Consider the following 226,385-nt stretch of genomic DNA (forward strand, 5'->3'; position numbering starts at 1 on the left):
GTGCTGCGGCAACGCCGCCCGAGGAGACCGAACCCGACTGCCAGCCGACGATTGCAACCCAGCCGATCCCGGTCATCATGAGCCCGTTGAGGACCGCGATCGCCGTGCGGATCGTCGTGAGGGCCCGGCACAGCCTGCGAACCGCCTCGACATAGCGGGAGAAGCCTTCCTTCACGAAGGCGTCTTCGGCCCGGGTCGAATCGAACAGCTTGACCGAAAGGATGTTGGTGAAGCTGTCGACCACACGGCCCGTCCAGACGGAGTTCGCGTTCGCGCGCTCGCGACCGAGCGTACGGATCTGCGGCAGGAGATTTCGGATCATCCAGACATAGCCGAGCGACCAGACGGCCAGCACGACGGACATCCGCCAGTCGATCGCTCCGAGGATGGAGATCGTCAGCACGACGAAGGTGATGAAGGACCAGAAGGTCTGAAGGATCGTGGTAACGAAGTCGCCCGTCGCCTGGCCGGCCTGCTGCACCTTCTGGGCGAGGCGTCCGGCGAAATCGTTCTGAAAGAACGTATAGCTCTGCTCGATGATCCGCCTGTAGCTCTGCCAGCGGATGCGGTTGAAGAAGCTCGGCGCGATCATCTGCTCTTCGAGGACGGATGCGGCGAACAGCACCAGCGCGCGGCCGATCAGCGTCACGAAGAGAAGGGCGGTGATGAGCCAGACATTGTCGGCGAGAAATGTCGCGGGGTCGGAGTTCTCCATGGCATCGACGAGCCAGCCCACCCCCGTGAACATCACGGCCTCGATGAGACCCGTCAATCCGCCCGTGATCAGCAAGCCGATCAGGGGCCATTTCGCCTGCTTGGCGAAATGCCAGATGAAGGCGTTGGCATCGCCGGGAAGCGGTTCGAGGTGACCGATACGGTTCACCCGTGCATGGTCGCGAGCCTCCCCCTTGTCCTCGAACGGATCGAGGACGTTCTCGAAGCGCTTCAGGAAGCCATCCATCATCATTGCGCCGCCTCTGTCCGGGTTGGAGTGCGATCGTCCTGCGCCGATGCATCGACGGGGTCGGACCCGAGCAGGAACCCGCCGATCTGCCGCTGCCAGAGCTGGGCATAGAGACCGCCGGCCTCGATCAGTTCGTGATGCGTCCCCTCCTCCACGATCCGCCCCTGGTCGAGCACGATAAGCCGATCGAGGGCCGCGATGGTCGAAAGGCGATGAGCGACGGCGATGACGGTCTTGTTCTCCATCAGTCGGTACAGGCTGTCGGAGATGGCGGCTTCCACTTCCGAGTCCAGCGCGCTCGTCGCCTCGTCGAGAAGCAGAATGGGCGCGTTTTTCAGGATGACCCGAGCGATCGCAATGCGTTGGCGCTGGCCGCCGGACAATTTGACGCCGCGCTCGCCGACTTCCGCATCGAGCCCACGGCGACCCATATGGTCCACGAGTTCGGCAATGAAGTCGTCGGCCTTCGCCGCTCGAACGGCGGCCCAGATCTCCTCGTCGGTCGCTGACGGGCGTCCATAGAGGATGTTCTCGCGAATGGAGCGATGGAGAAGCGAGGTATCCTGCGTCACCATGCCGATCTTCTCGCGCAGACTCTCCTGCGATGCCCTGCCGATCTCGACATCGTCGATCGCGATGGCTCCCTTCTCGACGTCATGGAAGCGCAGAAGAAGATTGAGGATGGTCGACTTTCCGGCGCCCGAGCGGCCGATGAGGCCGACCTTCTCTCCGGAACGGATATCGAGTGAGAAGTTCTCCAGAACGCCGCCCTCCTTCCCGTAGTGGAACGTGACGTTGTCGAAGTGAATACGTCCCTGCGCGACAGGCAGGGGCGCGGGTTCGCTCTTGTCGACGATCTGGTGAGGAAGCTTCAGGGTCGCCATGCCGTCGCGAATCGTGCCGATGTTCTCGAAGAGGGCAGACACCTCCCACATGATCCATTGGCTCATGCCGTGGATGCGAAGGACGAGCCCCAGGGCTGCGGCGATGGCGCCGGCCGTGACGAGCTCGCCCGTCCAGAGCCAGATCCCCATCGCTCCGACCGAGAAGAGCAGAAGCGAGTTGATCGTCTGGAGCGAGGTGACGAACAGCGTGATCAGCCGGGCCTGTCCGTAGACGGGCCGCAGGAAGATCCGCATCGAGTTTCGGGCATAGTCGGCCTCGCGACGGGTATGAGCGAAGAGCTTGACCGTCTGGATGTTGGAATAGGCATCGACGATCCGCCCGGTCATCTCGGCGCGGGCATCGGCCTGCTCCTGCGATACGCGATCGAGACGCGGAACGAAGATGCGCAGGATCACGGCATAGATCGCGAGCCAGCCGATGAAAGGCAGAGCCAGCCGCCAGTCCGATGCGGCCACCACGAAGACGATGCCGGTGAAGTAGATCGCGACATAGAAAAAGACCTCGATGGATTTCGTGATCACCTCGCGCACCGCGAGGGCGGTCTGCATCAGCTTCTGGGAGACCCGGCCGGCGAATTCGTCCTGGAAGAAACTCAACGAGTGCCCAAGGAACCAGCGATGCATCGAATAGCGGAAGCGCATCGGCAGATTGCCGAAGATCGCCTGGAATCCGATGAGGCCGTCGGCGAGGATGAGCGCCGGCATGACGAAGAGGATGAGGCCCGACAGGGCGAGAAGCTGCCATCCACGCTCGGCGAGAAAGGTCGAGGGATCGGTATCGGCGAACCAGTCGACGATATCGCCGAGAAAGGAGAACAGCGAGACTTCGATGAGGGAGAACAGACCCGTCGTGACCGCCAGGAGGGCGAGCATCGGCCAGGCCGGGCGCGCGAAATGCCAGAGGAATGCCCGAAGCGAGTGGGTCGGAGGGGCTTCGACGGGCGTATTCGGAAACGGATCGACCATCCGTTCGAAGAAAGAGAACATGCGGTACTGGCCCATCAATGAAACTGGCTCGGTCGGCGCTCGAAGAGCGCCTCGATCGTCGCGGATATGGATGTCGAGAACGAGACGGCGCGGTTTGGCACTCGCTTCCCGCTGATATAAGCATCGCGCCAGCCGATCCCACCCGCCTGTCGATCCGGTCCGGGTGGAGGCGGCCAGGGCCCAGCCTCTCGCCTTCAGGACACTGCGTTCATGCCGATCTCGATCGCCCTCTTCCAACCCGATATCGCCGGCAATACAGGCGCGGTCCTGCGGACCGCCGCCTGTCTCGGCCTCACGATCGAGATCATCGAACCGACGGGGTTCGAACTCTCCGATCGTGCGCTGAAGCGGGCCGGTATGGACTATCTCAGCCTTGCCACGACGACAAAGCATCCGGACTTCGAGGCATTCGAGTCCTGGCGGATCGCCGAAGGACGGCGGCTGGTGCTTCTCACGACGAAGGCGGATGCGGTCGTGTGGGATTTTGCGTTCCGAGACGGTGACGTGGTGATGTTCGGCCGGGAGACGGCCGGCGTTCCCGATCACGTGCACGAGGCGGCGGATGCGAGACTGACGATCCCCATGCAGCCGGGTGCCCGATCCATGAATCTCTCGGCATCGGTCTCGCTCGTCGCCGGCGAGGCGGTGCGCCAGCTTCGCATAGCCTGACAGGCGGCAAACTTTTTCATTTCGGCCAGTTCACGTCGCAACCAACGATCGGTAAGGTTTTCGCCCAGGGGACAGGACAAAGCCTGATGATCGCAAACTTCACCGCATCCGACGTGCCCGACCAGAGCGGGCGAACGGTCTTCATCACCGGCGCCAATTCGGGTATCGGGCTCGAGGCATCGAAGGTTCTGGCAGGCAGGGGCGCCCGTGTCCTGCTCGGTTGCCGCTCCGAAGCCAACGCCACCGGCGCAATGGACGCGATCCGCCTCGAACATCCCCGGGCCAAACTCGACTTCGTGCCCATCGACCTTGCCGATCTCGCCTCCGTGCGCAGTGCGGCGGACCGCCTGAAGGGTGAGCCGATCGATGTCCTCGTCAACAATGCCGGTGTCATGGTGCCGCCGCTTCAGCGAACGAAACAGGGATTCGAACTTCAGTTCGGCGTAAATCACCTAGGGCACTTCGCCCTGACCGGTCTTCTCCTCGATCAGCTGATCGACAGACCGGGTTCGCGCGTCGTCATCACCAGTTCGATCGCCCACCGAAACGGACGGATCGATTTCGACGATATCGACGCAAAACGCCATTACAGCCGCATGAAGCGCTATCAGATGAGCAAGCTCGCCAATCTCCTGCACATGTTCGAACTCGATCGCAGACTGCGAGCGGCCAATGCGCAGACCATAGCGGTGGCCTGTCATCCGGGGGTGGCCGATACCAATCTCATGCGCTTCCTGCCCGGCCCGGCGAAGATGCTGATGCTGCCGGGCCGCCTGTTTCTCAACACGGCGGCGGAGGGAGCGTGGCCGACCCTTGCCGCCTCGACCGCACCGCAGATTTCGGGGGGCGATTACGTCGGTGCCGGAAAGCGGGGAGAAACCGCCGGTCCGGCAGCGGACGCGAAGTCGTCGGCACGGGCGCGCGACCCGCAACTCGCGACGCGCCTTTGGGAGCAATCTGTGCGAATGACGGGCGTTGCCTATCCCGTCTAAGACCGATCAGTCCGCGGTCGGCAGGCGGCGCATGGTGAATTCGACGGAACCGCCCTCGACCAGCCGCCAGCTCTCGACCTGCGTCCAATAGGCCGATTTCGGATAGCGATCGAACCACTCCTTCGCCTTGGAGTGGGCTTCCTCGCGCGGCAGGACGAAGGTCTCGCGGACGAAGGACGCGGAGCTATCGGCGCGCAAGGCGCGGTTGCGCTTCAGTTGCCGGCGCAGACCGCTCATCGGTGGATCGTACTGGCCGGACGTCATGACGCGCGGTGTCCTTGCGAATTCAATCTGGGCGAACGAAAGTTTCCACATGAAATTTAGCGTGCCATCGGCGCGATTGCGAATCCGTTAGCGCTCGCGCGAATTCGCTTCGGCAGGGAGGCCGGCGGCCGTCCCGCCCGCTCCGGCAGAAGTTTTCGTTGCCAGACCCTAAGCTAACCTCCATACCGCGTAGGGATTGCCGCACGCAGGCCGGATTGCGACTCGTCGTCTTTGCTGATCGACTTTGGACCATCGGCTCTGCATGTGCCGCCGAGCGATATGCGAAGCCTTCGGCCCCCCGCGTGGCTACGAACCGAACGGAGATCGGGAGAGATATGGAACGGCCGAACCTGCCCGAAGGCCTGCCGGAGAATATCGAAACGAAGAAGGCGACCGCTCGTGCCTGGTTCGAAGCCCTGCGCGACCGGATCTGCGCGGTCTTCGAGGATCTCGAGCAGGCTCATGGTGCGGAGACCGGGTTGGAGCCGGGCCGGTTCGAGCGGACCGAATGGCACCGCGACAACGATGGCGGCGGCGGCGTCATGTCGATGATGCATGGTCGCGTCTTCGAAAAGGTCGGCGTGCATACCTCCACCGTCCACGGCGAATTTTCCGAGGAGTTCCGAAAGAACATTCCCGGTGCCGAGGACGACCCGACATTCTGGGCCTCAGGCATTTCGCTGATCGCCCATCTTCGCAACCCCAATGTCCCCGCCGTTCACATAAATACGCGGATGGTCGTCACCACCCGGCAGTGGTTCGGCGGGGGGGCCGATCTGACACCGACGCTCGAGAGGCGGCGAACCCAGGACGACGCAGATACGCGCGCCTTCCACAAGGCGCTCCGCTTCGTGTGTGACCGGCACAACGGCGTTGCCGACTACGAGCGCTACAAGGCCTGGTGCGACGAGTATTTCTATCTTCCGCACCGCCAGGAGACACGCGGCGTGGGCGGAATCTTCTACGATTATCTCCACTCGTCCGACGCCCTCGGGGGATGGGATGCCGACTTCGCCTTTACGCGGGATGTCGGTAAGGCGTTCATCGTCGTCTATCCGCATATCGTGAAGCAGAACGTCGATCTTCCGTTCACCGAGGCTGATCGGGAAGAGCAGCTGATCAAGCGCGGGCGATATGTCGAGTATAATCTGCTCTACGATCGGGGCACCTTGTTCGGGCTGAAGACCGGCGGGAACGTGAATTCGATCCTCTCCTCCATGCCGCCCGTGGTGAAGTGGCCCTAAAACGCGAACGTGATGATAAGTCATTCGAACCGAATGCGGTTTCGGGCATTATACCTCGCATAAAAGACGTTATGGGAGGCGTACGATGTATGAACTGAACTGTGCCGGGATCATCCCCGGCTGCGGGCGTGTCATTCGCGCCGACGACAAGTCCGAGGTCTTTGCGCGTGCGGTCACGCAGGCGCGGCGCATGGGATATAAGCGCATTCCGACGCAGATGCTGGATCGGTTCCGCGAGGATATGATCGAAATCCACGACAAGCCGATGCGTGCCGCAGGCTAGTCAGGACTGTCGTTGAAATTCGAGGAGGCGCTGGTCGGTCGACGGCCAGCGCCTTTTTCGTTTCGAACCGCAGGATCGTCGGGACCACTGTTCATTCACAGGAATGCGGATGGCCGATGCGGCCTGGATCCAAGGTCGAAACCGCTTCGAGCTGGGTGCGTCCGCAAGGGGGCAGGTACGATCCCCTACCCCGTCACGATTGGCTCAGTGGTCGTCCTTCTGTACCCCGAAGAGCTTGGACGTCGCCGACTGGAAGGTTCGTTCGCTGCACGCGCCGATCAGCGTTCCGTGGCGGCGCGAGGGTCGATAGGTCTCACCGTCGGAGAAGGCAACGCGGCCTCCAGCCTCCGTCACGATCAAAGCCCCCGGCGCATGATCCCAGGGCATGACCTTCGCATAGGCGGTGACATGCGCAGCGCCGGTGGCGAGCATGCGATATTCGGTGCCGGCATTGCGGTAGTTCGAGACCACCTTCAGCTGATCGAGCCGCCTCAGAAGCGCCGTGCGCTGCTTCGGTTCGAAATGGGTGGTCGAGACGATGCCGACGGCTTCCTCGAGAGGCACCGGCCAGGCCACCTTCGCGCGGCGGCTCTCTCCGTTCCCCATCAGCCACTCCGCGCCCGCGCCCTTCTCGGCACGGATCGTGTCGCCGCTGATCGGATCGTGGATCGCTGCGCAGATGGTTTCCCCCTTGCGCGTGACGGCCGCCATGATGCTGAACAGGGGGACACCCGCAGCAAAGTTCGCGGTTCCGTCGATCGGGTCGACGATGACGGCGAGATCGGCATCGGCGATCTTGTCGAGGAGACCGCGATTCTTCTCGCAGACCTCTTCGCCGACGAAGAGCGCATACGCCGCCTCCTTCTCGATCTGCGCCTGTATGAACCGCTCGGCCTCCTCATCGGCTTTGGTCACGAGATCGATGGCCGAAGTCTTCTGGCGCACATCGCCGTCTTCGAGGTTGCGGAACGAAGGCATGACCTTCTGAATGCCGGCCTCGACGAGGATTTCTGTCAGCCTGTCCAGTGCGATGGAATTGTCAGCCACGGAATGTCAGTCCTCTTCCTGTTGGGTGGTCTTTGATGTCAGTCCCGCGAAATCGAAGAGCGAGGGGTCGAGAAGGTGTCCGGCGCGCACATTGGCGAGCGCCTTCATCATCACCGCTTTTCGACCCGGATAGCGTGTTTCGAGATCGCTCAGCATCGTCTTGGTGAGATTGCGTTGCAGCCCGTCCTGGCTGCCGCAGAGATCGCAGGGAATGATCGGGAAACGCATGGCCTCGGCAAAGCGAGCCAGATCCTCCTCCGCCGAATTGATGAGCGGCCGGAAGACGAAGAGATCGCCCTCGTCGTTCAGGAGCTTTGCCGGCATGGCGGAGAGCCGGCCGGCGTGAAGCAGGTTCATGAAGAAGGTTTCGAGGCAATCGTCCCGGTGATGTCCGAGAACGAGCGCCTCGCATCCCTCCTCGCGGGCGATCCGGTAGAGATTGCCGCGCCGAAGCCGCGAACAGAGTGCACAATAGGTCGAATTCTCGGCGACCTTCTCGGTGACGACGGAGTAGGTGTCGCGGTATTCTATCCGGTGCGCGATCCCGTAGCGCGCCAGCCATTCTGGCAGGACGTGCTTCGGGAAGTTCGGCTGACCCTGGTCGAGATTGCAGGCCAGAAGATCCACCGGCAGGAGGCCACGCCATTTCAGATCGAGCAGGATGGCGAGAAGGCCGTAGGAATCCTTGCCCCCGGAAATGCCCACGAGCCAGCGAGAGCCAGGCTTCGCCATGGCGTGGGCCGAGATCGTCTCGCGAACCTCGCGAACCAGCCGTTTGCGCAGCTTCTTGAAGGAGACACTCTCGGGAGCGTCGACGTAAAGCGGATGAACAGGTGCGACGGAGCCTGCGGCATCGCCGCTCTCGCTCTCGCTCGCGTCGTTCGCGCTGGTCCTCGCCGTGTCGAGCATGGTTTCGTCCCTGGCCGCCTTTCGATGCCCACCTCATAGGGAAAGGAAGGGCCGATGTCAGCGTCTTATTCGGCTTGACGCCGCCCCGGCAAAAGAGGATGCTTCGTGCGTTGCGGGCGTAGTTCAGCGGTAGAACGCAAGCTTCCCAAGCTTGATGTCGTGGGTTCGATCCCCATCGCCCGCTCCAGATTACAAGGGGTTAAGCGGTTCAACGGTTTCGTCCGATCGGAACGAACGACGACCGAATGCAATCGGTGGCGCAGAAAGTCCCGCGCGATTCGAACCAAGCTTCGATCGTCCCTGTCCGACCGTTGCGAAAACACGCTTTCTCGATCCGGCTAGATGAGCCTTTCGCCCCGGTTTTCCTCGTCTCGTCGGGTGTTGCGGTCTGAGCAGGCCAATTATCGCGGACATCGGCAGAACTCCTGCGAAAGCTGCGACAAACCAGCTCGCGACGTCGGCCCATTGTGTCCTTTTTGCAAAACCCGGCCGCTGAGCCGCACATCGAGCGCGCGAAAACGTGAAAATACGATCGAACTCCGTTGCGCTTTTCAGACCGTAAATCGTATTATATACTTATATTAATGGCCAGCCTGATGTAGCATGGCCCATCTCTTGTTGGGCGATCTCAGTGAAAGGAGATCTGGCCTTTTTGGCGTATGGAACAGGCTTGTCGGCTAACCGGTTCGAAATGACACTCGAAGCGGGATTCGCATCGACGACAAATCATGTCTTGGCATCGCTCGGAGGACGGATCGACCTGTCACGAAAGGTCTTCGCTGTCAGGACATTGTAAGGGTCTCCACTTCCCATCTCAATTATGCTGGGTCAGGCTTATGGATGGTGGAGTTGAAACTATTTTCATGGCATCTCGTAATCATAGTATACAATCTGCGAGCGAGTAGAAGGTCCGTTGGCGCTCGAATGTCGGTTGCATGCAATGTCGGCGCAATGGACCTCCAGAGTAAAGGAAAATGTGAATGTACGACACCAAAGCGGCTTCGGATATCGACAAGAGCGTCGGTGCAAAGATCAAGCTTGGTCGTCTGATGTCGGGGCTCTCCCGCGAGAAGCTCGGAATCCAGCTGGGAATCAGCTGGCAGCAGATCCAGAAATACGAGTCGGGCGCCAATCGCGTCTCCGCCGGTCGCCTTCACCAGATCGCCCACATTCTCGGGCGTGAAATCCAGTGGTTCTTCGACGACGCCGACAGCGTTTCGGAAGACACCGGCCCGAGCCCGCGCGACATCGGAATGGCCCGCAAGTTCAACAAACTGGCGACCGATCGCAAGAAGGCTCTCGAAGCCCTGATCGACGAGATGGCGCGCCCGTAAGCCGCGCCTGGCCCGAAGGCCGGTGCATGGCGCGGTCGGTCGATCCGCCATGCTCCGACAGGGCTTTCACGCTGAACGACCGTCAGCCTTGGGGCGGGTCCGATATGCGGCCCCGTTCCTTATCAAACCTGTGTCTGGCCTCCTCGAAACGCTCGGGTGTGTCGACATCGAAGCTTGCGCGATCGCCGATATCGACGAGTTTGATCGGGTATCGAGATCCATCGAGGATCGACGCGGCGCCCAGATCGCCGGTCAGGGCGGCGACCGCGCCTTTCAGACCCATCGGCAGGATCACCGGGTTCCGGCGCTTGTGACCATCTGACGCTGCGACCACAGCCCTCCCCTCGCTCTCGCGAAAGACGTCGATCATCCGGTCGATATCTTGCGATGTGAGAAAGGGTTGATCGGCGAGAAGGACGAGAATTCCGTCGATATCGCCCGCCTCTTCGAAACCGCGCCTGAGCGAAGTCGACAATCCACTCGCGAAATCGCGATTGGATACAATCGTAAGATCGCGCCCTTCGAGCGCCGCTCTCACCTCCTCTTCGCGATGGCCGACGACGACCCGTACCTCGTGCGCCTTGTCCGCTCCCATCGCGATATCCACCGCATGTCGGACGAGCGGCAGTCCAGGTGATATCTCCATTAACAGTTTGTGGTTTTCGCCCATGCGCGTCGAGCGCCCCGCCGCGAGAACGAGGATATCGACCGCAGATCGCGATGGCTTGCCCCTGATCTGACGCGGCCGCGGCCGGGTCTCGATTTCGGCCAGCAGTCCGCCGACGCCGAAACGCTGGAGCACCTCGGGTCCGAATTCGAGATCGGCCAGCATGCGGTCGAGCACCCAGTCGAACCCGTTTTCCTTCGGGCTGCGCGCGCAGCCGGGCGCCCCGATGACGACGCCGTCTCCGAGCCGCCCCATCAGGAGCAGATTGCCGGGATCGACGGGCATGCCGAAATAGGAGATCGCGCCGCCCGCGCGCTCGATCGCGTCCGGAATGACGTCACGCCTGTCGATGACCGCCGAGGCACCGAATACGATGATGAGGTCCGCGGAGGACGCATCATTTATTGCCTTCGCAAGGTCTTCCGAGCGATGAGCGACGCGCGCCTCGCTCTCGATCCACGAGCCTGAGACGGCAAGGCGTTCGGCAGTGACCCGGCGGGTCTTGTCGAGCATCTTCGCCTTCGTGTTCGGCAGGATGGTCTGGATCAGCGAGACGGATCTGGCCCGAAACGGCGAAAGGCGGATGGTTTCGCGGTCGGCGATCACATCCAGCGCCCGCTCGACCGATGTTCCTGGAACCGCAAGGGGGATGATCTTGATCGTTGCGACCATCTGTCCCTCGCGCACCGGCGAGAAGGAGGCGAGCGTTGCGAGGGTGATCGCCGGATCGACGGCATTCAGAGCGTCCACGGACGCTCTGTCGATCGTCACGAGGCCGGCGCGTCGCGCATGGAGATTGACCCGTCCTGTTGTGGCCTCGCCGACCTCCAGGTGTTCGCAACCGAGCGCTGCGCCGATCCGCGCCGCGGCCTCGTCCTCACCGATATCCCCGGCGTCGAGCCGCGCTGCGACCACGGCGTGGATACCGGCGTCACGAAGCGTTTCGACGTCGATGCGCGAGAGGCGCGTGCCCTTTGCGAGGTCGACGTCGCCGATCCGCGTCGCATGGGCGAGAACGGCGTTCTCGGCGTCCTCGATCGCAACCTCGCCGAACCTCATTCGCCTGCCTGTTCTCCGCGCCGTTCGGCAAACATCTTGCGTTTGCGGAATGCTTCGATGATCGACGCCATGATGGCGACGGCGATCTCGCCGGGGCTTGCCGCCCCGATATCCGCGCCGATCGGAGCATCGATCCGGCTCGTCAGATGATCGGCGATACCGGCTTCCTTCAGCCGTTCGAGCCGGCGCGCATGCGTCTTCCGGCTGCCGAGAGCACCGATATAGAAACACCCCGACTTCAGAGCCTCGATCAGCGGACCATCGTCGATCTTCGGATCGTGGGTGATCAGAGCGATGGCGGTGTAGGCGTCCAAGGGGCGCGTCCTAAGGACCACATCGGGCCATTCCGCATGCAGTTCGAAGCCTGAAAAACGCTCCGGCGTCGCGAAGGCCGTGCGCGGATCGATGATCTCCACGTCGTAGCCGGCGAGCCGCGCGATGGGCGCCAGCGCCTGGGAAATGTGGACCGCACCGATCAGGACGATCCGCACCGGCGGGAGATAGACATTGACGAAGCTCTCGCCCTCCGGCCCTTCGACGATCCCGGACTTGCCAGACCGGATTGCTCGTTCGAGAAGTTCGGCAATCGGGTCGCGACCGATCTCGGCTTCGCGCACGAGCCGTTGATTGCCGGTCGCAAGATCCGTCACGGTCAGGACGGCCCGGCGAGCCGCGCGCTCGGCGTTCACGGCATCGATCAGATCGCGTCTCATCGGAGCACCGGCTCCACATAGACCCGGATCCGTCCGCCACATGAGAGGCCGACACGCCAGGCGGTTTCGTCTGCGACGCCGAAATCGAGCATTTTCGGCGATCCGGTTTCGATGACGTCGAGGGCCTCGGCGATTACCGCGCCTTCGACGCAGCCGCCGGACACCGATCCCTCGAAGCGGCCTTCGTCGTCGATGATGAGATGGCTTCCGGTGGGACGGGGCGCCGAGCCCCAGGTCTCCACCACGGTTGCCAGCGCCAGTCTGCGTCCGCCTGCCGACCATCGTCCGGCAAGCGCAAGCACGTCCAGTTCCAAACCGGAGCCTTCGTCCGGCGATGCGCCGTTCGTATCGGTCATCATGATCTAGATCTCGCCTCTTGTTCCGTGATGCGGCCGGTCCGTCCGACCCAACCCGCTCGTCGCCCCTGATCGCAATGGTCTTCCTGAAACCGAAGTTCCGCCCTCACACGGGCTCCCGCTTCAGATCGCCCGGAGCCACTGCTTCGGATCGGCGGAAGCGGTCGAGGATTGCGAAAGAACGGTGCACAGGTCGGCCATCGCGTTGAGCGAATGGGCGGCGCGGAATTCGTCCACATGCCGCAACATGATCCGTACACCCTTCGCCCGAGCCGAAAAGCCCTCGAACCGCAGAAGCGGATTGAGCCAGATGAGCCGTCCGCAACTCAGATGGAGACGATCCATCTCCGCGTCCAGATCCTCGGCGCTGTCGCGCTCGAGACCGTCGGTGATCAGAAGCACGGTCGCATGCCGGTTCAGGACGCGCCGGGACCAGTCGCGATTGAAATCGTGGATGGCCGAGGCGATCCGCGTACCGCCGGACCAATCCAGGACCGCAGAGGCGCACTCGGCGAAGGCGATATCGGGGTCCTTCCGCCTCAGTTGCCGGGTCACGTTGGTGAGGCGAGTACCGAAGAGAAAGGCGTGAACATGCCGACGCTTTTCCATGATCGCATGGACGAAATGCAGGAAAATGCGGCTGTACTGGCTCATCGAACCGGAGATGTCGGCGATCACGACCAATGGCGGCTGGACGATGCGGGGGGATCGAAAACGCGGAAGCATGAGATCGCCCCCGGTCCGCATGGCCCGGTGCAGCGTCTGCCTCGCATCGATCCTTCGGCCGCGCGCATCGCTCCTGTAGCGCCGGGTGCGGATCTCGTCGCGCGGCAGGCGCAGATCGCCGATCGCCCTGCGCGCGGCAGCGAGTTCCTTCGCCGTCATCTGCGCGAAATCCATGTCGCGAAGCACTTCGCTCCCCGACACCGTGAGCGATGCGTCGATCTCGATCTCCGGACGGTCCTGGCGGGTCTGCTTTTCCTCGGCGCCTTCGAACAGCGAGTCGGCGGCGCGCTTCGAACCGGCCTTCGGCTTTTTCGCATCCGATTGACGCGGCGGTGCCTTGGGCGAGAACATCGCGATCATCTTCTCGATCAGTTCGCGCGAGCGCCAGAAGAGACGGAAGGCTTCCTCGAAGACGGCGGCGTCCTCATGCCGCGTCACGAGCGTTGCGTGAAGCGTCCAATAGAAGTCCTCTCGCGAGGAGAAGCCGGAAACGGTTACCGCTTCGATCGCGTCGAGCGTTGCCGACGGGCCGAGCTTCAGGCCGGCCTTGCGAAGGGCGCGTGCGAAATAGGCGATGTTGTCGGCGAGCCGTCCGTCCGGATCGGCCTGCGGGGCCTGACCCTCACTCTTGATCGCCTCGCAGTTCATCCTCTTCCTCAGCCGCCGGTCTCAAGGTCGCGCTTGATCTGATCAAGGATCTTCGTCGTCTCGCCCTGCTGCAGCTTCTCGATATCGTCCTGGTATTTCAGGAGGACACCAAGGGTATCCGAGACATGGCGCGGGTCGAGCGCGACCGCGTCGAGCTCGGTCAGGGCGTTTGCCCAGTCGATCGTTTCCGCGACACCCGGTGCCTTGAACAGATCCCGCTGCCGCAGTTCCTGAACGAAGGCGACGAGTTCGCGCGACAGGTCCGCATTGGCGCGCGGCGCCTTGCGGCGGACGATCTCCAGTTCCCGATCGGCTTCGGGATAATCCACCCAGTGATAGAGACAGCGCCGTTTCAGCGCATCGTGGATCTCACGGGTGCGATTGGTGGTGATCACGACGATCGGCGGCTCAGGCGCCCTTATGGTTCCGAGTTCCGGAATGGTCACCTGGTTATCGGCCAGAACCTCGAGCAGGAACGCCTCGAACGCCTCGTCCGTCCGGTCGAGCTCGTCGATGAGAAGAACCGGAGCCCGCCCGGGCTCGCCTTCCATTGCCTGCAGGATCGGCCGGCGGATCAGGAACTCGTTGGAGAAGATCTCCGATCGGGCCGCATCGCGCGAGGTATCGCCCGAGGCTTCGCGAAGACGAATCTCGATCATCTGAGCCGCGTAGTTCCACTCGTAGAGAGCGGAAGAGACATCCAACCCCTCGTAGCATTGCAGCCTGATCAACGGGCGATCGAGCGCGCTCGCCAAAACCTTGGCGATCTCTGTCTTCCCGACACCCGCCTCGCCTTCGAGGAAGATCGGACGCTTCATGCGCAGGGACAGGAAAAGCACGGTCGCAAGGGCACGATCGGCGACGTAGCCCTCCGCCTCGAGAAGCGAAACCGTGGCATCGATCGTGTCTGGGAGGGCTCTGGTCAACGGTTCGGACCCTGTCGTCTTCGCATTTCCTTCGTCTGACGAAAGGCTAGAGCGAATGCCATGACTGGTCGAGGTAGACCAAAGACGACGCTTCCATCTGTGCGGCGATGGCGAGAACCTCGCCGATGATGATGCGGTGGGTGGCGACGATCTTGGTGTCGATCAGCCGGCAGTCGAATGCAACCGCGGCGCTCCTCAATATCGGGGCGCCTGTTTCGGCCTTCGACCAGTCGCCGAGCGCGAACCGCTGGTCGGCGTCGAGGCCACCCTCTCCGGCAAAGGCCCGCGCGAGCTGTTCATCGCCGCCGCTGAGAACGTTGAGCGCGAAGCAGCCATTCGCCTCGAAGCGCTGGTTCTGGGGACTGGAGGTATTGAGGCAGACGAGGAGTGTCGGGGGATCGGCCGACACGGAGCAACTCGACGTGACCGTCAGCCCTCGCGCGCCGGCGGGACCGTCGGTCGTCGCCAGGCACACGCCGGCCGCGAAGCGACGCATGGCGGTCTTGAAATCGGCGGGATCGATCCGGGAAGTGGCTTGCAGCAAGTGCTGTGACCTTTGGCAGCTGAGATTCTCGTTCGTGGGTCGCAGATAAGACTACACGCTTCGAAAGCACGGGTCGAACCGGGCAATTCTCCTCAAAAAGCGGTCGATCGGTGCGCTGCGACATTGACGGCTGCAACCGCCGCGATGTGTTCCCTGTTTCATGACTTCCGAGCGAACAGGAAGGATCGAACGATGGCGAAGGATCGCGACGAGGTTTGGGACGAGTTTCGAGAACTCGTGAACATGGCCCCGAAGGAACTGGAAGAGTGGCTGGAAACGGATGAGTCGAAGTCCGTCGGAGATAGCGACCAGGGCGAGTCGACCGGCCATGAGAGCGGGCGCAAGATCGTCGAGATCAAGCGGACGAAGAAGGACGACCTCTCGGACGCGCAATGGGATTGGATGGCGAAGGTCGTCGGCTACATCAACCGGCACAAGGCGCAGAAACCGAAAGGAGATGTCGAGGACACCGACTGGCGCTACTCCCTGATGAACTGGGGCCACGACCCCCTGAAGGACTGAGTCACGGCCTTGCCGTCCAGTGGTCGCCTGCATGACCTCGCTGCTCAAAAAAGGAGCCCGCGCGATATGATTCTGTCACATGGTGACCTTGTTCGTCGCGCGGAGCGCTTTCTATAGTCGGGTGACAGACACCAGACTTGGAGCCCGCCGTGCCGACGTTCGACGAAATGTTGCTTTCAGAGAATTCAGTACGGCCGCCTTATGAGCGGTTTCACACGTGGTTCGGCGAACAAGACGTTCAGGAGCTTTCCGCAAAGGCATCCGAGGCCGAAGCCTTCTTCAGGCGCACCGGCATCACGTTCAACGTCTACGGCCAGCAGGAAGCGGCCGAGCGCCTGATCCCCTTCGACATGGTTCCGCGCATCATCGCAAAGAGCGAATGGGACCGGCTTGCGGAAGGGATCGAGCAGCGCGTCGCAGCCCTCAACCTCTTCCTGCACGACATCTACCACGATCAGGAGGTCGTGAAGGCCGGAATCCTCCCCGAACGGCTTCTGAAGAACAACGAAGCGTTTCTTCCTCAGATGGTCGGCTTCACGCCGCCGGGCAATGTCTACACCCACATCATCGGCACCGACATCGTGCGGACCGGCGAAGACCAGTTCTACGTTCTCGAGGACAATGCCCGCACGCCGTCCGGCGTGTCCTACATGATCGAGAACCGTGAAACGATGATGCAGATGTTCCCGGAGCTGTTCGCGCAGAACCGGGTGAGGCCGGTCGAGACCTATCCCCAGCATCTGCGCCGTTCCCTCGAAGCCGTGGCGCCGCCTGCCTGCAACGGCAAACCGCGCGTCGCGGTTCTGACGCCCGGCATCTTCAACTCCGCCTATTTCGAGCATTCCTTCCTCGCGGACCAGATGGGCGTCGAGCTGATCGAGGGTTCGGACGTCGCCGAGATCGACGGGCGCATCCAGATGCGGACCACGGAAGGCTATGTGCCGATCGACGTGATCTACAGGCGCATCGACGACGCGTTTCTGGATCCCCGTGCGTTCAATCCGGAATCGATGCTGGGCATTCCCGGCATCATGGACGCCTACAAGCGCGGGGCCGTCACCATCGCCAATGCGCCGGGAACCGGGATCTCGGACGACAAGGCGATCTATTCCTACATGCCGGAAATCGTGGAGTTCTTCACCGGCAAACCGGCCCTCCTCGAAAACGTGCCGACCTGGCGATGTGCCGAGGAAGACAGCCTCAAATACGTCCTCGACAATCTCGCGGACCTCGTGGTGAAGGAAGTCCACGGGTCGGGCGGATACGGCATGCTCGTCGGCCCGACCTCGACGAAAGCGGAACGCGAGGAGTTCGCCGCGAAGCTGCGGAACGATCCTCAAAACTACATCGCGCAGCCGACCCTCGCGCTCTCCACCGTCCCGATCCTCGCCGACGGGGCGCTTTCGCCGCGGCACGTGGATCTGCGACCTTTCGTGCTGGTCTCGGACAAGGTCCAGATCATCCCGGGCGGGCTGACCCGTGTCGCGCTCAAGGAGGGGTCGCTCGTGGTCAATTCGAGCCAGGGCGGCGGAACGAAGGATACCTGGGTCCTCAAGGACTGATTGTCTCTCTCAGGCAGACACTTGTTGGACAGGACCGGGCCCGATCCGTGGTTCGGAACGACGAAAGGACAGATGGCGATGGCACTCCTCGGACGGACCGCGAACGGACTCTTCTGGATGTTCCGCTATATCGAGCGGGCCGAGAACATGGCCCGGCTGGTCGATGCCGGAACGCGGATTTCGATGACCAATCTCGCGGCCGAAACGGACGAATGGGAATCGATCCTCGTCGCTTCCGGCGTCGCCGATATCTACCGCGAGAAATACGGCGAGATCGACGAAGCCAAAGTCATCGACTTCATGATCCGCGATCAGGACAATCCGTCTTCCATCCGCTCGTCCATCGATACGGCCCGGATGAACGGACGGATGGTGCGAACCGCCCTCACCCGCGAGGTCTGGGAGGCGGTCAACGACTCCTACATGACGATCAAGGCCGCACTCGTCTCACCCGTCACCTCGCGATCCTTGCCGCGGATCCTCGATCTCGTGAAGACGCGCTGCGCCTATATCCGCGGCACTTTCTTCGGGACCATGCTTCGCAACGAGATCTTCGATTTCTGCCGGCTGGGTGCCTATCTCGAACGGGCCGACAATACGGCGCGCATTCTCGACGTGAAATACTGGCTGCTTCTGCCCGAGCATTCGTCGGTGGGCTCGGCCCTCGACAACTTCCAGTGGGTGTCGATCCTGCGTTCGGTCTCCGCCCACCGCTCCTATGCCTGGGAGTACGATGCGAACTACAACGGGCCGGACATCATCGATTTCTTGATGCTCAACAAGCGCATGCCGCGCTCGCTCGGCCACTGCTACAACATGATGCGCGAAGCGATGTCCTATCTGGACCAGGACGTCGAGACCCGAAACCCCTGCGTTCAGCGGATCACACAGATCCACGATCGTCTGTCGAACGTCACCGTTCGCCAGGTGCTCGACAACGGGCTGCACGAGTTCCTCGAATCGTTCATCATCGAAAACAACAATGTCGCCGGCGAAATCGCGAAACACTACCGGTTCTATCCCGACCTTCTGCCGGCCAACCAGAGCGAAACCCAATCCCAGACCCAGCAGCAGACGACGGACGCCGGTTCCATGCAGACCCAGTCCGGTTGACAGCTTAGATCGTGCAGATCCGACACAGTCGAAAATCGACATGCGTTGCTTCGCAACAATGGATGCGCAGCGAAGGGCTGGCGTAAGATTGTTCAGCCAGTTTTGCGAAACGTGTTCTTCGTCGGGAATCGTCCCATGACCTATTGTGTCGGCCTGCTCGTGGATGCCGGTCTCGTATTCATGTCCGATACCAGGACGAATGCGGGCATCGACAATATTTCCACCGTCCTCAAGATGAAGACGTGGGAGGTGCCGGGAGAGCGCTTTCTCTGCCTGCTCTCGGCCGGAAACCTGGCGACCACCCAGTCGGCGGTGTCGCTGCTGGACGAGCGTATGGTCGCCCCGTCCGAACGCCAGCCCGCGATCCTGACCCAGCCGACGATGTTCCAGACGGCGAAACTGATCGGCGAGACATTGCGCGAGGTCATCACCGGGTCATCCGGCCCGCAATGCTCGTCCCCGATGTTTTCCGGCTCGTTCATTTTCGGCGGCCAGATCAAGGGCATGCCGCCTCGCCTCTTCAACATCTATGCCGAGGGCAATTTCGTCGAAGCGGGTGAGGACAATCCGTTCTTTCAGATCGGTGAACACAAATACGGCCGACCGATCATCATCCGGACCTATGACCGCAGCATGTCCCTGGCGGACTGCGCGAAGCTGCTGATGGTCTCCTTCGACTCGACGCTCCGCTCGAACCTATCGGTCGGCCTGCCGCTCGACCTGCAGATCTACGAGCGCGACAGCCTGCGCGCCGGTCTGCGCACGCGCATCACAGGCGAGGACCCCTACTACAAGACCGTCTCGGAAGGCTGGTCGGATGCGCTGAAGAACGCGTTCGATGCGCTTCCGGCGTTCAATCCGGACGCCTGGCGCGAGCACGAGGAGATCGATGTCGGGACCCAGGCAGCCTGACCCGACAGGCCTCGGACGTCATCTTCGGAGAAAAGCGCCCGCCGCGATGACGGCGGGTCGGGCATCGTATCGGGCGGGTGCCGCGAGCTCCGTCGAACGTGGAACGCCCAACTTCGCGCAATCAAGGCAGCGGCCCGGGATGCCGATGCATCGGGCCGCCGCGACGTTCGAGCGCCATAGGGGCTCATACCGATGGCCGCCGGTCGAAACCGGAGGCCGCCGGTATCAGTTGGACTTGCGCTCGATCCCCAGCGGATCGCGGGACTGTTCGAGCGCCGGGGTCGAGTCGCCGCGGATCTGAGCGAGCACGTCGTCGGCCGAGGAGGAACTGCGCCCTCCGATGCCGGCCTCGGCGAGCTGCCTGTCTAGATCCGAGCCCGATTCCAGGGCAGCAAGCTCGGCCCCCGCTTCGATCCGCCCGCGCGTCTCGTCCTGCCTGCGCCGGATCCGCTCGAGCGAATCCATCGCATTGCCGAGTTTGGAATTCACGCCCGACTGGGAGTGGGCGATGGCCGACTGCGCCTTGATCAGCGATTCGTTCGCCTTTACGTTCTCGACTTCACGGCGCATCTGCTGCAGCCGATGCTCGGTCTCCTGGATCGCGCGGGTCATCTGGGTCTGGCTCGCCTGCATGCGCTCCAGTTCCCCCTGATCGCGATGGACCTCCTGCCGTGTGGTCGCGATACGATCGGCCAGTCCACGTGCGAGATCCTCGCGGCCTGCCTGAAGAGCCGCCCGTGCGCTCTCGGTATCGCGCGCTTCCTTCTGGCGTGCGTCCTCGATCTGGCGCGCCATCCGCTTGTTGGAGGCCATGATGCCCGCAAGGTCCGAGCGCGCCTTGCGCAGGGATGCCTCGGCGTCGCGGATCTCCTGATCGAGGATGCGCAGTGCCTGCTTGTCCGCAACTGATTCCGCCGCTTCGTTGGCGCCGCCGCGCATGGCGGTGAACAGTTTACCCCAGACGCTCATTGTCCGAACTCCCCGTTTCTCCAGTCATGGATCATGTCGGCTGCGTCCACGGCGTTCTCGGCGAGGACGGCGATCTCTTCGAGCATCGCATGCTCGCTGGACAAAGCCGAGAGCGCGCCGAACAGCTCGTACCACTCCTCGCCATCGATCGTGACGATCCCGAAGGTCGAGAGCGGGACGAGCTTGTGCGTCGAGAGAATCATCCGATCGAATTCAGCCCGCCGGGGCACTTCGGACGCCTTGACGAGGATCACACTCGCAAGAACCTGGTCGCCGCTGGCGGTGATGAGGACGTCGAGATCGCCCTTCTCCCTCAGTGTGACGCGAAGAACGTCGGTTTCCTCGACGACGGAGACGTCCACATCGCCGAGCTCGTCCGGATCGGACGCGAAAAGCTCCGTGAGGCTTGCGAGATTCCAGGGTTCCAAGTGTTCCATAGCCTTTCCTGATGGCGGTTCCGGCGAATTTTTACATCACTCGAAAAGCCATGTTCAATCGTGCCACTTTAAGGCGGCGATCAAGGCTGCGTCATGACGAGTACGGACGGTTCTCGTGACCGTTCGGTATCGGCATCATCGGGCGGGCCGGCGCAACGGGGCTCGCGGCCATGTCGCCTCTGCCCCTGCGATCCTCTATATCTCCGGTCACCGGCAGCATATGCGCCGGGTTCGTTTGCAACGCTGTGGAGGGAAGCCCTCGATGATCTTCTCGTTGTTCGGAAGAAAGGGCGAAGAACCCGCACTGCCGAAGGAACTCGGGCCCCTCGGCATTCCCATCGGTGGGGCCCTTGAACTGGACCTTCTTTCGCTGGAGGCCGATACGGTCGGAGGCACGCCGGGGATGCGCCTGCCGGAAGGCGGAACGTTCATCTGCGCCGCCTTCGGCGAAGCACGCCTCGACGCAGACACCATGCTGTCGCGCTATTACGACGAAGAGGACCGGATGCTTCAGGTCCTCTCGCGCAGCGGCCGCTTCGGCGATGCCATCGACGATCTCAGCATCTACCATCCCTGGGACAGCGTCGTGCCGGCCGGAAGCGGTGAATGGGAAAGATGGACGGGACGCGACGGGCTCGTCGGCCAGTCTCGATACGATGCGGACGGAATTCTCTTCGAACGCTATTGGGGGGAAGGCGAGGAGCGGGCCGAGCTCGTCGAATTCGTCGAGGATGTCGACGACGGCCGCGACAAGCGCGCCATCCATCAGACCTGCATGCTCTATTTCCGTCCTCTCGGTCGCACCCGGGAGATGCTGCTGATCAATGTGGAACGGGACCTTTCGGCGGGATCGTCCCGGCAGGGCGGCTCGATCGAATTTCTCTTGGGTTATGGCCTCGGCGCCGCCGATGTGAGACGTGTCTAGTATGAGATTCAGACGCGGAAAGCCGTCCGTCGTGCCGCGTTCGTGATGACGGCCGTCTCGCGGCTGCTGTAGACACGACACTTGAGACGAAGCGCACGATCGCGTTGTCCAACGAAGTGCAGGAGAAACGATGTTCGGTTACGTAATGGGTCTGCCGGCCTTTCTGGCCTATTTCATCCTCGGGCTCGTGCTCTACGGGCTCTTTGCGGCGATCTACACGGCCCTGACGCCTCATAAGGAAATCCAGCTGATCCGCGACGGTAACATGGCCGCGATCGTCGCCTATCTCGGCGCGATCATCGGTTTCGGTGTCGTCCTGTCCTCGGCGGCGCAGAATTCCGTCTCGATCGTCGACTTCATCATCTGGGCTTTGATCGGGGTTCTGGTTCAGATCCTCGCCTTCTTCATCGCATCGGCGACGATGACCCGGCTTCACGAACGCATCACCAAGGGTGAAATCGCCGCAGGGGTGTGGAGCGCCGGTAATTCCATCGCAATCGGTCTGCTCAATGCGGCCTGCATGACTTACTGAGGAGGCCAAGATGGCAAGACGCAAACGCGCCGCACGCCCCCCTCGCCTCGCCCTCGGCACGATCGCAGCCACCGGGTTGATCCTCTCCGGCTGCGGAGACGAGCCGGCGACGGACGCGGTCTACAACACGCCGAGCGAGTGCGCGGCCTCAGGGGTGGATCTCCAGATCTGTGAGGCGGAATATCAGCAGGCGCTCCAGCAGCATCTCCAGAATGCGCCGCGTTTCGACGGGCAGGCCGCCTGCGAGGCGGAGTATGGCGAAGGGCGCTGTCTCTCGTCCGGAAACCTGCCCGGTGAACAGCAGACGGACGGCGGGACCGGATCCTTCTTCCTGCCGTTCATGACAGGCTATCTCGTGTCCTCGGCCATCGGCAACCTCTCGAGCTATGCCGCCTATCGCAATTACCGCTCGAGCCCGTCCTACAACTACTCCGCTCCGATCTATCAGAACCGCGCCGGTCAGACGGTGACCAGCGCCACTCAGGGCGGCCAGAGAGTGTCGCGGCCCGTGAACGTGAACACACGCACCGTCGCGCGTTCGGGCTTCGGAGGGCGGTCGTCCGGCGGCTTCTTCGGCGGCTGAACCGGTGAAGCGGATCACGCTCGAGGAGCGTCCAGACTGGCGCGATAAAGCTGCGGCCGTCGGCTTCGGCTTTCACGAGATGTATGGCGAGCCCTACTGGCTTGACGATGCCGCCTATCTCTTCACCATGGCCGAAATCGAGGAAGCGATCGAGGACCCCAGCGCGGAACTGCACCGGATGTGCATGGATGTGGCGGCGGACGTCGTGCGCGACCCGGCCCTGATGACGAAGCTCGCAATACCTGAGGCGATGCAGCCCTTGGTCGTTCAGTCCTTCGAACGGCTGGATCGCCATCTCTACGGCCGGTTCGATCTCGCCTATGACGGGACGGGCCCGGCCAAGCTTCTCGAATACAACGCGGATACGCCCACTTCGCTCTTCGAATCGGCCTACTTCCAGTACAACTGGCTGACCGACAATATTGAGCGCGGCGCTCTTCCCGAGGACAGCGATCAGTTCAACGCGATCCAGGAAACCCTGGTCGAGGCTTTCCGGGCATTCTCGAACGAGCCGATCTTCCACTTCGCCGCCTTTACGGAGAACGACGAGGACCGCGGCACGGCAGCCTACCTGATGGACTGCGCCGTCCAGGCAGGCCACAGGACCGAACTTCTGGATATTCGCGAGATTGGCGTCGATGCAGAGGAGCGGTTCACGGATCTCCAGGACCGCACGATCGAGCTCTGCTTCAAGCTCTATCCGTGGGAACACATGCTGCTCGAACCCTTCGCCGAGCATCTCATGAGGTCTCGTACGCAATTCGTCGAGCCCCCATGGAAGGCGATTCTTTCGAACAAGGGCATCCTGCCGCTTCTCTGGGAGCGGTACCCCGGCCACCCCAATCTTCTGCCGGCCTATTTCGCCGAGGACCCGCGCGCCGATAAGCTCCAAAACGCGGTCCGCAAACCGCTGCACTCTCGCGAGGGTGAGAACGTGACGGTCATCGAAGGCGGGATGGAGACCGAGGCCTCGGACGGCGAATACGGCGAAAGCGGCTTCATCGTGCAGGAACTGGCTCGCCTGTTCGAGGACAACGGCAACCATGCCGTTCTCGGAACATGGATCGTCGGCGACACCGCCTGCGGCCTCGGAATGCGCGAGGATCGAAGCCGGATCACGCGCAATCTCTCCCGCTTCGTTCCCCATGTCATCGTCGGCTGACGCCGGGATTGGTTCGTACAACTGAAATAGCCGGCGTTCCCTGCATGGGAGCGCCGGCCTTTCGATCAGGTTCGGGCTACGCGCCCCTTCGTTACTGCAGGTGGCGCTTCAGCTCGGCGACGGCCGCATCCACATCCGTCTTGCAGTCGTGCCGGTTGAGCATGTCGCCGAAGCGCCGCGTGATCTCGGTCAGTTCCTCTTCCTTCAGAAGGTTGAGGATGCCGACGCGAATCTGGGTCGGCTCCGAGAGCGTCGGCCAGATGCAGAAGTTCTCGGCACGACACTTGGCGACGAAATCCTTCTCCTGTCCGTGCAGCTGCTCGGGCAGATCGAGGACGAGAAGACTGGTCATGTTGGAGGTCACCGTGCAGCCCATTTTCGTCAGCGCGGCGTTGAGCGCCTTTTCCGCCGTGCGATAGCGCTCCGCACGCTGCAGCATCCCCTCCTCGAGAACCATCCGCAAAGCTTCGTGGAAGCTCGCGACCGCATAGGGCGAATGGGTGCGGTGATAGCTGCCCTTCTCGACGTCCTGACCCTCGATGATCGACCAGTGGCGCGCTTCGAGAATGGGATGATGAGCAAAGGACCGCCCGCCGACCTTCTTCAATTCCTCGATATAGGTGTCCGAGAAGGTGACCGGCGAATAGGTGAGAGGCAGCGCCATGACACCCTTCTGGGGACAGGAGGCCCAGCCATGGATGCCGGGATAATCGTCCGCGCGGAACTCGGCGATGCCGAGGGAGGAGACCGCGTCGACGAGACCCAGGACGCCATGCTTCTCGCAGGCATCGCTGAACCCGCGAATGTCGTTGACCCGGCCGGAGCCCGTCTCCCAATGGGCCATGGCGGCCCATTTGGGCTTGTGCTCGCCGAGCGCCTTCTCGACAATCTCGCCGCTGACGGACTGGCCGTGCGGCACCTTGACCGTGATCACGGATGCCGCTTTCGGGTCGAGGGAGTTCGCCTGCAGCTCTTCCTCGGTCGCGCCCTTCATGCGCACGGACAGCTCGTCGATACCCGAGAAGGTCCCGTTGACGAAGAGGACGATCTTCTCGCCCGGATGGACGACGCTGAACATCATGTCGAGGCCCGACCAGCCGGTGCCGGCGACGCCGAAGGTGTGGACGTTGTTCGTGCCCCAGATCTCGCGGAGCATCTTCTTCGCCTCGATCATGCCCCGGATGACGTCCGGATTCATGTGATCGGCGACGCCCTGATTGTAATAGGCATCGAGAACACGCTGGGAGGTGTTACCGGGGCCGGGACCGGCCGCGATCGTGTTGGGGATCTTCAGTTCCGGAAAAACGGGTGCGTTCATGACTAGGCTCCTCCCTGCGGTTCGACCGGGTGGGGGCGAGGTCGTCTCCCCCTCGCCGGCCGCCGTTCGGTCCGACCGATCGCATCGATCTCTCCCGAAGATATAAGGCCGGCCATGCCGATCGGCTCACACCCGAACGAAGACAAAAAATCTACCCGCGATGGCAGGGTCCGCCGGCAAGCGGTGGATCAGCCCTGCCCTTTCTGGCCGAGGCGCGAGAGCGCGATGCGCGACGCGATGGATTGAACCGCATAGGTGAGGGACTGCATCATCTCGCCTCCTTCGGCATAGCTGGCCGGGGCGAGATTGGTGGGCCGCTGGCGCCCGTGCATCTTTTCCGCCGCAGCGAAGCCACCGTTCTGACGAACGGCGATCGCGATGCCGCCATTGGCTTCCACATACTGGAATGCCTCGAGGTCGGAGGCCCCGTCTCCGACGAAGATCATCTGGTTGGGGGGGACGGCCTTGTCCTCGTCGGCGACGGCCTTCGTCGTCGATTCGGGCGCGTTCGCGCCGAGAATGCTGAAGCCCTTGGACAGCGCCTCCATGTAGCGAGCCTTTTCCGGATGGGTCAGCGCACGCTTGATGAAGACGGCATCGCCCTTCTCGTCGAAATGGAGAGACGAGCCCCAGATCCGGTCGAAGCAGGACCGGATCTTCGAATGTTCGATGAGGTCCACATAGCCGCAGGAGATGACGGTGAAGTCAACGTTCACCCCGGGGGCGACGGCATGGGCCGCCTCACGGATGCGTTCGGGCATCTCGCAGACCTCGTCGTAAAGTTTCATCTCCTCGGCAGCTTCACGCAGCACGTCGCGGCTCAATGGTCGCCCGCGCGCCCGGCCTGCGGTGATCAGAGCGTAGGCTCGCGCATTGATCGAGTCCCAGGTCGCATCGTCGAGGGGCGCCCTGAACTCTTCTTGCCACTCCTCCATGTCGAGGCCCATGACGCGGACAAGAACCCCGATCGAGGACTCGCCCAGCGTTTCGTCGAAATCGAAGGCGAGCGCAATGCGATCGTGAAGCGGCCTGGTAACCTGCATGGTCGGGGGGTCTTTCTGCATCTGCGGTTTCGCATGCAGAAAGAGGGCCGGCGCCGGGTGCGACAAGTGCGGCAACTGCGCCGCATGGCCTTTGGTGAGGGCGAGCCCGCTCTTCTGCACGCCCCCCGTTCGATAGCCGATCTATTCGAAGACGATAGAGGGCGCCTCGCTGGCATGCTTGCCGAGTTCGAGACCCGCAAGGGCTCTGGCCGCCATGTCCCGATAGATCGTCGCGTGGGGTCCGTCGGGCTCGGCCTGCACGATGGGAACGCCCTCGTCCGAGCGGACACGAATATGCATGTCGAGGGGAACGGCCCCGAGGAACGGCACGTCCTGTGCGGCCGCTTCAACTTCGGCGCCGCCATGCCCGAAGATGTCGTAGCGCGCCCCCGTATCCGGCGCGATGAAATAGCTCATGTTCTCGACGATGCCGAGAATGGGAACATCGGTCTTCCTGAACATGGAAATGCCGCGTCGCGCGTCGATGAGCGAAAGATCCTGCGGTGTCGAAACGATCACCGCACCAGCCAGCGGCACCTGCTGGGCCATAGTCAACTGGGCGTCTCCGGTCCCGGGCGGCATGTCCACGACGAGCATATCGAGATGGCCCCATTCGACCTCGCGCATCATCTGGTTCAGGGCCGAGACGACCATCGGCCCGCGCCAGACCATGGCGGTCTCTTCGGAGACGAGGAGCCCGATGGACATCGCCTTCAGCCCGTAGGCTTCGAGCGGCATCAGGAGACGACCACCTGCGGACTGTGGTTTCTTGTCCTTCAGATCGAGCAACCGCGGTATTGAGGGTCCGTAGATATCCGCGTCGAGAATGCCGACGCGCAGGCCGAGATCGCGAAGGCCGAGGGCGAAATTCACGGCCGTGGTCGACTTGCCGACCCCGCCCTTGCCCGAGGCGACGGCGACGATCCTCTCCACGTTCGGGATGCCGGGTTTCGTCGCTCGCCTTTCGGCTCCTGCCTGCGGCGTGGTCGGGGCGCGTGCTTCGACGGGAGCCGGGCGGGCCGCCGGCTCGCCCGCAGTCTTCTCCGCCGTCAGCGCGATCATCGCCTTGCCGACGCCATCGAGCTTTTCGATGTGGCGTTCCGCATCGCGGCGGAAGGGTTCGAACAGTTCGGCGTCCTTCGCAGGGACGGAGAGAGAGAAGAAGGCCTTTCCGTCGGCCACGAAGATGTCCGAAACGATGTTTCGCGACACGACGTCCCCCCCGCCATCGGGCGCCTTCATGGCTGCGAGAATGGATCTGATCGTCGTCTTCAGTTCGTCGGCCACGCGGCGGTCCTCGTCGTTCTTGAAACTCGTTTAGCGCAGATATGCCGTTCTCATCCGAACGCAAACAGTGTTCGCTTGGCTTTTCGCCGCAAATCGAGAACCATCGACAGCGCAGGCGCGCGGACAGGCCCGGCGCGATACCGACGAATGTTCGCGTCGAGAGGGAGTGGAGGAAACATGACGGACGAACAGGCCAATCTGCTTTTGCAGCCCGTCGACGAAGACACGCGCCACGCCGCCCGGGTGCTCATCAGGGGCGCGCGTTTCGGTGCGCTCGCCGTCCGCCGGCCTGAAGACGGCTTCCCGACGATCAGTCGATCCCTGTGCACGACCGATTTCCTCGGCCGGCCGTCCCTCCTCTTCTCGCACCTGGCCTCTCATTCGAAGGCGCTCGAAGCGGACGGACGATGCTCGCTCCTCGTCGGAGAGCCCGGTAAAGGCGATCCGCTCGCCCATCCGCGTCTATCCGTGAGCGGCCATGCGCGGATCGTGGACCGATCGAGCGAAGAGGGCGAGCGTCTGCGCACGCGGTTCCTTGCCCGGCACCCGAAGGCAGCACTTTACATCGACTTTCCGGATTTCCGCTTCGCGGTCATCGAGCCATCGGCCCTCTCCTTGAACGGAGGGTTCGGAAGAGCCAGCGAACTGAAAGCCTCCGACGTCGTGGACGATCCGGCGGAAGGCCTGGAAGATGCAGCCGGTCGGGCAATCGCTCACATGAACGAGGACCATGCGGATGCGATCGATCGCATCGCCCATGCCGCCGGCGCGAAGGAGACTGGCTGGCGGGTTGCGACGGCCGACCGAAAGGGCTGCGAAATCATCCGGTCCGATCGTCTGATGCGCATCGAGTTCCCAATTGATGCGGCAGGCGAAGGAGGTTATCGCGCGGCGTTCGTCAGCCTGCTTCCCAAAGCAGATTGAGATGTCAAAGGCAGAGCCCTGTGGGCGCACTTATATCCCCGCCACTGGCCGCCGTAGCCAGGCGTTTAGCGTTCGGAATTGCCTGCCAGAGAAAATTCCAACGGGTACGAACCCGGTTCGACGATCAGAGACCGAAGCCCTCTGGGCACGCGGCTTCCAGTCGGCGATTCGAGCCGGCTCTCTGCCAGATGCACTGGCCCGGCGTATTCGCCGACAGCCCGATCACGCGATCGCCCTCTCTCACCTCAGGCGCGGGGATTGTCCCTTCCTGGAACCGCTTTGCGCCGCCGGTCTCGAGACCGAACACGGCATCTGCGATCGATGTGCCGCCCCTGTCCGTGCACCCCGTAAGGCCAAGAGCGAAGACGAGAGCGAGTGAGGCATGAAGTGTCTGTTTCGATCTGGCCATTCGCTCGCTTCCCCTTTCGCCGCTACCAAGCAAAGGCTCCTGGCGGACGCAGTTTCTATCGCAGAAAATCCGGATACGAAAAAGCCGCCGGGATACCCGACGGCCCTTTCGAAGCGTCAAGATCGATGATCGATCAGTAACCCTGGGGGCACTGGTAGACGTTGCCGTCCGAGTAGCGGCAATAGCCCGGGCGCGACTGCGAGCGTCCGATCACGTTGCCGGCGACAGCGCCGCCGGCCGCGCCGACCGCCGCGCCGATCAGCGTGGATTCGGTGTTGCGTCCGATCGCCTGACCGGCAAGCGCGCCGACGGCGCCACCAGCCAGCGCGCCGCCGCCGGTGTAACGGTCTTCGGTGGTGCAGCCGGCAGCGGCGACGGTCAGCGTCAGGGCCGCGATGGCGAACATCTTCTTCATGGGAAATCCTCTCCAGATAGGTCCGTGGAAGCGAGAATAGCGCTCCGTCCGGTTTGCACAATAGTCGTGCGGCAGGCCGTCACCCACTTCGGCGAAGTTTCCACTCCGAAATTGGTCCGGCACGACGATCGCCGCATGCCAGGGCTCGGCTCACGCAAAAACGCCCCGCATCGAGCGAGGCGAATTTAAGCCATTGGGCAGATGAACGGTGGATGAACCGGGAGCGTTATCCGGTTCAGCGCGCGGCAACGAGCTGTTCGGCCGGTGCGATATTGATGTCCATCCGGCCGTCCCGCGTCACGGACCAAGTCAACTCCGCCGACTGTTCCAGCGACGCTTCGTCGATCGACTTGCACGACCCGTAGAGCTTGGGCATGCGGGTATCGGCAAGCCGAATCTGAAGTTCGAGATCGTTCCGGCATTCGGCCATGGTTTCATAGGCGGGAGCTGCAACCGGCACTTCTTGGCAAGTGGAAACATCGGAAGAACAGCCGACCAGCAACATGATAGCAGCAATGTGTTCCATTGAACCTCTCCATATTGCTGTATCAACTTCACATTCCAGGTTTTGTTCCCGTTTTTGGCCGCGATCGAATCAACCACCGGTCCGACCGACACTTTGTCAAGCTCCAATGGCCCATTGGTGATGATGCCCGGCGGCGGCGACGGGAGTGGAGGGGTTCAGTCAAGTCGGATCTTCGGTCTTCGGCCGACCGAACGGTGACGCTACCGGCTAGGATCAGATACCGGCCCAGATGAAACTGGAGAAGGCGGCTCCATGCCGATGCCGGATGCACCGGCGTCCCTGAGCACTCAGCCGTCGTTCTGCTCGCTGGTGAATTCGAACTGGGCGTCCGGAATGGTCAGGCGATAGAGTACGCCATCCGGTTCGTGGGAGAGGCTCGCAGATCCACCGACCGCATTCGGAACGATCCGCTCCAGTGTCGCGGTCCCGAAGCGCGGATCGCGGTTCTGTCGGACGCGGGGTCCGTTCCGTTCCTTCCAGACCAGTTCGAGATCCTGATGATCGTCGACGTTTTGGAAGGAGGTGGTGATCTCGACTTCGCCGCCAGGCACCGAGAGCGATCCGTAGGATGCCGCATTCACCGCGAGTTCGTGCAAAGCGAGACCGACATGCAGAGACGCCGTCGGCGAAAGATAGACCGATGCGACGTCCGCCCGGATCTGCTGGCTACCATCGGGAGCGTAACGTTCGACCTGCAGATTGATCAGTTCGTCCAGTTGTGCGCCGCGCCAGTTCGTGTCCGTCACGATGTCCTGCGAATAGGACAGGGACTGTATGCGGCCCCGAAAACGCACGAGGAATTCCGGCACCGTCAGCGAGTGACGGGCGGTCTGGCTTGCGAGGCTCTGGATGATCGCGAGAAGATTCTTCGAGCGGTGGGAAAGTTCGCGAAGGAGGGTCTTGAGCGTGTCCTCGCGCCGCTTGCGCTCCGTGATTTCGACGGATGTTCCGAGAAGGCCCGAGATCGCCCCGTTCTCGTCCCGGTCGACATCGAGCTGGATATCGTACCAGCGAATGGAGCGCGCGCTCTCGTGGAAGAACTCGTATCGGACGGGCGCGCCGCTCGAAAGCACTCTCTGCTTCATCTCGAGGGCATGCTGGAGGGAAGACGAGGACAACACGTCCTCGTCCCTCATTCCTTCGCGGACCTCGGATAGCCAGGTGCGTCCGGGATTGCAGACCCAGGAGTAGCGAAGATCGTGGTCAAGCCGGAATACGGACATGTTCGTATTCTCAACGGCTTTCATGACCTTTGCTGCCAGCATTAGACCACGCTCGAACCTTTGTATTCCTTCCCCGAATGCCGCATCAGCGGCACCGGTGGGCTGAATGGCCGTGTGGGGCAGAGCCCCCCACGGTATCTCAGGCGGCGACCTTCTGATCGCGCTCGAAGAACAATGCCTGGCTGATGAGAGCCTTGACCATGTCCGGGTTGAAGGGCTTGGTGACCAGGAAGGTAGGCTCCGGTCGCTCGCCCGTCAGGAGACGCTCGGGGAAGGCGGTGATGAAGATGACGGGCACCGAAACGTGAGACAGGATGTCGTTCACGGCGTCGATACCGGAGCTTCCATCGGCCAGCTGGATATCGGCTAGCACCATGCCCGGCTGCTGCTGCTCGAACAGCGTGATGGCCTCCTTGTGGGTGCGCGCGACACCCGTCACCGAATGCCCCAGCCCTTCGACCATCTGCTCGATGTCCATCGCGATCAGAGGCTCGTCCTCGATGATCATGATATTCGTCGAGACCTGACGGCCGATATCGGCACTGGCCTGGCTGATCAGCTGCGAGAATTCCGTCGCGTCCTTCGAGAGGATCATCGCGGCCTCGTCGGTCGTGAAGCCCTCGACCGCGACCAATAGGAAGGCCTGACGGGGAAGCGGCGAGATCGCCTTCAGATTGCGAGACGCATTCTCTTCCCAACCGCCGCTCTCGCTGTCGTCCTGCGTGTTGACGTCGAGCGACTGCCACAACGAGGAGAAGAGCTTGTAGAGCGAGATCCGCGGCGATTGATCGTCCGGGAAGATCTCGGGGTCTGCGATGAGTGCTTCCAGCACGGCAGCGACGTAGGCGTCACCGCTCGTCTGCGAACCGGTGAGCGCCCGAGAATAACGCCGAAGGTACGGAATGTGCGGCGCTATGCGGGATGACATCGACATGAAAACTCCCCTCGTGTCGATTTACGAACATACAAACAGCTGTTCCTCGGCACTGGGCCGACAACGCACCGTTCTGACCGAAGTTCCCTCCGCGGCGGAAGGGAGTCATAAGATCGTGCTAGGTTATGGCGTCGAGCTTCCCGATGTGAAGTGGCAGGCGCTCTCGGACGCGTTTCCCATGGCAGATTCAGTATGGGGAAATCAAATCCCCTTGAGCATTTCCCCGGCTCCCATATCTGGCCTAACACCTTTCAGAACGATCGGAAGCCTGATGAACCTGGACGTCTGCCGCCGGATTTTTAAGGTCGGGCGCTTCTCGAACTCGCTGATGAGACACACCACATGAAACCTATGTCGGGAGCGACCATGGAAGAAAGCGACGTCGAAAAGGACGTGCGAGAGGCGGGAGCCGCCGAGAAGAAGCAGGAGTCAGAGATGAGCTTTGCCTTGCCAAACGCCATCGGCGACCGCCTCAAAGCCTATTACGACGATGTCGCGAGCGCGCCGGTGCCCGATCGGTTCCTCTCCCTGCTGGAGCAACTGGACAGGGCCGAGGAAAAGAAGAAGCAGAAATCGGATGGAGAAGAAGTCGAATGACGGCAGAAACCGATTTCCGTCGGGAGCTCATTCAGGTCATTCCGAACCTCCGCGCATTTGCGGCGTCCCTTGCCGGCTCCTTCGACAGGGCTGACGATCTCGTTCAGGAAACGCTCGTGAAGGCGTGGGACAAGCAGCATACCTTCCAGCCCGGCACCAATCTGAAGGCCTGGCTCTTCACGATTCTGCGGAACGAGTTCTATACGCAGATGCGAAAGAAAGGGCGCGAGGTCCAGGACGTCGACGGCATTCACGCGATGCAGTTGGCGGGCCATCCCGAACAGCAGGGCCATCTCGACCTTCAGGATTTCCGGAAGGCCCTCGAAATGCTGCCCGACGATCAGAGGGAGGCCCTGATCCTCATCGGTGCCTCCGGCTTCTCCTACGAGGAGGCAGCCGAGATCTGCCACTGCGCCGTGGGAACGATCAAAAGCCGCGTGTCGCGTGCAAGAACGCGCATCGGCCAGATTCTGAAGATCGAAGGCGATGGCGAATACGGCCCGGATTCGATCGCGTCCCAGATCATCGGCGTCGCACCTGCGGCATAGTCCGGTTGTAATTATGCTACGATGACGGGGCAGGCGCGACGAGAGCGGTCGCGCCTGCCCCGTTTCATTTCTCGTGTCGCGTTCCCACGGACCAATCGGAGCGCAGGCTGCCCGCGCGCGCGATGGTCCACCTTCGTTGCCTCGAAACTTCGTGCCTGCGCGTGGGAACAATCTTGAGGATCGCCGGTTTCAGAACGAGGCAAAGCGCCGCACAATTTCGGTGTACAGCTTGTATCAGAAAGGCAATCCATGGCATCCGATAATCCTTCATCCTCGAACTTCGGCACCGGAAGCTCGGCAGGTTCCACGTCTTCCTCGACGACCGGCGGCACCACCAGCCCAGGTTCGTCCTTCTCGGGTTCTTCCGCAACGGGCTCGACCGCCAAGCGCGGCGATCGCGAAGAGCTCGAGGCGCAGATCGCCAAGCTTCGCGAAGACGTCTCGGGCGTTGCGGAATCGCTCCGCGCGATGGCGACCAATCGCTCGAACGACGCTCGCGGCCAGGCATCCGCGATGGCGAACGAATACAAGGCCAAGGGCGAGCGCTATCTCCAGCAGGCTCAGGAGGCTGCAGACGATCTGGAAGAACAGCTGAGCGATCGCGTTCGCGAGGAGCCGATCAAGAGCGTTCTGATCGCTGCCGCCATCGGCTACCTCTACGCTCGCATCTTCCACTAACGCCTGATGTGGACGCTCGTAGCGAAAATATTTCAGGGTGAGCTGGGGACATACATCGCGAGGATCAAACGCCTCGCGACCCTGTATGTGATCATGGCGATTTTCGCCATTCTTCTCCTCGCTTTCCTGATAACCGCACTCTTCGTCTACGTCGCAGCGCAGATCGGGGCTCTGAACGCCGCCCTGATCGCCTCGGGCCTCTGTCTCGGCATCATCATAATCCTGTGGATCACGACGATCATCGTGGGCAGGAATCCCGAGAAGCGCGCTCAGGACCGAATGTCCCGCGACATCGCTTCGATTGCCGGGACGGCCGCTCTGGCGAACGTTCCGAAGATGTTCGCGATGGCTCGCAAGCGGAAGGTCGCGGCACTCGCGACATCCGTGGTTGCCGTCGTCGGCTTCGGTCTATGGCGCGCTCTGCGGGGCGACGATCGATAAAGCCTGACTTGATGACCAGAGGAGGCGCACCTGCGGCGCCTCCTTTTTCGTTTCCTTCGAAGACATTTGCACAAGGCCGAACCCGATGAGCCAACCGAAAGTCGACTACGAAACCTGGATCCTGATCGCGGACGGCGAGAAAGCGCTCTTTCTCAAGAATCTCGGCGATGCGGAGCTTCCCAATTACGAAATCCAGAGGGTCGAAGAACAGGACAATCCCTCCGATCGCGAACAGAGCGCCAACCATCCCGGCCGCGCAGGCGATGGCGGCAAGTCGAACCCGCACCGCTCCGCCTTCGAGGACACGGACTGGCACGAACTGGCGAAGGAGCGCTTTGCGTCCGACCTTGCCGATATCCTCTACAAGATGGTCCAGAAGAACCGGTTCGAACGGATCGTGATCGTCGCATCCTCTTCGACGCTCGGCGAGTTGCGGGGTCAGCTCCACAAGACCGTCGAAGAACGCGTCATCGGCGAGGTGCCGAAGAACCTGACGAACCATCCGCTCGGGAAGATCGAGGATATCCTCACGAACTGAGGACAGCCCTCGACCGGGGCGGCGGAGTCTCGAGATACCCGAGCGAAAATTTCGCCCGCCGCCCTCCCCGCTCTTCCTCCACCGATCGCGTCGGCAACGAAGCCGCACCGAACGCGTTCTGCGAAGACATATCATCAAGCCTCGAAGGACACGCCATGTCAGATCACCCGACACGGACCGAAGCCAACATCCTTCCGGTCGATCAGGCCATCGGAGGCGATGCGGACAGTCCCGGCATCGCACAGCCGGTGACTCAGGCCGAGATCGACGATCTTCTCAACAACAGCACGCTCCCGATCGAGGAACGGATCCGCCGGCTCGAGGAAATCAGGGCACGTATCGGCGCGCGGGAAACCATCGATCGTGGCGACGACACCTCGATGGTGGAATCCCAGATCAACGAGGCGCTCGGACTTCTTGCGGACGGAGGCCATACCTATGCGACCGCCGAAGCCGTCGGACAGGATCCGGCAAGCCGGGCGGATGCGAGAAGCCCGGACGACGACCGCAGCCTCGGTGCGCCCGATGCGGCAGGAACGCGCGAGCCGCGCTGACATCGAGATTGGAATTCAGGGACGGAGACGAAGACTTTGGCAAATGAGAAGAATGACGACAATCCGTCCCTGAAGGCCCCGGAACTCTACGAAACGCTGCGGGAGAAGGGGTATTCGAAGAGCAAGTCCGCGGCGATCTCGAACGCACAGGCCAATCCGGACATGCATCCGTCCGAGGCCGGCGGCAAGGCACCTCCCTATGAGGAGTGGACGAAGGACGAGCTCTACGAAAGGGCTCAGGAACTGGACATCGCGGGCCGCTCGGACATGAATAAGGAAGAACTGATCGCGGCCTTGCGCAACAACTGACGACGCGCTCCACGAGAGACCGGACGCACTTCGTTGGAGTTCAGGCTTCTTCGCCTAGAGAAGCGGCCTCTACTTGAAGGCGCCGGTATCCCGACAGCCCCCGCTCGCCGCCTTCCGTCTGAACGGACGATTTCGCTAAATCCCCGTCTCACGTCGCCAGTCTTTCCAACTCGGTGAGAACCGTTGGAAGCTGCCCAGGAAGATCTTCCGCTATCAGGCCGGGGCCGAACAATTCGGCGGCTCTGCTATGCATCCACACGCTCATGCACGCAGCCTCGAAGGCCGGTGTCCTCTGCGCAAGTTGCGCGGCCAGAATTCCGGTCAGGACATCGCCCGTTCCGGCGGTTGCCAGCCACGGTGTTCCGGTGTCGTTGATCGCTGCTCGGCCGTCGGGTGATGCGATGACGGTGTCTGCACCCTTGAGGACCACGATGGCACCGGATCGTTCTGATGCGTGCTTCGTCTTTTCGAGCTTCGATAATGTCGTGTCCTCAGCGAGGTCCGGAAAAAGCCGAGCGAATTCGCCCATGTGAGGCGTCAGGACGAGACGCGGCCGCGGCTCACGGTCGCCGTTTCTCGATGCCGCGAACAAACGGTTGGGATCGTCGGCGAAGGATGTGAGCCCGTCGGCATCGAGAACGAGGAGGCGTCCTGCGCCGAGGACTAGTTCGGCGTATTGGCGAGCTGCTTTTCCGACGCCGAAGCCGGGGCCGAGGACGAAGGCGTTCAGTCGATCGTCCTTCAGATGCTCGAACAGATCCTCGGCGCCTTCGCACCGCTTCAACATGATCGCGGTGAGATGCGAGGCGTTGACGAGGAGTGCGCTCGGCGGAGAGAACATCGTGACGAGGCCCGCGCCGGCGCGCAGCGCAGCGCTTGCCGACAGCCTCGCCGCACCGGTCCTGGCGGCAGGGCCGGAAAAGACGACGGCATGGCCGCGGTCGTATTTATGCCCCGACGCCTGCGGCCTCCGCCGCACATCGTTCCACAGTGCCGGCCCATTCCGGAAGCAAGTCGGTCGAATGGTTTGCAGGACCGTGTCTTCGATCCCGATCTGCACGATGTCGAGAACACCGCAATGGGAACGGCCGGGATCGAGAAGATGGCCGGGCTTGCCGCGGAAGAAGGTCACCGTCCTGTCCGCCTTCACCGCCGTTCCGAGCACGGCACCCGTTCGGCCGCAGATCCCGGAAGGCAGATCGATCGCCAGGATCCTGGCCGAGGATTTATTCACCGCTTCGACGATCTCCGCGAGCTCGCCCTGGATGGGCCGTGAAAGCCCCGCACCGAACAGGCCGTCGATGAACAGCGTGACGCGCTGCGGCAGGTCGGACGTTATCGGCTCGCTTCTGCCGCGATAGAATCGGAACGCTTCGGCGACATCCCCGCCTGACGACAAGGGATCGCCGAGCTGGCGAACCACGACCGGCCAGCCGGCCCTTCGCAGAAACTCGGCAGCGACGAGGGCGTCGCCGCCGTTCTTGCCGGGGCCGGCAAGGCAGACGACGTCGCCGGACACCGCCGGCGCCAGCCCTTTCAGCATGGCGAGCGCGGCATCGGCGACGCCCCTGCCCGCCTCGATCATGAGACTGAAACCGGCGAACCCGCCTTCGATCGTTATCCTGTCGGCCTCGGCCATCTCGTCCGGCGTGAGAAGATCGAGTTCATGCGGATTGGTCGGTTGCTGCTCGTTCATTGAACAATCTGCCTATTCTCTCATCTCGCGCTTCGATTTTTGTCGCGCCGGGTCGATCCCGTCTGGCCTTTGTGGCTGGATGCAGCCTAATGTCGAAGCATGGTTGGTGCCTCGATCGGTCGACTCGTTCTCGTCTGGTCGTCGATCGGCCGCAGGCTATGTGCCCCGTTACGGGCGAAGGGGAGTACCGCTGGCATGCTTCCTGCATGAGGCAGGGCGCGGCGGGCCGGATGCCCGGACCGGAATGACTAACGTTTAAGGGATGTTCCATGAAGAAGGTCGAGGCGATCATCAAGCCGTTCAAGCTCGATGAGGTCAAGGAGGCGCTCCAGGAAGTCGGCCTGCAGGGCATCACGGTGACGGAAGCGAAGGGTTTTGGGCGCCAGAAGGGTCACACGGAACTCTATCGGGGTGCCGAATATGTCGTGGACTTTCTCCCCAAGGTGAAAGTCGAGCTCGTCCTTGCAGACGAAGTCGTCGCAACGGCCGTCGATGCGATCCGCAAGGCGGCGCAGACCGGCCGGATCGGCGACGGCAAGATCTTCGTCTCCAATGTCGAGGAAGCGATCCGCATTCGAACCGGTGAGTCCGGCACGGATGCCATCTAAGAGCGCTACAAGCGCCAACGCATAAGAAATCCATCAACTGGGAAAAACGAAATGACGGATGCCAACCAAATCCTGAAGCAGATCAAGGACAACGACGTCAAGTTCCTGGATCTTCGCTTCACCGACCCGAAGGGCAAGGTGCAGCACGTCACCATGGACGTATCCTGCGTCGACGAGGACCTGTTCTCCGAAGGATCGATGTTCGACGGTTCCTCGATCGCCGGCTGGAAGGCGATCAACGAGTCCGACATGGTCATGATGCCGGATCCCGAAACGGCCTACATGGATCCCTTCTTCGCCCAGTCGACGATGGCGATCGTCTGCGACATCCTCGATCCGGTGTCCGGCGAATCCTATAACCGCGATCCGCGCACGACTGCCAAGAAGGCGGAGGCCTATCTGTCCCAGTCGGGCATCGGCGACACCGCCTTCGTCGGACCGGAAGCGGAATTCTTCGTCTTCGACGACGTCCGCTACAAGACCGATCCGTACAATACCGGCTTCAAGCTGGACTGCACCGAACTGCCGTCCAACGACGACACCGAATACGAGACCGGCAATCTCGGGCACCGTCCCCGGGTCAAGGGCGGCTATTTCCCGGTTCCGCCGATCGACAGCGCCCAGGACATGCGTTCCGAAATGCTGACCGTGATGGCCGAGATGGGCCTCGAGGTCGAGAAGCACCATCACGAGGTCGCTGCCGCACAGCACGAACTCGGCATCAAGTTCGATACCCTCACCCGCAATGCCGACAAGCTGCAGATCTACAAATACGTGATCCATCAGGTCGCCAATGCCTATGGCAAGACGGCGACCTTCATGCCGAAGCCGATCTATGGCGACAACGGCACGGGCATGCATGTTCACCAGTCGATCTGGAAGGACGGCAAGCCGACCTTCGCGGGCGACGAGTATGCCGGCCTCTCCGAGAGCTGCCTGTTCTACATCGGCGGCATCATCAAGCATGCGCGCACGCTGAACGCCTTCACGAACCCGTCGACCAACTCCTACAAGCGTCTGGTCCCGGGTTACGAAGCACCGGTTCTGCTCGCCTATTCGGCCCGCAACCGCTCGGCATCCTGCCGTATCCCCTTCGGCCAGTCGCCGAAGGCCAAGCGCGTCGAGGTGCGTTTCCCGGATCCGACCGCGAACCCCTATCTCGCTTTCTCGGCCATGCTGATGGCCGGTCTCGACGGCATCAAGAACAAGATCCATCCGGGCTCGGCCATGGACAAGGATCTCTACGATCTGCCGCCGGAAGAGCTGAAGGAGATCCCGACGGTCTGCCGTTCGCTCCGCGAGGCGCTCGAGAATCTCGATCACGACCGGGACTTCCTGAAGGCCGGCGGCGTGTTCGACGACGATCAGATCGACGCCTATGTCGACCTGAAGATGGAAGAGGTCGAGCGCTACGAGATGACGCCGCATCCGGTCGAATTCGAGATGTACTACTCGGTCTGACCGGGTTCGGGCGAACGCCCGAGCGATTGGCAAATGACGAAGGGGCGTCCACGGGCGCCCCTTTTTCGTGTGCCCGCGTTGCGCTGCACTGCTGCGCCTCCTGGAAGCGCGGGATAACGAGATCACGTCTCGGCTGCGTCAGCCATGTCGCTGCCGATGAGAGCGCCATTCGGAGATCTTGCTGTAGAGCCGAAATCCGTTCGGCCGGTCGCGTTGCGGACGTCGGAGCCTTCAGCCGGCTTCTCGCCTTCCGATTCCGCACAAGTGCGCGTCGGCGACGGCATCGGCCTGAACAGCGGCCGGGCTTCCGGTTCTTCCGATGGATCAGCCGCTCGACGGATCCACGAAGCCGGGTCCGGAGACGGATTCGCGAATCGAATTTGTCGATTGGAAGACTAAGCCGGCGAGAACTCGCCTCCCGAAACGCAGGAAGCCGGACACCCCGATCGGGGTGCCCGGCTTTCCAATTCAAACGGGAGATGGGTCTCAGGCGGCGGCGGAAATTCCGCCTTCCTTGGACTCTTCGACCTCGGCGACAGTCTTCAGAATGCGCGAGGCGATCTGGTAGGGGTCGCCCTGGGAGTTGGGGCGACGATCTTCCAGATATCCCTTGTAGCCGTTGTTGACGAAGGAATGCGGCACGCGGATCGAAGCGCCGCGGTCGGCAACACCGTAGCTGAACTTGTTCCAGGGCGCGGTTTCGTGCTTGCCGGTGAGGCGAAGGTGGTTGTCGGGGCCATAGACCGCGATGTGCTCTTCGAGATTGCGCTCGAAGGCAGCCATCAGGCTCTCGAAATACTCCTTGCCGCCGTTCTCACGCATGAACTTCGTGGAGAAGTTGGCATGCATGCCGGAGCCGTTCCAGTCGGTGTCGCCGAGCGGCTTGCAGTGGTATTCGATGTCGATGCAGTACTTTTCCGTCAGGCGCTGCAGGAGGTAGCGGGCCATCCACATCTCGTCGGCAGCCTTCTTCGAGCCCTTGCCGAAGATCTGGAATTCCCACTGGCCCTTGGCGACCTCGGCATTGATGCCTTCGTGGTTGATCCCTGCCGCCAGGCACAGGTCGAGATGCTCTTCGACGATCGTACGCGCGATATCGCCGACGGCCGCGTAGCCGACGCCGGTGTAGTATTTGCCCTGCGGCTCGGGGTAGCCCTGCTCGGGGAAGCCGAGCGGGCGTCCGTTCTTGTAGAAGAAGTATTCCTGCTCGAAGCCGAACCAGCAGCCTTCATCGTCGACGATCGTCGCACGCTGGTTGGAGGGATGCGGCGTCGTGCCGTCGGGCATCATGACTTCGCACATCACGAGAACGCCGTTGGTACGGGCCGGGTCCGGATAGTGTGCAACCGGCTTCAGGACGCAATCGGAGCTGGAGCCTTCCGCCTGCATGGTCGAGGAGCCGTCGAAGCCCCAGAGCGGAAGCTGGTCGAGGGTCGGAAACGCATCGAAGCTCTTGACCTGGGTTTTGCCCCGCAGATTGGGAACCGGGGTGTACCCGTCGAGCCAGATATATTCGAGCTTGTATTTCGTCATCGATGATCTCCTGGGAGGTAGGTTCGGTTGGAAGTCGAGAGGCCATGCGATGGCCAGGCTCGAACATCCGCCTCGCACCCAACTCAGCAAGTTTCATGCCAGAAAAGTCCTGCCGTCGATTTCAGTGCCTTCCGCCCTATGCACCGATCCGAATTACGACCAACGTATGACGAAACTCATGATATTTCAGGGACTTGGGCTTCGCTGAATGCCATCTTCCAGCTCCATCCCGCTCCTTCCGAGATGCCCAGCGACCCCAGAAAATCGCAATTCCGGATGCTTTATTTCGAGGCATAATGCTTATATATTGGGCATGTCAGCGACCCAAAGGTTGCCTCAGAATTGAATGACGATGGAGTGTAGGCGATGACCATTAGCTCTCAATCGCGCCCGGCGGACATTCTCTCCTTCCCGGTCGGCGGGCGCTCGGGAATGCGCCGTCTGAGCTTCGCGAATGCGACCGGCGTGCTCGTCACCGATCGGTTTTCGCTCCGCCAGAGCCCGGTGGTCGACTGGGAAGCCAGCTACCATGCGGACGCGGTCGCCGACGAAGCCGACAGGGGACGGGGTCACTAACGATCCCGGATAGGCGCATCCCGGATAGGCGATCGCGCGGAAGCGGATGCATCGCGATGCGTCGTTCAGGTTAGGATCCGGCCGCAAGGTCCGGTCCAGCGCAGCCACGGGCGCGTGCTTGAAGAACAATACGTGAAAGTGTAGGTCTGCGGCATGATCTTCGTCAGCTCCAGACCGCCTTCGATCCGTTTCGCGCGACGCGCATGTGGGGGGCCTGGTGCGGCCAGCACCGGGACACATCCATGAGCGACGATCTCTTTTCCGGCAATACGGCCCGCAAGCCCGGCATCGCGACGCCGGCGCGCGCAAGGAAGCCGGAGCCCCAGCCATTCGTTCCCGGTGCCGACTATACGGCCGCTGATATCGAGGTTCTGGAAGGGCTCGAGCCCGTCCGTCGTCGGCCGGGCATGTATGTGGGCGGGACGGATGCGAAGGCCCTGCACCATCTCTTCGCCGAGGTCATCGACAATTCGATGGACGAAGCGACCGCGGGGCATGCCAATGTCATCGAAGTCGCGCTGGACGCCGAGGGATTCTGCACCGTCAGCGACAATGGTCGCGGAATTCCCATCGATCCGCATCCGCGCTTCAAGGACAAGTCGGCGCTCGAGGTCATTCTGACCACGCTCCATGCCGGCGGCAAGTTCGACTCGAAGGTCTACGAGACGTCCGGCGGCTTGCACGGCGTCGGCATATCCGTCGTCAACGCTCTTTCGGACCGGCTAGAAGTCGAGGTCGCACGAAACCGGAAGATCTATCGGCAGGTCTATGGTCGGGGCAAGGCGCTGACCGATCTCGACGAGGCCGGCGAGACTCAGAACAGACGCGGCACGCGGGTGCGGTTTCATCCCGATCCCGAGATCTTCGGAGACCACGCGAAATTCGATCCGTCGCGGCTCTACCGCATGGCCCGCTCGAAGGCCTACCTCTTCGGCGGCGTGGAAATACGCTGGCAGTGCGATCCGAAGCTCCTCCCGGCGGACAGCGAGATCCCCGCGAAGGACAGCTTTCATTTTCCGGGTGGGCTGAAGGATTATCTGGACGCCTCGATCGGCAAGGAACGGATCACCTCGCAGATCTTCTCCGGCCGCACCGAAAAGGTGTCCGGCCATGGCGCGGTGGAATGGGCGGTCGCCTGGACCGCGGACGACGGCTCGATCCGCTCCTATTGCAACACGATCCCGACGCCCGAGGGCGGAACGCACGAGAACGGCTTGCGCGCGGTCCTTCTGCGAGGGTTGAAGGCTTTCGCCGAACTCTCCGGCAACAAGCGGGCCTCCGTCATCACCGGCGACGACGTGATGTCGACCGCGTCGGGCATGTTGTCCGTCTTCATCCGCGAGCCGGAATTCGTCGGGCAGACGAAGGATCGTCTCGCGACGTCGGAAGCGCAGCGAATCGTCGAGCAGTCGATCCGCGACTCGTTCGATATCTGGCTGGCCTCCTCGCCCCAGGATGCGGCCCGGCTTATCGAGTGGGTTCTCGACCGCGCGGACGAACGCTTGCGCCGCCGGCAGGAGAAGGAAGTCAGCCGGAAGAGCGCGACGCGCAAGCTGCGCCTTCCCGGCAAGCTGGCGGACTGCTCGCTGTCCGGCGCCACCGGCGCCGAGATCTTCATCGTCGAGGGCGACTCGGCCGGAGGCTCGGCCAAGCAGGCGCGCGATCGCCGAACTCAGGCCATTCTTCCGCTTCGCGGCAAGATCCTCAACGTCGCCAGCGCAGGGCGCGAGAAGCTCGGCGCGAACCAGCAGCTTTCCGATCTGATCCAGGCGCTCGGCTGCGGCACCGGTTCGAAGTATCGCAGCAGCGATCTTCGCTACGAGCGCGTCATCATCATGACCGATGCGGACGTCGACGGAGCGCATATCGCCTCACTCCTGATCACCTTCTTCTATCGGGAGATGCCCGACGTGATCCGGGAGGGGCACCTGTTTCTCGCCGTGCCTCCCCTCTATAAGCTGACCCAGGGCGGCAAGACGGCCTATGCCCGGGACGACCGCCACCGCGAACGCCTCATCGAACGGGAGTTCAAGGGCAAGGGCAAGGTCGAGATATCGCGCTTCAAGGGCCTTGGCGAAATGCTGCCCGGGCAGTTGAAGGAAACCACGATGGACCCACGCAAGCGCACGCTCCTCCAGGTGGTGATGGACGAGACGCCGGAAGCGGGAACCTCGGGCGCGGTGGAAGCCTTGATGGGCAACAAGGCCGATCTCCGGTTCCGCTTCATCCAGGAGCGCTCGGCCTTCGTGGACGATCTCGACATTTGACGATCATGGCATCGACGGTCGCAGACCTTGTCGGCCTTCCTAGATCCCTGACCGAAACGAATGTCCGACGCTGTAAAAGGAAGCCAATGCGCAACGCCCGCACGACGACCCTTCTCGCCGCTCTTCTCATCCTGAGCCCCCTTCCCGGCCTCGCTCAGACGACCGAGCCTACCGGCAACGGTGCCGATGCCCCCGCCACGGGAGCACGGGCCACACAGGCGACGTCACCGGACGCGGGGACGAGCCCGCAACCCGGAACGAACCCGGGAGATCAGGCACCGGCGGAGGCGACGGCTCAGCCCCAGGCGGTGACCGGCACGACGGACGCGGTCGCAAACCTCGTCGGAACGCTCTCGCCCCTCATCGAGGATGTTCAGATCCTCGGGCCGTGGATCGAAGGCGAACGCAATGGCGTTTGGCGCGCCGTCATGGCTCGCTCGCCCGCCCAGCCGACGGTCTCACAGTTCTATCTTCAGCAGATCGCTCCTTCGGCAGACGGGGCCCAGATCGTTCGTTCCATCAATGTCGACGAAGTCGGCGCGCTCGGCGGGGCCGTCGTAGGATACTCGGCCGACGAGCCGACCGAGGGACAGGAAGGATCGCTCACGGTGTTCTTCGAGATCGTCCCGAGCGATGGGGAAATCTCGGAGACCTACCAGCTGAATGCGCAGCCCGATGGGTCCTACGAGTTCGGTATCGCAACCAATTGACCGGAACTGGGGTGCGCTTCGCATACTCGGCGCGCCCCGAACCGATGCATGAACAAGCCCAGCCGAAAAAAGACGATCGATGTGAGGCGCCCGGAAGGAGTGTCGAACGCAGCGGCAGAGACGCAAGAGACGTGTTCTGCAAAGCGTTCGGTCACCTTTCGAGAGGTTTTGAGTCTACAAAGACGCGGTTCGGCTTCTTATATTCGACCCAACGGTTGACTCGCCTCCGACCGCGCTCTATCGCGCCGGAGGTAACGTTCATGCCCATCTTTCAGCAAGCATCGAGAGTATTGTCGATTTGACCACCTTTTCCGAACTCGGCTTGAGCGCCAAGGTCTTGGCCGCCGTGGAAGCGACGGGTTACACGCAGCCGACGCCCATCCAGGCCGAGGCTATTCCCCATGCTCTGCAGCGGCGGGATGTTCTCGGCATCGCCCAGACCGGAACGGGAAAGACGGCGTCCTTCGTATTGCCGATGCTGACGATGCTGGAAAAGGGCCGCGCCCGGGCCCGCATGCCCCGCACCCTCATCATCGAGCCGACCCGCGAACTCGCGGCGCAGGTCGAAGAGAGCTTCAAGCGCTACGGACATGATCAGAGGATCAACGTCGCGCTCCTCATCGGCGGTATGTCGTTCGACGAGCAGGAAAAGAAGCTCGATCGCGGCTGCGACGTCCTGATCGCGACACCGGGTCGTCTTCTCGATCATTTCGAGCGCGGCAAGCTGTTGCTCACCGGCGTCGAAGTCCTCGTCATCGACGAGGCCGATCGCATGCTGGACATGGGCTTCATCCCGGATATCGAGCGCATCTGCAAGCTGCTCCCGTTCACGCGCCAGACCTTGTTCTTCTCCGCCACCATGCCGGCGGAAATCACGAAGCTGACCGAGCAGTTCCTGCAGAACCCCGTCCGCGTGGAAGTCGCGAAGCCCGCTTCGGCGGCGCTGACGGTCGAGCAGCGGCTGGTCGCCTCCGGCTCGAAGGACTACGACAAGCGCTCACGTCTGCGCGAGCTTCTGCGCGCCAACCCGGACGTCGCCAACGCGATCATCTTCTGCAACCGAAAGCGCGACGTCGCCACATTGTTCAGGAGTTTGGAGAAGCACGGCTTCTCGGCAGGCGCGCTCCATGGTGATATGGATCAGCGCGCGCGCATGACGATGCTGCACAATTTCCGCGAGGACAAGCTGCAGCTTCTCGTCGCCTCGGATGTCGCGGCGCGCGGCCTCGATATTCCGGCGGTCAGTCACGTGTTCAACTTCGATGTTCCGATCCATGCGGAGGATTACGTCCATCGTATCGGCCGCACAGGTCGCGCGGGTCGTTCTGGCAAGGCGTTCACTCTCGTCACGAAACAGGACTCCAAGCACCTCGATGCGATCACCAAGCTGATCGGCACGGAGATCGAGTGGCTCGATGGCGATCTGTCGACTGTCGTCACCAGCGAAAGCGAGGGTGACGGTGAAGAGCGTCGCGGTCGCAGGTCGCGTGGAGAGGGTGAGAAGAACGGCCGCAACCGGCGTAGCGGCCGGTCGCGCAAGTCCTCGAACGAGGACGAGAAAGCCGAAACTCCGATCGCAGCCGCGACGGAAGAGATCCAGGAAGACGAGGTCGAGACCATTTTGGAGCCAGTGACAAGCTTCGAGTCCGAGAACAGCCAGGCATCGAACGTTCGTTCGAGCAACGGGTCACGTTCCTCGCGCAACACGTCCGGTCGCGGCGGTCGCGGTTCGCAAAATGCTCGCGGCCGCACCAGCGGTCGTGACGAGCATACGCCGGTCGGCTTCGGAGACGATATTCCGGCCTTCATGCTGATCGCGACGAACGCCTGAGTGCTTTTTAGCGAACTCAGACCTAGATTCAGAAAAGCCCCCGATCCGGAATGGATCGGGGGCTTTTTTCGTGGGCGCTGGTCGCCGATCGGCGCCGTATCAGGCTGAGAGCTGGATGCCCTGTCCCTGCGCCGTCACACGCGCAAGTTCCGTCGCGCTCTGCTGGGTCATCTCGAGGACCAGACGAACCGATCCATCCTCTCGATCCTCGCGGTCGAGAACCGAGGCATTGTCGTAGATCCAGGACAGATGGCGCATGCCGTCGGCGTTGAGAGTGACACCGATCTCCGTCACGCGTCCCGCGATCCGCCGCTCGATATCGGCAAGAAGCGCATCGATCCCCTCGCCCGTCCACGCCGAAAGGAGATGAGGAGCGTTCGACGCGGCGGTGTTCGAAGCAAGCGTGCGGATCCGCTCGAGTTCCGCCTCGCCAAGACGGTCCACCTTGTTCCAGACTTCGATGACGTGGTCGGTATCGTCGGCATCGATTTCGAGATCCCGCAGGATTTGTCGCACATCCTCGGCCTGAGCCAGCATGTCCGGGTCGGATACGTCTCGGATATGCAGGATGATATCGGCTTCGATCACCTCTTCCAGGGTCGCCCTGAAAGCCGCAACGAGATGCGTCGGCAATTCCGAGATGAATCCCACCGTATCGGAAAAGAGGATCTCCGTTCCATGCGCGAGGGTCGTCCGGCGCAGGGTCGGATCGAGGGTGGCGAAGAGGAGGTCCTTGGCGAACACCTCGGAGTCGGTCATCCGGTTAAAGAGCGTCGACTTGCCGGCATTGGTATAGCCGACGAGCGCGACGATCGGATGTGGCCGCTTGCGGCGTTTCGCCCTGTGCAACTGGCGTGTCCGGCGGACCTGTTCGAGTTCGACCTCCAGCGCCTTGATCTTCGATTGAAGCTGGCGTCTGTCGGCTTCGATCTGCGTTTCGCCCGGACCGCCCAGGAAGCCGGCACCGCCCCTTTGGCGTTCGAGATGGGTCCAGCTGCGCACGAGGCGGCCACGCTGATAGTTCAGGTGAGCCAGTTCGACCTGAAGCCGACCCTCCTTCGTCTGGGCGCGTTCACCGAAAATCTCGAGGATGAGAGCCGTTCGGTCCAGAACCTTGGCGTTGAGTTCCTTCTCGAGATTGCGCTGCTGCACCGGGGTCAGGGGGTGATCGATGATTACGAGCTCGATCTCGCTTCCCGCGATGACGTCTTTCAGTTCCTCGACCTTGCCGGGACCGATAAGCGTCGCCGGGCGGGGCGTGCGTTGCGTGATGATGCCGCTCTCGACGATCTCCAGCTTGATGGCTGCAGCAAGTCCGCAGGCTTCCTCCAGCTTCGCATCCGATGAACGGCGCAATTCGGCCGTCGCCGCCGATTCCTTCCTCACCGCATCCTTGAAAACCGGGACATAGACCGCGGTTCTCGTCGGATCGACTTTGTGTTCGATCGGCCCTCTCGGACCGAGATCTTGATGTTCTGCCAATCAGGCCTTCCCGTCATCGCCATCGTAGAGTGTGACCGGCTGTGCCGGCATGATGGTGGATATAGCGTGCTTGTAGACCAGTTGCGAATGACCGTCGCGGCGCAGGAGAACGCAGAAGTTGTCGAACGAGGTCACCACACCGGTGAGCTTGACGCCGTTGACCAGGAAGATCGTGAGGGAAATCTTCTGTTTGCGAACAGTGTTGAGAAAGAGGTCCTGAAGATTTTGCGTCCGTTCAGCCATGGCGGAGAGCGCCTTCCCTTTTGTTATCGTTGATTGGGAGCCCAAAGCTCCAGGCGTTTTGTCAGACTACACGCTGCCCCGCGCGGATCAATGGATAGGTAGCGCGCCCGGAGCGTTCCGATGATCCGAAAGCCGACGAACGTGCGGATCAGAAGAATTCGAGGCTGACGCGGAACATCTGCTCCACCCGTCGAACAGCTCCCGCTTTCGCGAAGATGACCACGCGGTCCTTCGCACGGATCTTCGTCGCACCCGTGGGTTTGACGTAGCTGCCGTCCCGATAGATCGAACCGATCCGTAGATTTTCGGGCAGTTCGAGATCCTTGAGGGCGACGCCCACGATCGGAGACGTCTCCAGCGCTTCTGCCTCGATCGCTTCGGCAAGACCGTTCTGAATGGAATGCACTGCCCGGATGCGCCCGCGGCGCACATGCTGGAGGACCCTCGAGATCGTTACCGACTTCGGATTGATGAACGCATCGATCTCCAGGGGGCGCGTCAGTCCTTGGAAGTCGGCATCGTTGAGGAGAGCGAGATTGCCCTTGCATCCCAGCCGCTTGCCCATGACGCTCGCAAGAACGTTCACCTTGTCGTCATTCGTCAGGGAGACGATGAGGTCGCTCTCGTCGACATCGGCCTCGCGAAGAAGGTTCTGGTCGAGCCCCGATCCGTGCAGCACGATCGTGCGCTTCAGCTGGTCGGCGATGACCACGGCCCGCTCGCGATTGGCCTCGATCACCCGCATCTTCGCGCGCAGATTTCGGCGCTCCATCTCGCGCGCGACGTAGAGGCCGATATTGCCGCCGCCGACGATGACGATCCGCGTCGCTTCAGGCTCGACATGGCCGAAGAGGCCGAGCGTCCGCTTCACCTGGCCTCGTTCGACCACCACGTAAGCGACGTCGCCCGCGACCATCTGGTCGTTGGACGAGGGAATGAAGAGCCCGTTGTCCCTCAGAATGCCGACGACGGTCGCGTTGAGATCGGGGAACAAGGTGGTCAACTGCTCGAGCGGCGTGTTGACCACCGGGCAATCCTCGCGGCACTCGATGGCGATCATCGCCGTCGAATGATCGGCAAAACGCACGACATCCATGGCGCCAGGCAGCGCGATGCGCCGCAACACCATCTCCCCGACCTCGATCTCTGGCGAGATGATCACGTCGATCGGCATGTTGTCGGTGGAGAACAGGTCCTGCCAATGGGAGTGCAGATAGCTCTGCGCCCGAATTCGGGCGAGCTTGGTCGGAATGTTGAAGAGGGAATGGGCGACCTGACAGGCGACCATGTTGACTTCGTCGTGAAGGGTCACGGCGATGATCATGTCGGCCTGCTCGGCACCCGCCTCCGCGAGGACATCCGGATGGGCGCCATGGCCGACGAAACCGCGGGCATCGAGATTGTCGCGGATGGCCTGGACGAGGGTCGGCGACGTATCGATCACGGACACGTCGTTGCGTTCGGACGCTAGCCGCTCGGCGATACCGTAGCCGACCTGACCCGCACCACAAATCACAACGCGCATGGACGCCCGTCCCTCAACATCAAATCGGCCCTCGCTCTAACCGCTCGCGCGGAAAAGCGCAAAGCCAACCTCCCCGGCCCGTCGCATCGCGCAAGTTCCAGGCTCTCGATCAGATGCCGAGCGATTTCAGCTTCCGGTGCAGGGCCGAGCGCTCCATGCCGACGAACTCCGCCGTTCGCGAGATATTGCCGCCGAACCGGCTGATCTGAGCCACCAGATACTCCTTTTCGAAGACCTCGCGCGCATCGCGCAGCGGCAGCGCCAGGATCTGACCGTTGGACTGGCTGGGCGTCTGCGGCAGCATGTCGCCGACCTCGGACGGGAGCATGTCGGCGGAGATCGTGTTGTGGTCGTCATCGTCGCGCGACAGGATCATCAGCCGCTCGATATTGTTGCGAAGCTGGCGGATATTGCCCGGCCATTCGGACGATTGCAGAACGGCAAGAGCCTCGGGGCTGAGCTGTTTCGGCCGGATGCCGGTCTGCTCGGCGATCTGCTTCATGAAGGCTTCGATGAGGAGCGGAATGTCCTGACGGCGCTGCGCCAGCGGCGGCACACTGATCGGCACGACGGCGAGGCGGTGATAAAGATCCTCGCGGAACTGTCCGTCCGCGATCGAGGATTCGAGGTTCTGCGCGGTCGACGAGATGATCCGCACATCGACCTTGACCTTCTTCGAGCCGTCCACCCGCTCGAAGGACTGTTCGGTGAGGACGCGCAGGATCTTGTTCTGGGTCTCGCGCGGCATGTCGGCGATTTCATCCAGATAAAGCGTGCCGCGATGCGCCTGCTCCAGCGCGCCGATCTTTCGCTCGACGCCGGGCGGCGTCTCGTTGCCGAAGAGTTCGATCTCCATGCGCTCGGGCGTGATCGCGGCAGCATTGAGTGCAATGAACGGTCCCTGTGCCCGTGCCGAAGCCGCGTGGATCGCGCGCGCGACCATCTCCTTGCCGGAGCCCGAGGGGCCGAGCACCATGATCCGGCTGTTGGTCGGCGCCACACGCTCGATCACGGTCCGCAGCTGGTTCATCGGCTGCGACTTGCCGAGAAGCTCGGTGAAGTCGCTGGACTTGCGCCGTAACTCCACGACTTCGCGCTTCAGCTTGGAATTCTCGAGGGCGCGCTCGGCGATCAGGACCAGACGATCCGCCTTGAACGGCTTTTCGATATAGTCATAGGCGCCACGCCGGATCGCGGAAACAGCTGTCTCGATATTGCCGTGGCCCGAGATCATCACGACCGGAACCTCCGGGTGCTGAGACTTGATCATGTCGAGCAGGTCGAGACCGTCGACCCGGCTGCCCTGCAGCCAGATGTCGAGAAAGATCAGCTGAGGCGCCCTGTCGGCGATGGATTGCAAGGCGAGGTCGGCATTGCCTGCCGTTCGCGTCTCGTGTCCCTCGTCTTCCAGGATGCCCGCGACCAGTTCGCGAATATCCGCCTCGTCGTCGACGATCAGAATGTCCGATGCCATCGCGTGTTTCGTCCTTCTAACCGTTATGCTTCAGTCGCCGAGCCGAAATCGGCAGGCAGGGTGACACGCACCATCGCCCCGCCACCCTCGCCCGGCGCATCCTCGAGGGCGATCGATCCGCCATGCTCTTCGATGATCTTTCGAACGATCGCGAGACCGAGGCCCGTGCCCTTCTCGCGCGTCGTCATGTAGGGCTCCAGAAGACGATCTCGATCCTCTACCGGGAAGCCTTTTCCGTTATCGATGATCGCGACCTCATGAACGCGCCCTTCCGACCGTGCGGTGATGAGAATACGACCGTCGGAAATGCCCGCGCCTTCAAGCGCTTCGACCGCGTTCTTCACCAGGTTTCCGAAGGCCTGGCCGAGAAGTCGCGTATCGTAATATCCGTTCAGCGGCGTGTTGGGAACGTCCTTTTCGAAGGTGACGCCGTGATCGCCCATCTCGCGGGCGAAGATGGCTTCCTTGATGACGTCCCGCAGATCCGTCGGCTCCATGCGGGGTTTCGGCATGCGCGCGAAGTTGGAGAACTCGTCGACCATCCGTCCGATATCGGAGACCTGGCGAACGATCGTATCGACGCAGCGATCGAAAACCTCCCGGTCGTCCTCGATCCGCTTGCCGTAGCGCCGGCGGATGCGCTCCGCCGACAGCTGGATCGGCGTCAGCGGGTTCTTGATCTCGTGCGCGATGCGGCGGGCGACGTCGGCCCAGGCCGAGGAGCGCTGCGCGTCGACGAGATCCGTGATGTCGTCGATCGTCACGACGCTGGACTGGCCTTCATTGCTTCGCTCGGCACTGGTGATGCGCACTGCGAGCGTCCGCTCGCGGTCGCGCGTCTTCAGCTTGATCTCTTCCTGATATTCCGACCGATGGGACTGCGTCGCCGCGTCGTGGATGGCGGCAAAGGCCGGGAAGACGACGTCGAGCCGCTCGCCCACCATGGAGCGCGACTCCGTCGCAAGGATCCGTTCGGCCGACGGATTGACCATGGAAATGCGCCGATCCGGCGAGACGCCGATGACGCCAACCGTCACGCCCGACAGAACCGCCTCGATGAACCTGCGGCGCTCATCGATCGTATCGCGTGCGTTGACGAGTTCGGAGCGCTGGCTCTGCAGCTGCTCGGTCATGTTGTTGAAGGTGGAGGAGAGCGAGCCGACATCGCCGTCCGAAGCAAGGACCGGGACGGAGACCGCCAGATTGCCGCGCGACACCTCGTCTGCCGCAGCCATCAGAAGCCGGATCGGCCGCACGAGCCGATCGGCGACGCCGATACCGGTCCAGATCGCCGAGAGCAGGACGATGAGCGCGATGCCGAGATAGAGGAGGGCGAAGGCGACCTGCAGCCGGAAGCGGTTGGACTGAAGGCTCTGATACTCCGCCGATCGCTCCTCCATCAGCCTGAGCGCGGAGAGGACCTGCGGATCGACCGCACGCACCGTGTAGAGGAAGCGATCGGGAACCTGGCGCAGCTTGATGACCGCGCCGACGAGATTGGTCACGCCCGGGGGAATGAAGACCAGATTGCCGTCGATCGCCTGCTGCATCGCATCGTCCGGCGGGGCCGGAAGCGGCTGATCGGATTCGACATCGGCTTCCAGGGTGGGCGTCTTGTTGCGGCGAATCAGCTGGGCGCCGAGGAGCGAACGGCCTCGCGCCTGTTCCGTCATGAAATTCTCGAAGCCTTGCGGATCGAGATCGTAGAGCCGCCTCTGCTGATCGAGATCGTAGGCCATGGACAGGGTCGAGCCCTGCAGGTTCCGGGCGTTCTCGTTGACATAGGCGCGTGCGACATTGATCGACGAGTCGACGATCGCCCGGGTGCGCATCTCGAACCAGCGGTCGAGACCGAGATCGAGGGTGATCGAGGCGACGATCGCAACGAGGATCGCCGGGATCGCCGCGACGATCGAGAACAGGACGACGATCCGCACATGGAGCCGCGAGGCGGCGCGCCCCTGCCTTCGCGCCCTGACCATGCGCGCGGCCTCTCGCCAGATCAGGGTGGCGAGGAGCAGGACGAAAAGCCCGTTCACGACGGTCGCGAGCGTCACGATCGTATCGGTGGGAGCGATCGGCGTCAGGCCCATCAGCACGACGAAGGAGATCGCCCCGCAGATCAGTGCACCGCAGACCGCCAGAAGACCGGGCACGAGCATGAACCGCCGCCGTTCCATGAGGAACGGGACGCCGGTCGCCGCGTCGATGGGTTCTGTGGTCATGGTTCGATCGTACCTCTCGCTGACTGTAGAGATACGGAATGTGTCAAAAATGCAACTAGAAAATCGGGTGTCCGGCGCGCGTCACAGATGGCGTCCAGCCCTTCCCGCCAGGAGAAGAATGCCGGACCGGGTCGAGGGATCTCAACGGATCGATCTCACGATGGAGATGTCCAGATCGCGGATCTTCTTGCGAAGCGTGTTCCTGTTCAGCCCGAGAAGATCGGCAGCCTTCACCTGATTGCCCCGCGTCGCCGCGAGGGCCGCGGCGATGAGGGGATATTCGACCTCCTTCAGAATGCGTGCATGCAGTCCCGGCGGTGGAAGATCGTTGGCGAAGGACGCGAAATAGTCCGAGAGATAGCGTTCGGTCGCCTGGGTCAGGTCGACCGGTCCGTCCCCGTGATCGGCATCGAGACCGAACTGGTTCGCATCGTTCGCAAGCTCGCTTTCGACGAGCTCGGTCGTGATCTCGTCCTGGGGATAGAGCGCGCAGAGCCGGCGGACGAGGTTTTCCAGTTCCCGGACGTTTCCGGGCCAGGAGTAATGTCGCAGGGCCTCGAGTGCGCCGGACGTGAAGCTCTTGCGCGGCAGGCCCTCCTTCGCGGCGGCGGCGAAGAAGTGCTGCGCGAGATCGGGAAGATCCTCCAGACGCTCGCGCAGCGGCGGCAGTCGCAGGGGCACCACGTTGAGGCGGTAGAAGAGGTCCTCCCGGAACAGCCCCCGCGAGATCAGCTGGCGCAGGTCCTTGTTCGTCGCGGCCACGATCCGGACATCGGACGCGATGGGCGTGCGGCCCCCGACGGTGGTGTATTCGCCCTGCTGCAGCACGCGTAGCAGGCGTGTCTGGGCCTCCATCGGCATGTCGCCGATCTCGTCGAGGAACAGGGTTCCGCCTTCGGCCTGCTCGAAGCGGCCGGTCGAACGGGATTGGGCCCCGGTGAACGCTCCCTTCTCGTGGCCGAACAGCTCGGATTCGATCAGTTCCCGTGGGATCGCGGCCATGTTGATGGCGACGAAAGGCCCCTTCTTGCGCCGCCCGTAATCGTGCAGCGCGCGGGCGACCAGCTCCTTGCCGGTTCCCGATTCGCCGGTGATCGTCACCGTCAGATCGGTCTGCATCATGCGGGCGAGCGTGCGGTAGATGTCCTGCATGGCCGGCGAGCGACCGACCAGCGGCATGGTTTCGCCGCCGTCGTCCTGGCCCTGGCGCTTCAGGTCGTTCTTCGGCTCGGCCAATGCCCGGCGCACGATGCCGACGAGATCGTTGAGGTCGAAGGGCTTTGGAACGTAGTCATAAGCGCCCTTCTCGGCGGCCTTCACCGCCGTCATGAAGGTATTCTGCGCGCTCATGACGACGATCGGCAGATCGGGGCGGGAATTGCGCATCTTCGCCATGGAATCGAAGATGTTTCCGTCCGGCATCAAGACGTCAGTGACGATGAGATCGCCCTCGCCCGAGGTCACCCAGCGCCACAGGGTGGCGATGTTCGAGGTCGCCCGGACTTCGAAGCCGGCCCTCATCATCGCCTGCGATACGACCGTACGGATCGCGGCGTCGTCGTCCGCGATGAGAATATGCTGGGCCATCGCCTTACTCCCGCTCCTCGTCGCTGCCCGCGAACGCATGCTGCGAGCCGGTCGCTCGCGCGGATCCCGGCTCTTTACGTGGCTTCTTCAATGTCGGCATCAGCACCCGGAAGATCGTGTGCCCGGGCTGTGAATCGCATTCGATGACCCCGCCGTGATCACCGATGATCTTCGCGACGAGCGCAAGTCCGAGGCCCGACCCGGACGGCTTCGTCGTCACGAAGGGATCGAAGATGTTCTGCCGGATGTCGTCCGGAACGCCCGGTCCGTTGTCCTCGACGGTGAATTCCATCGGCAGCGACACGCGATCGCTCGTTCCGGGGATCGTCAGCCTGACACCCGGCCGGAAGGCCGTCGTCAGGGTGATTTGCGGGTCCTCCACGCGCGAGACGGCTTCCGAGGCGTTCTTCACGAGATTCAGGAAGACCTGAACCAGCTGGTCGCGATTCGCGAAGACGGGCGGGAGGGACGGGTCGTACTGCTCGTGAACCGGAATACCCCGGGCAACACCACTTGCCGCGATGGTCTTCACATATTCGAGCACAGAGTGGATGTTCACGGCCGAGCGCTCGATCGGCCTTTGATCGGAGAAGACCTCCATCCGGTCCACCAGCTTGACGATGCGGTCGCTCTCTTCCTGGATGATGCGGGTCAGCACCCGGTCTTCGTCGGATGCCGAACTCGCCAGCAGCTGCGCAGCGCCCTTGATGCCCGAGATCGGATTGCGGATCTCGTGCGCGAGCATCGCGGCAAGTCCCGTGACGGTTCGCGCGGCGGAGCGGTGGGTCAGCTGCCGATCCATCTTTTCCGCGATCGAGCGCATCTGGATCATGACGATCGCAAGATCTGGAAGCTCGGGAACGGTCGAGACGTAGAGATCGACCACCCTCTCCTGCCCGAGCCTCGGGGAGGAGAGATCGACCCTGTATTCGCTGAACCGCGCCTGCCCGTCGAGCGCCATGCGGATCAGCGAAAAGAGCGGGCTGTCCGCCGGCACGAAATCCTGCAGGCGGCGGCGCATCAGGTAGGACTGACTGGCCGAAAAGAACAGTTCGGCATCCGAATTGGCGTAGTGCAGAAGGCCATCGCCATCGCAGACGATCACGGGATGCGGCAGGCCGCCGAGAATGCGTGCGGCGTCGGTTACACGTCTATCGGTCGAAGAATTCGTCACGGATCAAGCCGCCTTGCTCATCGCGCTCATGGGGGTGGGTTCACGATATTGGAGATCGGCCAGGGTCGATCCGTCGAAGATCTCCTGAATCAGCCGGTGAATGTCCGCCGCATTCGTCCCGGTCATGAGATCCTTCCTTGCCGAAGAGCCCGGAAGAGAGCGAGTGCCCTCCAGGCGGTCGAGATACCAGCCGAGATGCTTGCGGGCATGGCGCAGCCCGGCGCCCGATCCGTAATGGGAGAGCATCGCTTCGTGATGGGCCCGGACGAAATCCGCGGCCCCGATCGCGGCGAGCGAAGACCTGTCCGTCTTTCCGGCCATGAGGCCGGCGAGCCAGGGGCGCCCCTGCATGCCTCGCCCGATCATGACGGCATCGGCGCGGCTCTCGGCCAGCATGAGCGGCAGCTGCCTCTCGTCCACGAGATCGCCATTGGCCACCACCGGTATGCCGACGCTTTCCTTCACCGCCGCGATCGCCCGCCAATCGGCCTTTCCCTCGTAGAAATCCTCGCGCGTGCGGCCGTGAACCGTCAGCATCATCACGCCGGCGGCCTCCGCCCGCGTTGCGATCTCGGCGGCGTTCATGCTGTCCCGGCTCCAGCCGAGCCGCATCTTCAGGGACACGGGGACGTCGCCTGCGCCTCTCACGGTCGCTTCCACGATCCGCAGGGCGAGATCCGGTTCACGCATCAGCGCCGAACCGGACAGGCCGCCCACGACTTTCTTCGCCGGACAGCCCATATTGATATCGATGAGATCGACACCGTCGTCGACGAGCTTTCGCGCGGCACGCTCCATCCATTCGGGTTCACGACCGGCGAGCTGGACCGTATGAACGCCCGGCCCGTCGCGCAGCGCACGGACCTGGCCCTCTTTCGCGCCCCTCGCGAACTCGCCGCTCGCGACCATCTCCGAGACGACGAGACCGGCTCCGAATCGGCGCGAGAGAGACCGGAACGGCACATCGGAGATGCCGGAAAGAGGCGCGGCGAAGACGCGGCTGGACAACCGCAAGCCGCCTATGCGGATCGTGTCGCGAATGTCAGACATCATGCCAGCGTGAAGCCCATAATTTTCGCAAACAAGTCATCTGTCGCGTTTTTGATCAATCAGTTCCTCGTAGAACGGGCCTTGCGAATTGACAACCTCAAAGCCTCTTCCCATCCGGTCGAAGCCCGTCGTTGACTGCCGAAGCGTTCCCCTCCAATCGTGCACCGACGAAGGCATGGAGCGATCGGAAGGCTAGAGTCAGCCCATGGGTGCGAACACAATCGCGGCGATCATCGTTGCAAGCGGACGCGGCGCGCGCGCCGGCTCGCATCCCGACGGTCCGAAACAGTTTCGCAGGATCGGCGATCGGGCCGTGCTCCAGCGCACCCTTGAAGCGTTCGCAGGGCATGGCGATATCGCATCCATTTCGGTCGTCGCCCACCCCGAAGATCGCGAGCGCATGGCGGCTATGCTCGCAGCGCTTGCCTGCGAACGACGGATCGACCTCGTGGATGGTGGCGCGACGCGGCAGATCTCGGTTCACAACGGGCTGGAGGCGCTTGCCGGGAACGCTCCCGACATTGTCCTTATCCACGACGGGGTGAGGCCCTTCGTGTCCGCAGATCTCATCTCGCGCGTCATCGGCGCGGTCAGCCCCTCGGGCGGCGCCCTGCCCGCGATCGCCGTGCCTGATACTCTGAAGCGCGGATCGGACGGGGTTTGCGTCGAGACGGTCGATCGCTCCGGACTTTTCGCCGCACAGACACCTCAAGGGTTCCCGTTCGAGCTCATTCTCGATGCCCATCGACGGGCACAAGCGGAGCAGGACACACCGTTCACGGACGATGCCTCGATCGCCGAATGGGCAGGGATCCCCGTGGCGCTCGTCGAAGGCGAGCCTGACAACATCAAACTGACGACCGCGCGCGACCTCGATCTCGCGGACAGGCGACTGAAGGAGACGGATCGAATGATCGATGTGCGAACCGGCAACGGATATGACGTGCACCAGCTCGTGCCGGGCGATCATGTCACGCTCTGCGGCGTACGGATCGACCATGATCAGGCCCTGTCCGGGCATTCCGATGCCGATGTCGGCTATCATGCGCTGACGGACGCGCTTCTCGCCACCTGCGGCGCCGGCGACATCGGCGACCATTTTCCGCCGAGCGACCCGCAATGGAAGGGGGCGCCGTCCCACATCTTCCTGTCCAAGGCCAGAGAGATCGTATCGCAGGCGGGAGGCCGCATCATGAACGCCGACATCTCGCTCATCTGCGAAGCGCCGAAGATCGCCCCCCATCGCACGGCCATGCGCCAGGCCATCGCCGAATGCCTGGGGATCGACCTGGAGCGGGTATCGGTGAAGGCGACGACGAACGAGACGATCGGCTTCGTCGGACGCCGCGAGGGCATCGCGGCGATCGCCACCGCATCCGTCGTCTACGGAGACGTGTCATGAGCGACATCGACGACCTTGCCCGCCATGTGATCGAGGGCTGCCGTGAGAGGACCTGGACGATCGCGACGGTCGAGTCGTGCACGGGCGGTCTCGTCGCGGCGGCGCTGACGGAGATCGCGGGCTCCTCCGCCGTCTTCGATCGCGGCTTCGTCACCTATTCGAACACCGCGAAGCAGGAGCTCGTCGGCGTCGAGCCGCACGTCCTCGAAGCCCATGGAGCGGTCTCTGAAGCCGTCGCGCGGCAGATGGCCGAGGGAGGGCGGGCACGCGCTGCGACTACTCTTTGCGTGTCCATCACGGGCATCGCCGGTCCCGGTGGTGGAACTGAGCGCAAACCCGTCGGCCTCGTCCATTTCGCCTGCGCGGGCCTATCCGGCACCGTTCACCGGGAAGAGCGGTTCGGTGATCTCGGTCGGGCGGTGGTGAGGAGGCGGAGCGTCGAGACGGCGCTGTCGATGCTGGCCGACGCCCTGTCGCGCTGACCCGGCTCCGCCTATGCCGGCAGCGACGTCTGCAGCGGCAGGCGAAGCTCGATGCAAACCGTCCGGGAGAGGCTGATCACAAGAGATCCGCCGCCCGGACGATCAGCCCCGTGTTTCAGCCTTTCAGACGCGCGGCCTCGGATGCGAGCGCGGTGATTTCGTCCCACCGCCCGTCCTTGATGAGAGCCTTCGGCGCGACCCAGGAGCCACCGACGCAGACGACGTTCGGCAGGCTCAGATAGTCCTTCGCATTGTCCGGAGAGACGCCACCGGTCGGACAGAACTTCAGGGACTGGAAGACCGGAGCGAGAGACTTCAGATAGGCCAGGCCGCCGCTCTGCTCCGCCGGGAAGAACTTCAGAACCTCATAGCCCTCCTGCATCATCGCAAGCAGTTCGCTCGGCGTCGCGGACCCCGGCAGGAACGGAACTTCACTCTCTTGTGCGGCATCGAGAAGTTCGACGGTCGCCCCGGGCGAGACGATGAACTTCGAACCGGCCTTCACCGCCGCCTCGTATTGGGAGGGGTTGAGGATCGTCCCCGCGCCGCAGATCGCTTCAGGGACTTCGGCGACGATCGCAGCGATCGCGTCGAGGGCCGCCGGGGTGCGCAGCGTGACCTCGATCGCCGGCAGTCCACCAGCAGCGAGCGCCCGTGCGAGCGAGACGCCTTCTTCGGCGCTCTCCACGGCGACCACGGGAATGACCGGCTGCCCGGTAAGGATCGGAAGGAGGCGATCGGTGCTCTGCATAAGGCTCAGGTCCCGGAACAGGAGTGGGATTTCGTGGCGTGCCCCGCAGGCCAGGCGCGGCTTCGGGGGATCGGGTGCTTATCCGACTTCGGTGGTGGGGATGTAAAGTGGCGCAAGCGTGGGACGCCTCCTGTGGCAGGTTGCGTCCGGAAAACATGCAAAAACCGGCCGCTGATGCGACCGGCTTCGGAGCGAAGACCCGATGTCCTCGAAAGCTGAATCATGATGATCGTCGGTAACGGAGATCCGCGTCGCTTGGCGGTCTCCAGGGCGGTGCCGATTACCAGCCGCCGTTATAGGTCCGGTAGAAGATGTGCTTGCCGATGGTATCGACCTTCTCCATCGCACCGGCCCAGCGGGGATGGACGTAGTTCGCGTGATAGTGGGTCGAGGAGCCGACCGCGGTCAGCCAGCTTCTTCCATAGGTGACGTCCTCGGCCACCTTCTGTGCGCGCTTGAACGCGCCTTTGTCGGAAATGCGATCCTTGATGCCGTCGCAGGCGAAGGAGAACTGGCAGCGATTGCGCCAGTTCTGGTTCTGGTAGACGACGCCGCAGATCGTGTCGGGAAAGGCGGGGTTGCGAACGCGGTTGAGCATGACCTGAGCCACGGCCTCCTGGCCTTCGATGCTCTCGCCGCGCGCCTCGAAATAGATGCCGTTCGCGAGGCAGGTCTGCTCTTTTTCGGTGAAGGAGGACTTGGGCAGGGTATGAGCGGCCCATTCGTGATCGTCGTCGCCGATCGGGGGGATGAAGGCTTCGGGCTGGTCCTTCAGCACCTTCTCGAAGAGAGAAGAAGCGCGGCCTTTTCCGGGCTCTGTCGAAGCCGATGCGTAGCCGAGCGCCATGCTCTGGTTCGGCTGGAGGGAAGCGAGCAACAGCTTTTCGTTGGTCGTGGCCTCGCCAGGGAATTTCGGGGGGCCGCTCAGCTGGAAGTTGGCGGCGACGCGGAAGGCTTCTTCCTGGGTCTGTGCGGGCTTTGCGAAAGCAGTGCGGATGCGGGCTCCGCCGCCTGCGACGCGGGAGCCGATGATGGGTTCGTCCGAGAAGGAACCGGATTTCGCGACGGTCGCACGATAGGAGTCACGAACCGACTGCTCGAAGACCCGCCCCGATTTGCCCGAGCTCTCGACCCTGTCACCGTCCCCCATCAGGGCAAGTTCCTGGGCGATGGCTTCCTTGGCGACGAGCAGCGGGTCGGTGACGGATGCTCCGATGGCGGAGGATGCGACCCTGCCGATCTCCGCGATCTCGGTCGCCGTGGCGGGAACGTCGTTCAAAACCGCCTGCCAACCGGAACCATTCACACTGCCGCCGGTTACTCCGCTGACATCCTGCAGCCCGACCGCGTTCGGTGCTACCAGCAGTGCCGCGACGGACACCGCCGCGAACATCGTGGTCTTGGACACGAGCGAGACGTTCCCCCGAACGCCGTTCGTGTTTTCCATGCCCCCAAATGCCATTCGGCCCCCGTCACTCTTCGGTTACAGTCTAACAGATGTCTTGCAACATCCCCCAACTCTCTCGTTCTTTGGTTAACAGAACGTGGCTATTTTCAGGTGGAGCGCTTCTTTTTCGAGGCGTAGGGGTTGTGAGGCTTGCGCAAACCCAGCCGGATCGGCACGCCCTTGAGGCCGAAGACTTCACGTAAACCATTGATAAGATAGCGAGTATATGAGGCGCCGATCGCTTCGGGGCGGGTCGTCGACAACATGAAGGTCGGCGGGCGGGTCTTAACCTGCGTCATGTACTTAATCGTTACCCGGCGACCGGCCACGGCAGGCGGCGGATGATGCGCAGTCGTGCGATCGAGCCACTGGTTCAGCTTGGCCGTCGAAACACGGCTGTTCCAGATGCGGTGGGTCTCGATCACCGCCCTCATGAGCCCGTCTATCCCCTCGCCTGTCTCTCCGGATACGACGACAGTGCGCACCCCGCGGATCTGCGGAAGGAGGCGATCGGTCTTCTCTCGCAATTCCTTAAGCAATTCCTGCCTGTCCTCGACGAGATCCCATTTGTTGAACGCGATGACCGGCGCCCGACCTTCGCGGGCGATCAGGTCGACGATAGTGAGATCCTGGCGTTCGAAGGGGATGGTCACGTCGAACATGATGACGACCACCTCGGCGAACTTGAGCGCGCGAAGGGCATCGGCCACCGACAGCTTTTCGAGCTTCTCCTGGACACGCGCCTTTCGGCGCAGGCCCGCCGTATCGAAAATCTTGAAGGTCCGGTCCTTCCACTCCCAGTCGACGGAAATGGAATCGCGCGTGATGCCTGCTTCCGGGCCCGTCAGCATCCGGTCTTCACCGAGCATGGTGTTGATCAGCGTCGACTTGCCGGCGTTCGGGCGCCCGACGATCGCCATCCGCAGCGGCTTCGTCTCGTCATAGGGAAGAGGCCCGTCGTCCTCCTCGGATACGGGAACGTCGGTGAGCGGTTCGTCGACCTCAGGCTCGTCGTCATAGAAGACATCGAGCCCCAACGCCTCGACGAGCGCGTCGCGCAGATCGCCCATGCCCTCGCCGTGTTCGGCCGAGATCGCGATCGGATCGCCGAGCCCGAGCGCGTAGGCATCGTAGAAGCCGCTGTCGGAATTGCGGGCCTCGGCCTTGTTGGCGACGAGGATGATCCGGCCCCCTGCGCGCCGCGCCACCTCCGCGAAATCCTGATCCTCGGGCGTGATACCCGTCTTTACGTCCACCATGAACAGGGAGAGGTCCGCGACCCTGATGGCCTCCTCCGTCTGCTCCCGCATGCGGGCGGAGAGGCTGTCCTTCTCAGCCGTTTCGAGACCTGCGGTGTCCACGATCTCGAAGCGCAGATCCTGCAGGCGCGCTTCTCCCGGACGCCGGTCGCGCGTTACGCCCGGCTGATCGTCGACGAGCGCGAGACGCTTTCCCACCAGCCTGTTGAAGAGGGTGGACTTGCCGACATTCGGCCGTCCGATGATGGCGATCGAGACCATGAAGTTCGTCCTTCGCACGCCCGCGCGCCATGCCCGCAGGACCGTCTTCGAGATCGGCCGAGCCGAAGGGCCCGCCTCGTCTCAAACCATAATTGTCCCGCATGATCGCAGCCGGACATCCGTCCGCAAGCGACGCGTCATGCGTCAGTTCGCGGTTTCACCCGTGTTGTCCGTTGCCGGTTCGGCTGCACTGGACGCAGGTGATCCATTCGAGGGCGCGGCCGCATCGGGTGTCGGAGACGTCGCCGCGCTGCCCGCATCGCTCCCGGCCGCCTCCGGCTGCGTCGTCGCGGTGCCGTCGGCCGCCTCTCCTGCCTCCGCCCCGTTGCCGGAAGGAGTGCTTGCGGCATCCGGCGTGGCATTCTCGTTCTGCGTCGAGGCAGCCTGCGGTGCGGCTTCGGCGGGCACTGCGCCCGAGATCAGCCCGAGGATCAGTTGCGCACGCTGCGCGATACCCTGCGGCACATCGCCGGCATCGGCGATGGACTGATAGAGATCCCGGGCGGCTTCGGTGTCGCCGGCCTTCCAGGCAGCAAGCCCGATCGCGTCTCTTGCCGCATATCGTAGCGCGTTGTCGTCGCCGGTGAGCCGCTCCGCCTTGGCTCGCACATCGGCCACCGATCCGCTGTCGACGAGGATGTAGGCTGCATGAAGATCGGCCATCTCGCGCAAGGCCGCAGGCACCGAACTATCGGCTGCGACTTCCGAATAGGCCGCAACGGCCTCGTCGCTTCTGCCTTCGCTCGCATAGGCGTTCGCGATCGACATGCGCGCCAGATTGGGATAGGCGCCCCAACCGTCCGCCGCCAGTTCGCGGAATGCGAGGACTGCGCCATCCACGTCTCCGCTCGTCACGAGATCCTGGGCCGCGAGGTACCGATCGCCGGACGCGTTGGCCTGCGACTGGGCATAACGTTCCCAGCCCACATAACCGGCCGTCCCGAGCACGACCACCGCCACCACGGCGATGATGATCGCACCGAAACGCGTCCAGATCGACTTCAGCCGATCCTGGCGCAATTCCTCGCTGACTTCGCGGAAGAAACTCTCGTCGCTCATCGCCTTACGCTTTTCCTTTCGCAGCCGGACTGAAATCCGCCAGCCATTCCTCACCGTGCGGCGATGGTTCGACGCGTTCCCGGAGCAGGCAGGCCCCGGAAGATCCCGGCTTCATGCACGTCGCCGCTTCGTGCCCACAAACGAGGCAGGCGGCGATTTCCGACGCGACTTCTATCAAGTTTTCCTGCGCGATAAAGTGCCAGTGCCGTGAGGACCGCCATTTCCCGCCTGCCGCATGGGGTTTGCAGGGTCTTCGTCATGGACACGCGCCTTTTGGTGCGCGAGGCGCCAATTGAAAAAGGCCGCCCTCTCGGACGGCCTTTCGAATTCGAATGGGACGGTTCGATCGCGATTAGCGCGAATAGAACTCGACCACGAGGTTCGGTTCCATCTGCACCGGATAGGGCACATCGTGGAGACCGGGAACGCGCTGGAAGGTCGCGACCATCTTGTTGGAGTCGACCTCGAGATATTCCGGAACGTCGCGCTCGGCGAGGCCGACCGATTCCAGAACGATCGTCAGCTGCTTGGACTTCTCGCGAACCTCGATCACATCGCCGGGCTTGCAGCGATAGGACTGAATGTTCGTGCGCACGCCGTTGACGTTGACGTGGCCGTGATTGACGAACTGGCGAGCCGCGAAGACCGTCGGAACGAACTTCGCGCGATAGACGATCGCGTCGAGACGGCTTTCCAGCAGGCCGATCAGGTTCTCGGAGGTGTCGCCCTTGCGGCGTGCGGCCTCTTCGTAGATCTTGCGGAACTGCTTCTCGCGAATGTCGCCGTAATAGCCCTTGAGCTTCTGCTTGGCGCGCAGCTGCACGCCGAAGTCGCTCATCTTGCCCTTGCGGCGCTGGCCGTGCTGGCCCGGGCCGTACTGACGACGATTGACCGGGGACTTCGGACGGCCCCAGATATTCTCGCCCATACGGCGATCAATTTTGTACTTCGCGGATGTGCGCTTTGTCATCGCATTTCCTTTGACGGACTGACAGGCCCGGAGGCCGAGCCGCCGGGCGTTCAAGGAAACGCGCCCTCCTCTGCCTTCATCATCGTGGATGAGAGCCGACAGGACCTGACGAGGCACGCCTCGTCTTTTCAGTCCACGGGACACGTTGGATTATCGTGCCGATCTCAAGATCGGAACGATGGCGCTTGCTAATACGAACGCGGACGAGGGTCAACCATCAATCGGAACTGCGTGGCATTCCTCAAATGATCGCCAGCGGCTGACGACGCGTCGGCGGCGGAAATGCCCGGTCCAACCGGTCGAGATCGTCGCGGGTCAGTTCGATTTCGCCCGCGGCCGCGTTTTCGCGAACATGGTCCGGGGACCCGGCCTTCACCAGCGCACAGAGATTGTCCTGACGCAGAACGAAGGCGAGAGCGATCTGGGCGGGCGTCGCTCCGTGTTCGGCCGCGATGGCCCGGACGGTCGAATCGGCGAGGAGCGACTTGCTGTCACCCAGCGGCGTATAGGCCATGATCCCGACGGAGCGCTCCCGCATCTGATCGATGAACCGGTATTCGATTCCGCGCTCCTCAAGGCTGTAATAGAGCTGGTTGGCGACGAGCGTCCCTTCGGGGGCGAGATCGAGGGCCTTGTCGAGATCCTCGCGGTCGAGATTCGAGACGCCCCAGTGACGGATCTTTCCAGCGGCCCTCAACTCCTCGAAAGCCTCGAACGTATCGCCGAGCGGTTCCGCACCGAGCCAGTGCAGGAGATAGAGGTCGATTCGATCCGTATCGAGATGCTTCAGCGAGCGCTCGCAGGCCTCGATCGTGCCTCTGCGCGAGGCATTGCTCGGCATGACTTTCGATACGAGCGTGACTTCGTCCCGGCAGGCGGAGATCGCCTCGCCGACGAGCCGTTCGGATCGGCCGGAGCCATAAAGTTCGGCCGTATCGATCACCGTCATTCCGAGGTCGATTCCGGTCCGCAGCGCCCTGATTTCCGTATCCCGGCGGTCGGCCGCATCACCGAGCCGCCAGGTTCCCTGTCCGAGAACGGATAGCTCGAGATCCTCGGCGAATGAGACTGTCTTCATCGGATGCAACCTTTCCTCTCGTGTCTGGCGGGGCGTGGCGCGTGGTCACGCAAGCGGGAGGCCCGCGAAGAGTGCAGAGGCAGAACAGAACCGGAGGAGTGTTCGCCTCGCTGGCCAGGCGGATGTCGGTATCGAACCTGAGTGATCAAGTCGCGACCGGCAAATTCCGGCGAAGGTCTTTAAAAGGAGAAGGCGACCGAAGCCGCCTTCCCCCTTGGACGATCGATCCGAGCTGGATCAGGCCGCGACCCGGTCGCCCTTTGCGCCGGCCTTGGACCCGACCACGTGGAAGATCAGATGATCGGATCCCCCGGTGATCTTCACCACGTCCTCGTCGCTCACATGACCGAGCAGGATCTCCTCGGCCAGCGGATCCTGAACCTCCCGCTGGATGACGCGCTTCAAGGGACGGGCGCCATAAGCGGGATCGTAGCCCTTCTCCGCCAGCCATTCGCGGCCATCCGCATCGAGCTCGATCCGGATCTTCCGCTCCGCCAGCAGGGCCTCCAGACGCTTCATCTGGATGTCCACGATCGCTCCCATCTCGGAGCGATGCAGGCGATGGAAGAGGATCGTCTCGTCGACCCGGTTGAGGAATTCCGGGCGGAACGTCGCGCGGACCACATTCATCACGTGTTCGCGTGCGGCGTCGGCACTCTCGTCGTCCCGGAGTGACGTCAGGAATTCGGCACCGAGATTGGACGTCATGATGATGAGCGTGTTGCGGAAATCCACCGTACGCCCCTGCCCATCCGTCAGGCGTCCGTCGTCGAGAACCTGCAGAAGCACGTTGAAGACGTCGGGATGCGCCTTTTCGATCTCGTCGAACAGGATCACCTGATAGGGCCGGCGACGAACCGCTTCCGTCAGGGAGCCACCCTCCTCATAACCGACATAGCCGGGAGGCGCCCCGATCAGCCGGGCGACGGAGTGCTTCTCCATGAACTCCGACATATCGAGCCGCACCATCGCAGCTTCGTCGTCGAAGAGGAACCGCGCAAGCGCCTTGGTCAGCTCGGTCTTGCCGACGCCCGTGGGGCCGAGGAAGATGAAGGAGCCGATCGGCCGGTTCGGGTCCTGAAGACCCGCCCGTGCGCGGCGGACGGCCCGGCTGACGGCCTGGACCGCCTCGCCCTGTCCGACCACGCTCTTCGCAAGGGCGTCCTCCATACGCAGAAGCTTGTCCCGCTCGCCTTCCAGCATCCGGTCGACCGGAATTCCCGTCCAGCGAGAGACGACCTGTGCCACGTGATCGGCGGTCACGGTCTCCTCGACCATCGAGGCACCCTCCGACTTGTCCTGCGTCTCCGCCTCCTTGAGTTCGGCCTCGAGGCGCGGGATCTCGCCGTAGGCGAGTTCGCCGGCCCGCTGGAATTCACCGCTCCGCTGGGCGGCCATCAGGGCGTTACGCGCCTCGTCCAGACGGCGCTTCAGATCTGCCGCCCGGCCGAGTTTCGACTTCTCGGCCTGCCAGGCCTGCGTCAGCCGATCGGACTCCTCTTCCAGATTGGCAAGCTCGCCGTCGAGGCGCTCGAGCCGGTTCCGGGAGGCGTCGTCGGTTTCCTTGCGCAAGGCTTCCCGCTCGATCTTCAGCTGCATCACGCGCCGGTCGATCTCGTCCAGCGCCTCGGGCTTGGAGTCGACCTGCATGCGCAGGCGCGCCGCGCCCTCGTCGACGAGGTCGATCGCCTTGTCCGGCAGGAAGCGGTCTGTGATGTAGCGATTGGAGAGCTGAGCGGCGGCGACCAGGGCCGAATCCGAGATTCGGACCTGATGGTGCTGCTCGTACTTCTCCTTCAAGCCGCGCAGGATCGAGATCGTGTCCTCGACCGTCGGTTCGCTGACGAAGACCGGCTGGAAGCGCCGTGCGAGCGCCGCGTCCTTCTCGACATGCTTGCGGTACTCGTCGAGAGTCGTCGCACCGACGCAGTGAAGCTCGCCGCGCGCGAGAGCCGGCTTCAGGAGGTTCGACGCATCCATCGCGCCGTCACCCTTCCCTGCTCCGACCAGCGTGTGCATCTCGTCGATGAAGAGGATGATGCCGCCGGCGGCCGCCGAAATCTCGGACAGGACCGCCTTCAACCGCTCCTCGAACTCACCGCGATACTTCGCGCCTGCGATCAGCGCACCCATGTCGAGCGCCATCAACTGCTTGTCGCGCAGCGACTCCGGAACGTCGCCATTCACGATGCGAAGGGCGAGTCCTTCCGCGATCGCGGTCTTGCCCACACCGGGCTCGCCGATGAGGACGGGATTGTTCTTCGTGCGCCGCGACAGAACCTGAACGGTCCGGCGGATCTCGTCGTCCCGTCCGATCACCGGATCCAGCCGGCCCTCGCGGGCGACTTCCGTCAGATCGCGCGCATATTTCTTCAACGCATCGTAGCCGCTTTCGGCCGAGGCACTGTCGGCGGTCCGGCCCTTGCGCAGGCCCTCGATCGCGGCGTTGAGGCCGTTCGCCGTGACGCCCGCCGTCTTGAGGATGTCGGAGGTCTTCGCGGCCTTCTCGATCACCATTGCGAGGAGAAGCCGCTCGACGGACACGAAACTGTCCCCGGCCTTCTTCGCGATGTCCTCCGCAGTCGAGAACACCTTCGCCAAGGGCTGGGCGAGATACATCTGCGCGCCGCCGGTGACCTTCGGCATGGCATCGAGCGCGGCGTCGACGGCCAGACGCACGTCCTGCGGCCGGCCTCCCGCCTTCTCGATCAGGCCCGAGGCCATCCCGTCCTTGTCGTCGATCAGAACCTTCAGAAGGTGTTCGGGCGCAAACTGCTGGTGATCACGCGAGACGGCCATGGTCTGAGCCGCCTGGATGAAGCCGCGAACGCGCTCCGTATATTTCTCGATATTCATCGTCAGTCTCTCCTAGACGCGCAGACCCTCCTGGAGGCATCGCGCGGTTTTATGCTGGAGTACGGTCCCCAAGTCGTTCGGCGGACCGCCCAGAGGAGATATGGATATTCGCGCACGGGCGGAAAAGCTCGGGGTCTGCATCCAGATGCAAAAAAAACGGATCCCGGCATGGCCGAAATCCGCTTCTGCGAGACAGACAATGGATGCTGCGCGTCAGCGGCGCACTTGCCGGCGCGCCTGCAGCGGGTCCGCAGCGAATGCGGCGAAAACCAGTGTCGCAACGACGGCATAGACGAGGTTGAAGCCGAGGACGGCGACCCACGGAGCAGCACCACCGCCGAAGACGAACTTGGTGAGGACGGCCGCCGCGATATCGCACCAGAGAATGCCGACGATGATCGCCGTTCCCATCGGCAGGCTCGTGAAGAAGACCGGAAGCAGGACCGCGATCGCGATCGAGACGCCGTATTTGCCGGGGGTGGTGAGGAAGGCCGTCAGATCGCCGCCGGCGATCCACGAGACGGCAAAACCGGTTGCGATGCAGCCGAGAATGCCGCCGACGATGATGCCGAGAATAATGCGAAACGCCAAGTGAACCTCCTTCGAACCGGACCTTTCCCTTCGGAATCGCAGCGCGGCGTTTCCCCGTCCGGTTGAAAGTGCCAATTACGGGCAGCGAAGGGAAAGTCAACGGCGCGGCCCGCGCCCGTCGAGGCCGTCATCCAGTCCAGTCGGCCACCTCATCCCATGGAATTGGCGCGCATGAAAAAACCGCCGAACCCGCTCTTTGCGGCGAGTTCGGCGGTTCGAGACATGTGTTCCGAAGGGGGCGGCAGGGTCCGGGGGAGGAGCCCCAATCGAACCCTCAACCGTTCGAAGCGAGAAGGAAGTCGGGCAGTTCGCTCCGATCCTCGCCGGACGCCGTCTGCTCGTCCGAATTCTTCTCCGCATCCTTGACCTTGCGAGGACGTCCCGGGCGACGCTTGGCCGGTGCATCCTCGGCAGCCGCATCGACCTCGCCCGTCTCGGCATCCGCGGCGCTCGCGGCACTCTTGCGCGGGCGACCGCGCTTGCGCGGCTTGGCCTCTTCGGCCGTATTGCCAACCGGTTCGGTCGTTGCCGTCTCGCTCACGCTCGAGATCGTCGCGGCCGTCTCGGAGATGTCCTCGGAGTGATGGGAGGGCGCCGTCTCGGTCACGGACGCCGCAGTGCGCCGATCCTCGTTGCGATCGTCCGCGTCTTCGTTTCGCTTGGCGCGAACCTCGGCGATGACGGGCTGCGGACCCGTGCCCGCCGGCTCGACATCCGAGTCGCGATCACGGCGCGGGCGATCGTCGCGCCCACCGCGATCGCGATTGTTGTCGCGATTGCGGTTGTTGCGGTTGCGGCGCTCGTTACGATCGGAATTGTCGCGATCGCGGCGGTCCGGCCGGTCGGAGCGCTCCGAGCGGTCTGATCGATCCGAACGCTCGTTCTGGCGATCGCCATTGTCGCCGCCGGACGAGTTCTGGTTTCCATCCTGACGTTCGGCGCGGTCGTTGTTCGCAGTAGAATTTCCGAATTCGCGGCGATCGAAGCGATCATTGCCGGAATGCATGTCGTCGTCGTCGTCGTCGTCGTGCTGGTCGCGGTCGTCGCGCTGGCCTTGTCCCTGCGGCTGAGCCTGCGCGATGATGCGGTAGTAATGCTCGGCGTGCTGCAGGTAGTTTTCCGCCATGACGCGGTCGCCCGAAGCGGCCGCATCGCGTGCGAGCTGGGCATATTTGTCTGCCACGTGCTGGGCATTGCCGCGAATTTTGACGTCGGGACCGTTCGACTCGTAGCTCCTGGAAAGCGGGTTGGGACCCTTGCGTCCGCGACCGCGCATCCGGTTCTTCTGCTGTCCTGGCCTCATGCTGTTCCTACTTTTCGTGACGATCGTTGTCTGTCGATCGTCGTCCTTTTTGGGTTGGGAAGGGCGCAGCTTGCCCGAGGTGACGGCCGCGTGTCCGGGCGCCGCTATCGAATTCAATCTGATTTATCGAGACACCAAGCGCCCACCTGGCAATTCGGCATTCGAAGAGCGCTAGACCTTGAGCGCTTCGGCAATCCTGAAACCGGAGAAACCGGTCAGGTTGCGAAAGAGTGCTTTTTTCGGATCTTTATCGCTGTTCGATGAACCGTAATGGGGAATTCCCCCCTCGACAAGTCCCCGGCCCGCGTTTTCCGGGTTCCGATCACCCATTTCGCGAAAACTGCGGCCCGAAAAAGACGGAATGTCATCTCCAACGAAAATGGAGCGATCGAACGATCCCCGCAAGATCCTTCCGTGCTTCTACCAGAGCGAACCCCCGGGCCTCGAAAATCAGGGTCACATCGGCTTCCTGGCCGATTCCGATCTCGACGACGATGGCCCCATGCGGCGCGAGAAGACCGGGCGCCGCCCCGGCGATCGCGCGATAGGCATCGAGACCGTCCGCACCGCCATCGAGCGCCAGCAGCGGGTCGAAATTCTGAACCTCCTTCGAAAGAGAGACGATTTCGCCGCTCGGAATATAGGGGGGATTGGAGACGAGAAGATCCAAGGGGCCGGAAATGCCTGCCGCATATTCGGTGCGCACGGCAACGAACCTGTCCTCGACACCCAACAGGCGGGAGTTCAGGCAGGAGGTCTGCAAGGCGTCTTCGCTGATATCGGTCGCGATCGCCGTGGCGTCTGGAACTTCCGCAAGGATTGCGAGCGCGATGGCGCCCGATCCCGTTCCGATATCGAGGATGCGCAAACTGCCCTCGCCGCTTCGAGCGCGCAGGATCTCCAGCGCGACGTCGACGATGGTTTCGGTATCGGGCCGCGGCTCCAGGGTTCCGGCCGAGAGCCGGAATTCGTGACCGTAGAAGTCGCGGCGTCCGACAATTCGAAAAACCGGCTCACCGGCAGCCCGCCGATCGATCCATTCATTGAATTGCGTTCGGGTGTGCGGATCGACGGCCCGCTCACGGGATGCCAAAAGCACGGAAGTGCCGATCTGGAGAGCTTCAGCCAGAAGGATGCGCGCATCGAGGTCGGGAGTCGCGACATGCGCCGCCGCAAGCGCCGCTGCCCCTTCGCGCAAAAGGTGGGCGACCGTCGAGCCGCCGGACGCAACTTCAGGCATCGTCGCTCACGGCGGCGAGCAATCGCGCCTGATGGTCGGCGACCAGAGCGTCCACGAGTTCATCCATTTCGCCCTCGATCACCTTGTCGAGCTTGTAGAGCGTCAGGTTGATGCGATGGTCCGTCACGCGGCCCTGCGGGAAGTTGTAGGTTCGAATGCGTTCCGAACGATCGCCGGAGCCGACCTGGTTCTTGCGCGAAGCCGAGCGCTCGTCGTCGGCCTTCTGTCGCTCGATATCGTAGAGCCGAGCCTTGAGAACCTGCATGGCCTGCGCCCGGTTCTGATGCTGGGACTTTTCCGAGGAGGTCACCACGATCCCGGTCGGCAGATGGGTGATGCGGACGGCCGAATCGGTTGTGTTCACATGCTGGCCACCTGCGCCGGAGGCACGCATGGTATCGATGCGGATATCCTCGGCTCGAACGTCGATGTCGATATCCTCGGCTTCGGGAAGAATCGCGACGGTCGCGGCCGATGTATGGATCCGCCCGCCGGACTCGGTCTCGGGAACGCGCTGCACGCGGTGGACGCCGGATTCGAATTTGAGCTTCGAGAAGACGCCGCTGCCCTTGATGGCCGCGATCACCTCTTTGAACCCGCCTACCTCGCCTTCGCTCGCCGAGAGGAGTTCCACCTTCCAGCGGTTCACCTCCGCATAGCGCTGATACATCCGGTAGAGATCGCCCGCAAAGAGCCCCGCCTCGGACCCGCCGGTCCCGGCGCGGATCTCGATGATCGCTCCCTTCGCATCGGCCGCATCCTTCGGAAGGAGGAGAAGCTGGATCCGCTGACGCAGATCTTCGCGTCTCGCCCTCAACTCGTGGAGTTCCGCATCTGCCAGATCGCGCATCTCGCGATCTGCATCCGGATCGGAGAACATCTGCTGCGTCTCGTCGATTTCCGTTTCGAGAGCCCGGAACTCCCGGATGGCGGACACGACGTCCTCGAGCGAAGCGTATTCGCTTGCCAGTTTCGTATAGACCTCGTGCTCGGGTCCCTTCGCCATGTCCATTTCGAGGCGTTCGAAGCGGGTCAGGATCTCGTTGAGGACGGGTGTCGGCAGATTGGCCATCGGAACTGCAGGCTTTCATCGGAAGGCGGGCGACCGGCAACGGGAGAGGCCACTCGCATCCAAGGTTCTTGAGGAACCCGGCGGCCTCGTCCATGTCCGGACCCTGTTACGTAGACGCAGGCACGGCGAGGCGAAAGGGCAGGTCTTCGAGAATTCGAACCCGGGTCAGAGTTCCATTCCATTGGCCCGGGCGAAATCGGCGAGTATCGGCGAGAGGTCGGTGACGGGCTCGGCCTCGTCGATAAGCCGATTGACGAGTTCGCTCACCGCACCGACATCGAGCGACAGGATCATCTCCTTGACCGGGCCGACGGAAGGCGGCGCCATCGAGATCGAACGGAAGCCCAGCGCGATCAGCGCCATCGCGCCGAGAGGACGCCCCGCCATCTCGCCGCAGAGCGAAACCGGCACACCGTTTCGCCGGCCTGCCTCCACGATGCTGCGAAGCGCCTTCAGGAAGCCGGGGGACAGATCGGAGAAACGGTTCGCGACGCGCGGATTGCCGCGATCCACCGCGTTGAAGAACTGGAAGAGATCGTTCGATCCGACCGACACGAAATCGAGATGCGGCATGATCTGGTCGAGCTGGAAGAGAATGCTCGGGACCTCGATCATCGCGCCGATCTTGAGGCTCGACGGGCCCTCGTATCCGTGGCGGTCGAGGAAGGCGAGCTCGCGGTCGACGAGGTCGCGCATCGCCTTCAGTTCGAAGGTCTCGGCGATCATCGGCACCATGATGCGCAATTCGCGCCCCGCCGCCGCCTTGATGAGCGCACGCAGCTGGGTGCGGATCAGCGCCGGACGATCGAGCGACAGTCGAACCGCACGATAGCCGAGAGCCGGGTTTTCCTCTGCGACCGATGCGAGATAGGGCAGCATCTTGTCGCCCCCGACATCGAGCGTCCGGAACGTGACTGGCTTGTCGCCGGCGGCCTCGAAGACGGCCTGGTAAAGCCGCTTCTGGTCGTCGCAGCGCGGCATGGTCGAAGCGATCATGAACTGGAGTTCCGTGCGGAACAGGCCGATGCCCGCCGCTCCCGCCTCCTCCAGATGCGGAAGATCGACGAGCAGTCCGGCATTGATCTGCAGATCGATCTCCACGCCGTCCCGCGTCGTCGCCGGACGATCCCGCATCTCGGCGAACCGCTGGGTGCGCTTGGTGCGGAACGCGATCTTGTCCGTATAGGTCTCGACGACATCGTTCATCGGCCGCAGATGAACGCATCCGTCCTCGCCGTCGGCGATGGCGATATCGCCGTTCTCGGCGATGGAAACGATTCCGGCGGCCTGACCGACCACCGGAATGCCGAGCGCGCGGGCGACGATCACGACATGGCTCGTCGCAGCGCCCTCTTCCAGAACCAGCGCGCGCAGCCGGTCGCGGCGATAATCGAGAAGCTGGGCGGCCCCCATATTGCGCGCGACGAGGATCGCATCGTCGATCTCGTCGACCATCGAGCCCGTATGCCCGATGAGCTGGCGCAGCAGCCGGTTGGCGAGGTCGTCGAAATCGTGAAGGCGCTCGCGGATATAGGCGTCGGACAGATGCATCATGCGCGCCCGCATGTCCGACTGGACCTTCTCGACCGCCCCTTCGGCGGTCAGACCGTTGCGCACCGCCTCTTCGAGGCGCCGAACCCAGCCCCGGTCATAGGCGAACATGCGATAGGCTTCGAGAACCGCCCGATGTTCCCCCTCACTCGCGATGTCGCGCCGCGAGATCATGTCCTCGATCGAACGACGCAGATCCGTGACCGCCTCGTTCAGGCGCTCGACCTCGTCCTCCACATGCTCGTTGAAGAGGTTGGTGACGATCACCCGCGGCTGATGCAGCACGACGCGGCCGATCCCGATGCCGCCGGTCAGGGCAATCCCGTTGAAGGTGACGGGGCGGGACAGGTCGAGGGTGACGCCCGGCCGGGACAATCCCTCGAGACCGCCACCGGCGATCATCTCGGCGACGACCATGGCGACCGTCTCGAGCGCCTCCGACTCCTCCTCCCGGTATTGCCGCTCGGCCTTGTTCTGGACGACCAGAACGCCGAGCGTGCGCCCCGCCCTCAGGATGGGCACGCCGAGAAAGGAGTTGTAGACCTCCTCACCGGTCTCCGGAATATAGGTAAAGGCCGGATGCTGCTGCGCCTGCTTCAGATTCAGGGGGCGCGCGGTCGCCGCGATGGTGCCGACGAGACCTTCGCCCAGACGCAGCTGCGCCAGGTGAACCGATCCCGGATTGAGGCCCTGCGTCGCGTAGAGCTCCAGGACGGAGTCAGACCGCAGAACGTAAAGCGAGCAGACTTCGGCGACCATGTTGCGGGCGATGAGGTCGACGATCCGGTCGAGGCGGGTCTGCCGATCAAGAGACTCCGCCATCAACGAGCGGATGCTGCGCATCAAGACGCGGGGACCTGAAATGTCAGTTCCGATCACTCGCTTCGTCCATTTCTCGTCTCAACAGATCATCACACCGGCGGGCGTTCAGAGGCAACGAACCCGTTCCAGTCTGCTCCATCGTGCCAATCTGTGACGCAACCCCGCTTCATCCCCGAAATCCGAGCCGCCATCCGGGTTAGGCACCTCTTACCTTCGCTGAAACCGACCATCAAGTGGAGAGGGCCGCAACCGAGACATCTGGTTGGTGTTTTCCAACCCAGGATCGCGGCTCGAAGGCGAGCTGCAGGAAATGCGCGCGACTACGTTCCCGAACCGATTGCTCGGAAACAGGCGGGTATGTGTCGGAACGAAACGGCGCTCAGACCTTGTCGAGACCGTAGCGGGAGTGGAGCCGTCGAACTGCGAGTTCCGTGAAATCGCTGTCGATCAGAATCGAGATCTTGATCTCCGAGGTGGTGATCGCGCGGATGTTCACGGGGATCTGCGCCAGCTCCTTGAAGGCCGTCGCCGCGACGCCGGTATGGCTGCGCATGCCGATGCCGATGACGGACACCTTGGTCAGGCCCGCTTCGCTCTGGATCGCATCGAAGCCCGTCTCGTTGCGGGTCTTCTCCAAAACGTCGACGGCCTTGGCGAGATCGCCGGCCGGAACGGTGAAGGTCATGTCGGTGGACTGACCGGACTCGGAGATGTTCTGGACGATCATGTCCACGTTCACGCCCGCATCGGCCAGCGGACCGAAGATCGCGGCAGCGACCCCCGGGCGATCGGCGACCCGCCGCAGCGAAATCTGCGCCTCGTCCTTCGAATAGGCGATGCCGGTGACGACTTCCTGTTCCATGATCTCATCCTCGTCGCAAATCAGCGTGCCGGGCGGGTTGTCGAAATCGTCCATGCCCGGTGCGTCGGGATCGTCGAAGGACGAGCGGACGAAGGTGCGGACCTTGTGCACCATGGCCAGTTCCACGGAACGGACCTGCAGCACCTTGGCACCGAGCGAAGCCATTTCGAGCATTTCCTCGAAGGCGATCTTGTTCATCCGCCGGGCCTTCGGCGCGATACGGGGATCGGTCGTGTAGACGCCGTCCACATCGGTATAGATATCGCACCGATCGGCGTTCAGTGCGGCCGCGAGCGCCACGGCCGACGTATCCGACCCGCCACGGCCCAAGGTCGCGATCCGGTTGTCCGGCGCGATCCCCTGGAAGCCCGCGACGACGGCGACCTGACCCTCGCCGAACCGGCGCACGATGTCCGAGCCGTCGATATCGGTGATCCGAGCGGCCCCGTGGGCGCTATCGGTCTTGAGCGGGATCTGCCAACCCAGCCAGGAGCGTGCATTGACGTCCATCGACTGCAGGACGATGGCGAGGAGACCGGCCGTCACCTGCTCTCCGCTGGCCACGATCGTGTCGTATTCGCGAGCGTCGTGCATGGCGCTCGCCTCGCGGCACCACGCGACGAGTTCGTTCGTCTTGCCGGCCATGGCGGAGACGACCACGGCGACTTCGTGCCCGGCATCGACCTCGCGTTTGACATGGCGGGCCACATTCCGGATGCGGTCGATGTCGGCGACGGAGGTGCCGCCGAATTTCATTACGAGACGGGCCATGGGATAACGAGCATGGCAGCGGACGGGCGATACCCTGCGCGCTGCGAAGTCCTTCGTGTTTCGTTCGGCTGCCCTAGGGGGATCCCGCCGGGAGCGCGTGTTCCCGTAAACGAGGACAAGCCTTTTGACAATCGTTGCCTCGGCTCGCCGCCGGCGACCCCACGGACGCCATGTCGCGACATCGGGAGCGGATGATATCTTGACTTCGCCGCCCGCCGCCGAAGATCGGTCTCAAGGCCGGATACCGACGAAGAGGGAAACGCGATGAGCCAGACTCAGGGCACGACGATCGACCAGGACGAGATCGATCGCTTTTCGCGACTGGCCGCCGAATGGTGGAACCCCAAAGGCAAGTTCAAGCCGCTTCACAAATTCAACCCCGTCCGTCTTGAGACGATCCGGGAACAGGCCGCGCTCAACTTCGATCGGCAACTCAACCAGATCCGCCCCTTCGAAGGACTGCGGCTTCTCGATATCGGTTGCGGGGGCGGCCTGATCGCGGAACCCATGCGCCGGCTCGGCTTCGACGTCGTCGCGGCGGATGCGTCGCAAACGAATATCGAGGTGGCCCGCCTGCATGCCGAGGAGGCCGGTCTCGACATCGATTACCGGGCGACGACTGCCGAGGACATCGCCGCGAAGGGCGAGACCTTCGATGTCGTCCTCGCGCTCGAGATCGTCGAGCACGTCTCGGATGTCCCCTTCTTCCTCACCACATGCGCCGACATGGTGAGACCGGGCGGTCTTCTTTTCGTCGCGACCATCAATCGGACGGCGAAGGCCCTCGCCTTCGCGATCGTTGGTGCCGAATACGTGCTCGGCTGGCTTCCCAAGGGCACACACCAGTATTCGAAGCTCGTGCGGCCGAACGAGATCGAGGCGCCGGTAGAGGCTGCCGGCCTCACGGTCATCGAGGAGATGGGCGTCGTCTACCATCCGCTCGAAGATGCCTGGAAGCGCTCGACGGATACATCGGTGAACTTCATGAGCATTGCCCGCAGGCCTGGGAACTGATCTCCGATCGACGATCGGTTTTCCGTTCCAGGTGCCGCGCCGCTGACTTTCGCATCACACGAGCCGTCGGCTCCGCCCGGACCGACAGGCTTTGGCCGGAGTGTCCGACGAAGAACAGTCCGCGCCCTCGGAGTAAAGAAGTCGCGCTTCTGCAACAGCCTCCGGTCACCCCTTGATCAAGACGACTGGCCAGCCTCGATCATGACAATTCGTTAAGGTTTGGGTAACCATCCTAGAGTAATGAGGGACAATGGCACATGAAGTGCCTTGAGCCCAGTGCGGCAACCATCTGTGCGTGGTTCTGAAAGATCCGAAAGAGGACGACGATGAGCGTGCCTGCTTCCGAAAATGCAATTCGCGAACAGAGCTGTCCCGTTGCACTGAACCTTCTGGCGCAGCTTATCCGCACCGAAGGTGAGGTGCGTGCCGAACTGATCCTGGAGATCCCGGACGAGACGCGCGCGCAGCTCGGTTTCTTCTGTTACGGCCGTGTCCATCTGCGCACGCTCGCCTTCGACATCATCCTCGCATGCGACCTGAAGGATCTGCGCAAGATCGCCGGAGCCAAGGGCGACCTCCTCCGTCAGCAGGCCGAAGACTTCAAGAAGGAAGCCAAGGCGAAGAACGGACGCTCCAAGGGCGTCACGCTCGCCCGCAGGGTCGGCTGATCACAGGCGATCCTGCGGTTCGCCAGAGGCTCGCAGGGCAGAGGATTCAGTTGCGATCCTCGGGCAGCGCAGGAAGCGGCAGGGCGGCGATCCCCTCTTCGGACAACGCCTCGACCTCGCTGGGCGTCGCTTCGCCGTAGACGCTTCGCTTCTCGGTCTCGCCGTAATGAATCTTGCGAGCTTCCTCGGCGAAACGCGGCCCGACATATTCCGACCTGCTGCGAAATTCCCTTGCCTGAGCGTGCAGGGCCGACCAGAGTTCAGCCAATCGTTGCGCACCAGGTCCCAAATGCCCCTCGTTCGCGGAAGATGCTTGGGGTGTCGTCGCCGGCACGGCGGCCATGGTTTCAGGCTCCGTTTCGCGCGCAGTCCCGGACGAAAGGGCCGGACGCATGAGGGCCTTGCGGACTTCCGACGTTCCACAGATCGCGCAGGCGACCAGCTTGCGCTGCAGCTGGGCATCGCAATCCTCGCCGGACCGGAACCAGACATCGAAGCGGTGACCGCCCTCGCATTTCAGCGCATAGCTGATCATTCGCCGCGTTCCGTCTCCAGGGACGCTCCGGCTCCCACCTGAACAATGCGGCGCCCGGCCCGAAAGTCCCGCGCATTGCGGAGGTTCGGAACCTTGGCGCGGACATCCGCAGACAGTCCCGTATCGATGTCGGCGACAGCGATGCCGGGCTCGTCGCCGACGACTTCGGCCAGAACGTCGCCCCACGGACCTATGATGATCGAATGGCCGTAGGTCTCGCGACCATCGTCGTGCCGCCCGCCCTGAGCGGCGGCAAGCACGTAAGCGCCGTTCTCGATCGCCCTCGCCCGCAGAAGCACATGCCAATGGGCCATTCCCGTCTGACGGGTGAAGGCGGCGGGCGCCGTCAGGATGTCGGCCCCGAGAAGAGCCTCCTCCCGAAAGAGGTGGGGGAAGCGCATGTCGTAGCAGATCGCAAGCCCCATCCGCGCCTGCGCCTCGCCGAACGCCATCGGTACCACCACTGCATCCTCACCCGGGCGATAGGTGCGCGATTCGCGCCAGCTTTCGCCATTGTCGAGATCCACGTCGAACATGTGGATCTTGTCGTAGCGGGCCAATACATCCCCGTCCGGCCCGAAGACGAGCGCGCGATTGGCGACCCGGCCGTCCTCGAGGGCAACGGCGATCGAACCGAGGTGGATGTGAACACCATGAGCCTTGGCGAGCCGGGATGCCGTCCGGGCGACGGGATCGTCGGTCTGCGACCGGATCTTCGCCATCAGGTCGTCCCGGTCGCGCTGGACGAGATTCGTCATCTCGGGCGACTGGATGTAGTCGGCATCCGCCGCCACGGCCTGCTCGACGAGATCGGCGAACCGCTCGGCATTCTCGTTCGGGTCGATACCCGATCGCATCTGCAACACGGCGGCACGGAAAGTGGTCATTCGGATTCTCGAACGGATAGAGGAGACGGGTGGATCCGCGCCTTCCTGTGGCGTGGACCGATCACGGACGAAGGTCGCATCGCTTTTCGGGTCAGCACGCGAGCCGGTCCGAGCAGGGCTATCTCAAGCCGAGAGAAGCGGATCGAGCTTGCCGGCGCGATCGAGCGCGAAGAGGTCGTCGCACCCACCCACATGGGTCTCGCCGATGAAGATCTGGGGGAACGTCGAACCGCCTTTCGCCCGCTGGATCATCTCCTGGCGCAGTTCGGGCGATCCGGTCGCATCCTTTTCCTCGTAGCTGACCCCCTTGTCGTCGAGCAGACGCTTGGCACGGGCGCAGAAGCCGCAGAGCTGGCGGGTATAGATCGTGATGTCGGGCATGGGCGTCTCGTTCTCAGGAGCGATGCGTGATGAACGAGGATATGGCTTCATCCCTCGAAAGCCGCAACCCGCGCGAATGTCAGAACCGCGACGGAGCCCGCCCCCGCGCGCTTCAGCGCCTTCGTCGCGCTTCCGACGGTCGCGCCGGTGGTGAAGACGTCGTCGACGAGGAGGATGCTGCGTCCGCGAACGAGATCGCGGGCTGCAGGTGGTGTTTCGAAAACGCCCTTCACATTATCCCGCCTCTGATTGCGCTTCAGCCCGACCTGACTGACGGTCGCCTTCTTCCTTACCAATGCCGTCGGCCCGTAGTCCTTGCCGTTCAGGCGAGCGATCCGACGCGCGAGTTCCGCCGACTGGTTGAACTGGCGGTGCAGCAGGCGGCGGCGATGGAGCGGAACGGGAACGATCAGGTCGGCATCTTCGAGAACCTCCCGACCGGCCCGCACCATCCAGGATGCCATCAGCGGCACGAGATCGAGCCTGTCGTGATATTTCAGAGCCGATACGAGGCGACGCGCCTTCTCGTCGTAGAGAACCACCGATCGCAATCGCTGGAAGTCCGGCGGATCGGCGATCGCTTCGGGCGATACGGTCTGGTCCGGCTGATCATAGGGAAACGGCAGGCAGAGAATATCGCAGTAGGGCCGCTCCAGAAAGCGGAGCGACGACCAGCATGTCGGACAGACACCGGCCGGTTGGTCGACGGCGACCCCGCAGGCGGAGCAGACCGGAGGAAACAACAGATCGGCGACCGTTCGTCCGAGTGCCCGCCCAATTCCGCTCCAGACTTGCATTGCCACGCCGTTCTCTCCACGTGGGTCCGATAAGAGGTCTCGCGCGCCGCCGCGAGCGACGGTTTGCGGAGAACCGTGAAGAAGACTAACCCATCGATCCGGTGAACGCCTGCGGTTTGTGACGACCGAACCCGATTTGACGGCGCCCGACACGACAGAGGCCGCCCCTCGCGGCGCAGGCCGGAAGAGAAGCAGCCGAATGACCCCCTCGACCCCCGACACGCACGCCCGACCGATCATCGATCGCGACCTCGCGGTGAGCCATCGCCTGAGATGGGCGCAGCGGGATATGGGAAGGGACGCGAATTTTCTCCATGCCTACAGCGCCGAGGAGCTCGTCGATCGCATCACGGTCACGAAGCGGCAATTCGATCGGTGCGCCCTGGTCGACGATCGTTCAGATCATCTTTCCGCGCGGCTTCGTGGCCTCTCGCATGTCCGCGGCGTCGTTGCGATGGCACCCGATGCCTCGCTGCTGTCCGGGGACCGGCTCGGCATCGTCGCCGAGGAAGAGGCGTTTCCCTTCGAAGCAGGCTCGCTCGATCTGGTGATGTCGAACCTGACGCTGCAATTGACCAACGACACACCGGGAACGCTCATCCAGATCCGCCGGGCGCTGAAGCCGGACGGACTGTTCTCGGCGGCCCTGCTCGGCGGCGAGACGCTTTTAGAACTGCGCCAGTCGCTTCTGGCGGCGGAGGCGGAACTCAGCGGCGGCGTATCGCCCCGGGTCGTACCCTTTCCGGACATTCGCGATCTCGGAGCCCTCCTCCAGCGCGCGGGCTTCGCGCTGCCCGTGACCGATACCGACAGGCTGACGGTTCGCTATGCGACACTCTTCGATCTGATGACCGATCTGCGCGCCATGGGCTGGGCGAACATGCTGTCCGAGCGCACGCGAAAGCCGACGACGAAGTCGTTCTTCATCAGGGCGGCGGAGATCTATGCCGAACGATTCTCCGATCCGGACGGACGTATCCGCGCGACCTTCGACTTTATCTACCTGTCGGGATGGGCGCCGCACGAAAGTCAGCAGGAGCCGGCCCGCCGTGGCAGCGCCGAGGTGAGCATGAAGGACGTGCTCTCACCCGGCGGACCAGTATGACGACGCGATCGCGATAGCAGACGAATCTGATTGAATGTCAGGTTCCGATGGCCGCTTTCACCGAGTTGGAAATACCCTGCCAGGCAGCCGCAAGATTCAGCTCGGTCAACGCAGCGAAGAGCGCGATGGCCATCACGCCGCCGATCAGCGCGTATTCGATCGCGGCAGCTCCCGCGCGATCCGCCATGAGAGCCGACAAGCGCGCCCCTGAACTCGGGCGCGATTTCCGTGCTGGTCCATTGGCGGTTTTGGGAATGCCGGAATGATCCGAGAACGGCATCAGCACGCTCCCTGACGATGGCCGTCGCCGAAGATGTAGCAGTCGCCTGGGCCGGACTGCGTCATGCTGCGCTGGACCCGGTAGGTCCCCCCGCCATCGACCGAGCCGATGGAACCCGTGGTCATCATGTCGATCCCCGGACCGCCCATCGCGGTCAGCAGGCCTTCGTTCTTGATCGCGGGGACCGCGATCAGTCCGAGGGCGGCGATCGAGATGCCGAACAGGATCGAGCCGCGGATCAGAAGCGACCGGAACTGCGCGACCGGCGCTCTGGGATCGAATTCTTCCAGATCGCGGCTCTTGATCTCGTATTCCACCATGGCCCTCAGATCCTTCGTCAGGCGTCGCATTTCCTGAAGAATATATGAGTGAGGAGTGAATGGCGCCTTAACACTTGGCAAGGAGGACAAAGCCCATCGCCCGGTTACCGGGTTCTTTATCCTGTATGCGGAAGGTCCCATTGCCGCGTTGTGCGAGTTCGCTTACGGCCGAATGCAAGGCCCCGAGGCGCGAGCCGACGGAACCGCGACTGGGGACCAGAGATCAGAATTGATGAGGCCGGTCCCATCCCCGCATCGCAGGATCAGCCGAGAAGCTCCTGCAGGGGAGCGATCAGGGGTTCGTCCGCCGGCGGCATGGGATAGGAGCGCAGTTGCGACGCCCGGATCCATTTGACCAACTGGCCTTCCCGCCCGCGTGCGATCCCCTCGAAGCGACGGCAGACATAGAGCGGCATCAGGAGGTGGAAGTCTTCATAGCGATGGCTTGCGAAGGTCAGGGGAGCGAGACACGCCTCCCTGGTTTCGACGCCGAGTTCCTCGCGAAGCTCGCGGATCAGACAAGCCTCCGGTGTCTCGCCCTGTTCCACCTTGCCGCCCGGAAACTCCCAAAGACCGGCGAGACTTTTGCCCTCCGGCCGCTGGGCGATGAGGATCCGGCCATCGGCGTCGACAAGGGCGCAGGCCGCGACCAGCAGGATGGAGAAGCTGCCTTGCGCGCTCGTCACACCCTCACCTCTTCGCGCGCGCGATAAACGTAGCGATAGGCCTCAGTGAACCCGAAGGATCGATAAAGAGCCAACCCCGGCTCGTTCGAAGCCTCGACCTGCACCCAGGCCGTCTTCGCGCCGCGATGCCTGACATAGGAAAGCGCCGACGCGACGAGTTCGCGGCCGATGCCCTTGCGGCGATGGTCTGCTGCGACAGCCACATCGAGCACGCCGGAGATATCGCGCTCGTGGATCGCCATCGCGACGCCCAGGGAGGCGCCTGCCGGCTCCTGTCTCACGAACATCGTCTTCACCGGCGCAATGTCCTCGATGACGCGCTTCAGACCGTTGGCGAGTTTGGGCGAACGGCCGTGAACCGACAGGCTCGCATCCACATATCGCTCGATATCCTTGAACGGCAGACGATCGATGGTTCCGGTCAGGTCGACTTCGGAAAGATCCGCCGTCAGGACGCAGGATTCGTCGAACCGGGGCCAGCCCTCCTCGTCGAGATGTTCGACGAGCGCCGGTGGGGCGAGCGGCGACAAGCGGAAGACGATCGGTCGACCGGCTTCGCGAAATCGCCTCTCGATCGCCGAGATCCGCTCCGGGATACGGGCGTTGTCGCCCGGATCGAGCGGATTGACCGAGTTCAGCCGCCGCGCCGGATAGGCGGGCGTCAGCCTAATCGCCCATGTCCCGTCGAACTCGGTCACCGAGGCCGGGAATGCCCTGAATCCGAGTGCTTCGAGACGCCGGATACCGGCAAGTCGGCTCGGCGGGTCAGCTCCGATAATCGCCATTGATCGCGACATAGTCCTTCGTCAGATCGCAGGTGTAGACGGTCCAGCATCCGTCCGCGAGACCGATATCGACCTTGATCTCGATCGTATCGCGCTTCATCACCGCACTCGCGGCCGCTTCAGCATAATCGGGATCACGTTCTCCTTCGAACGCGACGCGCACCTCGCCGAACGAAATGGCGAGCCGGTCGCGATCCGCAGGCTCGCCGGCCTTGCCGACGGCCATGACGACTCGGCCCCAATTGGCGTCCTCTCCGGCGACCGCGGTCTTGACCAGGGGCGAATTGGCAATCGACATGGCGATCCGCTTGGCCGACGCGTCGCTCTGCGCACCTTCGACCGTGACGACGATCTCCTTTCGCGCGCCTTCGCCGTCCCGCGCGACCTGGCGTGCGAGCTGGAGACACAGATCGCAAAGGGCGCTGCGGAAGTCCGAAAGTCGCGGATCGCTCCCATCGGAAATCGCGGGGCACCCCCGCGCCTCGGCCCGACCGGTCGCAAAGAAGAGGAGCGTATCGGAGGTCGAGGTGTCCCCGTCGATCGTCGTCGAATTGAAGCTCGGCGCCACGGCCTCCTTCAGCATCGCCTGAAGGGCCGCCGAGGAAATCGGAGCATCGGTCGCAAGGAAGGAGAGCATGGTCGCCATGTCGGGCGCGATCATGCCGGCACCCTTGGCGATGCCGTTGATGCGGACCTCGACGCCGTCGATCGACGCGGTGCGCGTCAGAAGCTTCGGATAGGTATCCGTCGTCATGATGGCGTCCGCGGCATCGCGCCAGCGCTCGGCAGAGGCTTCCTTCACGAGGCCGCCGAGAAGATGGGTGAACTTCTTCGCGTCGAGAGGCTCACCGATGACGCCTGTCGAGGCAAGGAAGACTTCGTCGGGCTTGCAGCCGACCGCCGCCGCCGTAGCCTCGGCCGTCGCACGGGTCGATTCGCGCCCGTTCTTGCCTGTGAAGGCATTGGCATTGCCGGAATTGACGATGAGCGCCCTCGCCCGGCCGCCCGAGAGATTTTGCCGGCAGACCTCCACCGGCGCGGATGCGCATTTCGACGTGGTCAGAACGCCGGCGACGGCCACCGGCTCATCGAAGACCATGACCAACAGATCGGTGCGTCCCGCATACTTGATGCCGGCTTGGGCGGTCGCGATCCGCACCCCTTCGATACCGGGAACATCCGGGATCGAAGCCGGGGCGAGCGGCGAAACATGGGGCGCGGCTTTGGAAGCTGATTTGGTCGACATCGGTTCGGTCCGTTCGAGACTCGGGCGATGGAAGGATCGTCTTCCCGAGACCTTCCTTCGAGGGCTGGCGATCCCGGCGGGCAGCGGCGAAGGCGCGAGGCGTTCGCCGTGCCCTATCCGCGTCAGTTGGCGCCTGTAGCCGAGGGCTGCTCTGCGGGCGACGCGGCATCGCCGCCGGCTTCAGCACCGGCTGGTGCGTTCGCGCGGGACGCCATCTCGTCCATCCGCTGCTTGATGTCGGGATCGACATAGGTGACGCCGAGCTCCTCGCGAGCCTCTCCCACCAGCGAGACGTATTTCTCCTGGAGAACGGCGCGGCGAACCTGGTCCTCGACCTCCTCGAAGGTCGGCGGCTCGGCCTGTCGCTTTTCCTCGACCTTGATCACATGCCAGCCGAATTGCGTTTCGACGGGGTCGGTGGTGAACGATCCGGGCTCGAGCGCGAAGGCTGCGGCCTCGAAGGGCGGCACCATCTGCCCGGCCGAGAAGAAGCCGAGATCCCCGCCATTGCCGCCGGTCGGACCCTTGGACCGCTGGCGTGCGAGTTCGGCGAAATCGGCACCGTCCTGCAGTTCCTTGATGACCGCGCGGGCATCGGCCTCGTTGTCGAGAAGGATATGCCGGGCATGAACCTCCTCGACGGGCTCCATCGCCGAGATTTCCTTGTCGTAACGAGCACGGACCTCCTCGTCGCTGACGGTCTCGACGCCTTCCTTGGCGAAATAGGCGTTGTGAAGCGTCCGCTCCTTGAGGAAATCGATCGTCGCGGCCGTCTTCTCGTCGTCCTGCATGGACGCCTTTTCCGCCTCGAGGGCGAGCGCCTTGATGTCGATGAGGGCTGCGAGAACCGCAAGCTTGCGCTGCTCTTCCGGAAGGCGCTGGAAGTCGGCCCCGATTTCGCTCTGAGCGGCGGCGAGGTCAGCTTCGGTGATGTCCTCGTCACCGATCGTCGCGACGACCGTCGACTGGGCATAGGCGGACACGCTGGAGAGAAGCGCGAATGCGACCGATGCGGCTATGACGCCGAGGCGTTTCGTTGTGGCCATGATCGGATGTCGTCCTCGTGGTAATGGTCGGTTCCGTTGCCACGGAGCGAAGACGAGAAGCACCCGATCCGGCGCCGAAAGAACCGCTCGAAGCGGGACGTGCGGGGGGTGGGGCTCGCATTCGAAGCGCCGTTGACATCGGTTGGGGGCACTCTTATCTCTCGCCCGTCCCGAAAGTCCAGTCGCCTTCGGATTAAGTTTCGCCAAGGCTTTGCACATGGCCGGAACCGGGTCGATACGAGAGCGCGGCGGCCGGGCTCGGTCCGGCGCTGAAGGCCGGTCAATCGCAACTGATCGAGAAGGACTGGTTCATGCTGGGTTTCGGCGGAATCGCACGCAAACTGCTTGGTTCGTCGAACGACAGGCTCGTGAAGAAAAACCGGCACGTGATCGATGCGATCAACGCGCTGGAGGACGAATTCGCTCAGCTGAGCGACGACCAGCTTCGGGCCAAGACGGATGAATTCCGCTCGCAGATCGCGGACGGCAGAAAGCTCGACGATCTGCTCGTCCCGGCCTTCGCGGTGGTTCGCGAGGCGTCCAAGCGGACCCTCGGCCTTCGTCACTTCGACGTGCAGGTCATCGGCGGCGTCGTTCTTCACAACGGCAATATCGCGGAGATGAAGACCGGTGAGGGCAAGACCCTCGTCGCGACCCTCGCCGTCTACCTCAATGCGCTCGAGCAGAAGGGCGTTCACGTCGTTACCGTGAACGACTATCTCGCCAGCCGTGACGCGGCCGAGATGGGCCGGCTATACCGCTTCCTCGGACTGACCACGGGCGTGATCGTTCACGGCCTCAGCGACGCCCAGCGCCGCGAGGCCTATGCCTGCGACGTGACCTACGGCACCAATAACGAACTCGGCTTCGACTATCTGCGCGACAACATGAAGTATGAGCGCGCCCAGATGGTCCAGCGCGGCCATCACTACGCGATCGTCGACGAAGTGGATTCGATCCTCATCGACGAGGCGCGCACGCCGCTGATCATTTCCGGGCCGCTCGACGACCGGTCCGACCTCTACATGACGCTCGACGGCTTCATTCCGGAGCTTACGCCGGAGGATTACGAACTCGACGAGAAGGCGCGCAGCGTCACCTTCACCGAAGACGGAACCGAGAAGCTGGAGCGTCTGCTCGAAGCTGCCGGCCATCTCGAAGGCGCCTCGCTCTACGATATCGAGAATGTTGCCATCGTCCATCACGTGAACAACGCGCTGAAGGCCCACAAGCTGTTCCAGCGCGACAAGGACTACATCGTTCGCGGCGACGACGTCGTGATCATCGACGAGTTCACCGGCCGCATGATGCCCGGCCGCCGCTTCTCCGAGGGTCTGCACCAGGCTCTCGAAGCCAAGGAGAAGGTGACGATCCAGCCCGAGAACCAGACGCTGGCCTCGATCACCTTCCAGAACTATTTCCGCATGTACGACAAGCTGTCCGGCATGACGGGTACGGCGCAGACCGAAGCGGCGGAATTCGGTGACATCTACGGGCTCGACGTGATCGAGGTCCCGACCAATCTTCCGATCGCGCGTATCGACGAGGACGACGAGGTCTACCGGACCTTCGAAGAGAAGTTCAAGGCGATCAGCATCGAGATCCTCGAGGCACACGAGCGTGGTCAGCCGATCCTCGTCGGCACGACCTCCATCGAGAAGTCCGAACTTCTTGCCGAACGCCTGCGCAAGGATGGCCTCAAGAACTTCAAGGTTCTCAACGCACGCCATCACGAGGAAGAAGCCGGCATCGTCGCGCAGGCCGGCGTGCCCGGTGCCGTGACGATCGCGACCAACATGGCCGGACGCGGAACCGACATCCAGCTCGGCGGCAATCCGCAAATGCGGATCGACAACGAACTCGGCGACATGCCCGAGGGTCCGGACCGGGCGAAGGCGGAAGCGGCGATCCGTGCCGAAATCGCCGTCCTGAAAAAGCAGGCCATCGAGAATGGTGGACTCTACGTTCTCGCCACCGAGCGCCACGAGTCCCGACGAATCGACAATCAGCTGCGTGGCCGCTCCGGACGCCAGGGCGATCCCGGCCGTTCGAAATTCTTCCTTTCGCTCCAGGACGACCTGATGCGGATCTTTGGGTCCGATCGCATGGACGGCATGCTTCAGAAGCTCGGACTCAAGGAGGGCGAGGCGATCGTCCATCCCTGGATCAACAAGGCGCTGGAACGGGCTCAGAAGAAGGTCGAGGCGCGCAACTTCGACATCCGTAAGAACCTCCTGAAATACGACGACGTGATGAACGATCAGCGTCGCGTCGTCTTCGATCAGCGCGTCGAGCTGATGGAGGCGACCCCGCAGGAGGTCGCCGAGACGACGACGGACATGCGTCACGACACGATCAACCATCTGGTCAAGCGACACATCCCGGAGCGCAGCTATCCCGAGCAGTGGACGACGAGCGAACTGTGGGACGAGGTGCGCGAGACGCTCAACCTCGATCTGCCGATCGTCGAATGGGCGAACGAGGAGGGTGTCGCCGAAGACGACATCCGCGAACGCCTGACGGAGGCGGCCGACCGGTATGTCGCAGAGAAGACCGAGCGGTTCGGCGACGACATGATGGCCTATATCCAGCGCTCGCTCGTCCTCCAGACGATCGACGGGCTCTGGCGCGAGCATCTCGTCAATCTCGATCACCTGCGTTCGGTGGTCGGCTTCCGTGGCTATGCCCAGCGCGATCCGCTGAACGAGTACAAGTCCGAGGCCTTCGAGCTCTTCCAGTCGATGCTCGCCAATATGCGCGAACGCGTGACGACGCAGGTGATGCAGGTCGAAGTCGTCCAGCAGCAGAACCCACAGCGCGACCTGCAGCCGCCGCAGGAAATGCAGGCGCATCACTTCGACGCGACGACGGGTGAAGACGAGATGAGCGACGGCGCGCAGCGCCTGACCGCCAATTTCACGCCTGCCGCGGCCGACGGCCTGCGCACCAATCCCGACTCGCCGGACGAATGGGGTCAGGTCGGGCGGAACGAACTCTGCCCCTGCGGATCGGGCAAGAAGTTCAAGCACTGCCACGGTGCCTACGTCTGAGACAGACAAGCGCCGGGAGCCCCCTCGCTCCCGGCGCTTTCACATCTGAGGCTGTGTCGGCGAAATCGAGACGTCCTCAGCCTGCCAGGATCTCGAGCGCGGCGTCATGAAGTTCCTGCGTTGCCGCCGCGACGAGATGACCGCCCTCCTCCATCCGGCCGCCTTCCCAGTTCGTGACGATGCCGCCGGCCCGCTCGATGATCGGGATCAGTGCGACGATGTCGTAGGGTTTGAGGTCGCGCTCGACCACGAGATCGGCGTGCCCCGCCGCCAGCATGCAGAACCCGTAGCAGTCCGTTCCGAACCGCGTGAGCCGTGTTCGCTCTTCGAGGGCCTCGAACCTATCCCTCACATCTCCTGTGAAGTGACGCGGCGAGGTGCTGAACATCACCGCGTCCTCGATGCGACGGGTCTGCCGGACGTTGAGCGCCGTCGCGTAGGAATTGCGGACGAGTTCCGCGCCCCAAGGACCGGCGAGATACCGCTCGCCGGTAAAAGGCTGCGACATGATGCCGGCGACCGCCCGACCGTTCTCGATGAGGCCGACCAGCGTCCCCCAGAGCGGCACGCCCGAGATGAAGAGCCGCGTCCCGTCGATCGGGTCGATGACCCAACGCCGGGCGCCCGAGCCGTCCGCTCCGTATTCCTCGCCGAGGATCGCGTCCTGCGGATAGGCGTTGCGAATGGTCTGACGGATCGCGCGCTCGGCGGCACGGTCTGCTTCGGTCACGGGATCGAAGCCCTCGTCGAGCTTGTTGTCGACCCCGATCTGCCGGCGAAACAGAGGCATGGTCGCAGCATCGGCCGCTTCGGCCACGGAGAGAAGAAAGTCGCGGTCGTCGAACTCGGGCATCGTCTGTTCCGTCCTTGAGGAGCGCAGTCGCTGGATGATCGGGAGAGCGGGATCAGTTCGCAAGAACCGGGCGCACCGTACCGACCTCCGCTCCCTTCCAGTTCCGCAGCGTGGTGACGGCGAGTTCGTCGTAGATCGCGGCGAGATCGGGTTGGGTGCTTCGCAAGGCGTGCGCGATGACCGCAGCGGCGAGAGCTTCGGCCGCGCGGGTCGCACCGTCGTCGATCTTCAGGGCGAAACCGAGCCCGAGTTCCGGGATCGCGCCGCAATAGACACCGTCGGCTCCCGTCTTCGCGAAGACGCGGCCGGGCGCTGCCTCCATCAGCCGGAGACAGGCCCTCTTCGTGCCGGACATTTCCCAGCGATGCTCCATGCACGCGGCGATCAGCCGGGAGCCGGCCTTCGCCCGCCCGGCATCGACGCCCTCGCCCGTGACGAGCTTGGCGAAGCCGTGGGCGAAGCGCCTCAGCGGGGCGGCATAGGTGGGTATGGAACACCCGTCCGTGCCGCACACATCGGCACCGAGCCGCGTCTCCGTCAGGTCCTCGATCGCCTGACGGGCTCGCACCTGAACGGGGTGATCGCCGGAGACGTAGCCTCTCGTGTCCTCGCCTTCGTGCAAGGCGGTGCAGAGGAAGCCCGCATGCTTGCCAGAACAGTTGTTGTGAAGCTGCGTCGGATTTTCGCCGGTCTTCGCCAGATCGATCGCCACCGGCAGATCGAACGGCCAGTGGCATCCGCATTCGAGCGCGGAGCCGGAGAGACCGAGGCGCGCGAGCATCCCTTCCGCAAGGGTCGCGTGGCCGGGTTCGCCGGAGTGAGACGAGCAGGCGAGAGACAGTTCGGCATCGCTCAATCCGTAGCGATCGGCGGCGCCCGTTTCGATGAGCGGCAAGCCCTGAAAGACCTTGATGGCCGAGCGCGGAAAGATCGACCTTTCGATATCGCCGGCGCCGGAGACGAGCGATCCGTGGCCGTCGACGACCGCGAACGCGCCCCTGTAGAGGCATTCCGCGATCCCGCCCCTCGTTGCTTCGATGAGGATTGGATTGGTCATGACGATCTCCGGCCTTCGTGCAAACTGACAGTCCCGTCCCTCCCGGTCCTGCCGGACCGATCGGATGGGAAATGGTTTCGCTGCCCCAATTGCGGCTCAACGGAGAGATAGTCCTCACGCATCGGGTGCGAGCATGGCCGGGTGCTATACGAGCGCGCGTTTCCGTTCCACCTCGTTTCCTGTTCGATGAAGATCATACGCACCCTTCTTTTCGTGTTCCTCGCCCTCTTCGTGCTCCCGTCCGCCGTTTCCGCCGGTCTCTGGTGGCTCGGAGACAATCCTCGCTCCTGGGGCGAGGCGGACTGGTCCTCGGCGCGCGTGCTGCCGGAAGCGGGTGAAAGCCGCGATGCGGCGGTCTACGTGATGTCGGCCCGCACCGGTGGATTGAAGGGAGCCGTCTCCGTGCACAGCTGGCTCGTCCTCAAGGACGAGGGGGCCGATCGATACGAGCGCTGGGACGTGGTCGGCTGGGGCATGCCCGTCAGGCAGAACAATTGGGACCCGGACGGGCGATGGTATTCGAACCAGCCGCAGATCGTCGGAGAGGCCCATGGGGAACTCGCTGCCGATCTCATTCCGCGGCTCAGACAAGCGATCACCGACTACAGATTTTCCAATCGCGGAGACTACCGGATCTTTCCCGGGCCGAACTCGAACACGTTCGTCGCCACCGTTCTGCGCGACCTGCCGGGATTTGCGGTGACCCTGCCTGCCCCCGCTGTCGGCCGGGATTATCCCGTGGACGGCGAACTTGCCTCGCTGGATCGGGCGCGCGGCGAGTTCCGGGCCTCCCTGTTCGGTTATGCCGGGATCGTGCTCGGACGCGCGAGCGGGTTGGAGATCAACGTCCTCGGGCTCGTCGCCGGCATCAATCCCTTCGATCTGTCGGTGACGATCCCTGCATTCGGCACCTATTCCCTTCTGAACGCGGCAAACTTCGCGTAGAGAGCGAGCGGGATCGCAGAAAGCTGCGTCGGCCTGCTGGAGCCGTCCGCCATGCGACCGATGGTGCGACGAAGACGAGAAGGAGTGAGGGAATGTATCTGTCGTGCGGCGACGCCCTGTTCGACCTGTTCGAGCGGCATGGAGACACGGACATCGCCTCGATCGATCTCGCGGGACGGGTCGGCGGCTCCCCGCTCAACGTCGCTCTCGGCATCGCCCGTCTCGGCCATGAGGCGAGCTTCTTCACGAAACTGTCCAGCGATGTCTTCGGCAGACGTCTCGCCGGTTTCATGGACGCCGAGCGCATCGACCGAAGCTTCTGCATCGCCACGGACCGGCACACGACGCTCGCCATCGTCTCGCTCGATGCGAACGGAACCCCGCTCTACGACTTCTACATCGACGGAACCGCCGATCGGTCGATCGAAACCTCGGAACTTCCCCCGTCTCTCGACAAGGTCACGGGACTGCATGTCGCCTCATACGCGACCGTCACGGAGCCGACCGCCTCGGCCCTCTACGACCTGGTCCGGCGCGAGGCCGGTTCGAAATTCGTTTCCTACGACCCGAACATCCGTCTTTCGATCGAACCCGATGTGGATATCTGGCGCTCCAAGGTCCGCGACTTCGTTCCGCACGCGACTTTGGTCAAGGCGAGCGAAGAGGATCTCGAAATGCTCTATCCGGGCCGTTCGACCGAAGAGATCCAGGCCGATTGGCTCGACATGGGCGCGGAGGCCGTCGTCGTGACCTTCGGCGGCAAGGGCGCGCGTGCCATGACGCGCTCGGGCATCGACGCCTTCGAGGACAGCCAGCGGGTCACGGTCGTCGATACGGTTGGCGCCGGTGACACGTTCCAGGCCGGTCTCATCGTCTGGCTGATCGAACACGGCCGCCTGTCGCGCGAGGGCATCGCGGGATGCAGCGAGGCCGATATCCACGACATGCTGTCCCTCGCCATGAATGCCGCGGCCATCACCTGCTCGCGCCGCGGCGCCGATTTGCCGCGCAGGGCAGATCTCGGTCTCGCGCCGCTCTGAGACGAAGGGAGGGCGATCTCCGAGCCTCGAAACGATCCTATGCGGCGGTCTCTTCACGCCATGCGACATGCGACATGCGACGCAGGGGTTCTCCAAACTGTTTCCAGCCTTAACAATCGGCCGCAATTCTTTTGCGCGCCATACACTGGAACGATTGTAAGGACCGGTCTATTTCTTCTATTGAGGACGTTGGTCGGGCACAGGCCAACCGTACTGGGAGGATCAGAATGCGTTATCTCACACTTCTCGCCACGAGCGCCGGACTGGCGCTGGCACTCGGAATGCCCGCGAAGGCTCAGGATGCCGAAGCCGGCGCGAACGTCTTCAAGCGTTGCCAGGCCTGCCACAAGGTCGGCGAAGGCGCCAAGAACGGTATCGGCCCGGAGCTGAACGGCGTCTTCACCGAGAAGCCGGGGGCCGTCGAAGGCTACTCCTTCTCCAGCGCGTTCCAGGAGTGGGCGGCCGACAAGGATCAGTGGAACGACGAGTTGATGACCGAGTGGCTCTCCGACCCGCGCGGCACGGTCAAGGGCACGAAGATGGCCTTCGCCGGCCTGAAGAAGCCCGAGGAAATCGCCAACGTCATCGCCTATCTGAAGACTTACAACGAAGACGGCACGAAGGCGCAGTAAACTCGTTCGATCTCGCGACGAACGACCGAAGGCGTGGGAGACCCCCACGCCTTTTTTGTTGATCAGGGTACGCGGCCGGTCGTCTGCCGTTTTTCGGAGGCCGGCAGCCTTTCGAGCATCGGCTCGATTTCCGAATAGAAGTACTTCCGACCGGGATAGCCCTCGAGGCGACCGACCTCCCTGCCTGCTCCGTCCACCAGCACGAAGGTCGGGGTGAAGACCGCAGGCTGCACCTCGTCATAGCCACCGGTTCTGTCGTCGAAGATATCGACACGTCGCAGCGGCGCGATGCGGCCCGAACGACTGTCCGGATAATCGGGAGCGATCTCGGCGTCGAAGCGGGCGCAATAGGGGCAGCCCTTCTGCTCGAACATCAGGAGTTCGGCGGCGTCGGCTCGAGGGGTGCCAAGGCAAAGCGCCATGACGACCCCGCCTATCAGCAGCCGCTTGCCATCGGACATCGAACGATCCTTTCGCCTTGCGCGGCGGAGGATAGCCGATGGTAAGGCTTGCGACCATGCGTCCGATTCGTCTTTCGATCCACAGGCCTGCCCAACGAAAAACGGCCGGCCTTTCGGCCGACCGTTCGTTGCTGTCCATCGGAGGCCTGCGATCAGGCGTAGATTTCCATGATCTCCTTGAGCAGAGCGATCGCCTCCTGCTTCGAACGCTGGAAGGAGTTCCGGCCGATGATCGAACCGTTTCCGCCGCCATCGCGGATCGAACGGACCTCGTCGAGGAGTTCCTCGGTATTCTTGTGACCACCGCCGGAGAACACGACGACGCGCTTGCCGTTGAAGGCCGACTGCATCACGTGCTGCACGCGCTTGACGGGATCGGCGGACTCGACCGGATACTTCTCGTAGGTGGACTTCGCCGCATCGAGATCGAAGTGGTCGGAGGGAAGCTTGACCTTGATGATGGTCGCGCCCATCAGAGCCGCCATATGGGCGGCATAGGCGATGACATCGAGCCCGGTTTCGCCGTCCTTGGTGATGTTTCCGCCGCGCGGATAGGACCAGACGACCGTCATCAGGCCGCGCGACTTCGCCTGGAGGCTGATCTCGCGAAGCTCCTCGAGCATTTCATAGGACCGGTCGGCACCCGGATAGATCGTGAAGCCGACACCTACGCAGCCGAGGCGCATCGCATCCTCGATCGTGCCGGTGAGCGCCTGATCGTTGCCCGAGAAGAGCGAGTTGCCGGAATTGAGCTTCAGGATCAGCGGCACTTCGCCGGCGAAGGTGTCGGCGCCCTGTTCGAGAAGGCCGAGCGGAGCGGCGTAACCCGAAACGCCGGCATCGATCGCGAGTTCGTAGAGATAATGCGGATCATAGGCGGCCGGGTTCGGCGCGAAGCTGCGGGCCGGTCCGTGCTCGTATCCCTGGTCCACCGGCAGGATCACGAGGCGTCCGGTTCCGGCGAGCCGACCATGCATCAGCAGGCGAGCGAGATTCGACTTGAGGCCCGGCGTTTCGCCTTCATACCAGGAGAGAATTTCGCGGACTTTGTCGGTTCTCAGCATATTCGGTTTCCTGCAAGGGTTCTTTGGGATCGCAGCATATGACGCTGTTCGCCGGACTGTATTGTTCGAACGCCTGCAACAGTAAAGACCGTTGGAGAACCGGTCTCCGATTAAAATCGGTTAGACCCGGCGCTTTTCTTCTTGGATGGTTGATGCTGCTCGTTCAGTCACTTTGTCTGATTTATCGAGAGCCCGAACCATTGGCGGCAGACGATCCGGCACCTCGCTGTTCTGACGGGTGTTCTTGATCGTCACCCTCAGCCTGCCTGCGGTCAGACCGGTGCGTCGGCGATGTCGACGACCCGCAGGCGAACCTGTTCCTGCCCCCGGAACCGATCGAGGCTCAGGCATCCGGCGATGTGGATCGGGCGATCCCCGCGTTTCAGGAGACGCTCGCCGATCGGCGTTTCGGCCTGCTTGAATGCGATGATGTCGGCCCTGCCGCCGGAGGGTCCGACGATGGTCGCGCGCACATGGGCGTGTCCGACGATCGAGGAGGAGACCACCCGGTGGTTCGGCATCGCGAAGACAGGCGTCGGATGTCCCTGTCCGAAGGGACCGGCGGCCTCGATCGCCTTGTAGAGTTCCACGGACAGGCCCGAGGCGCTGAGGACTCCGTCGATGCGAAGACAGTCGCCCGCAATCGTCGCGGCGACACTGTCCCGCGCCTTCTCTTCCATGAACTGCCGCAGATCGCCGATCCTCGAGCGGTCGATTGTGATGCCCGCGGCCATCGCATGACCGCCGCCTTTCACGAGGATTCCTTCCGCAACGGCAGACCGCACGAGCCCGCCGAGATCGACGCCGGCGATCGACCGGCCGGAGCCGCTGCCCCGGTCGTTCGCACCGAACGCGATGGCGAAGGACGGGCGGCGGAAGCGTTCCTTGAGGCGGGCGGCCAGAAGACCGACGATCCCCGGATGCCAATCGTCGGAGGATGTCACCAGAACGGAAGGCCCCTCGCCCGCGCCGATCTCCTCGCGCACCGCCTCCTCGGCGTCCCGGAGCATGGTCTGCTCCATCGCCTGCCGCTCCTTGTTCAACTCGTCCAGACGGTCGGCGAGCGCGTCGGCCTCGCTCCCGTCGTCGAGGCAGAGAAGCCGGCTGCCGAGGGCGGCATCGCCGATGCGTCCGCCCGCATTGATGCGGGGCCCGAGGAGGAAGCCGAGATGATGCGGCTCGATCGGCCCTGACAATCTGGCGACGCGCACGAGCGAGGCGATCCCGGCATTCGCCTGATGCCGCATGACCTTGACGCCCTGCACCACGAAAGCACGGTTCAGCCCGATAAGGGGAACCACGTCGCAGACGGTCGCGAGCGCCACGAGATCGAGCCAAGCGAGAATATCGGGGCAATCGCTTTGGCGAAGGCCGTGCGCTCTGAGGGCGCGGTTGACCGCGACAAGCGTCATGAAGACGACGCCGGCGGCGCACAGATGGCCGAGGCCGGCGATGTCGTCCTGCCGGTTCGGGTTCACCAACGCATCGGCCTGCGGAATGTCCGTCCCGGTCTGGTGATGGTCGAGAACGACGACGTCCGCCCCGGCCGCTCGCGCGGCGAGCACGGGGTCGAAACTCGCGGTCCCGCAATCGACGGTGACGATGAGGCTGGATTGCGACGCAAGTTCGCGCATGGCCTCGACGCTCGGTCCGTAGCCTTCCGTCACGCGGTCGGGAATGTAGATCCGCGCCTCGATGCCGAAATGCGCGAGATAGCGCCAGACGAGAGCCGCCGAGGCCGCGCCGTCCACGTCGTAGTCGCCGAAGATCGCCACGCGCTCGCGGTTCTTGACCGCATCCGCGATTCGGTCCGCCGCCCGGTCCATGTCCGTCAGAACGGATGGATCGGGCATCAGGTCACGCAGGCGCGGAGCGAGAAACCCTTCCGCTTCGGGCGGATTGACGCCGCGGGCCGCGAGGACGCGCGCGACGATCTCCTCGATCCCGCCCTTCTGGCTCATTGCCAGCGCCATCGCCTCGCCGCGCTCGTCGAGTGCCGCCTGCCAGCGGCGGCCGCCATGGGATCGCTCGATCCCGAAGAAAGTCTTGCCCGTCATCGCCATGGGCGCTCCTTAGCCCATCGGTCCCGATGCCGGGAGCCCCGAAGCGCGACGAATGAGCCGCGTCCCTTGAAGGGGCCTTTGGGCGCGGTACCCTTGCTTCGACCATCGGAAAGGGGTTTCGCACGATGATCTACATCCTTCTGAACATCGTCCCGATCCTTGCCGCGACCTTCGCCAGCCTGGCCATCGGCTTCGTGATGACGAAGGTCGCGAACGGCGCGCGTCATTCGGTGGGGTTCTATATCGCGGCCTTCGTCGCCGAATTCTGGCTCTGTTCGATCCTTGCCGGCGCGCTCATTCTCGCTCCGCCTCAGGCCGGCGAATGGGTGATGGCGCTCGGAAGCGCCGTCGTCATCTGGATCGGTTTCGTGGTGCCCGCCCTCGTCGTCTCGCTCGGCCATCGCGGCGAGTCCGCCGGACGCATCGCCCGCGATTGCGGCCACTGGCTGGTGGCCATGTTCCTGATGGCCCTCGTCCTGAAGACCATCGGGCTCGTGCCGCCGCCCGGCGCCCCCGGCATGTCCGGCTGATACGCTAGGGCTTGCGGAATTCGCATCGGAGGCAGGCGGAACGAAGGACGGGTCTTTGTCCGGCAGGCGCAATGATGTAACAGCCGGACCAAACGAACTCGACCAGCCGAAAGCCGTCATGGACAACGACATCGCCATCACGCCCGACCTCATCGCCGCCCACGGCCTGAAGCCGGACGAATACGAGCGCGCGAGAGGTCTCATCGGGCGTGATCCGACGATCACGGAACTGGGCATCTTCTCGGCCATGTGGAACGAGCACTGTTCCTACAAATCCTCGAAGAAATGGCTGCGCACCCTGCCGACCAAGGGCGAGCGCGTCATCCAGGGGCCGGGCGAGAACGCGGGCGTCGTCGATATCGGCGACGGGCTCTGCGTGGTCTTCAAGATGGAGAGCCACAACCACCCCTCCTTCATCGAGCCCTATCAGGGCGCGGCGACGGGTGTCGGCGGTATCTTGCGCGACGTCTTCACCATGGGTGCGCGGCCGATCGCGGCGATGAATGCCCTGCGCTTCGGCGAGCCCAATCATCCCAAGACGCGCCATCTCGTGGCGGGGGTCGTCGCCGGCGTCGGAGGCTACGGCAACTCCTTCGGCGTGCCGACCGTCGGCGGCGAGGTGAACTTCCACAAGCGCTACAACGGCAATTGCCTCGTCAACGCGTTTGCGGCCGGGCTCGCCAAGACCGACGGCATCTTCTACTCCAAGGCGGAAGGCGTCGGCCTTCCCGTCGTCTATCTCGGCGCCAAGACCGGCCGCGACGGCGTCGGTGGCGCCACCATGGCCTCCGCCGAATTCGACGATACGATCGAGGAGAAGCGTCCGACCGTCCAGGTCGGCGATCCCTTCACCGAGAAATGCCTGCTCGAGGCCTGCCTCGAACTCATGCAGACCGGCGCGGTCATCGCCATCCAGGACATGGGCGCGGCGGGTCTCACCTGCTCGGCCGTCGAGATGGGCGCAAAGGGTGATCTCGGCATCGAACTCGATCTCAATGCCGTCCCCGTGCGCGAAGCGTCGATGACGCCCTATGAGATGATGCTTTCGGAAAGCCAGGAGCGCATGCTCATGGTGCTCTCGCCTGAAAAGCGCGAGGAAGCCGAGGCGATCTTCGTCAAATGGGGGCTGGACTTCGCCATCGTCGGCAAGACGACGGACGACAAGCGCTTCCGTATTCTGTTCGACGGCAAGGAAGTCGCAAACCTGCCCATCAAGGAACTGGGCGACGAGGCGCCCGAATACGACCGCCCTTGGAACGAGCCGAAGCTGAGATCGGAGATCCCGTCTTCAGATCTCGCCGAGCCGGGCGACTACGGCGATGCGCTTCTCAAACTTCTGTCCTCGCCGGACCTCTGCTCGCGCCGCTGGGTGTTCGAACAGTACGACACGCTGATCCAGGGCAACTCGCTGCAGCGTCCGGGAGGCGATGCCGGCGTCGTACGCGTCGACGGCCATGCGACGAAGGCTCTCGCCTTCTCTTCGGACGTCACCCCGCGCTATTGCGAGGCCGACCCCTATCGCGGCGGAGCACAGGCGGTTGCCGAATGCTGGCGCAACCTGACGGCCGTCGGCGCCGAGCCGCTCGCGGCAACGGACAATCTCAATTTCGGAAATCCCGAGAAGCCTGATCTTATGGGCGTGTTCGTCAAGGCGATCGAGGGGATCGGCGCTGCCTGCGAAGCGCTCTCGTTCCCGATCGTCTCCGGCAATGTGTCCCTCTACAACGAGACCTACGGGCAGGCCATTCTGCCTACCCCGACCATCGGCGGCGTCGGCCTCATCGAGGATCGCGCGCACACCGCATCGATCGGCGCGATGGACGAAGGCGACGTTCTCTTCCTCGTCGGCTCCGACGGCACCCATCTCGGTTCATCGATCTATCTGCGCGAGATCGAAGGCCGCGAGGACGGAACGCCGCCGGCGGTCGATTTCGAGATGGAACGCCGGCACGGCGATTTCGTCCGCAAGCTCATTCAGGGTGGCATCACGCGAGCCTGCCACGATCTGTCGGACGGGGGCCTAGCCATCGCGCTTGCCGAGATGTGCATCGCGTCCGGGCTCGGCGCGAAGGTTTCGGTCGGGCACGGATCCGGCCATGCCCTTCTCTTCGGCGAGGACCAGGCCCGCTATGTCGTCGCGGTGAAGCCCGGCGAAGCCGATCGCATCGCCTCCCAAGCCGAGATCGCGGGCGTTCCGGTGCGCCGCCTCGGCGATGTCGGAGGACGAAGCCTCTCCATCGACGGCAGGCTCGATCTCGACATCGAAGCCCTGACGGTCGCTCACGAGCGCTGGTTCCCGGACTTCATGTCCGGCGAGATCGTCGAGACGGCGGCGGTCTGATCTCGTCGCGATACGGCGCGGGCGATTGCAGCCGCGCCGCATCACCCCTACCTTCGAACAGGACCCACTCAAGCGAGGACCGAGCCCATGCCGATGAATGCCGGTGAGATCGAGCGCATGATCAAGGAAGCGATCCCCGACGCGTCGGTGACGATCCGCGACCTGGCCGGCGACGGCGACCATTACGCCGCCGAGATCGTCTCCGAGAGCTTTCGCGGCAAGTCTCGCGTCCAGCAGCACCAGGCCGTCAACCGGGCGCTGAAGGGAAAGCTCGGCGACGAGCTGCACGCTCTCGCCCTCCAGACGAGTGCTCCGAAAGACTGAAGCACGACCGGCACGGGCCCGAACCAATTCAAGCGCCGCCGACAACCCAAAGGACTAACCGATGAGCTCCATCAACGACTGGATCGACAACGAAGTGAAGACGAACGACGTGGTCGTCTTCATGAAAGGCACACCCTCCTTCCCGCAATGCGGGTTCTCCGGCCAGGTGGTCCAGATCATGGACTATATGGGCGTCGAGTATAAGGGCGTGAACGTGCTGACCTCCGACGACCTGCGCCAGGGTATCAAGGAATACAGCGACTGGCCGACGATCCCGCAGCTCTACGTGAAGGGCGAATTCGTCGGCGGCTGCGACATCATCCGCGAGATGTTCCAGGCCGGCGAACTCAAGGAGATGTTCGAGACGAACGGCATCTCGACGACCGCACCGGAAACTGCCGCGAGCTGACCTCTGCCGACGACCCTACAGCCGATCGCTTCTCGAAGGCCCGCCGTTTCGGCGGGCCTTCGTTTTTGCGTCGGGCAGTCTGTCCCCACTGAAAATCCGTAAGTCTTCGAAACGGAAACGAAACGTCACGCATCACGGCCTTGCGGCTGCCGCTCCACGGGCAGATAAGGGGCCAACCTTATCATTTGAAAGCATTGTCATGTCCGTCGCGCCGAACTCCGAAACGCGAGGGCTCCCCTATTGGGAGCTGGTCACGCTGATCGCCTGCCTCATGGCGCTGAATTCCGCGGCGATCGACATCTTCATACCCGCCTTGCAGGACATCGGCAGCGCCCTCGGCGTCGGCGACGAAAACCGCCGGCAGCTGGTGATCACCGCCTATCTCCTGGGCTTCGGTGCAGCGCAGCTCGTCTTCGGGCCCCTGTCGGATCGCTTCGGTCGCCGCGCAGTGCTTCTCGGCGGGCTCGCCGTCTATATCGGTGCGTCCTTGATCGCGATCGGCTCGCCGAGCTTCGAATTCCTCCTGGCGCTTCGGGCGATCCAGGGCATCGGCGCCGCCGCAACGCGTGTCATCGCCATTTCCGTCGTCCGCGACTGCTTCGGCGGCCGCCGGATGGCGAGCGTCATGTCGTTGGTTATGATGGTCTTCATGGCGATCCCGGTGATCGCGCCGAATATCGGCCAGGGCATCATGCTGTTCGGCACATGGAGGGAGATCTTCGTCGCCATCGCGATCTTCTCGGTCGGCATCGCGATCTGGGCGTTCATCCGCCTGCCGGAGACGCTCGCCCCGGAGAACCGGCGGGAACTGACCGCCAAGCGCGTCTTCGAGGCGTTCCGTATCGTCCTCACCAACCGGACGGCCTTCGGCTACACCCTCGCGACCTCGCTGATCTTCGGCGTCCTGTTCGGCTTCATCAATCAGGTCGAGCAGATCTTCACCCAGATCTACGGCCTCGGCCCGTCCTTCACGCTGATCTTTTCCTGCACAGCCGTCTTCATGGCGATCGCCTCCTTCCTCAATTCGCGGCTCGTGGAGCGATTCGGCATGCGGCGTCTGTCCCACGGGGCCCTGTTCGGCTTTCTGGGACTGGCGCTGCTTCACGGTGTGGTGGCCTACGCCCTGAACGGGGCGACGCCGATCTGGTTCTTCGTTCCGGTCATCACGATGAACTTCTGCCTGTTCGGCTTCATCGGCACGAACTTCAACTCGCTCGCGATGGACCCGCTCGGTCACGTGGCCGGAACGGCGTCTTCGGTGCTGGGCTTCATGCAGACCTTCGGTGGCGGCATCTTCGGCGCGATCATCGGCTACATGTACAACGGCACGATCGTCCCGCTTCTCGTCGGCTTCTGCGTGCTGGCGACCGGGGCGCTCGTCTGCGCGCTCGTCGCCGATGGCGGATTGTTCAAGGCCAGGCACCGTCGCGGCGAGGGACGGCGTGAACAGCCGGCGGAGTAGCCGCCGGATCACAGGGTCGCCTCATCCTTGTTGCGGCACCGTCACATTCGCGGTTCGAAGGCTTCCGGCGTAAGCGCGCGTAAACGCTTTTTGTTGCGATGTGTATCTTACATTCGCAAGGATCGTTCGACGGGCCTGCAACGGACGTTTTCTCGGCACTGGAACGGCACGCCGTCCGGGGCCGGGTCGGGGCGTTCGAGGTTTCCTTCGACGGCCGAGGCATTTCAAAGGTGACATTGATGACAATTTCGCGTCGCGGCGTTCTGACAGCCTTCGCCGCATTGGCAGGTCTCGGCCTGTCCGGCTGCACGAGCCTGTCCGGCTCGTCCTCCAACGTTCTCGGCTATGCGTTCGGCAGCAATCTGACGAGCATGTACGGCCCGCTCGAGGACAACGGACGCGTGGTCCCCGCGATTTCGTCCTCTGTGCTGCAGGAGCGCAATGTCCGTCGACAGGTCGCCTGGACGGGCAAGGAGAAGCCCGGCACCATCGTCGTTGATCCCGAGAATCACTACCTCTTCCTCGTCGAGGAGGGTGGCACCGCCCGCCGTTACGGCATCGGCGTCGGCAAGGAGGGCTTCGCGTTCTCCGGCACCACGACGATCAAGCGGAAAGCCGACTGGCCCGGCTGGACCCCGACCGGAAACATGATCCGCCGCGACCCAGAGCGTTACGGCCCCTATGCCGGCGGTGTTCCCGGCGGGCTCAACAATCCGCTCGGCGCGCGCGCGCTCTATCTCTATCGCGGCGGGAAGGACACCCATTTCCGGATCCACGGCACGAACGAGCCCCATACGATCGGCCGTTCCATGTCCTCTGGCTGCATCCGCATGATGAACCAGGACGTGATCGATCTGGAGCAGCGCGTTCCTGTCGGAACGACGGTCGTCGTTCGCCGTGGCGCTCTCAAGGACGGCGGTCTGACGGCCTGACCGTCATTGCAATCCTTCGCATCGATATGACGAAAAAGGGCCGCCGCGAGATGATCGCGGCGGCCCTTCGCATTCCATAAGCGCGGAAGTCGCTACTCAGCCGGCTCGAAGTTCAGGGCGACGCCGTTGATGCAGTAGCGAAGGCCCGTCGGCGGAGGCCCGTCCGGAAAGACGTGGCCGAGATGACTGCCGCACTGGCTGCAATGGCATTCCGTACGGACCATGCCGTAGCTCGTATCCCGGCTCTCCTCCACGGAACCCTCCACCGGCGTATCGAAGCTCGGCCAGCCTGTGCCGCTCTCGAACTTCGTGCGCGAGATGAAGAGCGGCTGTCCGCAGCCCACGCAGGTGAAGGTGCCTGCCCGCTTCTCCTGCAGCAGCGCACAACTGCCCGGACGTTCCGTGCCGTGCTTGCGCATGACCTGATACTGCTCCGGCGTCAGCATCTCGCGCCATTCTTCGTCGGTTCGGGTGACCGGAAAATCCTGCTCGCTTTGTACGTCCATGAAACGCGCTCCTTGCAATCCGTACCCACCCATTTGGCCACGAACCCGCCGCGCACAAGGTCCCGCGACCCTTCGGCCGGATCCGGTGCGTACATGGATCTTCGTCGCGAAGGCGCGGAACGCAACGCGGCCTTGATGGTTGGTGGGGAAACCGGCGGGCACAGGCCGTTCGGAAATTTCGAGTGCAACCATGCGTCAAGGAGTATCCCGCGAGTGACCAAAGGACCGACGAAGTTCGACAACCAGCAGAACCAGCCGGATGTGCAGGATCGCGATCAGGATCTCGGCTATCAGAAGCAGGCTCCGAAGGCGCGGCCATCCATGGATAACGATTTCGATCGTCCGGGCAGCCCGGATCGCCTCGGCGGCGAACTCGAGCGGCGCCCGTCCCGAGCCGTCGAGGTGGACGAGGACACGGACGACCTGAAGAAGGGACCGAACGACCTGAAGGAATAGCCAGCGCACTTACTCGTTAGGAAAGGCCGGCCAGGTGAGCCGGTCTTTCCGAATGCGTGTTTCGCAATATCTTACGCCGCTGAGAGATGGGTTCGCGCAGGGCCACACAACGGAGACCTTTTTCGTCCCGCTCCCTTGGCGAATCGGACGAGTGGACCAACATTGGTGCACAGCAACATCGCTTGTCCCGAGGAAACCATGATGCGAACCCATCGGACCGTACTGACTGTCAGCACCCTCCTTTTCGGTCTCGCAACCGGTTCCGTCTTTGCGCAGTCTCAGGACGCGCCGGCCAGCAGCGACGACGTCATGCAGAGCCTCAGCGAGTCCGCGGATGTCCTGATCGGAAACGAAGACCCCATCGCTTCGGACAAGATTGACGTCTCTCTCGGCGACTGGAATGTCCGCACGACCATCGCCGACAAGCTCTCCGCATCCATTTCCGCGATCCCGCTGACGGTCGCGGTCGAGCCCGAACTGGCGAGCGAGGTCTGTCCCGTGCGCGAGGAAGACCTCGAGCAGCAGGAAACGGTCAGCGCGATTCGAACCTGTGCCGCAAAATCGGTGAATGACGATCTCGTCGAAGCCACGAAGGCCGAGATGGACAAACCCGATCTCGACTCGATCGATCTGATGCCGGAAGCCGAGGCCGCTCCGGTTCCGGGATCGGACGGATCCGCAGGAAGCACTTCGTCGGAGCCGGCGGCCGCGCAGCCCGAGCCATCGACGAACTGATCGTCTTCGCAGTCCTAGCCTCAGGCGTTCTTCTCCCTGATCGGGGTCGGACGCGATTATTTGGTGGGCCCGCCCTTCCCTGCTGACTCAGTCTCAGTGCTGGACACCACCGGCATTTCGCTGCCCGCTGGTGGCCCGCAATCTGCAATGGTTCTTTGGATCGGTCGCTGCAACCGCATCGCGACCATCCGCCAGAATTGGCAGTCCGCCTGTCACCGTCACCCCAATCGTTCTTCGATCCGATCGGCGACGCGCAACGCGTTCGCGATGATCGTCAATGTCGGGTTCACCGCGCCGATCGACGGGAAGAAGCTGCCATCGGTGACGTAGAGATTGTCGATCCCGTGCGCCCGGCAATCGAGATCGAGGACATCCCGCTCTGGATCTTCACCGAAGCGCAAGGTGCCGGCCTGATGGGCGGTTCCTCCGATCGGCGTGTCCTTTCCGAGATAGAGCTTCCGGTCGAGGAGATGGGGGTGGATGTCCACCTTGTCGCAGATCTGGCGCAGCGTTTCGCGCAGAATGTGGTGAGGTTCCATATTGGTCGGCGTGAGGTCGAGATGGACCTCACCGTTGCGGTAATGGATGCGGTTTTCCGGGATCGGCAGATCCTCGGAGGTGAGCCAGAAGTCTATGGAATGGCGGGCGATCCAGTCGAAGGGCTTGCGCGGTAGCCAATGCAGCATTTCGGGCAGCCCCTCGGCCTCGATCTGGGTCCCGTCCGACTTACCCACCATCTGGATGTGGCCGAGCGGAAACTCGCGAGCATTCGCCGGTGACTTGTCATGCGCGTGGTAGAAATCGTTGAGCCCCAGCGTCTTCTGGAACTCGGTCGGGTTCGGCGTGCGGGAGATGGCGAGAACGGTCGCGTTGTTGTGGCGCATGTAATTGCGACCGACCTGGCCCGATCGATTGGCAAGGCCGTTCGGATGCGCATCATTGCCCGAACGCAAGAAGAGCAGGGCCGAGGACAGCGCTCCGCAGGCGACCACGACGATATCGCCCCGGATCACATGGCGCCTGCCCTCGATGATGGTTTCGAGACCGGTGACCTCCCGCCCAGCCGGATCGGTCAGGAGCTTGTCCACATAGGCATTCTTCAGGAGCGTCAGGTTGGGATGAGCCGCCAGAGCCGGATCGACGCAGATGATCTGGGCGTCCGACTTGCCGTTGGTGAGGCTCGGATAGCCATCGAAGGGGTCGCAGCGGAGCAGCCGGGAATGGGGTGTCGCCGCTCCTGTCTCGTCCTGATCCATCAACCCGCCCATGGGCAGGTGGAAGGGATTGAGGCCCTCGCCTCTCAAGCCGGCCGCGAGTTCCGCAATTCGGGGTTCGTGCGCAATCGGCGGATGCTTGTAGGGCTTCGGCGAACGGGGCTCGGTCGGATCTTCGCCGCGTATGCCGCGCACTTCGAACAGCTCTTCCGCCGCTTGATAATACGGCTCGAACTCGTCGTATTTCACAGGCCATTCCGGCGACAGTCCGCCTGCATGGCGGATCGTGCCGAAGTCCTCTTCCCGGAGGCGAAGCAGCACGGCGCCGTAGACCTTCGAATTGCCGCCGACGAAATAGTGCAAGCCGGGCTTGAAGGTCTCGCCGGAGGCGGAACTCCAGGTCTCGTCCACTTGATAGCGTCCGTCGACGAAAACCGCCTTGGTGTCCCAGTTCTCCCGCTCGCGCTTGAGATAGTCGCCGCGTTCGACGAGGAGGACGCGCTTTCCGGTCTGTGCGAGCTTCCAGGCCATGGTCCCGCCGCCGGGGCCGGAGCCGACGATGACCACGTCGTAGCGCTCTTCGATGTCCGCCGTCATAGTGCCTCGTCCTCTGTCGTAATCCAGTGCGCTCCGCTCGTTCGCACTCGCACCCGCCGTTCTATCTAGCCGCCCGGCCCTGCCGGAGCAGCCCCGGCCGGTCGTCTCGCGATCCTAAAAATAGTGTAAGGCCGGAACGCTCGCGCTCGGCGCCGGCTTATCCGTTCGACAAGCGACGAGGCTCTCAGCGCCCAATGACCCTGGAAATCCTGATCACCTTCCTGACGCGGCTGTCCCTCGTCCTTCTGTTTCTCCCTTTCAGCGCCTTCGACAAGATCGCGAATTTCGAGGCCGCAACCGGTCAGGCCGGCGAGGCGGTTTCGAACCGATTCCTGGCACGCGCGCTCATTCTCGTCGGCCTCTTCGTCGAAGTGGTCATGTCGCTCGGCATTCTCACCGGCATCGCCGATCGGCTCGCCGCTTTCATTCTCGCCGGCTACTGCGCGGCGACCGCCGTTCTCTTCAAGCAGTTCTGGCGCGCCGACGATTTCCGCCTGATCGGTCCATCTCGGGGCCGCGATACGTTCTGGGACTTCCTGAAGAATTTCGCGGTTGCCGGCGGCTTCCTCCTCATCACCTTCGGGACTTCCGCAGGAACGGTGAACGACTTCTTCGTCAATCCCCTCTCCTCCACTCAGCCCTACGCGATCGGAACGCAGCCATGAGCGAGAACGACACGCCCAGCGTGCCATATTGGCATCTCTACACCGACGAGAGCGGTGTCAGCCGGCAGGTCCGTTGCCACATGACCGAATTCGAGAAAAAGTCGATGCAGCCGCCCGCAGCGCCCCAATGGCAGGGCAACAGGCATCACGACGGCATGACTGTCATGGTCACGGTGCAGCCGCCTCACTGGGAAGGCACATGGCACGAAAATCCGGCGCCCCAGTGGATCATACCCTTGTCCGGCCGCTGGTTCGTGGAATCCATGGATGGCACACGCGTCGAGATGGGACCCGGCGAGATTTCCTTCGGCGAGGATCAGGGAACCCGCGAAGAGGGCGGCAGGAAGGGCCACAAATCGGGAACCGTGGGCGAAGAGCCGGCGGTTCTCATGGTGGTCCAGTTCGACACCCACCGCGACCGGACGACACCCTGTCGCTTCTCGTGAGGTAGACCTCCAATGATGAAACCATCCGACGAGACGGGCATCGAAATCCTCGACGAACGCTTTGCCCGCTACATTCTCGGCAATGCGCCGATCGAGAAGCTCGCGGACGGCTTTCGGTGGATCGAGGGCCTCGTCTGGATTGGCGACTGGAACGCGCTGCTCTTCCAGGATTTGCCGCGCGACCGGACCATGTGCTGGAGCGAAGCTGCGGGTCTCAATGTGTGGCGCATGCCGTCCGGCAATGCCAACGGGCAGGCACGCGACCGCGAGGGAAGGGTCATCTTCTGTTCGAACCGCGAGCGGGCCGTCGGCCGCGTCGAACACGACGGACGGGTGACGATCCTCGCCGACCGCTTCGAGGGCAAACGCCTCAATTCGCCGAACGACGTGGTGGTCAAGAGTGACGGCACGATCTGGTTCACCGATCCGGTCTACGGCATCTCCAACGATTACGAGGGCACGCGGCAGACTTCGGAGACGACCCCGGCCGTCTATCGCCTCGAGCCCGAGACCCGCGCGCTCACCTGCGTCACCGACGCCTTCGACGGACCCAACGGCCTCGCCTTCTCGCCGGACGAAAGCAGACTCTACATCGCGGAGACCGGCGACCAGACGCGGTCCGATCCGGTTCAGGTGCTGAGGGTCTGCGATGTTTCGCCGGACGGGTCATCGCTCGGAGAACCGCGCGACTTCTTCAAGGTCTCGCCGGGCTACACGGACGGAATGGCAATCGACGAGGACGGCAATATATGGTCGAGCGCCGGCGACGGTGTCCAATGCATATCGCCGGACGGCGAATGTTTGGGGAAGCTTCGCCTCCCCGCGCCCGTCTCCAATCTCTGCTTCGGCGGATCGCCCCATTTCAATCGGCTCTTCATCGGCGTGAGCCACGCGCTCTATGCGGTCTTCCTCGATCGGCGCGGGGCGCGATGGCCATGAGCGATCTCAGGATATCCGGGATCAGGCTCGTCTGCCGCGACCTTCCCCGCAGCATTCGATTCTACCATGAGGCCTTCGGCTGCGTCTTCATCGGAGCGGAGACGGCCGATTTGACGAACGGGGCAGAGATCGCTCTCGGTCGGCAGCGGCTGCACCTCGTTCCAGCACGAGCGGAAGGAGCAGGCGGTCGCTCACCTGAGGCGCGAGACGGCCCTCCCGTTTCGAACGCGACGGGTTTCCAGCACTTAGCCATCGTCGTCTCGAACATGGACGACGCCATGCGGCAACTGGAGCGATCGGCAGATTGGGAGCCGATCTCTTCCGACGGTCCGGAGCGTCTGCCGGACGCCTCGGGCGGAGCCACGGCCTTCAAGTTCCGCGATCCGGACGGCCATCCTCTGGAGTTTCTTCAGTTTCCGCCGGACGCCGTTCCGGAGCGCTGGCAAGATCTCTCGGCGCCCGGCCCGTGTCTCGGCATCGACCACAGCGCCATCACCGTCGCCGATGTCGATCGCGCGATCCGGTTCTACAAGGGCCTCGGCTTTCGGCAGGGCGAGCGCCAGCGTAATATCGGCGCCGAACAGGGGCGGATGGACGGTCTCGGCAATTACGCCACCTGCGACGTCGTGGCGCTGAGACCGCCCTGCGATCACGCGCCCCATCTGGAACTTCTGGGCTATGTAGCGCCCCGAACGGTGGAGATTCCAGTGCCCGACGGCTCGCCGTTCGCGACGACACTCCTTCTTACAGGCACCGGGCGGAATCCGGAATATCTGAGGGATCCAGACGGACACCGGATCGAACGTCTTGCCTGACGAGCGGGTATGCCGCACGCTCAGATCATCGGTGCCGGTCTTCACATCGGAAGGGATGAAGCGTGCAGCACAGCGACATCGCTCTTGCCGCTTCGTGTGAACCGGCCTACCGCCAACCAACACCATCGCTCACCCATCTGCGGGCGGAGCCGGAACGAGATCGACGATCCATGGCGCACCATGTGGAATGCTAGCATAGCCGGATCGCTCGACAGACGCACGGCCGACGCCCGGGCGAGACGCGCCGGTGCCCATGCCCTTCGGATGGGTCTGCGGGTGCGGACATCACACGGCTTCGACAAGCCGATGGCACTCGCCATACTTGCCGTCCTCTCCGCTCTTTCGCTGGCTCTTCTGGTGCCGAGCCCTGCCCTCGCCGCAAGCCTTCTCGACCCCATCGGCCCGGTTCTCGAAGCCCAGAGCTGGCATCTCATACGCGTCACCCTGATCGGTCTCTTCGTCGTCGTGCCGCCGCTGCTTCTCACGGCGTTCGTCATCTGGCGCTACAGGCTCGGTGGACGATCTTCGAGCTATTGGCCGACATGGGAGTTCAACGGCTTCTACGAGACCGCCATCTGGACCGGGCCGGTGATCGTCGTCGGCTTTCTCGGCGTCTGGCTCGTTTCGTCGACCCTCGATCTCGATCCCTACGCGCCGCTGCCCGGAGGCGACCCGCTCCGGATCGATCTCATCGGTCTCGACGACAAATGGCTCGCGATCTATCCGGACGAGCGCGTCGCCGCCCTCGACGAGATCGCCATCCCCGTCGACCGTCCGGTCAGCTTTCGCATCACCTCCGACACGGTCATGCAGAGCTTCCTGGCGGAAGGCTTCGCCGGCCAGATCTATCTGATGCCGGGCATGGTGACGGAGCTCAATCTGGCTGCGAGCGAACCCGGTGAAGGCAGAGCGATCCAGACCCAGTACAACGGCGCGGGCTTCGCCAATCAGCGCGTCCCGATGCAGGCGATGACGGAAGGCGATTTCGACGCCTGGGTAACCGGTGCCTCCGGCGATCCGCTGACCGCCCGAACCTATCCGCGCCTCATCTCCAGCGCGGTCGGCGTAAGGGAGTTCGAGGTCGTGAAGGCCGCGCTCATGCCTCTCGACGATCCCTGCCTGTTCGACCGTGTGGTCGCCCGATACCACCAGAACAAGCCGATCTCGATCACCGAGCAGCCCGGCAGCGCCCTTTACGAACCGGATGCCGCATCGCTGCCGGACGGAGCCTGCGATGCCCTCGTCCCCGAGGGCTCCGGCCCGCATGGAACGGCCATGGGCGGCATGAACCACGGCGCCCATGCAGGCGAGCCGAAGAACGGAAGCGAGTGATGAACGAGAGTTTTCTCTTCGGCCGGCTTTCGCTCAGCGATTTCGAACCGTTGAAGATCTTCCACAATCCGGACCTCAGCACGGCGATCGGCTCGATCGCGAGCTGGATCGTCATCGTCGGTGTCGTCGCCGTTCTCGGCCTCCTCACCGTGAAGCGATGGTGGGGACCGCTCTTCACCCAGTGGCTGAACACCACCGATCACAAGAAGATCGGCATCATGTATCTGGCCTTCGCCGGGATCATGTTCACGCGCGGCGTTCTGGAGGGCGTGGTGATGCGCGCGCATCTGATGACGTCCTACGAGAAGGGCTTCCTGTCCTCCGAGCACTTCGCGGAACTGTTCTCGACCCACGGCACGATCATGATCTTCTTCGTGCTGATGCCGGCCCTCATCGGGCTCATGAATCTTCTCGTGCCCCTGCAGATCGGCGCGCGGGACGTCGCATTCCCGAAGCTCAACCAGATCAGCCTCGGCTTCACCGTCGTCGGCGGCATGCTGATCATGATCTCCCTCGTGATCGGCGGTTTCGAGACCGGCGGCTGGACCGCCTATCCGCCGTTCACCGGCGCAACCTTCCAGCCCGGCCCGGGGCCCGATTACTGGGTCTGGGCGATCGGCCTCTCCGGCGTCGGCTCCCTCCTGTCGGGCCTCAACTTCGCCGTCACCATCTACAAGATGCGCTGTCCCGGCATGACCTTCATGCGCATGCCGCTCTTCACCTGGACCGCGCTCTGCACGTCGATCCTCCTCATCTTCGCGCTGCCGCCGCTGACCGCCGTGACCCTGATGCAGGCCCTCGACCGGTATCTGGACTTCCACTTCTTCACCAACGACCTCGGCGGCAACATGATGAATTATGCCAACATGTTCTGGATGTTCGGCCATCCGGAGGTCTACATCCTGATCCTGCCCGCCTTCGGCATCTATTCGGAAATCTCCCAGACCTTTTCGGGCAAGGTCCTCTACGGCTACGTCTCGCTCGTCGCCGCGACCATGGCGATCGCCGTCCTCTCCTTCACCGTCTGGCTCCACCACTTCTTCACCATGGGCCAGAGTTCGGCGATCAATGCGGCCTTCGGCATCGCCACCATGCTGATCGCCATTCCGACCGGAGTGAAGGTCTATGTCTGGATCGCCACCCTCTGGCGGGGCCGCGTTCGCCTGCGCACGCCGATCGTCTATCTGGCCGGTTTCATCGTCTTCTTCGTCATCGGCGGCTATACGGGCGTCATGCTCGCCAATCCGACGATCAACTTCGCCGTTCACAATTCCCAGTTCGTCGTGGCGCACTTTCACAACGTGCTTCTGCCCGGAAGCCTCTTCGCCATCCTCGCTGCGATCTATACCTGGTTCCCGAAGTTCTTCGGCTTCCGGCTCGACGAGACCTGGAGCCTGCGCACGGCCTATCTGTTCGTGGCCGGTTTCGCAGTCACCTTCCTGCCCCTCTATGCTCTGGGCCTGATGGGCTATCCGCGCCGCAGCCCGGCCTTCGACGATCCGGCCTTCATTCCCTATGTGGTCGTCTCCTTTGTCGGGGCGCTGATACTGGTCTCGGCCTTGACGAGCTTCTTCGTGACCTTCCTCGTCTCGGTCCGGCACCGGGACGAACTCGCCGTTCCCGGCGGCGATCCCTGGGACGGCTGGACGCTCGAATGGGCCTCCCCGGCGCCGGTCCCCGAATGGAACTTCGCGGTGATCCCGCAAGTGTCGTCCCGCCATGCCTTCGGCATCGAGAAGATGTCCGGCCAGGCGTTCCAGTTTGACATCGACCGGATCGAACCCGTCGACCTTCCGGCGAAGTCCTATATCGGCCTTGCGATCGCCGTCTTCGGAACCATGATGGGCTTTGCCCTCGTCTTCTGGATCTGGTGGCTGGCGGCCCTCTCCCTGCTCGTCATGGTCGGCTACGGAATCGCGCTCGGCTTTCTGCCCGATCGGCCGATCCGTATCTCTGCCGAAGAGATCGCTCGCGTCGAGAGGCGCTGGATCGAAGCTGCACGCTCCGAAAATCTGACCCGGCGCGAAGACGAGGTGTCCCCGACCAATCATGGCTATGCCGCACCGATCGCAGGAGCCCGAGCATGACGAGCATGACGAGCATGACGAGCACGGTGGCAGATCCGGGCGTGGACGCCAGCCGACCGTTGCATCCCGGCCTCAATCTCGGGCCGGCGCACGGCGCTGCGCACCGGGATGCGGAGATGGTGGTCTTCGGGTTCTGGGTCTTCCTGATGAGCGACCTCGTCACCTTCGCGATGTTCTTCGCCATTTATGCGACGGCGATCGACGCGACGGCCGGGGGGCCTGGCAATGCGGCGATCACCGACCTCGCCAGCATCGCCATGCAGACCGGCGCCCTTCTCGCAAGTTCCCTCGTCTTCGGCCTCGGCACCGTCGCGATGAAATATAACGAGGGCCGCGCCAAGGTCGTCGGGCTGCTTCTCGCCTCCCTCGCGCTCGGCCTCGTCTTCCTCGGTCTCGAGATCCGAGACTTCATGCATGCCGCCGAGATCGGCGCCGTGCCGATGCGTTCGGGCTACCTCTCGGCCTATTGGGCGCTCGTCGGGCTGCACGGTCTGCACGTCGCCGTCGGCAGCCTTCTCATCGTGGCGATGGTCGCCCAGATCGGGGTCTTCGGGCTGAGGGCGGACGTCAAGTCGCGCATTCTGCGGCTCGGTCTCTACTGGCATTTCCTCGACGTCATCTGGGTCGGCATCATCACCGTCATCTTCCTGCCGGGAGCATTCGCTTGAGCACGAACACGGACACCGTTCTGAAACTCGGAGAGGCCGAACATCGCCGCGAACTGCGCTCCTACTATTGGGGTTTCGCCGGCGCGGTCGTTCTGACGGCCTTCTCGTTTCTCGCCGCGCTCTGGCAGCCCTTCGGCCCGTTCGTCGCCTATTGCGGCCTCGGCGCTTTCGCGGTGGCGCAGATCATCGTTCACTTCCGCTGCTTCCTGCATCTCGACCTGACGCGGCAGAAACGCGAGGATCTCCAGCTTCTTCTCTTCACCTTCCTGATCATCGCCATCATGATCGCCGGCACGGTCTGGATTCTCGGCTCCCTCATGGATCGGATGATGTGACGATGGAAACGCCCGACGGGTCGCGATCGCCGATCTTCGATACGGTCGAGGGCGAGCGCATCGCGCAGGCCCGCGAAGACGGCTGGCGGCGCTGGGGGCCCTATCTCGCCGAGCGCCAATGGGGAACTGTGCGCGAGGATTACAGCGCCGATGGCGAGGCCTGGTCCTATCTGCCCCATGACCATGCCCGCTCGCGCGCCTATCGCTGGGGCGAGGACGGCATTGCCGGCTTTTCGGACGAGCATCAGACCTGGTGCCTGTCGCTCGCCCTCTGGAATGGCGCCGACCCGATCCTCAAGGAGCGCATGTTCGGCCTCGCCAATGCAGAAGGCAATCACGGCGAGGACGCGAAGGAGCTTTGGTGGCATATCGATGCGGTGCCGAGCCACGCATGGCAGCGAATGCTCTACCGCTATCCGCAGGCACCGTTTCCCTACGAGGATCTGATCGCGGAGAATGCTCGCCGCCGGGGCCGGGACGAGCCCGAATACGAGCTGGAGGATACCGGCGTCCTGTCCGGCGATCGCTTCTTCGACGTGACCGTGGACTATGCGAAGGCCACGCCCGGCGAGATCCTGATGCGCGTCACGATCGTCAATCGCGGACCCGAAGCCGCCACGATCCATGTCATCCCGCAGCTCGTCGCCCGCAATATCTGGAGCTGGCGCGAAGGCGCACCGAAGCCGCAGATCACCCAGGAGACGGACGCCGCCATTCGTGCGGTTCATCCCGTCTTCGAGGAGATGCGCTTCGAAGCCCTCCAGCCTGCGACCTGGCTTTTCTGCGAGAACGAGACCAATGTCCGGCGGCTCTATGGCGAGACCGCCGAGGGCGCATTCAAGGACGCGATCAACGATCATATCGTCGGCGGCGATCCGGCATCCCTGCCCCGGTCCGGCACGAAATGCGCCGCATGGTCGGTTCATGAACTGGCGCCCGGTGAAAGTCTCTCTCTACGCTATCGCTTCGCACCTCCATCGGTCGTTCCACTCGACGCCTCCAGCTTCGATCGTCTCGCATCCGAGCGGCAGGAGGAGGCGGACGCCTTCTATGCGGCGTTACAACGTGGCATCGCGGACGAGGATGCGCGGCTCGTCCAGCGCCGGGCGCTTGCCGGTCTTCTGTGGTCCAAGCAGACCTATCGCTACAATGTGAAGCGGTGGCTCGACGGTGACCCGGCGCAGCCTGCACCGCCGAAGGCGCGTCTTGCGGGACGCAACGCCGAATGGACGAACCTCGACAACAGCGAGGTGATCCTGATGCCGGACACCTGGGAATATCCCTGGTACGCATCCTGGGATCTCGCCTTCCATGCGATGGCGGCGGCCATCGTCGATCCGGACCTTGCCAAAGAGCAGCTGCTGCTCCTGACGCGCGAATGGTACATGCATCCGAGCGGGCAAATCCCGGCCTACGAATGGAATTTCGGCGATGCCAATCCACCGATCCAGGCCTTCGCTGCCCTGCGGGTGTTTCGCATGGACCGGGCAGCGACCGGCAAACCCGATCTCGACTTCCTGGAACGGCTCTTCCACAAACTGACGATCAACTTCACCTGGTGGGTGAACCGGAAGGATTCGCGCGGACGCAATCTCTTCCAGGGCGGCTTTCTCGGCCTCGACAATATCGGTGTCTTCGACCGCTCGGCGCCGGTGCCTGGCGGCGGAACGCTGGAGCAGGCCGATGGCACGGCCTGGATGGCGATGTATGCCCTCAATCTCATGCGCATGGCGCTGGAACTTGCGACGCGCAATCCGGTCTACGAGGACGTCGCGACCAAATTCTTCGAGCATTTCCTGGTTATCGCCTCGGCCATGGCCCGGGTCGGGCGCAAGGAGGAGGATGGCGACGGGAACGGTCTGTGGAACGAGGAGGACGGCTTCTTCTTCGACGAACTCGTTCTGCCTGACGGCAGCGAGGAAACGCTGCGGGTTCGCTCCCTTGTCGGTCTCATTCCCCTCTGCGCCGTGGAAGTCCTCGACGCAGGGCTTGCCGACCGACATCCCGATTTCGCCCGCCGGCTCGGCTGGATGCTGCGCCACCGTCCGGACCTGACCGGGCAGGTGTCCCACTATGAAGATCGCGGCCAGGACGCCCGGCTTCTCCTCTCGCTCCTGCGCGCCCATCGCATGAAGGCGATCCTGAACCGGATGCTGGACGAGACGGAGTTCCTGTCGCCCTTCGGCATCCGTTCGCTCTCCAAGGCTCATGCTGCGTCGCCCTATACGTTCGATTGCGACGGCATCAGCGCCAGCGTCGACTACGAACCGGGCACTTCGACATCCGGGATCTTCGGCGGCAATTCGAACTGGCGCGGCCCGGTCTGGATGCCGCTCAACGTCATGCTCGTCGAAGCTCTCGAAGAGTTCGATCGCTTTTATGGGGACGGCCTCAAGGTGGAGTGTCCGACCGGATCGGGCCGTATGGCCAGCCTGTCCGAGGTCGCGGCCGAGCTCTCCCGACGCCTGACGGGACTCTTCCTGAAGGGTGGCGACGGGACGCGCCCTGCCCTCGGCGGCCCGGCGCCTCGAGCGGCGGACGGCAGCGAGCTCATCCTCTTCAACGAATACTTTCACGGCGATACCGGCCTCGGCCTCGGCGCATCCCACCAGACGGGCTGGACCGCGCTCGTCGCCTTACTGCTTCAGAAGCAGGGCTGACCCGGACGTCGCAAATTCGGACGTTCCCGGTGCCAGTGCCGGTGCCGGTGGCGGTGCGAGGCGGCCATCAGGCCGATCCGGCGCTCGCTGGTACCGGCGCTTCGTCAGCCGAACGCGATGCCTTTCGAAGGAAGGCGACGATCTGATCGGCGATCATGCCGGAATCAGTGGAAAGACTTGCGAGACGATCCCGCGCATCGTCGATCGTTCTGCCGTCGATCCCGTCCCCGGCGAGTTCCTCCACCAGATCTGCGACGTAATCCTTCGGAAACTCCGGATGGGCCTGGATCGTCAGCGCCTTGTCGCCATAGACGAGAACGCCCGCCGGGCAGAAGGTCGAAGATGCGACGACACTCGCGCCTTCGGGTATGCGTGTCACCTGATCCTGATGGACGGCGGACAGGGCGAAGTGGTCCGGGGCGTCTCCCATCCAGTCGGGCCGACTTTCCAGCATGTAGCGATGGACGCCGAGACCCCAACCCTCGTTCGCCCGGCGGACCTCGCCGCCCATGGCCTGCGCGAGGATCTGATGACCGAAGCAGATGCCGACGATCGGTCCGCCGCGCTCCATCACGTCCCTCAGGAACGCCTCCAACCGCAACATCCAGGGTAGGCGATCGAAGGCCGTATAACGCGAGCCCGTCACGAGCCAGGCATCGCACTCCTCTACCGAATTCGGAAAGACATCGTCGAGAACCGTATAGACCTTGAAGCGAAGGGACGGATCGGCGCGCGAAAGAAGGCGCTCGAACATCTCGGGATAACTCCCGTGCTTGTCGCGCAGCCTGTCACGATTGCGTCCGGCTTCGAGAATTCCGATCAGCATGGGTCCTCTCATCCTTTCAGATGCGTCCATCGGGACGCCTATCGATCGATACAACGAAGCGTAGCGGAGGCACCTAATCCTGCCAGATCGACGAGAGGACGCCACAGCGCTCCCGACATGAAAAAGGGCGGCTCCGTTCGGAACCGCCCTTTTTCGAAACTGACAGCCACGAGGCCGCGCGAAATATTACTCCGCGGCGTTCGCCTTCGCGGCTTCCTTCTCGGCCTTCACCTGATCGCGCTGATCAGCTGCGACCTGACGCGCCTCTTCGTTCAGCTTGCGCGCACGCACGTTCGTCGCCTCGACGATACGAGCGGACTTACCGCGGCGATTGCGAAGATAGTAGAGCTTGGCGCGGCGGACCTTGCCGCGGCGCACGACGTCGACCGAATCGAGGATCGGGGACGACACCGGGAACACGCGCTCGATGCCCTCGCCGTAGGAGATCTTGCGAACCGTGAAGTTCTCCTGAAGTCCGCTGCCCGAGCGGGCGATGCAGACGCCCTCATAGGCCTGGACGCGGGTGCGGGTGCCTTCGGTGACGCGAACGTTCACGCGAACCGTGTCGCCCGGGGAGAATTCCGGGATCTGACGGATGGCGGCGATGCGCTCGGCTTCGGCGGCTTCGAGTTCCTGAATGATATTCATGGCATAGCCTCAATTCGTTGCATTCCGGAGCGGATAAGACCCCGACATGGCCGATCAAACGGCTCTGTTCTTGTGAGGAAATCGAGGTGTCGTTACACCATGCCCGTCCATTTGTCACGCCCGCCAAGGAAGAAATCGGCCTCGGCGGGCGCTCGTCTCAATCCACGAATTCGACGGTCACGCCGGGCTTGACCATCTTCGCGAGTTCATAGGCATCCCAGTTGGTCAGACGCACGCAGCCATGGCTGTTCGTCTTGCCGATCTTGGACGGCTCCGGCGTACCGTGGATGCCGTAGGTCGGCTTGGACAGGGCGATCCAGACCGAGCCGACCGGGCCGTTCGGGCCGGGCGGGATGGTAAGAACCTTGTCGTTTTCGCCCTGTTTGAAATTGATCTTCGGGTTGTAGGTGTAGTTCGGATCGAAGGCGATCCGGTTCACCTGCACCGTCCCGGAGGGTGACGGCGTGGAGGACGAACCGATGGTCGACGGATAGGCCGCGATGAGATCGCCCATCGCATCGTAGACGCGCACCTGTTCGCGCCCCTTGTCGGCGACGATTCGCGCGACCTTGCCGGTCACGTTCTGCCCCACGCTCATCACCTTGATTCGCGTGCCGGCACGCGTGAAGTCGGCGCCGGGATTGATCGCCTTCAGATAGTCCTCGTCCATATGGAACTGCTCGGCGAGCTTCTCGGTCGGCGTCTCGAAGCTCATATGGTCGAGTTGCGCTTTCTCGGCATAGTCGGTCGGGATCGAGGCGACGAAGGGCCCCGCAACGTCCTCGGCGGTCAATTCGTAGGTGACGACCGCCGGGCCGCCCGTGCGATCCAGCTCCTCGGCAAGCGCCCGGCTGTCGCCCGTCGAGAGCTTTCGGCCGTACTTCTCCTCATAGGCGGCGACGGCCTTGTTGACGTTCGAGCCCATGCGTCCGTCGATGACGCCCGGGCTCATCCCGGCACGATCGAGGATGACTTGGAGAGCTGCGACCGCCGCCTTCTTGTCCGGACCCTGAGGTGTTGCGACCTGAGGTGCGGGATCGGTCTCCTGGATCGTCTGTTCGCGGAATTGCTGATCGAGGAATTCTCCGACCGAGGATGCGCCGTCGTTCACGATCGGCGCGCCGGGAGCCGGCAGTTCCGCCACATCGGAGCTTTGCGGCGTCAGCGGCGGCACGTCACTCTGAGGCGTCAGCGGCGGCACCTCGCCCTGCGGGGTCAGAGGCGGAACCTCGCTCTGCGGCAGTTCGGCGGACTGAGTCTCAGGAGCGGCATCCATGAGGCCACCATCCGGCGCCGGCAGCGGCGAGGCCTCCACCGGGCCGCTTTCGTAGCGACGATTGTCGTAGGGATCGATCGTATTCGGAGCCTGGTCGAAGCCTCCACCATTGCCGAACCCCTGCTGGCCCGGCTCGATGAAGGCCGGACCTTCCAGCGTCACGCCGGGAGGCGGGGGACGATCGAAGACCTGGCTCCCACGGCTGTCGAACTGCGCTCCGCCCTGCGGCGCGCGGTCCGGCTGAATGACCGCGACCACGCGGCCGTTGATGTCCAGAAAGACTTCGCGTCCGTACTCGTCGATGAAGGATTCGACCGCCTGCGAGGGGATGCCGTTGGGAAGATAACGCTGCTGCGCGTTCACAGTCCCGCTTGCCGCCAGAACGCAGCTTATGATCGCGCCCGCACTCAGAACGCTCTGCGACAAGGACTTCTTCGGCCCGCGACCCATTCGGTTTCATCCCCATTTCGATCATCCGCGGACCGCTTCGCACGACGGCATTCATGCACGTCGAAAACCGATACCGCCGGTTCTGGATCGCTTATGCCGACTGAACCAGACATGAAGATGGCCATGGCGGCCCGGAGCTTGCATCGACCTTTCCAAATGACGCGGCTTGTCCTCGGCCGAGCCATGCCGCTATCGAAGGGCATTCGTCGGCCGAGCCGATCAATTCGCAGAAGGAAACCATCCATGACCACCGCATTGCCGGACCGCCTCTCCATCGATCCAGACAGCCCGCATTACGACGAGGAGGTCCTCGGTCAGGATATCGGCGTGATCTTCAACGGGAAAGAGAAGACCAATGTCGAGGAGTATTGCGTTTCCGAAGGATGGATCAAAGTCCAGGCCGGCAAGTCGCGCGACCGGCACGGCAACCCGCTCAAGATCAAGTTGAAGGGTACGGTCGAGCCTTACGTGAAGGACGCGAGCGTCGAAAGCACCGACGACTGAGCGATGCCGGATGGAGGGCGAAGTCGGCGGCAGATCGCACTTCGCCCGCCCGGCGCATCAGGCAGGCCTCATCGATCGATCGAGTGCGTGGAAGGCGGCGAAAAGATCCGGTCGCCAAATACGAAAAAGGCTTCCGTCGTCGCTTGCGCGGCGGGAAGCCTTGGATGGAAGGCAGTCGGCGCCGCGCAAGCGGCACCGGAGCCAACCGGATCTTACTTGTTGACCGAGTCCTTGAGACCCTTGCCCGGCGTGAACTTCGGAACGTTGCGAGCGGGAATGTCGACTTCGGCGCCGGTCGAAGGGTTGCGGCCCTTGGAGGCGTTACGATGGGTGACGGCGAAGGTGCCGAAGCCAACGAGACGGATGTCGCCGCCGTCAGCCAGCGTCTCCTCGATCGTCGCGAAAACGGCGTCGACTGCAGCGGTCGCCTGCTGCTTGGAAAGATCGGCTTTTTCCGAAACCGCGCTTACGAGTTCGTTCTTGTTCATAGGATACAATCTCCAGGCTTTAGACTCACTGCGCTACGATCGCGCCGATGGTGGTGGAATGTGGCCTAGAAAAGCCCCTACAGCAACGTCTGGGCGCCCCGCATTGGCCGGAAACTCGTGAAATTTCCGATCTTCTGCGGGGCGCCCGGTTAAAACTGCTACGGTGCGCTTAGTGTGCAACAGCCGTTGCGCCATCCTCTTCGAGCGGCGGACGGTTCTGAAGCGGCTCGTCTTCCTCGGACCACTCGACGGCTTCCGGCTGGCGAACGAGGGCGTGGGAGAGAACCTCGCCCATGCGCGAGACGGGGACGATTTCCAGATTGTTCTTCACGTTGTCCGGAATATCCGCCAGATCCTTGGCGTTTTCCTCCGGTATGAGAACCTTCTTGATACCCCCGCGGAGAGCCGCGAGCAGCTTCTCTTTGAGACCGCCGATCGGGAGCACGCGCCCCCGAAGGGTGATCTCGCCGGTCATCGCGATATCGCGCCGAACCGGGATACCGGTCAGCACGGAGACGATCGCGGTGGCCATCGCGGTTCCCGCCGACGGACCGTCCTTGGGCGTCGCACCTTCGGGCACGTGGACGTGAATGTCCCGCTTCTCGAAGAGCGGCGGCTTCACCCCGTAATCGAGGGCACGTGAGCGCACATAGGACGCGGCAGCCGAGATCGACTCCTTCATCACGTCCTTCAGGTTGCCCGTGACCGTCATCTTGCCCTTGCCGGGCATCATGATGCCTTCGATCGTCAGGAGCTCGCCGCCGACTTCCGTCCAGGCAAGCCCGGTGACGACGCCCACCTGATCCTCGAGTTCGGCCTCGCCGTAGCGATAGCGGGCGACGCCGAGATAGTCGGAGATGTTCTCCTTCGTGACATGGACCTTCGAGGTCTCACCCTTGAGGATCGAGGTGACCGCCTTGCGGGCGAGCGTCATCAGCTCACGTTCGAAGTTACGGACACCGGCTTCCCGGGTGTAGCGGCGAGCGATCTCGTAGAGCGCGCTGTCGTCCACCGAGAACTCCTCCGCCTTCAGCGCATGATCGCGGATCGCCTTCTGCAGCAGATGCCGCTTGGCGATCTCGACCTTCTCGTCCTCGGTGTAGCCGGCGATCCGGATGACCTCCATCCGGTCCATGAGCGGGCCCGGGATGTTCAGCGTGTTCGCCGTCGTCACGAACATCACCGGCGAGAGGTCGTATTCGACCTCCAGATAGTGGTCCATGAACGTGGAGTTCTGCTCCGGATCCAGCACCTCGAGCAGCGCCGACGACGGATCGCCGCGGAAGTCCTGGCCCATCTTGTCGATCTCGTCGAGAAGGAACAGCGGGTTGGACTTCTTTGCCTTCTTCATCGACTGGATGATCTTGCCCGGCATCGAGCCGATATAGGTCCGCCGATGACCGCGGATCTCAGATTCGTCGCGCACACCGCCGAGAGCCATCCGCACATATTCGCGGCCGGTCGCCTTGGCGATCGACTTGGCGAGCGAGGTCTTGCCGACGCCCGGAGGGCCGACGAGGCAGAGGATCGGACCCTTCAGCTTGTTCTGCCGGCTCTGGACCGCGAGATATTCGACGATGCGCTCCTTGACCTTGTCGAGGCCGTAATGATCGCCGTCGAGGATCGCCTCGGCCTTGTTGAGATCGATCTTCACGCGCGACTTGGAGCCCCAGGGCAATCCGAGCAGCCAATCGAGATAGTTGCGCACCACCGTCGATTCGGCGGACATCGGCGACATCTGCTTGAGCTTCTTGAGCTCGGCATTGGCCTTGTCCGACGCTTCCTTGGAGAGCTTCGTCTTCTTGATGCGCTCCTCCAGTTCGGCCATCTCGTCGCGGCCGTCCTCGCCGTCGCCGAGCTCCTTCTGGATCGCCTTCATCTGCTCGTTCAGATAGTATTCCCGCTGGGTCTTCTCCATCTGACGCTTCACGCGCGAACGGATCCGCTTCTCCACCTGAAGAACGGAGATCTCCGACTCCATGAAGCCGAGCGCCTTTTCCAGCCGCGCCTTGACCGAGGTCAACGACAGCATGTCCTGCTTCTCGGGAAGCTTGATCGCGAGATGGGAGGCGATCGTGTCGGCGAGCTTCGAATAGTCCTCGATCTGCGTGGCCGCACCGACGACCTCGGGAGAGATCTTCTTGTTCAGCTTCACGTAGTTCTCGAACTCCGACACGACCGAGCGCGCCAGGGCCTCGAGTTCGACATCGTCGTCCTCGTCGTCGACGACGACGGAGGCCTCGGCCTCATACCACTCCTGCCGATCAGAGAAGCGCTCGATCCTCGCACGGGACATGCCCTCGACGAGCACCTTGACCGTGCCGTCGGGCAGCTTGAGCAGCTGCAGGACGTTGGCCAGCGTTCCGATATCGTAGATCGCGTCGGCCGAGGGATCCTCGTCGCCGGCATTCATCTGCGTGGCCAAGAGGATCTGCTTGTCCGCGCCCATGACCTCTTCGAGCGCCTTGATCGATTTCTCGCGCCCGACGAAGAGCGGAACGATCATGTGCGGGAAAACGACGATGTCGCGGAGCGGAAGCACCGGATAAAGGTTGCGTTCGGTCCCGTCCCGGCTTTCCGGCAAATTGGACATGGAATTTCCTTTCTACGGCGTCTGCCGTCTGATCGGCCCTTCGGCATGACCCTCGTTCAAGCGGTCCCGCCGAATGCCATCGTCACCGGCGAATGTGGGGCCCGAACACCGGGTTTGCAAGCGCTCTGAGCGTTACAGAACTGTCGTTCGCGAAGCTTTCCAGCCTTCTGAAATCGCACGGTTCGCTCGACTCATCCAGCTCGGCGAAAAGCAAAACCCGCCGCATGGGGACCATGCGACGGGCTCGCCGAACTCGTTCAGAATGTCTGCGGTCAGGCGCTGACATTCTCCTTCTCGTCCTTGCGTTCCGAGTAGATGTAGAGGGGGCGGGCATTTCCGGCGATCACATCGTCGGACACCACCACCTCCTGCACACCCTCGAGTGTCGGCAGATCGAACATCGTGTCGAGCAGCGTGGCCTCCATGATCGAACGCAGACCGCGTGCACCGGTCTTGCGTTCGATCGCCTTGCGAGCGATCGCGCGCAGGGCTTCGTCCTGGAAGGTCAGCTGCACGCTCTCCATGTCGAAGAGCCGCTGATACTGCTTGACCAGCGCGTTCTTGGGCTCGCGCAGGATCTGGACCAGCGCCGTTTCATCGAGGTCCTCGAGCGTCGCAAGCACCGGCAGACGACCGACGAACTCCGGAATGAGACCGAACTTCAGGAGATCCTCGGGCTCGACCTGGCGGAAGAGTTCACCCGAACGACGATCGTCGGGCGCCTCGACATTCGCCGCGAACCCGATCGACGTCTTGCGACCGCGGTCGGAGATGATGCGATCGAGACCCGCGAACGCACCGCCGCAGATGAACAGGATGTTCGAGGTATCCACTTGCAGGAATTCCTGCTGCGGATGCTTGCGCCCGCCCTGCGGCGGCACGGAGGCGACGGTGCCTTCCATGATCTTGAGCAGAGCCTGCTGCACGCCCTCGCCCGACACGTCGCGCGTGATGGACGGGTTGTCGGATTTACGGCTGATCTTATCGATCTCGTCGATATAGACGATGCCGCGCTGCGCGCGCTCGACATTATAGTCGGCCGACTGGAGCAGCTTCAGGATGATGTTCTCGACATCCTCGCCGACATAGCCCGCCTCGGTCAGCGTCGTCGCGTCCGCCATGGTGAACGGAACGTCGATGATCCGCGCGAGCGTCTGCGCGAGCAGCGTCTTGCCGCAGCCCGTCGGGCCGATCAGCAGGATGTTCGACTTCGCCAGCTCGACATCGTTGTTCTTCGACGCGTGCGCGAGGCGCTTGTAATGGTTATGGACCGCGACCGAGAGGACCTTCTTGGCGTGGAACTGACCGATCACGTAATCGTCGAGGACACCGATGATCTCCTGCGGAGACGGCACGCCGTCCCGGGATTTCACCATCGAGGATTTGTTTTCCTCGCGGATGATGTCCATGCACAGTTCGACACACTCGTCGCAGATGAAGACCGTCGGCCCGGCGATCAGCTTACGGACTTCGTGCTGGCTCTTTCCGCAGAAAGAGCAATAGAGCGTGTTCTTGGAGTCGCCGCCGCTCGTTTTGCTCATGCGTCTTTCCTTTCGGTTCGGGCTTGCGCGAAAAGCCCGTCTCTGATCCGCTCCAACTTAATGACTGACGCGCAGCTTAGCAAAGTCGGTGGCAGTTTTGCGACGTTTCGTCTTCGATTCCGATTTCCGGAATCGATCATCTCTCAATCGTCTTGAGCGGCGCTTAACGTCGACACGCAAGCGCCGCCTTTCCGGTTTCGGCCGAAGGTCCGCTCAGGTGGCCGGCGGCGTGACACCCTCCAGATCGGCTCGCGACGAGTAGACCTTGTCGATCAGCCCGAACTCCTTCGACTCGTCGGCGGTCAGGAAGTGATCGCGGTCGAGCGTGCGTTCGATCGTCTCGTAGTCCTGCCCGGTGTGCTTCACATAGGTCTCGTTGAGACGACGCTTGAGCTTGATGATGTCCTGGGCGTGACGCTCGATGTCGGAGGCCTGGCCCGAGAAGCCGCCGCTCGGCTGATGGACCATGATTCGTGCGTTCGGCGTCGCGAACCGCATGCCCTTCTCGCCAGCGCAGAGCAGGAGCGAGCCCATGGAGGCCGCCTGGCCGATGCAGAGGGTGGAGACGGCCGGACGGATGAACTGCATCGTGTCGTAGATCGCCATGCCGCTCGTCACCACGCCGCCCGGCGAGTTGATGTAGAGCGCGATCTCCTTCTTCGGGTTTTCGGCCTCGAGGAAGAGAAGCTGTGCGCAGACCAGGGTCGCCATCGAGTCCTCGATCGGGCCGGTGATGAAGATCACCCGTTCCTTGAGGAGGCGCGAGAAGATGTCGTAGGCGCGCTCGCCGCGATTGGTCTGCTCCACCACCATGGGCACGAGGTTCATGGCGGTTTCGACGGGATGGGTCATTGGGTAACGATCTCGCTGATGGCTTGGCGCATCGGTTCGTCGCGAGCCGATGCGAATCGTGTGGTGGTCTCTGTCCTGTCGTAAATAGGACCGAGGCCGGGCGCGATGCAAGGCGGGCCCGCCGATCGCGAGACGATCGGCGGTGGTGCGACGTCGACGGGGCGATCGAGGATCAGCCTCGTCCGTCGCCCGAGGCGTCGATGTCGCTTTCGCCAGGCGGAATGTGCTTTCCGTTCGCATCGGTCGTTCCGTAGTCCGAGTGGCGTTCGGAGCCCGGCTCACCGGCCTCGGCGGAACGCTCGCCCGGCGAGGGCTCGGCTTCGATTCGCGGAGCCTCTCCCGGAGCCTCGATCTCGCCCGCCATGCGGATCGGCGGGGCATTGCCCTTGCGATCCTCGCCGAACCAGACCGTCATGTGCGGGAACGGGATCTCGATGCCGCGCTCGTCGGCCATCCGCTTGATGATGCCGCGATAGGCACGACCGATGCCCCACTGGGTGCCCGGCTTCGTCATCACGCGGCCCCGCATGACGACGGCCGAGTCGCCGAGCTCCTGAACGCCCCACATATCCATCTCGCCGATGAGGTTCTCGGCGACGGAGGTCGTCTTCAGTTCAGCGAAGGCGTCGACCATCATCTGTTCGACGTCTTCGAGGTTCTCGCGATACGCGACACCGATATCGGCGACGTAGTAGGCGAAGTCCTTCGAGAAGTTCGAGACCTGATCGACCGAAGAGAACGGGATGAGGCACCAGGTGCCGTCGACCGTGCGGATGCCGACGGAACGGACCGTCAACTGTTCCACCGTTCCGCTGACGCCGTTCACCTCGACGATGTCGCCTTCGTTCATGGCGTTCTGGATCTGGATGAACGCACCGGTGATGATGTCCTGCACGAATTTCTGTGCGCCGAAACCGATGGCTAGACCGACCACACCGGCACCGGCGAGTAGCGGCGCGATATCGATGCCGAGCTGGCTGAGAACCAGCATCGAGACGATCACGACCATGGCGATCGTGAAGGCGTTGCGGAACAGGGACAGCAGCGTCCGCTCGCGTGCGGTCGGGATGGTCCCGTAATTCGGATTGAGGCGATATTCGATCCAGGACGAGACCGCGATGTAGATCGCAACGCCGACGAACAGGATGATGCCGGCTCCGATCAAGCCGCCGACGAAGCTTTGGCCGACCGAACTCGACAGCCAGGTCGAGTAGCTGGCGATCGACCAGGCCTCCAGGACATAGGCGAGAACGGCGATCACGACGAAGATTCGGATCACGGTCAAAACGTTCGGAATGAAGCTGTTGATGCGCTTTTCGAGCAGCGGCAGCTTTTCCTTCGTCGATTGCGGGATCGGGATGCCTCTCGCGATCCAGCGGCTGAGGATCGACACGATGAGGCCGCCGATCGCCATCGCCGCGATCGTCTTCAGCGTACCGGCCGCGAGGAAGCTCATCCCCTGATCGGGACTGCGAAGCCACACGATGAAGGCTGCCAGCACGAAGCCGATGGCGACGATCCACCAGATCTGCCCGAGGAAGGCGTTGATCTGGGCGGAAACACTGGTGTCGCCCTGCTTCTTGGCGCGCTTCAACCGTTCGCGGACGGTGCCGCGGTTCTTCAGGATGAGGCCGATCGCGAGAAGGACGGAGAAGATGACGACGACGAAGCGCGTCGCATCGGCCGCCTGCACACTCGACGCCGTCCGGATGACCGGGGCCACGAAGAGGAAGGTGTAGCCGAGGATCGAGATGAAGCGCGACAGCCAGAAATACCAGTAGCTCGCCTGCCGGTTGGAGAACGGGGTGAGGCGCAGCGCGGGATAGTTGGGAGACACGAAGGAGGCGAGCGCGACCTTCACCATCTCGATCACGAGGAAGGCGTTGAGGAAGAGCTGCTGGTTGAAGCCCGGTTGTCCGTTCGAGAAGATCGACGCGGCCACGATGCCGCCGGCCCAGGCGAGAAGGATCGAGACCGCATCGATGAGCCCCGACACGATGAGCAGCATGAGCTTGCTCAGCGGGCTCGCATTAATGCTCGTCTGCGCGAGTTTGCGGAAGATCGGCGCCTTGACCAAGCGGCCGAGCAGAAGGATCGCGAAGACGACGATCGCGACGAGCCCCACTGGGAGGATCGCCTCGAAGATCGCCGGCAGATCGAGGGAGGTCGCACCCGAAAGGATGCTCCCTGAGGACCGCAGGCTCGTCAGGACCTCGGTGCCGGTCTCGCTTACATTGCCGATGAAGCCGCGAACGACGTTGGCGATCTGCGCCGGGAGCGTCTGCTCGACCTCACGGGCATCCAGCGCGATCCCGCCGAGCGTCTGCTCGGCCTCCGATTCCGAGCCGTTCGCCTGCGGCTGATAGGCGGCCGCCTTCAGCGTTTCGATCAGCCGGGCGCGTGTCTCGTTGTTCTCGAGAATGGAGATGAGCTCGTCCAGGCTCGCCTGGGCCTTGCTGTCGCTTTCGGAGGTGGACGCTGCGCTGGCGCTCGTCGCCGGCGATGTCTGCGCGTTCACGGGCGCGATGCCGAAAAGAAAGAGGACCGCCGCGATCATCAAGATCGCCTTCGAAAAGCGATGCATGCACATTCCTGTCGTGTTCTGTCTGTCGTGTCCCGAGCCGAACCCGTAGGCGGCAAAACGCTCATGTAGAAAGCTGTTCGGAAATGTCCGCCCCGACTGGCCGACGCCTTTGGCAAGAACGTGACGTTCGGGGCCGATGCAAAGAAAAAGGCCGGCTACCAGCCGACCTTTTTGTCTCGTTCACCGTTCGGTGGCGAAGCGTCACGCGGCGGTGAGTGCCTCGTCCTCTTCGTCCTCGGCCAGGAGCTCTTCCTTGGTGACGACCTTGTCGGTCACGTCCGCTTCGCCGAGGAGCTTGTCGATCACCTTCTCCTCGTAGATCGGCGCGCGAAGGCTCGCGAGGGCATCCGGGTTCTTCTGGTAGAACTCGTAGACCTGCTGCTCCTGTCCTGGATAGCGCCGCAGCTGGTCGAACATCGCGCGCTGCAACTCCTCCTCGGTGACCTGGACGCCTTCCTTCTCACCGATCTCGGACAGGACCAGTCCGAGACGGACCCGGCGCTCGGCGAGCTTCTGATACTCCTCGCGCGCCTTCTCTTCGGTGGTGTCCTCGTCCTCGAAGCTCTTGCCCGACCGCTGCAACTCGGCCTGGACCTGGTTCCAGATGTTGTTGAACTCGGCCTCGACGAGCTTCGTCGGAAGCTCGAAGGAATAGGTCTCGTCGAGGGCGTCGAGGATCTGGCGCTTCACCTTCTGGCGGGTCGCCTGGCCGTACTGGCTTTCGATCTGTTCGCGAACGACCGTGCGCAGGCGCTCCGCCGATTCCAGGCCGAGCTTCTTGGCCAGTTCGTCGTCGATCTCGATCTCGGCCGGAGAGGCCACCGATTTCACGGTCACGTCGAAGGTGGCTTCCTTGCCCGCGAGATCCGGTGCGCCGTAATCCTCGGGGAAGGTGACGACGACCTGCTTCTCGTCACCCGCCGAGACGCCGATCAGCTGATCCTCGAAACCGGGGATGAACTGGCCGGAGCCGATCACGAGATTGGAGTCGTTGGCCGAACCGCCCTGGAACGCCTCGCCGTCGATCTTGCCGACAAAATCGAGGGTCACGCGGTCACCCGTTTCTGCTGCGGCGTCCTTCGGCGCGTACTCACGCGCGTTCTCGGCTACCCGCTTGACCTGCTCCTCGACCTCTTCGTCCGGAACCTCGACGATCGGACGCTCGATCTTGATGCCGCCGGTCGGCTGGAGCTCGAAGCTCGGGAGCTTCTCGTAGGACAGCGTGAACTTGAAGTCGGACTTGCCGGCCAGAACCTTTTCGGCCTCGGCCTCGTCCTCGCTCATGCCGACCTCGGGCTGCATGGCGGACCGCTCGCCGCGTTCGGCGATGACGTTGCGCGGCGTGTCGCGGAGGATTTCGTTGACGATCTCGGCCATGAAGGACTTGCCGTACATCTTGCGCAAGTGGGACACGGGCACCTTGCCGGGACGGAAGCCCTTCAGCTGTACCTTGTCCTTCGCCTCGTGCAGACGGGTCTGAAGCCGCGCCTCGAGGTCCGAGGCCGGTACCACCACCTCGATCTCCCGCTTGAGGCCCTCGGCCTTCGTTTCCGTAACCTGCATTCTCTGTACCTTCTTGTTGTCCTGATAACCTCGGGCCACGGGGCCCTCGGCAACGAAGCGGTTCGTCCTTGAACTGGTGCGGGTGGAGGGACTTGAACCCCCATGCCTCTCGGCGCTTGGACCTAAACCAAGTGCGTCTGCCAGTTCCGCCACACCCGCGAATGGACACACCGGATCTCGACACCCAGTGTGAATCGCGCGCTTCTATATCACCCGCCTATGGGTGGCGAAAGGGCCGTCGATCGCGATCGTTTCCGAAGCCGGCCCGCGGCCAACGCCTCGTCATGGCGACGGAGCCGGCAAAGGACGAGCGGAGATGCGGCCGAAAACCGTGGCATTTCCGCAACTCACCGACCCGTCTCATTTCATTTTCGATCGCTCCACCTCGTCGAGCAACGGCCGCACCCCCGGAAAACTCAACTTCCCGGACGAACTGCCGTCAATTTTTATTGTGCAGTGCACAAACTGCATGGCTCCTATGCGCCCCATCGTCTGGCCAACCCGGCCAGCGCTCACTAGCTTCAGGTCAACGAAGCGAACGGCGGATCAGCCAACCGCTTCAACGCAGTAGACCGGATAGCCGGTCAGCATAAGGCAGGCTTCAATGGATATCATCAAGTCGTACAGGAACTGGCGTCGCTACCAGCAGACCTATCGTGAACTCGATAGCCTCTCGCAGCGCGAACTGAACGATCTCGGGATCTCCCGTGCCGACATTCCGGCGATCGCTCGCCGGGCCGTTGGTTAACGAAAATACACGAAATTTCGCGGCAACCCATCTCCTCCCATAGGGTTATCCGCGAAACCAGGACCATCATCCTCCTCCCATCGATGGTCCCCTCAAAGTCGTCCGTCGGGTCCTCCCCCCGACGGACGCCAGACATCAAAGTTTCGCTTCGGGGCATCCTCCTCCCAGTCCTGAAGCGGATAAGGGGCCTACACTCCTCCTCCCAAACGTAGGCTCCACACTTGCGACGCCCGCCGGGTCCTCCCCCCGGTGGGCGCCACGCAAGCCTCAAATTCGGTTTCGCTGCAGGGCCACCTCCTCCCGGCCTTCCAGCGGATAAGGGGTCTGCACTCCTCCTCCCAAACGCAGGCTCCACACTTGCGACGCCCGCCGGGTCCTCCCCCCGGTGGGCGCCACGCAAGTCTCCAATTCGGTTTCGCTGCAGGGCCACCTCCTCCCGGCCTTCCAGCGGATAAGGAGCCTACACTCCTCCTCCCAAACGTAGGTTCCGTCTTTACGATGCCCGCCGGTCCTCCCCCGGCGGGCATTGTTGTTTCTGCCGCCCTTCACTCACCTCGCGACCGGCCAGGCGACTTGCGCGCCGGAAAGCCTCGCTGGTAGTTGATGCCGGTGCCGCGGAGGAACGCGCAGGATGAAGAGCCCAGTCAACGCGTCGTCGAGCGATCGCTACCGCCCCATGATCCAGGTCATGGGCCTTGCGTCCGCCGCCGCCATCGGGCTCGGCATCTCCCGGTTCGCCTACGCCCTGATCCTTCCCGCCATGCAGGCCGATCTCGGCTGGTCCTTCTCGACGGCCGGTTGGCTCAACACCACGAATGCGCTGGGTTATCTCGCAGGCGCCCTCCTCGCCGGGCGGGCCAACCGATCCTTCGGCCCGTTCGACGCGATGCGGATCGGCGTCTGGGCATGCATCGCCTCCCTCGGGCTCTGCATTCTCCTCCGCGATCCGCTTCTCCTCAATCTCGCGCGCATCCTGGCAGGGATCGGTGCTGGCCTCGCCTTCGTCGCGGGCGGCGTGCTCGCGGCGCGGATTGCGGCGCGCGACGAGGCGAACGCGATCCTGCTCGGACTGTTCTACGCAGGGCCGGGTTTCGGGATCGCGGTCTCGGGTCTCACGGTTCCCATGGCGCTTGCGGCGGGCGGCAACGATGCGTGGCCCATCGCCTGGGGCGTTCTCGCGCTCGCCGCGATCCTTCTCGCCTTCACCCTGCGTCTCGGTCGCCCGGATGAGGACGAGCAGGGTTCCGCGGTACCGAGACCGCGCCCCCGCCTCGGCGTTATGGCGACCATGCTGTTTGCCTATGCCCTCTATGGCGCCGGCTATATCGGCTACATGACCTTCGTCATCGCCTGGGTACGGGAGGGCGGCGCCGGCATTGCCCTCCAGTCCGCGACCTGGGTCCTGATCGGGATCGGCGCTATGACGTCGCCCTGGATCTGGGGACGCGCCATGCAGAAAACGCGAAACGGTACGGCCTTCTCGATGGCGACGCTCGTCCTCGCCTTCGCCTCCTCCCTCGTCGCGCTCTCGCAGACCTCCATCGTCCTCCTCGTTTCGGCGGCACTGTTCGGTGCGACCTTCCTCGCGGTCGTCACCTCGACCACCGCGTTCGTCCGTCGCAATCTGCCGATCGAGCACTGGACAGCGGGGATCGGCGCGATGACCGTCGCCTTCGGTATCGGTCAGATCCTCGGTCCTGTCGGGGTCGGTGTCCTCACGGATCTGACGGGCGGCGTTTCTGCGGGACAATGGTCTTCGACCCTGCTTCTCTGCCTCGCCTCCCTGATCGGTTTCATGCAGAGGGATTTCGCTCGCCAAGGCTGAACCCGACGCCATCGCCGGTATCCGGCCGTCAGATTGCGTCCGGGCACCCTTTCGGCGCGGGACCCGCGCTGCTAGAATCGGCCCATGACAAACAAGCCCATTCATATCGTCGGCGGCGGCCTCGCAGGTTCCGAGGCCGCCTGGCAGATCGCCACCCGCGGCGTCCCGGTCGTCCTTCACGAAATGCGCCCCAATCGCGGGACGGAAGCCCACAAGACGGACGGTCTTGCAGAACTCGTCTGCTCGAATTCCTTCCGCTCCGACGATGCGGAAGCGAACGCCGTCGGCGTCATACACGCCGAGATGCGCCTCGCCGGCTCTCTCGTCATGCGGTGCGCGGATGCGAACCAGGTTCCTGCCGGCGGGGCCCTCGCAGTCGACCGCGAGGGCTTTTCCGCAGCCGTCACGAAGGCCCTTTCCGATCATCCGCTCATCACCATCGAACGGAGCGAGGTCGAGGGCCTGCCGCCGGAAGAATGGGGACCGACCATCATCGCGACCGGACCGCTGACGGCGCCGGCCCTCGCCGACGGCATACGCCGCGCCACCGGAGAAGATGCCCTCGCCTTCTTCGACGCAATTGCGCCGATCGTCCATTTCGATACCATCGACCTCGACAAGGCGTGGTTTCAGTCCCGCTACGACAAGGTCGGGCCCGGCGGAACCGGCAAGGACTACATCAACTGCCCCCTCGACCAGGAGACCTACGAGCGCTTCATCGCAGCGCTCGTCGAAGGTGACCGTGCGGAGTTCAAGGACTGGGAGGGAACGCCCTATTTCGACGGCTGCCTTCCGATCGAGGTGATGGCGGAGCGTGGACCCGAGACCCTGCGGCACGGTCCCATGAAGCCCATGGGTCTCACCGATGCCCACAATCCGACCGTCAAACCCTATGCCGTGGTCCAGCTGCGTCAGGACAACGCCCTCGGCACGCTCTACAACATGGTCGGTTTCCAGACGAAGCTGAAATATGGCGAGCAGGCTGCGATCTTCCGGATGATTCCGGGACTGGAGAATGCCGAGTTCGCGCGGCTCGGCGGCCTGCACCGCAACACATATCTCGATTCGCCGCGGCTTCTCGATGGCGAATTGCGTCTGAAAAGCATGCCGAGGCTTCGTTTCGCAGGTCAGATCACCGGCTGCGAGGGCTATGTGGAATCGGCTGCGATCGGCCTTCTGGCCGGACGTCTCGCCGCGGCCGAGAGCCTTGGCGAGACCCACGCGCCACCGCCGCCGACGACCGCCATAGGCGCGCTTCTCGGCCATATCACCGGCGGCCATCTCGCCCATGAGGAAGAAGGCGGCAAGCGCTCCTTCCAGCCGATGAACATCAATTTCGGGCTCTTTCCCCCGCTCGAGCCTGGGGCAATCGTCAGGCCCGAAGGCGTGAAGCGCTTCCGGGGCAAGGACAAGTCGATTGCGAAGAAGAAGGCCTTGTCCGCCAGGGCGCTTCGCGATTTCGCCGCCTGGCTCGATGGCGGTAACGACCACGCCGTTCGCGAAGCGGCCGAATGACCTGCGGACGGGTTATTGTCCCCATTCGGCATTGCGGAAGAGCACATCGCCCGACAGTTCGATGAGCCTGCCGGTTCCATCGAAGATCGCCTTCGAAGGGACGATCCCGATGGTTCGACCGCTTGCGCGCAAGATGATCGAAGGCCGGGCGGCCGACGCTTTGCCGGGATATGAGCCGAGCGCGTCGAACACCTCGGGATCGAGCACGAATCTCGCTTCCTGCGTTCCGATGCGGAGAACGAGGACGGTGCCCTGCAAGCGGCCCGTGACCAGCCCGGCGCTGGTATCGCTGAACGTCGAGAAGACCAACGACATCGCCAGACGGTCATATCCGGCGATGTCGAGACTATCTCCCTGGCGCTCGAAGACGACCGTGCGATCCACGGACCGTGCGGGCCCCGCTCTCAAGGAAAGCCGATCGATCAACGCGTTCGCCCGGTCGTAAGCGCTTCTCCCGGGCGAAGCAGGATCGTCCGCGAATCGCGAAACTCGATCCAGCTGATCGACCTGCGCGAGCGCGTAGATCCGTGATCGTGCCTCGGCCTTTTGCGCCGGATCGAGCTCCCCGGCATTGTCTGTTTCATCCCCTGCGTCACTCGGGAGGATCGCTTCCAGACGGATGGACTGACTGCGTCCCACCGTGTCCACGACACCCTGCGGCCCGAAGCTCGAAAGGATCGCCAGACCAACCGGGACACCGACGATGAAGCGCGCGCCCGCACGGCGCGGCACGGCGATCGCCATGCCTGCGATGATCGTTCCTGTCAGCACCAGCAGCGCCAGATAATAGCGCTCGATCGTGAAACCTTCCGATTCGATCCTCAGCCATGCCGCATAGGCGAGGAGTGCCAGAGGCAGGACGAGTGTGTACGGCCATATTCGATCGAAAAGCGCGAGCGCCTTTCCCCCGAGCGTCCGGATCGGCTCGCAAACCACCCGCAGGCTCAGCGTCAGCACGACGAAGACGGAGACGATCCACCCGATTTCGCCCCTCGGCACGTCTCCTGTCCCAAGTATCTTCAGCCCGTAGAGATGCAGGACTATCCCTGAAACGAGAATTAGGGGAGCCGATACCCACCCCGCCAGAAGCGCGACGCTGCGCACGAACTGATGGCCCTCGTCGACGCGGATCCGCTCGTCGAACCGCGCCGGTATCCGTCCGAGGGCAAAGAGCGGGCCGATGAGGGTAAAGCCCGTCGTCAGGATATGACGCTGCAGCCCCGATCCCGCATCGACATCGAAGAGGAAGGCGACCATCTCGATGATCGCGAGGAGCCCGAGCACGAAGACCAGAACGGCGGTGAAGGCCAGCAGGATACCGACGATGATCGAGAGCGAGAACGTCCAGAAGACATCGGCGTCGCCGCGTCCGACGAAGGGCGCGAGCGGAACGGCGAAAACGAGACCGAAGATCAGCGCCGGCGGATAGATGGCCCATTCGAGCCCGAACCAGACGGCGAGCGAGAACAAACCGGCGGCCGCCGTCTGCACGATGTAGCGAATGACGAGCCCATATCCTCGCACCTCGAAGACAAGCGCACCCGCTATTGCGCCAAGGGCGCCGGCGAAGAGTGCCGCCTCGAGCCGCAGGAAGCTCGTATCACCGAGATCGAGCCCGTCGGCCATCTCCAGATTCGCGGCGAGCGAAGCGAGAGCGATGAGGAGAATGACGATCGGAAAACGAGAGACCCCCGTCCCGGTCCGCATGACGAGCGATCCCAGTACCCTCTTCAATCGTCGCATCGGGCGCATGGGCGGTTCAATTCCGTCTACGTTCGGACCGATCATCCTGCGACTTATTCCATGCCCGTGCGAGAAGGCGTCGATGCCGCACTCGGCGTGTCAGCTGCGCATGGTGCGCCAGTAGCGCCAGGTCTTGCCGACGGGACCGATCTCCACCGGCCCGTTCCTCAAGCCGGGGCCGAGCTTCTCAGCCGCGTCGATATAAGAGCTCGCGAGAGAGGCGGGCAAGAAGGCGGCACGCAAGGGCTTCGGCAGGTCCGCGAGGTGAGCGCGCCAGCGGGCGTCATGCTCGCGCCCGAACGCGCAAAAAACCGAAACCGCACGGCTGGAAGGCTCGGCATTGGCGCGAAGGAAATCTTCCTGCGTGCATCCTGCCGCCACCAGGAGGTCGAGCGGGACGGGACACCATCCCCGCCGCAGGTGAACGGGTAGGCGTCGAAGCAGCGACGCGACCAGCACGGCCACGCCCGCATGCCCCGCGGCATCGCTGACCGCGCGCGCGTCCTCGGGCGAAAGGATCGAGGCCGAGAGCATGATCAGCGTCGACTGCGTCTCGCCGGCATATCCCTCGAGATCGCCGGTCGACGGGAACGGGTCGTCGTAGAGATCGAAGATGCGCGCTTCCAGGAATCTCTCGAACGCAGCCCGTGGAAGATCGTGTCTGTCGATCGTCGCCAAGAGCTCGTCGGCGATCGGGTGGCCCGATCCGCCCGATCCGCCGCCGGAGATCAGATCACGCCACCACTGGAGGCGGATCTCGCCGGGAAGCGGCTGGCTGACCAGATCGCGAATCCGGGCGGTCTCGATATCGAATGCATGAAGCGCTGCCCATGCGCCTTTCTTTTCGGTGGGCACGAACGGCATCGCAAGGGAGCGGTCCCGATCCTGTTCATGCACGAGAGCGAGACTTGCCGGAGCATCGATCTCGTCTTCTCGTCGGGACGTATCGTTCATCGAGATCCGATCAATCCACCGCGACGAGAGCCGCCGCGACCGGTCGGTTCTCGGCGAGCATCACGTTGTAGGTGCGCACCGCTGCGCCCGTCGACATGGGATCGCAGGAGAGGCCCAGCCGCCTGAACCTTTCCTTCAAGGCGGGCGGCAGAAACTGGATGCGCGGTCCGGTTCCGAAGAGCAGGAACTTGTAGGTCTCCGCCTCCTTGAAGACCATCTCCAGCCGCTCCCCGGAGAACGGATGCGCATCGCTCGCATCCCAGCCGTAGATGCCCGAGGGCAGGCACAGGATCGAGCCACGATGGGACATATCGGCAAAGCGGAACCCGCCATTGCCATATGCCTCGATCGGAGCGCGGCCCGGAAAATGGGCCTCGCGGATTTCGATACCCTTCGCCAAACCTCAGGCCCTGTTCGCGCCGGAGGCCTCGATCGCCTCGCCCTGCTTCTTGTCGGCCTCGAAGTCGGACGGGCGCAGATTGAAGAAGTAGAGAACCGGCGCAGCGACGAAGATCGACGAGAACGTGCCGATCGCCACGCCGAAGATCATCGGAGCCACGAAATTCTGGATGACCTCGCCGCCGAAGATATACAGCGCCACGAGCGCCAGAAGCGTCGTCAGCGATGTCGTCAGCGTGCGCGACAGCATCTCGTTGTCCGACAGATCGAGAAGGTCGCCGAGCTTCATCGTCTTGTATTTGCGCAGGTTCTCGCGAACGCGGTCGTAGATGACGACCGTATCGTTGAGCGAATAGCCCACGATCGTCAGGATGGCGGCGACCGTTGCGAGATTGAACTCGATCTGCATGAGGACGAGGAAGCCCATCGTCAGGAAGACGTCGTTGATCGTGGCGACGATCGCACCGATGGCGAACTGCCACTCGAAGCGGATCCAGATATAGACCAGGATGCCGACGAGAGATGCGAGGACGCCGAGAACGGCAGCCCAGGCCAGTTCGCCTGAGACCGTCGGGCCCACGACCTCCGTTCGACGGATGTCGTAATCGGCCTCCAGCGCCGCCTGCGCGGCTTCGATCGTCTGCTGCTGTGCGGTATCCGCCTCCCCCGGCGCATTGCCGATGCGGATCAGGGCCTCTGCCGGCGAGCCGAAGGATTGAACCTGGGCATCGGCGATGCCGACCTGGTTCATCGTCTCGCGGATACCGCCGATATCGGCTTCGCCATTCTTGGCCTGAACTTCGATCACCGAACCGCCGGTGAAATCGATGCCGAAATTCAGGCCGACGAGCGGCAAGGCGACGACCGATGCGACGACGAGGGCAATCGAGAGATAGAACGCCTTCAACCGGAACAGCATGAACTTGATGAAGGTCGACTCGGGCACCAGCCGGATATAGCCCTTCGGCAGCTCCTTCGGACGGCGCCGCTTCACCCAGAACGCCATCAGCCAGCGCGTGAGTGTGTAGGCCGTGAAGATCGTCGTGAGGATGCCGAGCGCCAGCGTGACGGCAAAGCCGCGGACGGGGCCGGTGCCCAGCCAGAACAGGATGCCAGCCGCGATCAGTGTCGTGATGTTCGCATCGAGGATCGTGCCGAGCGCCTTCTGGAAGCCGATATCGATCGATTGGACGACCGATCGGCCGTTTCTGCGCTCTTCGCGTATGCGCTCGTAGATGAGGACGTTCGAATCGACGGCCATGCCGACCGTGAGAACGATACCCGCGATGCCCGGAAGTGTAAGCGTGGCGCCGATGACCGTCAGCAGGGCGAACAACAGGACGACGTTCACCATGAGAGCGATGTTCGCGACAATGCCGAGGAAGCCGTAGGCGGCGATCATGAAGATGACGACGAAGGCCGCACCGATGACGCCCGCCATCTCGCCGGCGGCGATGGAATCGGCGCCGAGGCCCGGGCCGACGGTGCGCTCTTCGAGAATGTCGAGATTGGCCGGCAGGGCACCGGCGCGCAGCAGGACCGCGAGATCGTTGGCCGACTGAACCGTGAAGTTGCCGCTGATCTGCGCCTGGCCACCGAGAATCGGCTCGCGGATGTTGGGCGCAGACAGCACCTTGTCGTCGAGCACCATCGCGAAGGGCCGACCGACATTGGACTGGGTCACCCGCGCGAACTGCGTCGCCCCGCGATTGTCGAAGCGGATATTGACGACCGGCTCGTTGGTCTGCTGGTCGAAACCGGGCTGCGCGTCGACGAGGTTCTCGCCCGAGACCATTACCTGACGCTGGACGAGATACGGCACCGGCGGTTGATCGGTCGAGTAGAGAAGTTCCGTTCCGGCCGGGGCGCGGGCCTGACCGTCGGCGACGGACTGAGCCGAGGCGGACTGATCGACCATGCGGAAGGTCAGCTGCGCGGTCTGGTTGAGGAGGTTCTTCAGACGGTCCGGATCGCCGAGACCCGGCACCTGCACGATGATGCGGTTGTTGCCCTCGCGCTGGATGACGGGCTCCGTGGTGCCCAGCTCGTCGACGCGGCGACGAACGACCTCGATCGACTGCTCGACAGCGCTGGTCGTCCGATAGGCGATGCCTTCCGGCGTGAGCGACAGAGCGAGAACGCCGGCCTGCGGTGAGGCGATGGAGACTTCCCGGATCTGGCCGCCGCTCAACAGGCCCGAAGAGACCGGATCGGTGAGATCGGAAAGGGCCTCCTGCGCGGCTTCCGTCTGGGCGGGATCGCGCAGGCGGACCGTGACGGTCTGGTCATTGGCCGAGATCGCCGAATAGCCAATCCGGGCCTCGCGCAAGGCCGAACGGGTCGCGTCGCTCAGCGTCTGAACCCGCTTCTGGACGAGATCGGCCTCGTCCACCTGGAGAAGCAGATAGGATCCGCCCTGCAGATCGAGACCCAGTGTCACCTGCTTCGTCGGCAGGAAATCGGGGAACTTGTCGAGAACCGACCGGGGAAGAGCGTTGGGCAGGGCATAGATGACGCCGAGTGCCACAACGAGCCAAATCAGGATCGTCTTCCAGCGTGAGAAATACAGCATTCAATGATCCGGTCGGGTTATCGAGCGGACGGCACCAGGCGTGCCGTCTCCTTGCGAGGACGTCTGCCAGCGGATTGTGGCGAAAGGGGTGAACCCTTCGCAGACAATGCCGCAGCTATCGGCCTTCGTTACTTCTGGTTCGCGGCCGCAGGCTCGCCCTTCACGCGGACATCGCTGATCATCGCGCGCAGCATGCGGACCTTGGTCTGTTCGGAGATCTGAACCTCGAGCTCGCCATTGTCCAGAACCTTCGTCACCTTGCCGAGGATGCCGCCGCCGGTCACGACCTGATCGCCCCGCCGGATGTTCTCGAGCATCTGGTTGCGCTTCTTCATCTGCGTGCGCTGCGGGCGGATGATGAGGAAGTACATGATCGCGAAGACGGCGACGAAGGGCAGAATGCTGAGAAGCAGATCGCTTCCACCGCCCATTCCACCGGCGGTCTGGGCGAAGGCTTGCGTGACGAACATGTGGGTGACCTTTCATACGAAAAGCGCGGCAAGGCTCGCCGCGCTTTGAAATAATTGCGCCGAATATACGAACGGGCTTGCCGATTGCAACTCAAGTGCGGGAGATGGAGGTCTTCCCACGATGAGTTGAGAGCAAAACATGCACGAGTTCGAGACGAGCGATCTTCAGAACACCCTTCAGAGGATCGCGGATGCCCTCGAGCGAATGGCTCCCGCAGGCGCAGGGGTCGCCGATCTTACCGAAGCCGACTGTTTCGTCTTCGATCCTCCGATGAGCCTCAGGCCTGTGAGAAACGTGAATCGGGTCTCGATCGACCTGCTCCAGGGCATCGATCGCTCGCGCGACATGCTGCTCGACAACACGCAGCGCTTCGCACGGAGCCTGCCGGCAAACAACGCCCTGCTCTGGGGCGCGCGCGGCATGGGCAAGTCATCCCTCGTCAAGGCCGCCCATGCGAGCGTCAACGCGGCCGACGAAGGACGTTCGGCGCCACTGAAACTCGTCGAGATCGCGCGCGAGGATATCGAACGTCTCCCCGATCTGATGGGCGTCCTACGGGATGCGCCGTTCCAGATTCTCCTCTTCTGCGACGATCTCTCCTTCGATGTCGGAGACTCGAGCTACAAGTCGCTGAAAGCGGTCCTCGAAGGGGGCGTCGAGGGACGTCCGAGAAACGTTCTTTTCTACGCCACCTCGAATCGCCGGCATCTCCTGCCGCGCGACATGATCGAGAACGAGCGCGCGACGGCCATCAATCCCGGCGAGTCGGTGGAGGAGAAGGTTTCCCTCTCGGACCGGTTCGGGCTGTGGATCGGCTTCCACAACTGCAGCCAGGAAGATTACCTCACGATGGTCGCCGCCTATGCCGATCGCTACGACCTCGCGATTAACGAGGACGATCTTCGCGCCCAGGCACTCGAATGGCAACTGACCCGCGGAAGCCGCTCCGGCCGCGTCGCCTTCCAGTTCATCCAGGACCTTGCCGGGCGGCTCGGCCGACAAATCGACTGACACCGCGACCGGTCCGCCGCTTCGCGATTCGTCGCCGGGCGCGAAACGATCGACCTGCAGAAAAGGCGGCGACCGTCATCCGGTCGCCGCCTTCGTTCAATTTCGAGCGATCGGTTCGCCGCTCAGTTCAGATATTTTGACGGGTCCACCGGCGAGGAATTCTTGCGGACTTCGAAGTGGAGCTGCGGCACGTCCGTATCGCCGGTCATGCCGGAGCTTGCGATCTGCTCACCGCGCTTGACGGTATCGCCGCGCTTCACCTTCAGCGCATCGGCGTGGCCGTAGACGGTGACGAGACCATCGTCATGCTTGACGAGCACCGTGTTGCCGAACTCCCTCAGGCCGTCGCCGGCATAGATCACGACGCCGTTCTCGGCAGCCTTGATCGGGGTTCCGCGCGGCACGGAGATGTTGAGGCCATCATTGCGACGGGAGCCGACCTTCTCGCCGAAGCGCTGGAGGACGCGGCCCTGAACCGGCCAGCGATAGCCGCTGATGCCGCTTGCCTGCGGGGCTGCCGCATCGCTGTCCTTCGACTGGCTGGTGACCGTGGAGCTCGGCGCGGCCGTCGCGACCTCGACCGGCTTGGCCGGCTCGGCGGCCTGGGCTGCCGGTGCGGGCGTCGACACCGGTGCCGATGCGGTTGCGGCGGGTTTGGTCTCGACCGGCGCTGCCGCGGTCTCGGCCTTCTGATAGGGCTTCGGCGCGGAGCTGATCGATGCCACCTGCCGGTTATCGGTCGGCGTGCTGCTTGCGATCCTGGAGCCGGTCGGCAGAACGAGACGCTGGCCGAGGCGCACCGTGTCGCCCGTCATATTGTTCGCATCGCGGATCGCCTGGGCCGATACTCCGGAGCGCCGAGCGATCGAAGAGAGCGTGTCGCCGCTCGCGACGGTCACGGTCGATCCCGAGGACGGGCTCGAAGAGGCGTTCGGGCGGACGGAGGGGCTCGCAATGCGCGCGGCCTGCTGCTGGAGCGTCGAAGGCGCTGCGCCCAGCGTCTGGCCCTGGCTTGCGCTCGGTTGAGCCGCCATGCCGGACTGCGCGCCGGTGGACGAATTGTCGTTCCATGCGGTCTGTTGCGGCTGCGCGCCTTGAGCCTGAGGCGGCGGAAGCTGGCCGCGCTGCACCTCCGGGTTCGGAGCGGCATAGACCGGAGAGGCCTGATTGGACGAGATCGAGCCAGTCATCGTCTGATCGATGCCCGCGCCGTAACCCTGATTGTTCTGATAGGCCGGATTGGCGGCGGCCGTCTGCATCGGGGCGGTCTGCGGCAGGGCATTGGCATAGAAGCTGTCGTCGAGGCGGACAGCATCGGCCGAACAACCGGCGGCAAGGCCACTGACGAGGAGGATCGCGGTGGCAAACGCGGTGCGGGTTCTCAAGGAAGGGTGGATCAGGCTCGGCATCGCTGTCCCTCAGACGACAGGAAATTTGACGCCATTAGAACGCGTTAATCTTACTTTGCTATTAATTCCCCAGGCGCAATTCGGACAAAACCCTTGCTGTCCAATCAAAGTGCCGCTGCGATCCCGGAGGCGATCGGCTGATAGCGCACCGGCCAGAGGTCGTCCCGCTCGAACCGCGCACCGACTTTCGACAACCGCACCAGCATCTGTTCGCCCGTCCCCTCCCCGATGGCGCAGACGAGAGTGGACTGCGGCCCCATCTGGTCGAGGAAATGCTTCGGCAGCGCCGGAAATGCGGCGTTGACGAGAATGCGGTCATATGGTGCGGCTTCCGCATATCCCTCCGAGCCGTCCGCCAGGAACAATGAGACATTCGTCACGCCCGCCTCCCGCAAGGCAGTCTCCGCTCTCGCCAGAAGCCGGCGATAGCGCTCCAGCGAAGTGACGTGGAGGGCAAGGCGGGCGATCAGTGCGGTCCCGTATCCGCTACCCGTTCCGATTTCGAGCACCCGGTGGCGCTGCGACAGGTCGAGCGCGTGGATCAGGCGTAGTGCCGTCACCGCATCGGGCATCGTTTCCCCGCAATCGAGGGGCAGAGGACCGTAGCCGTAGGGATCGGCCCCACGGATCGGGAGAAAGACCTCCCGCGGAACGAGCGCTGCCGCTTCCAGCACCCTCGTGGCAAACGAGGGCTCGTCGGCCCTCAACCGGGCGAGAAACCGGGACCGATCGCTCGCAGGGTCGTTCATCCTTCCAGATGGTCCGTCAACCCGTCCACGAGATGCCCGGCTGTCAGGTCCAGATGAAGGGGCGTGACGGAGATGTAGCCGTCCTGCAGCGCGGAGATATCGGAGCGCTCCACATTCGGCCCGTTGCGACGACCGAACTTCAGCCAGAAATAGGAGCGCCCGCGCCCGTCCTCGCGCTGCTCGATCCCCAAAGCGGGATCGAGCTTGCCCTGGCGGGTGACGCGAACGCCCTCGACCTCGTCCGGCTCGCGAACGGGAAAGTTGACGTTGAACAGATGCCCGGGCGGCAAATCGTAAGACATCAGCTTTCGGATGATCGCCGGGCCGTGCCGTTCGGCCGTCGCCCAGGGATTCTCGAGCCGCTTGTCCGGCGAAAAGGCCTGACTGAGCGCGATCGACCGAACGCCGAGCAGGGTCCCTTCCATGGCGCCGGCGACCGTTCCAGAATAGGTCACGTCGTCGGCGGCGTTCTGGCCGAGATTGATGCCCGAAAGGACGAGGTCCGGCGGGCTATCCATGAGCTTGCGCATCGCCATGATGACGCAGTCCGTCGGGGTTCCCGAGAGTGCGAACCGCTTTTCGCCCAGCTGCCGCAGGCGCAGGGGATGCGAAAGCGTCAGCGAGTGGGCAAGGCCGCTCTGATCCGCTTCCGGTGCCACGGTCCAGACATCGTCGGAGATCTCGGCCGCGATGCGTTCGAGCGCCTCCAGACCTTCCGAGAGGATGCCGTCGTCATTGGTGATGAGAATGCGGGTCACGAGACTGCCTCGATGCGTTCGATCCCGCCCATATAGGGCTTCAGGCATTCGGGCACGGTGATCGATCCATTCTCGTTCTGGTAGTTCTCCATGACCGCGATGAGCGCGCGTCCGACCGCCACGCCGGATCCGTTCAGCGTGTGGACAAAGCGGGGCTGCTTCTCGCCTTCCACCCTGTAGCGGGCCGCCATGCGACGCGCCTGGAAATCACCGCAGACCGAACAGGAGGAGATCTCGCGATAGGCATCCTGTCCCGGGAGCCACACCTCGATGTCGTAGGTCTTGCGCGCGGCAAAACCCATATCGCCGGTGCACAGGGTCACGACACGGTAGGGCAGGCCCAGCCGCTTCAACACCTCTTCCGCGCAACCCGTCATCCGCTCGAGTTCGCTGGCGGACGTCTCCTCGCTGGTGATGGAGACCATCTCCACCTTGTTGAACTGGTGCTGGCGCAGCATGCCGCGCGTGTCGCGGCCCGCAGAGCCTGCCTCCGAGCGGAAGCAGGGCGTCAGCGCCGTCATGCGCAGCGGCAGCTGGCCTCCATCGAGCACGCGATCTCGCACGAGGTTGGTGAGGGGCACCTCCGCCGTCGGAATCAGCCAGAATTCCTCTTCGGTCGGCGCGCGTTCCAAAACCTGCGGAACGAGCTTTTCGAGCGAGATCTCGCCGCTCTTCAGGGCATCGAGATCGGCCTGCGTCGTATACGTCTCGAGCAGGCTTTCGACCTGATGGCCGCGTCCCGTCATCGACGCACCAATGAACAGATCCTCGCCGAACTTCGGAAGCTGGGAGGTGCCGTACATCGCGTCGTTGCGCACGAGCAGAGGCGGCTGCGTCTCCTCATAGCCGTGTTCGCCGGTATGCACGTCGAGCATGAACTGGCCGAGAGCCCGCTCGAGCCGAGCGAGCTTGCCGCGCAGAACGTTGAACCGGGAACCGGAAATCTTGGCGGCCAGATCGAAATCCATCATTCCGAGCGCTTCGCCGAGCTCGAAATGTTCCTTCGGCGCAAACCCGAATTCGGGCTTCTCGCCGACCCGCCGAACCTCGACATTGTCAGCCTCGTCCGTACCCACCGGCACATCGTCGAGAGGCACATTGGGAAGCCTCGATAGCGCGTCGACAAGGGCCAGATCGATCGCACGCTCTTCCGCCTCGCCGGCCTGGATCTCGGCCTTGATCTGCGCGACCTCGTCGATCAGGGACTGCGCCTTGGCGTCGTCGCCAGAGCCTTTCGCCTTGCCGATCGCCTTGGAGGCCTCGTTGCGCCTGCCCTGAAGTTCCTGAAGGGTCTTCAGGTGATCACGGCGCCGTTCGTCGAGCTTGATGAGATCGATCGCGACAGGCTTTGCCCCTCGGCTGGCGAGGGCTTCGTCGAGCTTGCCCGGATTTTCACGTATCCACTTGATATCGATCATGGCCCACCACTGCATTTCGTTCGTGGCGACGGTGGTCCGGCAGGCTCATCGACCCCGGAAACGCAACGCCGCGGTTGCGGCACCGCCCGCGATGCCGGCTGCGCCCCGACTTGCGATGATCCTCGGAACCTGCGGCATTCAGCCTTCGGGAAGGACCATCGAGACCGTGGACGGATGAGGTCTAGACCTCGGCCTCGCCGAGGAGGCGTTCGCGCTTTCTTTCGATGTAGCGCGCCGCCAGGATGGAAATCTCGTAGAGAAGGATCGTGGGCACCGCAAGACCGATCTGGGACAGGGGATCGGGCGGTGTCAGCACGGCTGCCACGATGAACGCGATGACGATCGCATATTTGCGCTTGCCCGCGAGCCCCGCTGCGGACGTAATGCCGGCGCGCACCAGAAGCGTGGCGACGACTGGCAGCTGGAACACCATGCCGAAGGCGAAGATCAGCGTCATGATCAGCGAGAGATATTCCGAAACGCTGGGCAGAAGCTCGATGATCGCCTGCCCGTCCCCGCCCGACTGCTGCATGGAGAGGAAGAACCACATCACCATGGGCGTAAAGAAGAAGTAGACCAGCGCCGCACCCAGCAGAAACAGGATCGGCGTCGCGATCAGGAACGGTAGGAAGGCCCCGCGCTCGTTCTTGTAGAGCCCCGGCGCGACGAACTTGTAGACCTGCCCGGCAATGATCGGGAATGCGAGGAAGAACCCGCCGAAGGCGGCGATCTTCACCTGCGTGAAGAAGAATTCCTGGGGTGCCGTATAGATGAACCGAGCCTGTTCGGCCGGAAGCCCCGCCCAGTCGAACGCCGTCTGGTATGGGATCACGAGCAGGTTGAAGAGCTCCTTGGCGAAGAAGAAGCAGAGAACGAAGGCCAGGAAGAAGCCGATAATCGACCGTATCAGACGTTGCCGCAGTTCGATCAGATGCTCGATCAGCGGAGCCGAGGATGCCTCGATGTCGTCGTCGGACCGGCTCACGATCTCTGCTCCCGGGACGTTCCGTCCGCAACTTTGTCGTCGACGGCCCGCGTGCTCGCGGCCCCTGTCTCAGGCTTGACGGACTGAAGTGGCTCCATCTGCGGCCCGGACGTCTTCAAAGGCGCTTCGGGATGCGGCTCGCGCCTGGCCGGCTCCATGCGATCCTCGGGCATCTTCGTCGCCGACTGGACGGAGGACCGGATGTCGTCGCCGATCTCGCGCATCGGTTTCATCGCTTCACGAACCTGCCGTCGCGGATCGAGGCTTCGAACATCGTCCACGGTCTTGCGGACCTCGTCGAGTTCGGCCTCCTTGAGAGCGTCGTCGAGCTGCTTGCGGAAATCACCCGCCATGGACCGCATCTGGGCCATGATGCGACCGAACGAGCGCAGCATGCCCGGCAGGTCCTTGGGACCGACCACCACGATCAGGACGACCGCGATGACCAACATTTCGGTCCAGCCGATATCGGGAAGCATGATCGGTCCTCGGAACGGCGATGCCAGCCGGGTCACCCGGCCGACATGCGCCTCTGGTTGGGCTGGAACGCTTAGACGGGGGTCTTGTCGGTCCGGGTTTCCTGATTGACCGTCGTCGTACCGGACTGATCATCGAGGCCGCGCCGCTCGGTTGCGGTGCTGCTTGCCTCGTCGTCGCTCATGCCCTTCTTGAAGTTCTTGATGCCCTTGGCGACGTCGCCCATCAATTCGGGGATCTTTCCCCGACCGAAGAGAAGCAGCACGACCGCGAGAACGATCAGCCAGTGCCAGATGCTAAAGCTTCCCATAAAAACTCTCCGTACCTGCCGAACTTGGGCGCTCGGCCATCGATTCCGTCGGCCTTAACTAACGATCACTCGCGTCTTTTTCAAACACGATCACTGCGAGCGGATCGACCGATACCACAACATCGCGACAGTTTTCCGGCACGGTTCCCGCTCTCATGCGCGAACGCAAGGGTTCGTCGACACCTTCGACCGCGACCGTGAAGAGATCCACCCCGCCGAGAAACCGCCGGGACAAGACCCGTCCGGTCACCCCGGCCTCGCCCGTCCCGAGCCTCAAACCGTTGAGACGCAAGGCAACGGTGAGCTTCGCGCCGTCGTCGCACCGCGTCGTCGCCACCGGCCCGAGGGCGGTGACGACCCGGCCTCCCCTCGCCTCGGCCTCGATGACGTTGAGCTCGGAAAAGAAACCGGCCGCGAACAGGTTGACTGGATCACGATAAAGTTCGCGCCCAGTCCCCGTCTGGATCAGTCGGCCATCGCGCAACAACGCGATCCGATCGCCCATGCGCATCGCCTCTTCGGCATCATGAGTGACGACGATGGCGGTCGCCCGGCTTTCCCGCAGGATCTGAAGCGTATCGGTGCGGATCGTGTCCTTGAGTCGGCTGTCGAGACCGGAGAACGGCTCGTCCATGAGGAGGACGGACGGGCGCGGCGCGAGCGCGCGGGCGAGCGCAACCCTCTGCTGCTCGCCGCCGGAAAGCATATGGGGATACTGGTCGCCGCGCCCGGACAGTCCGACACGCTCGAGCGCCGAAGCCGCCGCGGTCCTTGCGGCCGAGGACGACAGTCCCGTGAGCCCGAACGCCACGTTCTTCAGGAGCGTCATATGCGGAAACAGGGCGTAGTCCTGAAACATCAGCCCGACGCCGCGATGCTCCGGCGGGACGAACACGCTCTCGCTCGCCATGACCTCGCCGTTCAGGAGCAATCTGCCGCGGCTCTGACGCTCGATCCCCGCCGCAATCCGCAAGAGAGTCGTCTTGCCGGACCCGGAAGGCCCGAGAAGGCAGAGGATCTGTCCGGGCTCGGCCGAAAGATCGATGCCGCAGAGGACATCCTTCGACCCGAATCGCTGGTGGACCCCCTCGAAGGTCAGGCTCGCGGCGAAGCTGACCCCGACACTCGTCCGCCCGGCTGGCCGCGGCTGATCATTCTGCTTGAGCTGTGACTGCACGACGACCGACCGCGTTATCATGGGCAAGGTGAACCCGGTCCCTGCCCCAGCCTCGTTCCTTCGGAGCGAGAACTGGAAGCTGACACCGCGCGCGGCGGCCCTCGAGCCGACGCCTCACCCTTCTCGCCGCAGCATAGACGGTCAGGCAGGCACCGTCATCAGGCGATCGTATTCTTCGGTGAGTTCGGCCAGCTCGATCTCGTCCTTCGGCGCGACGATCCAGGCTTCCGCGTCCACGGCGCGCCGACGCGAAGCTCCATCGAGGAGAGGCACGCCGCGAACGACGGCCCGCATCTCGTCCATGTCGCCATTGCAATGGAGTACGACATCGCATCCGGCGTCGACGGCGGCTTGGGCACGGTCCGAGAAGGGGCCGGTCAAGGCCTTCATGGAAATGTCGTCGGTCATCAGGAGACCGTCGAAACCGATCTCCGTTCGAATCACCTCGTTGACGACGATCGGCGAGAGTGTGGCACAGCGCTTGTCGTCGATATCGGTAAAGAGAATGTGCGCGGTCATGGCGCAGGGCAGATCGGAGAGCTCGGCGAACGGCGTGAAGTCGCGCGACGCCAGCTCCCGGCGGGTCGCGCTGACCATCGGCAGCTCCTTGTGGCTGTCGGAGCGCCCGCGGCCATGCCCCGGCATGTGCTTCATGACGGGCAGCACGCCGCCGGCCATGGCGCCAGAGGCCATCGCGCGCCCCAGAACCGCGACCGTCTGGGGATCGGTGGAAAGAGCCCTGTCGCCGATGATGTCGTGGGCGCCCTCCACCGGAACGTCGAGACAGGGAATGCAGTCCGCATTGATCCCGTAGCGCATCAGGTCCGCCGCGAGCAGGCGACCGTGCAGAAAAGCGAGCCGCGTGCCGGCTTCGCGGTCCTCGGCATAGACGGTGCCGATCGCCTTCGCGGCCGGACGTTGCGGCGCAAGAGGCGGCCTGAGGCGCTGGATGCGCCCGCCTTCCTGATCGATGAAGATCGGCGTCGTGTCACGCCCGCCGAGTTCCTTCAGCATCTCGACCAGTTCGCCGAGCTGAGAGGGTCCATCGATGTTGCGGGCGAAGAGAATGAACCCCCAGGGGCGTTCGCCGGAAAAGAATGCCCGCTCCTCCCGGCTGGGTTCGAGACCCAAGGGGGCGGCGATCCAGGCCTTCGCGTCGCTCATGATGGGCATGGTCCTTCTGCCGTCGTTGGCGTTCGACGGATGGTCGTTCGATGATGTCGTCGATTGATGGTCGCTCAGGCGCGAGGAGGCGCCGGCTAGGCCGGCGCCAGTCGCGATCAACGCGAGACGTAGCAGCTGCCGCCGGCCGATTTCATCTGTTCGCAAAGCGTCGCAGCTTCCTGCTTGGACGAGGCGGCCATCCGCACCCGGTGATAGGTGCCCTTGCCCGGGATCTCGGCGGTCTGGATCACGACCTGACGGCCGGCCAGGATGCCGCTATAGCGCGACGAGATGGTCGCCGCCGAAGCGCGCGCCGCCTCGTCGGTGGGCTGTGAGGACATCTGGACATACCAGGCATCCGCGTTCGAGCCCGATGCGGCTGCAGCCGCTACGGGGGCAGGCGACGGCGCGGCAGAACTCGCCTGCGGCGTCGTCGGAGCCTCCGCCGCTGCGAGGGAGGCGACCTGCGTCGGTGCCGAAACCCTCGGCTTCATGGAGGGAACCGGAATGCCAGGCGCCGCGACGCCGACCGGTTCGTCCGCAACCGTGACGGCCGGCACGTCCTCGGCGCCGGCGGCGAGGGCCGCGATATTCGCCGAATCGTCCAGCGCGGGCTGAGCGGCGGCGGGTGAACTGATCCCTCCGACGATGGTGCGATCGTCGAGCGGCCGCGAAGCCGTTTCGATCAACGCCTCGTTCGGCTCCATCGTCTCGGTTGCCTTGCCGGCGACGATCGTCCCATCGGGAAGAACCGTGACGGTCGGAACGCGGCGCGGCTGAAGAACCGGCGTGGCGTCCTCGATCTGCGCATCGCTCATGGCAACGGAGAAAGCGGAGCGGTTGACGCCCGGAAGGCCGTCGTAATCCGGCGCTGCGTTCTGATCGAGCCCGATCGGCGTCTCGGCCGCAGTCACGAGTTCGCCCTGCGGCTCGCCCTCGGCCGGTTTCTGGTTGGAGACCTCCCGATAGGTCGCGTTCTCCTGATTGGCGACCGTGCGGCCGCCGGGATCGGGCGGAACGATCTTGACGGGATCGGTATCGGCCTTGACGATCAGGGGCGACGCATCGCCCTCGCCCGAGCCGCTGAAGTCGAGCACCGCGAACCCCGCGCCGCCGATCACGGCGAGCCCCACGATACCCGCAGCGATCCGGCGGAAGGACGAGTTCGACGAGGCCTTGGCCGGGCGGCTGTGCCCCTGGCTGTCCTGACGCGCGTTCTGCTCGGCGAATGTCGACAGGATGCGGGGATAGGACCCGTCGTCATCGAGAACCGGGTGTTCGCTCTCGCCGGAATAGTCGGCCTCGACCGGTGCCTGACGCGAACCGGCGATCGGCCCCTTGTCGGCGCTCTTGTCGAGATTGAGGGCGGCCATCTCGCCGGCCAGGAGCGCGTCGAAATCGTCGAGAACCGGGACGGTCGTCGTCTCTTCGACACGCCGTTCGGGCGCGAACGCCTCGGTCTTCGAGACCTTGCCGGACAGAGGATCGGCGGGCGCGGAAAGCGCGGCCAGGGCAGAAACGAAGGCGGTGTCGAACGCCTCGTCCTCGTCCTTGCGCGGTTCGGGCCGGCCGTTCTCCTGGGAGGCAGGAGAAGCTGCCGTCTCGTTCGTGGCCTTCGCAACTGCGGGCGCAGGCGCAGGCTTCGCCTCCTGGGCAACCGGTTTTGCGGCGGGGCGCACCTCACCCCCGAACATACCAGAGCCGAAGCTCGGGCGGCCGGAGGAGCGCTGCGGCGAAGCCGGGGGCGGGGCCGGCATCGTCACCTGCCGGGGCTCGGCCGGCCGCTTTGCGGCGGCCGGCTCGGCGGCGGCGCTCAGCGAAGAGAATTCAGCGTCCAGCGCCTCGGCCAGATCGACATCGATATCGAAGCTCTCGAGCGAGGCCTGAGGCTTGGCGGGCGCAGTCGCAGGACGGGCCGCGACAGGATTGGAAGTCGCGACGTTCGCAGGCGCGCTTGGGACCGTGGCGGAGCGGGCCACCGGCGCGGCGGTTGCCGAAGAGCGCACGGGCGGCGCCAACGGTGCGGCCGGCGCCGTCGGCGAGGTGCGCGGGCGGATATGGGTCTGACCCTGCGTCTGGGCAGGCGCCTGCGCCGGACGGACGGGCGGCAGAGGAGCGGACGAGCGTCTTGGTTCCGCCGGGAGCTTCGGCTCGCCGGCAGGGCCCCAGACGGAGCTCACACGCGCTCTCGACGGCTCTGCAACCGCAGGGGCCGGCGCGGCGAAATTGGGCTCACGGCGCGAACCGTACGCAGCCCCCTCGCGCCGGGATGGTCCAGTGGGGATATCGGCCCGGACTTCGGGAGCGACGGGCCGCGCCGTTCCGGACGATTTCCGGGGCTGGTCCCAGGGCTCGTCGATCAGCTTGGCCAGTTCCGCAAACGGGTCGTCGTCGAACGAATTCAGGGGGCGGGATTGTCCGCGCTCGTTGTCCGATCTGTCGTCCATCGATCATCCCACTCGTTTGCGATCGCGCCCCTCAACGCGTTCCGTCACAAGCGCTAGAAGGCGATATTGACCAAAGCGTGATCGACTATCGCATTTCTTCGGGGGCCTCGGCGCCGATGATCTGGAGGCCCGAGCGGATGACGCTCGCGACCGCGTCGACCAGGGCGAGGCGCGCATGAGTGGAGTCTCGCGCGTCAGCGTTAACAAAGCGTAACGAGGGCACGTCCTTGCCGCGGTTGTACTGGCCGTGGAAAGCCGATGCGAGGTCGTAGAGATAGAAGGCCAGACGGTGCGGTTCGCGGGCGCTTGCGGCCGATTGGACCACGCGCGGGAACTCCGCGAGCTTGCGGATGAGCGCCGTTTCGCCCTCGTCGTCGAGGAGCTCCAGGTCAGCTTCGATCCGTGCGCCGATCGACGTGTCGAAACCGGCTTCGCGCGCCTGGCGGAAGATCGAGTGTGCCCTGGCATGGGCGTACTGGACGTAGAAGACCGGATTGTCCTTGGACTGCTCGGTCACCTTCTGGAAGTCGAAATCCAGCGGCGCATCGCTCTTACGAAAGAGCATCATGAAGCGCACCGGATCGCGGCCGACCTCCTCGACCACGTCGGCGAGGGTGACGAAGTCGCCGGAGCGCTTGGACATCTTCACCGGCTCGCCCTTCCGATAGAGCTTGACCAGCTGGCAGAGGACGACGCTCGCCTTCGCCTCACCACCCGTGATCGCGCGGGCGACCGCTTCCAGGCGCTTCACATAGCCCGAATGGTCGGCACCCAGAACGAAGATCATCTCCGAGAAGCCGCGATCGAACTTGTCCTGGAAATAGGCGACGTCGGCGGCGAAATAGGTGTAGAGCCCGTTCGACTTGACGAGCGGGCGGTCCTGGTCGTCGCCGACGGCGGTCGATCTGAGAAGCGTCTGCTCCCGGTCCTCCCAGTCCTCCTGTGGTTTGCCCTTCGGAGGCGGCAGCGCGCCGCGATAGACATAGCCCTTGGCTTCGAGATCCGCGATCGCGGTGGCGATCCGGCCTCCGTCCGCATCGTGGAGCGTGCGTTCGGAAAAGAATACCTCGTGCTCGATGCCGAGGGTCTTCAGGTCCTCGCGGATCATTTCGAGCATCGCCGCGACGGCCCGGTCGCGAACGATCGGCTCCCATTCCTCAGAAGGCATGTCGCGCAGGCTCTCGCCGAACTCGGCCTTGAGCGACTGGCCGAGAGGCTTCAGGTAGTCTCCGGGATAGAGGCCTTCCGGGATCGCGCCGATATCCTCGCCGAGCGCTTCGCGGTAGCGCAGGAAGGCCGAACGAGCCAGAACGCCGATCTGCTCTCCCGCATCGTTGACGTAGTATTCCTTCGTCACCTCGTCGCCGCAGAAGGCGAGAAGCCGGGCGATCGCATCGCCGACGACGGCTCCGCGCACATGGCCGACATGCATGGGGCCGGTCGGGTTCGCCGAGACGTATTCGACGTTGATCTTCCGACCGCTGGAAGGAAGCCGGCCGTAATCGGCGCGGGCACCGAGAAGCACCGCGAGGTGACGCGGCCAGAATGCGGGCGAAAGCCGCATGTTGATGAAGCCGGGCCCGGCGATTTCGACGGTCTCGACATCGCCGTCCATGCGCAGTCGCTCGGCGATGGTCTCGGCGAGATCGCGCGGCTTCAGCCCCATGGGCTTGGCGAGAACCATCGCGGCATTGGTCGCGAGATCGCCATGCGCGGCATCGCGCGGCGGCTCCACGGTGACGCGTTCGAGATCGGGAACGGGCTTGTCGAGGCCGGTCAGGACCTCGGTGACGACGGCTCTCACCCGGGATTCGAAATCGGCGAAGATGTTCATGGATTGCTCGAAGACGTGGTTGAAAAGGCCGCTTTCGGCCGCTTTCGGCCTTCTAGACGGCTTTCATGCCTGCCGACTACCCCAAATGCGGCATCGGCCCGAACAATCGGGAATGTTCGCGAATCGCGTAGGTGTCCGTCATCCCGGACAGATAGTCGGCGATGCGCCTTGCCCGCTTCGTCTCTTCCATCTTCTCGAGCGCGCCGCCCCATTCGGCGGGAAGAAGCGCCGGGTCGGCCGCATATCGTCGGAACAGATCCTCCACGACCGTCTCCGCAGAGGCCATGACCTGCATGACCTGCGGCGCACGATAGACGCGCTGGAAGAGGAACGAGCGCGTTTCGTCGACTGCCGCCCGCATCCCCTCGGAGAATCGCGCGATCGTCTCGCCGGCATCGCGCACATCGTCCGCATGGCGCGGGCCGAGCCGTTCGAGATTGATCATGGTCGTCTCGATCACGTCTTCGACCATGCGGGTGATGTGCCGGCGCATGATCTCGTTGGCGAGACGATCATTCGAGAGGAAGGGATAGGAGGCCTCGATCTCCTGGAGAATGGAGCCGGCGAGCGTCAGTTCGCGGAGGTCGCCGAGTTCGATGAGGCCCGCCCGAAGGCCATCGTCGAGATCGTGTGTGTTGTAGGCGATATCGTCGGAGATCGCCGCGCATTGGGCTTCGAGACTGGCAAAACGCGTCAGATCGAGCGGCATGAGGGCATCGAAGCTCTCGATCGGCTGCGGTAGTCCGTCCTCGACCGCATGGGGCCCCGCGAGCGGACCGTTGTGCTTGGCCAGCCCTTCGAGCGTTTCCCAGGCGAGATTCAGCCCGTCGAACTCGGCGTAGCGGCGCTCCAGCGCGGTGACGATCCGCAGCGCCTGCGCGTTGTGATCGAAGCCGCCGTAAGGGGCCATCATCCGGTGCAGCACCCGTTCGCCGGCATGCCCGAACGGGGGATGGCCGAAATCGTGAACCAGAGCGACGGCTTCGGTGAGGTCCTCGTCGAGGCGGAAGGCCCGGGCGAAGGCACGGGCGATCTGGCTGACCTCGATCGTATGGGTGAGCCGGGTCCGGTAGTGATCGGCCTCGGTCGCGACGAAGACCTGCGTCTTGTGTTTCAGCCGGCGGAAGGCCGTCGAATGGACGATCCGGTCACGGTCGCGCTGGAACGCGGTCCGGGTTGCGCTTTCGGATTCGGAATAAAGCCGCCCCCGGCTCTGCCTGTGGTCGACGGCAAACGCGTTCAGGGGCTCGCGCCCGAGACCGATCGAACGGGGACCCATCGAACGGGACGTGGTCTCGGCCTTGCCGGGTCGGCTCATCGTTTCATCCCGTCGATTGACCAAGGCTCGGCGCGTTATTACCTTGACCCTATCCCACGAACAAGGAGCGCGGCGGGCTTTCACCCCGACCTCGATACCCATGATGAGCGAAACCCTCGTCCAACCGGTGACCCTGTCCGACAAGGCCGTGAAGCGGATCGCCGCGATCCTCGCCAAGGCGCCGGACGCCAATTCCCTGCGTGTCTCGGTCGAGGGCGGCGGATGCTCCGGCTTCTCCTACAAATACGACCTGACCAGCGAGACCGAGGCGAGCGATCTCGTGCTCGAACGAGACGGGGCTCGCGTCGTCATCGACGAGACCTCGGTGGTCTATCTCGACGGGTCGGTCATCGATTTCGTCGACGACCTGATGGGTCAGAGCTTCCAGGTCCGCAATCCGAACGCCGTCGCCTCGTGCGGCTGCGGCACCAGCTTCTCGATCTGAAAGCGTAGGCCCGCATGCTCGTCGCGTCCTGGAACATCAACGGCGTCAAGGCGCGGATCGACGGGCTCACCACCTGGCTGAAGGAGCGATCGCCCGACATCGCGTGCCTCCAGGAGATCAAGAGCCAGGACGAGGGCTTCCCGCGCGCTGCGATCGAGGATCTCGGCTATCACGTCGAAACGCACGGCCAGAAGGGCTTCAACGGGGTCGCGCTTCTGTCCAAGACCAAGCCAGAAAGCGTCCTGCGCGGCCTTCCCCACGACGAGAGCGACGAGCAGGCCCGCTATATCGAGGGTGTCTGGACCGGTGAGGCGGGTCCGCTGCGCGTCGCGTCGATCTACCTGCCAAACGGTAATCCGCTCGGCACCCCGAAGTTCGACTACAAGCTGTCCTGGATGGAACGGCTCGAACGCCACGCCAAAGACCTTCTCCTGAAGGAGGAGATGCTGGTGCTGGCCGGCGACTTCAACGTGATCCCCCAGCCCGAGGACGTCCACAACCCGAACGCATGGCTGGAGGACGCTCTCTACCAGCCTCAATCGCGTGGCGGATTGCGCCGACTGGTGCATCTCGGTCTTGCCGATGCCCTGCGCATGACGGACGATCGATCGGAAATCTATACCTTCTGGGATTATCAGGCCGGCGCCTGGCAGAAGAACAACGGCATCCGGATCGACCATCTCCTTCTCTCGCCGGAAGCGCAGGTCGCGCTTCGCTCGGTCGGGACGGACAGTCATGTGCGCAGTTGGGAGAAGCCGTCCGACCATGTGCCGATCATGGCCGAGATCGCGGCCTGATTTCACGGCCGGACGAACGAGGTCCGGCAGAAGGCGCTGCGACCGCGCGTTCGGTGTGCGACGAAAGGCCGGTCCCCGCCGATACGGGTCATGATCACGTCCGCCAGCGCAAGTCCTTGCGCCACGGTTGACGCATAGGCGGAAAGATACGACCACCGGTGCGACAGGCGCCCGCGCCATCTTCGAGACGAACGGCCTCCGGACCCGAACGCAAGGATCAGCCCCATGCCCATGGATATGCCGCTCCCCCCATCGATCCTGTCGATGTCACCCTATCCCGATGCCGACGCGGTTCTCGACGACCTGATCGCCGAGGCCGATCTGTCGCGCGAGGATCGCAGGCTCATCAGCACCATGGCGGTCGATCTGGTGAAGCGGATCCGCAAGGCCGGCGATCCGGGCCTGATGGAAGTCTTCCTCGCCGAATACGGCCTCTCGACGGAAGAAGGCATCGCGCTGATGTGTCTCGCCGAGGCCCTGCTGCGCGTGCCGGACGCCCAGACCATGGACGAACTGATCGAGGACAAGATCGCGCCCGGCCAGTGGAACAGCCATCTCGGCAAATCGTCCTCTTCGCTCGTCAATGCGTCCACATGGGCCCTGATGCTGACAGGCCGGGTGCTCGAGGAAAACGACCAGGGACCGCTGAAGGCGATGCGCGGCGCGATCCGTCGCCTCGGCGAACCGGTCATCCGCAACGCGACCGGCCAGGCAATGAGGGTCATGGGCCGGCAGTTCGTGCTCGGGGAGACCATGGACAAGGCCATGGAGCGCGCCAAGGGCATGGAGGAAAAGGGCTACACCTACTCCTACGACATGCTCGGCGAGGCCGCGCGCACCTACGAGGACGCGGAGCGCTACCGCAAGGCCTATGATGGGGCGATCGAGAAGATCGCCCGCGCCGCGACGAAGGGCGACATCGCCACCAATCCCGGCATCTCCGTGAAACTGTCCGCGCTGCATCCGCGATACGAGATCGCCCAGCGCGAACGGGTGCTCGAAGAACTCGTGCCGATCGTCCGCGACCTCGCCGCGAAGGCCGCGAAGCTCCAGATCGGCTTCAACGTTGATGCCGAGGAACAGGACCGCCTCACGCTCTCGCTCGAAATCATCGAGCGCGTTCTGGAGGACGATCGGTTGGCGAACTGGAACGGCTTCGGCATCGTCGTGCAGGCCTTCGGCCCGCGCGCCGGACCCGCCATCGACTGGATCTACGAGACGGCGGGGCGGATCGGCCGCAGGCTGATGGTCCGGCTGGTCAAGGGCGCCTATTGGGACACGGAGATCAAGCATGCGCAGCAGGAAGGCCTGCCGCGCTTTCCGGTCTTCTCGCGCAAGCCCGCGACCGATGTCAGCTTCATCGGCAATGCCCGCAAGCTCCTGAAATATCGCGACCATCTCTATCCGCAGTTCGCGACGCACAACGCCCATACGGCGGCGGCCGTCCTGCACATGGCGCAGCAGATGGGCGTGAAACCGCAGGAATTCGAGTTCCAGCGCCTGCATGGCATGGGTGAGGTTCTCCACACCATGGTCATGAAGGATCACGGCACGCGCTGCCGCATCTACGCGCCGGTCGGCGCGCACCGTGACCTCCTCGCCTACCTCGTGCGCCGGCTTCTGGAGAACGGCGCCAATTCCAGCTTCGTCAATCAGATCGTCGACGAGGACGTTCCGCCCGAGCAGGTGGCCGAAGATCCGTTCGACGCCATCGGCTATGCGCCGCCGGTGACGCCCGGAACCGATATCTTCCTTCCCGTGCGCGAGAATTCGCGCGGCTGGGACCTGAAGGCCGTCGATCACCTCGAAGAGATCGAAGCCGCCCGCAGACCCTTCCGCACGACGATCTTCGAGGCCGGGCCAGTCATCGCGGGACCTCTCGACGCCGAGGACGAAGCCGAGCGCCGCAACCCGTCCGATCCTTCCGATCTCGTCGGACGGACCCGGTTCGCGTCCAAAGCGGATGTCGAGACCGCGCTCGCCGCCGCGACGGTCTGGACCGCGCCGCCGGAAGAGCGGGCGCGGATCCTGAAACGGGCCGCGAGCCTCTATGAGGACAATTTCGGCGAGATCTTCGCGGTCCTCGCGCGAGAAGCCGGAAAGACGCTGCCCGACGCCGTCGCGGAACTGCGCGAAGCCGTGGACTTCCTCAATTATTATGTGGAGGAGCTGAAGAAGCTGACGAGCGAACCGCTCGGCCGCTTCGTCTGCATCAGCCCGTGGAACTTCCCGCTCGCCATCTTCACCGGCCAGATTGCGGCGGCTCTTGCCGCCGGAAACGCGGTGCTCGCGAAACCGGCCGAGCAGACCTCGCTCATCGCCCATCTGGGCACACGACTGCTTCATGAAGCCGGTGTTCCGAAGGAGGTTCTCCAGCTTCTGCCCGGCGAAGGCGGGATCGGTGCCGCCCTCACCTCCGATCCCCGCATCGACGGTGTCGCCTTCACCGGCTCGACGGAGACGGCGCAGAAGATCAAGGCCGCGATGGCCGAGAACTGTCATCCGGGCGCACCGCTGATCGCGGAGACGGGCGGTCTCAACGCCATGATCGTCGATTCGTCTGCCCTGCCCGAACAGGCGGTGCGGGATATCGTCCAGTCGGCTTTCCAGTCGGCCGGACAACGCTGTTCGGCCTGCCGCTGCGTCTACGTGCAGGAGGACATCGCCGACGGATTCATAGCGATGCTGAAGGGCGCGATGACGGCGTTTTCGCCGGACGATCCCTGGTATCTCGATTCCGATAGCGGTCCACTGATCGACGACGAGGCCCATTCGGCGATCGCGTCCTATGTCGAGAAGGCGAGACGCGACGGCCGTCTGATCCATCAGGCGAAGGCTCCCGAACGAGGATACTTCCTCGCCCCCTCCCTCGTCCGCGTCTCGAGCATCGCCGAGATCGAGCGGGAGGTTTTCGGTCCCGTCCTTCATATCGCGACGTTCAAGGCGAAGGATCTGAAGACCGTGATCGACGCGATCAATGGACGCGGTTACGGTCTGACCTTCGGTCTGCACACCCGCATCGATGACCGGGTGCAGTATGTCACGGACCGGATTCGCGCCGGCAATATCTACGTGAATCGAAACCAGATCGGCGCCATCGTCGCCTCGCAGCCCTTTGGCGGCGAGGGTCTCTCCGGGACCGGACCGAAAGCGGGCGGCCCCTTCTACGTCTCACGGTTCCAGAAGCCGGTATCGCCGAAATATCGGCCGACGAGCCCGATGGACATGCCCGGCCCAACGGGAGAATCCAACCGCCTGCACCTGTCGGCGCGAGCTCCCATTCTCTGCCTCGGCCCCTCGGACGCCGATCGCCTGAAGCAGCGTGAAGCGGTCGAGCGTCTCGGCGGCGAGGCGATCGACGGGACAGCCGAGACCGATCTTCTCGCGGCCTCCGATTTCGGGGGTGCGATCTGGTGGGGCGACGAGGACACCGCGCGTCGTCTTGCGAGGCAATTGGCCGAACGCGATGGCCCCCTCCTGCGGCTCGTCACGGGCGCGGTGATGGTGCCGGACGTCCTGCACGAACGTCATCTCTGCGTGGACACGACGGCGTCCGGCGGCAATGCGCAGCTTCTTGCCGAAGTCGCCCGCAACGATCCGCGCGCCAAGGACGAACGATACCGCCCCTAAAGGGGGCGTCCTTGACGGACGGCACGGCCCGGTCTCTATTCGTTCCGCGCCGTCCCTCATGCGCCCTGCCCCTTGACGGATCATGCCGGTCGCCGGGAGCATGCGGCCGTCATCGGTCGAGACCGGTTTAGCCGTCGCGCGAAGGCGTGCCCTAAGCACGTCCCTGCGACAGGCGTGCGAGGAAAGGCGCTTACGGAACGGCAAGACCGGAGGCAACGCCGAAGATGACCTATCTGATCTCGTTCGGCGTCCTCATGGCCCTCGTGCTCGTCGTCTTCTGCACGATCCGCTGGTGGAACATGCGGCTCGTCGGTCCCAACCCTGTGCCGCTTCTCGTCTTCGTCGCGATCCTGTTCACGTCAGGCCTCGACGTGGGCCTGATCATGTTTCCTCTCGCTTTCGATTTCCCGCTCTATGCGGATACCGCAGAGAACCCGGCCTATGCCTTCTCCAATCCGCTGGCGCTCGAATTCGGCTTCTGGGGCTTTCTGATCTGGTCGTTCTACTTCCTCACGACCTTCTATTTCTGTGCCATCGAGCCGCGGGTGAGGTTCTTCGACAAGCCGGTCGTGCGCTTCGTCAACAACGTGGTCATCATCACGACCTGTGCGTTCACGGGTAGTCTGTTCCTCGTCTATCTGCCCTTCTACCTGCCGACGATCGGCGACGGTGAAACGGTCGTCACCGCCTTCTACGTGATCGTCTTCCTGACGGTGCTCGCGGCGGCCTATTCGTCGACGGATATCCGCTATGTGCGAATCCTCTCGATCGGATCGTCGACGGCCTTTGCCTGTCTCATCGCGCTTCTCTGGATCAATGCGGGCATCACGCCGTCGCAGTTCGGCGCCTCGATCTCGAACATCGGCAGCTATTTCGCCAATATCCACAAGTTCGTCATTCCGCTGACCGACTATCACGAGTTCTATCTGTTCTGGTGGTTCGCCTGGTCCATCATGATCGGCCAGTTCACGTCGCGCTTCGTCGGCGGCATCAAGACCCAGCACATGCTTCTGGCATTGCTGGTCATTCCCTCGATCCCGCTCGCGATCTGGTTCTCGGTTCTCTACCACTACTACACGGCCGGAATTTCGACCGATGGGATCCTGAACATCGCGATGGTGATCGTCGGCACGACCTTCGTCATCAATTCGCTGGACAGTCTGATTCGCCTCTACACCGACAATCTCGACCTGACGGCGGAGCGGTTCGGAAAATGGCGTTATGTCGCGGGCAACACGCTGGTTCTGTTCGTTCTCGTCCTTCTGTTCAAAAGCCAGTGGCTGCAGATCGAGTGGATCGGAGCGATCGTCATCGCGCTCTATGTCTCGGCCATCGTCTACATCGCCACGCGGGCCGGCAATGTCCTCAAGGACGCACGCGGGACATACGGCACACCGCAATTCGATCGCTCGACCTCCGGCGAGGGCTGAGCGGAGGGGGCCGCTCAGGTCCCGCATCTGTCGTCGAGTGCCCATGTCGCGGCAGCGATGATTCATCTCGAAACCAGGGGGAACGACCGGTCGCGGGTCCGGGCTCGGCCCTGCGAAACTTGCCTTGAGCCGGAACCTTGGTCACTATTACGCCATGATCGGTTCGCCATCGCGGACCGGCGACATGAAGGAGTTCTCATGAAGACCACACGTCGTCAGTTCACCAAGGCTCTCGGACTTGCGAGCCTGCTCACCGTGGGATCGACCCTCGGCAACGCAGCGCAGGCGCAGGAACAGTTCTTCTCCATCGGAACCGGCGGGCAGACGGGCGTCTACTACGTCGTCGGACAATCGGTATGCCGTCTGGTGAACCGGGCGACCGACTACAAGTGTACCGCGCCCTCGACCGGTGGTTCGATCGCCAACATCAATGCGATCAAGTCCGGCGACATGGCGATGGGCGTTGCCCAGTCGGACTGGCAGTTCCATGCCTATAACGGCAGCTCCCAGTACGAAGGCGACAAGTTCGACAAGCTGCGCGCGGTGTTCTCGCTTCACCCCGAGCCGTTCAACGTGGTCGCCCGCAAGGACGCCAACATCGCGACCTTCGACGACCTCAAGGGCAAGCGCGTCAATGTGGGCAATCCGGGTTCCGGCATGCTCGCGACGATGGAAGTCCTCATGGACGCCAAAGGCTGGACCATGGACGACTTCGCGCTGGCCTCGCAGCTGAAGCCGGCGGAGCAGGCCGCCGCGCTCGGCGACAACAATGTCGACGCCATCATCTATGCCGTCGGCAATCCGAACGGTTCCATCCAGGAAGCCACCACCACGGTCGACGCGAATCTCGTTCCCGTCACCGGCCCGGAGATCGACGAGCTGATCGAGGAGAATCCGTACTACGCCAAGGCCACGATCCCCGGCGGCATGTACGAAGGCAATCCGGACGACGTCGAGACCTTCGGCGTGCGCGCCACGCTCGTCTCCAGCGCGGATGTGGACGAGGAACTCGTCTACCAGGTCACGAAAGCCGTGTTCGAGAACTTCGATCGGTTCAAGAGCCTGCATCCGGCCTTCGCCAACCTGACGAAGGAAGAGATGGTGAAGACGGGCAACAGCGCTCCGCTGCACCCGGGCGCCGAGCGCTACTACAAGGAAGCCGGCCTCCTCTAAGGCTCTCTTCCGGCATCCGGCCTCGTTCGCTTCGAGGCCGGACCGCCGTTTCCGTGCACAGGACGTGGGCCGTCGCCAGGCTTGCCTCGCCAGGCATTCGAAGGATTTCTCGAGATGAGCAACACGCCCGAACGAGGACGCAATTCCGCAGAAGAGCGGGCGCACACTGCGAGCCTCGACGACGAGAGGCCGCGCCGGATCGACGAGGTCGACGTTCGCTCTGCCACGAACAAGAGCGAGGATCTCGACTCCCTCGTCGCTTCGTCCGATACGGGCGGGCGCTCGCCGAGCAAGCCGGTTGCCTATTTCATCGCGGCCGTCGCCCTTCTCTGGTCTCTGTTCCAGCTCTGGATCGCCTCGCCCTTCCCGTTCCAGCTCGGCATCGGCGTCTTCAACACGACCGAATCGCGATCGATCCATCTCGCCTTCGCGATGCTCCTCGCCTTCCTCGCCTTTCCGGGCGAGCGCTCGCCGATCCAGATCGGCCTCGGCATCGCCGTGCCGATCGTTCTCGGCCTCCTCTTCATGAGCGGCGCGACCGGCGTTCTCCCGGTCTGGTATATTCCGCTCATCACCCTCTTCGTCGTCGCCTGCGTGATCGCACCCTCGCCCGACGACCGGGTGCCGATCAACGACTGGGCGCTGGCGATCGTCGGCGCCTTCACGGCGATCTATCTCTACGTCAACTACGACGCCATTTCGGGCCGCGTCGGCGCGCCGATCGAGATCGACTTCATGGTCGGCACGCTCGGGCTGATGGTGCTCCTGGAGGCGACCCGCCGCAGTCTGGGGCCCGCGCTCATGGTCGTCGCCTCCATCTTCCTCGTCTACACCTTCCTCGGGCGCTACATGCCCGACATCATCGCCCATGGCGGCAATTCGTTGTCGGAGGTCGTCAATCACCAGTGGATCACGACCGAAGGCGTCTTCGGCATCGCGCTCGGCGTTTCGACCTCCTTCGTGTTCCTCTTCGTGCTCTTCGGCTCGCTCCTCGATAAGGCCGGAGCCGGCAGTTACTTCATCAACGTCGCCTTCTCGCTGATGGGTCACATGAAGGGCGGTCCGGCGAAGGCCGCCGTGATCTCCTCGGCCATGACGGGCCTTATTTCCGGCTCCTCGATCGCGAACGTCGTCACCACCGGCACCTTCACGATCCCGCTCATGAAGAAGGTCGGCTTCTCCTCGGAGAAGGCGGGCGCCGTCGAGGTGGCGTCCTCGGTGAACGGCCAGATCATGCCGCCGGTGATGGGCGCCGCCGCCTTCCTGATGGTCGAATATGTGGGCATTCCCTATTTCGACGTGGTCAAGCACGCCTTCCTGCCGGCGGTGATCTCCTACATCGCGCTCGTCTACATCGTGCACCTGGAAGCTGCGAAGGCCGGCATGAAGGGGCTTCCGCGTTCCTACGAGCCCTCGCCCTGGCTTCGCTGGCTGGTCGGCCTCGCCTTCGGAATCGCGGCGATCTGCGCGCTGTCCTTCGCGGTCTATTACGGCATGGGCTGGATTCGTCCGGTTTTCGGCGAGAACGCCTTCTGGGTGGTCTTCGGCCTTCTGGTCGTCGCCTATGTCGCGCTGGTCGCCTATGCCGCCGGCCACAAGGCGGATGCGATGTCGACGGAAGGCGAGATCACCGTCCTGCCACCTCCCGGACCGACGGTGAAATCGGGCCTGCACTTCCTCCTGCCGGTCGTCGTCCTCATCTGGGCGCTGATGGTGGATCGCCTGTCGCCCGGCCTCTCGGCCTTCTGGGCCTCCGCCTTCATGATCTTCATCCTCCTGACCCAGAAGCCGCTCTTCGCCTTCTTCCGCAAGACCGGCGGGTTCGGCAGCGCCTTCAAGGCCGGCTGCATCGATCTTCTCGAAGGCCTCATCGCTGGCGCACGCAACATGATCGGCATCGGCATCGCCACCGCCGCCGCCGGCATCATCGTCGGTGCGGTCTCCCAGACCGGTGTCGGTTCGGCGCTCGCGGACGTGGTCGAGGTCCTGTCCGGCGGAAATCTCCTTGCGATCCTGTTCCTCACGGCGATCCTGTCGCTGATCCTCGGAATGGGTCTGCCGACGACCGCGAACTACATCGTCGTGTCCGCGCTTCTGGCGCCCGTCATCGTCACCCTCGGCCAGCAGAACGGGCTGATCGTGCCGCTGATCGCCGTTCACCTGTTCGTCTTCTATTTCGGCATCATGGCCGATGTGACGCCGCCGGTGGGGCTTGCGAGTTTCGCCGCGGCAGCCGTCTCGGGCGGAGATCCGATCCGGACGGGAACGGTCGCGTTCTTCTACTCCCTGAGGACGGCCGCCCTGCCCTTCCTCTTCATCTTCAACACCGATCTCCTGCTGATCGATGTCGATCTCCTGCACGGTGTCTTCATCTTCGTGGTGGCGACGGTCGCGATGCTGTTATTCGCGGCGGCAACGCAAGGGTGGTTCCTGACGAAGAGCCGCTTCTACGAATCGATCGCGTTGCTGCTCATCGCCTTCACCCTGTTCCGGCCCGGGTTCTGGATGGACTCGATCTCGCCGCCCTATATCGAGCGAGATCCCGTGAACCTCGAAGCGGCCGCCGAGGCCGTGCCGGCGGGCGGCGATCTCAGGGTGCGCGTCGATGGGTTCGACGCTCTCGGCGATCCCCTGTCATTCGTCGCGCTCGTCCCGATGAGCGATGCGGCAACGGGCGCCGAGCGCCTGGCCGATGCGGGGATCGAGACGATCGAGCAGGATGGCAAGATGATCATCGACAACGTCGCGTTCGGCTCGCCGGCGGCGGATGCTGGGCTCGATTGGGATCAGGAGATCGTCCGCGTCCTGACGCCCGCCGATCAGCCGTCAAAGTACTGGATGTATATCCCCGCGCTTCTTCTGCTCGCAGGCGTCGTCTGGTTGCAGCGTGGCCGCGTGGCGAGGGACGAACCGATGGGGCGGATGAAGACGGGGAACGCCTGATCCCCGACCCATAGAGTGCTGGTGAAGCCGAGCCTTGTTTCATGCTCGGGCGCCGACCGCATCCACGGTGCGCGTGCGGTCGGCGCCTTTCTTCAGAGCGAAGACACCAGGTGACCGCCATCGATGACCAGTTCCGATCCGGTCATGTAGCGCCCGGCGTCGGAGGCCAGAAGCAGAAGCGCGCCGTCGAGATCGCTCTCCTGCCCGAGGCGACGCTGCGGGATGCGCTTGACCAGGGCCTTTCCGGCATCGGTCGCGAAGAAATCGCGGTTGAGCGGCGTCTCGATATAGCCCGGACAGAGTGCGTTCACGCGGATGCCGTAGCGGGCCCATTCGAGCGCCATGGATTTGGTCATCTGGACGAGACCGGCCTTCGAAACCGCGTAAGGCATCAGCATTCCGGCGACGCGCAGGCCGAGAATCGATGCGATATTGACGATCGATCCTGACCGCTCGATCCGCCGCAATGCGCGCGCGGCCGCCTGCGCCACCAGAAACGCGCCCTTCAGGTTCGTGTCGAGTACGTGATCCCATTCCGCCGGATCGAGATCCAGCGCGGGCGTCGTCGACTGGACCCCGGCGTTGTTCACGGTGATGTCGAAGACGCGATCGGCGAAGCAGGCGGCGACGCTTTCGGCATCCTGAACGTCGAGATCGATCGCATCCGCCCGTCCGCCGGCCCCGGTGATCGCCTCGACCCTCTCGCACAGGACATCGCCCCTTCGCGCCGCGAGCGTCACGCTCGCGCCGGCCTCCGCCAGCACGGCAGCAAAATGCGCTCCGAGCCCGCCAGAAGCTCCTGTGACCAGCGCGGTCTTCCCCGTCAGATCGAATGTCATGATCGCCTCCCATCCTCGCATTTGCGTCCGTATTCCGCCTTCACCTACCGCATCGGACGGGAAAGTGGACCCTGTTCGCGGATCATCCGATGCGCGCCCGAGCAGTCGGATTCTCGGGGACCATCTCCAGGATCGCGTCCATGGACGCATTCCAGAGGGCGAGCGGTCGAACCCCGACCGAAGGAGGAGCGGTAGCGGGTGGTACGGACGTCGAGCGCGAAGCGAGGGTCCGGAATTCCGCGCCGCGAGGCCCTTCGGCCAGTCCTCGAAGAAAACTTTTCGGGCCGTCTTCCGTCTTCGCGTCTGGCGATCGAGGGCGTTTCGACTATCCTGACATGGTGGCCGGTCCGGGAGCGGTGGGGAATCGCCTGCTCGCCCGCATATGAACCGGACACGCGTTGGGAGGCGCGTTCATGGATTTCAGAATATCGCCGGAGCTCGAGTCTCTGCGCCTCGAGGTCGCCCGGTTCGTCGAAGACGAGATCATACCGCTCGAATCCGACCCGCAAGCCTATGACGGCCACGGGAACATCGCCGAACCTCTCCTCGAGACGCTGCGCGCGAAAGCGAAGGAGAGTGGTCTTTGGTGTCCGCAGCTTAAGGCCGAAACCGGCGGCCTCGGTCTGTCGAAGACCGGCATGGCCGTCCTCTACGAGACGATGAACCGCTCGATCTTCGGTCCTGTCGTGTTCAACAGTGCCGCTCCCGACGACGGCAATATGATGGTGCTCGAGGCACTCGGAACGCCCGACCAGAAGGAGCGGTGGCTGAAGCCGATCGTCGAGGGCAAGGTCCGTTCGGCCTTCGCGATGACGGAGCCCGCGCCGGGCGGCGGATCGGATCCCTCCATGATGCTGACGCGCGCGGTGCGCGACGGTAATGAGTGGGTCGTCAACGGGCGGAAATGGTACATCACCGGCGCGGAAGCTGCCGAACACTTCATGCTTCTCGCCAAGACCTCGGACGATGAACGCCGTGGCCATACCTGCTTCCTGTTCCATCGCGACGATCCGGGCTGGCGGATCATTCGGCGCATCCCGATCATGGGACCGGAAGAACACGGCGGTCACTGCGAGCTTGAATTCACCGGGCTTCGTATCCCGCACGAGAACATTCTCGGTGAGGAAGGCCGGGGCATCAAGGTGGTCCAGACGCGGCTCGGTCCTGCGCGTCTCACCCACTGCATGCGATGGCTCGGACTTGCCAAGCGCTGCGTCGAGATCGCCAAGGAATATGCCGAACATCGCGAAGGTTTCGGGGTCACGCTGATCGATCGGGAGAGCGTGCAGCTGATGATCGGCGATCTTGCGATGCAGATCGAGATCGGGCGCCTTCTCGTGATGAAGGCCGCATGGGAGATCGACCAGGGGCGTTACGCCCAGAAGGAAATCTCCATGGCGAAGGTGCATGTCGCCAACCTTCTGCATCTGGCGGCGGATCGGGCGATCCAGATCAACGGCGCTCGCGGCTATTCGAATGACACCCCGCTCGAATGGATCTACCGCTACGCGCGGCAGGCAAGGCTCGTCGACGGGGCCGACGAAGTGCACAAGATGCTGCTCAACCGGCATCTGTCCAATCTCGGGACGGATTTCTGGAAGTGGGACGTCGAAGGCGAAGCGGCAGACCATGCGTGACGAAGCCCATCTGCGCCCACGCGCCGCCAATTTCCGCCCCCTCACGCCGATCGATTTTCTCGTCCACGCGGCCGACGTCTCGCCAGCTCGAAGAGCGGTCGTTTGGCGGTCGCGAACCTGGACGTGGAAGGAATTCGAAACGGTGGTTCGCCGCCTCGTCGCCGTTCTGAAAGGTCATGGCATCGGATCGGGCGACGTCGTCTCGGTCATGTGCACGAACCGGCCCGAAATGCTGGCAGCCCATTTCGCGGTTCCCGCACTCGGCGCCGTTCTCAACTGCGTCAACACGCGGATCGATGCCAGGGACATCGCCTATATTCTGAGGCATTCCGAGAGCCGGCTCCTGATCGCCGATCCCGGCTGCGCGGTCGTCGCCAAAGTCGCCGTCGAGGATGTAGGCCTTCCCTTCGAAACAATCGCCGAAGACGGGACCAATGGCGATGGCCTCAAGCTTCTTGGCAATGGTCCGGCGCCGGAGATCGACCTTCTGGAGGCCGTCACCGACGAATGGCAGCCGATCGCCCTCAATTACACCTCGGGCACCACCGGCAATCCCAAAGGCGTCGTCCTCCATCACCGGGGCGCCTGGATCAACGCGATGGGCAATCTCACCGCGCTCGGCTTCACCCGCGAGACCACCTATCTGTGGACGCTGCCGATGTTTCACTGCAATGGCTGGTGCCACACCTGGGCCATCACGGCGGCGGGCGGCACCCATGTCTGCCTCGACAAGGTGGAGCCTCAGGCTGTGTTCGACGCGATCGCGAACCATCGCGTGACCCACCTCTCCTGCGCACCCGTCGTCCTCTACATGCTCGTGAACTCGGATGCGAAGGAGACGCGCGATCCCGCCAAGCGGCTGACCGTCGCGACCGGCGGGGCGGCGCCCACCGCCTCGCTGATCAAGGCGATGGACGTTCTCGGCTTCGATTTCGTCCACCTCTACGGCCTGACGGAGTGCTACGGTCCGACGTCCATCCGCGAGCTCGACGACGCCGAACTCTCTCTCGACGTGGAGGAGCGTGCGGAGCTTCTCGCCCGCCAGGGTGTGAGGCATCTATCGGCCAACCGCATCCGCGTCGTCGACGAAACCGGTCGCGACGTTCCCCGGGACGGGAAGACGGTCGGCGAAATCGTCCTTGCGGGAAATACGCTCCTTGCCGGCTATTACCGGGATGCCGAGGAGACCGAGAAGGCCTTTGCCGGCGGCGGTTTTCGGACGGGCGATCTCGCCGCGCACCATCCGGACGGACATATCGAAATCAAGGACCGGGCGAAGGACGTCATCATCACCGGCGGCGAGAACGTCTCCTCCCTCGAGATCGAAAGCGTTCTGTCCCGTCATCCGGGGGTTGCGATCGCGGCCGTCGTCGCAAGACCCGACGAGAAATGGGGCGAGGTTCCGATGGCCTTCATCGAGGCGAAATCCGGTCGGCCGATCGATACCGCCGAACTCGAAGCCTTCTGCCGGCAGCATCTCGCCGGCTTCAAGATGCCTCGCGCATGGGCGTTCGGCGAACTCCCGAAGACGGCGACCGGCAAGATCCAGAAATATCAGCTTCGCGCGGCAGCATCGCGCGGCGCGAACGAGGCGGACGCATGACTATTCGCGATGACACCCTTCGCGCCCCGATCGATGCCGATCGGCTCGAGCATTTCCTCAATGAGCGGTTCGGCAGCGATCAGCCCTTGTCGATGACGCAGATCAGCGGCGGCCAATCGAACCCGACCTTCCGGGTCCGGCACGGCGACCGGAAAATGATCCTGCGCAAGCAGCCGCCGGGCGATCTGGCCAAGGGTGCGCACCGTATCGATCGCGAGTATCGCGCGATGGATGCGCTCGCGGGGACCGCCGTTCCGGTTCCCGCGATGATCCTCTACCACGACGACCCCGAACTTCTCGGAACACCCTTCTACCTGATGGAGGAGGTGCCCGGTCGCGTGTTCCAGACGGCGGCGATGGACGGCGTCACCCCCGAAATGCGGACGGCGATGTATGAAAACCTCGCCGATACGCTCGCGGTTCTGCATGCCGTCGATTACGAGGCGGCCGGGCTTTCCCGATTCGGACGGCCGAACGCCTATTTCGAGCGACAGATCGACCTGTGGAGTGGTCAACTCGAGAATTCGACCGGCGAGCCCATAGCGGAACTGGAGGAACTCGCTCGCTGGCTGCGAGAAAACCAGCCCGAGGACGACGGCCTGTCGTCGATCGCCCATGGCGATTTCCGGGTCGGGAACATGCTCTACGATGCGGATGGCCCGGGCATCGCCGCGGTTCTCGACTGGGAACTGGCGACCATAGGTCATCCGCTCGCCGATCTCGCCTTCTGCTGCATGCCCTGGCACACGTCATCGGACGAATATGGCGGGATCCTCGACCTCGACCGCGAAGCGCTGGGCATTCCGAGCGAAGCGGATTTCGTCGAGCGCTACCGAAAATCCATGCCGCAGGTTCCGGCCCCCACGGCCTTCCATCTCGCCTTCGCACTGTTCCGATTCGCCGTCATCTTCGTCGGCATCGCGGACCGAGCCCGTCAGGGCAACGCCGCCGATCCCGACGCGGAACGGTACGGACCGCTCGCAAGACGCTTCGCGATCCGTGCATGGGAGGTCATCGGCAGGCGTGGCAGCACCGCAGACGGCTGAGAAAGCGGCTCTGGACAGGGCGAACTTTACAAGCTCGCGCCTTAAGACTGGAGCCTAGGATCCAAGCCCCAAGTAACGGGTCAGGCCACGTTCAACCTTCGGCTCGCTGTTCGGCGAGCGACTTCAGATCGGCGGCCTTCAACTCGACGGATTCGCCGCAGCCGCAGGCTGATGTCTGGTTGGGGTTGTTGAAGACGAAGCCTGACCGCAGCACGGTCTCCTCGTAATCCATCTGCGTGCCGAGAAGAAACAACACGGCTTCCGGCGCGATGAAGACCCTCGCTCCATTCTTCTCGACCCGGTCATCCGTCGGGCTGGCCTCTTTTGCCAGATCGACCGTGTATTCCATACCGGCGCAGCCGCCCTTCTTCACGCCGACGCGAACGCCGAGCGCCGGCTCGTCCTGGCTCGCGAGAATGGCATTGACGCGCTCTGCAGCGGCGTCGGTCATGGTGAGAACTGAAAAACGGCTCATTCGACCCTTCCTTCCTTCACGCGAAACCCATTCGTCTTCGCCGAGGTCTTCCCCCACGCATACCACTCCGCCGGCCTGACGGAGCTGGGCGATGGCCGGTACCTCGCATTTGCCTGCGAGACGCCCGGCCGAGCGGTCAGAACCAGCCGACCGCGACCTGCGCCTCCTCGCTCATCCGCTCCGGCGTCCACGGCGGATCGAAGACGAGTTCGACCTTCACCTGCCCGACGCCCTCAACGGAGGCGACCGCATTCTCGACCCAGATCGGCATCTCGCCGGCCACCGGGCAGCCAGGGGCGGTGAGGGTCATCTCGATATCGACATCGCGACTGTCGTCGATATCGACCTTGTAGATGAGGCCGAGCTCGTAGATGTCGGCCGGGATCTCCGGATCATAGACGCTCTTGAGCGCACCGATGATGTCGTCGGTCAGACGGGACAGTTCCTCTGGCGGGATCGCCGAGGTCTGAGCGGCCTCACCCTGAGCGAGCGCCATGTTGGCAGCAGCCGTATCGTCGGCGGGCTTGCCGGTTTCGCTCTCACGCGGCTTCGTCTCGATCTCGTCGTTCATCACGTCTCCTCAGGCGAAGAAGCGGCGCGCCTTCTCGAGCGCCTCCGCCAGTTTATCCACTTCGCCATGCGTATTGTACATCCCGAAGGATGCCCGGCATGTGGATGTCGTTCCGAACCGCTTCAAGAGCGGCTGGGCGCAATGGGTGCCGGCGCGAACCGCGACGCCTTCCCGGTCGATGACCATGGAAATGTCATGGGCGTGCACCCCTTCCATGTCGAAGGAAATGATGGCCCCCTTGCCGGGCGCTTCGCCGTAGATGCGCAGGGAATTGATTTCCTTGAGGCGCTTGTGCGCATAAGCACTGACATCCGCCTCGTGCGCGGTGATCGCCTCGCGGCCGATCGTGTCCATGTAGTGGAGCGCGGCGCCGAGCCCGATCGCCTGGACGATGGGCGGCGTCCCGGCCTCGAAGCGATGCGGAGGCGCGTTGTACGAAACGCTCTCTTCCGTCACCTCGACGATCATCTCGCCGCCACCGTTGAACGGCTGCATCCGCTCCAGCATCTCGCGACGGCCATAGAGCACGCCGATGCCACTCGGGCCGTAAACCTTGTGGCCGGTGAAGACGTACCAGTCGCAGCCGATCTCGGCGACGTCGACCGGCAGATGGACGGCGCCCTGGCTTCCATCGACGAGAACCGGGATGCCCTTTCCATGGGCAAGGCGCGTCACCGCCTTCACGTCCACGACCGTCCCGAGAACGTTCGACATATGGGTCGTCGCGACGAGCTTCGTGCGCGGAGTCATCGCCTTCTCGAACGCCTCGACGGAAATCGATCCGTCGTCCTCGACGGGGACGAAGACGAGCTTGGCGCCCTTGCGCTCGCGCAGGAAATGCCAGGGGACGATATTCGAGTGGTGTTCTGCGAGGGTCAGGACGATCTCGTCGCCCTCCCCGATCTCCTGCATGGCATAGCCGTAGGCCACGAGGTTAATCGCCTCGGTCGCCGACCGGGTGAAGACGATCTCTTCGCTCGAGCCCGCATTGAGAAACCCACGGACGATCTCACGTGAGGCCTCGTAGGCGTCGGTCGCCGCATTGGAGAGGTAATGCAGGCCGCGATGGACGTTCGCATACTCGTTTTCGTAGGCGAAGGTGATGCGGTCGATCACCTGCCTCGGCTTCTGGGCCGAGGCACCATTGTCCAGATAGACCAGCGGCTTGCCGTAGACTTCCTTCGACAGGATCGGGAAATCGCGGCGGATGGCGTTCACGTCATAGGAAGCGGGGCTCGCGCCAGGCGTCCTCGTCTCGGTTTCGGTCGTCATAGTCCATGAACTCCAGATGCGATCGGTCGGGCCGGCATTAGCATATGCCCGTGCACCTCACCGAACATGCCGTCCCGTCTTACTCGAAGCCGCCGACCCGCCAAAGAACCGTGTCCGAGGCTCCGTCTTCTGGTCACGCATCGGATGGCCCAGAAGACGGATCAACTGATCGGTCCGATGCTCCAGCTCAATTCGGCAGGAACGCCTGCGGTTTAAAGGCGGTCGATCGCCGCACTCGCCCGCTGCGACGATGCGGGAGCGAGAGGGCGGCGACCGGATCGATCGGCGTGACGTCGACCGGGGAACGACGAGCGTTCCGTGAGACCGTCAGCCGTTAGCCGAGAGCCAATCGTCGATCCGGGCTTCGAGAACGTACTGAAGCGCCTCGTCCTCCAGTTCCTCGACGACTTCGGTCACGAAGGCCTTGATGAGCAGAGCGCGAGCCTTGTCGGCCGGAATGCCGCGCGACATCAGATAGAAGAGATGATCGGCATCGATCTCTCCCGCCGTCGCACCATGGCCGCAGACGACGTCGTCGGCGAAGATCTCCAGTTCGGGCTTTGCCGAGAAGTCGCCTTCGTCCGAGAGAAGCAGCGAATTGCAGGCGAGCTTCGCATCGGTCTTCTGAGCGCCGCGCGCCACCTTGATGATGCCCTGGAACACGCCGTGACCGCCGGTCACCACATTGCGGAACGTCTCGGTCGCCGTCGTGTTGGGAACCGTGTGGTTCAGCGTCGTGGTGACGTCGATGTGCTGGCCGTCCCTGATCAGGTTCACGCCGCGCATCTGGATGTCGGCGCCCTCACCGACGACGTCCGTATGCACCTCGTAGCGCACCAGACCACCGCCGGCATTGAGGACGAAGAGCCGGAACAGGGAATCGGCTTCGAGGCGGACATGCAGCTGTCCGAGATGGACGGCATCGAGCCCCTTCTCCTGATCGACGATCCACAGGACCTCCGATCCCTCACCGAGATGGAGCTCGGTGACGCCGGTCGACGGCGCTCCCTGTGCGTTTCCGTCCAGCCGCTCGACAAAGGTCGCCTTCGCCTTGGCTCCCAGCGAGACGCGGGTATGGGCGTGGCCTGAAAGTCCGACTCCCGGGCGAAGCTCGATCGCGTGATCTGGGGCTGCGCCGGCCTCGACCGTGATCGCGCTCGAATTTGCGCCGAAGGCCGAGTTCAGGGCCCGGATCGTGTCGATCGAACGATCGAGGCGGTTCGGCGTGACCTTCCAGTCGGACCGTTCGTCCGATTTCGCGACGGAAACGCCCTTCGGTAGGTGGCTGCCTTCGGAGGTTCCAAGATCCACGATCGAAGAGCCGTGCAGGAACGGCTCGAGCACCGTCTCACCGCTCTCGCGCAGGGCCTCGATCGCGCTCTCTTCGCCGAGGCGCTTGCCCATCAGCTGGCGCAGATCGGTGTAGTGCCAGGCCTCGACGCGGCGGGTCGGCAAGCCTTCCCGGCGCAGGGCCTCGATCGCCGGGCGGCGAACATTCTCGTTCTCCCCTTGCGCCTCGGCGAGCTGCAACAGGCGCGTCTCGGCCGGCGTGCGGGGTCTCAGTTCGGTGACGCTGCTCATGGTTCAGGCGGCCTCGTCGATGATCTGGCTGTAGCCTTCGTTCTCGAGCTTGAGAGCGAGATCCTTGTCGCCGGTCTTGATGATGCGGCCCTTGTAGAGGACGTGCACCGTGTCCGGCACGATATAGTCGAGCAGGCGCTGATAGTGGGTGATGACGAGGAAGGAGCGCTCCGCACTCCGCAGGGCGTTGACGCCGTCCGCCACGATCTTCAGCGCATCGATGTCGAGGCCGGAATCCGTCTCGTCCATCACGCAGAGCTTGGGCTCGAGCAGCGCCATCTGCAGGATTTCGGCGCGCTTCTTCTCGCCACCCGAGAAGCCGACATTCAGCGGACGCTTCAGCATGTCCGGATTGATCTGGAGATCGGCCGCCGACGACTTGACCCGGCGCATGAATTCCGGCGTCGTCAGCTCATCCTCTCCGCGCGCCTTGCGCTGGGCGTTGAGCGCGGTCTTCAGGAAGGTCATCGTCGCGACGCCCGGGATCTCCAGCGGATACTGGAAGGCGAGGAAGATGCCCGATGCCGCGCGCTCGGCCGGATCCATCTCGAGGATCGACTCGCCGTTGTAGAGGATGTCGCCCTCGGTCACCTCGTAGTCCTCGCGTCCGGCGAGGATGTAGGAAAGGGTGGACTTGCCGGAGCCGTTCGGCCCCATGATCGCGGCGATCTCGCCGTCCTTGACCGTCAGGTCGACGCCGCGGAGGATCTCGGTGCCTTCCTCGGCGACGCGGGCGTGCAGGTTCTTGATTTCGAGCATGATTGTCTTTCGTCAGCGTACGTCTGTGTCTTCGGTCGGGTGGCGCTCCCGCGTGGATGCGGAAGGCTGCGAATTATTGGACGATCCCAAGCAGGCGGAGTTCCTCGATCCGGTCCTCGAACCGCTCGACCATCTGAGGGGCAAGCTCTTCGAACCGCTGAGCCGCCTCGGCGGGATTCGAGAACACTTCCTCTTCGACCGATCCTGTCCGGTCGCCCAGATAGTTGTTGATCGTCACCGCGTTGCGGTCCTCTTCCGGCACGAGTTCCAGCGCGGTGAAACTCGACGAGCGCAGGCGCAGGATCGGGCTCTCCTCGTCCGATACGACTTCGAGGCCATGGGTGTTCGTGCCGTGAAGCGTCTTGTCCAGCGAGGACTTGGCTTTCTGGATTTCCAGGCGCAACTGGTTGAGGAAGGCGGCGCGTTCGACGTCGCCCTCCTCCTTTGGGTTCGAGGCCGACATCAACCGACGCTCCCCTCCAGCGAGATCCCGATCAGCTTCTGGGCCTCGACCGCGAACTCCATGGGCAGCTGCTGGATGACGTCCTTGACGAAGCCGTTGACGATCAGGGCCACGGCCTCCTCCTCGGGGATACCACGCTGCATGCAGTAGAACAGCTGGTCCTCGGAGATCTTCGACGTCGTCGCCTCGTGCTCGAACTGCGCGGTGGCATTCTTCGATTCGATGTAGGGCACGGTGTGCGCGCCGCACTCCTCACCGATCAGCAGCGAGTCGCACTGGGTGAAGTTGCGCGTGTTCGTCGCCTTGCGATGGGAGGAGACGAGCCCGCGATAGGTGTTGTTCGACTGGCCCGCCGAGATGCCCTTGGAGATGATGCGGCTCGACGTGTTCTTGCCGAGATGGATCATCTTCGTCCCGGAGTCGATCTGCTGGCGGCCGTTCGAGACGGCGATCGAGTAAAACTCGCCGCGCGAATTGTCGCCGCGCAGAATGCAGGACGGATACTTCCAGGTAATCGCCGAACCGGTCTCGACCTGGGTCCACGAGATCCGCGAATTGTCGCCCCGGCAGTCGCCGCGCTTGGTGACGAAGTTGTAGATGCCGCCCTTGCCGTCCTTGTCGCCCGGATACCAGTTCTGGACCGTGGAATACTTGATCTCCGCGCCTTCGAGCGCGACCAGTTCGACGACCGCCGCATGAAGCTGGTTCTCGTCGCGCTGGGGCGCCGTGCAGCCCTCAAGATAGGAGACGTATGCCCCTTCGTCGGCAATGATCAGCGTGCGCTCGAACTGACCGGTGTTCCGCTCGTTGATGCGGAAATAGGTCGACAGTTCCATCGGGCAGCGGACACCCTTCGGCACATAGACGAAGGAGCCGTCGGTGAAGACTGCCGAGTTCATGGTCGCGAAATAGTTGTCCGAGACCGGCACGACCGAGCCGAGATATTTCTGGATCAGTTCGGGATGCTCGCGGATAGCCTCCGAGATCGGCATGAAGATCACGCCGGCCTTCTGCAGCTCCTTCTTGAAGGTCGTCGCGACGGAGACCGAATCGAAGACCGCATCCACGGCCACGCGCGGCCTGCCGTCCTGGCCCGCCGGCGGCGTGCCGGAGTCGTCGTCGAACTCGCTCGGCTCGTCCGGCTTGCGCACGCCGGCGAGGATTTCCTGCTCCTTCAGCGGAATGCCCAGCTTTTCGTAGGTGCGCAGGATCTCCGGATCGACTTCGTCGAGCGAGGCCGGGCCCGACATGGATTTCGGCGCCGCGTAGTAGTGGATGTCCTGGAAATCGATCGGCGGATAGTCGAGACGCGCCCAGTCCGGGCTCTCCATCGTCTTCCACCGCTCGAACGCCTTGAGGCGCCAGTCGAGCATCCATTCGGGCTCGTTCTTCTTGGTCGAGATCAGCTTGATGATGTCTTCGTTGAGCCCCTTGGGCGCAACATCCATCTCGATCAACGTCTCGAAACCATACTTGTACTGGTCGACGTCGATCTTCGCGACGCTGTCGATCGTTTCCTGAACGGCCGGCATATCAATCTCCATACTCTCCGGGGTCAAAACCCGGGGACGGTCATAACGCAGTCGCGGCGTTCACCGCCCCGGCCGCGTTCACTTCTCTTTCAAACTCGGTGCATGCCCTGGTCCGGCAGATCGCAAGACCCACCGGCTTCATGCTCGTTTCCCGTGCCCATACCGGATCGCTCCAGTTCGGTATATGGACGAGATAGGAACGATGGCCTGCGTGTTTGAGGGCCACCATTCGCAAAACATAATGCGAAACGTCACGTCTATGCGGCGCGCTCCGCATATCCGCCTTCGCCGCCCACGCGCAATGCGAGACGGGTATATTCCGTTGCAAAGCGCATGAGCTCCGCCTCGCTCGTCTCGAAGCCGAAACTGACGCGCAATGCGCCGTCTGCGGCATCGACGTCGAGACCGGCACGAACCATCGCTTCCACGACGTGACTGCGCCCCACTTTTCCCGAGGAGCAGGCCGAACCCGCCGAGACCGCGATCCCCGCAAGATCGATCGCGATCTGCGCGGTCTCGCTCTTCAGCCCCGGAGTCAGATAGGCGCTGGTATTCGGCAGGCGGCGCGCACCGTCTCCGAGCACTTTCGTGCGCGGCGATGCCTCGGTGACCGCCGCATCGAGCGCGTCGCGTAGCCGCACCATGCGTCCGTCGTCATTGCGCAGATCGAACAGACAGCCCCGCGCAGCCGCGCCGAAGCCCGCGATCTCGGCGACGGCTTCGGTGCCCGAGCGGCGCCCCTTTTCCTGTCCGCCGCCGCGAATCAGCGGGTAGGGCCGCGTCGACGTCGATTTCAGGACGATCGCGCCGATCCCCTTCGGCCCGCCCAGCTTGTGCGCGGAGAGGATCATCGCATCGGCCGGGACCCTCGCGAAGTCGAGGGGAATGCGCCCCGCGCACTGAGCCGCATCGACGACGAGGGTGACGTTCCGTCCCTCGATCTGCCTCGCGATCTGTTCGATGTCCTGAAGCGTCCCCGTCTCGGAATTGGCGAGATCGACGGCGAGAAGGCCGCGCCGCCCGCCCAATCCATCGATCCAGTCCGCGAGACTTTCCGGATCGAGAACGCCGTTTGCATCGACCCGAAGCCGCGTCACCTCGCCGGCATCGAAACGGCCGCCTTCCAGAAACGCGGCATGATCGGTCTCGAGCACCGCGAGCGCCCCGTGATCCACGCTGCTGCCTGAGACGAGCCAGGCGGACGACAAGGCCATGTTCGCCGATTCGCTGGCGCCGCTCGTAAACGTGACTTCACCGGGATTTGCCCCGACGAGATCGGCCACGGACCGCCTCGCATCCTCCACCAGCGCCCTCGCCTCGCGGCCTTCCCGGTGCACGGAAGAGGGATTGGCTGCGGACAATGCCGCGACGAGCGCCTCTCTCGCCTCGGCCCGCAATGGAGCCGACGCGTTGTAATCAAGGTAGATCCGAGACGGCGAGACGGCCATGCACTCCCTGTCGGTACTGCGTATCCGCCTCTTCGAACACGCAAATTTCTTGATCTGAAAGTCTGTAACAGACTAGATGGACCGAAACCATCATTCAGTTTGGAATTCTTCTAAACTGAAGAGTATGAAGCCGGATGCTTCGCGTCAAGACGCGTGAGACGTGTTCGCCTCGTTCGAGACATTGGAAACGGAACCCTATGCCGGAAGTCATTTTCACCGGACCCGCCGGACGCCTCGAAGGGCGCTATCAGCCGGCGAAGGAAAAGAACGCGCCGATCGCCATCGTTCTTCATCCGCATCCGCGTTTCGGCGGGACGATGAACAACCAGATCGTCTACCAGCTCTTCTATATGTTCGTGGAACGCGGCTTCACGACGCTGCGCTTCAACTTCCGTGGCATCGGCCGGAGCCAGGGCGAGTTCGATCACGGCTCGGGCGAATTGTCCGATGCCGCCGCCGCGCTCGACTGGATCCAGAGCATCCACCCCGATTCGAAGGAGACCTGGGTCGCCGGCTACTCCTTCGGCGCCTGGATCGGCATGCAGCTTCTGATGCGCCGTCCCGAGATCGAGGGGTTCTTTTCCGTCGCTCCGCAACCCAATACCTACGACTTCGCCTTCCTCGCCCCCTGCCCCTCGTCCGGCCTCATCATTCACGGCGAGAAGGACCGGGTCGCACCGCCGAAGGACGTTCAGGTCCTCGTCGACAAGCTGAAGAGCCAGAAGGGCATCGTCATCACCCAGAAGACGATGGAAGGGGCGAACCACTTCTTCACCGACCAGACCGACGCCCTGATCGGCCATTGTTCCGAATATCTCGATCAGCGCCTCGCAGGCGAGCTCTCGGACCCGAAGCTGAAGCGCCTTCGGTGACGCTTATGCGCTTCGCGACGAGCGAAGCGGAGACGAAGGCGCGATCGCGGATCTGGTTCGCCTCGCATTCGAGGATGTCGCCTACAGCGATGGCACCGAGCCGGCGATCGTCGATCGCCTGCGCGCGGACGGGATGCTCGCGCTCTCCATTCTCGCCGAGAGCGGTGGATCCATCCTCGGCCATGTGGCCTTCTCGGCCGTGACGATTGAGGATGCGGCGGGTCCGTGGTTCGGGCTCGGCCCGATTTCGGTGCATCCGGACCGTCAGAGGGAAGGCATTGGTTCCGAGCTGGTCGCAAGCGGGCTCGATCGGCTCCGGGCCTCGGGCGCCGCCGGATGCGCGCTCGTCGGCGACCCGGCCAATTTTGCAAGTTTCGGCTTCCTCAGCGATGGACGGCTGACTTATCCGGGGATCGATCCGAGCTATGTCCAACGGATCGTCTTCTACGGCGACGCTCCCGAAGGCCGGCTGACCTTCGCGGCGGCGTTCACGCCGGCCTGACACTCGCGCTTCGTTCCACGCCCGCATCGGGCCGGGAAATTACGCCGCCGCTCACCGCTTCCCGGCAACCGGTCGTCGTCGGAAAGGTCAGCGGCAATCCACGCATCGCGCGCACGGCAAGATAGGCCCAGGCCTCGGCCTCCATCGCATCCCCGTCGAATCCGCAATCCTCCGCCAGCGCCACATTGGCCTCTTCGCCGACGGCATCGGCGAGATCGGCGAGGATCGAGGGATGGCGCCGCCCGCCTCCGGCGACGATCCAAAGTCGCGGCTCCCGCGGCATGTGTTCGCGTGCCCGCGCAATCCCAACCGCCGTCACATGGCATAGCGTCCGCGCCACGTCGGAAAGCTCTCCCGCATCACCGTCGGGTACGGGAAAATCGAATTTGTCCAAGGACTTCGGCAGGCTTTTGGAGAAGAAGGTCGAATCCAGATAGCGCGCGGCGAGATCCTCGATCACCGCGCCCTCGCCCGCGATCCGGCCATTCTGATCGAAGGGAATACCAGCCTCGCGCTGGAGCCACTGGTCGAGCAGCGCATTGCCCGGACCGCAATCGAAAGCGATCGGATCGGCCTCGCCATCGATATAGGTGACGTTCGAAATGCCGCCGATATTGACGAAGACCACGGGACGCATGTCGAATTCGGGCGGCAGGTTGGCGGCCAGGGCACGATGATAGGCCGGCACCAGAGGCGCGCCCTGCCCGCCCGCTTCCATGTCCCGGGCCCGCATGTCCCAGACGACCGGCAGGCCGAGCCTGCGGGCGAGCCCCACGCCATCACCGATCTGCACCGTCAGGGCATCACTCGGCCTGTGCAGAATGGTCTGGCCGTGAAACCCGACGCATGCGATCTCTCCGGGCTTCACGGAAATCTCCGACAGGAACCGTTCGACGACCTCCCCATGGCGCTCCGTGAGCATGGTCTCGATTTCGGCAAGATTTTGGGGCCGGGCCATGCGGTCCGCCAGGGTCTTGCCGAGTTCGAGCGCCTGTTCGAGCCGGGCCTTGGAGGCATGATCGTAGGGATAGGTCCGCGAAGGGCCTCGCTTCACCTCGCCCTCGCCATCGGTCTCGATCAAAGCGACGTCGATGCCGTCGAGCGATGTACCACTCATCAGGCCGATCGCGTATCGCCGGTCCCGATCGTCTATCTTCCGTCCAGTCAAAATCCACTCCGCCTCTGGCAATCAGCCGCAAGGCTGGTAAACGAGCCTTCATCAAACGACACCCGGAGGCAAGTCGGGTGGGAAAAGACAGCAAGGGTTCAGGACCATGAGCGGGTTCCGGTCGGATTTCCTTCACACGCTGAGCGAGCGTGGCTTCATCCATCAGACATCGGACGACAAGCGTCTCGACGATCTGTTCCGCACCGAGACCGTCACCGGCTATATCGGTTTCGACCCGACGGCCAAGAGCCTGCATGTCGGCTCGCTGATGCAGATCATGATGCTCCACTGGATGCAGAAGACCGGCCACCGGCCGATCGCGCTCATGGGCGGCGGCACCGGCATGATCGGCGATCCCTCGTTCAAGGACGAGGCGCGCAAGCTCAACACACTGGAGACGATCGAGGAGAACCTTGCCGGCATCCGGCGCGGCTTCGAGAACTACATCTCCCTCGGAGACGGGCCGAACGACGGCATGATGGTCAACAATGCCGATTGGTTGCTGGACATCAATTACGTGGCGTTCCTGCGCGATGTCGGCCGGCACTTCTCGGTCAACCGGATGCTGTCCTTCGATTCGGTGAAGCTGCGGCTCGACCGCGAGCAGTCCCTGTCCTTCCTCGAATTCAACTACATGATCCTGCAGGCCTACGATTATGTCGAACTCCACAAGCGCTACGGCTGCCGGCTGCAGATGGGCGGCTCGGACCAGTGGGGCAATATCGTCAACGGCATCGATCTCGGCCGCCGCATGGAGGGAGCCGAACTCTTCGCACTCACCTCTCCTCTGCTGACGACGGCCTCCGGCGCGAAGATGGGCAAGACCGCCGATGGCGCGATATGGCTCAACCCGGACATGAAGAGCCCCTACGAATTCTGGCAGTTCTGGCGCAACACCGAGGATGCGGACGTCGAACGCTTCCTCAAGCTCTACACCACCCTGCCGATGGGTGAGATCGCGCGGCTCGCGGCCTTGGACGGTTCGGAGATCAACGATGCCAAGAAGGTGCTCGCGACCGAGGTGACTGCAATGCTCCACGGCCGCGCCACGGCCGAGGAGGCCGCCGAGACGGCACGCCAGACCTTCGAAGAAGGGATCGCCGTGGATACGCTGCCGACGATCACCATGCCGGAGGCGGAACTTCAGGCCGGAACGGGCATTCTCTCCATCCTCGTAACGGCAGGTCTGGCCGGCTCGAACGGCGAAGCGCGCCGCCACATCAAGGGCGGCGCCGTTCGGGTCAACGACGTGGCCGTGACCGACGAACGCCTGGCGCTCGACGGGAGCTTCCTGCGAGACGGCTCCATCAAGCTGTCCGTCGGACGCAAGAAGCATACGCTCGTGAAGCCGGTCTGACGGCTTCGAAACACAAGGAAGGAACGACATGTCGTTGACCGAAGGCTCCGCTCTTCCGGATTTTTCGCTGCCCGATGAGAGCGGCACACCCGTCTCGCTCGCCGACCTCAAGGGATCGCCCTTCGTTCTCTACTTCTATCCGAAGGACGACACGTCGGGCTGCACCTCCGAGGCCGTCGCCTTCACGGCGATGAAGAGCGAATTCGACGCGATCGGCGTCGCCGTTCTCGGCATCTCGCCGGATCCCGTGAAGAAGCACGTGAAGTTCAAGGAGAAGCACGATCTCGACGTCCGGCTGCTCTCGGACGAGGAGAAGACGTTTCTCGAGGCTTGCGGCGTCTGGGTCGAAAAGTCGATGTACGGAAAGACCTATATGGGCGTCGAGCGCACGACCGTTCTCGTCGACGACAAAGGGACCGTTGCCCGCCTCTGGCCGAAGGTGAAGGTGCCCGGCCACGCCGAGGCAGTGCTCAGCGCGGCCAGGGAACTGACCGGCAAGGGTTGAGGGGCGGCTTCCGCCCACCGAAATGCTCTCTGCATAATCGAATGGCAGGCGGTCGCAGATCGCCTGCCATTTTTCGTCGTCATCCAGTCAGAGCGCCCGCTCCGAAAACAAGACCGCCGCGACGAACCCGTCGCTCCTTGGCGCCGGTGGTGGGAGCTTCGTCACGCCGGATGACGCCGCTGTTGCCAGCGCCTGTAGCGACGCATGGTCCACACCTCAGATCGCCGTCGCAGGCGCCGCACACGCGGCAGGTCGATCGACAGGACCACCAGACCCAGCGGGATCATCCACAGCCCGAAGACGGGCAGGATGGCGAGGCATCCGCCGAGGATCAGAAGAATGCCCACGGTCATCCGCATCCACCGGTTTCCCGGCAGTTTGAACTTTCGCCCGAAGAGGTTGATGGTGTTCGACCTGCGTTGCAACGTCTCTTCCGAGCGTCTCGTGGGCGGCGGGGTGAGCGATTGGCGTTCGTAGGCGTGGATGTCTTCGGTTGGGATCGGCCGGGATCGGCGGTTCATGATCATTGTCGGTTCTCATCTGTCTGACCCTAGCAACGCTCAAAGGCGAGAAGAGTTCGCCATAGCCCTGCTCCGAAGCTTTTTCTGTCCTCTCCCGATTTTTTCCGCCCCGAACGCTTGGCAAATCGCCCAGCCGTTTGCTATAGGCTCGCTCAACGCAGACATCGTTGCCAAGCGCGACGACGCGGAGCGTTCCCCGGTAGCTCAGTGGTAGAGCACTCGACTGTTAATCGATCGGTCGCTGGTTCGAATCCGGCCCGGGGAGCCATTTTTTTCCAAAAAGATCGACCGTTTCCCGCCCCGAGAGCGCGTATTCCGTATCTACGGTAACAGCCTGAACTCCTAAGCGAGAATCGTGGTGAATTCGAACTCATCAAGGCGAATGCCGAGTTCCTGCAGGGGTATGTCCAGAGTTCGATTGCGCCTGAAACGCAGTTCAATAACTATCCAAGTCGTGACGCCAATCGAGTGTGACCCGCTTCGGCCGACTGACCTGCGCCCCCACCCATCACGACGATCGAACGCGCGACCGCTTCCTTCCCGAGCCTTCCGGCACAGATAGCCAGATCGAAACTGGTATAACGATCGGACGGCAGAGCATGGCACGCGAGACGGCACCCAAAAGCGAGAGTGCGCAAAAAGACGACGGCCCCATTGTCGTCTGGCTGCGGAACGATCTGCGGCTCGACGACAATCCGGCTCTCGCGCTCGCGGCAGAGACGGACAGGCCCGTGATCCCCCTCGTGGTTCTGGACGAGGAGTCGGACGGCATTCGGCCCCTCGGCGGGGCCCATAAGTGGTGGTTGCATCATTCGCTGGAAGCCTTCGCCCACTCGCTTCGCGGCAAGGGATCCGAGCTCACGCTGCGCCGTGGCAAATCGGCCAACGAGGTCGTCGACGTCGTGAAGCAGACCGGCGCCACCGCCCTGTTCTTCAACCGGCGCTACGACGAGGCCTCGCGGGCGATCGACGACGAGGTGGAGGCGCAGCTCGGGGAGGATGTCTCCGTCGAACGGTTCACGGCGAATCTCCTGCACGACCCCGAAGCCGTGGAGACGACCTCCGGCGGCTACTACAAGGTCTATACGCCCTTCTGGCGCAAGATCTCCGAACCGGGGCCGCGCGATCCCATGGACGCACCCAACGGACTCAAGCAGCCATCGAACTTTCCGAAGTCGGACGAGCTTGCCGACTGGAACCTGCTTCCGACGAAACCGGACTGGTCGGGCGGCTTCGATGCCATGTGGACGCCCGGGGAAAAGGCGGCACAAAAGCGGTTCAAGACGTTCTGCGACGACCTTCTCGAAGACTACCACAATGGCCGCGAACGCCCCTTCGCGGACGAGACGTCGCGCATGTCGCCGCATCTACGCTGGGGGGAAATTTCTCCCTACCGGCTCTGGCATACGGCGCGCACCTATGCCGATCGGCGCAAGACCATTCCGGACGAGGCCATCAAGACGTTTCTTCAGGAACTCGTCTGGCGGGATTTCAACTATCACCTCCTCTTCCATTTCGGCGCGCTCGCAGAGAAGAACTTCAACGATCGGTTCGACGGCTTCTCCTGGCGTTCCTCGAAATCGGAACTGAAGGCCTGGCAGAAGGGCGCGACCGGATATCCGATCGTCGATGCCGGAATGCGCCAGCTCTGGGAGACCGGCTGGATGCACAACCGCGTGCGCATGATCGTCGGCTCGTTCCTCACCCGCGATCTCCTCATCGACTGGCGGGAGGGCGAGCGCTGGTTCTGGGACACGCTGGTGGACGGGGACATCGCTTCGAACACCGCACAATGGCAGTGGATCGGCGGCGCCGGCGCGGACGCCCAACCCTTCTTCAGGATCTTCAATCCGATCACCCAGAGCCAGCGTTTCGACAAGGGGGGCGACTATATCCGCCGCTTCGTTCCCGAACTGAAGGATATGCCGGACAAGCACATCCATGCCCCATGGGAAGCGGGCGACGACGTTCTCGAGAAGGCCGGAGTGAAACTCGGCGAGACTTACCCCAAACCGATGGTCGATCACGGCAAGGCACGCGAGCGTGCGCTCTCGGCCTATGACGAAGTGAAGGGCTGAGCTTGCGATAGGAGAGCCGGCGGCCCTCCGACCGGGATGTCGGCCAGCTTGATGAGGAATGTCGGAGGGCGAGCATCGAAGGACATTCGAGACCCCGCGCCCGGATCTCGATCGGTCAACTGCCGCCTGAGGGCGATTTCCCCAACACCGGAATGGGCAACGCCGCACGATGGTGCGAGGCATTCGAGAATGCCTCGCCTGCGTTTCGACCCGTTCCGAGCGCGATTGCGAGAGGCGTCAGCGCGGCGTCCTGTGAAAGAGAAGGTCGTATCCCGCGAGCACAACCGTAATGGCCAGCACAACCCCGAGATCGAGCCGCGGGACATAGCGGATCAGGAACGACAGATAGAAGCAGAGAATGGCGAAGGCGACGATCGCCAGAATCTTCTCGAGGCTCATCATTCGTCTCCGTTCAATGTCGTCGTCAGCCAGGCGGCTGTTTGGAACAGGCGGGCATCCTCGCCGCGTCTGGCGATCAGCATCACGCCCAGGGGCATGCCGTCCGGCGACTGGAGCAGCGGAAGCGTGAGGACCGGAAGCCCGAGAAAGGCTGCGAGAACCTCCGCCGGCGCCGTTGCCGGCTCTCCCTCGATCGGGCCGAGCATGGCCGCCAGCGTGCAGCGCTCGAACATCTCGTTCATCCCGGAGCGCAGGACGGGAATCCAGTCGAGCGCGCGCAGGTAATCGACGCCGCCGATCGCCTCGCCTTCCGATATCCATCGGCCGATATCGGCGGGCAGGCGGTCACCGAACCGGCGCTTGAACGGCTTCAGGCATTTGGCGCCCTCGACCCTGACGATCCGCTCACTCTGCGCCGAGGCTTCTTCGAAGAGCGCAGGTGTATCCGTCGCGAAGGCCTTGTCACCGAGCACGGCGACGAGTTCGTCCACCGCTGCACGCGCCGTCGCGCGGCTGTCGTTCAGGAACCCGATGACCGGCGGCATCCTCGGCGGGCTTTCGATCGCCGAGCCGAGCTTCGGGCTCGGGCGCGGTTCGCTTGCCGCATCGGCCGCGTCATAGCCGGTCAGGGCATCCGTCAGATAGGCGAGCCCGGAGAGTTCGCGCGCGAGGAGAGTGACGTTGTCGAGGCTCGGCGATATGTCGAGCACCCCGCTCTTCGGCACGAGGCCGACGCTCGGACGATAGGCGACGGCTCCCGCCTTCGATGCCGCCCGGAGCACCTCGCCTCTGGCATCGATCGAGAGCCCGAGCGGGAACGCTCCGGCACCGACAATCTCGGGCGCGGCGTCCTCGCCCTCCCCGATCCGAAGTGTCGGGATCGCCGATTTGGCGAAGAGCTGGGCGCCATCGGCGCGCAGGCGGGCAACCGCCGTCGCGTCACGCTCGCTGAGTGCGCCCTCGAGCGCTTCGAGACCGCGCGACATGGGAACGCGCGCCATGTCGAAGCTGTCGTCCACGAGGACGGGCACCCCGTGCAGGGCGCCGAGCGGGCGGCCCTGCTTGCGGTAGTTGTCGCGGCTGAGCGCCACCCGTCGCGCGAAGTCCTCGTCCATCCAGGCAAGGCCCGGGCGATCCGACCGATAGGGCCGAACCCGGGAGATCACCTCCTCGCAGATCTCGGACGCTCTCAGGCTGCCTGCCGCAAGCCGCTCCCTTCGAATGAGGAAGGGCAGATCCAGATTGCCGGTCACCGTCACCATCGCTGCGTTCTGTCCTCAGCGTCCGTAGAAGTATTCGGGCAGGAAGAAGACCGATTGCGGGACGACATAGACCACGATCATGGCAATGAAGACCATTGCGAGGAACGGGAGGATGCCCTTGAAGATATCGGTCAGCTTCACCGAGGGAGGCGCGATGCCCTTCAGATAGTAGGCCGACATCGCCATGGGCGGGGTGAGGAAGGAGGTCTGGAGGTTGAGGGCGACGAGGACACCGAAGAACAACGGATCGATGTCGAAGATCGCGAGAAGCGGCAGGAAGATCGGCACGAAGATGATGATAATCTCCGACCATTCGAGCGGCCAGCCGAGCAGGAAGATGATCAGCTGGGCGAGGATCAGGAACTGCAGCGGCGTGATGTCGAGGCTCTGGACGAACTCGGAGATGATGTGTTCGCCGCCGAGATAGGAGAACACGGCCGAGAAGGTGTAGGAGCCGACGAAGAGCCAGCAGACCATCGCCGTCGTGCGGACGGTCAGATAGACCGACTCCCTCAGGCGCTGGAAGGTCAGGGCGCGATAGGCGACGGCGAGAAGCAGGCCGCCGAGCGCACCGATCGCGGCCGCTTCCGTCGGCGTCGCGTAGCCGCCGAGGATCGAACCGAGCACCGCCAGAATGAGGAAGGCGAGCGGCAGGAAGGACGTGACGATCATCCAAAGGAGCTTGCCCATGGGCACGTCCGGCACCTCCTCCTTGGTCGGACGCGGGGCGACCGAAGGCTGAAGGATGGAGCGCGTGACCACATAGACGATGTAGAGGGCGACCAGGATGAGACCGGGGATCATCGCTCCCGCATAGAGCTGCACGATCGAGACACCCGAGGCCGCCGCATAGACGATCAGCATGATCGAGGGCGGGATCAGGATGCCGAGCGTTCCGCCAGCGCAGATGATGCCGGCTGCGAAGGAGGGATCGTAACGGGCCTTCAGCATCGCCGGCAGCGCGAGGAGGCCCATCAGCGTCACGACGGCGCCGACGATACCGGTCGCCGTCGCGAAGAGCGCGCAGGTCACGAGCGCCGCGACGCCCATGGATCCAGGAATGTTCTTCGAGGCGATGTTGAGGGTGGAGAAGAGACGATCGACGATGTTCGCACGTTCGACGACGTAGCCCATGAAGAGGAACAGGGGCACTGCTGTCAGCACCTCGTTCGCCATCACGGTATAGGTCTGGTTCACGAACAGATCGAAGATCCGGTTGTTCATGAAGCCTTCGAACCAGAGCGACCAGCTATCCCAGCTGGAGGCGGTCTCGTCGAGACGCTCGAAGGCGCGCCACATGCGCGAGCCGTCGAAATAGGCGTAGTAGCCGAAGCCGATGCCCATGGCCATGAGTGTGAAGGCGATCGGGAAGCCGAGAAACACCAGGACGATGAACAGGGCCAGCATCGTCAGGGCAAGCTGCGGGTCGGTCATGGATGCGAATCGCCTTCGACTTTCGATGCCTCGTTGAGAATGGCATCCTCGGTTTCCTGAACGTCCTCTTCCGGCCGGGTCCAGTATCCGTCGCGGATGCACTGGATCGCGCGGCACATCTCCGCGAGCCCCTGAACGAAGAGGAGAATGCCTGCGGCGATAAGAACCGCCTTGAACTGGAAGATCGGGATGCCGGCGGGGCTGTTGACGCTGACTTCGCCGTATCGCCAGGATCGCTCGGAATATTTCCAACCGGCGAAGATGAGCGCCGTGACGCCGGGGAAGAAGAAGAAGATGTAGAGGACGAAGTCGACCGCGGCCTGGGTGCGCTCGCTCCAGAGGCGATAGAGAAAGTCGCCGCGCACATGGCCGGATCGCGAGAGCGTGTAGGCACCGCCCATCATGAACAGCGTACCGTACATGATGTAGGAAATGTCGTAGGCCCACGGCGTCGGCGCGTTGAGCAGGTAGCGCACGACCACCTCGTAGCTCGTTCCGAACGTCATCAGGATGATGAGCCAAGCGAACGCCTTGCCGAAGGCGGCGGAGAGCGCATCGGCAAATCGAATGAATGCCAGCATGGGGAACGTTCCGTTGGAGACAGGGTCCGGACGAGGAAGCAGGCAGGTCCGCCTGCCCTTCCGGGCTCGGGATCGAGGCATCGCGCAGAACAAGGATCCGGCACGCGATGCCTCAGCTTCTTGGAATGGGTGCCTGCGGACCAGCGAATGGAAACCGGCGATACAGCGATGCCATTGAGACCTGCGCCAGGCTCGAAAGACAGCGACGTCTCATCCTGCAGGAACTTGCCGCCGGCGCCGCGAGACCTTTCCCATCAGGCTCCGCCGGGCTTAAGGGCCCGGCGACGCACTTTCGACGAGAGGAGCCATGCCTCGGCCGTCATCAGCCCTGCTGGGGCAGCTTTCCGGGGAAGAAGAACTCGTAGGCCTGCCGGTAGCTCGGCGTGTTGACGAGCTCGTAATAGGTGACGCGTTCCACGAACTGCCGCTGGCTGTCCAGGATCTCCTTCATGAAGGCATCCTTTTCCAGCTCCACGATCATCTCCTTCCAGGCCTCCAGCTGGGCCTGCAGGATGTCGGACGGCGTCTCGCGGATGTTCACGCCATCCTCGTCACGCAGCTTGGCGAGATCGGCGGAGTAGTTGTCGAGGGCGTAGTTGGTGTTCTTCGTCGAGGCAGCCTCGACCGAATATTCCACGATCGCCCGCAGGTCGTCGTCGAGATCCTCCAGGAAGTCCTGGTTGAACAGGAATTCGAAGGCCTCGGACGCCTGGTGATAGGAGCCGAGATAGTAGTTCAGCGCCACGTCCTGCGCGCCGAAGCGACGGTCGGAGGACGGGTTGTTGAACTCGAAGGCATCGATGACGCCGCGCTCCATGGCCGGGACGATTTCGCCGCCCGGAAGCTGCGTCACGCTCATTCCCATCGACTGCATCAGATCGGCCGCCAGACCGACGGTGCGGTATTTCAGGCCACTGATCTGGGAGACGTTCTCGATCGGCTTGGTGAACCATCCGAAGGGCTGGGGCGGCATCGGGAAGCCGAGAAGCCCGACGATGTTGAGCCCCATCTGATCCTGCGTGAGGCGACGATAGAATTCGCGGCCGCCGCCTTCGTAGAACCAGGCCAGCATCGTGGTCGGGTTACCGCCGAAGACCGGACCGGTTCCGAACAGGGATGCAGCCTTGTTCTTGCCGTACCAGTAGGCCGAAACCGAATGAGCGGCATCGAGAACGCCGTCGGAGACGGCGTCGACCACCTGGAAGGCGCCGACGACGGCACCGGCCGGAAGCAGGTCGATCTTCAGTCGCCCACCGGACATCGCTTCGACGCGGTCAGCATATTGCTGCGCCATGACCTGCCAGATATCGGATGCCGGCCACGAGGTCTGCATCTTGATGGTAAGGGGTGCCTGCGCGAGCACGGCCGGCGCGGCGAGCGTCGAAGCTGCGAGCGCGGAGCCTCCGATCACGCCCTTCTTCAGGAACGAGCGCCGATCCACGGCCTTCTTTTCGATATCTGTCATTTCTTCCTCCCACTTGTTGCGACGGAGAACACGTCTCCCGAACGTGCATCGACCCGGCCCCCTTCCCGATAGCCCGACAGGCGCGAACGCCCGGGCGGGACGCCCGGGAGTGACTGCCGTCAGGCATGGAAGCGTTTTTACCATGAGTCGACAGCGAGCCTCCCAAACCGCCGTCAAGATGAAGCCTAGGACAGGTTCCACGACGGAGCAAGCCCGCTCGAAGGCCTCGCTCGCCGACCGATACCCCCATCTATCTCAGGTAGATGTTCGGAGCGCGGATAGGTCGTCATTGCCTCATTTCGGGGCTTTTTCGACCGAGAAGGATCGAGGATCCGAGCCGGATTCCGTTCGATCCGACGCCGGATGGCGGCGCGAATCAAAGATGAGCAGGCAAGCGCTCCGCATTCAATGCGAATGCTATGATCGAACATGGAGAGCGACTCGATCTCGACGACGACGCGAGGAAGCCGACGCTCGCTCAAGGAGGTACAGTGGTCGACCGGCAGCCCAAATCGCGCTCGCCGCATCCGGCGGACGGATCGCTTGCCGAATCGACCGAGGCGCGAAGCGGTCGAACGACGTTCCCTCCCCGCCACGTCGCTGGGCTTCGCGGGCTTGTTCGCACGGGTTTCATTCGGATGTCGTAGATCCGAGTGCCCGTTCGGCGTGGATCGAACGCCGAACGGGACATCTACGATGACCGTCAGGTCGCAGAAGGATCAGTTGGACAGGCCCCGTTTGATCTCGGCGCGTTCCTCTTCGATCGTCCCGAAATTCTTCGGGCGATTGGCGCGGTTGTACCAGTAGTTCGCATTGGTCTGATCGCCCTCGATCCGGTGGAGATGGGCATGGATCCATGCCGCCTCTCGCGAGCAGTCCGCCTGGACGATCTCGTGCGCCTTGTCCCAGTCTCCGGCTTCGATCGCCTCGATTGCCGTCGTCAGTCTCGTTTCCATAGCCGTTCCTCCCGTTTCGAATTCGAAGGAAGGCGGCGGAACAGATAAGGCTTACACCCTCGATGCCGGGCAATTCGCCCCGATGCCTCGACGATTTGCAAACCGAACGGCCGCCTTCTTCAGAAAATGTCGTGGAGGCGTTCGCCAATTCAAGCGAGCGAAGACCGAAACCTGATGAAAGGGATGTGACCGGCTCTGCCGGACATCGTCTCCCGAGTGCCCAATAGCCCGGCAGTCGGAGCGCCGGGAGAGGCTTTTCTTCTGCGAACCTTCGGTTCCCGTCTCAGCGCTCGCCCGGCTTCAGGATCGCTTCCTCGGTCGCGATCGCATGGGCGACGAGCCTCTGCCAGAACTCGCCGAAGAGATCCGGGTCGAGGCCGCGTTCCTGCGCCCGCCTCTGCGCGTTGGCCACCACTTCCCGAACCCGCTCAGGAACGTCGGCCGGAATTCCGGCAGGCTCCTTGATGGCGGCGGCCCGGCGGATATAGCCCATGCGCTCGGCGAAGAGATCGAAGAGCTGCGCGTCGACGCGGTCGATCTCTGCGCGCAGTTCGGACATGGACCGGCAGTCTTCCGGCGTGCGTCGATCCTCGCTCACCTCGATCGCTCCTACCACCACCGCGCCGGGGCGAAGCTTCCGGCGGCCTTCTCGATCACCGAACCTGCGGCGAAGAGAGTCTCCTCGTCGAAGGGACGACCGATCAGTTGGAGGCCGAGAGGAAGTCCTTCGCCCGATAGCCCGGCCGGCACCGCAAGTCCGGGCAGTCCCGCCATGTTCACGGTGACCGTGAAGACGTCGTTGAGGTACATCTTGACCGGATCGGAGTTCATCTCCTGATCTCCGATCGCGAAGGCCGCCGACGGCGTCGCCGGGGTCAGCAAGGCGTCGATGCCGTCCGCATAGACGGTTTCGAAGTCACGCTTGATCAGCGTGCGCACCTTCTGCGCCTGAAGATAGTAGGCGTCGTAATAACCGGCCGAAAGCACATAGGTGCCGATCATGATCCGGCGCTTGACCTCGCGCCCGAAACCCTCGGCCCGCGTGTTCTCGTACATCTCGGCCAGATTGCCGCCCGGCACCCGCAATCCGTACCTGACGCCGTCATATCGCGCGAGATTGGACGAGGCTTCCGCCGGGGCGACGATGTAATAGGCCGGCAGGGCGTATTTCGTATGGGGAAGCGATACGTCGACGATTTCGGCGCCCGCATCGCGCAGCCATTCGATGCCCTGCTGCCAGAGCGTCTCGATCTCGGCGGGCATGCCGTCCATCCGGTATTCCTTCGGAATGCCGATTCGCAGACCCTTGACCGAGCGCCCGACGGAGGCTTCGTAGTCCGGAACCTCCCGGTCGACCGAGGTGGTGTCCCTCGCATCGGTGGAAGCCATCGATTTCAAGAGGATCGCACAGTCTCGCACATCACGGGCGATCGGTCCGGCCTGATCGAGGGAGGAGGCGAATGCCGCGATACCCCAGCGCGAGCAGCGCCCATATGTGGGCTTGATTCCGACCGTGCCCGTCAGGGCGGCCGGCTGGCGGATGGAGCCGCCGGTATCGGTCGCCGTCGCCCCGGCGCAGAGGCGCGCTGCAACGGCCGCAGCCGACCCGCCGGAAGAACCACCGGGAACCCGGTCCTCGTGCGATCCCGTCGCGCGCCAGGGGCTCTTCACGGGTCCGTAATGGGAGGTCTCGTTCGACGAGCCCATGGCGAACTCGTCCATGTTCAGCTTGCCGAGCATCACGGCGCCATCGGCCCAGAGATTGGCCGTGACGGCGGATTCGTAGCGCGGCTTGAAGCCGTCGAGGATGTGGCTGGCCGCCTGGGTGTGAACGCCTTCGGTCGCGAAGAGATCCTTGATGCCGAGCGGAATGCCTTCCAGTGCCCCGGCATTTCCGTCGGCGATCCTCGCATCGGACGCCTTGGCCATCTCGCGCGCCTTGTCCGGCGTCACCGCCACATAGGCGTTGAGTGACGAATTGGCGGCTTCGATCGCTCCGATATAGGCTTCGGTCAGTTCGACGGCGCTGATCTGCTTCGTCGTCAGCTTTTCGCGCGCCTGAGCGATGGTGAGGCCGGTGAGATCGGTCATGCTGAAAGGGTCTTTTCGTAAAAGCGGCTGTGCGGGGATGCGGGATAATCGAGAACCGGCCCGCACTCGCGAAAGCCGATGCGTTCGTAAAGGGTCCGGGCGGGTCCGTAATCCTCGTGGGATCCGGTTTCGAGGACGATTCGGGAGAGGCCCGTCGCTTCCGCGCGTTTCAGGATCGCGCGAAGGATACGCTGGGCAAGCCCACGCTTCCGGAACTCGGGCTCGGTGAACATGCGCTTGACCTCGCCGAGCCCGTTGCCGTGGTCCTTCAGGGTCCCCATGGCAACGGCCTCACCGCTTCGCGCACGGCACACGAACACGGTCACATCGGCGCGGGTCATTTCGTCGAAATCGAGCCCGAAGTTGTATTCAGGCGGCGCGAGCGAGGTCAGCGCATCGTCGAGCTTGATCGCGAGTTCGCGAACATCGTCGCCCAAAAAGCGCTCTGCTCGGATGGCGTAGGGCATGGAGCTTACTCCACCACCTTCGGAACCAGAAAGAAGTTGTCTTCGGTCAGCGGGGCGTTGGCGACGATGTCGCTGGCGCGATCGCCCTCCGTCACGCCGTCCACGCGCTTCTTCATCTCCATGGGGGTCACCGAAGTCATCGGCTCGACCCCCGAGACGTCCACTTCGGAAAGCTGCTCGACGAAGCCGAGAATGGCGTTCAACTCGTTCTGCATGGCCGGAACGTCGTCTTCGGTAACGGCGATGCGCGCGAGCCTTGCCACGCGGCGGACGGTGTCGGCGTCGACGGACATGCCTTGCCTTCCCTCTGTTCGATATCGTCTCGGGTTGTCGCAGGGAGCTATACCCACGCACCGGGACAGGTGCAACGGCGGTGCGGGATCGCAGATCCGCACCGCCGTCGTGCATCTTTTTGCCTGGCGGACGATCAGACTTCGAACGGCTCCCCGATCTTGGGGTTCTTCACCTTCGCGCTCTCGCCTTCCATGGCTTCGACGAATCGATCCGGGTTCTCGTCGAGGATCGGCAGCGTGCCGTAATGGACCGGGATCACGGTGTCGAAGTTGAAATAACGGCGACATGCGATGGCCGCGACAGCGCCGCCCATTGTCAGACGGTCGCCGACCGGAACGATCCCGATCTTCGGCTGATGGAGCTCCTCGATCAGCGCCATGTCGCCGAAGATATCCGTATCGCCCATGTGATAGACGGTCGGGCCATTATCGAAGTGGAGGACGATACCGTTCGGCTGGCCGAGATAGGTGACCGTGCCGTCCTCCTCCACGTGCCCGGAGGAGTGGAAGGCCTGGGTCAGCGTGACGGTGAAGTCGTCGAACTTCGCGGTTCCGCCCGTGTTGACCGGCTGGCTGTTCTCGACGCCCTTGTTGCCGAGCCACTGGGCGAGTTCGAAGGTGGCGACCACCTGGGCGCCAGTGCGCTTGGCGATCTCCACCGTGTCACCGACATGGTCGAAATGCCCGTGAGTCAGCACGATATGCGTCACGCCTTCGGTCGCCGCCTTCGCGTCCCCCTCGAAATGCGGATTGTCGCTGATGAACGGGTCGAGAAGGATGACGGATTTCTCCGTCTCGATCTTGAATGCCGAATGGCCGAAATAGGTGATCTTCATCGAATGTTGTCCCTTCCGAAACGCTGAAAGTGCGCCGCATTCCCACCGACTGGCTCGGGAACCGGGCTTGCAGCGCTAACTGCGGGCGACTAGCGATCGGTCAAGACTTGAGGCCGGCGCGTCGCAAAAACGCGCCGCCGCGTTCCTGCCGACCCGCAACCATTCCAGGGGAGCGACCATGCCGATCGTCACACTCGAAGACTGCGATGACATCCTGAATTCCGGACGCCCCCTCGCGGGCCTCGACCTCGGTACGAAGACGATCGGGATCGCCGTCTCGGATCGCTCCTTCGCCTTCGCCAATCCGAGACCCGTCCTCAAACGCAAGAAATTCACCGAAGACGCGGTCCGGCTGAAGGCGATGCTCGACGCCGAAGATGTGAGCGCGATCGTCCTCGGCCTGCCCCTCAACATGGACGGGAGCGCGGGTCCGCGGGCGCAGGCGACACGCGCCTTCGCACGGTCCTACGGCGCGATCGATGAACGCCCGATCGTGCTCTGGGACGAGAGATTGTCGACCGTTGCGGCCGAACGCAATCTTCTGGAAGTCGACATGTCGCGAAGGAAGCGTGCCGAACGCATCGATTCGGCCGCGGCCGCCGTCATCCTGCAGGGCGCCCTCGACCGGATCGAGGCGATCAGGGCCCGGGCGCAGGACTGAGCCGGCCTTCCGCGCCGTAGACCTGTTCTGGCGTCAGACGCCGGCCTCTCTGCGCGAGAGGGCGATCGCACGGCGTGCGGCCATCCGCGCCTTGAGATAGGCGGAAATCGTCTTGCGGCGCCGGAAGGCGATGATCGCCAGAATGATGAGGCTGTCGACGACCGTCGCCTTGGCGATGAGCCAGGCCACCTCGTCCGCCGTCAGGCCAAGGACTGCCTCGTAGACCGCAAAGGAACGGTCGAACACGTCTCGAGAGAAGAAGACGAGCCCGAGATCGGCTCTCGCCGCGAAGAACCAGGACCAGAAGATGCCGAGGGGCAGGACCCAGAACAGAAAGAACTTGCGCATCCTCAGTAATCTCCCCGTTCGTCAAACTGGCGATGGGCACGGCCCTCGTGGCGGGCCTGGGCCCGTTCGAGCTCGGCCATCACCTGCGCGAATGCCTCGTCGCTCTCGCTCTCGTCGGCCGTCATGGCGTGGTCGAAGAGAAGCGCACCGAAGGTCGCGGCGAGCGCGAAGCAGAACGCCGTGCCGGAGCCGAAGAGCGGAGCCACCTCAGATCCGGCAACCGTGGCAGAGAGCCAGAATGCGAACAGCGCGGCGAGCGCGCCCATCGCCGCTCTCTCGCCCGCAATCGATGCGGACCGGAACTGGGAATTCAGGCGGATGACGGCGCCCATCAGGACGATCGCAAGGGCGATCAGAAGCACGGCATAGACTTCGGCGGACGAGGCCGAGACACCGAGCGCGTCGCCCTGGCGGACGAGTTCGAGAATGCCGTTCATGCGGTCCTGCAGGGCACCGAAGAGCTGGGCTTCGGCCAGCAGTCTGAATGCACCGACGATGAGAAATGTCGTCCATGCGCAGAGGCAGACTGTCGAGGCGGTGCGCGGCATGTCGGATCTCCCGTCGTCGATGGTTAGCGAAGCGTTAACGGGAGTTCTGCGGCTCGGGATGCATGGCACGCAAGCGCTACCTCCTGTTAACCTTAACGGCGCCGCTTGCCACTTCGGTTCCCCTCGCCTAATGACGCCGTCTCATGAGCATCTTCGAACGCGCTTCCGATCGCCGACATCTGCTCGGCATCAACGGGCTGAAACCCCATGAGATCGTCGATCTTCTCGACAGGGCGGAAAATGCGGTCGCCGTCAGCCGGCGCCCGGACAAGAAGAACTCGGTTCTGAAGGGCCGAACGCAGATCAATCTCTTTTTCGAAGCATCCACCCGCACGCAGGCGAGCTTCGAGATCGCCGGCAAGCGGCTCGGCGCCGACGTGATGAACATGTCGGTCGCCAATTCGTCCGTGAAGAAAGGCGAGACGCTCATCGACACGGCGATGACGCTGAACGCCATGCAGCCGGACATCCTGATCGTGCGCCACCATTCCGCCGGTGCCGTCGCTCTTCTGTCCCAGAAGGTCGCCTGCTCGGTGGTGAATGCCGGAGACGGACAGCACGAGCATCCCACCCAGGCCCTTCTCGACGCACTGACCATCCGCCGGCACAAGGGTCCGGACTTCCATCAGTTGACGGTCGTCATCTGCGGTGACGTCCTGCATTCCCGTGTCGCGCGCTCCAACATCCTGCTTCTCAACGCACTCGGCGCGCGCGTACGCGTCGTCGCTCCCTCGACGCTGCTTCCACGCGGGATCGAACAGATGGGCGTCGAAATCGTGCACGACATGCGCGCCGGCCTGAAAGATGCGGACGTGGTGATGATGCTGCGGCTTCAGCGCGAGCGCATGGAAGGTGCATTCGTGCCTTCGGTGCGCGAATATTTCCGGTATTTCGGGCTCGATGCCGAGAAGCTGAGACACGCCAGGCCCGATGCTCTCGTGATGCATCCCGGCCCGATGAACCGGGGCGTCGAAATCGCCTCCGACGTGGCGGACGGCCCGCAAAGCGTCATCGAGGAACAGGTCGAAATGGGCGTCGCGGTGCGCATGGCCGTCATTGAATCCCTGATCGGCTGGCCGGGAGACAACCGATGACCGGCGCTTCGAGACCCTTCGCCGACGATCCCCGGTCCATGCGTCCGGTCCTGGTCGAGGGCGCCCGCATCGTCGATCCCTCGCGCGGGCTCGACGCGACCGGCAGCCTCCTTGCCAAAGACGGCCGGATCGTCGCCTGCGGGTCCGAGGTTTCGGGCCAGGGCGCGCCGGAAGGCACGGATCGCATCGACGGATCCGGGCTGACGCTGATGCCGGGGCTCGTCGATGCGCGTGTCTTCATCGGTGAGCCCGGCGGTGAGCATCTGGAGACGATCCGAACGGCCTCGCTCGCGGCCGCATCCGGCGGCGTCACCTCGATCGTCACCATGCCGGACACGAATCCGGTGATCGACGATGTGGCGATCGCCGAGTTCGTTATGCGCACCGCGCGCGAGACGGCCGTCGTCAACGTCTTTCCTTCGGCCGCGATGACCAAGGGTCTCGCGGGCGGCGAGATGACCGAGATCGGTCTTCTGAAGGATGCGGGCGTCTGTGCCTTCACCGACGGTCGGAACTCGATCGCAGATCCCGCCCTTCTGCGGCGCATCATGACCTATGCGAAGGATTTCGACGCGCTCGTGATGCATTCGACGCAGGATGCTCGGCTGACCGGACGCGGCGTGATGAACGAGGGGCTTTTCGCCTCGTGGCTGGGTCTTCCGGGTGCACCCGCCGAAGCCGAGATCATTCCGCTGGAGCGCGACCTGCGCCTCGCCGCCCTGACCGGCGGCCGCTACCATGCAGCCGAGCTTTCGCTTGCCGAATCGGCCGAGGTTCTGCGCACGGCCAAGCGCCGCGGATCGAATGTCAGCGGCGGGGTCTCGATCAACCATCTCTCCCTCAACGAGAACGATATCGGCGAATATCGCACCTATTTCCGCCTTTCGCCGCCGCTTCGCGGCGAGGACGACCGCAGGGGACTGATCGCGGCCATCGCGGACGGGACGATCGACGTCGTCCATTCGGCCCATGATCCGCACGATGCCGACGGAAAGCGCAGGCCCTTCACCGAGGCCGACAGCGGCGCGATCGGCCTCGAGACACTGCTTTCGGCGGCCCTGCGCCTCCACCATTCCGGCGATCTGCCGCTGCTGCGCCTGATCGAGACCATGACGTCTGCCCCGGCCCGTCTTCTCGGGCTCGACCGCGGCACGCTCAAACCCGACCGTCCGGCCGACTTCATCCTCGTCGATCTCGACGAGCCCTTCCTCTTCGATGAAACCATGATCCGCTCGAAGTCCAAGAACACGGTCTTCGAAAACGCTCGCTTCCAGGGCCGGGTCATGCAAACCTTCGTCGGCGGACGGAAGGTTCACGACGCTCGAGCTGGGAGCTGAGACGGCAAGATGGAAGCAACCGCCGACCCGGTTCTCTGGGCCGCAGCCGCGCTCTTCGGCTATCTGTCCGGATCGATCCCTTACGGGCTTCTGTTCGCCAGGCTCTTCGGCCTCGGCGACATCCGAAAGATCGGTTCGGGCAATATCGGTGCGACCAACGCCCTTCGTACCGGCAACAAGACGATGGCCTTCCTGACGCTCCTCTGCGACGTCCTGAAAGCGACCCTCCCCGTTCTCGTCTTCATGCCCTTCGGCATTCTTCCCGCGGCGATCGCGGGCCTTTCGGCATTCGTCGGCCATTGCTATCCGGTCTGGCTCCGCTTTCGCGGAGGCAAGGGCGTTGCGACCTATATCGGCGTCCTCTTCGGCCTGTCCCTGTGGCTCGCCCTCATCTTCGCCGTGGCCTGGCTCGCGACCGCCTTCGCTAGCCGCTATTCGTCACTCGCAGCGCTCGTCGCGACCCTCGCCGTTCCGATATCAGCCCTCCTTTTGGGCCTGCCGGTCGTCGCCGCGGTCACGGCGGCGATGACGCTCATCGTCTTCTGGCGCCACCGCGCCAACATCCAGCGCCTGAAAGCCGGGACCGAAGGCCGGATCGGGGCGAAGAAGTGAGCTCACCGGTCATGCGCCGGAAGGGCGTGCCCTTCACGCATGAGATGAAGCTCTCCTGGCTGCGCCTCTGGCGCAGCGAGAATGTCGGCCCGGTCAGCTTCCGCCAGCTGATCAACCGATACGGGACCGCCGAGGCCGCGCTCGATGCCCTGCCGCACCTCGCCGAACGGGGCGGACGCCGGATCGAGGTGGCGGAATTGAGCCAGATCGAGGCCGAGATGGCGCGGGCCGAGCGACTGGGCGCCGTCTTTACCTGCATGGGCGAGCCCGGCTTCCCAAGCCTTCTCGCCGGCAACACCCAGGCACCGCCGGTGATCGCGACCATGGGCGATCTCTCCGTCCTCGAACGTCCGGCCATCGCCATCGTCGGCGCGCGCAACGCCTCGCTGTCCGGCATCAAGCTCACGAAGCGCTTCGCAGCCGAAATCGGTGCGGCCGGCTACGTCGTGGTCTCGGGCCTTGCACGCGGGATCGACGCCGCCGCGCACGAAGCCTCGATCTCAACAGGGACGGTGGGGGTCTTCGCCGGGGGCCTCGACAAGCCCTATCCCCCGGAGAACAAGCCGCTGATGCGCCGGATCGTCGACGAAGGCGGATGCCTTCTCTCGGCCCGACCCTTCGGCTGGGAGCCGAGAGCGAAGGACTTTCCACGGCGCAACCGCATCGTCGCGACGCTCGGCCTCGGCCTTCTCGTGGTGGAAGCTGCGCAACGCTCGGGATCGCTCATCTCCGCGCGCATCGCAAACGAGATCGGGCGCCTCGTCTTCGCCGTTCCAGGCTCCCCTCTCGACCCGCGCGCCGGCGGCAGCAACGGGCTCCTTAAGGACGGGGCGATCCTCGTCACCGAAACGGCCGATCTTCTCGATGCCATGCGTCCGCTCGACGACCGGATGTCGCAGGCGAGATCCGATGTTCCGATCGAGGAACCGGAGACCGAAATGCCGATGGACGAACCGGCGGGCGACGAGCGGCACCGCATCCAGGAAGCGCTCGGACCGACGCCGGTCTCGATCGACGATATCGTGGATCACACCGGCGCCTCCCACGGATCGGTGCAGCTCGTCCTGATCGAACTCGACCTTGCCGGACGTCTCGAACGTCACGGGGACGGAAGCGTCTCTCTTCTCCTCTGACCGTCCCCTCAGGACGTCGGGCGACCGTCCAAGCTGCCCTTTCGCCGCGCGATTTCGTTCTCGGCTTCGAGGCGCGCCATGTCGAGAAGATATGGCAGCATGGTTCCCTGAGGCAGGCCGGTGATGGCCTTCAGCTGCGGGAGCATGTCGCGCACATAGCGAAGGCCCGCGCAGCCATCCTCCTTCTGTCCGTCCATCATAGCGCCCGCGCCTTCCCGCTCCTTCGTTCGCGTCCTCAATGGTCCGGTTTCCGGATCAGGCGAACAAACTAGACGCGAAACTCATAGCGAAAATCTACCATTGGTTGCAACCGTCCGACCGCCGCTTTTTGGGGCCGCTCTTGACCGTGAGTGACGCGACGTCCATGTGACGATGCGGCCCGGCACAAGCGTCCCGGCCGGCGAAACGGGCTTCGACAAGCGCGTTCGAACTGAAATTCTCTAGTGCGGGGCATAAGCTTCATGGATGTTGTCATCGTCGAATCGCCTGCAAAAGCGAAGACGATCAACAAATACCTGGGCAGCGGGTACAAGGTCCTCGCATCCTATGGTCACGTGCGCGACCTGCCGCCGAAGGACGGGTCCGTGCGCCCGGACGAAGACTTCGAGATGAGCTGGGAGGTCGGCAAGCCGTCCCAGAAGCGTCTGACGGAGATCGCCCAGGCCGTTCGCGCGGCCGACGGGCTCGTGCTCGCGACCGACCCGGACCGCGAAGGCGAAGCGATCTCTTGGCACGTGCTGGAAGTGCTGCGCCAGAAGAAGGCGATCGGCAAGAAGCCGGTCAGCCGCGTCGTCTTCAACGCCATCACCAAGAAGGCCGTTCTCGACGCGATCGCCAATCCCCGCCAGATCGACGAGCCTCTCGTCGATGCCTATCTGGCAAGGCGCGCGCTCGACTACCTCGTCGGCTTCACGCTGTCCCCTGTGCTGTGGCGAAAGCTTCCGGGCGCGCGCTCGGCCGGACGCGTCCAGTCGGTGGCCTTGCGTCTCGTCTGCGACCGCGAAGGCGAGATCGAGCGCTTCAAGCCGCAGGAATACTGGCAGGTGGTCGCACATCTCGCCACCGAGCGCGGCGAGGCCTTCGACGCCCGCCTGACTGCCTTCGAGGGCGATCGGATTCAGCGGCTCTCCGTCTCCAACGGCGAGCGCGCGGGCACCATCAAGTCCATGCTGGAATCGGCGTCATTCGTCGTCGACAGTGTCGAAGCCAAGCCGACCCGCCGCAATCCGGGTCCGCCCTTCACCACGTCCAGCCTCCAGCAGGCGGCCTCCGCCAAGCTCGGATTCTCGGCTTCGCGCACCATGCAGGTCGCACAGAAGCTCTACGAGGGTGTCGATATCGGCGGCGAGACCGCCGGCCTCATCACCTATATGCGAACCGACGGCGTGCAGATGGCGCCCGAGGCGATCGAAAATGCGCGCGAGGCGATCGCGAGCGATTTCGGCAAGCGATACCTGCCCGAAAAGCCGCGGCATTACGCGACCAAGGCGAAGAACGCGCAGGAGGCCCACGAGGCGATCCGCCCGACCAGCTTTTCCCGCTCCCCGAAGGATGTCGAGAAGTATCTCGATCGCGATCAGCTGAGGCTCTACGAACTCGTCTGGAAGCGCGGCATCGCGAGCCAGATGGCTTCGGCCGAGATCGAACGCACGACGGTCGAGATCGTCGCCAAATCCGGCGATCGCACCGCAAATCTGCGGGCGAGCGGACAGGTGGTTAAGTTCGACGGCTTCCTCGCGGCCTATGTGGATCACCGCGACGATTCCAAGAACGCCTCCGACAGCGACGACGCGGAGGACGATGCCAATCGCCTGCCCGAGATGAACGCGAAGGAGCGTTCGGAGCGCAGGTCGATCGAGGCGAGCCAGCATTTCACCGAGCCGCCGCCGCGCTATTCGGAAGCCTCGCTGATCAAGCGCATGGAAGAGCTCGGCATCGGCCGACCCTCGACCTATGCCGCGACGCTGCAGACCCTGCAGGATCGCGATTACATCGTGGTCGACAAGCGCAAGCTCCTGCCGGACGCCAAGGGCCGCCTGGTGACCGCCTTCCTCCAGAACTTCTTCGAACGCTACGTGGAATACGATTTCACGGCGGATCTGGAGAGCAAGCTCGATCGCATCTCGGCCGGCGAACTCGACTGGAAGGACGTCCTTCGCGAATTCTGGAAGGACTTCTCCTCCCATGTGGACGGCACGAAGGAACTGCGCGTCTCCGACGTCCTCGACGCCCTCAACGAGGATCTGGCACCGCTGGTCTTCCCCGAGCGCGAGGACGGGACCGAGCCGCGCGCCTGCCCGCGCTGTGGAACGGGCCAGCTCTCCCTGAAGCTCGGCAAATACGGCGCCTTCGTCGGGTGCTCCAACTATCCCGAATGCGGCTTCACCCGTCAGCTCGGAACCTCGCTCGCAGTCGATGGCGCGGAAGCCGGTCAGGATGACGGGCCGCGCGAACTCGGCACCGATCCCGAGACGGGCGAGGCCGTGACCCTGCGCACGGGTCGGTTCGGGCCCTACGTCCAGCGGGGCGAAGGCAAGGAGGCGAGGCGCACTTCGATCCCGAAGGGATGGGAGGTCGGCTCCATCGATCTGGAAAAGGCGTTGAAGCTCCTTTCCCTGCCACGCGAAGTGGGCAAGCATCCCGAGGACGGCGAGCCGATGATCGTCAATCTCGGGCGCTACGGCCCCTATGTTCAGCACCAGAAGACCTACGCCAATGTCGAGAGCGTCGAGGACCTGTTCGAGATGGGTCCGAACCGCGCCGTCTCGCTGATCGCGGAAAAGCGCGAAAAGGGCGGACGCGCGCGCGGTGCAGCCGCAGCGCTGCGCACGCTTGGTGAGCACCCGACATTCGGCGGCGAGATCGAGGTCAAGGACGGCCGGTTCGGCCCCTATGTCACCGTCGCCAAGGTCAACGCGACGCTGCCCAAGGGCACCGATCCGCAGAGCGTCACGCTCGAGCAGGCCATCGAGCTGATCAACGCCCGGGCGGAGAAGACCGGCAAGAAGCCAGGTGCGGCCAAGAAGGCGGCACCAAAGAAGAAAGCCGCGGACGACGGCGAGACCAAGTCCGCGCCGAAGAAGAAGGCGCCGGCCAAGAAGGCCGCCCCGAAGAAGACCACCGCAACGAAGTCGAAGGCGACGTCCAAGGTCGACGCGAGCGACGAGAGTGTCCCCTGGGACGCAGACTGAGGACCATGGCGCGCAGAGACGACCGAGACACCGGACCCGAATTCAGCCGTGAAGCGGTTCTGCGCTTCATCGCGGACAATCCCGGCCGGTCGAGCAAGCGCGACATCGCGAAAGCCTTCGGCATCAAGGGCGATCGCCGCATCGCCCTGAAGGACCTTCTCACGGATCTGCAGGCCGAAGGTCTTCTCTCCGGCTCGCGCAAGAGCTTCAAGCGCCCGGGCGAACTGCCTTCCGTCTCGGTGCTGGAGATCCGAGGCCGCGACGCCGATGGCGGCCTCCTTGCGGAACCAACCGAATGGGACGAGGAAGCGGGCGAACGCCCGCGCCTGCCCGTCAGGCAGAACGAGCGGACCGTCGCGGCCGGTCTCGGCGAGCGCATCCTCGCCCGGATCGAGGATGCGGAAGACGGGTCCCGGATCGCGCGCGTCATCCGCGTTCTTCAGAAGTCCCGCTCCCTCATGCTCGGCGTCTTCCGGGCCGATCCCCATGGCGGCGGACGGGTCGAACCGGTCGAGCGCAAGCAGAGCGAGATCCTCGTGCTTCCCGGCGACGAGAACGGCGCGAAGGACGGCGACCTCGTGGAAGCCGATACGCCCAAGCAGCGCCGTTTGGGCCTTCCGATCGGCCGCATCGTGGAAGTGGTCGGGTCGTCCGCCTCCGAGCGCGCGGTCTCTGCCATCGCACTGCATGCCCACGGCATCCCGCACATCTTCCCCGAAGGCGTGATCGCGGAGGCCGAGAGTGCCGGGCCGGCCACCATGGAGAACCGCGAGGACTGGCGCGCCCTTCCCCTCGTGACCATCGACCCCGTCGACGCCAAGGACCACGACGACGCGGTCCACGCGGTGCCGGACGACGATGCGGCGAACCCCGGCGGCATGATCGTTACCGTCGCCATCGCCGATGTGGCCGCCTATGTGCGCTACGGCACGAGGCTCGACGCAGAGGCGAGGCTCCGGGGCAATTCGGTGTACTTTCCCGATCGTGTCGTACCGATGCTGCCCGAGCGGATCTCGAACGATCTCTGCTCCCTGAAGGAGAACGTGGACCGCCCTGCTCTCGCGGTCCGCATGACGATCGGAGCGGATGGGCGCAAGCGCTCCCACAGCTTCCACCGCGTCATGATGCGCAGTCGCGCAAAACTTGCCTACGAGGCGGCACAGGCGGCGATCGACGATACGCCGAACGAGGTTTCCGACGAGGTTCGCGAAACGATTTTGAAGCCCCTGTGGGACGCCTATCGTCTCGTTTCCAAGGAACGGAACGAACGCGGTCCGCTCTCCCTCGAACTGCCCGAACGCAAGCTGAAGCTCGACGCTGCCGGCAGGGTCGCGACGGTCGTCGTGCCGGAGCGGCTGGACGCCCACCGGCTGATCGAGGAGTTCATGATCCTCGCCAACGTGGCCGCGGCCGAGACGCTGGAGGCGAAACGTCAGGCCCTCGTCTACCGCGTCCATGATTCGCCGTCGCTCGCCAAGCTCGAATCCCTGCGCGAATTCCTGAAGACGCTCGATATCTCGCTGGCGAAGAGCGGATCGCTCCGCCCGTCGCATTTCAACGGCATCCTCGCGCAGGTGAAGGGCGGCGAAAGCGAGAGCCTCGTCAACGAGGTGGTTCTTCGCACCCAGTCCCAGGCCGTCTACCAGCCGGAAAATCTCGGCCATTTCGGCCTCAACCTCGCCCGATACGCTCACTTCACCTCGCCGATTCGCCGCTATGCCGATCTCATCGTCCACCGTGCGCTCATTCTGGCGCTCGGGCTTGGAAGCGATGGCCTGACGAAGGAGGAGGAGGCCGATCTCGTCGAGACTGCCGAGGCGATCTCGCAGGCCGAGCGCAGGGCGATGGCGGCCGAGCGCGACACGGTGGACCGGCTGATCGCGCACCATCTTGCCGATCAGGTCGGCGAGGACTTCGAGGGCCGCATCACCGGCGTCACCAAGGCCGGGCTGTTCGTCGCCCTGCCCGCCTTCGGCGCGGACGGGTTCGTGCCGATCTCGACCCTCGGCGACGAGTTCTTCCGCTTCGACGAGGCCTCCCGCATGGTCGTCGGGGAGCGCAGCGGCAAGGGCTACCGGCTCGGCGATACGGTGGAGATCCGGATCGCCGAGGTGCTTCCGCTCGCCGGCTCCATGCAGTTCGAGATGCTGACGGAGCCGCGCAAGCTGCCTCGCACGACCCAGTCCTTTCACAAATCGGCCAAGGCAACGCGCAATCATCGGCGCGCGTCGCGAACCTCGGCGCCCAAGGGAAGAAAGCGCAGATGAGTGATATCACCAGATACAGCGCCGACCCGAGCGCCATCCGCACGGCCAACGACACCGAGGCCGAGCGCAATCTCGGCAGTGCGATGCTGCGGGGTCTCGCCTGCAAATGCCCCAATTGCGGGGAAGGCAAACTCTTCAAGAGCTTCGTGAAAAGTGTCGATGCCTGCGACGCCTGCGGCCAGGAAATCCACCATCACCGTGCCGACGACCTGCCACCCTATCTCACCATCTTCATCGTCGGCCATGTGGTCGTCGCCCTGTTCATGGCGGCAGAGAACGCCGTCGACCTGTCGATCTGGGCGCATATGGCGATCTGGGTGCCGGTGACGATCCTCCTCTCCCTCGTCCTCATGCAACCGCTGAAGGGAGCGACGATCGGGCTCCAATGGGCTCTTCGGCTCGGCGGCTTCAGCGGGAAGGGTGAGGACGTGGAGTGACGGCCACGGTGGTCGACGGGAGCGCGACGGGCGCTCGCCCGAGCGCGCATCGGATCGGAACGCACGAAACTGCGATCATCGCTCCCGCAGCGGTACGGGACGCAGCGAGCCTCGTTGTCGTGGACCTTGAACACGACGAGCCCCGCTTCCTGATGGGGCTGCGCAATCGCGACCATCGGTTCATGCCCAGCGTCTACGTTTTCCCCGGGGGCGCCGTGGAGAGCGGCGACCTGCTGCTTTCGTCCCGGTTCCAGCTTTCGCTGGACGCCCGCACCCGTCTCGGTGCCGCGACCACATTCGATGCGTCCTGCCTGAGCGCCCTGCCCCTTGCGGCCATCCGCGAGACCTTCGAGGAGACCGGCGAGATCCTCGGAGAGGATGCTGCGTTCGCCGAACCTCCCGAAAACTGGGCGGCGTTCGCGAACGAAGGCTACAGGCCGGCTTGTGATGGTCTCGTTCCCGTTGCTCGGGCCATCACGCCGCCGGGCTATCCGATCCGATACGACGCCCGCTTCTTCGCCTGCGAGCGCGCATGTCTCGCCGATCGTGGCCAGGCACGCGTTTCCAGCCCCGGTGACGAACTCGAGCGCCTCGGCTGGTATAGCGAGCGTGATCTGAAGGACATGCCGCTTGCCGATATCACGCGTCGTATCCTAAACGACATCACGCTCCGCCTTGCGGCCGGAACCCTCCTCGATCCGAGTCGGCCGATGGCTTTCCACCACAGAGAGAACGGCAGTTCGGCCCTCGACTTCCTATGACGCGCCCGGATCTGGAGGCCGGCCCCATGCCCAAGCGCAAATCGGATGAGATCATCGGCGATGTCGAGGCGCGCCTGGAGCGGATCGACTGGGTTTCGGCGTCCGCCGCCATCGCCTCCATCAGCGCCGTCGGTATCGCGCTCGGTCTCGGCCTTCCGCTCCTCAGCGTGATTCTGGAGCGGCGAGGCATCTCTGCGAGCCTCATCGGAGCCAACACCGCGGTCGCGGGTCTCGCCTCCCTGATCGCGGCTCCCCTGGTCACGCCCATCGCCCGGCGCCTGACTGTCCGCCTCACAATGCTGCTCGCGATCATCGCAAGCGCGATCTCCGCGATTGGATTCTACGTCTTCGAGGCGTTCTGGATGTGGTTCCCGCTCCGCCTCGTCTTCCATTTCTCGATCACCGCGCTGTTCATCCTCTCGGAATTCTGGATCAACGCGGCCGCCCCCTCCCATCAGAGGGGGTTCATTCTCGGCATCTACGCGACGGTTCTCTCGCTGGGCTTCGCCGCCGGCCCCTACATCTTCTCGGTCGTCGGATCGGAGGGCTTTCTGCCCTTCGGCATCGGGGCCGGCGTCATCGCCTTCGCCGCCCTGCCCTTGCTCCTCGCCTGGAACCGCCAGCCTCCGCTGGAGCGGCGGGGCAACGACCGGTCGTTCTGGAAATATATCTGGCTGATCCCCACCGCGACGGGCGCCGTTCTCGTCTTCGGCGCGGTGGAAGCCGGCGGCTTCGCACTGTTCCCTGTCTTCGGCAATCGGATCGGCTTCGACGAGGCCTCCGCCGCCCAACTTCTGACGGCAATCGGCCTCGGCAACGTCTTCATGCAGATCCCGATCGGTCTCGTTTCCGATCGCGTAAAGGATCGGCGCACGCTCCTGCTGATCTTCGCGATCGTGGGGCTGGTGGGGTCCCTCTTCCTGCCGTCCCTGTCCACGAACTGGGCGTTCATGGCCGGCGTCTTGTTCCTCTGGGGCGGCGTGGTCGCGGGCCTCTACACGGTCGGCCTCGCCCATCTCGGCTCCAAACTGTCCGGATCGGATCTCGCCGCCGCCAATGCCGCCTTCATCTTCTGCTATTCGGCCGGAATGCTCGTCGGACCGCAGGTGATCGGATCGGGCATGGACATCTTCGGACCGGACGGCTTCGCGTGGTCGCTCGCCCTCTTCTTCGGCCTCTACCTCATCCTCGTCGGCACACGCAGATTCTTCGTGCGCTGACGGTGATCGGGCATGAGAGATCGTCCTCGCCGCCGCAGCAGGGCCGACGCCGCTCGTAGATCCGCGTCGGCCTGCGCCAGCTTGAATGCCCAAAGCCGTCAGCGCTTCGCGTCGCTTCTCACGTCTCGTGCGGGTGACGATGGATCGGATCGACCCAGTAGACTTCTTCCGGCCTCTCGACCGGTTCGACGCCTTCGATATTCACCACCACCGCCTCGTTGTCCGAGCGCATGAGAACGCATTCGAGGGATTGGTTCTCGGCCGCGTTGATTTCCTGATGCGGCACGAAGGGAGGTACGAAGATGAAGTCGCCAGGTCCGGCCTCTGCGACGAATTCGAGGTTCTCTCCCCACCGCATACGGGCCTTGCCGCTGACGACGTAGATCACGCTTTCCAACTCGCCGTGGTGGTGAACGCCGGTCTTGGCATTGGGCGCTATGCTGACCGTACCGGCCCAGATCTTCTGCGCCCCGACGCGCGCCTTGTCGATGGCTGCCTGTCGATACATGCCCGGTGTCTGGGGCGTGTTGTCGTCAAGCTGGTCACCCCTGATGACGCGCACGCCGTTATGCTTCCAGTCGTGATGCGTGCTGGTCTCGTTCGCCATCCCATTCTCCTCCCGCTTCGCCATGACCGTATCTCGGCACACTAGGAACCAGAGATCGGCCGGCAGTCGTCTCATTCAACCGCATCCGGCGCCATCTGGAAACACGCAAGGCGCAGGACATGGTCCGGCAGGGATCGCGACCGGCTTCCGGGCGTCGCGGCAGGCTTGACGGCCACGATATCCGACAGGCGATCTCACAACGAAAAAAGGCGCGATCGGATGATCGCGCCTCTTCTCGTCATCGGGTGGTCCCGATCGAAATGAACTGCGCCGACCGCCTCAGCGGCCGCGACGGCGCTTGTGTCCGAGGCCCATCTGCTTGGCGAGACGCGAACGAGCGGCGGCATAATTCGGGGCGACCATCGGATAGTCCGCCGGCAGATCCCACTTGTCGCGATATTCTTCGGGAGACAGGTTGTAGTGGGTCATCAGGTGACGCTTCAGCGACTTGAACTTCTTTCCGTCTTCCAGACAGATGATGTAGTCGTCGGTCACCGACTTCTTCACGGGCACGGCGGGCTTGGGCTTTTCCACCTGGCTCTGCTGCACGGGCGCCGTGGTGCGGCCGAGAGCGCCGTAAACGTCCGAGATCAGTGAAGGCAGTTCGGAGACGGGAAGCGAGTTGTTACTGACATAGGCAGCAACGACTTCCGCCGTCAGCTCCATCAGCATTTCGTTGTTGTCGGCCAGCGGTTCGATCTGGTCCATGAGGAAAGTCCTTTCGGGTTTCGAGAGCATCGCCCGACGGGAGAATACCGCCACAACACCCGTCATGACGCCTCGAGGTCGAGAAGCAGAGCCCTGACGCGGAAGTCGTGGGCGCTTATCTCTTGTATTGTTATCCGTTTACTTGATGTCAACCCCACGACCGTCGCGGAGATAGTTTTCCTGCGTCGTTCGGAAGATATTTCTCTTCGAAACGGTTTGTTCGATAAGCAGGCTAGCGATCGATCGAGGCAGAAATCAGGACATTCTCCCGTCTTCAACGTATCCGATCAGACGGACCCGACTTTAATGCTTACGATTCCGTAAGTTGGCGGTTCGAATGAGTGCTCCCGTAAATTCCACGTTTCCCGCAAACGGCGAGTTCTCTTCGCGATCAGGCGACCGGACGGTGCCTGATTTCGGATCAGAATCACAATTGCGAGTGAACTACGACTTCTGTTCGGCTCAACTCAGGACGAGCGCCGCTCAACATTCGGATCGCACGAAACTGTTGAAAACCCGGAAACCCATATTCGTCTCTCGACGCATCTCGAACGGGTGCCGGTGCGATCCGCTATCAGACCTCGACGTCGAGCAGGATCCGGGAATCGGCACTTCGTGACGAGAGTCCACAATCCGGGCCCGGCCGGGGCTCGAACAACGGATGAACGCTCTGGTGCAGAGCTCGGACGAACGAGCGTCGTAACCGCGCCAGCGTCTCGCAGGATCGAGCGGAGGCCGGGCGAGCTGAAGCGCCGGCAGGCGGTGTACTTAGGGCAAGCGCGAGGCGGTCGGACATCCGTGGCCGCGGCCTTCGGAACTGACCATGCGGCCGGCAGAATCGGTTATCCGACGAACGCGCGCCAGTGGCCGAAAGGCCTGACCAGCGTTCGTCCGCGAGGTCTCGCGAGGCGATCGCCGCGTCGAACCGGTCGGGCAGAAGCGACGACGAAGCACGCACCCAGGCGCCGCCGGAAATCCGCCGACGCAGGAGAGCTTCGGTCGAATCGCTCAGCCGTGGGCCATGCGGGGCAAATCGGCCTCTTCACGCTGCGCATCGCGCTGCTGCAGCTTTTCGGCATGTTCGAATTCCGCTTCGGCTTCTTCGAGCGCGATCTTCGCCGCATTGATCTGGACCCGCAGATCGTTGACCGAGTTGGCGAGGTTGGCGCGGCGCTGATGGGCGGCCTTCGCGAACATCGGATAGGCGAAATGATTCTGATCGGTGATTCCGCTCTTGGCTTCCTCCGAGGCGATCTGTGCATCGAGATCGGCGCACATGCGGTCGAATTCCGCCATCATGAGCTCGAGCTGTTCCACCTGACGGCGCTTTTCGTTCAATTTGAACCGTGCGAGCCTGGTCAGATTGTCTTTTTTCATATGCGATCCCCTTGCGGTCTTACGCTCCCCGGGGCGAGCAACCGCACCCGTGCGCCTCTGCTTCGGACAAGGCTCGATTGCTAGGCCTTAACCATCTGTTTACGCGCAGGGTTAATCATAGGGACGAGGTTTTAAGGCCGGGTAAATCGGGATCGACGCGATCGCCTCTTGGACGGATCGCTTCAGGACCGGGCACATCGAGTGCCGCTCGACCTGACGTCCGCAGATGCCTGCGGCCTGGTCCATGACGGGCCGATAGCATTTGTTAACCATCTCGTGCCAACATCGTGGCCGAACTAAGACAGAACCAAGCTTTGCTGAACCGATCACGTCTCGGAACAGCCGGCTGAGAGGACCTTTTGATGCGCGTTCTTTTGATTGAAGACGATAGTGCAGTCGCACAGAGCATCGAGCTCATGCTGAAATCCGAAAGCTTCAACGTCTACACGACGGATCTCGGCGAAGAGGGAGTCGATCTCGGCAAGCTCTACGATTACGATCTGATCCTTCTCGACCTGAACTTGCCGGACATGTCCGGCTACGAGGTTCTTCGCACGCTTCGTCTGTCCAAGGTCAAGACGCCGATCCTGATCCTGTCCGGCATGGCAGGCATCGAGGACAAGGTTCGCGGCCTCGGCTTCGGCGCCGACGACTACATGACCAAACCCTTCCACAAGGACGAACTGGTCGCCCGCATCCACGCCATCGTAAGGCGCTCCAAGGGACACGCCCAGTCGGTCATCAACACCGGTGATCTCACGGTCAATCTCGATGCCAAGACCGTGGAAGTGGGCGGCCAGCGCGTCCACCTTACCGGCAAGGAATACGCCATGCTGGAGCTTCTGTCGCTCCGCAAGGGGACGACCCTCACCAAGGAGATGTTCCTCAACCATCTCTATGGCGGCATGGACGAGCCGGAACTGAAGATCATCGACGTCTTCATCTGCAAGCTGCGCAAGAAGCTCTCCAACGCCACCGGCGGCAAGAACTATATCGAGACCGTCTGGGGTCGCGGCTACGTGCTGCGCGAGATCGAGGAAGAAGTGGCCGCCTGAGGCCCTGCCCTTTTCCACTGCAACGAAAAGCCCGTTTCGCCGATCGGCGGACCGGGCTTTTGCTTGTGGGGTCTTCGTGATTCTCGATTGGGCCACGATGCGGACGAGAGGCCCGCCGTCAGTGTCAGGCCATCAACCTTCGAATCCGATCCTCAGGCAGCGAGCCCAATCTCTGGCCGGGTGCTCGGGCGGCAAGAATGCCGAGATCCAGTTCGAGCGCCTCGACAACGAAGCCGCCGTTCAGGACGCGCTCTCGTCGTCCCACTTCTTCGGCGGCTTGTTTCGACCGAAGTTCGGCTTCGCCGTTTCCTGACCCGCCTCGATGATCTCGCGCCGGATGGCGCGCGTCTTCGTGAAGGTGTCGAAGAGCTGTTCGCCCTTGCCGTCGCGAATCGCCCGCTGCAGCACCGACAGGTCCTCGGAGAATCGTGCGAGAACCTCCAGCGTCGCATCGCGGTTGTTCAGGAACACGTCCCGCCACATGGTCGGGTCCGACGAAGCGAGGCGGGTGAAATCGCGAAAGCCCGACGCCGAATATTTCACGACTTCCGACTGCGTCACCTCTTCCATGTCGTAGGCGGTGCCGACGATGTTGTAGGCGATGAGATGCGGCAGGTGGCTGACGATCGCGAGGACGCGGTCGTGATGCTCCGCAGTCATCTCCTCGACCGTCGAGCCGCAGGCTTCCCAGAAGGCCCTCAGCCGCGCGATGGCGGCCTCGTCGACCGGCTGCACCGGCGTCAGGATGCACCAGCGGTTCTGGAAGAGTTCGGCAAAGCCCGCATCGGGGCCGGACTGTTCGGTGCCGGCGATCGGATGGGCGGGCACGAAATGAACATGGTCCGGCAGATGCGGCTGCATCTGCGAGACGATCGAAGCCTTGACGGATCCGACATCCGAGACGATCGCTCCGGCGCGCAGGGAGGGGGCGATCGCCTCTGCCACGGCTCCGCAGGCGCCGACGGGAACGCAGAGAATGACGAGATCGGCATCGCGAACAGCCTCCGCCGCATCGCCATGATAGCTGTCGCCCAAGCCGAGTTCCTCGGCACGACGCAATGTCCCGTCGCTTCGCGAGGAGATCGCAATGTGGCGCGCAAGGCCGTGGGCCCGAACGTTCAGGGCGATCGAGGAGCCGATCAGGCCGATCCCGATCAGCGCGATCTTCTCGAAGGGCTCGAAAGCAGGGGTCATCGGTCCATGCTCAGAAATTCGCGCAAGGTGTCGACGGCGCCGCGATTGGCCTCCTCGGAGCCGATCGTCATGCGCAGGGCGTTCGGGAAGCCGTAGCCCGTCACGCGCCGCAGGATATAGCCGCGCTCGGTCAGGAAGGCGTCGGCGTCCTCGGCGCGTCGTCCCTCATCCTCGGGAAAATGCACGAGGACGAAATTGCCGACGCTCGGCGTCACGCGCAGTCCGAGCGCTTCCAGTTCGCCGACCGTCCAGGCGAGCCATTGGGTGTTGTGATCAACCGCCCGTTCGACAAAGGCGCGGTCGCGGATCGCCGCCGCGCCGGCAGCGATCGCGACCGAATTGAGATTGAACGGGCCGCGGACGCGGTCGAGCACCGAGACGATCGCCTCCGGCGCGTACATCCAGCCGATCCGCAGAGCCGCGAGCCCGTAGATCTTCGAGAAGGTGCGGGTCATCACCACGTTCTCGGCTTCGGTCACGAGTTCGAGGCCGGCGGCATAGTCGTTGCGACGCACATATTCGGCATAGGCCGCATCGAGGACGAGGATGACGGAACGCGGCAATCCCTTGTGCAGCCGCCGCACCTCGTCGAAGGGCAGATAGGTGCCGGTCGGGTTGTTCGGGTTGGCGAGGAAGACGAGCTTCGTGCGCTCCGTCACGCGGGCAAGAATCGCATCCACATCGGTCGTGGCATTCGTCTCGGGTGCGACGACAGGCACCGCTCCCCGGGCGCGGATCTGGATCGCATAGACGAGGAAGCCGTGCTCGGTGTGGATCGCCTCGTCCCCGGGCGCCAGATAGCACTGGCACAGGAGCCCCAGAAGCTCGTCCGAGCCGTTCCCGCAAAGGATGTTCTCGGCCCGCAATCCGTGAACCTCGGCGATCGCCGCCTTCAGCTCGCTCGCCTGGCCGTCGGGATAGATTTCGAGGCCCGAAAGCGCTCTGGCGGCTGCCTCGCTCGCCTTCGCAGACGCGCCGAGCGGCGTCTCGTTCGAGGAGAGCTTGTGAAGCTTGACGCCGGCCGGCACCTTGCTCTTGCCGGGAACGTAAGGCTCGATATCGAGAATGCCGGAAATCGGTTCGGGTCGCATGATGTCGCTTTTCGCTGGAAAAGGGGCCTGGAGGCGCGAGGCTTCGTCAGCCCTGTCTGGTGTCCCGATAAGGCCATTCGAGCGGCTCGGCAAATCCGCCGACACGGGCGATGTCGAGATCCGTGCCGAGATCGCCCTCGACCGCGCTTCGGTCCTCCGTTGTCGCGACGAGCGCGCTGAACCGGTCGGTTCCGTAGGGAGCCTGCGCGAGGACCCGGATCCGGTCCGATCCTGTCGCCATCTGGGTCAGTCCGTCGACGCGCCAGCAGGAGATTGGCGCTGCGGCCGGGTCGGCGAGCGGCGGCGCGATCACCACGGCCGGTTCGCGAACCGGATGATCGGGCGCCTCGATGAAGGGAAGCGCGCAGACGATCGAGGCGTTCCGCAAACCCTGCCACCAGGGATAGAGGCCGCCCAGGGGCAGGACGCCGAGCCGGTCGCCGCCCTCCTCGATCGCCGCCACCACCTCCTGGGCGCTCGATAGCGGCCGAAGCGGCACCGAGAAGCCGAAATAGAAGCGCGCAGTCTCGATCGCAGCAGCCTCGCCGCCTTCGAACGGACAGGCAAACACCTCGTAGGGCGCCTGAAGATGGGTGAAGGTGGAGATGATCTCGCGCCAGAAATGCTCGACGGTCGCAATCGGCAGATGACCTTTGTGGCGAGCGACGAGTTCGCGCATCATGGATGCTTCCCGTCCGGGCCGGAAAGCCGCCCCGTCGCGCACGGTCCCCTTCACCTCGATCAACTCGTCGATGACGCTCGCGCGCTGCATCAGCAGGCGGTGGACGCTTTCATCGATCGCGTCGATCTTGGCGCGCAGTTCGAGCAACCGCGCAGGGTCGCCCGCCTTCGTCTCGCTCTCGACCCTCTTCTGCACGGCCCGTCTCCTCGGCAATCCATCGAGCGATCCGCTTCTAGCGGGTGCGGAACCGCAAGGCAAAGGGTGTCGAGAACGGCGCCGGCCTCCCGCCGCGATGGTGCTCTTCAGTGACGAGCGGCGTCCCCCTCGCGGCAACTTGATCGCCTGCGCCCCCCATAGGAGCGCTCCGGGCGTCGCCGGACCACCATACCCTCGAAGACGCAATTGCAAATCGCGCGCGAATTGAACATGAGACGGAGGACGAAGCGTCGGGCGCCGATCGATCATGGCGCCCCCTCGCTTGCTCCATCCAGGACCCGGACGATCCAGACCCATGAGAGACCGCCTTCAGACCCTCTTCCGCTCTCGGATATGGGAGCGGTTCATCATCACCCTGATCATTCTCAACGCGATCTTTCTGGGCATGGAGACCAGCCCCTCCATCATGCGCGAGATCGGCGACCTCCTCCTGTTCATCGATCGGGTAATCCTCGCAGTCTTCGTCGTTGAGATCGTCGGGCGGATCATCGCCTTCGGGCCGCGCTTCTTCCGCGATCCCTGGTCGATCTTCGATTTCGTCGTGGTCGCGATCGCGCTCCTGCCGGCCACCGGCCCCCTCACCGTCCTGCGCGCCCTGCGCATTCTGAGAGTGCTTCGCCTGATTTCGGTCGTTCCGTCCCTGCGACGGGTCATCGGCGGCCTGATCGCCGCCCTCCCCGGAATGGCGTCGATCGTCGCGCTCCTGGCGCTGACATTCTACATCTTCGCCGTCATGGCGACGAAGCTCTTCGGGGCGACCTTCCCCGTCTGGTTCGGCGATCTGGGCGCCTCGATCTACACCCTGTTCCAGGTGATGACCCTCGAAAGCTGGTCCATGGGCATCGTGCGGCCCGTCATGGAGGTGCACCCCTATGCCTGGGTGTTCTTCGTGCCCTTCATCCTGTCCACCACCTATGCGGTCCTGAACCTCTTCATCGGTGTCATCGTCTCGGCCATGCAGGGCGAGCACGACGCCTCGATCGATGCCGAACACGAGAAGCGCCGGACGGAAAACGAGGAGATCCTGCACGAAGTCCGCGCCTTGCGGGCCGAGATCGCCAGAATGCGCGACGCCGGCGGTTCACGATGACGGGTGAGCCCAGCATCTTCGCGCGCAGCCGAATCTCGTGATGCTCTTCATCACCATCTGGCCGATCTTCGCCCTGATCTGCCTCGGCTTCGCGCTTTCCAGCTTCAAGTTTCCGGATGCGGGTTTCTGGCCGGCGGCCGAGCGGATCAACTACTTCCTGCTCTTTCCGGCGCTTCTCGCCTCCAATCTCGCCGATGCACCCATCCGCGATCCGAGCCTTCTGAAGCTCGGCGGCGCGATCGCCGTGCTCATCCTGACGGCGACGGCATTGCTGATGCTCCAGCGGCGTCTTCGCCCCGAACCCGCGGCCCGGTTCGGCCCGCGCCTGCAGGCCATCGTGCGTTTCAACGTCTATCTGATGCTGGCAACGGTCGCGAGCCTGGTTCCCGATGGCGGCCTCGAGCGCGCCGCGATCATTCTCGCCGTGGCCGTTCCGCTGGTGAACGTTCTTTCGGTGATGGCACTGACCGACGGATCGGACCGGAAAAGTCCGCTCGATCTGGTAAGGCCGATCATTCGCAATCCGCTGATTCTCGCCTGCCTCTTCGGCATTTTCCTCGCCCTCACCGGCGCGGGACTGCCCTTCGGCACAGGCCGGTTTCTGGATTTGATGGCACAAGCGAGCCTGCCGCTCGGCCTCTTATGCGTCGGCGCGGCCCTGCGTCCTCATGCGATGCTGAAGGATGTCAGCGCCTTCACGAAGATCGCGGTTGCGCGCCTGCTCCTGATGCCGTGCCTCGCGGCCACCGTGGCCTGGCTGTTCGGGCTCGAAAGCGCGGAGGCGGCGGTCCTCGTCATCTTCGCCTGCGTGCCCACCGCGCCGACCGCCTATGTGCTGACCCGGCAACTGGGCGGTGACGGCCCATTCATGGCCGGCCTCATCACCTCGCAGACCCTTCTCAGCGTGGCGACGATCCCGCTCGTTCTCGCACTTCTTCTCTGAGCGGCAGTGGCGTCGTCAGCCCTCAGAGGAGGAAGCTGTTGAACAGCCAGCCCGCGAGAAGCAGGAGAACGAAGCCGACCATCAGCGGCGCCCGGCCGCCCACCAGCGCCATGATCCGCTCGCCAAAGGTCGCGGCCAGAAGCGCGAGGCCGTAATAGCGGATGGCACGGCTGGCGGCGACCGCAAGCATGAAGGTGACGATGTCGCCGCCGAGCGCGCCGGCGCTCAGGGTCGCCAGTTGGAAGGGCACCGGCGAGACCGAAACCAGGAACACCGCCCAGAACAGGTTCTCGCCGGCAAGCTGCGCCTCGGCGCTCCGGTAGGCGTCCATCAGATTAAGATAGTCGAGCGCCGGCGCGACCACCGGATCGAACAGCACCCGCCCGAACCAGTAGAAGACGAACGCGCCGAGGAGACATCCGGCGAAGATCGCGTTGGCGATCGAGAACGCCCGCTTCGGATGCGCGGTCATCAGCGGCACGACCAGCACTTCGAGCGGGATCGGAACCACGGTGCTTTCGAGGAAGGACGCCGCCGCAAGGCGCATCTTGCCGGCCCTCTCGCGCACCAGCGCGCTCGAGACACGTTCGGTGAAACCCATGGGAAGCGAACTTTCGATCGGCGAAGGATAGAGATCGTGGCGAGGACGGTCCGCCGCGAACGGCGGACCTGTCGATGCTCAGTTCATCGCAGCCCGGCCGGGCGGCGCAGATCCAGCGTCATCGGGAAGGATGGATCGGCGATCTCGCGAACCGGTTCGAAATGCCCCGGCGTGTGGCCGATGGGTTCGAAGCGCGCCAGACGCCTCGCCTCCGCCTCGTAGGAATTGACCGGGAAGGTATCGTAGTTGCGCCCGCCGGGATGAGCGACGTGATAGACGCAGCCACCCAGCGAACGGGCCGACCAGCGATCATAGATGTCGAATGTCAGCGGCGCATGAACCGGAATCGTCGGATGCAGGCCGGACGGCGGTTGCCAGGCCTTGTATCGGACGCCGGCGACGGCCTCCGTGCCCTTGCCGGTCGGCGTCATCGGAACTTCGCGGCCGTTGCAGGTAACGATATGGCGGCCGCGCTCGAAGTTGGACAGCTTGATCTGAAGGCGTTCGACGGAGGAATCGACGAAGCGCACGGTACCGCCGATGGCACCGGTTTCACCCATCACGTGCCAGGGCTCCAGAGCCTGCCTCAACTCGAGTTCGATGCCCTCCCGCTCGATCTTCCCGCAGAACGGGAAGCGGAATTCCGCCTGGGCCTCGAACCATTCGGGCCGCATCTCGTAACCGGACCGCGTGAGATCGCCCAGAACGTCGAGGAAGTCGGCCCAGACGAACTCCGGCAGCATGAAGCGATCGTGGAGATTGGTGCCCCAGCGTACGAACCGGCCGTCCTCCGGCCGCGCCCAGAACTTGGCGATCAGCGCACGGATGAGAAGCTGCTGGGCGAGCGACATGCGCGGCTCGGGCGGCATTTCGAAGCCCCGGAACTCGACGAGCCCAAGACGGCCGGTCGGACCGTCCGGCGAGTAGAGCTTGTCGATACAGATCTCGGCCCGGTGCGTGTTGCCCGTCACGTCGATCAACAGGTTGCGGAACAGGCGATCGACAAGCCAGGGCGGCGTCGAGGACTGGTCCTGCGTGACCTGCGCCATCGCGATTTCGAGTTCGTAGAGCTGGTCGTGCCGGCCCTCGTCGATCCGTGGCGCCTGGCTGGTCGGGCCGATGAAGAGGCCGGAGAAGAGGTAGGACAGGGAGGGATGACGCTGCCAGTAGAGGACCAGCGACTTCAGGAGATCCGGACGGCGCAGGAAGGGTGAATCGAGCGGCGTCGCACCGCCGACCACCACATGGTTTCCGCCGCCCGTTCCGGCATGCTTGCCGTCCACCATGAACTTGTCGGTGCCGAGCCGCGACTGGCGAGCGTCCTCGTAGACGCCCTGGGTGATCGCCTTGGCTTCCTCCCAGCTGGCGGCCGGATGCACGTTGACCTCGATGACCCCGGGATCGGGGGCGACGCGGATCACGTTGAGACGCGGATCGTTGGGCGGGGCATAGCCCTCGATCTGGATCGGCATGTCGAGATCGCGCGCCGCGGTCTCGATGGCGTCGAGGAGGTCGAGATAGGCCTCGGTCAGTTCGAGCGGCGGCATGAAGATGCACAGCTTGCCGTCGCGCGGTTCGACCGAAAGAGCCGTCCGCACGAAGCCTGCGATCTCCGCGTTCTCCGACGTGACCGCGGAGAAGGTCGCACCCCGGGGCATCGTCGAGCCGTCCGCATTCGTCCCGAGCGGAGGCAGAGGCGCAACGTCCGGGCGCGTGGGCTCACGGCCGCCGACCGTATCGGCCTTGTCGGACTGGGGATCGTGCGTCTGGCGCTCGGTGCGCCCCCATTGTTCGCGGTTCTGGGGCGGCAGCGGCGGGAAGGGCTGCGTCGGATCGGCCGGATGGATGAACGGATAGTCGCTCGCGCCGAGGAACGGCAGCGAAGCCAGCGGCAGGCGGTAGCCGAGGGCGGAGTCGCCGGGCGTCAGGTAGAGATGCTTGCGCCGCGTGCGCCAGCGCTCCGACATCCAGCGAACCTTCGAAGAGCGAGCCTGCCAGGCCTGTACCGGCAGGACATGGCCGGTCGGCTTCGACAGTCCGTGATCGAAGACCTTGGCGAGACGCGCGCGTTCCTCGCGGTCCTCGAGCTTGGAGTCCGTCGGCTCCACATTGTTCGGCAGGCCCTGTTCGCGCGCCAGCCAGAAGGCCGCGTCCTCGAAGGCCGGCATCACGTTCTCGTCCTCGATTTCGAGGTGCCGCGCCACCGCCTTGGTGAAGGTTTCGGATTCGTCCGGGCCGACCGTTCTGTCCGTCGTCTCGCGCGCCACGAGATCGCCGTCGCGCCAGATCGGAACGCCGTCCTTGCGCCAGTAGAGGGAGAAGGTCCAGCGCGGCAGGGTTTCGCCCGGATACCACTTGCCCTGGCCGTAATGGAGGAAGCCGCCCGGCGCGAAGCGGTCGCGCAGGCGGCGGATCAGATCGTCGGCCAGTCCCCTCTTTTTCGGACCGGTGGCGTCGGAATTCCACTCCGGCGCCTCGAAGTCGTCGATCGACACGAAGGTCGGCTCGCCGCCCATGGTCAGGCGCACATCGTTCGCCGACAGATCCGCATCCACCTTCGCACCGAGCGCGTCCAGCGCCTGCCAGCTCTCGTCGGAGAACGGATAGGTGACGCGCGGGCGCTCGGCGATGCGCCCGACGGTCATGTCGAAATCGAACTCCACCTCGGCAAAGCCGACGAGACCGGAGATCGGCGCGGCAGAGCGATAGTGAGGCGTTGCCGCGAGCGGGATATGGCTCTCACCGGTGAGAAGACCGGATGTCGGATCGAGCCCGATCCAGCCCGCGCCGGGGAGAAACACCTCGCACCAGGCATGGAGATCGGTGAAATCCTTGTCGGTCCCGGCAGGTCCTTCGAGCGCCACTACATCGGGCTTCAGCTGGATCAGATAACCCGACACGAAACGGGCCGCGAAACCCAGATGCCGCAATGTGTTCACCAGCAGCCAGGAGGAATCGCGGCAGGAGCCGGAATTTTTCGTCAACGTCTCGTCGGGCGTCTGAACGCCCGGCTCCATGCGCACCAGATAGTCGACGCGCTGGGAGACCTTGTGGTTGAGGCCCACGAGAAAATCGATCGTCCGCTGGCCGGGTGTGCGATCGATCTCCTTCAGGAACGCCTGAAACGCCTCGCCCGGCGCCTCCGGCTCCAGATAGGACTCCAGTTCCTTTCGAACCTCGTCGGTATAGGAGAACGGAAACTCCTCGGCATCCTCCTCCACGAAGAAATCGAAGGGATTGTAGACCGTCATGTCGGCGAGGAGATCCACCTCGACCTTGAACTCGCGGACGGGTTCGGGAAACACGAAGCGGGCGAGGTAATTGCCGAAGGGGTCCTGGTGCCAGTTGACGAAGTGTTCCGCCGGCGAAACCCGCAGGGAGTAGGATGGAATGCGAGTGCGCGAGTGGGGCGCCGGGCGCAGCCGGATCACCTGCGGACCCAGGATGACCGGCCGGTCGTACTGGTAGTGCGTGAGATGGCGGAGACTTGCGAGGATCGACATTCAGGACTTCCGGATTGGCGTACTCATCGGGCTTGCATCTATGCTTTAGAGGTTTCGCTTCGAGCCACAAGGGCCGGGCCGGTGCGCGTTTCCTGGAACCCTGCAAAATAACGTTAAGCCTAGCCGGAACACGCGGAACCGTTTCAGCGCTTTACCATTATGGCGCAGCGCTCCGCGGGGAGCTCGCGATTTTGCTAAGGATCTCGCAATGCAACTCTTTTCCTGCCCGGCATGCGATCAGGTGGTGTTCTTCGAAAACGTGGTATGCGAGAAATGCGGCCACGCCCTCGGCTACGATGCCGCCTCGAACGCCATGGTCGCTCTCGAGGCCGATAACGGTCTGTGGAAATCAACCGGCAAATACAGCGACGGCAAGACCCGGCGCTATTGCGACAACTATCAGCACGGTGTGTGCAACTGGCTGGTGGAAGCCGATAAGGACGACGCCTACTGTGACGCCTGTGCGCATAACATCACAGTGCCGGACGCGTCGGACCCCGAGAATGTTCGGCTCTGGAGCGATATGGAAATCGCCAAGCGCCGTCTTTTCTACGCGCTTCTGCGGCTGAACCTGCCGCTCACGACGCGGGACGAGCATGAAGAAGGCCTCGGTTTCGACTTCCTCGCCGAAGACCCGAACGCGACCGGCAACGTGATGACCGGGCACGATCGCGGTCTCATCACCATCGCGCTGGCGGAAGCCGACGATGCCGAGCGCGTCAAGCGCCGCGAATCCATGGGCGAGCCCTACCGGACGCTGCTCGGGCATTTCCGCCACGAGGTCGGCCACTGGTACTGGGACCGCATCGTGCGGGACGGCAATCCCGGTGCGCTGGAGGCGTGCCGCGCCCTCTTCGGCGACGACACGGAAGATTACGGCGAAGCCCTGAAGCGTCATTACGAGAACGGGCCGAAGGCGAACTGGCAGGACGAATACGTCTCGTCCTATGCCGGCGCGCATGCCTGGGAAGATTTCGCGGAAACCTGGGCCCATTACCTTCATATCGTGGACACCCTCGAAACGGGTCACAGCTGGGGCGTCTCCGTCGACCCGCGCGTGTCCGACAAGGGGCTGCTCACGACGAAGATCGACTTCGATCCCTACGCATCCGAAACGACGATCGATCAGATCACCGAGGCTTGGCTCCCGCTTTCGGCGTCGCTGAACTCCTTCAACCGCGCCATGGGCCATCAGGATCTTTATCCGTTCGTCCTGTCGCCCGCGGTCATCGAGAAGCTCGGCTTCATGCACGATCTGGTGCGCGGACGGGCAGGTCAGGGAATGTCCCAGTCCAATGACGGGTTCGGACAGGCGCCCGCATCCGGCCAGTTCCAGGCGGCCTGAGACATCGGTTCGAGAACCCCGAACGCCCATCGCTTCACCCGAAGCGATGGGCGTCGTTCGTCGTGCGCCGCGAACGGGGCTCCTGTTTACTGCTGCCGCATCGAATGGCCCGTAAACCGGGTCCACTTCTCTGTCCGATACTGTAGAGGGCACTGATCGCGGGATTGGTGCGCCCCGAAGACGCGCGACCAGCTTTGCCGCTCGCCTCAGAAGGACCGGGTACTCACGCCGATTGCGAGAGCGCCGCTGAAACGAGCGCAAGATCGCATGGGTGCCTCACGGCGCACGCCGTTCGGGCAGGCGGTCAAGGCAGCGACCAAAAACAAGGAGGTTTGGAGCGGGTAGCGGGAATCGAACCCGCGTATTCAGCTTGGAAGGCTCTGAAATCTGCAACCATTTCAATGGCTGCGTGTCACAAGACGGAAGCGGTGTCACTGATTGGTTCCGCTTCCGTTCACAGCGTGTCACTGGCCTGCCAGGTGAACTATCTGGCGCGCTTGCCCGGCCTTCGCTACGCTCAACGAATGACGAGCAAGCCCGATCCCCTCACCGGCCATCCGCCCGACACCCTTGCCCATCTCCAAGCGCTCAAGATGGACATCACCGCATGGTGCGGAACTCATGGGTGCGGGCACTGGCGACCCGGCCGCCTCGAATCGTTGATCGCGCACTACGGGCCCGGCGAAGTCTACATCAGTCGCCTTCCGATCCTCGCGAGCAAGATGCGTTGCGACAAGTGCGGCGAGGCGAACGTCGAACTGACGATCAGCGCGAACACCCAATACCACCGGAACGACAAATAGCCCGCCCCATCCGAAGATGAGGCGGGCTGATAAGTCGCGATTCGCGCCGGTCACTTCATCCGCGAAACCTGCGTTCCCAGATCGGTGATTGCCCGAGTTAGGTCGGACAGGTCGCGGACCTCTTGATGCAGATCCCGCATCGCCCTCGTCTGATCCTTGATCGCCTCGGTTTGCTCACGGAGAGCCACGACCTGCGACGTGATCGCGAGAGACTGTCCCGCCACTTCGCCCGAAAGCTTTTCGACTGACCGGCTATCGACCAGCGCCCCGGCAATCTGGACGGTCGGCGCGGAAGAATGCTCGTCCTCACCGCCTGAAGATCGGCCGCGCTTGATACCGAAGTAGGCCAGGAGGCCCGTAACGATGATCAGGATGCCGTTGGCGTAATCTGCGATGCCTGCGCTATCCATGCCGCCTACCCCGTCCGCGCGGTCGAATGTCGGTGCCGGATCGGTATAGGTTCAGCAATTCCATGCAGCAGAACGTGCCGTAGGCGATGATGGCTGACGGCGCCCCGCCGAGCTCGATGAACGCTTGGATGAAGCAGAGCGTCCATTGCGACCAGAACGCGATGCCGACCAGCGAGGCTGCGAACCGGATATGAGGAGAAAGCCTGAAGCCCTGGAATGTCCCGTTGATGACGAGCGCTGCGAACCGCATCACGCCGCACGCCAGAACGACAGCGGCCCACGCTGCCTCGCTCCCCCAATCCGCAAGGCTTTCGAACGAGGGGGAGACTGAGAACATGTTCGGCGACAGGTGAAAGGCGACCGCCATGCCGAAGGTCGGCAGCATCATCACCCATTCGGTCGCACGGATCGGGAAGTGATCGGTGATGCCCCGAATGACGCGAAGAACGATCATGGGATCGCCCCAAACACGATCGTGAACGCGAAGAGGAGAGCCGCGATCGCAAGGACAATGGCGGCCGGGTCCCACTTGCCGAACACTGTCATGCATCCTTTGGCGACAGCCGGTAATCGCGCGCCTTGTACGCGGCCCACCACGAGCCAATCGCACCGGTCACGCTCATGACGATCAGCGTCACGGCAACCATCGCCTGAGGATCACCAGACCATTCGGTCGGGAAGCTGCCGGTGGTCGACCAGAGATAGACGATCGCTCCGCCGAGGCCGGATCCGGCCAGCGAGCCGGCGCCTCCCTTGTTCGCCTTGTTCGTGCTTTCGATTGGCGTGAGATCAGGCGTCATTGCCGGCCCTCCGTTGTGGCCGATCG

At 63.6% G+C, this 226,385-nt stretch carries 210 protein-coding genes, 3 tRNA genes and 2 pseudogenes (2 of these 215 only partly in view); 90 read left to right on the plus strand and 125 right to left on the minus strand.

The features are described 5' to 3' along the window. Positions 1 to 967: the 5' portion of an ABC transporter ATP-binding protein gene (locus tag DYI37_RS01970; RefSeq protein WP_116681499.1), read on the minus strand. Its footprint begins 935 nt before the window's first position; the window shows 967 of its 1,902 coding nt (coding positions 1-967); the start codon lies at positions 965 to 967; the stop codon falls past the left edge of the window. Further along, positions 964 to 2,856, minus strand: a complete 1,893-nt coding sequence (locus DYI37_RS01975; protein ID WP_116681804.1) for an ABC transporter ATP-binding protein — start codon at positions 2,854 to 2,856, stop codon at positions 964 to 966. The genes DYI37_RS01970 and DYI37_RS01975 overlap by 4 nt, the downstream gene beginning before the upstream one ends. Positions 2,857 to 3,066: 210 nt before the next feature. Between DYI37_RS01975 and DYI37_RS01980 the strand changes: the two genes are divergently transcribed. Together DYI37_RS01980 and DYI37_RS01985 are read left to right on the plus strand one after the other, a co-directional pair. Then, positions 3,067 to 3,525 (plus strand): tRNA (cytidine(34)-2'-O)-methyltransferase, encoded by a 459-nt coding sequence (locus tag DYI37_RS01980; RefSeq protein WP_116681500.1) that lies wholly within the window; start codon positions 3,067 to 3,069, stop codon positions 3,523 to 3,525. A gap of 86 nt (positions 3,526 to 3,611) precedes the next feature. Continuing rightward, positions 3,612 to 4,517 carry an oxidoreductase gene (locus DYI37_RS01985; protein ID WP_199520055.1) on the plus strand — a complete coding sequence of 302 codons (906 nt, stop codon included), beginning with the start codon at positions 3,612 to 3,614 and terminating at the stop codon, positions 4,515 to 4,517. Positions 4,518 to 4,523: 6 nt separating this feature from the next. Here DYI37_RS01985 and DYI37_RS01990 read toward each other — a convergent pair whose 3' ends face one another. Further along, a complete protein-coding gene (locus DYI37_RS01990; protein ID WP_116681806.1) occupies positions 4,524 to 4,781 on the minus strand; it encodes a hypothetical protein in 258 nt (85 codons plus the stop codon). A 335-nt stretch (positions 4,782 to 5,116) separates the two neighbouring features. Here DYI37_RS01990 and hemF point away from each other — a divergent pair, with 335 nt between their 5' ends. Next, positions 5,117 to 6,025, plus strand: coding sequence for an oxygen-dependent coproporphyrinogen oxidase (gene hemF / locus DYI37_RS01995; RefSeq protein ID WP_116681501.1), 909 nt, complete (start codon positions 5,117 to 5,119; stop codon positions 6,023 to 6,025). 85 nt (positions 6,026 to 6,110) lie between these two features. After that, positions 6,111 to 6,308, plus strand: coding sequence for a DUF1059 domain-containing protein (locus DYI37_RS02000; RefSeq protein WP_116681502.1), 198 nt, complete (start codon positions 6,111 to 6,113; stop codon positions 6,306 to 6,308). A 204-nt stretch (positions 6,309 to 6,512) separates the two neighbouring features. Here the strand turns inward: DYI37_RS02000 and DYI37_RS02005 are convergent, their stop codons facing one another. Together DYI37_RS02005 and ttcA are read right to left on the minus strand one after the other, a co-directional pair. After that, positions 6,513 to 7,355, minus strand: coding sequence for an inositol monophosphatase family protein (locus DYI37_RS02005; protein ID WP_116681503.1), 843 nt, complete (start codon positions 7,353 to 7,355; stop codon positions 6,513 to 6,515). Between the two features lie 6 nt (positions 7,356 to 7,361). Beyond that, positions 7,362 to 8,264 (minus strand): tRNA 2-thiocytidine(32) synthetase TtcA, encoded by a 903-nt coding sequence (gene ttcA / locus DYI37_RS02010; protein ID WP_116681504.1) that lies wholly within the window; start codon positions 8,262 to 8,264, stop codon positions 7,362 to 7,364. A gap of 112 nt (positions 8,265 to 8,376) precedes the next feature. Here ttcA and DYI37_RS02015 point away from each other — a divergent pair. Both DYI37_RS02015 and DYI37_RS02020 read left to right on the plus strand, forming a co-directional pair. Continuing rightward, a tRNA-Gly gene (locus DYI37_RS02015) sits at positions 8,377 to 8,451 on the plus strand. A gap of 793 nt (positions 8,452 to 9,244) precedes the next feature. Further along, positions 9,245 to 9,598, plus strand: a complete 354-nt coding sequence (locus DYI37_RS02020; RefSeq protein WP_116681505.1) for a helix-turn-helix domain-containing protein — start codon at positions 9,245 to 9,247, stop codon at positions 9,596 to 9,598. A gap of 82 nt (positions 9,599 to 9,680) precedes the next feature. Here DYI37_RS02020 and DYI37_RS02025 read toward each other — a convergent pair whose 3' ends face one another. From DYI37_RS02025 to DYI37_RS02050, 6 genes are all read right to left on the minus strand, one after another. Then, positions 9,681 to 11,324 carry an NTP transferase domain-containing protein gene (locus DYI37_RS02025; RefSeq protein WP_116681506.1) on the minus strand — a complete coding sequence of 548 codons (1,644 nt, stop codon included), beginning with the start codon at positions 11,322 to 11,324 and terminating at the stop codon, positions 9,681 to 9,683. Continuing rightward, a complete protein-coding gene (locus tag DYI37_RS02030; protein ID WP_116681507.1) occupies positions 11,321 to 12,037 on the minus strand; it encodes an XdhC family protein in 717 nt (238 codons plus the stop codon). The genes DYI37_RS02025 and DYI37_RS02030 overlap by 4 nt, the downstream gene beginning before the upstream one ends. Beyond that, on the minus strand, positions 12,034 to 12,396 hold the full coding sequence (locus tag DYI37_RS02035) for an XdhC family protein (RefSeq protein WP_245413737.1): 363 nt from the start codon (positions 12,394 to 12,396) through the stop codon (positions 12,034 to 12,036). The genes DYI37_RS02030 and DYI37_RS02035 overlap by 4 nt, the downstream gene beginning before the upstream one ends. A gap of 120 nt (positions 12,397 to 12,516) precedes the next feature. After that, positions 12,517 to 13,767, minus strand: coding sequence for a vWA domain-containing protein (locus DYI37_RS02040; protein ID WP_116681508.1), 1,251 nt, complete (start codon positions 13,765 to 13,767; stop codon positions 12,517 to 12,519). 8 nt (positions 13,768 to 13,775) lie between these two features. After that, on the minus strand, positions 13,776 to 14,693 hold the full coding sequence (locus DYI37_RS02045) for an AAA family ATPase (protein WP_116681509.1): 918 nt from the start codon (positions 14,691 to 14,693) through the stop codon (positions 13,776 to 13,778). Positions 14,694 to 14,739: 46 nt separating this feature from the next. Next, the gene (locus DYI37_RS02050) at positions 14,740 to 15,237 is read right to left on the minus strand and encodes a flavin reductase family protein (protein WP_245413738.1); all 498 of its coding nucleotides are present in this window, start codon (positions 15,235 to 15,237) and stop codon (positions 14,740 to 14,742) included. A 192-nt stretch (positions 15,238 to 15,429) separates the two neighbouring features. On the opposite strand from DYI37_RS02050, the gene DYI37_RS02055 reads away from it, so the two are divergent. The 4 genes from DYI37_RS02055 to DYI37_RS02070 all read left to right on the plus strand — a co-directional run bounded on the left by DYI37_RS02055 (position 15,430) and on the right by DYI37_RS02070 (position 19,346). Continuing rightward, the gene (locus tag DYI37_RS02055) at positions 15,430 to 15,759 is read left to right on the plus strand and encodes a DUF3140 domain-containing protein (protein ID WP_116681510.1); all 330 of its coding nucleotides are present in this window, start codon (positions 15,430 to 15,432) and stop codon (positions 15,757 to 15,759) included. A gap of 167 nt (positions 15,760 to 15,926) precedes the next feature. Continuing rightward, positions 15,927 to 17,321 (plus strand): circularly permuted type 2 ATP-grasp protein, encoded by a 1,395-nt coding sequence (locus DYI37_RS02060; protein WP_116681809.1) that lies wholly within the window; start codon positions 15,927 to 15,929, stop codon positions 17,319 to 17,321. A gap of 78 nt (positions 17,322 to 17,399) precedes the next feature. Further along, positions 17,400 to 18,434: an alpha-E domain-containing protein gene (locus DYI37_RS02065; protein WP_116681810.1), complete on the plus strand. Its 1,035-nt coding sequence runs from the start codon at positions 17,400 to 17,402 to the stop codon at positions 18,432 to 18,434. 135 nt (positions 18,435 to 18,569) lie between these two features. Next, on the plus strand, positions 18,570 to 19,346 hold the full coding sequence (locus DYI37_RS02070) for a proteasome-type protease (protein WP_116681511.1): 777 nt from the start codon (positions 18,570 to 18,572) through the stop codon (positions 19,344 to 19,346). Between the two features lie 225 nt (positions 19,347 to 19,571). Here the strand turns inward: DYI37_RS02070 and DYI37_RS02075 are convergent, their stop codons facing one another. Next, entirely contained in the window at positions 19,572 to 20,315 is a 744-nt protein-coding gene (locus DYI37_RS02075) for a PspA/IM30 family protein (RefSeq protein WP_116681512.1), read from the minus strand. Then, positions 20,312 to 20,752: a DUF2170 family protein gene (locus DYI37_RS02080; RefSeq protein ID WP_199520056.1), complete on the minus strand. Its 441-nt coding sequence runs from the start codon at positions 20,750 to 20,752 to the stop codon at positions 20,312 to 20,314. Before DYI37_RS02080 ends, DYI37_RS02075 begins: the two co-directional genes overlap by 4 nt. Before the next feature lie 265 nt (positions 20,753 to 21,017). Between DYI37_RS02080 and DYI37_RS02085 the strand changes: the two genes are divergently transcribed. The 4 genes from DYI37_RS02085 to DYI37_RS02100 all read left to right on the plus strand — a co-directional run bounded on the left by DYI37_RS02085 (position 21,018) and on the right by DYI37_RS02100 (position 23,954). Beyond that, entirely contained in the window at positions 21,018 to 21,677 is a 660-nt protein-coding gene (locus DYI37_RS02085; RefSeq protein ID WP_425365021.1) for a DUF2491 family protein, read from the plus strand. 130 nt (positions 21,678 to 21,807) lie between these two features. Continuing rightward, on the plus strand, positions 21,808 to 22,209 hold the full coding sequence (locus tag DYI37_RS02090; RefSeq protein ID WP_116681514.1) for a DUF350 domain-containing protein: 402 nt from the start codon (positions 21,808 to 21,810) through the stop codon (positions 22,207 to 22,209). Positions 22,210 to 22,219: 10 nt separating this feature from the next. After that, positions 22,220 to 22,792 carry a DUF1190 domain-containing protein gene (locus DYI37_RS02095; RefSeq protein WP_116681515.1) on the plus strand — a complete coding sequence of 191 codons (573 nt, stop codon included), beginning with the start codon at positions 22,220 to 22,222 and terminating at the stop codon, positions 22,790 to 22,792. Positions 22,793 to 22,796: 4 nt separating this feature from the next. Beyond that, complete coding sequence (locus DYI37_RS02100) at positions 22,797 to 23,954, plus strand: glutathionylspermidine synthase family protein (protein ID WP_116681516.1); 1,158 nt, start codon at positions 22,797 to 22,799, stop codon at positions 23,952 to 23,954. A gap of 91 nt (positions 23,955 to 24,045) precedes the next feature. On the opposite strand, the gene DYI37_RS02105 is transcribed toward DYI37_RS02100, so the two are convergent. The 3 genes from DYI37_RS02105 to DYI37_RS02115 form a co-directional block, all read right to left on the minus strand. After that, a complete protein-coding gene (locus DYI37_RS02105; protein ID WP_116681517.1) occupies positions 24,046 to 25,272 on the minus strand; it encodes a pyridoxal-phosphate-dependent aminotransferase family protein in 1,227 nt (408 codons plus the stop codon). A 188-nt stretch (positions 25,273 to 25,460) separates the two neighbouring features. Then, the gene (locus tag DYI37_RS02110; RefSeq protein ID WP_158555058.1) at positions 25,461 to 26,315 is read right to left on the minus strand and encodes an HAD family hydrolase; all 855 of its coding nucleotides are present in this window, start codon (positions 26,313 to 26,315) and stop codon (positions 25,461 to 25,463) included. 141 nt (positions 26,316 to 26,456) lie between these two features. Further along, positions 26,457 to 27,602, minus strand: coding sequence for an Mrp/NBP35 family ATP-binding protein (locus DYI37_RS02115; protein WP_116681519.1), 1,146 nt, complete (start codon positions 27,600 to 27,602; stop codon positions 26,457 to 26,459). Positions 27,603 to 27,779: 177 nt separating this feature from the next. Here DYI37_RS02115 and DYI37_RS02120 point away from each other — a divergent pair, with 177 nt between their 5' ends. After that, on the plus strand, positions 27,780 to 28,526 hold the full coding sequence (locus DYI37_RS02120) for a HugZ family pyridoxamine 5'-phosphate oxidase (RefSeq protein WP_116681520.1): 747 nt from the start codon (positions 27,780 to 27,782) through the stop codon (positions 28,524 to 28,526). A 124-nt stretch (positions 28,527 to 28,650) separates the two neighbouring features. Here the strand turns inward: DYI37_RS02120 and DYI37_RS02125 are convergent, their stop codons facing one another. The 5 genes from DYI37_RS02125 to DYI37_RS02145 form a co-directional block, all read right to left on the minus strand. Next, a complete protein-coding gene (locus tag DYI37_RS02125) occupies positions 28,651 to 28,935 on the minus strand; it encodes a hypothetical protein (RefSeq protein ID WP_116681521.1) in 285 nt (94 codons plus the stop codon). A 133-nt stretch (positions 28,936 to 29,068) separates the two neighbouring features. Next, positions 29,069 to 29,350: a YMGG-like glycine zipper-containing protein gene (locus DYI37_RS02130; RefSeq protein ID WP_116681522.1), complete on the minus strand. Its 282-nt coding sequence runs from the start codon at positions 29,348 to 29,350 to the stop codon at positions 29,069 to 29,071. A gap of 235 nt (positions 29,351 to 29,585) precedes the next feature. Then, a complete protein-coding gene (locus DYI37_RS02135) occupies positions 29,586 to 29,876 on the minus strand; it encodes a hypothetical protein (RefSeq protein ID WP_147307849.1) in 291 nt (96 codons plus the stop codon). 287 nt (positions 29,877 to 30,163) lie between these two features. Then, complete coding sequence (locus DYI37_RS02140) at positions 30,164 to 31,141, minus strand: sensor histidine kinase (RefSeq protein ID WP_116681524.1); 978 nt, start codon at positions 31,139 to 31,141, stop codon at positions 30,164 to 30,166. A 97-nt stretch (positions 31,142 to 31,238) separates the two neighbouring features. Then, positions 31,239 to 32,033, minus strand: coding sequence for a response regulator (locus DYI37_RS02145; protein WP_116681525.1), 795 nt, complete (start codon positions 32,031 to 32,033; stop codon positions 31,239 to 31,241). Between DYI37_RS02145 and DYI37_RS19730 the strand changes: the two genes are divergently transcribed. From DYI37_RS19730 to DYI37_RS02180, 8 genes are all read left to right on the plus strand, one after another. Continuing rightward, entirely contained in the window at positions 32,032 to 32,379 is a 348-nt protein-coding gene (locus DYI37_RS19730; RefSeq protein ID WP_147307850.1) for a hypothetical protein, read from the plus strand. The two genes, DYI37_RS02145 and DYI37_RS19730, sit on opposite strands and share 2 nt — an antisense overlap. Before the next feature lie 20 nt (positions 32,380 to 32,399). Further along, positions 32,400 to 32,630: a NepR family anti-sigma factor gene (locus DYI37_RS02150; protein ID WP_147307851.1), complete on the plus strand. Its 231-nt coding sequence runs from the start codon at positions 32,400 to 32,402 to the stop codon at positions 32,628 to 32,630. Further along, complete coding sequence (locus DYI37_RS02155) at positions 32,627 to 33,178, plus strand: sigma-70 family RNA polymerase sigma factor (protein ID WP_116681527.1); 552 nt, start codon at positions 32,627 to 32,629, stop codon at positions 33,176 to 33,178. The genes DYI37_RS02150 and DYI37_RS02155 overlap by 4 nt, the downstream gene beginning before the upstream one ends. A 249-nt stretch (positions 33,179 to 33,427) precedes the next feature. After that, positions 33,428 to 33,856: an ElaB/YgaM/YqjD family protein gene (locus tag DYI37_RS02160; RefSeq protein WP_116681528.1), complete on the plus strand. Its 429-nt coding sequence runs from the start codon at positions 33,428 to 33,430 to the stop codon at positions 33,854 to 33,856. A 93-nt stretch (positions 33,857 to 33,949) separates the two neighbouring features. Further along, positions 33,950 to 34,297: a hypothetical protein gene (locus tag DYI37_RS02165; protein WP_116681529.1), complete on the plus strand. Its 348-nt coding sequence runs from the start codon at positions 33,950 to 33,952 to the stop codon at positions 34,295 to 34,297. A gap of 85 nt (positions 34,298 to 34,382) precedes the next feature. Beyond that, positions 34,383 to 34,835 (plus strand): host attachment family protein, encoded by a 453-nt coding sequence (locus DYI37_RS02170; RefSeq protein ID WP_116681530.1) that lies wholly within the window; start codon positions 34,383 to 34,385, stop codon positions 34,833 to 34,835. Between the two features lie 155 nt (positions 34,836 to 34,990). Then, a complete protein-coding gene (locus tag DYI37_RS02175) occupies positions 34,991 to 35,389 on the plus strand; it encodes a hypothetical protein (protein WP_116681531.1) in 399 nt (132 codons plus the stop codon). A 36-nt stretch (positions 35,390 to 35,425) separates the two neighbouring features. After that, entirely contained in the window at positions 35,426 to 35,698 is a 273-nt protein-coding gene (locus DYI37_RS02180) for a Rho termination factor N-terminal domain-containing protein (RefSeq protein WP_116681532.1), read from the plus strand. 148 nt (positions 35,699 to 35,846) lie between these two features. Here DYI37_RS02180 and DYI37_RS02185 read toward each other — a convergent pair whose 3' ends face one another. After that, the gene (locus tag DYI37_RS02185) at positions 35,847 to 37,394 is read right to left on the minus strand and encodes an NAD(P)H-hydrate dehydratase (RefSeq protein ID WP_199520057.1); all 1,548 of its coding nucleotides are present in this window, start codon (positions 37,392 to 37,394) and stop codon (positions 35,847 to 35,849) included. 269 nt (positions 37,395 to 37,663) lie between these two features. On the opposite strand from DYI37_RS02185, the gene DYI37_RS02190 reads away from it, so the two are divergent. Together DYI37_RS02190 and glnA are read left to right on the plus strand one after the other, a co-directional pair. Continuing rightward, a complete protein-coding gene (locus DYI37_RS02190) occupies positions 37,664 to 38,002 on the plus strand; it encodes a P-II family nitrogen regulator (RefSeq protein WP_116681533.1) in 339 nt (112 codons plus the stop codon). A gap of 51 nt (positions 38,003 to 38,053) precedes the next feature. Then, complete coding sequence (gene glnA, locus DYI37_RS02195) at positions 38,054 to 39,463, plus strand: type I glutamate--ammonia ligase (protein WP_116681534.1); 1,410 nt, start codon at positions 38,054 to 38,056, stop codon at positions 39,461 to 39,463. Between the two features lie 486 nt (positions 39,464 to 39,949). On the opposite strand, the gene DYI37_RS02200 is transcribed toward glnA, so the two are convergent. Next, a complete protein-coding gene (locus DYI37_RS02200) occupies positions 39,950 to 40,996 on the minus strand; it encodes a glutamine synthetase beta-grasp domain-containing protein (RefSeq protein WP_116681535.1) in 1,047 nt (348 codons plus the stop codon). A gap of 366 nt (positions 40,997 to 41,362) precedes the next feature. Between DYI37_RS02200 and DYI37_RS02205 the strand changes: the two genes are divergently transcribed. The 4 genes from DYI37_RS02205 to DYI37_RS02220 all read left to right on the plus strand — a co-directional run bounded on the left by DYI37_RS02205 (position 41,363) and on the right by DYI37_RS02220 (position 46,380). After that, positions 41,363 to 41,572 (plus strand): DUF2735 domain-containing protein, encoded by a 210-nt coding sequence (locus DYI37_RS02205; protein WP_116681536.1) that lies wholly within the window; start codon positions 41,363 to 41,365, stop codon positions 41,570 to 41,572. 242 nt (positions 41,573 to 41,814) lie between these two features. Then, positions 41,815 to 43,839, plus strand: coding sequence for a DNA topoisomerase IV subunit B (parE, locus tag DYI37_RS02210; protein WP_116681537.1), 2,025 nt, complete (start codon positions 41,815 to 41,817; stop codon positions 43,837 to 43,839). An 86-nt stretch (positions 43,840 to 43,925) separates the two neighbouring features. Further along, the gene (locus tag DYI37_RS02215; protein ID WP_116681538.1) at positions 43,926 to 44,549 is read left to right on the plus strand and encodes a hypothetical protein; all 624 of its coding nucleotides are present in this window, start codon (positions 43,926 to 43,928) and stop codon (positions 44,547 to 44,549) included. A 298-nt stretch (positions 44,550 to 44,847) separates the two neighbouring features. Next, complete coding sequence (locus tag DYI37_RS02220; RefSeq protein WP_116681539.1) at positions 44,848 to 46,380, plus strand: DEAD/DEAH box helicase; 1,533 nt, start codon at positions 44,848 to 44,850, stop codon at positions 46,378 to 46,380. A 99-nt stretch (positions 46,381 to 46,479) separates the two neighbouring features. On the opposite strand, the gene hflX is transcribed toward DYI37_RS02220, so the two are convergent. The 8 genes from hflX to dusB all read right to left on the minus strand — a co-directional run bounded on the left by hflX (position 46,480) and on the right by dusB (position 57,143). Further along, positions 46,480 to 47,862, minus strand: coding sequence for a GTPase HflX (gene hflX, locus DYI37_RS02225; protein ID WP_116681540.1), 1,383 nt, complete (start codon positions 47,860 to 47,862; stop codon positions 46,480 to 46,482). After that, positions 47,863 to 48,105 carry an RNA chaperone Hfq gene (gene hfq / locus DYI37_RS02230; RefSeq protein ID WP_116681541.1) on the minus strand — a complete coding sequence of 81 codons (243 nt, stop codon included), beginning with the start codon at positions 48,103 to 48,105 and terminating at the stop codon, positions 47,863 to 47,865. It lies immediately after the preceding gene. A gap of 148 nt (positions 48,106 to 48,253) precedes the next feature. Further along, entirely contained in the window at positions 48,254 to 49,630 is a 1,377-nt protein-coding gene (gene trkA, locus DYI37_RS02235) for a Trk system potassium transporter TrkA (protein WP_116681542.1), read from the minus strand. Between the two features lie 109 nt (positions 49,631 to 49,739). Next, the gene (ntrX, locus tag DYI37_RS02240) at positions 49,740 to 51,104 is read right to left on the minus strand and encodes a nitrogen assimilation response regulator NtrX (protein ID WP_116681543.1); all 1,365 of its coding nucleotides are present in this window, start codon (positions 51,102 to 51,104) and stop codon (positions 49,740 to 49,742) included. Between the two features lie 23 nt (positions 51,105 to 51,127). Then, positions 51,128 to 53,329, minus strand: coding sequence for a sensor histidine kinase NtrY-like (locus DYI37_RS02245; RefSeq protein ID WP_116681544.1), 2,202 nt, complete (start codon positions 53,327 to 53,329; stop codon positions 51,128 to 51,130). Between the two features lie 141 nt (positions 53,330 to 53,470). Next, entirely contained in the window at positions 53,471 to 54,916 is a 1,446-nt protein-coding gene (gene ntrC, locus DYI37_RS02250) for a nitrogen regulation protein NR(I) (RefSeq protein WP_116681545.1), read from the minus strand. A gap of 4 nt (positions 54,917 to 54,920) precedes the next feature. Continuing rightward, positions 54,921 to 56,090: a two-component system sensor histidine kinase NtrB gene (locus tag DYI37_RS02255; RefSeq protein WP_116681546.1), complete on the minus strand. Its 1,170-nt coding sequence runs from the start codon at positions 56,088 to 56,090 to the stop codon at positions 54,921 to 54,923. 3 nt (positions 56,091 to 56,093) lie between these two features. Further along, positions 56,094 to 57,143, minus strand: coding sequence for a tRNA dihydrouridine synthase DusB (gene dusB, locus DYI37_RS02260; protein ID WP_116681547.1), 1,050 nt, complete (start codon positions 57,141 to 57,143; stop codon positions 56,094 to 56,096). Positions 57,144 to 57,345: 202 nt separating this feature from the next. Here dusB and DYI37_RS02265 point away from each other — a divergent pair, with 202 nt between their 5' ends. Beyond that, positions 57,346 to 58,542, plus strand: a complete 1,197-nt coding sequence (locus DYI37_RS02265; protein ID WP_116681548.1) for a bifunctional 2-C-methyl-D-erythritol 4-phosphate cytidylyltransferase/2-C-methyl-D-erythritol 2,4-cyclodiphosphate synthase — start codon at positions 57,346 to 57,348, stop codon at positions 58,540 to 58,542. Then, on the plus strand, positions 58,539 to 59,024 hold the full coding sequence (locus DYI37_RS02270) for a CinA family protein (protein WP_116681549.1): 486 nt from the start codon (positions 58,539 to 58,541) through the stop codon (positions 59,022 to 59,024). Before DYI37_RS02265 ends, DYI37_RS02270 begins: the two co-directional genes overlap by 4 nt. Before the next feature lie 115 nt (positions 59,025 to 59,139). Here the strand turns inward: DYI37_RS02270 and DYI37_RS02275 are convergent, their stop codons facing one another. From DYI37_RS02275 to DYI37_RS02335, 13 genes are all read right to left on the minus strand, one after another. Further along, positions 59,140 to 59,775 carry a 2-dehydro-3-deoxy-phosphogluconate aldolase gene (locus DYI37_RS02275; RefSeq protein ID WP_116681550.1) on the minus strand — a complete coding sequence of 212 codons (636 nt, stop codon included), beginning with the start codon at positions 59,773 to 59,775 and terminating at the stop codon, positions 59,140 to 59,142. A 280-nt stretch (positions 59,776 to 60,055) separates the two neighbouring features. Further along, positions 60,056 to 61,183, minus strand: coding sequence for a cell wall hydrolase (locus tag DYI37_RS02280; RefSeq protein WP_158555059.1), 1,128 nt, complete (start codon positions 61,181 to 61,183; stop codon positions 60,056 to 60,058). A gap of 146 nt (positions 61,184 to 61,329) precedes the next feature. Next, positions 61,330 to 62,742 (minus strand): ribosome biogenesis GTPase Der, encoded by a 1,413-nt coding sequence (gene der, locus DYI37_RS02285; RefSeq protein ID WP_116681552.1) that lies wholly within the window; start codon positions 62,740 to 62,742, stop codon positions 61,330 to 61,332. Between the two features lie 144 nt (positions 62,743 to 62,886). Beyond that, positions 62,887 to 63,801, minus strand: a complete 915-nt coding sequence (locus DYI37_RS02290; RefSeq protein WP_116681553.1) for a tetratricopeptide repeat protein — start codon at positions 63,799 to 63,801, stop codon at positions 62,887 to 62,889. Between the two features lie 352 nt (positions 63,802 to 64,153). Next, positions 64,154 to 64,771, minus strand: coding sequence for a 30S ribosomal protein S4 (gene rpsD / locus DYI37_RS02295; protein ID WP_116681554.1), 618 nt, complete (start codon positions 64,769 to 64,771; stop codon positions 64,154 to 64,156). A gap of 241 nt (positions 64,772 to 65,012) precedes the next feature. Then, positions 65,013 to 65,858: an aldo/keto reductase gene (locus tag DYI37_RS02300; protein ID WP_199520058.1), complete on the minus strand. Its 846-nt coding sequence runs from the start codon at positions 65,856 to 65,858 to the stop codon at positions 65,013 to 65,015. Between the two features lie 228 nt (positions 65,859 to 66,086). Next, positions 66,087 to 68,705: an ATP-dependent chaperone ClpB gene (clpB, locus tag DYI37_RS02305; RefSeq protein WP_116681556.1), complete on the minus strand. Its 2,619-nt coding sequence runs from the start codon at positions 68,703 to 68,705 to the stop codon at positions 66,087 to 66,089. Positions 68,706 to 68,918: 213 nt separating this feature from the next. Further along, positions 68,919 to 69,296: a hypothetical protein gene (locus DYI37_RS02310; RefSeq protein WP_116681557.1), complete on the minus strand. Its 378-nt coding sequence runs from the start codon at positions 69,294 to 69,296 to the stop codon at positions 68,919 to 68,921. Positions 69,297 to 69,570: 274 nt separating this feature from the next. Beyond that, positions 69,571 to 70,599 (minus strand): DUF4167 domain-containing protein, encoded by a 1,029-nt coding sequence (locus tag DYI37_RS02315; protein WP_116681558.1) that lies wholly within the window; start codon positions 70,597 to 70,599, stop codon positions 69,571 to 69,573. A gap of 364 nt (positions 70,600 to 70,963) precedes the next feature. Further along, positions 70,964 to 71,839 (minus strand): peptide chain release factor N(5)-glutamine methyltransferase, encoded by an 876-nt coding sequence (prmC, locus tag DYI37_RS02320; protein ID WP_116681559.1) that lies wholly within the window; start codon positions 71,837 to 71,839, stop codon positions 70,964 to 70,966. Then, positions 71,832 to 72,911, minus strand: coding sequence for a peptide chain release factor 1 (gene prfA, locus DYI37_RS02325; RefSeq protein ID WP_116681560.1), 1,080 nt, complete (start codon positions 72,909 to 72,911; stop codon positions 71,832 to 71,834). Before prfA ends, prmC begins: the two co-directional genes overlap by 8 nt. Before the next feature lie 165 nt (positions 72,912 to 73,076). Continuing rightward, a complete protein-coding gene (gene ptsP, locus DYI37_RS02330; RefSeq protein WP_342634927.1) occupies positions 73,077 to 75,284 on the minus strand; it encodes a phosphoenolpyruvate--protein phosphotransferase in 2,208 nt (735 codons plus the stop codon). 379 nt (positions 75,285 to 75,663) lie between these two features. Continuing rightward, positions 75,664 to 76,917 (minus strand): aspartate kinase, encoded by a 1,254-nt coding sequence (locus DYI37_RS02335; RefSeq protein WP_116681562.1) that lies wholly within the window; start codon positions 76,915 to 76,917, stop codon positions 75,664 to 75,666. Positions 76,918 to 77,181: 264 nt separating this feature from the next. On the opposite strand from DYI37_RS02335, the gene ubiG reads away from it, so the two are divergent. Both ubiG and DYI37_RS02345 read left to right on the plus strand, forming a co-directional pair. Continuing rightward, positions 77,182 to 77,931: a bifunctional 2-polyprenyl-6-hydroxyphenol methylase/3-demethylubiquinol 3-O-methyltransferase UbiG gene (ubiG, locus tag DYI37_RS02340; protein WP_116681563.1), complete on the plus strand. Its 750-nt coding sequence runs from the start codon at positions 77,182 to 77,184 to the stop codon at positions 77,929 to 77,931. Positions 77,932 to 78,257: 326 nt separating this feature from the next. After that, positions 78,258 to 78,599 carry a hypothetical protein gene (locus DYI37_RS02345; protein ID WP_116681564.1) on the plus strand — a complete coding sequence of 114 codons (342 nt, stop codon included), beginning with the start codon at positions 78,258 to 78,260 and terminating at the stop codon, positions 78,597 to 78,599. 46 nt (positions 78,600 to 78,645) lie between these two features. Here the strand turns inward: DYI37_RS02345 and DYI37_RS02350 are convergent, their stop codons facing one another. The 4 genes from DYI37_RS02350 to DYI37_RS02365 form a co-directional block, all read right to left on the minus strand. Further along, positions 78,646 to 79,134, minus strand: coding sequence for a DUF1178 family protein (locus DYI37_RS02350; protein WP_116681565.1), 489 nt, complete (start codon positions 79,132 to 79,134; stop codon positions 78,646 to 78,648). Next, the gene (locus DYI37_RS02355) at positions 79,131 to 80,021 is read right to left on the minus strand and encodes a carbon-nitrogen hydrolase family protein (protein WP_116681566.1); all 891 of its coding nucleotides are present in this window, start codon (positions 80,019 to 80,021) and stop codon (positions 79,131 to 79,133) included. Before DYI37_RS02355 ends, DYI37_RS02350 begins: the two co-directional genes overlap by 4 nt. 123 nt (positions 80,022 to 80,144) lie before the next feature. Then, on the minus strand, positions 80,145 to 80,402 hold the full coding sequence (gene grxC / locus DYI37_RS02360; protein WP_116681567.1) for a glutaredoxin 3: 258 nt from the start codon (positions 80,400 to 80,402) through the stop codon (positions 80,145 to 80,147). A 47-nt stretch (positions 80,403 to 80,449) separates the two neighbouring features. Next, positions 80,450 to 81,199, minus strand: a complete 750-nt coding sequence (locus DYI37_RS02365) for a ComF family protein (RefSeq protein ID WP_116681568.1) — start codon at positions 81,197 to 81,199, stop codon at positions 80,450 to 80,452. Positions 81,200 to 81,398: 199 nt separating this feature from the next. Between DYI37_RS02365 and DYI37_RS02370 the strand changes: the two genes are divergently transcribed. Then, complete coding sequence (locus tag DYI37_RS02370; RefSeq protein WP_116681569.1) at positions 81,399 to 82,304, plus strand: methyltransferase domain-containing protein; 906 nt, start codon at positions 81,399 to 81,401, stop codon at positions 82,302 to 82,304. A 37-nt stretch (positions 82,305 to 82,341) separates the two neighbouring features. On the opposite strand, the gene DYI37_RS02375 is transcribed toward DYI37_RS02370, so the two are convergent. From DYI37_RS02375 to DYI37_RS02400, 6 genes are all read right to left on the minus strand, one after another. Beyond that, positions 82,342 to 82,584 carry a Flp family type IVb pilin gene (locus DYI37_RS02375; RefSeq protein WP_147307853.1) on the minus strand — a complete coding sequence of 81 codons (243 nt, stop codon included), beginning with the start codon at positions 82,582 to 82,584 and terminating at the stop codon, positions 82,342 to 82,344. After that, the gene (locus DYI37_RS02380) at positions 82,584 to 82,934 is read right to left on the minus strand and encodes a hypothetical protein (protein WP_147307854.1); all 351 of its coding nucleotides are present in this window, start codon (positions 82,932 to 82,934) and stop codon (positions 82,584 to 82,586) included. Before DYI37_RS02380 ends, DYI37_RS02375 begins: the two co-directional genes overlap by 1 nt. 233 nt (positions 82,935 to 83,167) lie before the next feature. Further along, the gene (locus tag DYI37_RS02385; RefSeq protein ID WP_199520059.1) at positions 83,168 to 83,590 is read right to left on the minus strand and encodes a (deoxy)nucleoside triphosphate pyrophosphohydrolase; all 423 of its coding nucleotides are present in this window, start codon (positions 83,588 to 83,590) and stop codon (positions 83,168 to 83,170) included. After that, positions 83,587 to 84,375, minus strand: a complete 789-nt coding sequence (locus DYI37_RS02390; protein WP_245413739.1) for a GNAT family N-acetyltransferase — start codon at positions 84,373 to 84,375, stop codon at positions 83,587 to 83,589. Before DYI37_RS02390 ends, DYI37_RS02385 begins: the two co-directional genes overlap by 4 nt. Continuing rightward, complete coding sequence (gene argJ / locus DYI37_RS02395; RefSeq protein ID WP_116681573.1) at positions 84,356 to 85,621, minus strand: bifunctional glutamate N-acetyltransferase/amino-acid acetyltransferase ArgJ; 1,266 nt, start codon at positions 85,619 to 85,621, stop codon at positions 84,356 to 84,358. Before argJ ends, DYI37_RS02390 begins: the two co-directional genes overlap by 20 nt. Positions 85,622 to 85,743: 122 nt before the next feature. Continuing rightward, a complete protein-coding gene (locus DYI37_RS02400; protein WP_116681574.1) occupies positions 85,744 to 86,667 on the minus strand; it encodes a peptidylprolyl isomerase in 924 nt (307 codons plus the stop codon). 311 nt (positions 86,668 to 86,978) lie between these two features. Between DYI37_RS02400 and secA the strand changes: the two genes are divergently transcribed. Next, positions 86,979 to 89,717 (plus strand): preprotein translocase subunit SecA, encoded by a 2,739-nt coding sequence (gene secA, locus DYI37_RS02405; protein WP_116681575.1) that lies wholly within the window; start codon positions 86,979 to 86,981, stop codon positions 89,715 to 89,717. 76 nt (positions 89,718 to 89,793) lie between these two features. On the opposite strand, the gene hisN is transcribed toward secA, so the two are convergent. Then, positions 89,794 to 90,570 (minus strand): histidinol-phosphatase, encoded by a 777-nt coding sequence (gene hisN / locus DYI37_RS02410; protein WP_116681576.1) that lies wholly within the window; start codon positions 90,568 to 90,570, stop codon positions 89,794 to 89,796. Positions 90,571 to 90,622: 52 nt separating this feature from the next. Then, entirely contained in the window at positions 90,623 to 91,627 is a 1,005-nt protein-coding gene (locus DYI37_RS02415; RefSeq protein ID WP_116681577.1) for an asparaginase, read from the minus strand. Positions 91,628 to 91,813: 186 nt separating this feature from the next. On the opposite strand from DYI37_RS02415, the gene DYI37_RS02420 reads away from it, so the two are divergent. The 3 genes from DYI37_RS02420 to DYI37_RS02430 all read left to right on the plus strand — a co-directional run bounded on the left by DYI37_RS02420 (position 91,814) and on the right by DYI37_RS02430 (position 94,244). After that, positions 91,814 to 92,572 carry a DUF3750 domain-containing protein gene (locus DYI37_RS02420; RefSeq protein ID WP_116681578.1) on the plus strand — a complete coding sequence of 253 codons (759 nt, stop codon included), beginning with the start codon at positions 91,814 to 91,816 and terminating at the stop codon, positions 92,570 to 92,572. Between the two features lie 92 nt (positions 92,573 to 92,664). After that, positions 92,665 to 93,612 carry a carbohydrate kinase family protein gene (locus DYI37_RS02425; RefSeq protein ID WP_116681579.1) on the plus strand — a complete coding sequence of 316 codons (948 nt, stop codon included), beginning with the start codon at positions 92,665 to 92,667 and terminating at the stop codon, positions 93,610 to 93,612. 227 nt (positions 93,613 to 93,839) lie between these two features. After that, a complete protein-coding gene (locus tag DYI37_RS02430; protein ID WP_116681580.1) occupies positions 93,840 to 94,244 on the plus strand; it encodes a c-type cytochrome in 405 nt (134 codons plus the stop codon). 62 nt (positions 94,245 to 94,306) lie between these two features. Here the strand turns inward: DYI37_RS02430 and DYI37_RS02435 are convergent, their stop codons facing one another. From DYI37_RS02435 to recJ, 3 genes are all read right to left on the minus strand, one after another. After that, positions 94,307 to 94,705, minus strand: coding sequence for a thioredoxin fold domain-containing protein (locus DYI37_RS02435; RefSeq protein WP_245413740.1), 399 nt, complete (start codon positions 94,703 to 94,705; stop codon positions 94,307 to 94,309). Between the two features lie 152 nt (positions 94,706 to 94,857). Continuing rightward, positions 94,858 to 95,769 (minus strand): class I fructose-bisphosphate aldolase, encoded by a 912-nt coding sequence (locus DYI37_RS02440; RefSeq protein WP_116681581.1) that lies wholly within the window; start codon positions 95,767 to 95,769, stop codon positions 94,858 to 94,860. Positions 95,770 to 96,041: 272 nt separating this feature from the next. Continuing rightward, positions 96,042 to 97,832, minus strand: a complete 1,791-nt coding sequence (gene recJ / locus DYI37_RS02445) for a single-stranded-DNA-specific exonuclease RecJ (protein WP_116681582.1) — start codon at positions 97,830 to 97,832, stop codon at positions 96,042 to 96,044. 125 nt (positions 97,833 to 97,957) lie between these two features. Between recJ and DYI37_RS02450 the strand changes: the two genes are divergently transcribed. The 6 genes from DYI37_RS02450 to DYI37_RS02475 all read left to right on the plus strand — a co-directional run bounded on the left by DYI37_RS02450 (position 97,958) and on the right by DYI37_RS02475 (position 103,830). After that, positions 97,958 to 98,362: a DUF1761 domain-containing protein gene (locus tag DYI37_RS02450; RefSeq protein ID WP_116681583.1), complete on the plus strand. Its 405-nt coding sequence runs from the start codon at positions 97,958 to 97,960 to the stop codon at positions 98,360 to 98,362. Positions 98,363 to 98,480: 118 nt separating this feature from the next. Beyond that, on the plus strand, positions 98,481 to 100,703 hold the full coding sequence (gene purL / locus DYI37_RS02455) for a phosphoribosylformylglycinamidine synthase subunit PurL (protein WP_116681584.1): 2,223 nt from the start codon (positions 98,481 to 98,483) through the stop codon (positions 100,701 to 100,703). A gap of 87 nt (positions 100,704 to 100,790) precedes the next feature. Further along, positions 100,791 to 101,027: a BolA/IbaG family iron-sulfur metabolism protein gene (locus DYI37_RS02460; protein WP_116681585.1), complete on the plus strand. Its 237-nt coding sequence runs from the start codon at positions 100,791 to 100,793 to the stop codon at positions 101,025 to 101,027. A 61-nt stretch (positions 101,028 to 101,088) separates the two neighbouring features. Then, positions 101,089 to 101,436 carry a Grx4 family monothiol glutaredoxin gene (gene grxD, locus DYI37_RS02465; protein ID WP_116681586.1) on the plus strand — a complete coding sequence of 116 codons (348 nt, stop codon included), beginning with the start codon at positions 101,089 to 101,091 and terminating at the stop codon, positions 101,434 to 101,436. A gap of 199 nt (positions 101,437 to 101,635) precedes the next feature. Further along, entirely contained in the window at positions 101,636 to 102,898 is a 1,263-nt protein-coding gene (locus DYI37_RS02470; RefSeq protein WP_116681587.1) for a multidrug effflux MFS transporter, read from the plus strand. Positions 102,899 to 103,137: 239 nt separating this feature from the next. Next, positions 103,138 to 103,830, plus strand: coding sequence for a L,D-transpeptidase (locus DYI37_RS02475; protein WP_116681588.1), 693 nt, complete (start codon positions 103,138 to 103,140; stop codon positions 103,828 to 103,830). Positions 103,831 to 103,922: 92 nt separating this feature from the next. Here the strand turns inward: DYI37_RS02475 and msrB are convergent, their stop codons facing one another. After that, positions 103,923 to 104,336: a peptide-methionine (R)-S-oxide reductase MsrB gene (gene msrB, locus DYI37_RS02480; RefSeq protein WP_116681589.1), complete on the minus strand. Its 414-nt coding sequence runs from the start codon at positions 104,334 to 104,336 to the stop codon at positions 103,923 to 103,925. A 213-nt stretch (positions 104,337 to 104,549) separates the two neighbouring features. On the opposite strand from msrB, the gene DYI37_RS02485 reads away from it, so the two are divergent. Both DYI37_RS02485 and DYI37_RS02490 read left to right on the plus strand, forming a co-directional pair. Continuing rightward, positions 104,550 to 104,792: a hypothetical protein gene (locus DYI37_RS02485; protein ID WP_116681590.1), complete on the plus strand. Its 243-nt coding sequence runs from the start codon at positions 104,550 to 104,552 to the stop codon at positions 104,790 to 104,792. A 198-nt stretch (positions 104,793 to 104,990) separates the two neighbouring features. Continuing rightward, the gene (locus DYI37_RS02490) at positions 104,991 to 105,527 is read left to right on the plus strand and encodes a hypothetical protein (RefSeq protein WP_116681591.1); all 537 of its coding nucleotides are present in this window, start codon (positions 104,991 to 104,993) and stop codon (positions 105,525 to 105,527) included. 218 nt (positions 105,528 to 105,745) lie between these two features. On the opposite strand, the gene DYI37_RS02495 is transcribed toward DYI37_RS02490, so the two are convergent. Beyond that, positions 105,746 to 107,338, minus strand: coding sequence for a GMC oxidoreductase (locus DYI37_RS02495; protein ID WP_116681592.1), 1,593 nt, complete (start codon positions 107,336 to 107,338; stop codon positions 105,746 to 105,748). Positions 107,339 to 107,532: 194 nt separating this feature from the next. Here DYI37_RS02495 and DYI37_RS02500 point away from each other — a divergent pair, with 194 nt between their 5' ends. The 9 genes from DYI37_RS02500 (at position 107,533) to DYI37_RS02540 (ending at position 117,285) form a co-directional block, all read left to right on the plus strand. Next, positions 107,533 to 108,003 carry a DoxX family membrane protein gene (locus DYI37_RS02500; RefSeq protein ID WP_116681593.1) on the plus strand — a complete coding sequence of 157 codons (471 nt, stop codon included), beginning with the start codon at positions 107,533 to 107,535 and terminating at the stop codon, positions 108,001 to 108,003. Then, complete coding sequence (locus DYI37_RS02505; RefSeq protein WP_116681594.1) at positions 108,000 to 108,449, plus strand: cupin domain-containing protein; 450 nt, start codon at positions 108,000 to 108,002, stop codon at positions 108,447 to 108,449. The genes DYI37_RS02500 and DYI37_RS02505 overlap by 4 nt, the downstream gene beginning before the upstream one ends. Before the next feature lie 12 nt (positions 108,450 to 108,461). After that, positions 108,462 to 109,388, plus strand: a complete 927-nt coding sequence (locus DYI37_RS02510; protein WP_245413741.1) for an SMP-30/gluconolactonase/LRE family protein — start codon at positions 108,462 to 108,464, stop codon at positions 109,386 to 109,388. Beyond that, positions 109,385 to 110,203, plus strand: coding sequence for a VOC family protein (locus DYI37_RS02515; protein ID WP_158555061.1), 819 nt, complete (start codon positions 109,385 to 109,387; stop codon positions 110,201 to 110,203). The genes DYI37_RS02510 and DYI37_RS02515 overlap by 4 nt, the downstream gene beginning before the upstream one ends. Before the next feature lie 306 nt (positions 110,204 to 110,509). After that, positions 110,510 to 111,535 carry a cytochrome ubiquinol oxidase subunit II family protein gene (locus DYI37_RS02520; RefSeq protein WP_147307855.1) on the plus strand — a complete coding sequence of 342 codons (1,026 nt, stop codon included), beginning with the start codon at positions 110,510 to 110,512 and terminating at the stop codon, positions 111,533 to 111,535. After that, a complete protein-coding gene (locus DYI37_RS02525; RefSeq protein ID WP_116681597.1) occupies positions 111,535 to 113,622 on the plus strand; it encodes a cbb3-type cytochrome c oxidase subunit I in 2,088 nt (695 codons plus the stop codon). The genes DYI37_RS02520 and DYI37_RS02525 overlap by 1 nt, the downstream gene beginning before the upstream one ends. Next, positions 113,619 to 114,290, plus strand: coding sequence for a cytochrome c oxidase subunit 3 (locus tag DYI37_RS02530; RefSeq protein WP_245413742.1), 672 nt, complete (start codon positions 113,619 to 113,621; stop codon positions 114,288 to 114,290). Before DYI37_RS02525 ends, DYI37_RS02530 begins: the two co-directional genes overlap by 4 nt. Continuing rightward, the gene (gene cyoD, locus DYI37_RS02535; protein WP_199520060.1) at positions 114,287 to 114,625 is read left to right on the plus strand and encodes a cytochrome o ubiquinol oxidase subunit IV; all 339 of its coding nucleotides are present in this window, start codon (positions 114,287 to 114,289) and stop codon (positions 114,623 to 114,625) included. The genes DYI37_RS02530 and cyoD overlap by 4 nt, the downstream gene beginning before the upstream one ends. A 2-nt stretch (positions 114,626 to 114,627) precedes the next feature. Beyond that, positions 114,628 to 117,285 (plus strand): MGH1-like glycoside hydrolase domain-containing protein, encoded by a 2,658-nt coding sequence (locus DYI37_RS02540; protein WP_116681598.1) that lies wholly within the window; start codon positions 114,628 to 114,630, stop codon positions 117,283 to 117,285. Between the two features lie 67 nt (positions 117,286 to 117,352). Here the strand turns inward: DYI37_RS02540 and DYI37_RS02545 are convergent, their stop codons facing one another. From DYI37_RS02545 to DYI37_RS02555, 3 genes are all read right to left on the minus strand, one after another. Continuing rightward, positions 117,353 to 118,111 carry a glutamine amidotransferase-related protein gene (locus DYI37_RS02545; protein WP_158555062.1) on the minus strand — a complete coding sequence of 253 codons (759 nt, stop codon included), beginning with the start codon at positions 118,109 to 118,111 and terminating at the stop codon, positions 117,353 to 117,355. A gap of 186 nt (positions 118,112 to 118,297) precedes the next feature. Then, positions 118,298 to 118,759, minus strand: coding sequence for a 50S ribosomal protein L19 (rplS, locus tag DYI37_RS02550; RefSeq protein WP_116681600.1), 462 nt, complete (start codon positions 118,757 to 118,759; stop codon positions 118,298 to 118,300). A gap of 157 nt (positions 118,760 to 118,916) precedes the next feature. Next, positions 118,917 to 120,461 (minus strand): L,D-transpeptidase family protein, encoded by a 1,545-nt coding sequence (locus DYI37_RS02555; protein WP_245413743.1) that lies wholly within the window; start codon positions 120,459 to 120,461, stop codon positions 118,917 to 118,919. A 267-nt stretch (positions 120,462 to 120,728) separates the two neighbouring features. Here DYI37_RS02555 and DYI37_RS02560 point away from each other — a divergent pair, with 267 nt between their 5' ends. Beyond that, positions 120,729 to 120,989 carry a DUF3297 family protein gene (locus DYI37_RS02560; RefSeq protein WP_116681602.1) on the plus strand — a complete coding sequence of 87 codons (261 nt, stop codon included), beginning with the start codon at positions 120,729 to 120,731 and terminating at the stop codon, positions 120,987 to 120,989. Between the two features lie 212 nt (positions 120,990 to 121,201). Here the strand turns inward: DYI37_RS02560 and DYI37_RS02565 are convergent, their stop codons facing one another. The 7 genes from DYI37_RS02565 to DYI37_RS02595 form a co-directional block, all read right to left on the minus strand. Continuing rightward, positions 121,202 to 121,477: an HU family DNA-binding protein gene (locus tag DYI37_RS02565; RefSeq protein WP_116681603.1), complete on the minus strand. Its 276-nt coding sequence runs from the start codon at positions 121,475 to 121,477 to the stop codon at positions 121,202 to 121,204. 169 nt (positions 121,478 to 121,646) lie between these two features. Next, positions 121,647 to 124,070 carry an endopeptidase La gene (lon, locus tag DYI37_RS02570; RefSeq protein ID WP_116681604.1) on the minus strand — a complete coding sequence of 808 codons (2,424 nt, stop codon included), beginning with the start codon at positions 124,068 to 124,070 and terminating at the stop codon, positions 121,647 to 121,649. A 272-nt stretch (positions 124,071 to 124,342) separates the two neighbouring features. Continuing rightward, positions 124,343 to 125,611, minus strand: coding sequence for an ATP-dependent Clp protease ATP-binding subunit ClpX (gene clpX, locus DYI37_RS02575; RefSeq protein ID WP_116681605.1), 1,269 nt, complete (start codon positions 125,609 to 125,611; stop codon positions 124,343 to 124,345). Between the two features lie 213 nt (positions 125,612 to 125,824). Beyond that, positions 125,825 to 126,463, minus strand: a complete 639-nt coding sequence (locus tag DYI37_RS02580) for an ATP-dependent Clp protease proteolytic subunit (RefSeq protein WP_116681606.1) — start codon at positions 126,461 to 126,463, stop codon at positions 125,825 to 125,827. Positions 126,464 to 126,635: 172 nt separating this feature from the next. After that, complete coding sequence (locus DYI37_RS02585; protein WP_245413744.1) at positions 126,636 to 129,047, minus strand: mechanosensitive ion channel domain-containing protein; 2,412 nt, start codon at positions 129,045 to 129,047, stop codon at positions 126,636 to 126,638. 201 nt (positions 129,048 to 129,248) lie between these two features. Continuing rightward, entirely contained in the window at positions 129,249 to 130,610 is a 1,362-nt protein-coding gene (gene tig, locus DYI37_RS02590; RefSeq protein ID WP_116681607.1) for a trigger factor, read from the minus strand. Between the two features lie 74 nt (positions 130,611 to 130,684). Further along, positions 130,685 to 130,769, minus strand: a tRNA-Leu gene (locus DYI37_RS02595). 445 nt (positions 130,770 to 131,214) lie between these two features. Here DYI37_RS02595 and DYI37_RS02600 point away from each other — a divergent pair. From DYI37_RS02600 to trmFO, 3 genes are all read left to right on the plus strand, one after another. After that, positions 131,215 to 131,358: a DUF1127 domain-containing protein gene (locus DYI37_RS02600; RefSeq protein ID WP_116681608.1), complete on the plus strand. Its 144-nt coding sequence runs from the start codon at positions 131,215 to 131,217 to the stop codon at positions 131,356 to 131,358. A gap of 631 nt (positions 131,359 to 131,989) precedes the next feature. Further along, entirely contained in the window at positions 131,990 to 133,183 is a 1,194-nt protein-coding gene (locus DYI37_RS02605; protein WP_199520061.1) for a YbfB/YjiJ family MFS transporter, read from the plus strand. Between the two features lie 84 nt (positions 133,184 to 133,267). After that, on the plus strand, positions 133,268 to 134,698 hold the full coding sequence (trmFO, locus tag DYI37_RS02610; protein WP_116681609.1) for a methylenetetrahydrofolate--tRNA-(uracil(54)-C(5))-methyltransferase (FADH(2)-oxidizing) TrmFO: 1,431 nt from the start codon (positions 133,268 to 133,270) through the stop codon (positions 134,696 to 134,698). Positions 134,699 to 134,710: 12 nt separating this feature from the next. Here the strand turns inward: trmFO and DYI37_RS02615 are convergent, their stop codons facing one another. From DYI37_RS02615 to yajC, 5 genes are all read right to left on the minus strand, one after another. Further along, the gene (locus DYI37_RS02615; RefSeq protein WP_158555063.1) at positions 134,711 to 136,432 is read right to left on the minus strand and encodes a DUF4153 domain-containing protein; all 1,722 of its coding nucleotides are present in this window, start codon (positions 136,430 to 136,432) and stop codon (positions 134,711 to 134,713) included. A 108-nt stretch (positions 136,433 to 136,540) separates the two neighbouring features. Continuing rightward, positions 136,541 to 137,395, minus strand: a complete 855-nt coding sequence (locus DYI37_RS02620) for a phytoene/squalene synthase family protein (protein ID WP_116681611.1) — start codon at positions 137,393 to 137,395, stop codon at positions 136,541 to 136,543. Between the two features lie 10 nt (positions 137,396 to 137,405). Further along, the gene (locus tag DYI37_RS02625) at positions 137,406 to 137,795 is read right to left on the minus strand and encodes an Mth938-like domain-containing protein (RefSeq protein ID WP_116681612.1); all 390 of its coding nucleotides are present in this window, start codon (positions 137,793 to 137,795) and stop codon (positions 137,406 to 137,408) included. Between the two features lie 3 nt (positions 137,796 to 137,798). After that, positions 137,799 to 140,366, minus strand: coding sequence for a protein translocase subunit SecDF (gene secDF, locus DYI37_RS02630; protein WP_116681613.1), 2,568 nt, complete (start codon positions 140,364 to 140,366; stop codon positions 137,799 to 137,801). A 128-nt stretch (positions 140,367 to 140,494) separates the two neighbouring features. Continuing rightward, a complete protein-coding gene (gene yajC / locus DYI37_RS02635; protein WP_116681614.1) occupies positions 140,495 to 140,836 on the minus strand; it encodes a preprotein translocase subunit YajC in 342 nt (113 codons plus the stop codon). 139 nt (positions 140,837 to 140,975) lie between these two features. Here yajC and DYI37_RS02640 point away from each other — a divergent pair, with 139 nt between their 5' ends. Next, complete coding sequence (locus DYI37_RS02640; protein ID WP_116681615.1) at positions 140,976 to 141,848, plus strand: ATP-binding protein; 873 nt, start codon at positions 140,976 to 140,978, stop codon at positions 141,846 to 141,848. Positions 141,849 to 141,970: 122 nt separating this feature from the next. Here DYI37_RS02640 and DYI37_RS02645 read toward each other — a convergent pair whose 3' ends face one another. From DYI37_RS02645 to DYI37_RS02705, 13 genes and pseudogenes are all read right to left on the minus strand, one after another. Beyond that, entirely contained in the window at positions 141,971 to 143,257 is a 1,287-nt protein-coding gene (locus tag DYI37_RS02645; RefSeq protein WP_116681616.1) for a peptidoglycan DD-metalloendopeptidase family protein, read from the minus strand. Between the two features lie 104 nt (positions 143,258 to 143,361). Beyond that, entirely contained in the window at positions 143,362 to 144,006 is a 645-nt protein-coding gene (locus DYI37_RS02650) for a methyltransferase domain-containing protein (protein WP_116681617.1), read from the minus strand. Then, positions 144,003 to 144,764, minus strand: coding sequence for a 5'/3'-nucleotidase SurE (gene surE / locus DYI37_RS02655; RefSeq protein WP_245413745.1), 762 nt, complete (start codon positions 144,762 to 144,764; stop codon positions 144,003 to 144,005). The genes DYI37_RS02650 and surE overlap by 4 nt, the downstream gene beginning before the upstream one ends. Further along, positions 144,761 to 145,372: pseudogene (gene serS / locus DYI37_RS20625) on the minus strand (serine--tRNA ligase); the annotation flags it as partial. The pseudogene serS and the gene surE, both read right to left, overlap by 4 nt. Positions 145,373 to 145,522: 150 nt before the next feature. Next, a pseudogene (locus tag DYI37_RS20630) lies at positions 145,523 to 146,182 on the minus strand (serine--tRNA ligase); the annotation flags it as partial. Positions 146,183 to 146,363: 181 nt separating this feature from the next. Continuing rightward, on the minus strand, positions 146,364 to 147,167 hold the full coding sequence (gene tatC / locus DYI37_RS02670) for a twin-arginine translocase subunit TatC (RefSeq protein WP_116681621.1): 804 nt from the start codon (positions 147,165 to 147,167) through the stop codon (positions 146,364 to 146,366). Beyond that, positions 147,164 to 147,646: a Sec-independent protein translocase protein TatB gene (gene tatB, locus DYI37_RS02675; protein WP_116681622.1), complete on the minus strand. Its 483-nt coding sequence runs from the start codon at positions 147,644 to 147,646 to the stop codon at positions 147,164 to 147,166. Before tatB ends, tatC begins: the two co-directional genes overlap by 4 nt. A 71-nt stretch (positions 147,647 to 147,717) precedes the next feature. Next, on the minus strand, positions 147,718 to 147,954 hold the full coding sequence (locus DYI37_RS02680; protein WP_116681623.1) for a twin-arginine translocase TatA/TatE family subunit: 237 nt from the start codon (positions 147,952 to 147,954) through the stop codon (positions 147,718 to 147,720). A gap of 58 nt (positions 147,955 to 148,012) precedes the next feature. Then, the gene (locus tag DYI37_RS02685; protein WP_245413746.1) at positions 148,013 to 149,131 is read right to left on the minus strand and encodes an ABC transporter ATP-binding protein; all 1,119 of its coding nucleotides are present in this window, start codon (positions 149,129 to 149,131) and stop codon (positions 148,013 to 148,015) included. Between the two features lie 141 nt (positions 149,132 to 149,272). Then, complete coding sequence (nagZ, locus tag DYI37_RS02690; RefSeq protein WP_116681820.1) at positions 149,273 to 150,295, minus strand: beta-N-acetylhexosaminidase; 1,023 nt, start codon at positions 150,293 to 150,295, stop codon at positions 149,273 to 149,275. A gap of 116 nt (positions 150,296 to 150,411) precedes the next feature. Next, a complete protein-coding gene (locus DYI37_RS02695; RefSeq protein WP_210209323.1) occupies positions 150,412 to 152,274 on the minus strand; it encodes an SPOR domain-containing protein in 1,863 nt (620 codons plus the stop codon). Positions 152,275 to 152,827: 553 nt separating this feature from the next. Next, positions 152,828 to 154,576, minus strand: coding sequence for an arginine--tRNA ligase (gene argS / locus DYI37_RS02700; RefSeq protein ID WP_116681626.1), 1,749 nt, complete (start codon positions 154,574 to 154,576; stop codon positions 152,828 to 152,830). 76 nt (positions 154,577 to 154,652) lie between these two features. Further along, positions 154,653 to 155,894, minus strand: a complete 1,242-nt coding sequence (locus DYI37_RS02705) for a deoxyguanosinetriphosphate triphosphohydrolase (RefSeq protein ID WP_425365014.1) — start codon at positions 155,892 to 155,894, stop codon at positions 154,653 to 154,655. 103 nt (positions 155,895 to 155,997) lie between these two features. Here DYI37_RS02705 and DYI37_RS02710 point away from each other — a divergent pair, with 103 nt between their 5' ends. From DYI37_RS02710 to DYI37_RS02735, 6 genes are all read left to right on the plus strand, one after another. Next, positions 155,998 to 156,339 (plus strand): HesB/IscA family protein, encoded by a 342-nt coding sequence (locus DYI37_RS02710; RefSeq protein ID WP_116681822.1) that lies wholly within the window; start codon positions 155,998 to 156,000, stop codon positions 156,337 to 156,339. Positions 156,340 to 156,353: 14 nt separating this feature from the next. Then, positions 156,354 to 157,136, plus strand: a complete 783-nt coding sequence (gene xth / locus DYI37_RS02715) for an exodeoxyribonuclease III (RefSeq protein ID WP_116681627.1) — start codon at positions 156,354 to 156,356, stop codon at positions 157,134 to 157,136. A gap of 231 nt (positions 157,137 to 157,367) precedes the next feature. After that, entirely contained in the window at positions 157,368 to 160,766 is a 3,399-nt protein-coding gene (gene putA, locus DYI37_RS02720; RefSeq protein ID WP_116681823.1) for a bifunctional proline dehydrogenase/L-glutamate gamma-semialdehyde dehydrogenase PutA, read from the plus strand. A 224-nt stretch (positions 160,767 to 160,990) separates the two neighbouring features. Then, positions 160,991 to 162,196 (plus strand): BCCT family transporter, encoded by a 1,206-nt coding sequence (locus tag DYI37_RS02725; RefSeq protein WP_116681628.1) that lies wholly within the window; start codon positions 160,991 to 160,993, stop codon positions 162,194 to 162,196. A 198-nt stretch (positions 162,197 to 162,394) separates the two neighbouring features. Continuing rightward, complete coding sequence (locus tag DYI37_RS02730; protein ID WP_116681629.1) at positions 162,395 to 163,369, plus strand: TAXI family TRAP transporter solute-binding subunit; 975 nt, start codon at positions 162,395 to 162,397, stop codon at positions 163,367 to 163,369. Positions 163,370 to 163,483: 114 nt separating this feature from the next. Continuing rightward, a complete protein-coding gene (locus DYI37_RS02735) occupies positions 163,484 to 166,312 on the plus strand; it encodes a TRAP transporter permease (RefSeq protein ID WP_116681630.1) in 2,829 nt (942 codons plus the stop codon). 92 nt (positions 166,313 to 166,404) lie between these two features. Here DYI37_RS02735 and DYI37_RS02740 read toward each other — a convergent pair whose 3' ends face one another. Continuing rightward, positions 166,405 to 167,151, minus strand: a complete 747-nt coding sequence (locus tag DYI37_RS02740) for an SDR family NAD(P)-dependent oxidoreductase (protein WP_116681824.1) — start codon at positions 167,149 to 167,151, stop codon at positions 166,405 to 166,407. A gap of 413 nt (positions 167,152 to 167,564) precedes the next feature. On the opposite strand from DYI37_RS02740, the gene DYI37_RS02745 reads away from it, so the two are divergent. Genes DYI37_RS02745 through DYI37_RS02755 form a run of 3 tightly spaced genes read left to right on the plus strand, consistent with a single transcriptional unit; the run spans position 167,565 to position 171,437 of the window. Continuing rightward, positions 167,565 to 168,788, plus strand: coding sequence for an acyl-CoA dehydrogenase family protein (locus tag DYI37_RS02745; protein ID WP_116681631.1), 1,224 nt, complete (start codon positions 167,565 to 167,567; stop codon positions 168,786 to 168,788). Then, positions 168,781 to 170,391, plus strand: coding sequence for an AMP-binding protein (locus DYI37_RS02750; RefSeq protein WP_116681632.1), 1,611 nt, complete (start codon positions 168,781 to 168,783; stop codon positions 170,389 to 170,391). The genes DYI37_RS02745 and DYI37_RS02750 overlap by 8 nt, the downstream gene beginning before the upstream one ends. Continuing rightward, complete coding sequence (locus DYI37_RS02755) at positions 170,388 to 171,437, plus strand: phosphotransferase family protein (protein WP_116681633.1); 1,050 nt, start codon at positions 170,388 to 170,390, stop codon at positions 171,435 to 171,437. The genes DYI37_RS02750 and DYI37_RS02755 overlap by 4 nt, the downstream gene beginning before the upstream one ends. 91 nt (positions 171,438 to 171,528) lie before the next feature. Here DYI37_RS02755 and sufA read toward each other — a convergent pair whose 3' ends face one another. From sufA to DYI37_RS02795, 8 genes are all read right to left on the minus strand, one after another. Further along, a complete protein-coding gene (gene sufA, locus DYI37_RS02760; protein WP_116681634.1) occupies positions 171,529 to 171,912 on the minus strand; it encodes a Fe-S cluster assembly scaffold SufA in 384 nt (127 codons plus the stop codon). A gap of 136 nt (positions 171,913 to 172,048) precedes the next feature. Next, positions 172,049 to 172,483 carry an SUF system Fe-S cluster assembly protein gene (locus DYI37_RS02765; protein WP_116681635.1) on the minus strand — a complete coding sequence of 145 codons (435 nt, stop codon included), beginning with the start codon at positions 172,481 to 172,483 and terminating at the stop codon, positions 172,049 to 172,051. A 9-nt stretch (positions 172,484 to 172,492) separates the two neighbouring features. Next, positions 172,493 to 173,755 (minus strand): cysteine desulfurase, encoded by a 1,263-nt coding sequence (locus DYI37_RS02770; RefSeq protein WP_116681636.1) that lies wholly within the window; start codon positions 173,753 to 173,755, stop codon positions 172,493 to 172,495. 327 nt (positions 173,756 to 174,082) lie between these two features. Continuing rightward, positions 174,083 to 175,336 carry a Fe-S cluster assembly protein SufD gene (gene sufD, locus DYI37_RS02775; protein ID WP_116681637.1) on the minus strand — a complete coding sequence of 418 codons (1,254 nt, stop codon included), beginning with the start codon at positions 175,334 to 175,336 and terminating at the stop codon, positions 174,083 to 174,085. A gap of 3 nt (positions 175,337 to 175,339) precedes the next feature. Beyond that, positions 175,340 to 176,095: a Fe-S cluster assembly ATPase SufC gene (sufC, locus tag DYI37_RS02780; RefSeq protein ID WP_116681638.1), complete on the minus strand. Its 756-nt coding sequence runs from the start codon at positions 176,093 to 176,095 to the stop codon at positions 175,340 to 175,342. 73 nt (positions 176,096 to 176,168) lie between these two features. Continuing rightward, positions 176,169 to 176,558: a hypothetical protein gene (locus DYI37_RS02785; RefSeq protein ID WP_116681639.1), complete on the minus strand. Its 390-nt coding sequence runs from the start codon at positions 176,556 to 176,558 to the stop codon at positions 176,169 to 176,171. Then, the gene (gene sufB, locus DYI37_RS02790; protein ID WP_116681640.1) at positions 176,558 to 178,090 is read right to left on the minus strand and encodes a Fe-S cluster assembly protein SufB; all 1,533 of its coding nucleotides are present in this window, start codon (positions 178,088 to 178,090) and stop codon (positions 176,558 to 176,560) included. Before sufB ends, DYI37_RS02785 begins: the two co-directional genes overlap by 1 nt. A gap of 257 nt (positions 178,091 to 178,347) precedes the next feature. After that, positions 178,348 to 179,538: a cysteine desulfurase family protein gene (locus tag DYI37_RS02795; RefSeq protein WP_116681641.1), complete on the minus strand. Its 1,191-nt coding sequence runs from the start codon at positions 179,536 to 179,538 to the stop codon at positions 178,348 to 178,350. A 197-nt stretch (positions 179,539 to 179,735) separates the two neighbouring features. On the opposite strand from DYI37_RS02795, the gene DYI37_RS02800 reads away from it, so the two are divergent. Both DYI37_RS02800 and DYI37_RS02805 read left to right on the plus strand, forming a co-directional pair. Further along, positions 179,736 to 180,410: an alpha/beta hydrolase gene (locus DYI37_RS02800; RefSeq protein WP_116681642.1), complete on the plus strand. Its 675-nt coding sequence runs from the start codon at positions 179,736 to 179,738 to the stop codon at positions 180,408 to 180,410. A 43-nt stretch (positions 180,411 to 180,453) separates the two neighbouring features. Beyond that, positions 180,454 to 180,912, plus strand: a complete 459-nt coding sequence (locus tag DYI37_RS02805) for a GNAT family N-acetyltransferase (RefSeq protein WP_116681643.1) — start codon at positions 180,454 to 180,456, stop codon at positions 180,910 to 180,912. Here the strand turns inward: DYI37_RS02805 and DYI37_RS02810 are convergent. Beyond that, entirely contained in the window at positions 180,899 to 182,101 is a 1,203-nt protein-coding gene (locus DYI37_RS02810; RefSeq protein ID WP_342634928.1) for an anhydro-N-acetylmuramic acid kinase, read from the minus strand. The two genes, DYI37_RS02805 and DYI37_RS02810, sit on opposite strands and share 14 nt — an antisense overlap. Positions 182,102 to 182,186: 85 nt before the next feature. On the opposite strand from DYI37_RS02810, the gene tyrS reads away from it, so the two are divergent. Both tyrS and bcp read left to right on the plus strand, forming a co-directional pair. Continuing rightward, positions 182,187 to 183,437: a tyrosine--tRNA ligase gene (gene tyrS / locus DYI37_RS02815; RefSeq protein WP_116681645.1), complete on the plus strand. Its 1,251-nt coding sequence runs from the start codon at positions 182,187 to 182,189 to the stop codon at positions 183,435 to 183,437. A 28-nt stretch (positions 183,438 to 183,465) separates the two neighbouring features. Next, a complete protein-coding gene (bcp, locus tag DYI37_RS02820) occupies positions 183,466 to 183,942 on the plus strand; it encodes a thioredoxin-dependent thiol peroxidase (protein ID WP_116681646.1) in 477 nt (158 codons plus the stop codon). Positions 183,943 to 184,103: 161 nt separating this feature from the next. On the opposite strand, the gene DYI37_RS20520 is transcribed toward bcp, so the two are convergent. Further along, entirely contained in the window at positions 184,104 to 184,463 is a 360-nt protein-coding gene (locus tag DYI37_RS20520) for a hypothetical protein (RefSeq protein ID WP_425365015.1), read from the minus strand. Between the two features lie 193 nt (positions 184,464 to 184,656). On the opposite strand from DYI37_RS20520, the gene DYI37_RS02830 reads away from it, so the two are divergent. After that, positions 184,657 to 184,731, plus strand: a tRNA-Asn gene (locus DYI37_RS02830). A 331-nt stretch (positions 184,732 to 185,062) separates the two neighbouring features. Next, complete coding sequence (locus DYI37_RS02835; RefSeq protein WP_116681647.1) at positions 185,063 to 186,541, plus strand: cryptochrome/photolyase family protein; 1,479 nt, start codon at positions 185,063 to 185,065, stop codon at positions 186,539 to 186,541. 237 nt (positions 186,542 to 186,778) lie between these two features. Here the strand turns inward: DYI37_RS02835 and DYI37_RS19870 are convergent, their stop codons facing one another. From DYI37_RS19870 to DYI37_RS02890, 11 genes are all read right to left on the minus strand, one after another. Continuing rightward, positions 186,779 to 186,940, minus strand: a complete 162-nt coding sequence (locus DYI37_RS19870; RefSeq protein ID WP_158555064.1) for a hypothetical protein — start codon at positions 186,938 to 186,940, stop codon at positions 186,779 to 186,781. Beyond that, entirely contained in the window at positions 186,940 to 188,202 is a 1,263-nt protein-coding gene (locus tag DYI37_RS02840) for an amidase family protein (protein ID WP_116681648.1), read from the minus strand. Before DYI37_RS02840 ends, DYI37_RS19870 begins: the two co-directional genes overlap by 1 nt. Positions 188,203 to 188,217: 15 nt before the next feature. Continuing rightward, positions 188,218 to 189,636 (minus strand): TRAP transporter large permease, encoded by a 1,419-nt coding sequence (locus tag DYI37_RS02845; protein WP_116681649.1) that lies wholly within the window; start codon positions 189,634 to 189,636, stop codon positions 188,218 to 188,220. After that, complete coding sequence (locus DYI37_RS02850) at positions 189,633 to 190,217, minus strand: TRAP transporter small permease subunit (protein ID WP_116681650.1); 585 nt, start codon at positions 190,215 to 190,217, stop codon at positions 189,633 to 189,635. The genes DYI37_RS02845 and DYI37_RS02850 overlap by 4 nt, the downstream gene beginning before the upstream one ends. A gap of 322 nt (positions 190,218 to 190,539) precedes the next feature. Next, positions 190,540 to 191,673 carry a TRAP transporter substrate-binding protein gene (locus DYI37_RS02855; protein WP_425365022.1) on the minus strand — a complete coding sequence of 378 codons (1,134 nt, stop codon included), beginning with the start codon at positions 191,671 to 191,673 and terminating at the stop codon, positions 190,540 to 190,542. A 728-nt stretch (positions 191,674 to 192,401) separates the two neighbouring features. After that, on the minus strand, positions 192,402 to 192,638 hold the full coding sequence (locus DYI37_RS02865) for a hypothetical protein (RefSeq protein WP_116681653.1): 237 nt from the start codon (positions 192,636 to 192,638) through the stop codon (positions 192,402 to 192,404). A 283-nt stretch (positions 192,639 to 192,921) separates the two neighbouring features. Further along, entirely contained in the window at positions 192,922 to 193,236 is a 315-nt protein-coding gene (locus DYI37_RS02870) for a chorismate mutase (RefSeq protein ID WP_425365016.1), read from the minus strand. Between the two features lie 11 nt (positions 193,237 to 193,247). Next, positions 193,248 to 194,729, minus strand: coding sequence for an Asp-tRNA(Asn)/Glu-tRNA(Gln) amidotransferase subunit GatA (gene gatA / locus DYI37_RS02875; RefSeq protein ID WP_116681655.1), 1,482 nt, complete (start codon positions 194,727 to 194,729; stop codon positions 193,248 to 193,250). Next, on the minus strand, positions 194,726 to 195,196 hold the full coding sequence (locus DYI37_RS02880; protein WP_116681656.1) for a GNAT family N-acetyltransferase: 471 nt from the start codon (positions 195,194 to 195,196) through the stop codon (positions 194,726 to 194,728). The genes gatA and DYI37_RS02880 overlap by 4 nt, the downstream gene beginning before the upstream one ends. 5 nt (positions 195,197 to 195,201) lie before the next feature. Continuing rightward, on the minus strand, positions 195,202 to 195,489 hold the full coding sequence (gene gatC / locus DYI37_RS02885) for an Asp-tRNA(Asn)/Glu-tRNA(Gln) amidotransferase subunit GatC (protein WP_116681657.1): 288 nt from the start codon (positions 195,487 to 195,489) through the stop codon (positions 195,202 to 195,204). A gap of 134 nt (positions 195,490 to 195,623) precedes the next feature. After that, positions 195,624 to 196,325 (minus strand): metal-dependent hydrolase, encoded by a 702-nt coding sequence (locus tag DYI37_RS02890; RefSeq protein WP_116681658.1) that lies wholly within the window; start codon positions 196,323 to 196,325, stop codon positions 195,624 to 195,626. Between the two features lie 178 nt (positions 196,326 to 196,503). On the opposite strand from DYI37_RS02890, the gene ruvX reads away from it, so the two are divergent. Continuing rightward, positions 196,504 to 196,986 carry a Holliday junction resolvase RuvX gene (gene ruvX, locus DYI37_RS02895; protein ID WP_116681659.1) on the plus strand — a complete coding sequence of 161 codons (483 nt, stop codon included), beginning with the start codon at positions 196,504 to 196,506 and terminating at the stop codon, positions 196,984 to 196,986. A 33-nt stretch (positions 196,987 to 197,019) separates the two neighbouring features. Here ruvX and DYI37_RS02900 read toward each other — a convergent pair whose 3' ends face one another. Next, positions 197,020 to 197,334: a DUF6105 family protein gene (locus tag DYI37_RS02900; RefSeq protein WP_116681660.1), complete on the minus strand. Its 315-nt coding sequence runs from the start codon at positions 197,332 to 197,334 to the stop codon at positions 197,020 to 197,022. 2 nt (positions 197,335 to 197,336) lie between these two features. Continuing rightward, positions 197,337 to 197,882 (minus strand): hypothetical protein, encoded by a 546-nt coding sequence (locus tag DYI37_RS02905; protein WP_116681661.1) that lies wholly within the window; start codon positions 197,880 to 197,882, stop codon positions 197,337 to 197,339. A 143-nt stretch (positions 197,883 to 198,025) separates the two neighbouring features. On the opposite strand from DYI37_RS02905, the gene DYI37_RS02910 reads away from it, so the two are divergent. From DYI37_RS02910 to dprA, 4 genes are read left to right on the plus strand one after another with little or no spacing between them, the layout of a single operon-like run. After that, complete coding sequence (locus DYI37_RS02910; RefSeq protein WP_116681662.1) at positions 198,026 to 198,976, plus strand: aspartate carbamoyltransferase catalytic subunit; 951 nt, start codon at positions 198,026 to 198,028, stop codon at positions 198,974 to 198,976. Between the two features lie 38 nt (positions 198,977 to 199,014). Further along, positions 199,015 to 200,313, plus strand: a complete 1,299-nt coding sequence (locus tag DYI37_RS02915) for a dihydroorotase (protein ID WP_116681826.1) — start codon at positions 199,015 to 199,017, stop codon at positions 200,311 to 200,313. A 9-nt stretch (positions 200,314 to 200,322) separates the two neighbouring features. Next, entirely contained in the window at positions 200,323 to 200,925 is a 603-nt protein-coding gene (plsY, locus tag DYI37_RS02920) for a glycerol-3-phosphate 1-O-acyltransferase PlsY (protein WP_116681663.1), read from the plus strand. Positions 200,926 to 200,936: 11 nt separating this feature from the next. Then, entirely contained in the window at positions 200,937 to 202,058 is a 1,122-nt protein-coding gene (gene dprA / locus DYI37_RS02925; RefSeq protein ID WP_116681664.1) for a DNA-processing protein DprA, read from the plus strand. 8 nt (positions 202,059 to 202,066) lie between these two features. On the opposite strand, the gene DYI37_RS02930 is transcribed toward dprA, so the two are convergent. After that, a complete protein-coding gene (locus tag DYI37_RS02930; RefSeq protein ID WP_116681665.1) occupies positions 202,067 to 202,258 on the minus strand; it encodes a hypothetical protein in 192 nt (63 codons plus the stop codon). A 261-nt stretch (positions 202,259 to 202,519) separates the two neighbouring features. Between DYI37_RS02930 and topA the strand changes: the two genes are divergently transcribed. The 5 genes from topA to DYI37_RS02955 all read left to right on the plus strand — a co-directional run bounded on the left by topA (position 202,520) and on the right by DYI37_RS02955 (position 209,934). Further along, entirely contained in the window at positions 202,520 to 205,249 is a 2,730-nt protein-coding gene (gene topA, locus DYI37_RS02935; RefSeq protein WP_116681666.1) for a type I DNA topoisomerase, read from the plus strand. Between the two features lie 5 nt (positions 205,250 to 205,254). Further along, positions 205,255 to 207,516 (plus strand): ribonuclease R, encoded by a 2,262-nt coding sequence (gene rnr / locus DYI37_RS02940; protein ID WP_116681667.1) that lies wholly within the window; start codon positions 205,255 to 205,257, stop codon positions 207,514 to 207,516. Further along, entirely contained in the window at positions 207,513 to 207,953 is a 441-nt protein-coding gene (locus tag DYI37_RS02945; protein WP_116681668.1) for a DUF983 domain-containing protein, read from the plus strand. The genes rnr and DYI37_RS02945 overlap by 4 nt, the downstream gene beginning before the upstream one ends. Positions 207,954 to 208,072: 119 nt before the next feature. Then, entirely contained in the window at positions 208,073 to 208,714 is a 642-nt protein-coding gene (locus DYI37_RS02950; protein WP_147307856.1) for an NUDIX hydrolase, read from the plus strand. Positions 208,715 to 208,740: 26 nt separating this feature from the next. Continuing rightward, entirely contained in the window at positions 208,741 to 209,934 is a 1,194-nt protein-coding gene (locus tag DYI37_RS02955) for an MFS transporter (RefSeq protein WP_245413747.1), read from the plus strand. A 118-nt stretch (positions 209,935 to 210,052) separates the two neighbouring features. On the opposite strand, the gene DYI37_RS02960 is transcribed toward DYI37_RS02955, so the two are convergent. From DYI37_RS02960 to DYI37_RS02970, 3 genes are all read right to left on the minus strand, one after another. Beyond that, positions 210,053 to 210,541, minus strand: coding sequence for a cupin domain-containing protein (locus DYI37_RS02960; protein WP_116681827.1), 489 nt, complete (start codon positions 210,539 to 210,541; stop codon positions 210,053 to 210,055). Positions 210,542 to 210,820: 279 nt separating this feature from the next. Then, positions 210,821 to 211,249, minus strand: a complete 429-nt coding sequence (locus tag DYI37_RS02965) for a Ros/MucR family transcriptional regulator (RefSeq protein ID WP_116681671.1) — start codon at positions 211,247 to 211,249, stop codon at positions 210,821 to 210,823. Between the two features lie 1,008 nt (positions 211,250 to 212,257). Further along, positions 212,258 to 212,626 (minus strand): flagellar FliJ family protein, encoded by a 369-nt coding sequence (locus DYI37_RS02970; RefSeq protein WP_116681672.1) that lies wholly within the window; start codon positions 212,624 to 212,626, stop codon positions 212,258 to 212,260. Between the two features lie 362 nt (positions 212,627 to 212,988). Between DYI37_RS02970 and ctrA the strand changes: the two genes are divergently transcribed. Beyond that, positions 212,989 to 213,681: a response regulator transcription factor CtrA gene (gene ctrA, locus DYI37_RS02975; protein ID WP_116681673.1), complete on the plus strand. Its 693-nt coding sequence runs from the start codon at positions 212,989 to 212,991 to the stop codon at positions 213,679 to 213,681. Positions 213,682 to 213,921: 240 nt separating this feature from the next. On the opposite strand, the gene DYI37_RS02980 is transcribed toward ctrA, so the two are convergent. The 3 genes from DYI37_RS02980 to DYI37_RS02990 are packed head-to-tail and all read right to left on the minus strand — an operon-like array spanning position 213,922 to position 216,843. Then, positions 213,922 to 214,875 (minus strand): prephenate/arogenate dehydrogenase family protein, encoded by a 954-nt coding sequence (locus DYI37_RS02980; RefSeq protein ID WP_116681674.1) that lies wholly within the window; start codon positions 214,873 to 214,875, stop codon positions 213,922 to 213,924. Next, positions 214,872 to 215,966 carry a histidinol-phosphate transaminase gene (hisC, locus tag DYI37_RS02985; RefSeq protein WP_116681675.1) on the minus strand — a complete coding sequence of 365 codons (1,095 nt, stop codon included), beginning with the start codon at positions 215,964 to 215,966 and terminating at the stop codon, positions 214,872 to 214,874. The genes DYI37_RS02980 and hisC overlap by 4 nt, the downstream gene beginning before the upstream one ends. A 46-nt stretch (positions 215,967 to 216,012) precedes the next feature. Then, positions 216,013 to 216,843, minus strand: a complete 831-nt coding sequence (locus tag DYI37_RS02990) for a chorismate mutase (protein ID WP_245413748.1) — start codon at positions 216,841 to 216,843, stop codon at positions 216,013 to 216,015. Positions 216,844 to 217,159: 316 nt separating this feature from the next. On the opposite strand from DYI37_RS02990, the gene DYI37_RS02995 reads away from it, so the two are divergent. Both DYI37_RS02995 and DYI37_RS03000 read left to right on the plus strand, forming a co-directional pair. Further along, on the plus strand, positions 217,160 to 217,954 hold the full coding sequence (locus DYI37_RS02995; RefSeq protein WP_116681677.1) for an ion transporter: 795 nt from the start codon (positions 217,160 to 217,162) through the stop codon (positions 217,952 to 217,954). 40 nt (positions 217,955 to 217,994) lie between these two features. Further along, positions 217,995 to 218,897: an AEC family transporter gene (locus DYI37_RS03000; RefSeq protein WP_116681678.1), complete on the plus strand. Its 903-nt coding sequence runs from the start codon at positions 217,995 to 217,997 to the stop codon at positions 218,895 to 218,897. A 22-nt stretch (positions 218,898 to 218,919) separates the two neighbouring features. Here DYI37_RS03000 and DYI37_RS03005 read toward each other — a convergent pair whose 3' ends face one another. Together DYI37_RS03005 and DYI37_RS03010 are read right to left on the minus strand one after the other, a co-directional pair. Further along, positions 218,920 to 219,498, minus strand: a complete 579-nt coding sequence (locus DYI37_RS03005; RefSeq protein ID WP_116681679.1) for a YqaA family protein — start codon at positions 219,496 to 219,498, stop codon at positions 218,920 to 218,922. Between the two features lie 83 nt (positions 219,499 to 219,581). Beyond that, on the minus strand, positions 219,582 to 223,001 hold the full coding sequence (locus DYI37_RS03010; RefSeq protein ID WP_116681680.1) for a transglutaminase family protein: 3,420 nt from the start codon (positions 222,999 to 223,001) through the stop codon (positions 219,582 to 219,584). 208 nt (positions 223,002 to 223,209) lie between these two features. On the opposite strand from DYI37_RS03010, the gene DYI37_RS03015 reads away from it, so the two are divergent. Together DYI37_RS03015 and DYI37_RS03020 are read left to right on the plus strand one after the other, a co-directional pair. After that, the gene (locus DYI37_RS03015; RefSeq protein ID WP_116681681.1) at positions 223,210 to 224,346 is read left to right on the plus strand and encodes a zinc-binding metallopeptidase family protein; all 1,137 of its coding nucleotides are present in this window, start codon (positions 223,210 to 223,212) and stop codon (positions 224,344 to 224,346) included. Positions 224,347 to 224,774: 428 nt separating this feature from the next. Beyond that, the gene (locus DYI37_RS03020) at positions 224,775 to 225,149 is read left to right on the plus strand and encodes a hypothetical protein (protein WP_147307857.1); all 375 of its coding nucleotides are present in this window, start codon (positions 224,775 to 224,777) and stop codon (positions 225,147 to 225,149) included. A gap of 50 nt (positions 225,150 to 225,199) precedes the next feature. Here the strand turns inward: DYI37_RS03020 and DYI37_RS03025 are convergent, their stop codons facing one another. The 3 genes from DYI37_RS03025 to DYI37_RS03035 form a co-directional block, all read right to left on the minus strand. Further along, the gene (locus DYI37_RS03025; RefSeq protein WP_116681683.1) at positions 225,200 to 225,559 is read right to left on the minus strand and encodes a hypothetical protein; all 360 of its coding nucleotides are present in this window, start codon (positions 225,557 to 225,559) and stop codon (positions 225,200 to 225,202) included. After that, positions 225,552 to 226,013: a hypothetical protein gene (locus DYI37_RS03030; RefSeq protein WP_116681684.1), complete on the minus strand. Its 462-nt coding sequence runs from the start codon at positions 226,011 to 226,013 to the stop codon at positions 225,552 to 225,554. Before DYI37_RS03030 ends, DYI37_RS03025 begins: the two co-directional genes overlap by 8 nt. An 88-nt stretch (positions 226,014 to 226,101) precedes the next feature. Further along, positions 226,102 to 226,385: the 3' end of a lysozyme family protein gene (locus tag DYI37_RS03035; protein WP_147307858.1), read on the minus strand. 721 nt of this gene lie beyond the right edge of the window; the window shows 284 of its 1,005 coding nt (coding positions 722-1,005); its start codon lies off the right edge, out of view; it ends in the stop codon at positions 226,102 to 226,104.

The organism is Fulvimarina endophytica, assembly GCF_003403015.1.
In the GTDB taxonomy this organism is placed as follows: domain Bacteria; phylum Pseudomonadota; class Alphaproteobacteria; order Rhizobiales; family Rhizobiaceae; genus Fulvimarina; species Fulvimarina endophytica.

What these genes read in the sequence shown, in the direction of transcription:
- DYI37_RS02955 (WP_245413747.1), top strand. Translation starts at nt 208,741, where the DNA reads ATGCCCAAGCGCAAATCGGATGAGATCATCGGCGATGTCGAGGCGCGC.
- DYI37_RS02355 (WP_116681566.1), bottom strand. Translation starts at nt 80,021, where the DNA reads ATGACCACTTTCCGTGCCGCCGTGTTGCAGATGCGATCGGGTATCGAC.
- DYI37_RS02560 (WP_116681602.1), top strand. Translation starts at nt 120,729, where the DNA reads ATGACCACCGCATTGCCGGACCGCCTCTCCATCGATCCAGACAGCCCG.
- DYI37_RS02865 (WP_116681653.1), bottom strand. Translation starts at nt 192,638, where the DNA reads ATGGAAACGAGACTGACGACGGCAATCGAGGCGATCGAAGCCGGAGAC.
- DYI37_RS02980 (WP_116681674.1), bottom strand. Translation starts at nt 214,875, where the DNA reads ATGACCCCTGCTTTCGAGCCCTTCGAGAAGATCGCGCTGATCGGGATC.
- topA (WP_116681666.1), top strand. Translation starts at nt 202,520, where the DNA reads ATGGATGTTGTCATCGTCGAATCGCCTGCAAAAGCGAAGACGATCAAC.
- DYI37_RS02075 (WP_116681512.1), bottom strand. Translation starts at nt 20,315, where the DNA reads ATGAGCGTCTGGGGTAAACTGTTCACCGCCATGCGCGGCGGCGCCAAC.
- secDF (WP_116681613.1), bottom strand. Translation starts at nt 140,366, where the DNA reads ATGCTGTATTTCTCACGCTGGAAGACGATCCTGATTTGGCTCGTTGTG.
- putA (WP_116681823.1), top strand. Translation starts at nt 157,368, where the DNA reads ATGGATATGCCGCTCCCCCCATCGATCCTGTCGATGTCACCCTATCCC.
- ttcA (WP_116681504.1), bottom strand. Translation starts at nt 8,264, where the DNA reads ATGCTCGACACGGCGAGGACCAGCGCGAACGACGCGAGCGAGAGCGAG.
- DYI37_RS02030 (WP_116681507.1), bottom strand. Translation starts at nt 12,037, where the DNA reads ATGAGACGCGATCTGATCGATGCCGTGAACGCCGAGCGCGCGGCTCGC.
- DYI37_RS02200 (WP_116681535.1), bottom strand. Translation starts at nt 40,996, where the DNA reads ATGACGAAATACAAGCTCGAATATATCTGGCTCGACGGGTACACCCCG.
- DYI37_RS02850 (WP_116681650.1), bottom strand. Translation starts at nt 190,217, where the DNA reads ATGCTGGCATTCATTCGATTTGCCGATGCGCTCTCCGCCGCCTTCGGC.
- DYI37_RS02380 (WP_147307854.1), bottom strand. Translation starts at nt 82,934, where the DNA reads ATGCGACGCCTGACGAAGGATCTGAGGGCCATGGTGGAATACGAGATC.
- nagZ (WP_116681820.1), bottom strand. Translation starts at nt 150,295, where the DNA reads ATGAGCGACGCGAAGGCCTGGATCGCCGCCCCCTTGGGTCTCGAACCC.
- DYI37_RS19870 (WP_158555064.1), bottom strand. Translation starts at nt 186,940, where the DNA reads ATGAGCCTCGAGAAGATTCTGGCGATCGTCGCCTTCGCCATTCTCTGC.
- DYI37_RS02965 (WP_116681671.1), bottom strand. Translation starts at nt 211,249, where the DNA reads ATGGACCAGATCGAACCGCTGGCCGACAACAACGAAATGCTGATGGAG.
- DYI37_RS02525 (WP_116681597.1), top strand. Translation starts at nt 111,535, where the DNA reads ATGAACGAGAGTTTTCTCTTCGGCCGGCTTTCGCTCAGCGATTTCGAA.
- DYI37_RS02770 (WP_116681636.1), bottom strand. Translation starts at nt 173,755, where the DNA reads ATGACGACCGAAACCGAGACGAGGACGCCTGGCGCGAGCCCCGCTTCC.
- clpB (WP_116681556.1), bottom strand. Translation starts at nt 68,705, where the DNA reads ATGAATATCGAGAAATATACGGAGCGCGTTCGCGGCTTCATCCAGGCG.
- DYI37_RS02130 (WP_116681522.1), bottom strand. Translation starts at nt 29,350, where the DNA reads ATGAAGAAGATGTTCGCCATCGCGGCCCTGACGCTGACCGTCGCCGCT.
- DYI37_RS02290 (WP_116681553.1), bottom strand. Translation starts at nt 63,801, where the DNA reads ATGAGCGACGAGAGTTTCTTCCGCGAAGTCAGCGAGGAATTGCGCCAG.
- trkA (WP_116681542.1), bottom strand. Translation starts at nt 49,630, where the DNA reads ATGCGCGTTGTGATTTGTGGTGCGGGTCAGGTCGGCTACGGTATCGCC.
- bcp (WP_116681646.1), top strand. Translation starts at nt 183,466, where the DNA reads ATGTCGTTGACCGAAGGCTCCGCTCTTCCGGATTTTTCGCTGCCCGAT.
- rnr (WP_116681667.1), top strand. Translation starts at nt 205,255, where the DNA reads ATGGCGCGCAGAGACGACCGAGACACCGGACCCGAATTCAGCCGTGAA.
- DYI37_RS02365 (WP_116681568.1), bottom strand. Translation starts at nt 81,199, where the DNA reads ATGCAAGTCTGGAGCGGAATTGGGCGGGCACTCGGACGAACGGTCGCC.
- DYI37_RS02640 (WP_116681615.1), top strand. Translation starts at nt 140,976, where the DNA reads ATGCACGAGTTCGAGACGAGCGATCTTCAGAACACCCTTCAGAGGATC.
- secA (WP_116681575.1), top strand. Translation starts at nt 86,979, where the DNA reads ATGCTGGGTTTCGGCGGAATCGCACGCAAACTGCTTGGTTCGTCGAAC.
- DYI37_RS02520 (WP_147307855.1), top strand. Translation starts at nt 110,510, where the DNA reads ATGGCACTCGCCATACTTGCCGTCCTCTCCGCTCTTTCGCTGGCTCTT.
- DYI37_RS02505 (WP_116681594.1), top strand. Translation starts at nt 108,000, where the DNA reads ATGAGCGAGAACGACACGCCCAGCGTGCCATATTGGCATCTCTACACC.
- DYI37_RS02680 (WP_116681623.1), bottom strand. Translation starts at nt 147,954, where the DNA reads ATGGGAAGCTTTAGCATCTGGCACTGGCTGATCGTTCTCGCGGTCGTG.
- ptsP (WP_342634927.1), bottom strand. Translation starts at nt 75,284, where the DNA reads ATGGCGGAGTCTCTTGATCGGCAGACCCGCCTCGACCGGATCGTCGAC.
- grxC (WP_116681567.1), bottom strand. Translation starts at nt 80,402, where the DNA reads ATGCCCGACATCACGATCTATACCCGCCAGCTCTGCGGCTTCTGCGCC.
- DYI37_RS02795 (WP_116681641.1), bottom strand. Translation starts at nt 179,538, where the DNA reads ATGGCCGTCTCGCCGTCTCGGATCTACCTTGATTACAACGCGTCGGCT.
- DYI37_RS02170 (WP_116681530.1), top strand. Translation starts at nt 34,383, where the DNA reads ATGAGCCAACCGAAAGTCGACTACGAAACCTGGATCCTGATCGCGGAC.
- tatB (WP_116681622.1), bottom strand. Translation starts at nt 147,646, where the DNA reads ATGCTTCCCGATATCGGCTGGACCGAAATGTTGGTCATCGCGGTCGTC.
- glnA (WP_116681534.1), top strand. Translation starts at nt 38,054, where the DNA reads ATGACGGATGCCAACCAAATCCTGAAGCAGATCAAGGACAACGACGTC.
- DYI37_RS02765 (WP_116681635.1), bottom strand. Translation starts at nt 172,483, where the DNA reads ATGAACGACGAGATCGAGACGAAGCCGCGTGAGAGCGAAACCGGCAAG.
- DYI37_RS02800 (WP_116681642.1), top strand. Translation starts at nt 179,736, where the DNA reads ATGCCGGAAGTCATTTTCACCGGACCCGCCGGACGCCTCGAAGGGCGC.
- DYI37_RS02970 (WP_116681672.1), bottom strand. Translation starts at nt 212,626, where the DNA reads ATGAAAAAAGACAATCTGACCAGGCTCGCACGGTTCAAATTGAACGAA.
- DYI37_RS02145 (WP_116681525.1), bottom strand. Translation starts at nt 32,033, where the DNA reads ATGTCGATGTCATCCCGCATAGCGCCGCACATTCCGTACCTTCGGCGT.
- dprA (WP_116681664.1), top strand. Translation starts at nt 200,937, where the DNA reads ATGCGCCGGAAGGGCGTGCCCTTCACGCATGAGATGAAGCTCTCCTGG.
- ubiG (WP_116681563.1), top strand. Translation starts at nt 77,182, where the DNA reads ATGAGCCAGACTCAGGGCACGACGATCGACCAGGACGAGATCGATCGC.
- sufC (WP_116681638.1), bottom strand. Translation starts at nt 176,095, where the DNA reads ATGCTCGAAATCAAGAACCTGCACGCCCGCGTCGCCGAGGAAGGCACC.
- rplS (WP_116681600.1), bottom strand. Translation starts at nt 118,759, where the DNA reads ATGAATATCATTCAGGAACTCGAAGCCGCCGAAGCCGAGCGCATCGCC.
- hisC (WP_116681675.1), bottom strand. Translation starts at nt 215,966, where the DNA reads ATGCGACCCGAACCGATTTCCGGCATTCTCGATATCGAGCCTTACGTT.
- DYI37_RS02475 (WP_116681588.1), top strand. Translation starts at nt 103,138, where the DNA reads ATGACAATTTCGCGTCGCGGCGTTCTGACAGCCTTCGCCGCATTGGCA.
- plsY (WP_116681663.1), top strand. Translation starts at nt 200,323, where the DNA reads ATGGAAGCAACCGCCGACCCGGTTCTCTGGGCCGCAGCCGCGCTCTTC.
- DYI37_RS02185 (WP_199520057.1), bottom strand. Translation starts at nt 37,394, where the DNA reads ATGAACGAGCAGCAACCGACCAATCCGCATGAACTCGATCTTCTCACG.
- DYI37_RS02620 (WP_116681611.1), bottom strand. Translation starts at nt 137,395, where the DNA reads ATGAACGATACGTCCCGACGAGAAGACGAGATCGATGCTCCGGCAAGT.
- DYI37_RS02370 (WP_116681569.1), top strand. Translation starts at nt 81,399, where the DNA reads ATGACCCCCTCGACCCCCGACACGCACGCCCGACCGATCATCGATCGC.
- DYI37_RS02740 (WP_116681824.1), bottom strand. Translation starts at nt 167,151, where the DNA reads ATGACATTCGATCTGACGGGGAAGACCGCGCTGGTCACAGGAGCTTCT.
- DYI37_RS02900 (WP_116681660.1), bottom strand. Translation starts at nt 197,334, where the DNA reads ATGCGCAAGTTCTTTCTGTTCTGGGTCCTGCCCCTCGGCATCTTCTGG.
- DYI37_RS02545 (WP_158555062.1), bottom strand. Translation starts at nt 118,111, where the DNA reads ATGCTGATCGGAATTCTCGAAGCCGGACGCAATCGTGACAGGCTGCGC.
- der (WP_116681552.1), bottom strand. Translation starts at nt 62,742, where the DNA reads ATGGTCTCGATCGCCATCATCGGACGGCCGAATGTCGGCAAGTCCACC.
- DYI37_RS02500 (WP_116681593.1), top strand. Translation starts at nt 107,533, where the DNA reads ATGACCCTGGAAATCCTGATCACCTTCCTGACGCGGCTGTCCCTCGTC.
- DYI37_RS02165 (WP_116681529.1), top strand. Translation starts at nt 33,950, where the DNA reads ATGGCGATTTTCGCCATTCTTCTCCTCGCTTTCCTGATAACCGCACTC.
- DYI37_RS02025 (WP_116681506.1), bottom strand. Translation starts at nt 11,324, where the DNA reads ATGAGGTTCGGCGAGGTTGCGATCGAGGACGCCGAGAACGCCGTTCTC.
- DYI37_RS02460 (WP_116681585.1), top strand. Translation starts at nt 100,791, where the DNA reads ATGCCGATGAATGCCGGTGAGATCGAGCGCATGATCAAGGAAGCGATC.
- DYI37_RS02245 (WP_116681544.1), bottom strand. Translation starts at nt 53,329, where the DNA reads ATGACCACAGAACCCATCGACGCGGCGACCGGCGTCCCGTTCCTCATG.
- DYI37_RS02095 (WP_116681515.1), top strand. Translation starts at nt 22,220, where the DNA reads ATGGCAAGACGCAAACGCGCCGCACGCCCCCCTCGCCTCGCCCTCGGC.
- DYI37_RS02880 (WP_116681656.1), bottom strand. Translation starts at nt 195,196, where the DNA reads ATGCCCTACGCCATCCGAGCAGAGCGCTTTTTGGGCGACGATGTTCGC.
- DYI37_RS02070 (WP_116681511.1), top strand. Translation starts at nt 18,570, where the DNA reads ATGACCTATTGTGTCGGCCTGCTCGTGGATGCCGGTCTCGTATTCATG.
- DYI37_RS02415 (WP_116681577.1), bottom strand. Translation starts at nt 91,627, where the DNA reads ATGACCAATCCAATCCTCATCGAAGCAACGAGGGGCGGGATCGCGGAA.
- DYI37_RS02175 (WP_116681531.1), top strand. Translation starts at nt 34,991, where the DNA reads ATGTCAGATCACCCGACACGGACCGAAGCCAACATCCTTCCGGTCGAT.
- DYI37_RS02440 (WP_116681581.1), bottom strand. Translation starts at nt 95,769, where the DNA reads ATGCTGAGAACCGACAAAGTCCGCGAAATTCTCTCCTGGTATGAAGGC.
- DYI37_RS02650 (WP_116681617.1), bottom strand. Translation starts at nt 144,006, where the DNA reads ATGAACGACCCTGCGAGCGATCGGTCCCGGTTTCTCGCCCGGTTGAGG.
- DYI37_RS02580 (WP_116681606.1), bottom strand. Translation starts at nt 126,463, where the DNA reads ATGACCCATCCCGTCGAAACCGCCATGAACCTCGTGCCCATGGTGGTG.
- DYI37_RS02585 (WP_245413744.1), bottom strand. Translation starts at nt 129,047, where the DNA reads ATGCATCGCTTTTCGAAGGCGATCTTGATGATCGCGGCGGTCCTCTTT.
- yajC (WP_116681614.1), bottom strand. Translation starts at nt 140,836, where the DNA reads ATGTTCGTCACGCAAGCCTTCGCCCAGACCGCCGGTGGAATGGGCGGT.
- purL (WP_116681584.1), top strand. Translation starts at nt 98,481, where the DNA reads ATGGACAACGACATCGCCATCACGCCCGACCTCATCGCCGCCCACGGC.
- DYI37_RS02140 (WP_116681524.1), bottom strand. Translation starts at nt 31,141, where the DNA reads ATGCTGGCAGCAAAGGTCATGAAAGCCGTTGAGAATACGAACATGTCC.
- DYI37_RS02215 (WP_116681538.1), top strand. Translation starts at nt 43,926, where the DNA reads ATGCGCAACGCCCGCACGACGACCCTTCTCGCCGCTCTTCTCATCCTG.
- DYI37_RS01985 (WP_199520055.1), top strand. Translation starts at nt 3,612, where the DNA reads ATGATCGCAAACTTCACCGCATCCGACGTGCCCGACCAGAGCGGGCGA.
- rpsD (WP_116681554.1), bottom strand. Translation starts at nt 64,771, where the DNA reads ATGACAAAGCGCACATCCGCGAAGTACAAAATTGATCGCCGTATGGGC.
- DYI37_RS02315 (WP_116681558.1), bottom strand. Translation starts at nt 70,599, where the DNA reads ATGAGGCCAGGACAGCAGAAGAACCGGATGCGCGGTCGCGGACGCAAG.
- DYI37_RS02510 (WP_245413741.1), top strand. Translation starts at nt 108,462, where the DNA reads ATGATGAAACCATCCGACGAGACGGGCATCGAAATCCTCGACGAACGC.
- DYI37_RS02890 (WP_116681658.1), bottom strand. Translation starts at nt 196,325, where the DNA reads ATGAAGATCACCTATTTCGGCCATTCGGCATTCAAGATCGAGACGGAG.
- DYI37_RS02730 (WP_116681629.1), top strand. Translation starts at nt 162,395, where the DNA reads ATGAAGACCACACGTCGTCAGTTCACCAAGGCTCTCGGACTTGCGAGC.
- DYI37_RS02835 (WP_116681647.1), top strand. Translation starts at nt 185,063, where the DNA reads ATGGCACGCGAGACGGCACCCAAAAGCGAGAGTGCGCAAAAAGACGAC.
- DYI37_RS02840 (WP_116681648.1), bottom strand. Translation starts at nt 188,202, where the DNA reads ATGGTGACGGTGACCGGCAATCTGGATCTGCCCTTCCTCATTCGAAGG.
- DYI37_RS02600 (WP_116681608.1), top strand. Translation starts at nt 131,215, where the DNA reads ATGGATATCATCAAGTCGTACAGGAACTGGCGTCGCTACCAGCAGACC.
- DYI37_RS02710 (WP_116681822.1), top strand. Translation starts at nt 155,998, where the DNA reads ATGAGCGAAACCCTCGTCCAACCGGTGACCCTGTCCGACAAGGCCGTG.
- DYI37_RS02540 (WP_116681598.1), top strand. Translation starts at nt 114,628, where the DNA reads ATGGAAACGCCCGACGGGTCGCGATCGCCGATCTTCGATACGGTCGAG.
- tig (WP_116681607.1), bottom strand. Translation starts at nt 130,610, where the DNA reads ATGCAGGTTACGGAAACGAAGGCCGAGGGCCTCAAGCGGGAGATCGAG.
- xth (WP_116681627.1), top strand. Translation starts at nt 156,354, where the DNA reads ATGCTCGTCGCGTCCTGGAACATCAACGGCGTCAAGGCGCGGATCGAC.
- DYI37_RS02845 (WP_116681649.1), bottom strand. Translation starts at nt 189,636, where the DNA reads ATGACCGACCCGCAGCTTGCCCTGACGATGCTGGCCCTGTTCATCGTC.
- DYI37_RS02105 (WP_116681517.1), bottom strand. Translation starts at nt 25,272, where the DNA reads ATGAACGCACCCGTTTTTCCGGAACTGAAGATCCCCAACACGATCGCG.
- lon (WP_116681604.1), bottom strand. Translation starts at nt 124,070, where the DNA reads ATGTCCAATTTGCCGGAAAGCCGGGACGGGACCGAACGCAACCTTTAT.
- clpX (WP_116681605.1), bottom strand. Translation starts at nt 125,611, where the DNA reads ATGAGCAAAACGAGCGGCGGCGACTCCAAGAACACGCTCTATTGCTCT.
- DYI37_RS03025 (WP_116681683.1), bottom strand. Translation starts at nt 225,559, where the DNA reads ATGGATAGCGCAGGCATCGCAGATTACGCCAACGGCATCCTGATCATC.
- DYI37_RS02745 (WP_116681631.1), top strand. Translation starts at nt 167,565, where the DNA reads ATGGATTTCAGAATATCGCCGGAGCTCGAGTCTCTGCGCCTCGAGGTC.
- DYI37_RS02060 (WP_116681809.1), top strand. Translation starts at nt 15,927, where the DNA reads ATGTTGCTTTCAGAGAATTCAGTACGGCCGCCTTATGAGCGGTTTCAC.
- DYI37_RS02905 (WP_116681661.1), bottom strand. Translation starts at nt 197,882, where the DNA reads ATGCCGCGCACCGCCTCGACAGTCTGCCTCTGCGCATGGACGACATTT.
- ntrX (WP_116681543.1), bottom strand. Translation starts at nt 51,104, where the DNA reads ATGGCATCGGACATTCTGATCGTCGACGACGAGGCGGATATTCGCGAA.
- ctrA (WP_116681673.1), top strand. Translation starts at nt 212,989, where the DNA reads ATGCGCGTTCTTTTGATTGAAGACGATAGTGCAGTCGCACAGAGCATC.
- DYI37_RS02080 (WP_199520056.1), bottom strand. Translation starts at nt 20,752, where the DNA reads ATGGAACACTTGGAACCCTGGAATCTCGCAAGCCTCACGGAGCTTTTC.
- DYI37_RS02150 (WP_147307851.1), top strand. Translation starts at nt 32,400, where the DNA reads ATGGAAGAAAGCGACGTCGAAAAGGACGTGCGAGAGGCGGGAGCCGCC.
- DYI37_RS02425 (WP_116681579.1), top strand. Translation starts at nt 92,665, where the DNA reads ATGTATCTGTCGTGCGGCGACGCCCTGTTCGACCTGTTCGAGCGGCAT.
- DYI37_RS02755 (WP_116681633.1), top strand. Translation starts at nt 170,388, where the DNA reads ATGACTATTCGCGATGACACCCTTCGCGCCCCGATCGATGCCGATCGG.
- DYI37_RS02645 (WP_116681616.1), bottom strand. Translation starts at nt 143,257, where the DNA reads ATGCCGAGCCTGATCCACCCTTCCTTGAGAACCCGCACCGCGTTTGCC.
- msrB (WP_116681589.1), bottom strand. Translation starts at nt 104,336, where the DNA reads ATGGACGTACAAAGCGAGCAGGATTTTCCGGTCACCCGAACCGACGAA.
- parE (WP_116681537.1), top strand. Translation starts at nt 41,815, where the DNA reads ATGAGCGACGATCTCTTTTCCGGCAATACGGCCCGCAAGCCCGGCATC.
- DYI37_RS03010 (WP_116681680.1), bottom strand. Translation starts at nt 223,001, where the DNA reads ATGTCGATCCTCGCAAGTCTCCGCCATCTCACGCACTACCAGTACGAC.
- DYI37_RS02705 (WP_425365014.1), bottom strand. Translation starts at nt 155,894, where the DNA reads ATGAGCCGACCCGGCAAGGCCGAGACCACGTCCCGTTCGATGGGTCCC.
- DYI37_RS01975 (WP_116681804.1), bottom strand. Translation starts at nt 2,856, where the DNA reads ATGTTCTCTTTCTTCGAACGGATGGTCGATCCGTTTCCGAATACGCCC.
- DYI37_RS02735 (WP_116681630.1), top strand. Translation starts at nt 163,484, where the DNA reads ATGAGCAACACGCCCGAACGAGGACGCAATTCCGCAGAAGAGCGGGCG.
- DYI37_RS02945 (WP_116681668.1), top strand. Translation starts at nt 207,513, where the DNA reads ATGAGTGATATCACCAGATACAGCGCCGACCCGAGCGCCATCCGCACG.
- gatA (WP_116681655.1), bottom strand. Translation starts at nt 194,729, where the DNA reads ATGACCGATCTCACCGGCCTCACCATCGCTCAGGCGCGCGAAAAGCTG.
- gatC (WP_116681657.1), bottom strand. Translation starts at nt 195,489, where the DNA reads ATGTCCGTCGACGCCGACACCGTCCGCCGCGTGGCAAGGCTCGCGCGC.
- DYI37_RS02390 (WP_245413739.1), bottom strand. Translation starts at nt 84,375, where the DNA reads ATGGCGATTATCGGAGCTGACCCGCCGAGCCGACTTGCCGGTATCCGG.
- DYI37_RS02065 (WP_116681810.1), top strand. Translation starts at nt 17,400, where the DNA reads ATGGCACTCCTCGGACGGACCGCGAACGGACTCTTCTGGATGTTCCGC.
- DYI37_RS02750 (WP_116681632.1), top strand. Translation starts at nt 168,781, where the DNA reads ATGCGTGACGAAGCCCATCTGCGCCCACGCGCCGCCAATTTCCGCCCC.
- argS (WP_116681626.1), bottom strand. Translation starts at nt 154,576, where the DNA reads ATGAACATCTTCGCCGATTTCGAATCCCGGGTGAGAGCCGTCGTCACC.
- DYI37_RS03030 (WP_116681684.1), bottom strand. Translation starts at nt 226,013, where the DNA reads ATGATCGTTCTTCGCGTCATTCGGGGCATCACCGATCACTTCCCGATC.
- DYI37_RS02430 (WP_116681580.1), top strand. Translation starts at nt 93,840, where the DNA reads ATGCGTTATCTCACACTTCTCGCCACGAGCGCCGGACTGGCGCTGGCA.
- recJ (WP_116681582.1), bottom strand. Translation starts at nt 97,832, where the DNA reads ATGGCGATGACGGGCAAGACTTTCTTCGGGATCGAGCGATCCCATGGC.
- DYI37_RS02135 (WP_147307849.1), bottom strand. Translation starts at nt 29,876, where the DNA reads ATGGAACACATTGCTGCTATCATGTTGCTGGTCGGCTGTTCTTCCGAT.
- sufD (WP_116681637.1), bottom strand. Translation starts at nt 175,336, where the DNA reads ATGAGCAGCGTCACCGAACTGAGACCCCGCACGCCGGCCGAGACGCGC.
- DYI37_RS02020 (WP_116681505.1), top strand. Translation starts at nt 9,245, where the DNA reads ATGTACGACACCAAAGCGGCTTCGGATATCGACAAGAGCGTCGGTGCA.
- sufB (WP_116681640.1), bottom strand. Translation starts at nt 178,090, where the DNA reads ATGCCGGCCGTTCAGGAAACGATCGACAGCGTCGCGAAGATCGACGTC.
- sufA (WP_116681634.1), bottom strand. Translation starts at nt 171,912, where the DNA reads ATGAGCCGTTTTTCAGTTCTCACCATGACCGACGCCGCTGCAGAGCGC.
- prfA (WP_116681560.1), bottom strand. Translation starts at nt 72,911, where the DNA reads ATGGCCAATCTGCCGACACCCGTCCTCAACGAGATCCTGACCCGCTTC.
- DYI37_RS02565 (WP_116681603.1), bottom strand. Translation starts at nt 121,477, where the DNA reads ATGAACAAGAACGAACTCGTAAGCGCGGTTTCGGAAAAAGCCGATCTT.
- DYI37_RS02960 (WP_116681827.1), bottom strand. Translation starts at nt 210,541, where the DNA reads ATGGCGAACGAGACCAGCACGCATCACGACTGGAAGCATAACGGCGTG.
- DYI37_RS02265 (WP_116681548.1), top strand. Translation starts at nt 57,346, where the DNA reads ATGGGTGCGAACACAATCGCGGCGATCATCGTTGCAAGCGGACGCGGC.
- dusB (WP_116681547.1), bottom strand. Translation starts at nt 57,143, where the DNA reads ATGATGTCTGACATTCGCGACACGATCCGCATAGGCGGCTTGCGGTTG.
- DYI37_RS02040 (WP_116681508.1), bottom strand. Translation starts at nt 13,767, where the DNA reads ATGAACTGCGAGGCGATCAAGAGTGAGGGTCAGGCCCCGCAGGCCGAT.
- DYI37_RS02160 (WP_116681528.1), top strand. Translation starts at nt 33,428, where the DNA reads ATGGCATCCGATAATCCTTCATCCTCGAACTTCGGCACCGGAAGCTCG.
- DYI37_RS02375 (WP_147307853.1), bottom strand. Translation starts at nt 82,584, where the DNA reads ATGCCGTTCTCGGATCATTCCGGCATTCCCAAAACCGCCAATGGACCA.
- DYI37_RS02910 (WP_116681662.1), top strand. Translation starts at nt 198,026, where the DNA reads ATGAGCATCTTCGAACGCGCTTCCGATCGCCGACATCTGCTCGGCATC.
- DYI37_RS02420 (WP_116681578.1), top strand. Translation starts at nt 91,814, where the DNA reads ATGAAGATCATACGCACCCTTCTTTTCGTGTTCCTCGCCCTCTTCGTG.
- DYI37_RS02495 (WP_116681592.1), bottom strand. Translation starts at nt 107,338, where the DNA reads ATGACGGCGGACATCGAAGAGCGCTACGACGTGGTCATCGTCGGCTCC.
- DYI37_RS02090 (WP_116681514.1), top strand. Translation starts at nt 21,808, where the DNA reads ATGTTCGGTTACGTAATGGGTCTGCCGGCCTTTCTGGCCTATTTCATC.
- trmFO (WP_116681609.1), top strand. Translation starts at nt 133,268, where the DNA reads ATGACAAACAAGCCCATTCATATCGTCGGCGGCGGCCTCGCAGGTTCC.
- DYI37_RS02605 (WP_199520061.1), top strand. Translation starts at nt 131,990, where the DNA reads ATGAAGAGCCCAGTCAACGCGTCGTCGAGCGATCGCTACCGCCCCATG.
- DYI37_RS02785 (WP_116681639.1), bottom strand. Translation starts at nt 176,558, where the DNA reads ATGTCGGCCTCGAACCCAAAGGAGGAGGGCGACGTCGAACGCGCCGCC.
- DYI37_RS02000 (WP_116681502.1), top strand. Translation starts at nt 6,111, where the DNA reads ATGTATGAACTGAACTGTGCCGGGATCATCCCCGGCTGCGGGCGTGTC.
- argJ (WP_116681573.1), bottom strand. Translation starts at nt 85,621, where the DNA reads ATGTCGACCAAATCAGCTTCCAAAGCCGCGCCCCATGTTTCGCCGCTC.
- DYI37_RS02350 (WP_116681565.1), bottom strand. Translation starts at nt 79,134, where the DNA reads ATGATCAGCTATGCGCTGAAATGCGAGGGCGGTCACCGCTTCGATGTC.
- DYI37_RS20520 (WP_425365015.1), bottom strand. Translation starts at nt 184,463, where the DNA reads ATGAACCGCCGATCCCGGCCGATCCCAACCGAAGACATCCACGCCTAC.
- DYI37_RS02335 (WP_116681562.1), bottom strand. Translation starts at nt 76,917, where the DNA reads ATGGCCCGTCTCGTAATGAAATTCGGCGGCACCTCCGTCGCCGACATC.
- DYI37_RS02055 (WP_116681510.1), top strand. Translation starts at nt 15,430, where the DNA reads ATGGCGAAGGATCGCGACGAGGTTTGGGACGAGTTTCGAGAACTCGTG.
- DYI37_RS02995 (WP_116681677.1), top strand. Translation starts at nt 217,160, where the DNA reads ATGAGAGACCGCCTTCAGACCCTCTTCCGCTCTCGGATATGGGAGCGG.
- grxD (WP_116681586.1), top strand. Translation starts at nt 101,089, where the DNA reads ATGAGCTCCATCAACGACTGGATCGACAACGAAGTGAAGACGAACGAC.
- DYI37_RS02530 (WP_245413742.1), top strand. Translation starts at nt 113,619, where the DNA reads ATGACGAGCATGACGAGCATGACGAGCACGGTGGCAGATCCGGGCGTG.
- prmC (WP_116681559.1), bottom strand. Translation starts at nt 71,839, where the DNA reads ATGCCTGAAGTTGCGTCCGGCGGCTCGACGGTCGCCCACCTTTTGCGC.
- DYI37_RS02930 (WP_116681665.1), bottom strand. Translation starts at nt 202,258, where the DNA reads ATGATGGACGGACAGAAGGAGGATGGCTGCGCGGGCCTTCGCTATGTG.
- hisN (WP_116681576.1), bottom strand. Translation starts at nt 90,570, where the DNA reads ATGCCCGAGTTCGACGACCGCGACTTTCTTCTCTCCGTGGCCGAAGCG.
- DYI37_RS02470 (WP_116681587.1), top strand. Translation starts at nt 101,636, where the DNA reads ATGTCCGTCGCGCCGAACTCCGAAACGCGAGGGCTCCCCTATTGGGAG.
- DYI37_RS02120 (WP_116681520.1), top strand. Translation starts at nt 27,780, where the DNA reads ATGACGGACGAACAGGCCAATCTGCTTTTGCAGCCCGTCGACGAAGAC.
- DYI37_RS02270 (WP_116681549.1), top strand. Translation starts at nt 58,539, where the DNA reads ATGAGCGACATCGACGACCTTGCCCGCCATGTGATCGAGGGCTGCCGT.
- DYI37_RS02125 (WP_116681521.1), bottom strand. Translation starts at nt 28,935, where the DNA reads ATGGCCAGATCGAAACAGACACTTCATGCCTCACTCGCTCTCGTCTTC.
- DYI37_RS03015 (WP_116681681.1), top strand. Translation starts at nt 223,210, where the DNA reads ATGCAACTCTTTTCCTGCCCGGCATGCGATCAGGTGGTGTTCTTCGAA.
- ntrC (WP_116681545.1), bottom strand. Translation starts at nt 54,916, where the DNA reads ATGGCCCAGCATATTCTCATCGCGGACGACGACGCCGCGATCCGTACG.
- DYI37_RS02435 (WP_245413740.1), bottom strand. Translation starts at nt 94,705, where the DNA reads ATGTCCGATGGCAAGCGGCTGCTGATAGGCGGGGTCGTCATGGCGCTT.
- DYI37_RS01980 (WP_116681500.1), top strand. Translation starts at nt 3,067, where the DNA reads ATGCCGATCTCGATCGCCCTCTTCCAACCCGATATCGCCGGCAATACA.
- tyrS (WP_116681645.1), top strand. Translation starts at nt 182,187, where the DNA reads ATGAGCGGGTTCCGGTCGGATTTCCTTCACACGCTGAGCGAGCGTGGC.
- hfq (WP_116681541.1), bottom strand. Translation starts at nt 48,105, where the DNA reads ATGGCTGAACGGACGCAAAATCTTCAGGACCTCTTTCTCAACACTGTT.
- DYI37_RS02110 (WP_158555058.1), bottom strand. Translation starts at nt 26,315, where the DNA reads ATGCAGGTTACCAGGCCGCTTCACGATCGCATTGCGCTCGCCTTCGAT.
- DYI37_RS02490 (WP_116681591.1), top strand. Translation starts at nt 104,991, where the DNA reads ATGATGCGAACCCATCGGACCGTACTGACTGTCAGCACCCTCCTTTTC.
- DYI37_RS02515 (WP_158555061.1), top strand. Translation starts at nt 109,385, where the DNA reads ATGAGCGATCTCAGGATATCCGGGATCAGGCTCGTCTGCCGCGACCTT.
- DYI37_RS02275 (WP_116681550.1), bottom strand. Translation starts at nt 59,775, where the DNA reads ATGCAGAGCACCGATCGCCTCCTTCCGATCCTTACCGGGCAGCCGGTC.
- DYI37_RS02155 (WP_116681527.1), top strand. Translation starts at nt 32,627, where the DNA reads ATGACGGCAGAAACCGATTTCCGTCGGGAGCTCATTCAGGTCATTCCG.
- DYI37_RS02190 (WP_116681533.1), top strand. Translation starts at nt 37,664, where the DNA reads ATGAAGAAGGTCGAGGCGATCATCAAGCCGTTCAAGCTCGATGAGGTC.
- ruvX (WP_116681659.1), top strand. Translation starts at nt 196,504, where the DNA reads ATGCCGATCGTCACACTCGAAGACTGCGATGACATCCTGAATTCCGGA.
- DYI37_RS02400 (WP_116681574.1), bottom strand. Translation starts at nt 86,667, where the DNA reads ATGGCCACAACGAAACGCCTCGGCGTCATAGCCGCATCGGTCGCATTC.
- DYI37_RS02345 (WP_116681564.1), top strand. Translation starts at nt 78,258, where the DNA reads ATGAGCGTGCCTGCTTCCGAAAATGCAATTCGCGAACAGAGCTGTCCC.
- DYI37_RS02725 (WP_116681628.1), top strand. Translation starts at nt 160,991, where the DNA reads ATGACCTATCTGATCTCGTTCGGCGTCCTCATGGCCCTCGTGCTCGTC.
- DYI37_RS01990 (WP_116681806.1), bottom strand. Translation starts at nt 4,781, where the DNA reads ATGACGTCCGGCCAGTACGATCCACCGATGAGCGGTCTGCGCCGGCAA.
- hemF (WP_116681501.1), top strand. Translation starts at nt 5,117, where the DNA reads ATGGAACGGCCGAACCTGCCCGAAGGCCTGCCGGAGAATATCGAAACG.
- DYI37_RS02915 (WP_116681826.1), top strand. Translation starts at nt 199,015, where the DNA reads ATGCGTCCGGTCCTGGTCGAGGGCGCCCGCATCGTCGATCCCTCGCGC.
- DYI37_RS02035 (WP_245413737.1), bottom strand. Translation starts at nt 12,396, where the DNA reads ATGATGACCGATACGAACGGCGCATCGCCGGACGAAGGCTCCGGTTTG.
- DYI37_RS03000 (WP_116681678.1), top strand. Translation starts at nt 217,995, where the DNA reads ATGCTCTTCATCACCATCTGGCCGATCTTCGCCCTGATCTGCCTCGGC.
- DYI37_RS19730 (WP_147307850.1), top strand. Translation starts at nt 32,032, where the DNA reads ATGAAAACTCCCCTCGTGTCGATTTACGAACATACAAACAGCTGTTCC.
- DYI37_RS02205 (WP_116681536.1), top strand. Translation starts at nt 41,363, where the DNA reads ATGACCATTAGCTCTCAATCGCGCCCGGCGGACATTCTCTCCTTCCCG.
- DYI37_RS03005 (WP_116681679.1), bottom strand. Translation starts at nt 219,498, where the DNA reads ATGGGTTTCACCGAACGTGTCTCGAGCGCGCTGGTGCGCGAGAGGGCC.
- DYI37_RS02450 (WP_116681583.1), top strand. Translation starts at nt 97,958, where the DNA reads ATGATCTACATCCTTCTGAACATCGTCCCGATCCTTGCCGCGACCTTC.